A 230686-nucleotide genomic window follows, 5' to 3' on the forward strand; every position below is an offset into this window, starting at 1 on the left:
TGACCCTGGCCGAGTCGTTGACCGTGCTGGACAAGACGGAGGATCGCGATGCGATCGCCGCTGAGGTGGCGCAATTCCTGACGACCGAGCAGATCTCTGCGATCGAATGGTCGACGATCCTCATCAACGCGTTCAACCGCATCTCGATCGCCAGCGATCACCCGGTGTTCGGAGCCAAGCAGGACTGAGCCCAGGCGGCCTTCGGAGCGAAGCGAGGTTGACTCCTCGCAGGCGCAGTGGGATGTGCCGCCTCGGCGGTGTCAGTTGATGATCTCTTTGTCATCGTCCTCGCGGATGGCCGCCAGCCTCTCGCGCCACATCTGCAGGTCCTGCTCGCTCAGGCGCTTCCAGTCGGTGACCTCGCGGACGATGCGCAGGGATTCGGTGCTGCGAAAGGAACGGGTGGGGTTGCCGGGGAACTTCTTGTCCGTGACGTTCGGGTCGTCGTCGTAGTCACCGAGGGGTTCAACCTCGTAGACGTGCGGCTGTCCGCCGTTGAGGGCGGCCACCTCGGCGGCCAATCCTGCACCGTCGGGCAGGGCCGTGAAGTAGATGTGATTCATCGTCACTTCGGGTCGGTAGTTCGAAGCGAAGCCTGCGGTCAGCAGGTCGCCGGGTGCGAGTTCGGCACGGGTGCCGTGGAAGAAGGGTCCTTCATCGAGTGCGTCAGCCATGGCGTCGAATATACGCTCGAAGACTGCGAATCGGCCTCGGATTCGGCGACTAGAATGGGCCTTGAGCGGTTGATGCGGAGCGCTGCGGCGTGGATCGAAGCAGAGTCGCTTTCCGGGTAGTGAGACTTTCGTCCCGGAATGTGACGACCTCGGCCATACTCTCCTGAGCGAACGATGCCCGTGCGAACGATTCCGGCGGCGTCGACGAACCCACGTGAAGGAGCCCACCCCGCCAATGTCCGCCGAAACGACATCACAGACGAAGAACGCCGCCTCGGCGCCGACCTCACTGACCGGACGGCTCCGCCTCACCGGTCCGGGGATCGTTCTGGCGTTGGCCAGCGTCGGGGCCTCGGACATGATCACGACGATGAACTCCGGTGCCGAGTACGGGCTCGCGCTCATCTGGGTGTTCACGGTCGGCATCATCCTCAAATTCGTTCTCTCCGAAGCGGTTTCCCGGCTGCAGATGAGTGGTGACCGGTCTTTGATCTCCCACCTCACCCGGTTCGGCGGACGGACGTTCCCGGTGCTGTTCCTCATCGCAGAGCTGCTTGTCGGACTGTTCTTCGGGGCCGGTGTCATCGCGGTGACGACGACGATTCTGCAGGCGATCTTCCCTGTCCTGTCGTTCTGGCCGACCGCGATCGTCGTGCTCCTCTCCGCCGCGGTGCTTGTCGGCATCGGCCGGTACGGAATCGTGGAAAAGGCCATGATGGGCTTCGGAATCATCATGTTCTTCGGCATCCTCGCCTTGGCGATCTCCGTGTTCCAGGGCCAGGACGCGCAGGAGGTCGCCGCGGCGACGATCGTGCCGACGTTCCCGAACACCTCGATCATCACGGTGATGTCGCTCATCGGCGGAGTCGGGGGAGCGACCGGCATCCTCGCCTACTCGTTCTGGATCCGTGAGAAGGCATGGCGGACGCCTGACTGGAAGCCCGTCGTCCGGCTCGACCTGTTCATCAGCTATGGACTCGTCTTCATCTTCGCCGTGGCGATGAGCGCTGTGGGAGCCTTCATCCTCTATGGGCAGGGCTTCACGATCTCGGACAACGATGCGCTGTTCGCGATCGCCGATGACCTGGTGGGTCGGATCGGTGAAACCGGCCGGCTCGTGTTCCTCATCAGCTTCCTCGCCGTGGTGTATACGAGCGTGCTCGGCGGGTTCTCCGGAATCGCCTACGTCACCGCCGACTGCCTGCGCGTGCTGCGCCGCTACCCGCACCAGGACGAACCGGCCAATGAGATGTCGGCGAAGTCGATCGAATTCCGCGGCGTCCTCGTCTACCTCTCGATCGCAACGTTGGTCATCATGAGCCTCGGCAAACCCGTCACCCTCGTGCTCGTCTACGCAGCGATCAGCGCGTTCATTCTGCCGGTGCTCGCGCTCGCGCTGCTCGTCATCCTCAACCGCTCGTCCGTGCCGGCTCAGCTGCGCAACACGTGGTGGTCGAATCTGCTGCTCACCGTGTGCCTGGCACTCTTCGGATTCTTGGCGATCCTCCAGGTCAAGGAGTCGGTGATGGGGTTCATCGGGTGAAGTGAGGTGCACCCGACAACTGTCGGGTGTGTGCGCGAAAAGCACGATGGTCTGGCGGTAGTGCCACGGTGCCGGGGTCGGCATACTTGGTGATATGACACAACGACGGTCACGATTCGACGCGGAGCTCGCCGCGAGTCTGTCCGTCATCGGCGGAGTCTTCCCGCCGACCATCACTCCTTCGCTCATCGACTTCATGCGAGTCTCGTACGCCTCGGAGCCGCTCGCGGAGACCCTCAGCGGCCGAAGGGTCGAACATTCCGAATATCAGGTGCCGGGCCACCTCGGCGAGGACATCACCGTCTCCGTCTTCAGACGATCCGGGGACACCGGACGACGACCGACGATCGTCTACGCCCACTCCGGCGGATTGATGTTCGGCGATCGCTTCAGCGCGCTCGGACTCAACCTCGACTGGGTCGAGAGAATCGGTGCGATCCTCATCTGCCCCGAATACCGCCTGGCGCCCGAGTTCCAAGACCCTTATGCGCGTGAGGACATGTACGCCGCGCTCCTGTGGGCGGCGGAGAACTCCGACACCCTCGGCGTCGACCACGCCCGTCTCATCGTCGCCGGAGCCAGCTCCGGAGGGGGACTGGCCGCCGGAATGGCGCTGGCGGCCCGCGACCGGAGCGGACCGAAGCTCAAGGGCCAACTGCTCATCTACCCGATGCTCGACGACCGCGGCATCACACCGTCGACCCATCAGTTCGACGGCATCGGCGTCTGGGATCGGGTGAGCAACGAAACCGGATGGCAGGCGATGCTCGGCGATGACTTCCGCACCGAGGCGGTCTCGCCCTACATCGCACCATCGCGTGCCAACGACCTCACCGATCTGCCGCCCGCGTACATCGACGTGGGCTCGGCCGAGATCTTCCGGGACGAAGCCGTCGCCTACGCCTCGGCCCTCTGGAACGACGCCAGCGAAGCGGAGCTGCACGTGTGGCCCGGAGGCTTCCACGCCTTTGACATCTTCGCTGCCCATACACACCTTGCGCAAGGAATGATCAGCACCCGAATGGCCTGGATCGAGAAGCTCCTGGCCGACTGAAAGGAACATCATGTCTGAGAACACAGCTGTCAACGACGCAGTTGTCCGCGTGGCCACGAAGACCGTCGACAGCGGCGGCGTCCCAGGCGTCGTCGCCGGAGTGACCACCGACAAGGAGACCATCAGTCTCACTGCTGCAGGAGTCCGCTCCCTCGACGATCCGCAGCCGATGACCACGGACTCCGTGTTCATGATCTTCTCCACGACGAAGGCCCTGACCGGCACCGTGGCACTGCAGCTGGTGGAGTCGGGAGAGCTCGACCTCGACGCCCCGGCGAAGGACTATGCCCCAGGATTGGCCGACGTACAGGTCATCGACGGCTTCGACGACAGTGGAGAACCGATCCTCCGGGCACCCGCCAGCGAACCCACCACCAAACAGCTGCTGCTGCACACCGCCGGCTTCGGCTACGACTTCTTCAACGAGAAGTACGAACGACTCGCCCGCGAACACGGCCAGCCGAGCATCGTCACCGCCACCAGGAAGGCGTTGGAGACTCCGCTGCTGTTCGATCCCGGCACCCAGTGGGAGTACGGGTCGAACATGGATTGGGCCGGCCAAGTCATCGAAGGCATCACCGGAAAGACTCTGGGTGAGGCGATGCGCACCCGAGTCCTCGAACCGCTGGGCATGGACGACAGCACCTTCCGTCCGACCGCGTCGATGCAGGAGCGGCAGGCCACGATGCACCAGCGCACCGACGGCGAACTCGCGGCGACCGACTTCATGCTGCCCGAACCGGAGGTGGAGATGGGCGGCCACGGACTCTTCTCGACCGTCGATGACTACCTGAAGTTCATCAGGATGTGGCTCAACGACGGAGCAGCCGACGACGGAACCGTCGTCCTCCGCCCCGAAACGGTGGACATGGCCACGCAGAACCACATCGGCGATCTTCGGGTGAAACTGCTGCCCGGAGTCATCCCGAGCTTGTCCAACGATGCGGAATTCTTCCCCGGCATGCCGAAAACCTGGGGATACACGTTCATGATCAACGAGGAGGACGCCCCGACCGGACGCCCGGCCGGCGCCGCCGCATGGGCGGGTCTTGCCAACCTCTACTACTGGTTCGACCGACAGAACAAGATCGGCGGGTACTGGGCCACACAGATCTTCCCCTTCGCAGACCCCGGATCCGTCGGGGGGTATCTCGAGATGGAGACGGCAGTCTACGATGCTCTGAAAGGCTGATTCGCGACTGAGGCGAATCGCGACCGTCGGTCGACAGTCGTGGACTGCCAATCGTCGACCGACGGACGAACGAGGAGGTGGTGACGTGCAGGAGCTGCTCGGCAGGATTGCGAAGCTCGATCCCGAGGCGAGCCTGGGTCTGCGCGTCATCGCCTGCTTCGACGAACTCATGGCCGGCGAGGTCAATTCCCATGCCCTCGCCTCCGCGGCCGCGGCTCTGGCCGGTTGCCCGGCCGGCTTTCGCGGTGGGGACGGGAGCAGACAGCTGAGGGTCGACTCGGGCGGAGTCTCGATTCCGGGAGACCGACCCGCCGAGGTGGCCGCCCTGTCCCTGCCGAACGATTCCGAGGTCTGGCTCGAGCGGGAGGACGTCGCCTTGCCTAACGATGAACTCATCCTTGAGAGATTCGGGCTCGCCATCGGCGTGAGATTCGGTCTCGAACGGCAGCAGCTGGAGACCCCGCGGGACGTGGCGCTCGCCCTCGATCCTGCCGCGACGCCCGAAGACCGGAGTGCTGCCGCGGTTCGCCTCGGGCTGACGCCTGGTTCGGGATATCGAGTCCTCGCGGCCCCGCTGTTCGCCGTCTTCGAGAAACGACCCGCCGGTCCCACCGATGTCATCACCAGCGAACATGGCACTCTGCAGGTGGTCATCGTGACCGACGACACCGAGGATATCGCCGTGACACCGGCCGGACTGGGGCCGTCCGGGTTGATCGGAGAATTGCCGCGGTCACTGCGGGCAGCCGTGGTGGCACTGCGGCTCAGCCGCCCGCCCGAGGAAGGACTCGTGCGGGCGGAAAACTTCGGTGGGCTCGTCGAACTGCTCGCCGAATCATCTGACACAACCGATCCGGACGCTGCTCTGATAGACGAGATCATGGACTCGCCGTGGGCGGAGTCCACGGTGCGCGTGCTCCTCGAAGCACCGACGATCAGGCAGGCGGCCCGCGACCTCGGTCTGCACCACAGCACGGTGCAGAGCCGGGCCGAGCAGATCGAACGCTGCCTCGGCTACGACCCGCTGTCGGGCTACAACCGCACCAGGTTGGGCATCAGCGTGCTCCGGTGGCGGCTGCGCAATTCCCGGGTGCTCGAACTTCCGGGGCCCGTGGGGTGAGGTGTTCTTGGCCGCCATTTGCCCGCGGTACTCGCCTCGTGCTCACTCCCGACCGGAGCTGATCCACTGAGGGCGGCCGAGCGTGGTCGTGGTCATGAGTGGTCTCCTTGGGGTCGGTGGGCGGACGGTGCGCCGCCGTAGGTGGTGATCTTGTGCTCCGTTGTGGCCAGAGCCAGTTCAAGCTGCTGGACCTGAGCGAGGATGCTTTCGCGCTGGTCGATCATGATCTGCAGGTGTTGGGACGTGGTCGCCTCACCGGCGCGGACGAGTTCGATATAGCGGCTGACTTCGGCGATCGTGAGCTCTCGGCCGGCCGTCGGTGATGCATCGGCGGTTTCGTGTGGCGTGAAAGACAACCTACGGCTGAGAGTGCACTCGAAGTCAAAGGGCGTTCGCTCCTGCTCTGCGGCGTGAGGGCACGGGAGCGAATGCAATAGTTCCTTGACTCCCCGCCTGGGGAGTCAAGGAACTATTGCCGAATCCGGCCGTGCGTCCTACACGAAGGCAGTCGCGAAGAACGGTACGAACGTGACCAGTGCGAGTGCCGCCAACAGCACGAGCGCACTCGGCAATGCGGCCTTCGCCACACCGACGACGCTCATTCCCGACATGCCGGAGGCAACGAACAGGTTAAGTCCCAGGGGTGGCGTAATCATGCCGATCTCGAGGTTCATCACCACGATGATGCCGAAGTGGATCGGGTCGATGCCCAGCTCCATCGCGATCGGCAGCAGGATCGGGGCGAGGATGAGGATCGCCGAGGATGTCTCCATCACGCAGCCGACGAACAGCAGGAGGATGTTGACGAGGATGAGGAACTGCCACGGCTGCAGGTCCCATTCGGTGATCGTCGTCGAGATCTGTCCGGGAATCCGCTCACTGGCGAGCACGAAGGTGAAGAGAATGCCGTTGGCGATGATGAACATGACCATCGCCGAGGTCTTCACCGACGCAAGCGTGACCTCCCACAGTTGCGAGATCTTGATCTCGCGATAGATGAGCAGCGACACGACCAGCGAATACGCGACGGCCACAGCGGCTGCCTCGGTGGGGGTGAACCATCCGGAGTAGATTCCGCCGAGGACGAGGAACGGCAGGGCAAGAGCGAGAATCGCATCCCGGAATGCCTTGAGCTTGTCCTTGTTCGACATCCGGAAGCCGACCCCGGCGTGACCGTAGCCCTTCTTCCAAGCGACGAACACAGCCATGCCCAGCAGCATCACGCCGGCAAGGATGCCTGGCAGGACGCCCGCGAGGAACAGGTCGCCGATGTTCTGCTCGGTGGCGATGCCGAAGACGATGAGCGGAATCGACGGTGGGATGAGGATGCCCAACGACCCCGAGGTGGCGACGAGTCCCGTGGAGAACTCCTTCGGGTACCCGTTCTTGATCATCGCCGGAATCATCAGCGCACCGACCGCGACGACCGTGGCCGGTGACGACCCGGAGACCGCTGCGAAGAACATGCACGCGAGCACCGTGGTGATCGCCATACCGCCGCGCAGGTGCCCGACCATGGCCGCGCCAAAATCGGTCAGCCGCCGGGAGATCCCACCGCGGGACATGATGTTCGCGGCGAGGATGAAGAACGGGATCGCCATGAGCGGGAACGAATTCAGTGCATTGAACAGCCGTTCCGAAACCTGGGTCATCGGAATGAGCGTGAAGTAGTAGAAGTAGACGAGGCTCGTCAGACCCAAAGCGACCGCAATGGGCGCCGAGGTGACAAGCAGTGCGATGAGGACGACGATGAGGACGATGGTGGCTTCGAACATCAGCGATCGCCTCCCTTCTCGTCGGTCTCACCATCGCCGAGGCGGTCGCCCCCGTTGGCTCCGTCCGTGCGGTTTGTGCGGTCGCTTCCGTCATCGACGATCGCGATGTCTTCGACGTCGATGCCGACGGCGGCGGCCTCCTCGGCGAGGACATCCTTGTCGAGTTCTGTCGCAGGAGTGCGCAGGGCACGGATGGTCATCTCCACCGCCCGAATGAAGAACAGCGTCATGCCCACCGCCAGCGAGAGTTCGACGACCCACAGCGGCAGCTTGAGCGCCGGGGTGATCGTCGTCCGCGAGAACGGTTCGGTGATGAGTGCCCAGGACAGGTAGGCGATGAAGCCCGCGTAGATCAGAGTGGCCAGTCCGCCGAGGACGACGAAGAACTTCTTCGCTTTGCCCTTGAGCATTGCAGGCATGATGTCGACGGCCACATGCTCGCTGTGGCGCAGTGTGACGACGGCGCCGAAGAACGTCGAGAAGATGATGAGGTAGATGACCGCCTCTTCGGACCAGAAGAGGACGTCACCGGTGATATTGCGCAGAAGCACGGCGAAGACCGCCAAGGCGGTGGCCGCGATCAGGCAGCCGCCGGCGAGGAAGTTCTCGAGCCGACTGAGGTACTTGTCGATGGTCTTCATCATCAGCCCCTCTTCTCGTTGCGTTCGAGGAGCTCGTCGACGACCTCGGGACCGATGACGTCGCGGTACTTCTCGTATTCGGACGGCACGACCATGTCTTTGAAGGCTTGGCGCTCGTCCTTGCTCGGAATGACGATCTCCGTGTCGCCGGATTCCTCGATGGTCTTCTTCGACTCTTCGTTGACCTTCTGAGCTTCCTTGCGGTTGAATTCGCTGGCCTCATCGGCAGCCTCGTCGACTGCGGTCTGCAGGTCGTCGGGAAGCTCGTCGTACCAGCGCTTGTTCACCGTGAGGATGTAGCCGATGTAGCCGTGATCGAGTTCGGTCACGTACTTCTGGACCGTGTGCATGTTCTGCGACTGGATGTTCGAGTAGGTGTTCTCGCCTCCGTCGATGAGCCCCTGCTGCAGTCCGCTGTAGACCTCGGCGAACGCAAGCGGAGTCGGAATCCCACCCCAGGTCTCGAACTGGGTGCGCAGCACGTCTGAAGGCTGGATGCGGTACTTCTTGCCCTTCATGTCTTCGGGTTTCAGCGTCTTGTTGTTCGAGTGGATCTGCTTCATCCCGGAGTCCCACAGACCGAGGACTTTGAGCCCGTTCTCCTCGAGATCAGGGTTCGCGTAGATCGCCTTGCCGATCTCCGTATCAGGACTGGCGACTTCGGGGATCTCGTCCGGTTCGTCGAAGATGAACGGCAGGTCGAGAACCTGCAGGCTCGGCGCGATCGTCGTGAACTTCGCGCTCGCCGGAGCCAGCATCTGCACGGCATTGGACTGGATGGCCTGCATCTCGTCCTTGTCGCCGTAGAGTTCCGAGTTCGGGAACACCTCGACCTCGATGCGGCCACCGGACTTCTTCTCGACCTGTTCGGCGAAGAAATCGGCAGCCAATCCCTTCGGTGTGCCCACCGAGGTGACATGGGCGAAGCGCAGTTCGAATCTCTGTTGATCTCCGTTGCGGGCGGGATTGCATCCGCTCAGCAGCAGGAGGCTTATCGAGAGGCCCGCGATGAGCGGCTTCCACCTCGGTCGTCTCATTGACGTCATCGTCAGCTCCAGTCTGGTTGGCCAGGGGCGAAGCCGATCGGGAACGCGTGTGCGGACAGGCGAGCCCGACCGCTTCGACGGCTGATCATTGCCGGGCGGAGAGCTCGTGCCGAGTCATGTTCTCGATCGACCGTTCACGAGCCTAGAGGACTTTTCGCTGATTTCCAATATGATCCTACAAAGAATGCATTATTTGTTGGCAGATCGGTTCACGGGCGAGTTCTGGGGTGGATCTGCAGTCGATAGCGCGGGCGCGAGCGACCGGACCGCAGGGGGAGCAGCGTGTTCAACCCGTGCCGAAGCCGTCAGCTCGCGTCGAGGTCGCTTCAGTCAGCGTCGAAATCGAAGGGGTCGGAGACGGCATGACCCGTCGTTGATTCGGCCAGGCGGAGAAAGCCGTTCGTGATGTGATCGCCGAGGTGGCGCGCCGCCGCGTCCGGATCGACGTCACGCACGGCATCGACGATCGACTGATGTTCGGCGTGCACCTGATCGAGCCGCTCTGGACTGTCGAGGGTGAGGTCCCAAGGGAACGCCCGCCAGCGTGCGGCGATGTCGTCGCGCAGCGCGGGCATTCCGCAGCGGTCGTAGAAGAAGAAGTGGAACTCCTCGTTGCGGGTGTTGCGTCCCAGCGAATCACCGTCGGCGCTGGCCTCGTCAAGCGCCTCGAGCAGGCGCTCGGCCTGGCGCAGCTCGTGTCTGGAGATCCGCGTGGTCGCACGGGCGATGGCGAAGGTCTCGGTGAGCTTTCGGGTGACGAAGAGGGACTTGAGACGGTCGACGTCGACGCCGGCGACGCGTACACCGCGGTGAGCTTCGGAGGTGACGAGACCCTCGGCTTCGAGGATCCGCAGTGCCTCGCGGACCGGCGTGATGGAGGCATTGAACCAGTCGGCGACCTGATCCTGTCGCAGTCGTTCGCCGCGATCGAGCTCGCGAGAGAGGATCTTTCGGCGCAGGCCGAGGACGATGACGTCCCGTTTGGTCGATGCCGACTCCTGATCCACCCGATGCCTTTCGTTCATGCGTCACCCGCTGTTGGGGTGTCAGTTTCATGTCTCGGTGGTCCCAGTCTACAGGCTCGGGCATCAACTGAGACTAAAGAATGCATTATCCGTGAGGATATGTATGATGTGGATGTCAACGTTTCATACCTCGTCGTGGAGGGCCGATGGCCACTGCTGCACCGACGTCCGTACCGAGCCCCGCGGGCCAGGACGACGCGACCGCCTCGAACCTGCCGCTGTCCGGCATCACTGTCATCAGCTGCGAACAGGCAGTCGCCGCCCCGTTCGCCTCACGCCAGCTGGCGGACCTCGGAGCCCGGGTCATCAAGATCGAACGGCCCGGCGTCGGCGACTTCGCCCGCGGATACGACACGACGGTCAACGGACTCTCGAGCCATTTCGTGTGGATCAACCGCAACAAAGAGAGCCTGGCGCTCGATCTCAAGAGCTCCGACGGACTTAAGATCCTCCACGATCTCATCGCCTCGGCGGATGTCTTCATCCAGAACTTCGCTCCTGGCGCGGCAGAGAGACTCGGCCTCGGTGCCGACGAGCTCCGTTCGATCAACCCTCGGCTGATCCATGCGTCGATCTCCGGATACGGAACGGACGGGCCGTACAAAGATGCCAAGGCATACGATGCACTTGTGCAGGCCGAGGCGGGACTGGTCTCCGTGACCGGAACAGAGGAGTTCCCTGCGAAGACGGGAATCTCGACGGCAGACATCGCCGCGGGAATGTACACGTACTCCGGCATCCTCACCGCTCTGTACAACCGCGAGCGCACCGGTGTTGGAGCCACCTTGTCGACGAGCCTCTTCGACTCCCTCGTCGAATGGATGGGCTACCCCCTCTACTTCACCCGCTATGGCGGCACCCGTCCCACCCGAGCCGGCACCTCCCATGCCGCTATCGCCCCCTACGGTGCTTTCACCTGCGGCGATGGCACTCAGATCATGCTCGCGATCCAGAACGAACGCGAATGGGAACGCTTCGCCACTCAGGTTCTCGACCGTCCCGATATGGTCGCCGACGAACGCTTCGACCGTGCCGCTCACCGCTACGCCCACCGACACGAACTCCAAGAGATCATCGAGCGAGCCTTTTCCGCGCTCACCGGTGAGGCCTGCGACGCTCTGCTCGAACAGGCAGCGGTCGCCCACTCGAGGCAGCGCGATATGAGCGAGATCGCCGACCACCCGCAGCTGACCGAACGCCACCGCTGGCACGAGGTCGAGACCCCCGCCGGTCCGATCTCCATGCTCGCACCACCGGTCGAGATGTCTGGGGTGGGCCATCGCATGGACCCGATCCCGGCGGTGGGACAGAACTCGGAGTCCGTCCTCGGCGAGCTGGGAATGGATGCCGAGGCGATCGGCGAACTGCGCCACAACGGGGTGATCTGACGACGATGAATGAAGAACCCGCACAACCGACCGACGGCGGGGCCGCCTCGGCGGGGGCCGACGACTTCGCCTACTCACCTCTGCTGCCCACCGAAGGTGAGGGCCCGCGGATGCGCGGGCTCGACATCGGGGGAGTGGAGACGACCACCGTCGAGGTGGGCGGGACGTCGCGCTCGTTCCTTACGGTGGCGCCGGAGACCCTGACCGACCTCGCCGAGGTCGCCTTCAAGGAGATCTCGCACTACCTGCGCACCGACCATCTGGCCAGCCTGCGCGCGATCATCGACGATCCGGAGGCCAGCGACAACGACGTCTTCGTCGCTCTCGACCTGCTGCAGAACGCCGCGGTCTCGGCCGGGGAGATCCTGCCGATGTGCCAGGACACGGGAACGGCGATCGTCTCAGCCAAACGTGGGCCCAATGTGCTCACCGACGGCGATGACGCGAAGCACCTGTCCCGCGGCATCGGCCGTGCCTATGAAGAACTCAACCTCCGCTATTCGCAGCTGGCTCCCACGAGCCTGTTCGAGGAGACCAATACCGGCACGAACCTGCCCGCCCAGATCGAAGTGGGGCTGAGTCCTACTGATGACTACGAACTGCTGTTCATGGCCAAGGGCGGAGGGAGCGCAAACAAGTCCTTCCTCTATCAGGAGACGAAGGCCGTCCTCAACGAGTCGTCGATGCTCGAATTCCTCGCCGAGAAGATCTCCACCCTCGGCACTGCAGCCTGCCCGCCGTATCACCTGGCTGTCGTCATCGGCGGGCCTTCAGCCGAGTTCACACTCAAGACCGCGAAGCTCGCCAGCGCTCATTACCTCGACGACCTGCCAGAGACCGGTGATGCCGAGTTGGGCCACGGATTCCGGGACAAAGAGTTCGAGGAGGCCGTCTTCGAACTCACGCAGAACCTCGGCTTCGGTGCCCAGTTCGGCGGCAAGTACTTCTGCCACGACGTCCGCGTCGTCCGGCTGCCCCGCCACAACGGGTCCCTGCCGATCGCGATCGCCGTGAGCTGCTCGGCCGACCGGCAGATCATCGCCCGCATCAACGCAGACGGTGTGTTCATCGAAGAGCTCGAACACGACCCGGCTCGTTTCCTGCCTGCAATGGGCCGCGTCGAAGAGATCGAATCCGGAAACGTCACCGACATCGACCTCGACCGACCGATGCCGGAGTTGCAGGCACAGCTGTCCGAACTGTCCGTCGGGGATCGGGTGTCGCTGACGGGAACGATGATCGTCGCCCGCGACATCGTGCATGCGGAGCTGCGCGACCGCCTCGATGCCGGTGGGGAACTTCCCGAGTATTTCAAAGACCATCCGATCTACTATGCGGGGCCGGCGAAGACACCCGAGGGAATGCCCTCGGGGTCGTTCGGTCCGACCACCTCATCGCGGATGGACAGCTATGTGCGGCGGTTCCAGGAGGCCGGCGGGTCGATGATCATGCTCGGCAAGGGTAACCGGTCCGCGCAGGTGAAGAGCTCCTGCGCCGAATTCGGGGGCTTCTACCTCGGATCGATCGGCGGCCCTGCCGCCCGGCTGGCTCAGGACTGCATCACCTCGGTCGAGGTCCTCGATATGGAGGAGCTCGGGATGGAGGCAGTGTGGAAGATCCACGTCGGAGACTTCCCGGCGTTCATCATCACCGACGACAAGGGCAATGACTTCTTCGACAGCACCGGGCCGCCGACGCTCGGTCTCGGGCGGACCCGCACGGTCCGCGACGGCACCCGATTGGACTGATCGGGCGATGGTCGGGCAGGGCCACCTCGGCGAGGAACCGATGACTTACAGACGAACACAGCGAACCACGGAACAGAGGATTTCACCATGGCAGTAAGCAATGAAGAGCAGATGATGATCGACCTGGTCGCCGAGTTCATCGACGAGCAGGTCAAACCCAGCGTCAACAAGGTCGAGCACGCCAACGAATACCCCGAGGCATGGATCCAGACGATGAAGGACATGGGCATCTACGGGCTCGCCATCGACGAGCCGTGGGGGATGGGCAAGGTCTCGACCGAGGCATATGCGCTCATCACTCAGGAGCTCGCGCGCGGGTGGATGTCCCTGGCCGGTGCCATGGGCGGGCATACCGTCGTCGCGAAGCTCATCCAGGAATACGGTACGCAGGAACAGAAGGACAAGTACCTGCCTCGGATGGCCACGGGTGAGCTGCGAGCGACAATGGCGCTGACCGAACCCGGCGGCGGATCCGATCTGCAGGCGATGCGCACAACAGCTGCCAAGGACGGCGACGACTACGTCATCAACGGGTCGAAGACGTGGATCACGAACGCCCGGAAATCCGACCTCATCGCTTTGCTGTGCAAGACCGACCCCGAGGCGGAACCCCGTCACAAGGGCATCTCGATCATCCTCGTGGAGAAGGGGGAGGGGTTTACCGTCTCCCAGGATCTGTCGAAGCTCGGTTACAAGGGCGTTGAGACGTGCGAACTGTCCTTCGACGGTCTTCGGCAGCCGCAGTCGCAGCTGCTGGGTGAGGCCGAGGGTGTCGGGTTCAAGCAGATGATGAATGGCCTCGAGATCGGCCGCATCCAGGTCGCGTCCCGGTCGCTCGGCGTCGCGCAGGCTGCGCTCGATGATGCGGTGAAGTATTCGCAGGAGCGCGAGTCGATGGGCAAGCCGATCTGGAAGCATCAGTCGGTGGGCAACAAGCTCGCGACGATGGCGACGAAGCTCGAGGCCGCCCGGCAGCTCGTCCTCCACGCGGCTCGCACCTATGATTCGGGCGCGCGTGTGGACATGGAGGCAGGAATGGCGAAGCTCTATGCCTCGGAGATGGCCGCCGAGGTGGCCCTCGACGCCATCCGCGTCCATGGCGGTTACGGATATTCGACTGAGTATGACGTCGAGCGCTACTACCGTGACGCTCCTCTGATGATCGTCGGCGAAGGCACGAACGAGATCCAGATGAACGTCATCGCCAAGCAGCTCATCGGCCGGAACAAGGCCTGAGGGTTCACCCGGCTACTGGCCCACGGTTGGGCAACCTGCCCACCCGCGCCTGACGTACCCGCACGATCCGCCTCCAGACTTCTGGCCACGAACTCAACTCGAGGGAATAACATGACTCACAAACCCCGTCCGCGTCCGGACACTCCGCACATGATGACCGAGGAGCGTCTCGAGATCCAGGCGCTCGCCCGCGAGTTCGCCCGCGATGTCGTACTGCCGATCGCCAACGAGCTCGACCCCGTCGAGGGGCAGTTCCCGGATTCGATGGTCAAGCAGATGGCCGAGATGGGCTTCTTCGGCATCCTCATCCCCGAAGAGTACGGTGGCCTGGGGCTCGGTGTGTTCGAGTACTGCCTCGTCGCCGAAGAGCTCTCGCGGGCGTGGATGTCGGTGGCCGGTCTGCTCGCCCGTGGAAACGGGATGGGTGGGGGTTTCTCCCCCGAACAGGAAGCCCGCCTGCTGCCGAAGGTCGCTGCCGGCGAGTACCTCGGCGCCTTCGCCCTGTCGGAGGCTGAAGCGGGGTCGGATGTCGCGAATCTGCGGTGTAAGGCCGAACGCAATGCCGATGGTGATTGGGTCATCAACGGCACGAAGATGTGGTGCACATATGCCGATCAGGCCGACTACATCGTTCTCTTCGCTCGCACCTCGGTGGAGGAGAAGCGGCATCGGGGGATCTCGGTGTTCCTCGTCGAGAAGGAACGCGGCACCTTCCCCGTAGGGATCTCCGGGGCACCGGCGAAGAAGATCGGCTACCACGGGTGGAAGACCTGGGAACTGTCCTTCGACAACTTCGTCCTGCCTGCCGATGCCCTCCTCGGTGAGGAAGGCCGTGGGTTCTACCAGGCAGTGTCCGGTCTCGAGGTCGGACGTGCGCACACGGCGGCCCGGTCGATCGGTCTGGCACAGGCGGCGCTCGAGGACTCGGTGAAGTATCTCAAGGAACGCGAGCAGTTCGGCCATCCGCTCGCTGATTTCCAGCATCTGCGGTTCAAGGTTGCGGACATGGCCGCGCAGATCGAGGCGTGCCGGCAGCTGATGTACCACGTGTGCACGGAGATCGACTCCGGTCGTCGGTGCGACAAGGAAGCCGCGATGGTGAAGTACCTGGCCGGAGAGATGAGCGAGAAGGTCACCTCCGAGGCGCTGCAGATCCATGGCGGTGCCGGGTACACGAAGGACTTCGCCGTCGAACGTCACTGGCGTGATGCCCGGTTGACGAAGATCTTCGAGGGCTCGTCGGAGATCCAGATGCGCATCATCTCCGACGAACTCCTCGGCCGCTGAATTACTACCTGACGGCGGCCCAGCAACCTGGCGCCAGGTATCTGCGCCGCCGTCGGGTAGCAATTGGGAACTTCTGGGCGCACTACACGAACCACCGATAGGAACTTGACTGCGATGACTGAGACGAACATCCACGATTGGGTCGGGCGAACCGCGACCGTGTCAGAGACCGCCGATGGGGAGCGGGCCGCACGCTTGGCGACCCTGCTCGGCCACACTGGTGACCAGTCTGCACCTCTGTTCCCGTTGGGGCATTGGTTGTATTTTTCGGAAGACGATGTGCCGATGAGTGAGCTCGGAGCTGACGGGCATGCGGCTCTTGGTGGGTTCATGCCTCCGGTGCCCCTGCCCAGGCGGATGTGGGCCGGCAGCGACCTGGCCTTCCACGCCCCGATTCTGCCCGGGCAGACGATCGAGCGGACGACGACGATCGAATCGATCACGGAGAAGACCGGCAGCACCGGGCCCCTGTGTTTCGTCGTGCTCCGCCACGAGCTCACCGCGGACGGGAAGCCCGCCACGACGGATCGGCACACGATCGTCTACCGCGAAGCCACCTCGGTGCCGGAGGGATCGGCAGCGAAGCCCCCACGTGAGGACTCGCTAGTCCCGGACGGTTGGGCCTGGACGCGCTCGGTCCGACCGAACGAGGTCATGCTCTTCCGCTACTCGGCGTTGACGTTCAACTCCCACCGCATCCACTACGACCACCCGTACGTCACCGAAGTCGAAGGCTACCCCGGGCTCGTCACGCATGGACCATTGACCGCGACGCTGCTGTTGGACGCGTTCATGTCCACCCACCCCGAGGCGGGCGTGACCGGGTACCGGTTCACCGCGAAGTCCCCGTTGTTCGCGAACGAACAGATCCACCTCGTCGGCAGAGAGACCGAACCCGGCGTGCACGAGCTGCAGGCCATTGCCCCGGGTGGGAAGACCGCGATTGCCGCCACTGTGACGACGAAGAGCTGAGGAGCACCACTATGTCCGATACCCGCCCCGCACCCCTGACCGGCCTCAAGATCGTCGAGATCTCTGCCTTCGTCGCAGCTCCGCTGGGGTCGATGACGCTCGCGCAGCTCGGCGCCGATGTCATCCGCATCGACCCGATCGGCGGGAACATCGATGCGAATCGGTGGCCGATCAGCGATGACGGCACGAGCATCTACTGGGCGTCCCTGAACAAAGGGAAGCGCTCGGTCACACTCGACCTCAAGTCCGAGGAGGGGCAGAAGATCGCGACGGACCTCATCGCCGAGGCGGGCACCCTCATCACGAATCTGCCCGCTCGCGGGTGGTTGAGTTATGAGAATCTCAAGCAGCATCGCGAAGATCTCGTCATGCTCCGCCTAGGCGGGTGGCACGACGGTTCCCCGGCAGTGGATTACACGGTGAATGCGGCCAGTGGTTTCCCGATCATCACCGGTGACGACGAGCATCCGGTCAACAACGCGGTGCCGGCATGGGATGTCGCTGCGGGGCTCTATATCTCCAACGGGATCATGGCCGCGGAGCTTGACCGTCGTACTTCGGGCAAGGGCCAGGAGATCACCTTGGCGCTCTCGGACGTCATGCTCGCCACCGTCGGCAATCTCGGCTATATCGCCGAAGTGCAGGCGACGGGGAAGACGCGTGGTGCTCTAGGCAATGGGTTGTATGGGGCGTATGGTCAGTCATTCGAGTGCGCGGATGGCCGTCAGGTGATGGTCGTGGTGATCTCGAACAAGCACTGGCGTGGTTTGGGGAAGGCGACAGGCTTGAGCGAGAAGCTTGAGATGATCGGCCCGTTGCTGGACGTCGACCTGAACACCGAGGGCGGCCGGTTCGAAGCACGGGAGGCGATCGATGCGGTGGTGCGACCGTGGTTCACCGCGCACGACTCCGAGGACGCGACGAAGCTGCTCGCCGAGGCCGGAGTGCTCGTCGGTGGGTTCCAGACGTTCGAGGAACTCGTGAACTCAGACCCGAGGTGTTCGACAGAGAACCCGCTACTCACCGAGATCGACCAGCCGGGTGTCGGACAGGTACTCGCCCCTCGTGTGCCCTTGAAGTTCGGTGGGACTCCAGTTGCTGATGCATTTCCGGCACCACAGCTGGGTGGTGACGCGTCTGAGGTGCTCGAATCGGAACTCGGGCTCGATGCCGATGCGAGAAATCGGCTGAGCTTGGACGGAGTGGTCGACCTCGCGAAGTGAGCGGCCCGTGCGCGGTCTTGGACATCATTGACGACGGCGTGAAGTTCAGCACGATACTCGGAATTACCTAGCTCAACTGGGCAACGTCAGCCCTTCGTGGTTCCGACCTGGATCTTGTCGGATTTGATCGAGCTGGCTGAACCCGTTGCTCGACGAACCCGCCACATCGTCTAGTCTCACGACGGAGCTTCTCAGCGCTTGCGCATGTCGAAACCGGGCTGCGCCGACGGGCGCAAGACGTTATCTGATTAGACTGCGAACCAATCGTCTAGTTCGACGCCGTTCGACTGAGAAAGACATATCTGATGGCCGCAAGCTTCCACCCCGCACACCGCAGCTCTTACACGTCATACATGCTGCTGTGGAACCCCGACTACTTCTTCTGGCCCGAGGACGAACGGCTGGAGACCCTTGCCAGTATCGAAGCAGGTGAACCCGCCGAGGACCAGTGGTCGATGAGTGCGAATCATCGTCATGTGCAGGTCGGTGATCGGATCTATCTGCGCAAGACGGGCCAGGGAGAGCGTGGCATCGTCGCTGCTGGGTGGGTCCAAGGGGAGGTCATTGTGCAGCCTCATTGGGACGGCTCGGCACGAGCTGCCACCTACGTCCCGATCTCCTGGGACTCTCTGGTGGGCGTCGACAACCCCCTTGACCTTGAACCCATATCCGACCAGTTCCCCTCCGGAATCTGGAAGGGAATGCAGAGCGGAATGAGGATCCCCGATGATGCCGCCCAAGAGCTGGAACGTCAGTGGTCGGACCACTTTGGTCGGGCACTTCGACAGGAGCAGAACCTTGCTGATGGCGATCATGCTTCAGAGGCCCCCATTGAGCGTCGTTATGCGGTTTCTGTCATCCGCGCACGACGACATCAGCGGCGCTTCCGGGCCCTGCTCCTCCAGAATCGTGAGCTGAAATGCCAGTTCGACGGTTGTCCGATCAATGATCTGCGACTTCTCGAAGCTGCCCATATTGTCCCTGACTCTGATGGCGGGGAGTCGTCTTTGGATAATGGTCTGCTGCTGTGCCGGAATCATCACCGGGCATTGGATGTAGGCCTTATCGAGTATGACGGCAGTGAGTTCTTTTGGGGTGATGAGTTCGAGCCACTCTGACTCTCGACAGCATTCGTTCCACGCTCACATATGGCGCCCTCCGGCGATCTCCAGCACCACCCCGGTTATGTAGGAAGCCATATCCGAAGCGAGGAATGTCACTGCGGAAGCGATTTCGCTTGGTTCACCGGCTCGACCCAGAGGGATATCGGCGATTTTCGCTTCGATGAGATCTGGCCTCATCGCGGCTGTCATGGGTGTATTGATGAAACCAGGCTGGATGGCATTCACCCGGACATTTTTGAACCCGACTTCCTTCGCAGCGGCTTTGGTCATGCCGACGATTCCGGCCTTGGCAGCTGAATAGTTCGTCTGGCCCAGGTTGCCTACTTTTCCGGCGATCGACGAGACATTGATGATCGACCCACCCCCGGGCTGATCACGCATATGTCCGGAAGCCGAGCGCAATCCGTTCCAGGTTCCTCGGAGGTGCACGGAGATGACTTGGTCGAATTGGTCTTCGCTCATCTTGCGCATGGTCGCATCGCGGGTGATTCCGGCGTTATTGACCATAACGTCCAGCGCTCCGAATCTCTCGACGACGACTGAACACAGGTGCTCCACTTGAACGAGGTCGACGACATCACATGCCAGGCCGATTGCGCGATCGCCGATGTCGAGTGAACTGGCGGCCGCACTGGCAGCTTCGCCATCGAGGTCGCCGATGACGATTTGGGCACCGGCGTCGGCAAATGCTCGGGCAATCGCATAGCCAAGGCCCTGGGCACCTCCGGTGACGACCGCGGTGCGGTTTTCGAGCAGTTTCATATGAGTTCCTTTAGTCGTGGGGTTCGGGGTGGCCGGTCAGAATGGATAGGCGACAGGTGCCAGCAACGCCGTGGCTGCCGCCAGAATGAGGACCAGAGGGCCGCCGATTTTGATGAAGTCCATGTAGCGGAAGCCGGCGACGAGCGTTTGCGTCATACAGGCGGTGCCGATCGGAGTTCCGCATGCAAGGTTGCATGCCAGGGTGACGGCGATGGCCCAACTCGTCGGGTCGGCGCCGAAAGAGATCGCGACCGAGATGACGATCGGAACGAACATCGCGGTCAGCGCTGTGTTCGATGCGAAGTTGGTGAGGATCGCAGCGACGATGATGAAGATGCTGAGCACCAACCAGGGGCTTGAGGCCTCACCGAAGATTCCGACGATGGCATCGGCGATCAACTGTCCGCCGCCCGAATCAGTCAGGCCTTGGCCGAACGCCTGTGCCGCGGAGAGGATGATCAAGGTGTTCCAGTCCATCTGCCTGATGGCGTCCTTGAAGCTGATGCACCCGGTGACAATCATGAGGATGGCTCCGATGAGCGCGATGACTGCGATGTTCCACAGTCCGGAGACGAACCCGATGACGATGGCGACCATGAGGAGCATTGAAAACGGAAGCTTCCAACGTGCTGGCATCTCGTCACTGCTGGTGTTCGGGTCCTTCTGGTCCGCCAGGAGGTCGGGTGGGGTGAAAGTCAGCACCTTGTTTCCGACGCGATAACCGATTGTGGCCATATACAGGACGGTGATCACGATAAGTGGACCGCCGATGCGCGAAAGTGTGAAGATACCCATCGGCTCTGTGCCGTCGGTGGTCTCGAGGATTCCTTGGGTGACCAGCTGCGCAGTAGAGCCAGTCAGCGTGGCGATGCCGCCGATAGCAGCGCCGATTCCAGCGCCCATAATGGCCAGTGGCATGCGAATGCGTCCCTGTGACCGGTTCGCGATGATGGCCACAAGGGGAATGAAGATCGCGACGACCGCACTATTGCTGAGGAATGCCGACAGAATCGCCGAGGTGGCAGTGACGACCACGATCAGCGCGCGTTCGTTGCGGTAGAGCCCGATCGCTTCGAATTTCGAAGCGACGAAGTCAGCGAACCCGGTTTTGAAGAGGGCATTTCCGACAACCATCATTCCGGCGCAGAAGAGCGTCACCGTGCTTCCGAAGGGACTGTACGCCTCTTCGAGGTCGATAGCTCCGATGATGGCCATGAGCAGTGCGGCGACGATCGCGGTGACGGCGATCGGAATCTTCTCGAGCACGAATGAGACCATCGCGATAACGACGATGATGATGGTGAGAATAGGCAGAGCGACCATGGATATCTCCTCTTTGAGTTCTGGCCGATGGTGGCGGTTGTGTTGTGGTTAGGGGTGCTCACGCGGATTCGAAGACGGCGGCCATTCCTTGGCCCCCGCCGATGCACATCGTCTCGAGACCTCGGCCTCCGCCTCGGCGTTTGAGCTCGTGCAGCATGGTCGTCATGATCCGGACACCGGTGGCTCCGACAGGGTGACCAAGGGAAATGCCGGAACCATTGACGTTGAGGCGGTCCATATCGGCCCAGTCCCAGCCTTTGAGTACCGCGAGTGCTTGCGGGGCGAATGCCTCGTTGAGTTCGACAAGGGTGAAGTCGTCGAAGGTCAGTCCGGTGCGGTTGAAGAGCTTCTCGACAGCCGGCACCGGTCCAATGCCCATCTGCGCGGGCTCGCATCCCACGGCGGTCCACGCCGAAAGATACCCCAGCGGTTCAAGACCGAGTTCATCCAGTGCATCTTCAGCGACGATGAGGCATGCAGCGGCCGCATCGTTCTGCTGGCTCGCATTTCCTGCGGTGACGATTCCTCCGTCCATGAGCGGACGGAGTCGTGCGAGAGATTCGACAGTGGTGTCGGGGCGGACCCCCTCATCACGGGTGAACTCGGTCGGATCACTGCGGCGTTGTGGAACACTGACGGGGACCACCTCGGCGTCGAATGCCCCGGTCTCCCATGCTTGAGTGGCACGTTGATGGCTGCGTGCAGCGAATTCGTCGGCATCTTCTCTTGTGATCCCGTACGTTCGGGCGAGGTTCTCTGCCGTCTCAATCATCCCGGAGATGTAGCCGAATCGCTCCTCAGGCTGTGACCGTTCCCGCCCGCGCTCGAGCCTGTCGTGCATGGTCGCACTGCCTGACCGGCTGCCCCACCGCATATCGGTCGAGTAGTACTCGATGTTGCTCATCGATTCGACGCCTCCGGCGATCACGGCCGTGGCGGCTCCCGTCTGGACCATCATTGCTGCGGTGGCGATGGCCTGAAGGCCGCTGCCGCAGCGGCGGTCGAGCTGCATTCCCGCAACGTGGATCGGCAGCCCTGCCTGGAGCGCGACCCAACGGCCGACGCAAGGGACCTCGCTGTTGGCATAGGACTGTGCGAAGACTACGTCTTCGATCTGTTCCGTGTCGATGCCGCTGCGGGCAATCACTTCTCTGACAACGGTCGCACCGAGGTCTTCGACAGGCACAGGGCGCAGTGACTTGCCGAAGCTGCCGATAGGTGTACGTGTGGGCGCGACGATTGCTGCACGTTTCATTGCGGTCCTGTCTGGTCGTATGCGTGGGAGGTTTGAGCGGGTGTGAAGCGGGGAGGTCTGCGCTCGAGAAATGCGGTAGTTCCTTCGGCGCACTCCGATGAGCTGAAGGCGATGTCGCTGGCGGCCAGGGACCGGTTGATCATCTTTGGTTTCGACAGGGTCGTACCGTCGTCGATGAGCTGCTTGGCCAGGGCGAGGGCCTGGGGCGGGCGACGGTTGAGGTTTTCGGTCAAAGTTAGTGCTGCGTTCAATGCTTGGCCGGAGTCGACTACACGGTTGATGAGGCCCCAGTCCAATGCGGTCTGAACGCTGATCGGTTCTGCGAGGAAGATGAGTTCCTTGACGCGTCCTGCAGTGATGCGGTCCAGGCTGCGATACGTTCCGCCGCTGCTGGGGAAGACGCCGAGGTTCGTCTCGGGCAGTGCGAGTGAGACTTGTTCTTCGGCCACGATGAGATCACAGCACAGCGCCAGCTCTAGACCTCCGCCGTAGGTCAGACCTTGAAGTGCGGCGACGGTTGGCTTCGGGATAGTGGCAAGCGAAGCGAAGATTGCATTCTGTCGGCGCAGTTTCCGGTCGACGGCTGCACCCGGAGCCTGCAGATCGGGGAACTCTGTGATGTCCGAACCCGCGCAGAAGGCGCGCGCGCCGTCTCCGGTGATCACGATTGAGCGGATTTTGTCATCGTCGGCGCAGTGATCGATGAGTTCGCCGAGACGTGCGACCATCGGGATGCTCATTGCGTTGACCGGAGGGTTAGACAGCGTGAGCACCGCGGTGTGTCCGAGCGTGTGAAAGCCGACGAGATGGGCGTTGTCGCTGGTCATTCGGCGTTCCTCGCTGTGCTGGGGATGACAAGAGCGTCCAGGGCAACGGCTCCCTTGCCGGGTGGAAGCACCCGCAAGGGATTGATCTCAACGGAGCCGAGTTCGGCGGAATGGACAGCAGCGAACGATGAGACAGCGACGATGGCTCTGGCCAGGGCGTCTCGGTCACCGCCGGGATGACCGCGGAAACCGTCGAGCAGAGTGGACACGCGAGTTTCGTTGATCATTTCGTGAGCTTGTGTGAGGTCGATCTGACCGATGCGCATGGCGATGTCGCCGTAGAGCTCGGCTCCGGTTCCACCGAGCCCGACGACTGTCACCGGACCGAAGACGGCGTCGTTCGTCGCGCCGATGATGACCTCGATCCCCTCCGGTGCCATGGAGGTAATGAGAACTCCGTCGATCAGCGCGTTGGGTGCGGCCTCGGATACTCGATCGATGATGGCGCAACGAGCCGCCTCGGCGGATTCGGTATCGGCAACATTGAGAGCGACGCCACCGACCTCTGTCTTGTGAGCGATCTCGGCCGAAACGACCTTGATCGCGTAGGGAGCAGGGATGGTCTGAGCCGCTTCGGCCAGCTCGTCTGAATTGGTCACCAGGGCCGACGGCAGCATAGGCAGTCCTGCTGCTTCGAGTCTGCGACGAGACTCAAACTCGGAAAGGGCGCGATCGCCGAGGGAGTTACTAAATTCGATCGTTTCGACATCGTGGGGGTGATGGGCCCACGCTTCGACGAAGAAACTCAGCGCGCTCAGTGCCTTCACCGCTCGTTCCGAGTCGTCGTAGACGAGGAAGCCGTCGTCTTCGTAGGCGGTGATGACAGAATCGCGGGCCTCCATGCAGAGGACTGTGGGGCGATCGAGGAAGTCGGCTGTGCCGGCCTTGATCGCATGGCGTACCTGGTCACCGAAGGCGGGTGTATCGGGAAGCATGGTCAGCGCGGCAACGATGCTGCTGTATCCGCCGTCTGCATACATCACTTCAAGTGTCTGTGTGATGAGCGAGGTGTCGTTGAGCCAGTTTGCCGTGGTGTCGCAGGGATTGTTGTCGCTGCCCATGGGATTGATTTGCCGCAGCTTCTCCTGCCCTGGTTCAGGCAGAGGCGCAACGTCGAGCCCATGCCTTTCCGCGGCGTCACAGAGTTGGACGCCGAAGCCGCCCGAGACGGTGACGACTCCGAGGCTGCGTTCGGCAGGGTAGACCCCACAGCTGCAGGCGTAGGCGACGTCGATCTGTTCCTGGGTTGTCGTGGCCCGATAGGCACCGTATTGGCGAAGAACTGCATCGAAGACCGCGTCTTCTCCTGCCAGGCTGGCCGTGTGAGACTGGGCGGCACGCGCGCCGATCGCTGATTGGCCGACCTTCATGAACACGATCGGGATGTGGCGGCGGCGGGCGGTCTCCAAAGCCGAGGTGAAACGAGCGCCGTCGGTGACGCCTTCGGCGTAGGCGAGTATCACGGAGACGTCGTCTTGGCGGGCAAGCCAGTCGATGCATTCGGCAACATCGATGTCGCTTTCGTTGCCAGTCGACATCCAGTAGCTCACACCCAGATTGCGTCGACGGCAGAGGTACGCCAAGTGGCCTCCGTAGGCTCCACTCTGGCTGACGATGGCAACGCCGCCGGGTTTCGGCACTCCGCCGTCGAAGGCGCTGGAGAAGGTTCCCATAAAGCCGATCGATGAGTTCATGACGCCGAGGCAGTTCGGCCCGAAGAGGCGGACTCCGCGCTGCGCGGCTACGGCTTCGAGTTCCCGCTGTGCTGCTCGTCCCTCTGCCCCGGTTTCGGCAAATCCTGCTGCGAAGATCACTGCAGTTCCGATACCTGCGTCCGCGCAATCATTGACGGCGCCCAGCAGGTGGGCAGCGCCGAGGCAGATCAGCGCGATGTCTGCCGCCTCGGTAAGGTCGGTGACGGAGGCAAAAGCCGGCAGGCCCTGGACGGTTGTGCGTTTGGGGTTGACCGGGTAGATGCGTCCTTCGAATCCTGCGCTTTTGAGGTAGTGCAGGGCTCGGCCGGAAATGCGTTCGGTGTTGTTCGACGCACCGATGATGGCGACTGACTGAGGGCGCAGGGCGCGGTCGAGGAAATGTTCAGAAGCTGTAGCAGCGGAGGGAGCTGTGGCGGACCGAGTTGGCATAGAGTCTCTTCCTTGAGATGACGGGTTTCTCAACAGAGACAGCTTGATCGAGAACCGTTCTGTGATACAAGAGAGTAATCCGGATTGAAACTACTGATACATCGTGTGTATCAAGGAGGGGTCGATGGAGTTGCGCCAGCTCAAGCACTTCCTCGCAGTCGCAGAGACTCTGAACTTTCGCGCCGCGGCGGAGAAGCTCAATATGACTCAGCCCCCGCTGTCCGTGTCGATCCGCAAGTTGGAAGAGGAGATCGGGGCTGAGCTGCTGGTGCGCTCGACCCATCAGGTGGAGCTGACAGCGGCTGGTCGGGAGATTCTGCAGGACGTGAGGGAAGTGCTCTTCGGCGCCGAAGAGGTCAAGCGAAAGGCTGTGGAGGCGGTCGCCGGGCTGTCCGGTGAGTTGAAACTCGGATTTGTCGGGTCCGCCAAGAATCGTGTCCTGCCGCGGTTGCTGCCTGAGTTCAGGAATCGATTTCCCAACGTGGTCCTTCGAGTCTTCGAAGGTTCGAATGCGGAGTTGTCGACGGCAGTTCTTGACCGGCGTCTGGACCTGGCACTGCTGCGTCCACCGCTGGGGGAGCGGTCGGAGCTTCGAACGCAGAACATCGAAGAAGATGAGCTGGTCGTTGCCCTGCCTGCCCGACACAGATTGGCTGGAATGGCAGAGATCCGCGCAACAGATCTTGGCCGAGAGCCGTACATCGGCTACACCTCGGTGGGCTCACCTGGTCTCGCAGCACAATGCACGGTGGCACTAGAAGCCGCCGGAATCAATCCACCGATTGCTCAGCGAGCGATACAGGTGGAGACCGCACTGTTTCTTGTCGAAACAGGGCTCGGGTTTGCCCTTGTGCCGTCGAGCTTTCGCCATCGTCTCAATCCGGGCGTAGTACTGCTCCCGGTCAAAGACCGGACGAACTGGCCACGGCTGCGTCTGGCCGTCGCCTACGACCCGGCATTTACTTCAAACATCGCCAAGACGATGATCGACATGTGCACTCGGCTGGTTGAGTAGGTGACCAAAGCGAATCGTCTTGAGAGGACCATCAGCAGCGGCTGGCGTCGCCCATGCTTTTGGGCGACCGGCCACAAATGTAGGCTCACGGAAGACTCGCGGGCCCGAGCGATCGAGCTGGCCGAGCCGTTGACTGAGACGTCGGCGGACTCGCTGAGGCAGTTGCAGGAGCTGTTGAATACTTCTGTGAGAGTTCAGAAGTCTGCGGTCCCACAAAGGGATAGAAACTCGCCTGCAGGCGATGAACATCTTCAGCAGTGAACACCGGGAAGCCTAATTGAAGTTCGCAGCGGGAGAGGGGGCGGAAAAGTCTCTGCCAAATTCGAATTCGCCAATGGGGTTATAGCTGCCGAGCTCGACCGCCGCTCCACGGGCAATGGCCAGGAGATCACCCTGGCACTGTCCGACGTCATGCTCGCCACCGTCGCCAATCGCGACAACATTGCCAAGGTGCAGTCCACTGGGTTGATGTGTGGTGCCCTGGCCAACGGCTTGTACGGAGCCTATGGTCAGTCGTCCGAATCTTCCGATGGTCGGCAAGAGAAAGCTGTGGTCGCCTTAAACAGACACAGGCGTGGTGCCTTTTGAGACCCCTTGACTTCAAGCATAGGGGCACCCCTCCCTCAAGAAAATGGCCAAGAACTCGTAGCTTTCCATGTGATAATAGGCCCACTCGAACGCCGGACCAGCCCTCGACTGGTGCAGTCTGTCGCCTCGTGTCAGCCCCCTCCCGTAGAATCGATCGCATGACAACGGAACTGCAAAACGGCGGAAGTGGACTGGTCAATGAAGTTGACTACCCACTGCAGATGAGCTCGGCAGACGAGCAAAGACTGCGCTCAGGGAATCTGCTTAGCGACTTCCGGGATGTCCCAAGATACGAAGCCCCTTTGGGCAGTTTCGTCTCTCTGTACGCGGGGGCTGGAGGGCTCGACATTGGGTTTGCGCTTGCTGGTTTTGCTCCACTATGGGTTAGCGAACTTGATCCAACTGCATTGGCGACTCACGACCGTGCGTTCGAACTACTCGCCAGTGAGCGCCCTCATCTGCGAAATCGTTTGCACAGTTCACTTCCAGGTGATCTGCTTGCGATACCTGAATCCGAGTTACCAGCAGAAGGTTCCGCTGACTTGATTATTGGCGGCCCGCCATGCCAAGGCTTCAGTGTCGCTGGCAAAATGGATCCAGGCGATGAACGCTCGAAACACGTTTTTCACTACATGGATATGGTCGAGCGGATCAAGCCTAAGGCTTTTGTACTTGAGAATGTTAAGGCTCTGTATGCAAACAGGCGCTGGGCCGACGTACGGAATCGGTTGCTCGAACGCGCCGAGATTGCAGGATACAACGCGATTTTGACGCTCGTCAACGCTTCCCATTTCGGAGTGCCTCAAGCGCGTGAACGCATGTTTCTTCTAGGTGTACGGAAGGACTTGGGCACACCAACTCTGCCGGAGCCGACTACGCTGGACAATCCTCCTACTGTTAGAGAGGCGTTGTCTCTGTTGCCCAAGTATGGAGATCCGGGAAATAATTCCATTTGTAATGCGCGGATCACTACAGCTAAGGCTCCTGTCCTGAGGCGCTCACCATTTGCAGGGATGTTATTTAACGGCGCTGGGCGACCGCTCAACCTCAACGCACCTTCGGCAACTCTTGCCGCGTCAATGGGGGGAAATAAAACGCCCATTATTGATCAGCGCGAACTTGAGTATGAGAACTTAGAATCCTGGGTTGTTGGATACCACTCGAGACTTTGGGACCATGGTAATGAGGCAGTAGTCTCCGAGGTGCCCAAACATTTGCGCAGATTGACGGTAGAAGAGGCTGCTGCCATTCAGACCTTCCCAATCGGAATGAAATTTTGTGGCACTCGTTCATCGCAGTACCGTCAAATTGGAAACGCGGTGTCGCCGCGGCTTGCACTGGCAGTTGCGGAGTCAATCAAAAGAGCTCTTGAGCTGTAGTGGGTCTACTGGTTGTCACTGACAACAGTTTCAGCGAAGTCCGTAAGGACTTTGAACCATGCTCTTCGATTCTCATTTTTCGAGTATTGGTCAAGCTCCTCGCCGACGCCCCAAAGGAACTCCGTAGCCAAATCGCGTGAAGTGCCAGGAAAGCTCAACCACGACTCGACTGTGTCAATCGTTACTAGATCTATTCGTTGTTGAAACCGAGCGAAGGCACGGGCAAGATACTTTTCTATTTCTCTCTCGGTGCTCGAAGGAGTTCCGCGGGAAACTACGGTGGCCCGATCGAGTCCTAGCTTCAACATTGCGGGTACAACCTCGTGTTGAATTTTTGCTAACGAGATATGGGCGTCGGTGACTTCGATGCCACTTTTCACTGGATTGTCACTAGTGGTGGTAATGACAATGTCAATGGGGTCAGGCGAATTGATGTCGCTTCGGACGACTTCCGGGCGTGGATGTAGCGCCGATGATAAAACTCTGGCGGCAACTGTGACGACCGCCTCCATGGCATCTGGCCGATCGGACGAAATGCTTAGAAAGTTTCGAACTAGCGTCATTGCAGTGCGTGGAGTGGCCCGGAATCTAGGGTAGTCGAGCGCGCTGTCAACGGCTAGGGCGACCATTTGTAGGCTGACGTAGTCGAGGAGGAGGTGTGCACGCTGGGCTGGATCTGATTCTTTTAGCCATTCCGAGATTCTTAAGAATGCCCTTGCCCATGATTGATCTTGTTTGCGGCGGTGAGAAACCCATTCGTCAGTGATCTCGGGTTCTCGCCATTGATTTGAAACGCCGGCATCCTGAGAAATTTTGAGAGTTAGACCCTGTGAGTCTCTAAATGCAGTAAGGGCGTCCCTAACTTTGTAGGCCATTCCTCGGCGGTCCACACCGGCCTGTTGCTGAAGGGCAGCCGGGTTTGAAGACGGGTCGGTAACTGTCCCGGCAGCGATCGCGAGTAGAACTTGACGATTTGGTGGTGATCCGTTGCGGAGAATGTCGGCAACTGCACTTTTGATCGCAGTCGGAGGGTCGGATGGGGGAGGAGCTTCCAACTCGTGAGAGGCCCATGCTCGCTTCAAGGCGTCCTCAACGGTGCTTTTGATTCCCACAGTTTTCACTGTAGTGGAAGTCGTTTACCCTTTCCAAACGCGTGTTCGCTACCACACGCGAGTAAAACCTAGTAGTTGCTGGGCAGCCAGTCTGGTGTGGTTCTAGTTCGATTGATCTGTGTTCTCCGAGACGCTGCATAGGGGACTCTTTAAGAGGCATGGGTTGGAGAATTGCACATGTGTGGGAGTGCGCTGCGTGTGCAAGCGATATCGAACTGGAGCACGTGGACTTCATCAGTTGTGCGCGCGTCCCCAGCAAGTGTCACCTGCCCATGAGAGGACACGCGACTGTCCAAGACGGCTGTTTTGAAGCCGCGGTCCATAGCAGCGACTCTCCGAAATGTAGGAGAGCACTGGTCTGTGCTTTACAGTTCCCACTATTGTTGTTGCGAGGAGGTCACGGGACCATAACATGTGCTGTCGACTGCACAATATAGTCTGGCCTTCTACGCCCAGAGACGAGGCGTTCGACCTGTCAATTCTAGAAACTCTGAGACTATCTGCCAATCATCATAAACTGTGATGGAATAGCACCAAGACGTTACCGCGTCTCGGATTTCGCGGTCAGAAGGTCAATGAAGTCTTCAGCGGGTCAGCGTCGCAAGTTGCTAGGGGTGGATGATTGAGTTCTGACAACTATCGGGTGAGTCTTTCGGTGTCGGAGGTCCTTTTCGGACCGGATAGAGCGGGACGGCCAGTGTATACGCTGGCGGATTCAAAAGCACTCAAGAAAATTTGCGAGCTATCGGGCCTGTCCGGTGTCGACCCCCTGGCAGAACTGGTGGCGATTGTACGCGGAAATCTAAACATAAATTCACGAGATCGGTCAGCTTTTCATTGGTACGCAAGATGCGCTGAAGCTCAACGGAATGATCCTCTCAAAGTTCCGGAAGTATTGCCTTTGTTAGTCGTGTTGACGACTGCAGCCGAACGCATGCAAGTCGATGCTGAAATGGCCTCACATAACTACTATTCTCGGTTGCATCAGCTACTTCAGGTCCCTGATAAACACCGCCAGAAAGTTGAGGACTCATATCGATCGAATGCCTTAATCATTTGGAGTTCGTTGAACAGATGGTTGGAAGCGTGGGACGGTGAGAGGGGAATCCCGACTGCTTACAGCATTGGACGGCACGAGTATGTGGGCCTACCAATGTCGCAGGCTGTAGTGAGACAGTACGACAGGGACGGATTGCACGAATTCTTTGCTGCGGAAGGATTTTCACCCGGCGCGCGTGTTTCCCCTTACGACATGGAAACGGCATTGGAACCTTATGTGCAGAGGACGGGAGGACCACTGAGCGCGCACTTGGTGCGCCTCTGGAAGTCAAGTGCGGCCCGGCAGAGTGTAATTGATGCTTCCTGCCTAGAACTATCAACATGGGACGGTTCGAGTTACTCAGGGATCAGGGACTCATTAGCACACGCGAACTCGCAGCTTTTGATCTTCCTGAAGACATTCCCACAAGTGAGTGTTGAGTTCAACCTGATGTTGCCCTATGTCGTATCGGAAAACGAGCAGATAATATTTGACGTTGCCGACGGAGAATTCAAAGTTCCCGCGGTAGCGGGACCAGGTGGTACCGCACGTCTAGCTGCCTCGCGAACTATTGAAGAGAAGTCCATCATTGGCGATAAAATTGTCGGGCGAATTGCAGCAGATCAAAAAAGGCGTTTCAAAAGGAATCCCAAGAGAATCTCCATTATGCGGTGGGACCCACTTCAAGGCGCATATGTAGAAAGTGAAAGAGCGTCTTTCGGAGAAGATCTGATCATCGTCGCAGCTGAAAGTGTCCGCCTAAAAGTCGAGTCGCATCTAAATGAACATGCGCGACCAGGATGGCGTGAGCTGCCAAGCTCTGCCGGGATTCCAACTGGATGGACAATCTATGATCGAGTTCAGATCATTTCGGCTCCGTCCGTACGGCCACATGCGGATATGCTCCCACTCTTCCCGGGCGCACGCACTAGCCTTTCCTTGCGTGGCGGATTCGTGTTGCCTGGTTTGCTGAGGAAATGGTCCTCGCTAGAACCTCCGGAAATAGTCGCTCAGGCCTCGGGCGCCTCAAGCATTACGGTACAGATCTATGACGGATCACGAAAGAATCAAGACGATCTTCTACTGGAAATCACTGGTCAGGGGGAACTGGCGGTGGTTCCCCTAAACGATAAGGAGCTGGATGACGGTGAATACCTAATTTCGATGTCAGCCGATTCAGCGTCCAAAGCCGCATCAACTGCACTGCTGAGATTACGCTCAGCGGCCTCGCCCGAGCACGAGACTAGCGTGAGTGGAGTAGTCCGTGCCTACTCGCCAGAGTATGGGGCCCGATGGCCACTCACTTCTAGCAAGGTCAACCTGGACAGGTATGTCACTGGCGCACGTATTATCGGACTCTCCGTCTCGAGTCAACTGAACACTGCTCACATGCCTGAGTTTGTGCCGCGGAGTCGTCACTCGTCGCGGGCGCGTGTAGTTCGAAAAAGTGTTGGTGTCGCAGTCAAAGAAGACTCATGTCTCTATACGGGGATGCACCATTTTGTGCTCCCCCCAGCGAGACCCGGACAAGCTAAGTCCTCTACTGTTTACGGGGAATGCTCGTCGTGTGGTCTAGTCAAGCGGTTTGCGGGGAATGCTTACGCTGCCCGTTCGCGTAAACCAGAGCGTAGACTCAAGGAGTCAGAACTCATCGTCCCGCCCATAGCCGAACCACTTACGTCTGGATTGATCGTTGCTGATGACGCAGTCCACCACGTGGGGGAAGGCACCTTCCGCGTTTTTGAACGTATCGCAGCGCAAGTTGAAGGTTCGGGACTTTTCGCGGACTCGTACCTGCGCAGCCAGGAAATCGTCGGGCACGTTGATGTTGAGAGAGACGAATGGTTTCAAGTAACAAACTGGTCCTCAAACTCACCTACGTTGGTTCCGATCGCACAGGGCCGCTGGGTTCTGATCGGCCGAAAATCGAAAACGAGTTTGGCTGAACTTGAAAGAACATTAGGTGGTCAGGCCAAATTGGTTCGATCTGTTGATGGCGAATTGCCTAAAATTGAGGTGCAAGGACAATTGTCGGGTCTTGCTCTCGAAGCTCAAATGAATATTCAAGTATTAGATAAATCCCCAGCACAGAAACTCATTTCGAGCTTGCCGAGTCTTAGCGAAATGGAGACCGAACTGAACCGTATCGTAGTACCCGAGTACAACTTTGCTGAAATGTGGAATACCACTACTGCTTCATGGCAATATTGTGCAGATTTGGCGCATGTTGGCGCGTATCGATTAAACTCGTATAGAAGTATTTACGTCTTGCGATCAAAATCGGACATCGACGATGGTTTAGTTAAGGTTGGAAACGCCCAACTGGTCAAACATATCGCGAACCGCTGGGCAGGCGATTTATTGTGCGGATATCACTCAGCGAGCGGTTCAGTTGTTGTTCCACTGGGTGCCGACCTTCCAGGCTTGTTTGGACGTGCATTGTCCCTGTGCTCTGGAAGCGCCCCACGAAAATTGACCAAGCACCGAATGCTTCAGTACCCAGCAGTCAACCGCGAAGTAGCCGACGTTCTCTTTGCAAAGATCTCGAGGTGAGGACCGATGAATTACCCGACTCCCAGCAGTGTGCGGACGGATTTGAAAGAATCGTTTCTTAGATATATTGACACCGCATACGCATTGCGTGACGATTCTTTAGTTAAGGAGCGGCGGGAATTACTGTTAAATGGACAGGGTAATTTATTCGCTCCCATGATGATCGAACCCGTCGTCCCATATGACGCTAGTGATTCATTGGAAACGGTTGCGCAATCTGCCAATATTCCTATTGGTGACTTAAAGGACGTCGTTGGTGCCGTTTTTGGTGTTACAGAAGAAGGCCTCAAAGAAGTTAAATTGAGACGACACCAAGCACAAGCTCTGATTACTCATTTTTCTTCCGCCGGTCCTCGAAATCCGATTATTACGTCGGGGACAGGTTCAGGGAAGACAGAATCGTTCCTGATCCCCATGCTCACTCGGATAGTTTCTGAGAAGAGGATGGAATCTCAGCTTCCCCCAGTTAATGACTGGTGGTCGGAATCAAACCGAGCTGAAAAGATGAGACCGACTAGAGCGAATGGCACAGCTCCCGCTGCGGTTCGGTCAATGATCCTGTACCCAACTAATGCCCTTGTTGAGGACCAAGTAGCGAGGTTGCGTCGTGCCGTGCGGGGGATTCGGTCATCCGAGCGTCCTGTAGATATCTGGTTCGGGCGATACACAGGAGCGACAGAAGGCACCGGGTATCCTCCGTTCGGGAAAGTTCCGTCAGGTCGTGTTTCGGAGATCGCGTCCACTTTACGTGAAATGGTGAAGCAAAACTCCCGATTGACACAACTGAATGATAGCGAACTTATAGATCAGTTCCAGGACCCTTTTGCCGGTGAATTGGTTACCCGCTGGGATATGATTGCGACACCACCTGACGTATTGGTAACCAACTATTCAATGTTGAACGTTATGCTTATGCGCGATGTCGAGGATCCAATTTTCGATTCTACACGTGAGTGGCTCCAGCGCTCGAGTGGTAACGTATTTACGTTGATTGTCGACGAGTTGCATCTGTATCGGGGTAGCAGCGGCGCGGAAGTCGGCATGGTATTGCGCAATCTTGCATCTAGACTTGGACTTAACCCCGATTCACGTCAGTTTCGAGTTATTGGTACAAGCGCATCACTTCCTGGTGACGAGTCAGGCGTGCACTATCTTGAACAGTTCTTCGGTCTTGATGGATCAAGCTTCAGTGTTGAACCGGGAGAACCACGAGAACTTATCGAACCCAGTTTGCTAAAGGTATCGGATGTCCTAGAAACGCCGAATGAAGCCCTCGAGCGTTCAGCGAGAGTTGGAAAATGGGCAGAGGCGATAGCTCGGGTTTGTGACGGAAGTGAAACGGGCGCACCGCGCGCCACTCGATTCGAATATATAGCCTCTAGGCTATTTGGTGACCATCCTGATGCTTTGAAGACCTTAGAGCGTATGTTTCAGGGGCTGTCGGAGATAGATAAGCCAACTTTACAGTTCCGCGCCCATATCATGATGCGTGGCATGCGTGGAATGTGGGCCTGTTCAGACCCCCAATGTGTTGGGGCCTCTTCAGGTGCAATCCGCCGAGTTGGTCGCTTGTATGATACTCCGCGGTCTAGTTGTGTGGATTGTGGTGGGCGTGTTCTTGAACTCCTGTATTGTTTCGAATGCGGCGACGTAAGTCTCGGTGGGTACGTGGTGGACTCACCTGACCGTGGCACAGTCGTCCTTTCAACAACTCCGGTGCGTCAAGGCGACACCTCCGGAGACTTTGTATTTCGTCGGTCCGATCGTGAATATCGGTGGCTATGGCTTGGTTCGCCGGTACCGGACGCGCCAGTCAAGCACAAGGCCCCCGTGGAATTGGATGAACCACAGTCAACGGTTGAACTGAATTTTGGTTCGGCTGTTTGGGACCCAAAATTGGGTACACTTTCAGCCAGCGGTAACGGTGTGTCCGCAGTCGTGTTGGCGCATACGGCGAGTGGCGATGAAAGCTACTCCATCCCAGCTCTTCCAGAAATTTGCCCCAGATGTGGAGGCGGTCAAGAAAGCAGAGATGCGGGTGCATTCTTTTCAGGAACAGTTCGTTCACCGATCCGAGCTCATACGTCGGGAAGATCCCAACTCAACCAAATGGCTGTCTCCCAACTTTTCCGTAGCCTGGGTTCGCGTTCGTCTGAGTCGAGAACAATTGTCTTCGCGGACAGCAGAGACGACGCTGCCCGAATTGCTGCTGGTATTTCATCAAACAATTTCAATGATCAAGTGCGACAGGTGGTTCGTCAGTTACTGTACGACCGAACGAATCCAGTGCCTCTTCTCCGGGGTCTAATTAATGGCGATTTAGAAGGTAGCGAAATAGCTGCAGCGGAGTCGCTGAAATCTAATCGTAACGTTCTGTTTGATAAGATTCGTATGCAAATAGCTGGAATAGCCGATTCAACTGATCTAAAGGTTATTAGTGATGCAGAGCAGGAGTCGAGTTGGTTGCCATGGCCGTTGCTTGTTAGCCAAGCCGAGCAAGCAATGGTTTCTGCTGGTGTGAATCCGGCCGGGGTAGGTCCATCGGTGGACCAAGTCGCTGGAGAGATCCCATGGTATCGAATCTACAACTCGCCGACAGAGGGAGCGTGGATCCCACTAGGCGATGACGTCGCCATGCCACACCGCATGGACCGCTACCGAGTTACTGCAACTGCGGTGACACGGGCTGTCTTTGATAGATCTTCTCGAGACATTGAATCTACACGACTAGGCTATGTAAGGACTCGAACCGACGCGCCCGTCACTTGGGGTCTTGACCAAGTAGCTGCGAACCATGTTGTTTCGAGTGTGATCCGGCTGTTGGGAATTGCAAAACGATACGATGGCGGATATCAGCCGATGTCGCAGGCTGTACCAAAAGTGGTCAAAACCTATTTGACTAGGATCTCCAGTAAGTATCGACTGGATGCTGACAGACTAATTTCTGGTATCAAAGATTTCCTTCAGTCACTTCAAGTGATTAGTCAGTCTTGGATCTTGAAGACGCACAGTAGTGATATCGGACTAATTCTAAGCCGGCCCAACGGAATCGCTTGGGTGTGCGATAACTGCAATACAGCGCACCTTCATGATTCCGCAGGTGTATGCACTAACGTGGAATGTGTTGATGGGGTCCTGGTCGAGCAGGGGGCGGAAGAGGCAGTTGACTATTACGGATGGTTGGCAGCGCAGCCCCTGCGGAGAATGCGTGTTGCAGAGTTGACTGGGCAAACTAGTCTGACGAGCCAACGACAGCGCCAGCGGCTATTCAAGGGTGCTGTCCTGCCCCTACCGGATGAGAGTCCTTTGGCTGATCCGCTTGATTTGCTCGCTGTTACGACAACTATGGAGGTTGGCGTTGACATTGGGTCATTGCGTGCGGTGACGATGGCGAACATGCCTCCTCAGCGGTTCAATTATCAGCAAAGAGTTGGTCGCGCGGGCAGGTCCGGACAACCTTTCTCCTTTGCGGTGACAGTCTCAAGGGACAGGGCTCACGATGACTACTATTTTCAAGCTCCTGAACTAATGACCGCCGCTGATCCGCCACCGCCCTTTATCGATTTGTCTCGCCCAAGAATCGTACGTCGTGTGATCGCTGCTGAAATGCTTCGAAGGGCGTTCCGTGCTACGACTAATCCTCCAGCTGGTGTAGGCAGCAGCATTCACGGCACATTTGGTCAAACTATTGATTGGCAAACGTATCGTTCGGAAATCCATGACTGGCTGACTAGTTCACGTGCGGTTGACGTTATATGCAGTCGTTACTCAGTTTATACGGACTTGTCTAGTGGTGATCTAATTCGTTGGGCCAGATGTGATTTGGTGGATGAAATAGACGAGGCGGTCAATAATCCCTACTTTGCTCATCCGGACCTGAGTGAGCTGCTTGCGAATGCTGGTGTTTTGCCTATGTTTGGTTTTCCTACGAGGGTGCGGTCGCTGTACTCGGAAAAATTGAAATCATCTGATGACGCCGAAAAGGCTGTAGTTGCTGATCGTGATCTCGGGATGTCGATCACCTCATTCGCTCCTGGCGCTGTGGTGGTTAAGGATGGTGCAGAGCACTTATCCGTAGGTTTCGTAGCGTATGAGATTATAGGTAATAGAGCTAAGCCGAAGGATCCGCTAGGGGTATCGTTGCCTGTTCACCGGTGTGCCGATTGTGGAAGCTTAGATACCACGCCTGATTCTGGTTCTAAAGAGTGTTCGGTTTGTGGGGCGCCTATGATTTCGTTCCAAATCTATCAGCCCGAGGGGTATCGCACTATTTATAGTAAACCGGACTATGATGATAGTCATGTTACCCCTATGTATGCTGGGTACTCTGAACTTTCTACCAACACCAGTTTGGGCCAGGAGCACAGAGTCCGTGGTATGTCAGTCCAATTGTTGGAGCAGGCGGAAGTCGTTACCGTTAACGACAACAACAGACAATTGTTCAATTTGCGTCAACTGGCGGACCGGTCGGTCGTAGCCACCAACCGCGAGTTATATAGAAGGTCATTGCCTCCCTGGATGACCACGAGCGGCGCCTCGGTTGGCGAGGGTGCCATTGGGGAAGTCCGTCGAACGGACGTGCTGTTGTTGAGTCTCGATCAATTGAGCTTGCCGGATGGTGCGGTGCCTACTCGGCAGTGGGTATGCCCTGCAGGGTACGGTGCGATGTTGTCATTCGCGGAACTCCTCAGGAATGCCGCGAAGGCGTACTTGGATATTGAACAGTCTGAACTAGAAGTTGGTTTGCAACCTGCGCGCGCTGGCTCAACTGTGACTGCGAAGGTCTTTATAGCGGACTCCTTAGATAACGGTGCTGGTTACGCGCTAGAGCTGGGGGCTTCGGGGACGCTAGAAAGACTCCTAAAGAGCATTCAGAGTGAGACTGGTAGTCGGCTTAGGAGCGTCCCGCATGGAGAGGCATGCACCTCTTCTTGCCCTAGTTGTCTAAGGAACTACGAGAACCGATTTCACCATTGGGCATTGGATTGGAAGCTCGGTCTTGACGTCGTTGATTTAGCCCTAGGCAAGTCGTTGGCTCTTTCTGGTTGGGTTGACCGAATTCACCGGTCTGTGCGCGAATTTATCGAAAGTTTTGGTTCACATATTGAAGTTTCGCGATTGGAACGTAACGGCGTGCCTTGCTTGTCCAATCTTGCGACCGGCTCTTGTGTCTTGATCGGCCACCCTTTGTGGCGCCGCGACCACGATATGTGGTGTGAGCAGATTGCCGGTGCAGTTGACCAGCTTCATGCTGAAGGCTTCATGGATATTCGTGTTTCAGATGCTTTTGAGCTGGATCGAACCCCGATTCGTGTATTTAGCGCTCTCGCGGGAAGTTAGTCTATATGCGAGGTCCTAAGAAGGTCCTAGGAACTCTTGCGCAATCGTGTACGGATAGTTGTCCGTTTTCCCTTGCGTGTGCTCTTGCGGACGTCTTTGGGAGTTGATCGGAGGAGTTAATGCAGTGTCGATGGACAGTTGAAGAGATGATTCTCGCAGCTGACCTTGCAGATGGTCGAGGTTGGAAAGGGCCGAATTCAACCACTCCTGAGGTGGTTGAACTTTCGGAGATTCTAAATAGAGCCAGAATCTATCCAGAGCAGGGCAGACCGGAGAATTTCCGTTCACCCAGCAGCGTTAGTCTCAAAGTCAACAACCTCATCGGTTCGCATCCGCATGCTCCCAAGAAGCCTCTGCGGACCTCGGCCGCGGAGGTGCCAATCGTTAGGTCATTTGTGGAAGATCGGGAACACATGAAACAACGAGCAGCAGAAATCAGGGAGTGGATCAATCGCGGATCCCTCTAAAGGCACGCAGGTGGACTAGCCGGATGTTTACGCAAGTCGACCTTTTGGACGGCAGAATCCCACGCAAACGTCGCGAGCCAATGCGACGACACGTACTCATCTGACGCAGCGGCGTCAAGACCCGGTGCCATCAACGAATCGACTCGCGTGAGCATGCCCTTAGCCTGCGCCATGAACTCGTCATGGCCCGTCGTCCCCGCAATCGCCTCCAGCTTCGGGGCCAATTGCATCACTGAAGCCGCGACCGAGAGGCCCAAACCGTAGAGGTGGCTCTGCTGGCCGTCGGTTGGGTCGAGGACCTTCACCGGTGTGAGCGCTGGCGATTCGGGGGACAGTTCCGAAAGGAACTCCGGTAGCCACGTCGCCAACTCGTCCTCGGTGAGAACTTCAGCCATGAGGTCGGCCTCGCACAAGCCGGGGGAGAGGAAGTCGTGACCGCTTCGCTCCTGAGTGAAGTTCCACGCCGTGTCCTCGGCGAAGAATCGACGAGCTGCACCTGCGATGACGTCGACGACATCATGCCTGTTTGCGGCACGGGCACCAAGGAGGACCCGACGCAATCCGAACGCCGTGTTGGAGTGCACTCCGTGCCGAACCGGCTCGGTAACCTTCGGCAGCCATGCAGCCACCAAATCGAAGACCGTCTCTGCGAGCACCCGCGTGTGAATACCAAGCGCACGCAGCTCCGGAACGTCGCTGGCATTGAGCACCCGATTGAGTTCGACCGCCCATGCCCAACCGTACGGTCGCTCCCACGACGGATTCTCACGGAGGAAGGCCGCCTCGGCGACCATATTCTCTTCACTCAGGTGTGCAGTCAGAACCTCGACCGCGCGTTCGCGCCAACTAGCTCCGTGTGCCGCTTCGGTCTCCAGCAGCGACGCCAACAAGTAGTGCATGTGCACGCTCGAATGCCAGTCGTAGGAGTTCGTGAACGCGGGATTCTTCTCCGAAGCGGGCACGATATCGGCAACACTCCGTGCCAGATGATGGGAAGCGAACGGATACTCACGGGTGATGTTGCTCAGCGCCACCTCGGCGAAGGGGTGAACGAAATCGTCAATCTGCGACATTGATCCTCATCTGGTCGGGGATTCCACTCTACTGGGCTAATCAGCTGGCCGAGAGCCGAACCACTGCGGCTAGGCTGGAACGGACCAAGACCACCCCGAGTCGTGACGTGCAGGAAGGGCCGGCGAGCAATGACGCCATCTCCCGAAGTCTTCGGCCCGACGGTCGACGAGCACACTCGGTGCGTCCACTACGCTACCGAACTCGACATCATCGCGATCCGCTTCGCCTGCTGCGACCGCTACTTTCCCTGCCACCTGTGCCACTCCGAGACGGCCGATCACCCCGCACGGCAATGGCCGCGCGAGAAGTTCAACCAGCCCGCGATCCTCTGCGGAAACTGCTGGACCGAACTGACGATCAGCGCCTACAAAAGCACCGACAGCTGCCCCGAGTGCCACGCGCCCTTCAACCCCCGCTGCGCCGCTCATTCGGACTACTACTTCGGTTCCTGATCTCACACCGATCACTCCTTCGGTCGGCGGCCGAAATGTGAGACTCTGAAACCACTATGACTGAGTCGAACGCCTCCGCAGATCCCAACACCGCCTCTCTTCCCCTCACCTCGCCGACTTCGACGAACCAGATCCCCACGAGCCAGTACCTCCCCACCCGCACCGAGACCGACTCGATCGGCAGCCTCGAGATCCCCGACACCGCTTACTGGGGAGTGCACACGGCTCGTGCGAACGAGAACTTCCCCATCGCCCGCCGCCCCATCTCCGTCTACCCCGACTTCGTGCGCGCCTTCGCCTGCGTCAAACAGGCCGCAGCCCGGGCCAACGCCGAGATCGGGGCGCTCGACGACCAGCGCGCGAACCTCATTGACGCAGCCTGTGAAGAGATCAAGGCCGGCAAACTCCACGACCAGTTCGCCGTCGGCGTCGTCCAGGGCGGAGCAGGCACCTCGACGAACATGAACGCCAACGAGGTCATCACCAACCGCGCCCTCGAGATCGCCGGCCGATCCAAGGGCGACTACGCGTTCATCCATCCCAACGACCACACGAACCACAGCCAGTCGACGAACGACACCTACCCGACCGCGATCAAGATCGCGCTGGCGTTCTCACTGCAGAACCTCCTCGGCGAACTCACGCTCCTCGCCGATGCCTTCGCCGCGAAGGGCCGCGAGTTCTCCCACATCGTCAAGGTCGGGCGCACCCAGCTGCAGGACGCCGTGCCGATGACGCTCGGCCAGGAGTTCAACGCCTTCGCCACCACCCTGCGCGAAGACGTCGAACGCCTCGAGGAAGCCGTCACCCTCCTCGGCGAGGTAAACATGGGCGCGACCGCGATCGGCACCTCGATCAACGCCCCGGTCGGGTACAAGGAAGCGGTCATCGAACACCTGCGGAAGATCACCGGTCTCGACCTCGTCACGGCCGGCGACCTGGTCGAATCCACCTCCGATACCGGAGTCTTCATCACCTTCTCCGGTGCGCTCAAGCGCAGTGCTCTGAAGTTGTCGAAGATCGCCAACGACCTGCGCCTGCTGTCCTCGGGGCCCCAGGCCGGCCTCGGCGAGATCAACCTGCCCGCCCGTCAGGCGGGGTCGTCGATCATGCCCGGCAAGGTCAATCCGGTCATCCCCGAGGCGGTCTCTCAGGTCGCGTACTCCGTGGCCGGGGCGGACGTCACCGTGTCCATGGCCGTCGAGGCTGGACAGCTGCAGCTCAACGCCTTCGAACCGATCGTCGCCCACTCGCTGTTCCAGTCGATCACGTGGCTCGAGCGCGCGGCCCAGACCTTCCGCATCAACTGCGTCAACGGCATCACCGCCAACGAAGACCGGCTGAACGATATCGTCGACCGCTCCGTCACCGTCATCACCGCGCTCGCCCCGGTCATCGGCTATGCCTCGGCTGCGAAGTTGGCCAAGGAGGCTCTGGCGAGGAACGAATCGATCTCGGACCTCGTCGTCGAACACGGTCTGCTCGAGCGAGATCAGCTCGGTGAGATCCTCAGTCCCGAACGGCTGACCGGAATGCCGGCCGACGACAGCGTAGACAATTCGGCCGACAGCGCCGAGGCGGTTCCTCGGGATGAGGTGACCACCGAGCTTCCGATCATCCCCGATCCGCAAGCGTGAGGCGCTCGCGCGGGACTGCACATGTCGTATGCCCGCGCGCGTAACCTTGCAGGAGCACTGTGCACGTGGAACCACTGATTCTCCGACCGATGACAGCTCCGAGAGGTGACGCACGATGTCGATTGATGCCTATATCTTCTACAGCGACGGACAATGCGCTGAAGCGTTCAACCACTACCAGGAGATCTTCGGCGGCGAGCTGACGATCATGCCGATGAAGGACGTACCCGAAGACCAGCGAATGCCCGGTTCGACCGACGAGACCGTCATGCATGCCGCGCTGAAATTCGGGGATACCCTGCTGATGGGATCGGATGACACCACGGGCGATGGAGGTCCGAGACAGGGGATCGCTCTTTCGTACACAGCCTCCGACCTGGAGGCCGCCGGCACGGTATTCGCCGGTCTGTCTGACGGAGGCGAGGTTCAGATGCCTCTGGGGCCGACGTTCTGGTCCGAAGGGTTCGGCATGTGCCTCGATCGGTACGGAGTGCCGTGGATCGTCGATACTGCCGCCTCGTCTGACGGTTGATGGCGCAGCGCATCCCGTGACACCTGATGGCGCAGCGCATCCCGTGACAACTGACGACCACCAGCCCCTGGTTGAGCACTCGCCCACATCCCCACTGGTCCTCGCCGACCTCGACGCCTGGCGCGAGTGGCTGATCGCCAACGAAGATTCGTCAAAGGGTGTGTGGGTACTCATGGCGAAGAAGAACGTCACCTCGCCGACCTCGCTGAGCTACCAAGATGCCCTCGAGGAAGCACTGTGCGGAGGCTGGATCGACGGTCAGCGCCGCACCTTCGACGCGACGACGTTCGTCCAGCGCTTCACTCCGCGACGTTCGCGCTCGAACTGGTCGAAGCGCAATGTCGAGATCATCGGCAGTCTCGAGATCGACGGTCGTCTGCGGGATCGCGGCCGCGCCGAGGTGCGCCTGGCCCAGGACGATGGCCGCTGGGAGAACGCCTACCCCAGGCAGTCGGAAGCCACTGTTCCCGATGACCTGCGTGATGCCCTCGCCGAGGCGCCCGCCGCCCAATCAGCATTCGACGCGCTCAACCGCGCGGAGCAGTTCACGGCCATGCTGCCGATCCTCACGTCCCGCACCGAGACGACCAGGGCCAGGATCATCACACGACTCGTCGACCGCCTCGTCGACCGCCTCGTCGACGGGAATCGTGACTGAACCGGCTGCTGCCCCGCCCGCTCAATCGAAATCCTGGTGAGGGGGATCCGCAATCCTTTCTATATCCATATTGATAATGCGTCTCAATAAGGATAATGTGATGGAGTCCACTCGGTCGACACCTGAAGGGAACCATCATGACCACCGCTACCCCCGCCTCGGCGCTCACCGTCGATGATCCGAACTCCACCCCGGCAGAGATCGATGCGCCGCGCCAGCTCATCCTCTGCCACATCAGCTCCTGGACGCCCGAATTCCACACCTTCTACGGCGATGTCGGCCAGATCCTGCACAAGATGGGCAGCGTCGACATGAACCTCACCGAACGGCGGATGTTCCTCATCACCATCGAATCCGCCGGCCGCTCCGTCCTCACAATGTACGAACACGTCGCCGATGACACCTGGGCAACCAGCGGCATCTCGACCGACAGCCTCGGCGACTACAGTGCCGCCGTCCATCAGATGATCTTCGACAACCAGGGCGAACACTGCGTCGGAAAGTCCACGCAGGCACTCGTCGAAGACAGGTTCGGTGAACTGCCGATCCGCGGCAGCGCCGAGATCACCTCGGGCTCCGGCGTCGACGCGTTCGCGGACGCCATCGCCGAATTCGCGAACGAGGCCTACGTCAAAGTGGACATCCTGCTCGGATGCTGAATCCACCCGCCGAGGCGGGGGTCGGCCGATGATGATCAGCCCCGCCCTCGCCCGGCTCAGCCTCCTCGTCTGGCGACCGATGCTCGGCATGCTCGGCGTCGGCATCGCCATCGCAGTTCTCTGGGCGGCCCAGTCGATCGCCCTTGCCGGAATCGTCGCATCCCTGCTCGCGCACACACCGCTGGCCGCTCTCGGCGGCGGAGTCGCCCTCATCGTCGGCATCGTCATCATCCGCGCCGGTCTCATCTGGGCCTCCGATGTCATCGCCCAATACGCGGGACTGCGCATCAAATCGACACTGCGGCAGAACCTCTTCCACGCCGCCTCCCGCAAAGGACGCGGCTGGCTGACCGGCGAACGCACCGCCACGGTCGAATCCGCCCTCACCGACGGTGTCGAAGGTCTCGAAGCCTACTATGCGCGCTACCTGCCGCAGATCGCCGTGGCGCTGGCCTCCGGGCTCGGCACTGTCGTCTGGATCGGACTCATTGACCCTGTCGTCGCCGTGGTGCTCTTTGGCTGGCACTGCGCCGTGCCGATCCTGCCGCGACTCTGGGAGCGCGTCGTCGCCCGCGTCGGCACCGCACACTGGGACGAATACCGCAGCGCGCACGCCGACTTCCTCGAAGCGATGCAGGGCAACACGACGTTGAAGACACTGCGAGCCGAGACCACCGTGTTCGAGCGACTGCAGCGGCGCAGCCGATCCCTGCTCGGCGCCACCCTGGCCCAGATGCGGGTCTCCCTCATCGGCGCGAGCATGAGCTCACTGCTCGTGGGCATCGGCACGGCCGTGACCATCGCTGTAGCAATCATCCGCGCGGACAGCCTCTCGACCGTGGGACTGCTCACCATCCTCTTCCTCACCGGCGAGTCCTTCCGCCCGTTCTCTGCGCTGGCCGCACTGTGGCACCAGAGCTACATGGGCTTCTCCGCGGCCGGTGCCATCGCCGAACTCCGCGACACCGACACACAGCCCACCGCATCAGCGGATGCGACCCCCGCAACAGCGGATGCAACCTTCGCCGAGGTGGCTGTCCCCGGCCGTGCACCGCGGATCGAATTCTCGGCCGTGAGCTTCACCTACCCGGGAGCAGAGATCCCGGCACTCGACGACGTCTCCTTCGTCATCGAACCCGGAGAGCACCTCGGGATCGTCGGCCCCTCGGGAGCCGGGAAATCCACGATCATCGCGCTCCTCCTCGGCGAACTCCGCCCGGACTCCGGATCGATCATCGTCGGCGGAGACGATCACACATCGCCAGAATCCGCTGCACCTAGATCCGTCGCACCGGTATCAGCGGCACCAGTATCTGCAGTCCGGGAGACAGAGTCAATCGCCACCCGATTCGGGGTCGTCCACCAGCACCCGCACCTGTTCAACGGCACTCTCGCCTACAACCTCGGCGTCGGTCTCAATCCCGATCCCGCGGCCGCCGCTGATGCGGAGGCACTGACCGTACGCGAACAAGAGACCATCCGCACCGCCGCCGCCAGCGCCGGACTCGACGACGAGATCGCCGTTCGCGGGCTCGGCGCCGACGTCGGCGAATGGGGTCGCGGCCTCTCCGGAGGGCAGCGGCAGCGCATCGCCGTGGCCCGGGCTCTCGTCCACGACCCCGCGGTGCTCGTCCTCGACGAGGCGACCGCCAGCGTCGAACATGCAAAGGAAGCGACGATCCTGGCCAGCCTCAATGCTGACGGGCACGTCCGCACCATCATCACGATCACCCACCGCCGCGAATCGCTCGTCCACTGCGATCGGGTGCTCACGGTCGACCACGGGCGCGTGCACGCGGAACCGGCGCTGAGCACGCTGAGCACAGGGGGTCGAGAATGAATCGCGACATCGGTGCGGCCCACCAGTCCGATCACGTCATCCGCGCCGGGGACGTGCTCCGCGCCCTGCGGGTGATGACGCCGCTCATGCTCGCCCACCCCGGTCCGCTCCTCGCCTCGGTGCTGGCCGCCACGATCTCCCGGGTCGGCGCCACCGTCGTCGCCGGCCTCGGGGCCTACCTCGTCGGTCGCACGGTCGCCGGCGACCGCCCCGAACCGGTCGCGGCCTGGGTCGCAGCACTGTGTGCGCTCGCCCTCCTCGTGGGCCTCGCGAGGTGGTTGGAGAACTGGTGGTCCCACGTCTACGCTTTCCGCATCGTCGCCGAACTCCGCGTCGAGGTCTACCGAGCCGTCAACCGGCTGTCTCCGGCCTATCTCATGCGTCGTCCAAGCTCAGAGGCGGCAACACTCATCATGTCCGAGGCCGAGCGACTCGAATGGCTCTACGCCCACATTGTGCCCCTGGCCGTCGCCACACTCATCGCCTCCGGAGCGGGCATCACCGTGATGTGGCAACTCGACCCCGGACTCGGTGCCATCATGCTCACCGCCGCGCTCGTCCTCGTTCTCGTCCCGCTCGTCGCCGGCCGCCTCGCCCGACGGCAGGGCGCACGACTGCGCGAGAGCATCGCCGCGATGCACCTCATCGCCACCGACGGCATCCAGGGAATGCGCGACCTCCTCGTCTCCGGCGGACTTCCCGGGTTCGCCCGACGCATCGCCGAGGCCGACCGCAGCCTGCTGAGCTCTAAACTGCGCTATGGTCGACGTTCCGGACTCGAAGCTGCCACCAGCGACCTCACTCAGGCGGCCGCAGTCATCGCCGTCCTCGCGCTCGCCGGATCGCTCACTGCCGCCGGCCGACTGTCCGGCGAGGTGGTGCCCTTCGTCATCGTCCTCGCCGGGGCCGTGCTCGGCCCGCTCGCGATGTTCGTCGCCAACAGCCTGCAGCTGGGGGAGGTCTTCGGCTGCGCCGTGCGCGTCAGCGAGGTTCTCACCGCGGATCCGATCGTCCGGGCCCCCGCGCAGGCGAAGCCTGTCGACCTCACCGGCCGCAATGAGCTGGTGAAGTTCGACGACGTGACCTTCGCCTACCCGACCACCACCGCCGAGGCGGCCGATCCTTCCGCGCGAGACCTCGTGCTCGAAGGGGTGAGCTTCACCGTCTCCCGTGGGGAGACGGTGGCCGTGACGGGAATGTCGGGAGGAGGGAAATCCACGTGCGCCGCCCTGCTCGTGCGGTTCTTCGACCCCACCGACGGAACGATCCGCCTCGGTGGCACCGACCTGCGGGACCTCAACCCGGAATCGATCAGGGACACGGTCGGACTCGTCACCCAGGAGACCTATCTGCTCCACGGCACGCTGCGGGAGAACCTGCGCCTCGGCGACCCGTGCGCCGGTGACGGGTCGATCCTCGCGGCCGCCGACATGGCCCGACTGACCGACCTCATCGACCGGCTGCCCGCGGGCCTCGACACCGTCATCGACGAGAACGGAGCCTCCCTGTCCGGGGGAGAGCGGCAGCGCATCGCGATCGCCCGGATGCTGCTGCGCGAACCCGAGGTGCTCGTCCTCGACGAGGCCACGACGGGACTCGACCCCGAGACCGACGCAGCGCTGTGGGCGGGACTGCGAGCCACCTCGGCGGATCGAGCGACCGTGACCATCACCCACCGTCGCTCGGGCATCGCCGCAGCCGACCGGGTCATCGTCCTCGACGACGGCCGCATCGTCGAGGACGGCACCCCCGGCGAACTGCTGGCCAGGGACGACAGCCGACTGCGCGCGCTGCTCGATGACCGGGCCCCGCAGGCCGACCCAGACTTCGCACTCGCATCCGGCGAGGGCACGACCGAAGGAGAGACAGAGACATGAGCCGACGACGGATGACGATCCGCGGCGTGACTGCGGGGGCGGCGATCATGATCGCCGCCGGTGCCACAGCTGCGTGCACCCCGAACACCACCGCAGCCGACGCCGCGGACGAAGCGACGAACTCGGGGGCGATCAGCGTGGAGAACTGCGGGCAGGAGCTGAGCTTCGCCGCCCCGCCGGAGAGGATCGTCTCGACGGGGCAGACGACGACCGAAATTCTGCTCGCCCTCGGAGCCGCCGACCAGATGGTCGGCACGTACCGCACCTTCAACGAGGTGCCCGAGGAGTACCAGGAGGACTTCGATTCGGTGCCGGCGCTCGCCGGTGAGGACTTCGCGCCGAAGGAGAAGACCCTCGCCGCGGAGCCGGATCTGGTCGTGGCGAACTATTTCAACGAGGAGTTCGACGAATCGTTGGGCACCCCGACGAAGGAGGACCTCCACGACATCGGCGCCCAGATCTGGGGGAGCACCGCGAACTGCGTGGACGACCAGTCAAACGTGACGCTCGAGTCCGTCTACGACGACATCGAGACCCTCGGCGCCCTGGTCGGGCGGCCCGAGCGCGGTAAGGAACTGGCCGCCGAAGTCCGCGCCGATGTCGAGAAGACGACCAGGGCTGTCGCCCACGAGGATCCCGTGAGCGTCCTCGCCTACTCCAACGGTGAAGGACCTCTGGGCGTGCAGGGTGCCGGCCTCGGCTCGGCGATCATCGCGGCCGCCGGGGGAGAGAACGTGTTCGCCGATCTGCGGCAGAGCTTCGAGCAGGTATCGGTGGAGAACGCCGCCGAACGCAACCCCGAAGCCTTCATCACCCTCCAGTACTCGCCGGGACCGAGCGCCGAAGACAAGGCCGAGCTCCTCAACTCCACGCTGCCGACGACGACCGCGGCGAAGAAGGGGCGTGCCGTCGCCGTCGACGATGCAGGAATGGGTCCGGGCATCCGCCTCGGCGAGACCGTCCGCGCAATCGCCGAAGGCCTCCACTCCGGTGCGTTCGACTGAGACAGCACAGGCCCCGGCCCCGGTCCTGCGCCGTCACCGGATCCCGACGGCGTGGCTGGTGATGCTCCTCCTCGCCGTCCTGGCCTCGGGCATCGCGGTGGCAGTGGCGCTGGGTGCCTCGGACCTGAGAGTCTCGGACGTGATCGCGGTCATCGCCGCCCGGCTGCGCATCGGTCCGCCGGTCGCGGCGACCACGGACTTCCTCGTCTGGGACGTGCGTCTGCCCCGGGCGCTGCTGGCCGCACTCGTCGGCGCCTCGCTTGCGGTCTCAGGAGCTGCCCTGCAGGCACTTGTCGGCAATCCGCTCGCCGATCCGTACGTGCTCGGGGTCTCCTCCGGGGCGGGGCTCGCCGCGGCCGCGTCCATGCTGCTCGGGATCGCTGCCGGAGGGTTCGGCCTGCAGGTGGCGGCGTTCATCGGAGCCTGCGTTGCGATGGTCATCGTCTTGGTGCTGGCGACGGCGGGCAGGGCGAGTCTGACGACTGCGCGGCTGTTGCTGTCAGGCGTCGCGGTTTCCTACCTCTTCAGCGGGCTCACCAGCTACTTCGTACTCACGGCCGACCGTCCGCAGGCCGCGCAGTCGGTGATGTTCTGGCTCGTCGGCAGTCTCGGTGCCGCCGACTGGCCGCGTCTCGGACTGCCCGCGGCCGCGCTGGTCGTCGGCACCGGATGGCTGCTGTGGCGCGCCTCGGCGATGGATGCGCTGTCGCAGGGGGAAGAGACCGCACAGATCCTCGGATTCTCGCCGCGCGGTCTGCGGATCGAGCTGCTCACGGTGGCGTCCCTGACTACAGGGGTGAGTGTGGCCGTCAGCGGCGGGATCGGCTTCGTCGGACTCATGCTGCCGCACCTCGTCCGCCTCGTCCGCGGGCCCGCTCACGCAGGGCTGCTGCCGCTGTCACTGCTCGCCGGTGCCGGCTTCCTCGTCTGGTGCGACATCCTCGCCCGCCTCGTCGCGGCTCCCGCGGAGCTGCCGATCGGCGTGGTCACCTCGGTGATCGGTGCTCCGGTGTTCGCGGTCCTCCTCGTCCGGTCGCGGAGGGTCGGATGACGGCCGGTGGCCCGAGGTGCGGAGGAGACTCGGCACATGGTCGGGTGCCGGTGGGTTTTCGGGAATCGGCAGACCGTCGGGAATCGGCGGGCAGCCGGGATTCGGCGGGCGATTCCGGTCAGCCGGCGAGACTGAGGTTGGAGAACCTCGGCGTGAGGGTGGGACGTCGGATGATCATTCCCGATCTCACCGCTGAGGTGGCGCCCGGCCGGGTCTGTGCGCTCATCGGTCCGAACGGCAGTGGGAAGACGAGTCTGCTGCGCGCGGTCTACCGGTCGCTGCGACCGGTTGCGGGAACGGTGCGGATCGATGACGATGATGTGTGGTCACTTTCGCCGCGGGAGACGGCGCGGATGGTCGGAACGGTGCTGCAGCATTCGACGAGCGCGTTCGGCTTCACCGCAGCTGAGACCGTGGCGATGGCTCTGCCCGGCGGGGCCGGTCCGGCTGTCCGGCCCGGCGTGAACGGTAGGGGCAGCCTGCCCGACAGAGGGTCGACGGCGTCGCGGGCTCTGTCCGCCCTCGCCGAGGTGGGACTGGCCGAGCGTGGGCACGAACCGATGGAGGCGTTCTCCGGTGGGGAGAGGCAGCGGATCTTCCTCGCACGGGCGCTCGTCGGTCGTCCTCGCCTGCTCGTCATGGACGAACCGACGAATCATCTTGATCTCGTCCACCGGCACGACCTCCTGGCAGCGATCCGGGCGAGCGGACTGACGGCGCTCGTGTCAGTCCACGACCTCGATTTCGCGTTCCGCTGCGATGACGTCATGGTGCTCGACAAAGGGCGACTAGTTGCACATGGGCCGGTTACTCAGACTCTGGACGGGGCCCGCATCAGGGACGTCTTCTCTGTCAGAGGGGCGATCGTCGACCACCCCGTGCGACATTTCGTCGATCTGGGGCGTCGGTGATGCTCCTCCGCCGTCGGCTTTACCGGCCCTCCCACTCCACCGGGGTCTTGGTGAGGAATCCTTCGACGGCGTTCGAGAAGTCCCGGCTGCCGTAGACCTTTGAGACGACATCCGCATCGTCGACGGGCCCACCGACAGCCAGCCGACGGAGATTCTCCTTGATCGCCCACTGCGTCAGCGGTGCTCCAGAGACGACCCGGTCGATGAGAGCTTCGGCCTCGGCGTCGAGATCCTCTGCGACCGCGGTGAGGAACCCAGAGGCCAGCGCCTCCTGCGCGTCGACCTTCCGCGCGGTGATCAGCATCGACGCCGTCCGCGGTTCCCCGAACGCCCGGACCAACCGGCGCAGCGTGTTCGCCGAGAGAGTGTTGCCCAAGGTGCGCGCGATGGGAACGGAGAACGCCGAGGCGGCCGATCCGATCCGCACATCCGCGCAGCACGCGATCCCCAGACCTCCGCCCACACAGTGGCCGTCGATGACGGCGATGACCGGTTTGTCGACCGTGGCCAGAGCCCCGAGCACCTCGTCGATGCGCTGCTCGTACGCGACTCCGTCCTCACCGGTGAACCCCCGGAACTGCGCAATATCCGTGCCGGCCACGAAGGCCCGACCCCCGGCTCCACGGAGGACGAGGGCACGCAGCTGCGGGTCCGCGTCGACCTGGGCGGCCGCCTCGGCGAGCTTCTGGTACATCTCGAACGTCATCGCGTTGCGCGCCTCGGGACGGTTGAACGTGACGCGCAGGGTGCGTCCGACGACCTCGGTGAGAACATCGTCGCTCATGACCGGACCTCCTCGGTGATGGTGTCGGTTCCGGCAGGGGCGGAGTCCGAGTCGGACCCGGCCGTCCCGGTATTGCCCGCGAACTCCGCGAGCACCCGGTCGGTGTCCGCACCGAGCGACGGTCCGGCCGGACCGTGGGTCAGCTGCGAACGGGAGAAGCGCATCGGATTGCCCAGCTGCGTCACCTCGCCGAGGCGGGGGTGTTGGGAGGCCCAGAAGAAGTTCCGCTGCTGCAGGTGAGCGTCGGTGAAGACCTGCTCGTAGTCGTTGATCGGTGCGGCCGGGACACCCACGCGATTCATCTCCTCGACCACCTCCGCGATGGTGCGCCCGCGCAGCCGATCCTCGATGACGGCGATGAGGGCCTCTCGGTTGGCGAACCGCAGAGCGGGTTCGGCGTACTTCGGGTGATGCTCGAGATCGGCGAGGTCGAAGGCCGAGCAGAACCGCGTCCACGTGGCCGGAGTGTTCGCACCGATGGTGACGAAGCCGTCGCCGACCTCGATCGCCTGATACGGTGCCTGCGCCTGATGAGCCGAACCGTTCGGCCGACTCACCGTCCCGGCACCGAAGTACCCGCCGGCCTCCCACACAGCCAGGGACACGGCCGACTCGAAGAGGGAAACGTCGAGGTACTGGCCCTGCCCGGACTCGCGCCGCTCATAGAGGGCGGAGACGATGCCGAGCGCGACGTAGAGAGCGGTCGAGAGATCGGAGATCGGCACTCCGACCTTCGCGGGCGGCTGATCGGGGAATCCGGTGATGCTCATCAGCCCCGATCGGGCCTGCGCCATGATGTCGAGGCCGGCCAGGGGAGCCAGCGGCCCGTCCTGTCCCCAGCCCGAGGCGGAGGCGTAGATGAGATCGGGATGGCCCTTGCGCAGGTCCTCGTATCCCAAGCCCATCTTTGTCAGCGCCCCGGGTCGCATGTTCTCCACGAGGACATCCGCCTCGGCGAGCAGGGAGTGCAGGCCTGCTCGGCCTGCGTCGGATTTGAGGTCGAGGACGATCGACTCCTTGTTGCGGTTGAGCCGGAGGAACGGGCTCGATTCGCCGTCGACGAAGGGCCCCGCAGCGCGCATCGGATCGCCGCCCGGCGGTTCGATCTTGATGACGCGGGCGCCCATATCGGCTAGCTGCATCGTCGCATACGGCCCGGCGATGAACACGCCGAGCTCGAGCACGGTCACCCCCGACAGCGGTCCTGGTGCTGAGTCGTCACTCATTGCGTCCTCTCTGACTGCATTCTCGTTGGTCGGTCGGTTCGGCGGTGTCGGTTCGGCGGTATCTGCGTCGGTTCGAAGTGCCGAGCGGTTCATGCATCGGCGGCTTCGGGCAGGCGGGAGGCGCGGGCCGAATGCCCGGGCTTCGACGCCTCGCCGGTGAGCAGCTGCGGAAGCGTCATGCCGTTCACGTTCGCGAGGTCCGCCGCCTGAGTGCGGCAGGAGAACCCGTCGGCCAGGTAGATCGAATCCGCCGGCGCATCCCGCAGGGTCGGCAGCAGAGCGTTCTCGGCCACCGCCACCGAAGTCTCGTAATGGCCGGCCTCCATACCGAAGTTCCCGGCCAGACCGCAGCAGCCGGCAAGTTCGCGCACCGTCGCGCCCGTGCGCTCGAGGAGCGCCCGGTCCGCGGTGAAGCCCATGACCGAATGCTGGTGGCAGTGCGGTTGGACGACGACGGTGCGTCCCGTGAGATCGGGGACGTCGACCTGCGCGTCGACGAGGACCTCGGCCAGCGTCGAGGTGGCGGCCGCGATCCGTCGGGCCCGTTCGTCATCGGGGAACAGATCGCCGAGGTCGCTGCGCAGCACCGCGGTGCAGCTCGGTTCGATGCCGACGATCGGAATGCCCTTCCGGGCGTAGGGATCGAGGATCTCCATCGTCGATTCGAGCTTCCGCTTCGCTGCGTCGAGCTGACCCGTGGAGATGAGCGTGAGCCCGCAGCAGGCCTGCTGAGCCGGCAGGAGGATCTCGAATCCGGTCGATTCCAGCAGGTCGACGGCCGTCCTGGCCCCGGCATCAGAGAGGTATTCGGTGAACGAATCCGCCCACAGCAGGACCTGTTTCTTGCTCGCCGAGGTAGTGCTCACGTATTCGTCGGCGACGAGGGCGTCGCGATCCGCAGCTGAGGCACCGCACGCCTCGGCGGGGGAGATGCGGGACTTCGCCCAGCGGGAGAACCGGCGATCGTTGAACCGGACCATCTTCCGGCGGGGGTCCATGCCGCCGCCGGTCAGGACGAGCTTAGCCAGGGGACGGAACCCCAGCGCCGCGTTCGCCAAAGCACTGACCCCGGGCACCGCCGTGAGCAGACGGCCCCAGGTGGGCAGCCAGCCGAGCGAATAGTGCGCGAGGGGACGGAGCCTGCCGCGATAGGTGCGGTGGAGCACCTCTGACTTGTACTGGGCCATGTCGACTCCGGCCGGACAGTCGGACGAACAGGCCTTGCAGCTCAGGCACAAGTCGAGGGACTCGGCCACCTCGGCGCTGTCGAATGCGTTGATCAGGCCTCCGTTGGTCACCTCTTGGAGGACCCGGGCGCGACCGCGGGTGGAGTCCTTCTCATCTTTCGTCGCCAGATACGACGGGCACATGAAGCCGCCGGACCCGGAGGTGTCGGCACGGCATTTGCCGACGCCCACGCAGCGGTGGACGGAGTTCGTGAAGCTGCCTTTGTCGTGCGCGAAGGAGAAACCGCCGGCCGTGCCGATCGAGATCGACTGCGGCCTGCGCAGGTCGGAGATGATCGGCAGCGGGTCGACGATGATGCCCGGATTGAGCAGGCTGTTCGGGTCGAAGAGCCGTTTGACCTCGCCGAGGGCGGCGATCGCCTCGTCCGAGTGCTGAAGACTGAGGAGTTCGGACCTGGCTCGCCCATCGCCGTGCTCGCCGGAGGCGGATCCGCCGTATTTCGTGACGAGTCGCCCGGCCTCCATGACGAAGTCGTGGAAGACGTCGATGCCGTCGGGGCGGTCGAAGGGGAAGTCCGTGCGCATGTGCACGCAGCCGTCACCGAAATGACCGTAGGGCAGGCCGCGGATTCCGTAGGAGGCCATCAGATTGTCCTGGTCCCGCAGGTAGTCGCCGAGCACCTCGGGCGGAACCGAGGCGTCCTCCCATCCGGTCCAGGCGGGGTCGCCGTCTTCGGTGCGTCCGGCCAGACCGCCGGCGTCGGCGCGGATGCCCCACAGGGTGCTCGCTTCATTGCCGGCGGGCAGGATGCGGAAGTGATCGGTGCCGGCATCGGCGGCGATGACCTGGGCATTCGCGACGGCTTCGTCCGCGGTGGCGCCGGCGACCTCGATGAGCAACCAGCCCTTGCCCGCCGGCAGTTCGGGGACGGCGTCCTTGCCCTTGTGGTTGCGGACCATGTCCATGAGCCGCGAGTCGATGCCTTCGACGGCGAGCGGGCCGTGGGGCAGGACCCGGGGGACGGCATCGGCGGCTTCGAACATGTCCGGGTAGCCGAGGACGAGTACTGTGGGTGAGTTCGGAAGATCGCCGAGGTTGACGACCGCCTCGGTGATCGTCGACAGTGTGCCTTCGCTGCCGACGAGAAACTTCGCGAGGTTCGGGCCGTTCTCAGGGAGCAGATGCTCCATCGCATACGCCGAGGCCTGGCGGCTGAACCGGCCGAACTCGGTGCGGATGGCTCCGAGGTGACGGCCGGCCACCTCGGCGAGTCCGGGAATGGGATCGAGCCCGGCGCCGGCGAGGAACGAGCGGCCGGTGCCGTCGATGGCCGTCATCTCGACGATGTTGTCGACGGTGCGCCCTGCTGAGATCGCGTGCGGTCCACAGGAGTTGTTGCCGATCATGCCCGCGATCGTCGCCCGGTTCTTCGTCGAGGGATCGGGTCCGAAGGTCAGCCCGTGTGGTTTCCCGGCCTTCTGCAGCTCACTCATGAGCACACCTGGTTCGACCCGGGCGGTCTTCGCCACCGGGTCGATGTCGAGGATGTGGTTGAGGTGGCGGGAGAAGTCGATGACGATCCCGGTTCCGATCGAGTTGCCGGCCTGTGAGGTGCCGCCGCCGCGGGAGGTGATGGGCACACTTTGCGACCTGGCCACATCGAGGATAGTGACGACGTCGGCCGTGGACTTCGGGAAGGCCACGACCTGTGGGACCACCCGATAGTTCGAGGCGTCGACGGCATATTCGGCCAGCCGGCGGGGCGAGGTGTCTACGGTGCCTTCGATGCTGCGGGTGAGATCGGTGACGACGTCGGTGACGTCCGTGTTCGTGTCAGCAGTCGTGTCAGCGCTCATGGTGAGCTCAGCTCTCGCGGAGGATGTCGAGAGCGGCTCCGAGGCCTGCCGGGTCGACCTTCACTCCCGCCAGCTGCAGTCCCATCTGGACGCCCGCGAGGGTTCCGGCGAGGGTGAGATCGTTGAGATCGCCGAGGTGGCCGATTCGGAAGACCGTCCCCTGGAGTTTGGACAGGCCCGCCCCCAGAGACATGTCGAAGCGGTCGAGGATGAGCTTTCTCAATTCGTCTGCGTCGTGCCCGTCGGGCATGACGACGGCGGTGAGCACGGGGGAGTATTCGCTCTCGTTCGTGCACAGCACTTCCAAGCCCCAGGCTTCGACCGCGGCTCGGGTCGCTTCACCGAAGCGGATGTGTCGGGCGAAGACGTTGTCGAGACCTTCCTCGTTGAGCAGCCGCAGGGATTCCTTGAGGCCGTAGAGGATGTTCGTGTTCGGGGTGTAGGGAGTCATCCCGTTTCTGCCGGCGGCGAGCATCTCCGTCCAGTTCCAGACGGACTTCGGCAGGGTCGAGGACTCGTGGGCCTCCAAGGCCTTGTCGCTCACGGCGTTGAAGGACAGTCCCGGTGGGAGCATGAGGCCCTTCTGTGAACCGGAGACGGTGACATCGACGCGCCACTCGTCGTGACGGTAGTCGACGGAACCGAGTGAAGAGATCGTGTCGACCATGAACAAGGCCGGGTGGTCTGCGGCGTCGATGGCCGCGCGGATCTCGGGAATGCGGCTCGTGACGCCGGTCGAGGTCTCGTTGTGGACGACGCATACGGCTTTGAAGCGATGATCGGTGTCGGCGGCGAGGGCCTCACCGATCTTCTGCGGATCGGCGCCGGTGCGCCAGTCGCCGGCGATGACTGTGGGTTTGAGTCCCCATTTCTCGGCCATCGTCTTCCACAGTGAAGAGAAATGCCCGGTTTCGAAACAGAGGATCTCATCGCCGGGGTTGAGGGTGTTGACCAGTGCGGCTTCCCAGGCTCCGGTTCCCGTGGCCGGGTAGATGACGACCTGGTTCGAGGTGCCGAAGACGTCGGCCATGCCTGTGAGCACATGGCTGAAGAGTTCTTTGAATGCCGGTCCGCGATGGTCGATCGTGGGCATGGAGATGGCGTGGAGAACGCTGTCCGGAACATTGCTGGGTCCCGGGATCTGAAGGAAATGCCGTCCGCTGATTGTCATTGAAGAATCCTCTCTGATTCCACGATGCGGTACATCACTTTCATTTGACGCTACCACAATGATTTCGAGAGAAAAATGCCTTTTCCAGGATTCGGAACGGAGATTTGTGGCATTCTGCTCGCCGGTCGAGTTGAGCCTTTTCTGCCCGGTTCGGATTGCGGTATTCCATTCCTTCTGGGCTTCTGACGTGGGGTTCTGTGCTGTTTCGTGCCGAATGAAGTTCTGTGGAAACCACGGGTTGGTATACATGCTCCTGTTATTCGGGAAAGTGAAGTCGGGGTCTTGACGGTTTGGAATTCCTCGGGGCAGACTTTCATAAAGTAGCAGCAAGATTTCCACATCGTGGAATGTCGGTTGCGGCAATGGGGTCGTTTCCGACTGATTAACACATCGCATAGGAGCGAATTGTGTCTTTGGAAATTGCTTCGATACTCGTCCTGGTGGCTTTGTTCGTCATCGCCACCTTTGTTTCGGTCCATATGGGTGCGCTCGCGCTCATGGCGACCTTCCTGTTCGGGACCTTTGTTCTGGGAGAGGACGTCGACACTCTGCTGTCTGGCTTCCCCGCGGATCTGTTCCTCATCCTCGTCGGCGTGACCTATCTCTTCGCGTTGGCGAAGGACAACGGGACGGTCGACTGGATCGTCCATATTCTCGTCAAAGCCGTCGGCGGCCGAATAGCGCTCATCCCGTGGGTGTTCTTCGTCGTCACGGCGCTTCTCTCCGGCTTCGGCTCGGTGGTGCCGGCGGCCATCGCGATCATCGCGCCGATGGGGATGGGTTTCTCTCGTCGGTACGGCATTCGGCCGTTGCTCATGGGGCTGATGGTCATCAACGGTGCGACGGCGGGTGGATTCTCGCCGTTGAGCATCTTCGGCACGATCACCAACCAGGTCGTCGAGCGCAATGACCTGCCGGGCAGTCCTCTTCTGCTCTTCCTTGCCTCCTTCGTCTTCAACGTCGTTCTCGGCTTCGTCTGCTTCTTCCTCTTCGGCGGGCGGGAGCTGCTGGGCAAGCGCGACCTCGGGCATGGGCTCGAGGACAAGGACGGGGAACTGGTCAACGTCGGAACCTCCGGCGAGGGCGACGACGCCGATTCCGGCAGCGGCACCGGTGGCAGCGGCAGCTCGGGTACGTCCGGCTCAAGCGGTGCCGGGGTGGGCAGTTCTGGCAGCGGATCGGGCGGCTCGCCCGCGCCGTATCACGACCCCGAGCGGAGGGCGGCTCGACGATCGGTCCAGACGACGATGGTCAAAGACACCGACGAGGATGTCGAAGTCACCACTCTCGATCTCAACCGCATCGTCACACTTGTCGGACTTATCGTTCTCGCGGTCATGGTCGTGCCCCCGCTCAATCAGGACGTCGGCTTCACCGCGATCAGCATCGCCGTCGTCATTTCGTTCTTCTCTCCCCGCATCAGCAAAGGTGCGGTGAGCAAGATTGCGTGGCCGACCGTCCTCCTCATCTGCGGCATCGTCACCTATGTCGAACTCATGGAGCGTCTGGGCACGATCGATTGGCTCGGCGGGCAGGTCGCCGGCATGGGAGCTCCGCTGTTCGCGGCCCTGATCATCTGTTTCATCGGCGCAGTCGTCTCTGCATTCGCGTCGACGACGGGCATCCTCGGTGCTCTCATTCCTCTGGCAGTGCCGTTCCTGCTCACTGGAAGTGTGAGCGAGATCGGCCTGATCATCGCACTGGCGATCTCGTCCTCGGTGGTCGATTCCTCACCGTTCTCGACTTCTGGAGCGCTCGTCGTGGCGAACTCGCCGGAGGACCAGCGTGACAGGGTGTTCAAGCAGCTCATGGTGTGGGGCTTCTCGATGGTCGTCATCGCACCGATCGTCACCTGGCTGATCTTCGTCGTCCCCGGGTGGTGATGAAGGATCCAGTCCCGGGGTCGGGGGTGGAACGTCAAAGGCTTTCAACGCGAATCGGCGATGGGTTGGAAATGTCTGTGCCTATGGTGTTCATTATTGCACGGGGCTATATTTGAATGTATGGGACGGTTCCAATCGGATAATCCGGGCGAACTCATTCGCGAAGCGCGTCTCGATCTGGGAATCACACAGACCGAGTTGGCCCGGCGCGCCGGCCTGAGTCAGTCCAGCCTGGCCCAAATAGAATCGGGCAAGCGGAACGTCTCCTCTGAGATGCTCGAACGCGTATTGAAAGCGGCAGACTACCGACCCTCACTTGCCCTCGAGATGGCATTTGAACGAATTCGTGACGAAGCTGACCGCCTGGGCCTGAGGAATCTGAGGGTGTTCGGCTCGGTGGCCCGCGGCGACGATGGTTTCAACAGTGACATCGATTTCCTCGTCACTGCGGATGAGGAAGTCGACCTGTTCGATCTCGCGCTTTTCGGAGAGCGGGTCCGACAGATCACCGGCTTCCCCGCAGATGTCGTTGTCGATGATGGTCCGATCCCACCCGGGTGGCAAGCAATGCGAGAGGCCGTGCCGGTATGAACCCATCGGAACCTCATCGAGGCACGTATCGCCGGCCCCCGCGGCGGGAGAAGACGGACGTGGACTTTGACCGGGCGAACATCCGTACCGAGTTGAGGGCGATTCTGCGACGCACGCAATCGGTGGCCGCGACTGCCCGCGAAGAGTTTTCGGACGGAACCGCTTCCTACGATATCGCCGGCATCGCAATCATTCGCCTCGCGTCACTGACCGAGCGGGCTGAGTTCGCGATCTGGATGAAGCTGCTGACGAAAGATGAAGTCCTCAGCATCAGAGCGACCCGGAATATCGTTGCTCACGCGGGCTACGCGTCGATGGATGATGACCGCTTCTGGGACACGGTGACAAAACGTGTGCCGGAACTTATCGAGAGGCTGCTGAGCTCCGAAGAGTGAAACGGCGTCGCTTTCGGTCGCCTGGGCGACCGGGAACTATTGAGGCCGGTCTGGCGAGAATATTTACTTTAGGGCACCTAAAGTAAATACTCTTCCGTGATCCGTGAGGTTAGCTGGAATCGCCTACCCCTCGAGCAGCCCCTTGATGTCCGCGGCGGTCACCGTCTGGCTGAAGGCTTGCCCGCCTGGGCCCCGGCCCACGTACGTGCCGGCGTCGGACATGAGGTCGTCGAAGAGTTCGGCCTTGCGCTTCTGCAGGGCGAGCACCTTCTCCTCGATCGTGCCCTCGGCGACATAGCGGTAGACCATGACGCTCTTCGTCTGCCCGATCCGGTGCGCCCGGTCGATCGCCTGATTCTCCGAGGCGGGATTCCACCACGGATCCATGAGGAAGACATAGTCCGCCTCGGTGAGGTTGAGCCCGAACCCGCCGGCCTTGAGGCTGATGAGGAACACCGGCGCCTCACCCGACCGAAACGCATCGACGACCGCACCGCGATTGCGCGTCGACCCGTCGAGGACGACATAGGGAATCCCGCGAGCGTCGAGGTCCGCGGCGACGTTGGACAGGAACGACGTGAACTGGCTGAACACGATCGACCGGTGGCCCTCGGCGATGACATCGTCGAGCCGTTCCAGGAGCGCCGCCAACTTCGACGACGGCACCTCAGTATGTTCGGCATCGACGATCGACGGATCGAGAGCGAGCATCCGCAGCAGCGTGAGCGACCGGAAGACGATGAACCGCTGCTTGTCGTATTCGCTGTCGATGAAGCCGAGGATCTTCTTCCGCTCCTTCTGCAGAATCCGATCGTAGAGTCTCCGGTGCGCGGCATTGAGCTCGACCGAGATGACCTGCTCCTGCTTCTCCGGCAGGTCCGCAGCCACGAGATCCTTGGTCCGACGCATCATGAACGGTCGGATCCGCCGCTGCAGACGCTGCATCCGTCCCGGGTTCTCACCCGACTCGATCGGTCGGACGTATTCCTCCTCGAACCGGTGAGGACTCGGGAACAGTCCGGGTGCCGTGATCGAAAACAGTGACCACACGTCCTTGAGCGAGTTCTCCAGAGGAGTGCCGGTCAACGCGAGCCGGAACGGTGCCCGCACCTCCTTCGCCGCCAGGTGCGTCTGCGCCGACGAATTCTTGACGAACTGCGCCTCGTCGAGGATGAGCCCCGCCCACTCCATCCGCGAGATCGGGGTCTCCTCCAGCCGGAGCATCGCATACGACAAGACGACGACATCGGCACCGCGAGCCACCTCGGCGAGGTCGGACCCACGCGCCCGCGTCGACTCAGCCACGACACGAACATCGAGGTCAGGCGTGTACGCGGCGGCTTCCTTCACCCAGTTCGGCACCACCGAGGTGGGCGCGACGACGAGGAAGGGAGTGTCCGCCTTCGCGTGCGCGATGAGCGCGAGCGTCTGCAGGGTCTTGCCCAGACCCATGTCGTCAGCGAGGATCCCGCCCAGCCGGCACCGGTACAGCAGCGCCAGCCGCCGGAATCCCTGCACCTGATACGGGCGCAGCTTCGCACCGTTCAGGTCGGGCACCTCGGTGGCGGGGAGGTGTTCGAGGTCGGCCAAAGCGCGCACCGAGTCTCTCCAGGTCACAGCCGGTTCGGACTCATCGGCGAGGTCCTCGAAATCCGACCACAGGCCCACGTGCATGCGGGAGATCTTCGGCGCTCCGGGCTCCCATTCGGGGATGAGATCCGCCTCGGCGAGGAGGGCCTTGAGCTTGTCGAAGATCGGCTTGTTCAGCGACAGGAACGAATCGTCGGAGAGCTTGATCTTCTTCGTCCCGGCCGCCAGCGCCTTGTACAGCTTGACGAAGGGGACCGGGCGGCCGTCGATGCTGATCTGGAAGCCGAGGTCGAACCAGTCGTTCTTGTCCGACTCGACCGAGGTGATCTTCACGTTCGGTTCCCCGCCGAGCTCCCGGTATGGCTGCTTCTTCCCGCGCGTGATGACCTTGACGTGCTCGATCTCCTCTAGCCCGGGCAGGACGTTGACGACGAAATCCGCGGTGTCGGCGTCGTTGAGTTCGACGTCCTTGATGCCCGGCAGGGCGGAGCCGGTTTCGTGGGTGTCGGCGAGGAGTTTGTCGACCTCGGTGACGACGGCATCTTCGAAGTCGAGTTCGCGTTGCCTCGCATATTCCCTCGCCGAGGCGGTGCTGAGCCTCAATCGATCGATGACGGGGAAGGTGCGGCGGGGTCCCTGGTATTCCCAGTACCAGCTTAAGGAGAGTTTGTCGCCGGCGCCGAAGGCGGCGAAGACGACGAGGCGGGGGCGACCGTACTGGGGGAAGGCGACGGTGGCGTCGCTGCTGATGACCTCGGCGCTGGAGCGCAGCTGCGGGTAGTACTCCTCGAAGAATTCTTCGGCCTCGGCCTCTGGGATCGTGATCGGGCCGGGGGAATGGAGCACGGGCAGTGTGGATTCCTTCGTCGGGGTCTCCGCGGGGGCCAGGGTGACGGTGAAACCGCTGGTGACGTCGACGCCGAAGAAGCCGTGTGTCCAGATCGGCTTGATCAGCGCGGGAGTATATTCGCGTTCGTCGATGGTCGCCCGCGTCTGCACCTGCAGGCGGTTCTGGCTGCGGCGGATGTCGATGACGGCGCGGGCGGTGTGCCCGATGCGGACGGTCATATCCGGATTGATGCCGACGAATTCGATGCCGAGCTTCTTCCCCTGCGTGAAGTGATCCCACAGCAGGGGGGTGCGGAAATCGCCGAGGTGGTACGGCGCCCCGTCGGGCGTGAAGTCCGTCTTCCCGCGGGTGCGCAGTCCCGCGAGTTGGGTGAACCATTCCTGGTGGGCCGGGTCGATGTCGAACTGCCGGGCCATGCGGTCGATGGTGCGCCAGGTCAGGGACTTCTTCACCCAGTTGCCGGACTCGCTGAGCATGAGCGGGCGGATCGCGAGGCTCGGATTCGCGCCCGGGGTGACGTCGTCCTTGTCGAGGAGGACGGAGTGCTGAGCTTCGAACCATGAGCGGGGGATGACCTGGACGAGCTCGAATCCCAAGGCCACGGGCGTGTGTGAGTGCGGAGCCGCCTCGGCGAGTGGGGCGAAGGCATCACGCCAGTCGGCGGGGATGGCGGCACCGGTCGTGGCGGCGGACGGTCGGGTCTCAGGCACGATGCCATCTTCTCATTGGAGGGTGACATGGGGTGACGGAGCTGTGTCAGGGGCGCGGAGTAGCATCTGCGGCATGGATGAGGACAAAGAGGTTCACAGGCAGTTCTTCGACACCTATACCCGTGCGCTCATCGATCGGGACGCCGCAGCAATCGCCGATCATTACGCGGTTCCGGCGCTCATCGAGTTCCCGGGGCAGCGGATCCTCGTCACCGAGGCGGCGCAGACGGAGAGCTTCTTCGCGAGCGCTTTCGAACAGTACTCGGGCGTCACCGAGGTGAACGCCGAGGTCACGGTGGCAGCATCGACCGACCACAGCATCTGGGCCGACGTCACGTGGAAATATCAGGGAGGTGCCCCCGACGAGCGGAACATGTATCAGCTGGTGCGTATCGAAGACGGCTGGAAAATCGCGGTGCTCACGCCGTTGGAGCTCGGATGACGGGTGAGGCGGAAGACGCTGGATTTCCTGAGCTGCTCCACACCGTCATCGATACGACCGAGCCGAGGATGCTCGCGGAGTTCTATCGACGGCTGCTCGGCTACGTCTATCGCCCGGGAGACGAACCGACCGACGGTCGCAGTTCAGGGACGAGTGCCGAGCCCGAGGTCCCCGACTGGCTGGTGCTCACTGATGCGAGTGGGAACCGGAAGCTCGCTTTTCAGCGGGTTGATCGCCTCGAACCGACGACGTGGCCGGCAACGGACATCCCCATGCAGATGCACCTCGACCTCACGGTGCCGAACCGGACCATGCTGGAACGACAGCTGCAGCGTGCCGAAGATCTGGGTGCCGAACTGCGCGTCGATCGTACCGACGATGAGGACGAACCGCTGTATGTCTTCACCGATCCCTCCGGCCATCCGTTCTGCATATTCGTCGCATGAGCGAGAACAGCGACAATGATGACGAGCGTTGGCTGATCGTCAAAGGACGCCGGTGGCGACGAACCGACCCAGCACTGGAACCGAGCGTGATCGAGGAACTCAAGAGCCGCCTCGGCGCCGCGAGGAACGCCGTCAAGCAGGCGAAGAAGCGGGGCGATGGAAAAGATCTCGCGGAGGCGAGACGGAGGGTGGATGTCGCGAAGAACGGCCTCGGCGAACGCGGTGAATACTGGTGGGAGATGTCGCTCGAAGACCGTCGTCGGCGCGCGGAGACGGCCCTGAACGAACTGCGCTGAGTTCGAACAGGGCCGTCAGGGTGCTGTCAGGCGTGAGGAACCCGCGCCTGCGCGCTGCTGCGCGGCGTTAGACTCCGGACACCGCTGCTGCCAGGTTGCCGAGGGACGACTCGAGGTCCTCTTCGCTGACGGCCGGGAAGTCGACCTGCTTGAGCACCTCCTTGTCGGTGACCGCGCTCCAGTCATAGGTCACGGAGACCTCGGTCGAGTCATGGCTGTGGGACGTGAGTTCCCAGACCCACTCCCAACCCGGTGGCTCCTCACCGGCTGGTGCCGTCTTCCAGGCGAGAAGCTTGTTCTCCTCATAGCCGATGACGTGGTTGTCGGTCTTGTAGTCGCCGCCCATCTTGTCCCAGTGCATATTCATCGAGAACTTCTGACCGACCTCGGTGATGCGATCGGTCTTGTCATCCGACTGGACCATTCCCGAGCCGTCGATCTCGGCATGACGCTCTGGATTGGAGAGGACGTGGAAGATGTCCTCTACGGGGGCATCGATCGTGCGGGAAGCGCTGATGCTCGTCTCATTCATGCTTGTCACCTTTCGTCAGATGGTGGCGGGAGTACGGGTCGGTCGACCCGTCCCTGACGGCCACGCTATACGCTCGATCCAAGTGACGGGAGGGGGTGCGCAATCAATCACAGCAAATGCGGTCACTCTTCCGGATACTCGTTGAGGAATGCAGAATAGCCGACAGAGGTACGTGCCATCCGCGTCTCCGGGGCTCGGACCGTCAACCATCAACACGAGAACTGGGAAGAGCACAGCATGAATCGAGAAGTCGCCCAGGCCATCACCGACGCCGTCGACAACGCGTTCGATCGTCAGCTTGAGTTCACCGGTGATCTGATCCGCTGTCCTTCTGTCCGCGGCAGTGAGGCGGCGATCCAGGACCGCATGGAGCAGGAATTCGCCGACAGGGGACTGGAGACCGACCGCTGGCGCATCGACGAAGAGGACATCGAGGATCACGTGGGCTTCGGACCGATGACCGTGCCCTACGACGAAGACTTCAACATCGTAGGCAGCTATCGGCCGGCAGTCTCGCAAGGCCGATCCCTGATCCTGCAAGGTCATGTGGATGTCGTTCCGACCGGACCCTTGGAGAATTGGACTACTCCGCCCTTCGAGCCTCGAGTCGAGGACGGCTGGCTGTACGGACGTGGCGCCGGGGACATGAAAGCCGGACTCGCTGCCAACCTCTTCGCCTTCGACGCGATCTCCGCTGCCGGATTCTCTCCTGCAGCCCCGATCCATCTCCAATCCGTGGTGGAGGAAGAGAGCACCGGCAACGGAGCGCTTTCGGCACTTCTGCGCGGCTACACCGGCGACGCCGTGCTCATCCCGGAACCAGAAGAGAACGCTCTGGTGCGAACCAACGTCGGAGTCATCTGGTTCACCGTTCGTGTCGAGGGGAAACCGAGTCATGTCCGGGAGATGAGCAAGGGCTTCAACGCCTTCGATGCGGCAAATGACGTGATCGCCGACCTGCGCACACTCGAGACGGATTGGAATGGCCAAAAGGACCGGTACCCGGGCTTCGAGGATGTCGAGCATCCCATCAACTTCAACGTCGGAGAGATCTCGGGTGGAGACTGGCCCTCCAGCGTCCCGTCATGGTGTGAGATCTCCGTGCGTGCCGCCATTTATCCGGGGATCGACCCGGAACAGGCGTGGGAAGAGATCCAGGAGCACGTCCGGCACGCGAGCATCGCCCGGCGCGGTCAGGACAGTCGCCTGCCACGCCTGGAGCGAACCGGCTTCTTCGCCGCAGGATATCGACTCGACGAAGGCGGAGAAGCCGAGGCCGTCCTCGGCTCGGCCCACCGGGATGTGTTCGGCCAGCCCCTGCGGTCGTTCTCCACGCCGGGCTACCTCGACGGCCGGGTGTACACGAACTATGGATCGATGCCGACTCTGACCTATGGTCCCCGATCCCTCGACATCCATGCCTTCGACGAGCGCGTCCACATCGAGTCCGTCCGCAACATCACGAAGACCATCGCTCTCTTCATCGCCGAGTGGTGCGGGCTGAAGCCGCTGAAATAGTCACTTTGGCGTTCCGCAGGGACTGCCGGCCCAGCACCCGTTCGAAACGATGCGTCAGCCGATCTGGTCAGCGAGGTCCTCGAAATCCTCGGCAATGACGTCCCAGTCGCCCGTGGGTTCGAGATCGATGGTCTGATCGGGTCCATGCTCGGTGGGGCGCCGAACGAAAGCCGTGTTGAGCCCGAGGGGCTGCGCCGCGGCGAGATCGCTGTTGTGCGCAGCGACCATGGCGACTTGCTGCGGTTCGAGACCGAGGATGTCGGCGGTCCGCAGATACGCGTCGGGGTCCGGCTTATAGGCTGCCGCCACCTCGGCGCCGAGGATCGCATCCCAGGCAAGACCAGCACGTTTGGCGACGTCGAGAGCCAACCGGATGTTCGCATTCGACAGTGGAGCGATGATGAACTGCTCCTTCAAACGGGTCAAACCTGCGACCGCATCCGGCCACGGATCGAGCCGATGCCACGCAAGATTGGTCTCGTCGAGGACCGGCGCGGGAATCGAGTTCGGATCGACGCCGAGACCTCTGAGCACGTGCTCGAGATTCTCCCGGTGGAGCACATCCAAACGAACGAACTCTCTGTCACCGTTGCGCACCCGCTCCATCGACGGCTGATATTCGGCCCGCCAAGCGTCGGCGAACTCAAGCGGAACGAGATCGGGAACATGGTCGCGCAAGTGCACGGCCACCTCGGCGGCTACACTGCTGCGCCAGTCGACGACGGTGCCGAACATGTCGAAGACGAGGGCCTTGACCGAATCGAATCCTGCTCTCATGGTTACACGGTAGTCCGCGCACATCAGACCGTCCACGTCGGTTCTCCCGCTCACCATGTCAGTCCGTCCGCTTAGACTGAGCGGTGTTGGGAGTCGACGAGGACCTCATCGACACTGAACTACACGGCATCGGCGGAAGGACCTGACCGTGGGATGGAGCACGAGCGAATTGGCGCGGCTGACCGGCACCACGGTCAACACGATTCGGCATTATCACAAGCTCGGGCTGCTCACCGAGCCCGAACGGATGAGCAACGGATACAAACAGTACGGGGCTTCCCACCTGCTGCGACTCCATCAGATCCGGCGGATGCGCGAACTCGGCATCCCGTTGTCGGATATCGGTTCGGTCGACGACGATCACGAACAGCAGCAACTCGCCCTCAAACAGCTTGAGGTCGATCTCGGTGAGCAGATCGCGGCCCTGGAAAAAGCACGCACCGAGGTGTCCCAACTCCTCGAACACGGAGCGCCGATCGATACTGCTTCAGGCTTCATCGACATCGCTGCCCGGATGTCGAATTCCGATCGCGCACTGATGAACATCTATTCGACCCTGTATGAGGAATCGGCGCTCGCGGAGATGCGGTCCATCATGTCCGAGACCACACCGTACGACCAGGAAGTCGATGAGCTCGCCGAGGATGCCGACGACGCCACCCGCGAACGCTTGGCAGAGCAGATCGCTCCGAGCATGAAGCGACAGCTCGAAGCGAAACCCTGGCTCCTCGCGCCGACCGAGCGGATGACCGGGGACGTGAAGATGGGGCAGGCTGCGATCATCGGCTCGCTCAGAGAGCTCTACAACGACGCACAGATCGACGTCATCCAGCGTGCCTTCATCTCTGTCTTCCCGACTCTCGAGATTCCGGACGAAGATCGCGAGCGGTTCGTCGCTTTCATCAAGCACGTGGCCGCAGAGGAAGAGGGCTGAGGCAGGGGACTGAGGCGGAGGAAAAGGAGTGATGTCGGGAGCTGAGGGAGAGAGCTGAAGACAGTGACTAGGGAAGATAGCTGAGGATTCGCTGGGTTCGACGATGAGGGCTTGACCCTGTTCTGAGAACACAGTCTGTACTGAACGTATCAACCATCAGATCCGGTTCATTCGGGCCGGGATCTGCCGATTACGTTCAGGAGGACACCATGAATCCCATCATCGAATTCTTCCAAGGTCTCGCCGCTCAGGTTCCCGACCTGCTTCAGCCGTTCATCATCGCCGCGGCCGGGGCGATCCCCTTCATCGAGGGTGAGATCTCCTCGATCATCGGCGTGTGGGCCGGGATGAACCCCGTGCTCGCCGGAGTCGCCGGAGCCATCGGCAACTTCATCTGCGTCACCGTCATCGTGCTCCTCGGAGCCCGGGCGCGCCGCGCCGTCGTGAATCGTCAGAGCGAAAAGCGTGAGCTCGCGGCCGTGGGAGTCGGCGCAGGTGTCGGCTCCGGATCGGTTGATGGCGCTGTGCCTGAGGCGGCTGCCACGCGGAATGGATCCGCCGACGTTCTCTCCCCGGATTCAGCGGCCGACGGCAATGCCGGTGACACGGTGACGGAGGGCCACCTCGGTGAAGGTGGGAAGCCCGAGTCCAAGGGGCGGGTCAAGTTCAAGAAGTTCCTCACTCGGTTCGGCGTCCCCGGTGCGAGCCTGCTCGGACCGCTGGCGATTCCCACCCAGATCACATCGACGATCCTCGTCAGCGCTGGTGTGAAGACCTCGTGGATCCTGCTGTGGCAGGGCATCGCGATCATCGCCTGGACGACCCTGACCACGCTCATCGCCACCGGATCGCTCGCCCTGCTGGCCGGCTGAAGCCTCAGGAAACGCGGTCCCCGCAGGTGCCGCCCTCACCAGCCCACCGCCCACGGACCTCGACGCCGCAAGAAGAAAGGACGAATCATGCGCTCGCTGTATCGCCACCGGCTGGTCCTCACACTCACAGGACCGATCCTCATCGCTTTGGGACTGCCGCTGATCGTCCCCTTCGCCGCGACCCTACTCGGCGAGACGATGCACCTGCAGATGCGATTGAGTCTGCCCGAATCGCTGCTCGGGACCTTGGGCATCCTCGTTGCCTGGTTCGTCATCTCGCGGACGATCGATGTCGTCCTCAGCGGAAGCGACATCGGCGGCAAAATGACCGGGCGTCTTGTGTCGGCGGGTGCGTCGGTGCTTGTGCTCGGCGGAGGTTACCTACTGATCACCGGTTCGATCCCATTGGCTGCGATCACTGCGGTCGTGATCAGCGGTCTGTTCTTCGCGTTGAATACGATGCTCGATGTTCGGGCTAAACGACCAGCATGAATCAGACAACCCAGCTGACCGTGCCCAAGTACTTCTCTCCGGGGCGAACCGCTTCGCACTCCGCTGTGACGATCCGCTTGACAAAGGGGGCATGGGCAGCGGCCTTAGCCAGGACGATCTTCTCGCAGACGGCGCGAGTCTTGTGATACGTGTAGCTGAACTTCACCACATCAGCGTGAGCGGCGGTGCCACCGAAGACGCTCGCCGTGGCCAGAATCAGAGAGGCTGCTCCGATTCCAAGGACTCGTTTCATCTGCATCGTCTTCTCCACTTCTCAGGGTCAGCATTCTCTGTGCGCGGCTACCGTCTGTGGCCGCACGACCGACACTATTTGCGGTTGCGTGAGTCGGAGACGATTGCGTGTACCGAGGTTGAAACCTGATGTTCCCCACTTGAAACGTACAATGGACTGGATGTCTGATACCGGGAGAACCCACACCTCGTCGCTGGCCGTGCTCGGTGCGCTGCTGTTCATCACCGCCCGCAGCCTCGATTCCGCCGGCGCGCCGGGGATCCCCGCAAGTGCCGACCCAGCCAAGCTCAGCCCCACCGATCGGGAGACCCTCGCCGAGGTGGAGTCCGCCCTCACCGTCCAACTCGAGAACTCAGGGACGTCCGTGACGTCCACCCTCGCCGAGGTGGCTGCGGCGGTTGCGTACGTCCGTGGCCGGGCAGAGGTCCCGAGTCTGACCGCGAGCCGGTACGACCGGCTGCGCAAGTCGGTGCTCGACGGCCTCGGCGCCACCTCGGCGCAGGGGGCGACCATCTGGCCGCCGACCAGTCAGACCGCGGTGCAGAGGTTCGGGTCCTGGAACGAAGCGCTCAAGGCCGCGGGTCTGGCGACGAACAAGATCGGTCGAGCCAAGGGGCAGCTGCGCTTCGACGCGGATGCCTACGACAAGGCGATTGCCGAATTCCTCGCCGACTGCGAATCACGCGGGACCGCCGCGACCTACAAGGCTTACACCGAATACGCCGCCGAGCATAAGGGCGAGGTGCCCTCGGCCGCGGCCGTCCGGAAGTTCTACGGAAGCTGGAATTCAGCGCTCGCCGCGGTTGAGTGAGGTGCGGATCAGCGGCCGTGCATCTTCCCGCCGACCGCTCACGCTATGCGATGCGCGTTCGGCGGTAACTTGAGCGCTCGGTGGCCCAACACTCCCGGCATCACCGGTTAGCGGCGAACGCCTCCAGCCGGTCGCACGCGGTGTTGATGGTCTCGTCCGACACCGCGAATGTCAGGCGCAGGTAGCCTTCGCCGGCCGGTCCGAAGGCCGAACCTGGAATCGTCGCGAGATTGTGCTGCTCGAGCAGCTGGGTCGCCAGCTCCCAGGAGTCCAGCCCCCACTCGGACACGTTCACCCAGGCATAGAACGTCGCCGCCGGGCGCAGCAGACTCAAGCCCTCGATGGCGTTGATGCGCTCGACCATGAGCTCACGCCGCCTGGCATACGAGGCGACCATCTCCTCGACCGCGCCCTGCGGTCCCTCGATTGCGGCGACCGCTGCCTCCTGGACGAACCCGGGCAGACTCGAGGTCAGGCCCTCCTGCAGCAATGCCATCGGCGCGATGAAATCTTGCGAACCGATGACGAAACCGCACCGCCAGCCGGTCATGGCATAGGTCTTCGAGAAGCTGCCGATGGCCAGGAACCGATCGAACTCAGCCCCCACCTCGGCGGTGGATGGCTTCACCTCGGCGATGGAGGTGAAGACGGCATCGTCGAAGACCATCTCGTCATAGACCTCATCGGAGATGACGGTGAACCCATGCTCATCGGCCAGCGCAGCGATCTGCTCGAGGTCCGTCCGATCCATGACCGAGCCCAAGGGGTTCGACGGACTGTTGATGATCACGGCTGCGGTCTTGTCTGTGATCACCGAGCGAACATCCTCGGCGCGGAGCTTGAAATCATTGTCCTCGGTGACAGGAACGGACACCGCAACCCCGCCGAGGCGGTGCACCTGACCCATGTAATTGGGAAAGCTCGGGTCAGGGATGATGACCTCGTCGCCTGGTGAGACCGTGACGTCGAGGGCGAAGGTGAGCGCCTCCATCGCGCCGAAGGAGACCATGACGTTCTCGGGCGTGATGCTGCGATTCCACCGAGTCGAGTACTTCCGGGCGATCGCCTGCCGCAGTTCGGGGATGCCCGCGTTGGCGACGTAGCGGGTGTTGTCGTTCTCGATCGCGCGGATGCCGGCGGCCTTGATGTGCTCCGGAGTGGTGAAGTCCGGTTCGCCGACGGTGAGCTTCACAGCATCGGGGAAGTCGAGGGCGAGGTTGAACATCTTGCGGATGCTCGACGCCGGGTAGGAAGCGGCCATGGGGGAGATGCGGTTGTGCGAACTCGTCATGGTCTCAGTCTGCCCCCGATCCTGCGGGGACGACAGGGGTGGGCCACAGCGTAAGACCGGGGCAGGTCCCCCGCCCTGCCTACTCGTGCAGGCCAGCCAGCCGAGAACCGAATCGGGCGAGCAGGCTCGTCTTCTTCGCCCCGGTCGCCGACTCCCACGCATCGGCGAGGCCGAAGATCTTGTACATCGACCGGATACCCAACCACCGAATCGGTTCGGGCTCCCACTGCCCGGAGAAGTGGTCGTTCCACGGCAGTGCGGTCAAGGGCGTCGAAGCTCCGGCGGCCCGATCGAGCAGGGTCTTCGCCGCCAGATGAGTCGCCGTCACTCCGTGCCCGGCATAGCCGCGGGCCACTCCGATGCGCTGTGTCGGGTCGAAGAAGATGCCGGCGCACCAGTCTCTGGTCACCCCGAGCGCACCGCGCCAGGCATGAGCAACCTCGAACTCGAGGTCCGGGAAGAGCGAGGACAGGCGCCCGGCCAACAGGTCGACCACCTCGGCGGGGACCTCACCGTCACCGGGCAGGCCCGACCGGAAAGCATAGGGCGCCCCACGGCCGCCGAGCGCGATCCGGCCATCAGCCGTGCGCTGGGCATAGATGAACGTGTGCGCCGTGTCGCCGAGGCATTCGCGCCCCTCCCAGCCGATCGACGCCCACGCGTCGCCCGGCAGCGGCTCGGTTGCGATCATCGACGAGAACACCGGGATGACCTGCCGTCCCTGCAGGCCCGGCAGGTCGCCGCCGACCGTGTCCGAATACCCCTCGAGGCACACGAAGATCGTGTCCGCGCGCACCGGCCCGCGGTCCGTGGCGACCGAATTCTTTCGGATATGCCTCGCCGAGGTGGCCTCGCAGATTGTCACGCCCTGTTCCCTGAGCACGTGGCCGAGTCCCCGGGTGAGCAGCGCGGGATCGATGGCGGCGGTACCGGGGAAGTAGAGACTGCCGAGTGCCCCGTCGACGTTGATGCGGGCACGAGTCGCCTCGGCGTCGAGGAACTGCATATCCTCCGTCCCGTATCCGAACTGCTCATTGCCGGCCTCAAGGTCGCGCAGCCGGGACAGGCTGGCCTCCGACTGAGCGATGTCGATGTGGCCGCCGCGGACTTGGTGGGCATCGATGCCCTCGGTCTCGCAGACGTCGAGGACCTCGTCGATGGAGTCGAAGAGTGCGGACTGAAAGGCGCTGACGCTGGCGACGCCGTCGAGTCCTGCCAAGCCGACCGGCCCGGTGGGATCGTTCTTCCGGGCGCGGTCGACCGCCTCGGCGAACTTGCTGCGATTGCCCGGCAGCAGGGTCGAGAGCCATCCGCCATTGCGGCCGGAGGCGCCGTAGCCGATGTGGCGGGCCTCGATGATGGTGATCGCCCAATCGGGGTGGGCCTGCCTGGCGTAGTAGGCCGACCACAGGCCGGTCAGTCCGCCGCCGACGATGACGAGATCCTGCTTCTCGCGCGGCAGCGGGACGGCGTCGACGTCGTCGGCGGGGGATGCTGCCAGCCAGTGTGAGGCTTCGCCATTGAAGTAGGACACGGATCATCTCCTGAACTCGAGGCGGACCTTGTGGTCGCCTACGAAAACAGTTCTATCTCACGCTCAACGGGAAGTAAACAGTTGTGGTGATTTGTATTGAGTGTTGAAACGCGCTCGACTGCCCACTGATTTCTTCGTCGAGGCGGGACTCGGGTGGGCTGTTTAATTACACTGTTCGCATGAGCGCAATGGAGCCGATCAACACCCACGAATTTCCTCTCAGCCATGAATTGATCGAGGAGTGGCAGACCATTCCGGCCGCCTCGACGGGAGGACCCGACACGGTCGGGTCGGTGGGGCTGGAAGGTCCGGCCGCCTCGGCGGGGGATTTCGGCACGAGCAGCTCGGTCGAGCTGGAAGGGGCGGCCGCCTCGGCGGGGGAGGCGTCTGTGACAACGGGATTCGCCGAACTCGGCACCATCGGCGGTGCCGAATACGGGTTGTGGGAGATGAGCGCTGGAGCGATGCGCGATATCGAAGGCGACGAGGTCTTCCTCGTCATCTCCGGGACCGGGCGCATCGAATTCGACGAACCCCTTCGCGACCCCATCGAACTGGCGCCGGGATCGCTGGTTCGCCTCGATGATGGGATGAAGGCGCGCTGGTACATCGACGGAACGCCGCTGCGGAAGCTGTTCATCGCGCCCGGCGAAGGGTGAGCTTCACTCTCTGGCCAGCAGGGTTGGCAGGGACGAGGGAGTCGGGGAAACGTCATGGGCGCGGATTCGCCTCGTTGACTAGTGTCGAAGTCAGCCAGCTTTGACGAAAGGTATCGATGATGATCGACGTGGCCCACCCGCGCGACCTTGTCATGATCGGCGCGATCTTCGGACTCGCCGCGTTCATCTGGTCAGGCTGGGCACAGGAAGCGCCACCCAGAGGACTGGTCTGGCGACTCGTGCTCGCCGGACTCGGAATCGCGGGCCTCGCACTCGCCGTGCCGAGCATCCTCACCGCCATCGGCAACTGGTCGGAACCCAGCGCTTTCACCACCGGGACCACCGCGTTCACCCTCTACCTCATCGTGTTCTGGGCCGAGGTCATCATCGGGGCGGTGGCGAGCTTCTTCCTCATCCGCACCGGCCAGACCGAGAATATCGCTCCACTCATCTTCGCGATCGTCGGCATCCACTTCTTCGCGCTCGCCGTCGTCTTCGGCCAGCCCGTCCTTCACGTGGCGGGGCTGATGCTGACCATCGTCGCGGTGGTCGCGTTCATCTTGCCGCGCGAGACCGCGGCGCCGAGCTTCTGGTGCGGCATCCTCGGCGCTCCGGTCTTCCTCGGCATCGGACTGTGGTGTCTGCTCGCCGGGCGCAGCCCGCTCGCCGCCGGATGAAACACGGACACCGCTGACAAGCCCTGGTCAGGTGCTCTATCGTGAGTGAACCGGTGCGCACCGTGCCCTGGGGCGGGCTCCGTCCCACGGCGCGCGGCACGCATGGACACCCCAGCACCGACACCTCAGTATTGCCCCGAAGTGATGGACCCCGAAGAAGGAGTCGACGATGAAGACTGCTCGCCGCTTGGACAACCTCGGCACCGAGACCGCTTTCCGCGTGGCCCAGGCCGCCGCCGACTGGAAGGCGAAGGGCAACGAGGTCTTCCCGTTCCACCTCGGCGATCTCAATTTCCCGCTCGCTCCCCACATCGTCGAGGCGATGGAGCAGGCGATCCGCAACGGCAAGACCGGTTACTGCCCTGGGCCGGGGATTCCCGAACTGCGGGAGGCGCTCTCCGATGACATCGGCTCGCGACGCGGAATGACGATCGACCCCGCCGAGGTGGTCGTGACCACCGGAGGCAAGCCCGTGATCACGAAATTCCTCCAAGCCGTGATGAACCCCGGCGAAGGCGTGCTCTACCCGAATCCCGGATTTCCGATCTACGAATCCCAGATCGAATATCTCGGCGGTACGGCCCTGCCCTACCGATATGTTCCGACCTCCGACGGCTTCGCCATCGACCTCGACCACCTGCGGGCATCGATCGATGAGAACACCACCGCCATCATCTACAACGACCTGCAGAACCCGATCTCCGCAGAGTCCACCCCGGGCGAGCGTGAGGCCATCGCAGCGATTGCGCAGGAATTCGACCTGTGGGTGCTCTCCGACGAGGCGTACTTCGAGATGCGCTATCGCGGGAAGTCCCAGTCGATCGCCGCGCTACCGGGAATGCGGGAGCGCACCGTCATTCTCTACACGTTCTCGAAGAAGTACGCGATGACGGGTTCGCGGCTCGGCTGTGCAGTGGCCCCGAAAGAGGTCGCCGAGGCGATCTCGCTGATGAACACCAACGACGAATCCTGCACGAACCAGTACGTGCAGTGGGCGGGGATCGCCGCCCTGCGTGGACCGCAGGGGCCGGTCGGGCAGATGCTGGAGGTGCTGCGCAAGCGACGTGATGCCACCTGCCGGCTCATCAACGAGATTCCCGGCATGTCTGTGGCGACCCCGGGCTCGACGTTCTACGTCTTCCCCGATGTCACCGAGGCGATGGAGGCGAAGGGAATCGCGACTCTGGCGGACTTCACCACCGAGGCGCTGCATGCCACTGGCGTCTCATTCTGCACTCGCGAGCACTTCGGGTCGCCGCAGCCCGGTGAGGACCGGTCCTACATTCGGCTGGCCTATTCGGGTATCGACGAAACCGCGATCACGACGGGTCTCGGCCGCCTCAAGGAGTGGATCGAAGCGGGGCGGTAGTCCGTTCGGCGGGGTTGCATTCGGCGGTACCGGGCTGCGGCGCCGTCCCGACCACAACTCGGCGCCGACCACAGCTCTGCTAGGTCCAGCTGCTCCAGGCAGGTCGGCGAGTGCTCGGCAGTGCGTTGTCACGGCGCCAATCGTGGATCCAGTCGGGCAGCTCGGGTTCGTTCTCCGGCATCCCGAACGCCTCCATGAGGTCGTCCCTGGTGAGCGGACGGTCGTCGGAGATCAGGCGGGTGGCGACATAGGCTCGGGCGAAGATCTCGCCGTCGACGACCATGCGCTGTTCGAAGAACACGGTGCGCTCGTCGATTCCGCAGACCTTGCTCTCGAGGTTGTAGCGCTGCCAGAGTTTCAGTGATTTGCGGAAGCTGATGGTCTCGGCGCTGACAACGCCGGTCCATCCGCGCTCACGCATCGCCTGCCATGCTCCGCTGCGCACCATCATGTCGAGCCGCCCCAGGTCCATGATCGAGAGGTACTTGCCGTTGTTGAGATGCATGAATATGTCGATCTCGCCCAGGTGGACGCGCATGGGGAGGGAGTAGGTGTCCCAGATGTCGCGCGCGGAACGTCGGTGGGACCTCAGCAGGTGCAGGATCATGCGGAAGAAGTGCATGCGAACTATGTTACTTGACAGTAGTTTGCTGGACGACCATAACCCTGCCGGGTGAATGGGGCTCTGACTGGCGAACGTGGGCAGAAAGCGTATGCGGTCAGGGCGATCGTGGACCCGGAGGCGAACGCGGACGCGGAGGTGAATGCGGTCGTGAAAGGTTGCAATCGCGGAAGGGTGCGCATCCACGGACCCGGGGAGCCGCCTCGGCGAGGGTGGGTGTCAGTCCTTCGCGGGTTCGGGGTCGTGGCCGGGGATGAACGGTGATTCTTCGGGCTCGGGGTGGCGCTTCCACTGGATGAGCATGATCGCCACACCGAGAGCGACGGCGCCGATCGCGCCCCACACGTTGGTGCGCAGGCCGAGGATGACGAAGCTCGGATCGAGGCGGATGGACTCCCAGACGATGCGGCCGGCGCCGTACCACATGAGATAGACAGCGAATAGGCGTCCCCACTGGAAGAAGACCTTGCGGCCGAGGTAGAGCAGGACGAGAGCGCCGAGGCTGTTCCAGATGACCTCGTAGAGGAAAGTTGGATGGAAGAGGGTGCCGGGGGGAGTGCCCAGTGGGATTGCCGGATTGCCGGGATCGATCTCGAGTCCCCAAGGCAACGTGGTGGGCAGGCCGAAGAGCTCCTGGTTGAACCAGTTGCCGAAGCGACCGCAGGCCTGAGCGAGGATGAGGCCCGGTGCCAGGGCGTCGAGCAGAGTGGTGAGTTTGAGGCCGAGGCGGCGGCACATGATCCATGCACCCAGCGTGCCGCCGATGAGTGAACCGAAGATCGCGATGCCGCCCTCCCAGATCGCCCATACCGAGCCGGGTTCGAACGGGTTCCACGGGTTGCGGCCGGGACCGAAGTAATCGGTGTAGTGCGTGATGACGTGATAGATGCGGGCGAAGACGATGGCCATCGGTACGGCAAGAGTCGCGATGTCGAGCACCTGCCAGTCCTCGACACCGCGCCTGGTCAGGCGGCGGTTCGTCAGCACAATGGCGATGATGATGCCCACGAGGATGCACAGTGCATAGAAATGGATCGTCAGCGGTCCGAGTTGGAAGCTCGAGATGGACGGGCTGGGGATTGCCGCCGAGATGTCGTGCGGGACAGCGCTGGAAGTCACTAGGCCGAGGTGCATGGGGCCAGTCTATTTGCACCCGTCTGAGAATCTCTTATGCAGCGTCTGGTCTCTGACCGGCGAGGACCGTTTTCGGGCCGATTGCTGTGCCGCCTGCGCTCCGACTAGCGCGTAAACCCGAGTCCTGCGGGGTGAAGGCAGCCGCGACAAGGCCATTCGCGCTCACATCAGAATGGAGGCACAGCGGTGCCATTGAATGGCCATGCGCAGCTACGTGCCGAAGAGGCCGTCGATGATGTCGTCGGTGACGAATCGTGAGTGGAGGATGGGAGTGCGGGCGGGGTCGATGCTTTCGGGCGGTCGCCATGCCGGCCGTCCGTCGCCGAGCATGAAGACTTCCCAGTCGGAGCGGTCCATGAGGTGGTGGTGGAAGGAGCACAGCAGGCACATGTTGTTGATGTCGGTCTTGCCGCCCAGGGCGTGCGGCACAACATGGTTCACGTCGCACCAACCCGCCGGTGCGTCGCAACCGGGGAACACGCATCCGCGGTCCCTGGCGGTGACGATTGCGGTCTGCTTCTTGTTGGCAAAGCGCTGTTCCGCGCAGACTTCCACCGTGCGGGCCTTTTCGTCCATCAGGTGGTAGAAAACAGTGCCACTGAGACCGCGTCGGGCGATGTCGCCGATCGGGAACCGGTCGCCGGAGCCTGTGGTGGCTTCGCCGATGCCGTTGGCGATGTCGGACGCTTTGGCTGTGACGACCAGGGCGTAGGGCGAACCCTTGGCGGCTTCCTTCATGCTGATGCGCGAGATGAGAGTGGCGAAACGTTCGTAGATCCAGGCCTTCGCACTGGGCTGCGCGCTCATGAGATCGACAGTCGAACCGTCGGCGCGGATGCCGTGGCCCGCGGGAGTGGAGCGTCCGCCAGCAGGATCGGTCGTATCCGCACCGGCGTCACCGGCAGCTTCACTGTCGGCACCGGAGTCGCTGGCCGCGTCTAATACAGCCCATGAGGGAGCGTCATAGCGATCGCCGGTGAGCACTGCGTCGAGGGGTTCGAACTTCTCTTCGCCGGGAGCCTGACCGAGTCCGACGTTCGGGAAGAGCGCGGGAGCGTCGTCGGCCGCGGAGCGGGCCGCTTCAGTGTCGGAGGCGATCGTCTCAGTGTCGGTGGGGCAGACGTTGTTCGATGTGGTGCCGTCGCACGATTCTGCAGTGTTCGACGGGTTGTCACCGGCGGTTTCTGTTGTGTCTGATGTGTTGTCTTTCGCCGATTGGATCCGCGAGGTCAGCAGTCCGTGCAGTTCGGATCCCGCCACGGGATCGAGCACGCCCTCCAGCCTCCAGTCTCCATTGCGCTTGGGGCGGGCAGTGATGAAGTAGGCGGAACGATCGCTGGGGTCGAGCGGCTCGGCACCGTCGGGGTCGATGAGAGCGAGCATCTGACGGAAGATGTCGCGAAGCTCGCTCACAGTCACCGATTTCGCGTATTTCACGAGGTCGGTTTCCACACGGGACTTCGTCTCATGATCCACCCATGCGGGCAGCGCCTTGAGGCAGTCTTCGATGACAGTGAGGTGCTCTGCGGGCAGGGTGCCGAGGTGGAGCTGCTCGGCGACGAGCGGGTGTTCGGGTTCAAGCGGTTGTCCGTCGAGTGCGACTCGTCCGCCGAGATTCTCTGCGAGCTTTGCCCGGCGGTTCGCTTCTCGCCCCGAGAGGTTGAGGCGTTCCTGGATGAGCGCCTTGGTCGACTTGGCGCCACTGTCCTTGGGCGTGCCGACGCGTTCGTAGACGGCCAGCGCCAGGGTGGACAGAGACTCACTGAGCCGACGCAGAGCCTCGGCTCCATCGATGACCTGCAGGGCCTCGTTCGGCCCCATCGGCCGGTCGAAGGCGCGAAGACCTCCGACCAGTTCGGTCAGGGACGAAATCGAATCGGTGATCTCAGGTGCGCTCGCAGCCAGGTCGTTCCAGGCGGCGTCGGTGAGGATCGGGTGCATCGAAGTCGGGCGCTGATCATCGTCTCCGTGCTCGGGTTGCGCAGTCGATTCTGCCGGTGCGGTCGAAGTGAGCTCTGCTGAGTCCGCGGATTCGACGGTTTCGTGTGGTTGGTCGGAACCGGCAATTCCAACTGCATTGCTTGGTTCTTCGACGTCGGCGATCGACGTATCGTCGTTCGGTTCGTCATCGTCGGTCGAAACTGGGTCAAGAGCCTCGAACACCTCGGCGAAGTGGTGGCCGCTGAGGTCGAGCCCGGCCGCCTTGAGCTGTTCGGCCAGTGTTGCGGGGCCCGATGTTTCTTCGAGTTGTGCTTGCGCGGTGTCCTCGGGTGCGTGGGCATTCTGAGGAGGGGTACCCACGAGGTCTGCTGGTGTGGTGTTCGTCGGCGGTCTTCTGCTCGCCCCACCGCGCGAGTCAGCGGCAGCGCGGCGGTCGCGCTTTCCTGACTTGCGTCGCTTGCGGTCGGGGGTGAAGGTCATCGCTGTCGAGTTCCGTTCGTCGTTGAAGGTCTCTTAGTCAAATGTTAGGCCATTGATGAATAGAAAGCAATAGAAACTTCGAAAAGAATTCGATTGGAACTGTCATTGCAGGTAGATCTGCATATGATGAGGACGACTACTTTACCTATTGCTGATTTGGCGTCGAATGTATCAGTCGGCACTGACGCGTGATCCACGTTGACTGTCGTGATGGTCGCATGCTCCGGGGTTAGTCGTGGCGGGTGTTTCTCTGACGGTGGGTCTCGTCGGTGGGGACGGTGTTTCGGTGAAGGTGGGCCGCCTCGTTGGGGATGGTCCGTCTATAACGGTGAGCCGCCTCGGCGAGGGTTGGGTCTCCGCGAATCGCCATCGCGGATGGGATGATGGGGAGCTATGGCCCTTGATTTCACCCTGGTGCAGCTGCGCTACTTCCAGGAGGTCGCCAGGCGGGAGAACATGACCGAGGCGGCGAAGCAGCTCAACGTCACCCAGTCGGCGATCTCGACGGCGATGGCCCAGCTCGAGCGGACCATCGGCCTCGACCTTTTCATCCGACAGCGCAATCGTTCGGTGGTGCTCTCGCCTGCCGGGAAGCGATTCCTCTCAGAGGTCACACCCTTCCTCGAAGCCTCCGACAACCTCGGCGAGACTGCGTTGGGCCTCTCACGTCGTCTCAGTGGAGACCTCACTGTCGGAGTCTTCTCGCCGATCGCGCCCACCCGCCTGCCGCTCATCCACAGCGAATTCGAGAAGCGCTACCCGGATGTTCGGATCAACTACCTCGAGGCGAACCTTCAGGAGCTGCAAGCCGCTGTCATCGCCGGCGACTGCGATCTCGCACTGACTTACACGCTGGGAATGACCGATCGCTTCGATCGCTTCCTCATCGACGTCGTGAAGCCGCACGTCCTCGTCTCACTCGATCACCACCTCGGCGGGGGTGGGAAACGGCCGCGACCAATCCACCTGCGAGAGCTCGCAGATGAAAACTACATCCAACTGGATCTGCCGTTCAGCACTCAATACTATGACGAGCTCTTCCGGATCGCCGGCGTCGAGCCGATCGTGCGGCACACCTTTGCTGGCTACGAAACCGTGCGGTCGTTCGTGGCGATGGGGCACGGGTACTCGCTGCTGAGCCAGAGCGTGTCCTCGGGAACGTACATCGGATCGAAGACGGTGGACGTTCCGCTGCTCGACGACTTCCCGAGCATCGACCTTGCCATCGTCTGGCCGAAAGAGCTGAGGCTGAGCAAGCGTGCGCGAGCCTTCTGCGAGCTGACCTTGGAGATCCTCGGGACCTAGGCGGCTGAAGCGGACAGGGGACCCGAACCGCGGGCAGAGGACTGCGCTGGTGCTGGGGAAGGCGGTCGGTGGGTAAGCGGTCCGCCGCCGAGGTAAGGGGCTTACGCGGAGAGGTGACGCCTCGGCTTCTCATCGATTTTCCTCATGACCAGTTTCAAAAGTATCTGTTGGACTAATGTGTTGTAGATCGCAAAGATGGTGGAAATCATCCCCGCGCCCTAAGGAGATCCCGGATGTCCATCACAGCCCCGACCGAACAGCGAACCACGTCGACGAAGATGCAGCGGAAGGTGCTCCTGGGCGGCAGCATCGGCCAGTTCGTCGAGTTCTACGACTTCACGCTGTACGGTCTCTCAGCAGTCATCCTGTCTGAATATTTCTTCCCGGACGGCGATCGGATCACTGGTCTGCTGGTTATCTTCGCGACCTTCGGAGTCGCCTTCGTCATGCGACCCCTCGGCGGACTGTTCTTCGGAGCTCTCGGCGACAAGGTGGGCAGGCGGCAGACCCTGACGATCACGATCTTCCTCGTCGGAGCCTGCACAGCCCTCATCGGCATCCTCCCCGGGTTCGACACGATCGGCTGGTTCGCGCCGATCCTGCTCATCCTCGCCCGCCTCGGACAGGGCTTCTCCGCCGGCGGCGAATCCGTCGGCGGTCCGTCGTTCGTCTACGAACATGCTCCGATTGCCAAACGCGGACTGTGGATCAACATCACCTTGGCCGCGACCGCCCTGCCCTCGGTGTTCGCCGGCGGCCTCATCCTCCTGCTGTCGACGGTGATGAGCGACGCCTCATTCGACTCATGGGGCTGGCGCGTTCCGTTCCTCCTGGCGCTGCCGTTGTCGGCCGTCGGACTGTGGATCCGGTCGAAGACCGACGAATCCGAGCTGTTCAAGAAGACAGCTGCCGAGCGGCCCAAAGAGTTCAGCCCGATCCGCGAAAGCTTCCGCGAGAACTGGGTCGGGATGCTCCAGGTCTTCTTCGTCCTCGGCGTCACCGCGCTCGGCTTCTATATGCTCTCGGCGTATTTCGTCACCTACATCCAGACCACCGGCGACCTCAGCCGCGAACAGTCGCTGCTGACAAACGCGATCGCGATGGCCAGCTACACGATCTTCCTGCCCATCGCCGGCCACCTCGGTGATCGATTCGGACGTCGGCCTATGCTCATCGCGGGTGCGATCCTGCTCGCGGTCACCTCGGTGCCGGCATTCGGACTTGTGACCAGCGGGCACATGGGGTTGGCATTTCTCGGGCAGACGATCTTCGTCCTCGCGCTGTGCTGCTACGGCGGCGGCTGCTACACCTTCTTCTGCGAGCGCTTCTCGACGAAGACGCGGTTCACCTCGGCGGCCATCAGCTACAACATCTCCTACGCGGCGCTCGGCGGAACCGCTCCGTTCGTGGGCACGTGGCTCGTCGACATCACCGGCGTCAACACCGCCCCCGGCTATTACATGGCTGCTGCGGCCGCCGTGTGCCTCGTCCTCATCTTCGTCACCCGACTGCCCGAGACCCGCGGACGACTCGGATGAGCGCACCCTGACATCAGGTTTCGTCCATTTCCGCATCACATTCGGTGCAATTCATCGGGACGCATACCGATGAACTGGACGAAACGTGATGCGTGAGCCTCACTCCCGTTCCCGCAGCCCGTCCGACCCCCCCCAACACACCCTCACGAGAGAAGCGAACAGCAATGAACCACCCTGCAGCCCCGAACCATGCAGCCCCGTCGTCCGACACGGCGCAATCCTCCGATGCGGCCTTCCTCACCGATTTCCACTTCGTCGCCACCATCGGCGCGACCGACAACAACGGCGTCGACCGGCAGGCGCTGACGCCGGAGGACAAGCAGACGCGTGACTGGATGCGCGGCTGGGCGACGGACAAGGGCTTCGACGTGCGCGTGGATGCGATCGGCAACATGTTCGCCTGCCTCGAGTTCGTTCCCGATGCCCCGTATGTCCTCATCGGCTCGCACCTCGATTCGCAGCCGCTCGGTGGTCGCTTCGACGGCGCCTACGGAGTCATCGCTGCCCTCTTCGCAGCCCTGCGGGTCAAAGAGGAACTCGCCGAATCCGGCCTGCAACCGACCTACAACCTCGCCGTCGTCAACTGGTTCAACGAGGAAGGCGGCCGTTTCGCCCCGTCGATCATGGGCAGTTCCGTCTACGCTGGGCTCTTCGACCTCGACGAGATGCTCGCCGTCACCGATCTCGAGGGCACGACCGTCGCTGAGGCGCTGGGCGCCATCGGCTACGCCGGCACCGATACACCGCCCGAGGCGATCTCCTACGCCGAGATCCACATCGAGCAGGGCCGAATCCTCGAGCGCGAAACCACGGACATCGGCGTCGTCGAATCCAGCTGGTACACGCAGAAACTCGACATCGACGTCCTCGGCGAACAGTCCCACACTGGCGCGACCGCCATGGCCGACCGCCACGACGCCCTCGTCGCAGCGGCCAAAGTCGTGCTCGCCGTCGCCGAGGTGGTCGACGAGTTCGAGGAGGAAGCCCTCGTGTCCTCGGTCGGTCAGCACGTCGTCGAACCGAATTCGCCGATCGTCGTTCCCCGCCGCGTCCATATGGTCGCCGACCTCCGCTCGTCCGACCCGGCGATCGTCCAAGCCGCCCGTGGCTCCCTGAGGGCGCAGATCGCCGAGATCGCCCGCGCCCACGACATCACCATCAACGTCGAGGATTTCGACATCCGCGACAAACGCTACTTCCCGACCGAAGGCGTCGAACTCGCCGAGAAGGCCGTGGCCAACGAGGGCCTGAGCATCCGCCGGTTGGAGACGATGGCCGGCCACGATTCCGTGGCGATGAATCACCGCGTGCCCGCCGTGATGATGTTCGTTCCCAGCGTCGACGGTGTCTCCCACTGCGAACGCGAGTTCACCACCGATGAGGACATGCTCCGCGGTGTCCGCGTGCTCACTTCGGTGGCCGGTGAGCTCGTCCGCGGTGAGCTCGCCGATGTCCGTGACGGTGCCGTGTGGGTCGGGTCGTCCGTCGCCGAGGCGCGCGCATGAGCCGCGCTGTCCCGCGTTCCGGCGCTGACGCCAAGACCACCAACACAGCCTCCGAACCCTGGACCCTGTCCGCCACCGAGGCGCTCGCCGCCTTCCGCTCGAAGAAACTCTCCCCGGTCGACTACCTGACCTCCTTCATCGGCCGCATCACCGCGGAAGATGAGCGCATCAATGCGGTCACGGAAGTCGTGGAGGAGGCGGTCCCCTCGGCGCGGGAAGCCGAGGACTTCTACGCGAACGCCACCAGCGATGACCTCGCCGAGGCGGCCGCCACCCGCCCGCTGCTCGGACTTCCCGTGATCGCCAAGGAGAAGCACGCGCTCGCCGGCCGAGGCCTCACCCAAGGACTGCTGCACGAACGCGACACCATCGCCGACAACGATGCCACGATCATCGCCCGCATCCGCGCCGCCGGCGGGTTCGTCCACGCCCGAGCGACCTCCCCGGAGTTCAGCTGCGCGACGATCACGCACTCGCCGATGTGGGGCGTGACCCGCAACCCCTGGAACCTCGACCTCTCGCCGGGAGGGTCCTCGGGTGGGTCCGGTGCCGCGCTCGCCGCCGGATTCGCGCCTCTGGCCACGGCCTCGGACATCGCCGGATCGACGCGGCTGCCCGCCGCCTTCACCGGCACCGTCGGCTACAAAGCTCCGTACGGTCGGATCCCCGGCGCCCAACCCCTGGCCGCCGACTGGTATCGCGGAGACGGGCCGATGACGCGCACCGTCGCCGATGCCGCCCTGCTCGCCAAAGTCATGGTCGGCGTCGATCCGAGCGATCACGCGACGATCGCCTCACATGGGTTCCTCGATGACTTCGACCCCGCCGAGGCGGCTGATCGACTCCGCGGCCGCAAGGTTGCGCTGTGCGTGCGTTTGGGGGACTTCCCCGTCGGGAAGGACATCGAAGCGAACACCCGCGCGGTCGCCTCGGCGCTGGAATCGGCGGGTGCGCAAGTCGAGGAGATCGAACTGCCGTGGACGGCGGAACGGATCTTCGAGACCGCGTTCACCCACTTCGGGAATCTCCTCGCCCCCGCCATGCGCGCCGCCACCCGCGGCCACGAGGACACGTTGGCCGACTACACGCTGAGGTTCATGGCCGACTCCGAGGCGGTCGCCGGCCGCCGATCCTTCTTTGACGGACTCGCCATGGAAGCACAGATCCAGGCCGAGCTGGCGTCCGCGATGGACGGCTTCGACGTACTCCTGGCGCCCACCTCGGCGGTGGCGGGGTTGGAAGCCGATGCGAGCTACCTCGACGGGATCACGGTCGGTGCGGACGGCGTCGGTCGCGAAGTTGCCAGGTCAGGTGGTGCGAGCGGGAATGACGGCGGGGACGACGTCCGGCTCGAGCACTACTGGCAGTCGCATATGACGATGCCGTTCAACATCTGCAACCGCGTGCCGATCGTCAACGTGCCCTCCGGGATAGCTGACTGCGGCATCCCCACCGGCGTCCAGGTCATCGCTCACCCGTACGATGACACCCGCGCCTTCGACGTCGCAGCCGCCATCGAAACGCTGCGCCCATGGACCGGACTGGCGCCGACGGTTCAGATAGGCTCATCGGATGGATGAGCACACCCTCGCCGAGGTGGAGCGAGCCGGAACGCAGTTCAACGCCGTCACAGCGATGGCCGTCGACCGCGCGAATGCCCTCACCGCGGTATCGGTCGGCCGCCGGGATTCCGGTCAGCCGCCTCGGCGTTTGGAGGGGATTCCCTTCGCAATCAAAGACGTCATCGACCTCGTCGGCTATCCGACGACGATGGGATCGAATGTGCGCAGCGATGCCCCGGCTGCTACCTCGGCGCCGGTCGTCGACCGACTCGAAGCGGCGGGCGCGATCCCTGTGGCGAAGACGAACTGCCAGGAGTACTCCTACGGAATCCTCGGCGACGAATCCGCCTTCGGCCGCGTCGTCAATCCCGTCGATGCGGCACTGTGCACCGCCGGGTCGAGCTCCGGATCGGCCGCGCTCGTTGCCGCCGGGGTGGTGCCGTTGGCGTTGGGCACCGACACGGCCGGATCTGTGCGCGTGCCGGCGGCCTGCCAAGGCGTGCTCGGGTTCAAGCCGACCTTCGGCATCGTGCCCGTCGACGGAGTCTTCCCACTCTCGCAGAGCTTCGATACCGTCGGGCTGTTCGCTGCCGACCTCGGCGTACTGACCACGGCTTTCGACGTGATTGCGGGAGCCGGTTCGGGTGATGACCGAGGTGACAGCGCACACACCATCGATGTCAGTCTCTTCGCGGATGACGGCGACCGGGCGCGGGACCTGCTCAAGTCGGTCCCGGAACTCACGATCACCTCGGCGAATGGGCCAGCCCTGGCCGAACTCCTCGAGGACCTCGCACCGATCTACGATTACATCCGCCTCTATGAGGCATCCGAGGTCCACAAAGACCTCTACGCCGAGCACTCCGCGGACTACCAGCCGGGTGTGGCCAAGAAGATCGAATCCGGCCGAGGCCTCTGCGAGGCCGAATACCGAAAGCAGCTGGACGCGCTCGCCGAACTGCGGGAACGGTCGCTCGCGGTCTTCGGTGGCACTGACTTCCTGCTCACTCCGGCCATCGACGGACCCGTGGTCCGCTGGGATGAGATCGACTCCGGCACGGCGGCGAAGTTCATGCGCTATTCGATGCCATTCAACGTGCTCGGCTGGCCGGCCTTGACGATCCCGCTGCCCAGGGCCGGAGGCGGCGAAGGACCGCAGGCGGTGCAGCTGGTCGGCCGCCCCGGCGGCGACCGCGACCTGCTCGCCTTCGCCTCTCAGCTGGTCTGACTAGACCCGTGGCCGGTCTGACTTGGGGAGCAGTTCGATTGACTCGGGGATGTCTGGTCTGACTCGGTGCCACCGGTCCGATTCGGAGATCGGCCGAGTCGAGCCCACCCTCGACTAGGCTGAACTCGAACAGTCGCCGCGTCGAACGAACCGGAGCCGGGCCGATGAGACCCACGCACAGTCAGATGCTCACCCTCTCCGACGACTCGCGCGCAAATATCGCGGGAGTCCCTGCGCTCATCGTCAGCGGCATCCTCGTGTTCGGATTCGACTTCGACCCACTGGGTTCTGGCCCGAGCATGGCTGCATCGCTGGCCCTGCCGCACGAGGTCATCAACCTCTTCCTCGTCTTCTGGCCGCTCTTCGCGCTGACCTATCTGCTGTGGACCCACGCGGGACTGAGAGACCTCGACGAGACCGAACTCATCGTCCATTCCCGCTGGTCAGTGGCGAACCGCCGACGATGGTGGTCGCGGTGGTTCGGGATGGGCGGAGCAGTGTCCTGGGCGACCATGGCTGCCTACCTCGCATTCATCTTCAACATCTTCCTCGTCACCTCTGGCTCGAGCGCCAGCATCGGTATCTCTGCGGCGCTCGGCATCGCGAATGTCATCGCCTCGTGGGCGGTGCTCGTGTATTCGTTCGCACTCGAGTTCATGCGTCTCGACCTCAGCGGCGGCGGCAGCCCGGGGGAGCGGCAACTCGAATTCGAGATGGAAGGCCCACGCGAGTTCGGCGACTACCTGACCTTCTCCGTGCTGTCGTCGACGATGACGGCCGCGCTCCCCGGCCGAGCGGTGTCGCGGAAAGCCTGGCGGCTGGTGCGTACGAACGTCATCGTCGCCTTCGCCTTCAACTCCGTCGTCGTCGCGACCCTCGTCTCGATGATCCTCTCCTACGTCATGTGACCGTCACCGGCACAGCCCAACCCTGTGAATATCGCCGAGGCGGCCCACCCCGTTCAGGGTGGACCGCCTCGGGCGTATGGGCTCCTCAACCGGGCGGGCCGCCTCGGTGAGGACAGATTCCCCAACTGGGTGGGCCGCCTCGGTGAGGGTGGGAGGTCACAGCCTCCAGCAGCTGTCGAGCGGAGCCTTGCCCGCGAAGGTGCGACTGGTGAAGGTCTCGACGCGGGGCAGGGCTGCGACGTAGCCGCCTAAGTGAGTGGGCCCGAGATTGTCCTCGAAGGCCACCTTGTGACCGGCTCGGCACCAGGTCGACGCGAGCTCCTTGCCCTGATCGAACGAGATGACGTCGTCGAGGCGGCTGTGGTTGACCAGCAGCGGAATATCAGGCACTTCGGCCTTACCCAACCGCTGCCGGTCAACGATGTCCGTGAAGTGCTCGTCGATGACCTCAGGGAACGACTCGCCGTTCTTCGTCAGCGACTTCCCATCCGTGAAGGCAGTCGAGAGCAGGGCTTGGACGGTGCACTTGTCCGCTGTTTCGGCGACCACCTTCTGCCCCTTCTCGTTGAGGAATTCTGACAGATCGATGTCAGCCTGATCGGCGAACCCGACGACGCCGTAGAGTGCGAATGCCGTATAGACGCTCGAGAGACCGGAGACGGTCTTGTACAGGTCGGTCGGCACGGCACCGGCCGAGGTGGAGACGACGTTGAGCTCGGGAGCCCATTCCTTCTGTAGCTCCAGAGCTGCCGTCGTGGCGTGGCCGCCCTGTGAGTATCCGCGCAGCTGGAGCTGGGTGTCCGCGTCGATCTCGCTGCCGTCGAGCTGCTGAACGGCGCGTGCCGCGTCGAGGACGGAGCGCCCCTCTTCGACACGGTTGACGTAGTGGTGGGTGCCTTCGGTGCCGAGGCCCATGTAGTCGACGACGACAACCGGATGCTTTGCGGCGAGGGCCGATGCGACGGAGATGCCTTCGTATTCGGTGCCCATGCCCATCTGGCGGCTCGGAGCGCACTTGTCGGCGATGCCCTGGGTGCCCGGCGCGATGACGACGGCATCCTCAGCGTGGCCGCTCGCGCCGTTCGGGGTGAGCAGAGTGGCGGTCGCGGCTCGGGCCAGTCCCTTCTCATCGGTGGTCTTGTACATGAAGACCGTCGACTTCGCGTCATGCTTGATGAGCTTCACCGGATCGAGGTAGAACTCGGATTCGGCCTGCTTGACCACTGCGCCGTCCTCGCTCGGCAGTGAGTCCGGGGTCTGATAGAAGTTCCCGGGGACCCCCGATGCCGGAAGCTCCTCCTGCGCGGCGGCGTATTCGACATCGGCCGTGGTGATCACATCGGACTCTTCGACGGCCTTCTGCGCCTGTTCGACGCTGACGCCTTCGGGGACGGAGTCGCGGTCGAGTGTACTCGGATCCTCTGCCGCACGGTCGTCGATGAGCTGTTCGGCTTCGGCCTCGGTCTGCGGAACGAGCTCGGCGGCATGGGCGGGAGCGGTTGTCGTGCACAGGGTCAGTGCGAGGCCGACGACCGCCGCGGCGCTCAGGGCCTGGAGGCGACGACGAGGCCCTTGTGAGGAGATGGTCGGCAGTGCTGTGGTTGGCGTGCTCATAGGCGGTGGTCCTGTTCTGCCATGTCTCTCGGCATTGAGAAGGTGCGGGACAGCGGTGTCGGTGCAGACTGCAGCGGTGTGCACCGTGACGGTGAGATCAGAGTCGCGACGGGGTGCAGTCGGCCAGGATGTTCACCATTGGACGCCCTGATTGTGACGGGCAACACACACATTACTTGATAGTAGAACTGAGTGGTAGTTAAGTGCAGATTCGGTCTGCTGCCTGGTCGGGGCGGGTGTGTTCGGGTCGGGTCTGGTCGTGCCGGGTCAGAGCTGGTCGGCGCTGGATCAGGTCGGATCTGATCAGGCGAGGTGCGAGCGAACGACTTCGGCGATGACGAGGATCGCGCCGACGATCGAAGAGCCGACAGCGAGGCGGTAGAGGAGCCTGCGGTCGGCGCGTCGGATGACGAAGTTCGACAGCCACAGTCCGATGAGCATGAATGGCAGCAGGAACGCCGCCGCGATGAGGTGCCTGGTGCCGACCTCGCCGCCGATGGTCAGTCCCGTCAGAGACAGGATGCTGCCGAGGGTGAAGTAGGCGCTCATCGTCGAGCGCATCGACGACGGATCGAGCGAGCGCATGATGAGGCTGATCGGGGGCCCGCCGATGCTCGTGGCCGTGCCGAAGATCCCCGAGACCGACGATGCGAAGAACATATTGCGGTGCGAGGCCGCCGGTGACCAGCCGACCAGGCTGAATGCAGCGCCGGCGAGGACTGTGATCGCGAGCATCAGGGACAGGCCGGAGTCCGGCAGCAGCACTACGGCGGCGGTGCCGATCGCGATTCCGGGCAGCCGTCCGAGAGCGCCCCAGCCGACGAGCTTCCAATCGACGTCCTGACGCTCACGGGCGAATGCCGTGAATGAGGTGAGGGTGGCCAGCAGCAGAAGGGCGGACGGCAGCAGGTCGGGGCGCAGGAGGGCGAGTACGGGTGCGGTGATCATGCCGAGGCCGAATCCGATGGAGCCCTGCAGGCAGGCTGAACCCAGCACCACGATCCCGATGATCAGGTACTGGATGATCTCCATCGATTCCTCATTCCTCCGCTGTGGGCGCCACGGTCAGACATCTGCGGGCCTCCGGTCAGACGGCACTCGCCGCTCACGACAATGGCCGTGCGGCGCAGACTGCGCGTTTTGAGCACCTATTTTATGCGCAAACCGAACAACTCACCATCTTCTTCGCGAAAACACTTGCGCACAACACGCATGAATGGGCTAGTCTTTACGAAGATCGCGCACGATGATGACGCGCCTCCACCGCTGCATCAATCGCCGGGCGATCACCCAGTTGTCCATCTACACATGGGAGTGCAGCCATGGCCGCCGACGTCCATAGCGTGAAACGCAGCTCTGTCTCTTCGATGCCCGCGCAGAATCCGCTGCCGCGCGGTCTCGGCCTCGTCACCTCGGTCGGGCCCGGTCTCGTGCTGGCCATGTCCTTCCTGGGCACCGGCGACCTCGTCAGCTCCTCTGTCTCGGGTGCCTCCTACGGGTATGCGCTGCTGTGGACGCTCATCCTCTCGCTCGTCGCCCGCACGTTCATCATCTCGTCCATCGCGAAGTACACGCTGATGAACAAGCACGGAGACACGCAGATCCTCGACGGATTCGCCCGCCTGTCGCCGGTGCTGCCGGGGATCATGGCCGCGGTCGTCCTCATCGCCGGCTTCATCACCCAGGCCACCTTCCTCCTCGCCGCTGCTGTCGGCCTCCACGAACTCACCGGCGGTGAGTGGGGCGGCTCTTGGGGCCGGTTCTTCTGCGCGATCATCATCGTCGCTCTCACCCTGTCGCTGGTCATGCTGCGCAAGCAGTTCGTCGTCCTCGAGTACTTCGCCCGTTTCGCCTCGGTCGCGATGATCATCGCCTTCGTCTACGCGCTCATCAAGATCGGCACCTTCGACATCGCCGGCTTCGTCCAGGGCATGGCCTTCGAAATCCCGAAGGAGCAGAACACCTCGGCATTCGCCCCCATCGTCATCGCCTCGGCGACCATCGGCACGATCGCCGGCAATATGCCCAACCTGCTCTATTCCGGGTTCATGCGCGACAAGGGCTGGGTCGGACCGAAGTACCGGAGGATTCAGCAGTTCGACCTCATCGCCGGCATGGCCCCGTTGCTCATCATCAACCTGCTGTTCTGGATCGTCGCCGCCGAATTCAGTGCCGCCCACCCCGGCTTCTCCATCGCCGACGAATTCGACCTCTCCCACATGCTCTCGGTCGCCGTCGGCCCGGTCGGTCCGTATCTGCTGTGGATGTGCATCTTCTTCGCCGCGATGACGAGCTTCCCGCCGCAGTCGCGCGGTTTCTCGCAGCTGGCCATCAACGGCATCAACCACACCGTGCCGTCGATGCGAAAGTTCCTCGGCCGCGACGAGGAGAACCCCGCCTTCCGGTGGATCCAGGCGATCGTCTTCATCGTCCTGCCCCTGGCCTCGACGATCCCCGGCGCCCCGGATCTCATCTCGCTCAACATCGTCGGCACCGCGATCTCCACCGTGCTCAGCCTCCCGATCATCGTCGTGTGCATCCTGCTGCTGACCTCGCGGAAGAAGCACATGCACTCCTACGCGGTCAATCGGAAATGGCAGACCGGACTGCTGCTTCTCCTCGGCATCATCGCCATCGTCGTCGGCGTCCAGATCGCCATGCAGATCCCCGCGATGTTCCAGACCGCGTTCGGATGATGAGTCCGGACCGTCGGTTCGGGGATTCCCTCGCCGAGGCGGCCCACGGCTGCCGTGCGAACGATCCCGCCGAGGCGACCCACTCTTACGTACCTTGATTTCACTGCCACGACATGGAGGAGACACCCATGACACTGCTGTCCCAGCCCGCACTCGAACGAGTTCCCGCACCGTCGGCTGACGGCCGGCTCCGCTTCTTCGAGGACGACGGTTCCGCGGCCGCGGTGATCCCGACCGATCGGCGCTCGAACCACGCGCCGTCGATCCTGTCCCTGCCCGGCGGCGGACTCCTGGCCGCCTGGTTCGGCGGCAGCGATGAGGGAAACAAGGACATCGACATCCTCGTCTCCCGATTCGACGTCGATACGGGACGGTGGACCGCCTCGGCGGCGGTGACCCACGATGAGATCCGATCTGATCAGAACCCCGGTCTCTTCGCCTCCCCCGACGGGACGATCTGGCTCGTCTATACTTCCCAGCTGTCGCGACAGTCCGGGGTCCCCGAGACCTTCAACCTCCAGCACACCTCCGTGGTCAAAGTGATCCGTTCGGCCGACGGAGTGAGCTGGAGCGAACCGGAGACGCTCTTCGACCGGGAGGGGACGTTCTGCCGGCAGCCCATCCAGGTCCTTGAGGACGGGACGTGGGTGCACACTCAGTGGCTGTGCCTCGACGACGATTCGAAAAACGGCTCCGACCAACCGGTCGTCCAGATCTCCACGGATCAGGGATCGATCTGGAGACAAGTCGAGTTCCCCGAGGCAGTCGGTCGGGTCCACCCGAACATCGTCGAGCTCGAACCGGGACGCCTCGTCAGCCTCTTCCGCTCACGCTTCGCCGACTGGGTCTACCTCAGCCGATCCGACGACGGAGGAGAGACCTGGTCGGTGCCCGAGGCCACCGAGGTGCCGAACAACAATGCCGGTATCAGCGCCTTCCGTCTGCCCTCGGGCATGCTCGCTCTCGTCTCGAACGAACACCAGGTCGCCACGGAACCCGGCGAGGTGGTCTGGCCGTACGAACGGATGCGGATTGTCATCGCAGTGTCGAACGATGAGGGCCGCACCTGGCCGGTGCGTCGAGTCATCGAGCCCGGTGACGGGTTCTCCGGTGACGGCAACCTACGCAGCAATCGCCGTCAGGAGTACCCGCACGGCATCGTCGATGCCGACGGGCTCATCCACGTCGTCTACGCCTACGGCTCCCGACGGGCGATCCGGCACGTCGTCTTCGACGAAGCGTGGATCTCCGGAGTCGAGGACCAGGTCCACACCGACTGCAAACTCTGGGGCTGAGCCCCCCCGGGGCTTCTATATGCTCGCGTGCCGTCAGTTCTGTACGGCATTGCCCATCTGGTCGACACGGACGACGGCGATTCCGCGCTCTTCGAACGGTGTGATCTGCGCCGGATCGGCCGAATCGTCGGTGACGAGCGTCCATCCGCTGCCGAGGTCGGCCCAGGCATGGAAGGGCCGCTGGCCGAGCTTCTCAGCGTGCGCGACGACGAAGACGTGGGTGGCGCGGCGGCTCATCAGTTCCTTGAGGCGGACCTGTTCGGGCAGGGCTTCGCACACACCGTCCTCAGCGGTGACGGCATCGGCACCGAGGAAGGCGAAGTCGAACGTGAACTTCTCCAGCCCCGCCTCGGTGATGGGGCCGATGAAGCCCTGGCTGACGGGACGATATCTGCCGCCGAGAAGGGTGAACTCGACCCCCTCGAGATCAGCCATCTGCTGCAGCGATGTCAACCCGGTCGACACGACCGACAGCGGGGACGTCTCGCGCAGTCCGCGCGCAACTTGCGCGGTTGTCGTGCCTGCGTCGAGGAGCACATGCGAGCCCGCCGGCACCTGCTTGGCACACCAGGAACCGATCGCGCGTTTGACCTCGGGGGCTTCGTGCGACCGTTCAGCCAGCGTGGTCTCCGCCTCGGTGGGCACAGCGAGGACACCGCCGTAGGTGCGGGCCAATTCGCCGGAATCGGTGAGCTTCGCCAGATCCCGGCGGATCGTCGACGCGGTGACTCCGAGCATCTCCGACAGAGTTTCGACACTCATCTCACCTTGGGTGCGCGCCAGCTGAAGGATCTCCTCGCGACGTTCGCCTGCGTTCATGTCTCTCCTGTCGGATTGCCGTTGATCGCCACTGTATCGCGGATTATCGCGCGAACCGCGCAGAACTCAGACAACGGTGACGCGCGGATCGCACTACCGCCTTGGCGCTGGCACGGTGTTCCGTTGTGCGGACCGCACCTCGCCTCCGCCGGATGACCTTCCGAACTCAGACGACGGCGAGAGCCGCAGCCTGACGCATCGCCTCGCTCATCGACTCGGTGTCGACCTTGCCGGTGCCGGCGATGTCGAACGCGGTGCCGTGATCGACCGAGGTGCGGATGACGGGCAGGCCGACGGTGATGTTGACGCCGGCATCGATGCCGAGGACCTTGATCGGGCCGTGCCCCTGATCGTGGTACATCGCGACGATGAGGTCGTAGTCGCCGCGCCCGGCGAGGAAGAAGGCGGTGTCGGCAGACAGGGGCCCGACGGCGTCGATGCCGTCGGCCCGCAGCTTCGTGATCGCCGGAGTGATCTTCTCCTCCTCTTCGCCGTAGCCGAAGAGCCCGTTCTCACCGGCGTGCGGGTTGATCGCGCACACCCCGATGTGCGGTCGTTCCAGTCCGGCCCGGACGAGTGCATCGTGGCCGCGGCGGACGGTGCGTTCAACGAGGCCGGGCTGGATCTTCGCCACGGCATCGATGAGTCCGATGTGGGTGGTCACGTGGATGACGCGCAGCTTGGGGGAGGAGAGCATCATCGAGACTTCCTCGGTGCCGGTGAGGGCAGCGAGCATCTCGGTGTGCCCGGGGTACTTGTGCCCGGCGGAGTGGAGGGCCTCCTTGTTGAGCGGCGCCGTGCAGATCGCCTGCACCTCACCGGACATGGCCAGCTGCGCGGCGCGTTCGATGTAGCGGAACGCGGCGTCTCCGGCGACGGGGGAGAGTTCGCCCCAGGGCAGGTCGGCCGGGAGGAGGGCGAGGTCGATGACGTTGATGACTCCGGGCACGTGTTCGGCCTCGGCGGGGGAGTCGACGCGGCGGATCTCGACCGCGGTGCCGAGCACCTGCGCGGCCTGTTCGAGTCGCGCGGCATCGCCGATGACGACTGGCGCGGCGACGGCGAGCACCGAGGGGTCGAGGCAGGCGGCGATGCAGATCTCGGGGCCGACGCCGGCCCCGTCGCCCATGGTCACTGCGACTGTGGGAAGCGCGTTCATTGACTCTCCTTCGTGGTTCGCGACACTGGCCGCGGTGGTCGTGGTGGGCTCACCGGTGGTCAGAGCCGCGTGGATGAGGGTGAGGGAATCGGGTCCGCCCTGTCCGCCGGGTCGGGTGACGACGGCGGCCAGGTCGACATCGTCGGCAATGCTCGCCGAGGCGGCCCCGACCGTGGACAGCACCGCCCCTGGGTGGATCTCGCGGATCGTTTCGATCCGGTGCACGCCGAGGCGGTTGAACACGGCGCGTGCCGTCTCTCCGCCGGCGGCTGCGAGGGCGACGGGCCCGAATCCGGACAGTGCACGGGTGGTGAGTTCGGCGAGGAGCCCCGGCAGCGGCCTAGGGTCGACGGAGGCTCCCGTGTCGGTGAGTCGGACGACGAGGTGGGACTCGGCCAGCGCCGCGCGTAAACGTACGGCGGAAACGTCGAGACGGCGCGGATCGTCGGCCCACGCGGCTACCTCTGTGGCGGGAAAGTCGAGCACACGAGTGTCCGAGTGGTCACGCAGGTGAGCGATCTGCGTCTCGATCCTCTCCGCTGCGGTGCCGAGCAGAGTGAGGGCCCGTGTGGGCATGCGCGGAAATGATGAGGGCTCGGGCCGTTCAGCTGCAGCGTCACCCACATCGGCCAGGGCAGATGCGTCGCTTGGCGCAGGGAGCTCACGTCGTCGACGCTCGGCCAAGGCGCGCGCGAGTGCGGAAGTGCCGACGAGGATGGCCGAGGTCGCCTCGGCGAGAGCGACGATACGGGTGAGATCCTCCATCGTCTCGGCGTCGGCGGTGATGAGGCGCTCGCCGCCGAACCCGGCATTCGAGACGTCGACACCGGCTTCCGAACTGGCAGGGGCGTCGCGGCTGTCAGCGTCGTCGAAGACGTCGGCAGCATTGGTGCCGGGCCGCGACCGCAGTTCGTCGAGGTCTAAATGGCGGGCGGGGACGGGGCACAGATCCGAAAGCGACTCCGGTGCGCTGCCGTCCTCGAGGCTCCAGGCGCGGGTGCTGCTCAGCCGAATTCCGTTGTCGAACGGCACTCCGCCGATGACCGTGCGGCTCTGCTGCGGAAGCGCCGGAGCGAAGATCACGGGGCCGCTCGCGTGGCCGACGGCCGCAGCGAGCGCGGCGCGGATGTTGCCGCGCAGCAGGGAATCGACCTTGATGAGTGTGGCGCGGGACGAGCCGAAGTCACGAAGCGCAGCCGAAGTGCGGGCGCCGGCCGACTCGGCCGGCAGATAACGACAGTCGAGATCGACGACAAGGTCCCGGGGACCGGTGTGGGCCGCCTCGGCGAAGGGTCGATCGGATTCTGCGCCGGCGTTCGCCTCGGCGATGGCGTCATCTGAGCCGGGCGCGGACTCTGCACTCGACGGGGTGAGAACGATCGGGGTACCCGGATCGAGCGTGGCGGCGACCTCGGCAGCGCCGCTGAGATCGTCGGCGATGACCAGGACACCGGATTCGCCTGCTGACATGGCACTCCTTTGCGTCCGGTCCGACTGAACACCCTCTACACTGACATGTGTGCGCGAAATGCGCAAGTTGTTGCACGATCCACGCACAGATGGGAAGATCGGTGTATCGACGATCTGCCCCACTCAACGAGGAGACTCCCTTGACCACAGACTCGACCTTCACGCTCGACGGAGTCTCCGTCCCCCTGTCCCGGCTGGTGCTCGGCACGATGACCTTCGGCGACACCGTATCCGAAACGGCCGCGCACGAGGTCTTCGAAGCAGCCGTTGCGGCCGGGATCACCGGCATCGACACCGCCAACGGATATGCGAAGTCGACGACCGAGAGCCTCATCTCGCCGCTGGTGAAGAAGCACCGCGACCGGATCGTGCTCGCGACGAAGGCAGGAATGCCCCACGCCGACGCCGGAGAGCATTCGCCGCTGTCCGCAGCCGGCCTGCGCGCGAGCGTCGAAGGGTCCCTGCGCCGTCTCGACGTCGAATCGATCGACCTCTTCTATCTCCATCAGCCCGACCGTGCGGCCTCGCTCGACGAGACGCTCGAGACCATCGCCGGCCTGCGCGCCGAAGGCAAGATCACCGCGCTGGGCATCTCGAACTTCGCCGCCTGGCAGGCCGTCGACGTCATCGCCGCCGCCGAGCGCGCGGGCGCTCCGAGCCCCGTTGTGGCGCAGAACGTCTACAGCGTCCTGGCCCGCCGGATCGAGGACGAATGGCTCGAATGCGGACAGGCCCACGGCATCGCAACGATGGCCTACAACCCGCTGGCCGGGGGCCTGCTCGCCCGCCGCCCGTCGACCGACGGAACGGGGGACCGTTTCTCGGGATCCGTGCTGGCAGAGATGTACTCGCAGCGCTACCTCTCCGACTCCGTCCTCGCCTCGGTCGAGGCCTTTGCCGCCGTCGCCGACGATTCCGGGATCCCGCAGGCCGAGCTCGCCCTGCGCTGGGTCGCCGAGGCACCCGGAATCTCCGCCCTGCTGCTCGGAGCCAGCCGCGTCTCCCAGCTCGAGGGCAATATCGCCGCAATCGCCAAAGGCCCGCTGCCGGCCGATGTGCTCACCGCCGTCGATGACGCCACCGCCGCAATCCGCGGTTCCCAGCCGAAGTACAACCGCTGACTCACGAATCAAGAGCTGTCGTCAGAGCTGCCGGCCCGCATCCGTCTCCACCGATCTCGCAACCCTGCACAGGCTCGGCTGCACCAACCGTTCGAAGGGAAATCATGTCATCCATCTCAGGAATCCTCGCCGCTATCGCCACCCCGTTCGACGGGGATGAGAACCTCGTCGAGGCGGCCCTGCGAGCCCATGTCCGCCGTCAGCTCGACGCCGGCATCCACGGCATCTTCGCCCTCGGCACCAACGGTGAGTTCTACGCCCAGTCCGCCGATGAACGCGCCGAGGCCGCGCGGATCGTCATTGACGAGGTGGCCGGCGCCGTCCCCGTCGTCATCGGTGCCGGAGCCGCAACGACCCGGGAGACCATCGCGATCGCCGCCGATGCCGCTGCTGCCGGTGCCGACGCGCTGTCGATCATCACCCCGTACTTCGCGGCCGCCTCGCAGGTCGAGATCGAGAATCACTTCCGGGCCGTGGCCGACTCCGTCGACGTTCCGGTCATCGTCTACAACATTCCCGCACGCACCGGCAATGCCGTGGCACCGGCGACGCTCGAAAAGCTCGCAGCCGTGGACAACATCACCGCAGTCAAGGACTCGAGCGGGAACTTCGACACAATCCTGCAGTACCTCGAGCGCACCGATCGCGAGACCTTCGACGTCATCTCCGGCAATGACTCCCTCATCCTCTGGACCCTGCTGGCAGGAGGTGCCGGAGGGATCAGCGGCATCGCGAACATCTACCCGCAGACGATGGCCTCGATCTACGACCTGTTCGTTGCAGGGGACACCGATGCTGCGCGCACTGCACAGGACAGCATCCGCCCGATCCGCAACTGTCTCGCGCTCGGCAACCCGAACACCGTCGTCAAGGCAGCTGGGAACGAACGCGGATTCGGCCTCGGCCCGGCCAGGGCGCCGTTCAACGCGCTCTCGGATGAAGCGAAGAAGCAGGTCGCTGCGACAGTGGCCGCGGACGTGGAGCGCGGCTTGGCCTGAGACAGGCTGACCTGATCCGCCCGTTCCGTGGCGATTACAACCGCCAGAATCCTTCACTCAACAAATTGTGGCGATTATAATCGCCACCATGGGTCAGATCGACCTGTGCGGCGATTGTGATCGCCACAGTGAGGGGGTAGTGCGATGTCTATCGTCGACAGGCCGAAGTATCTCGAGAAGCTCGAATCGTTCATCGACGCTCCGGTCGTCAAAGTGCTCACCGGATTGCGCCGGTCCGGCAAATCGCGGCTCCTCGACCTCGTCGTCGAGCGGCTGATCGCGCGTGGCATCGACCCCGAACGCATCGTGCATCTCAACTTCGATTCCCTCGAACATGCGTCGTTGGCATCGGCTCAAGCGCTCAATGCGCACCTCAAGGATGTGCTCCCGAGCGAGGGCCGCACCTACGTCCTCCTCGATGAGATCCAAGAAGTCACCGAGTGGGAGCGCCTGGTCAATTCGCTTCTTGCCGAGGGGAGGACTGATCTCTACATCACTGGGTCGAACTCGCGACTGCTGTCCGGCGAACTCGCGACCTACATCGCCGGGCGGTACGTGACGATCGAAGTATGGCCACTGTCCTTCCGCGAATACCTGTCGTTCCGAGAGGCATCCGCCGCCGACGACACGGCGGGCACAGATGCCGAGTTCACACGCTATCTGCGCCTCGGCGGATTCCCCGGTGTGCACATGCTGCCGCTCGACGAAATCGACGCCCGCTCGATGATCATGGACATCTACAGGTCCACGCTCGTCAGGGATGTGCTCGCGAGGAATCGGATCCGTGACGCTGATACGTTCGAACGCGTCGCCGCATTCGCGATCGACAATGTCGGCAATCCGTTCTCCGCTCGACGTGTCGCCGACTTCATGAAGTCTCAGCGCCGGTCGATCGGCCATGAGACCGTGCTCAACTATCTGACGGCACTGTCCGAAGCCTTCGTGATCGCACGAGTTCCTCGGTTCGATCTGCACGGCAGGGCCATCCTCGCGACAGGTCAGAAGCACTTCGTCGGCGATCATGGCATCGTCAATGCCCTGTTCGGCTACTCGGACCAGCGTCTGCCGGGAGTGCTGGAGAACATCGTGTGGATGGAGCTGCGTCGACGCGGCTACGAGGTCACCATCGGTCGGATCGGAACAGCCGAAGTCGATTTTGTGGCTCAGCGTGCCGACGAGGTCGTCTACATCCAGGTGGCCACGACGATCGCGACTGAGGATACCCGCCACCGAGAACATCGACCGCTCGAAGCGATTGCGGACAACCATCCGAAATACCTGCTGACACTCGACCCGCTTGTCGGAGGAAACGTGAATGGAATCAAACATCGCAGACTCCCTGAGTTCCTGCTCGCCAACGAAATCTGAATCAGCGCTTGGACGCGCCGGAGCCGACAGCCGAGCCGGCAGAGGGGAACTGAGCTGATCGACGTATCGGTCAGGCGACGGGGAAGCGGGGCTCTTCGCCCTGCAGCACCCGGACGACGTCTTCGACGGCCCAGGTTCCCATGTTCGCGTTCGCAATATCCGAGTAGGCGCCGATGTGCGGGGTGGCGATGAGATTCGGCGCGGAGAGCAGCGGATCGTCCGCCGCCGGCGGTTCCGTGGCGAAGGCGTCCAGGGCGGCGAATGACAGCCGCCCGGACTCAAGAGCCGTGGCCAGAGCTGCCTCGTCGACGAGCCCGCCACGGGCCGCGTTGATGAGCCCGGCACCCTTGGGCATCGTGGCGAGAAGCTCGGCATCGAGCAGCGGCTCGTCGCCACCGGGCAGGTGGAGGGTGAGGAAATCGGACCCTGCGACCACCTCGGCGAGGTTCTGGGGCTCGGCCCCCGCCTCGGCGATGGCCTCATCGGGGACGTACGGATCGTATGCGGCGATGCTCAGGCCGAATCCTGCGGCACGCTTCGCGACCTCCCGCCCGATGCGGCCGAAGCCGAGGATGCCGAGGCGTTTGCCGCTCAGCTGCGAACCGAAGAATACGCCCCACTCGCCGGTGCGCAGCGAATCCTCGGCGGCGCGAATCCGGCGGGCGCCCATAATGAGGAGCCCGAGCGTGAGGTCGGCGACGGACTCGGCATTCGCTCCGGGAGTGTTGACGACCCTGACTCCGGCGGCAGCGGCGGCGTCCAGGTCGATGTTGTCGACTCCGGCTCCGTGCTTCGCGACGACCTTGAGGTCGGGACAGGCGGCGAGGACCTCGGCGTTGATCCGATCGAGACCGACGAGGACCGCCTCGGCGCCGGAGATCGTCTCGATGAGGTCTTGCCCGGATTTGGGATGATTCTCGGTCCGGTAGTCGAGGTCGAGGCCGAGCTGGGCGGATCGCGCACTCGGAAGCTGCGAATACTTGCCGAAGGACGGGGTGAGGACGGTGAGGCGCATCAGGCTCCGATCTCGATTCCGAAGGTCTCGAACACGGTGTAGATGCCCAGCAGGCCGATCGCCAGGGAGGCGAAGACGAGCATCACCGTGAAGAAGTGGTTGGACTTGAATTCGGCCGGCACCTCTCGGGAGCGAAGGTACCAGACGGCGATGACGACGGCGACGAGGAAGACTCCGCTGGCCACGCCGCCGATCTGGACCATGATCACCGGGGACTGGATGATGAGGTAGCTCAGTGCCCAGATGATCGGGAAGACCACGGTGAGCACACGGATGATGCGGCCACGGGTGAGGGTGTTCTCCCATTCGAAGACGCCGAGGATGGACACCGTGTTCGTCCACAGCCGGGGCACGCTCGCGGTCGAGGCGATGAAGGTCGAGAAGAGGACGGCGAAGGCGCCGATGAGGAAGATCCAGTGTCCGACTTCACCCATCGTCGAGGAGTACATCGACGACAGCGTGGTGATCATGTCGTTGCCCTCGGGCACGAGGTTCTGCGGGTGGAGGATGGCCGCGCCGATGACGTAGAAGGACATCGTGCACACGGTCGAGACGATCCAGGAGACGAGCACGTCCGTGCGCATCACCGAGATCCAGCCGCGGGCGCGGCGGGCGCGTTCCGCGGTGCCGTCGTTTGGGCCGGTGTAGCGGGCGTAGCCCTTTTCGAGGCACCAGTAGGTGTATGTCGTCATCTCGTCGGCGCCGACGCCGGTGATGCCGAACATTGCGACCGCGAAGCCCAGGGTGCCGGCGGGAATGGCGAAGGTCAGTCCGCTCATGACGTCCGCCGAGGTGTAGGCGAAGTCGGTGAAGGGCAGCGATACTGCGAGTCCGACGGTGGAGACCGTGAAGATGATGACCGCGCCGACGGAGAACTTCTCGACGATGCTGTACCTGTTCGTCACGAGCAGGGCGATGACGACGGCGAGCGAGACGACCGTCCAGAAGACGAGAGACGGAGTCGAGAGCGGCTCACCGAAGACGGGCAGCATGATGCTCAGTGCAGCGACGGCACCGCCGATGATGCCGCCGCGCTGGAAGACCTTCGCGAAGTCCATGAGGATCCACAGCAGGTTGATCCATCCGGCACGCCCGATGAGGCGGGGACCGACGTGGCCGTAGCCTTCGAGCGCGGGCTTGCCCGAGAGTATGGTCCACTGCGCGAGCTCGAGCTGGACCCAGACCTTGACCGCGGTGGAGATGATGACGAGCCAGAGGAGGACGAAGCCGGCCTTGGCGCCCAGTGCCGTGGTGGTGATGAGTTCGCCGGAGCCGATGACTGCGGCCGAGATGACAAGACCGGGACCGAGGTACTTGAGCTTGCCCGCAAAGGTCGTGGGCGGTTCGAGCACGTCCTTGGGGTCGAGGTGGTAGGGGTCGACGGCGGCGGCGCCTGTGCGGTCGTCCCGGTCGATGTTCTGCGCGGTCATACTCGGCTTCCTTGCACGAAGGTGGATCTGTTCAGTGATCGGGCCGGTGCCTCGGGGCGAATCGGAGCACGACGGCCCCGTCGGCACGGCTCATGCAAGTGTGCCACCGATTGCGTGATGTGCGCAACATGGATGCATGAATCGCGCATATGGAATGGCCCGACGATGCTGGAGTGCTCGTTGTGAGCGAGGTGCGGCGATTGCACCGGAGTGAGCTTCCGGTGACGGATTCCGTGCGCTGCTGGGAACCGTTGATGTCTCCTGCGGGTGGATCCACCTTGATATCAGCGCGGATTTCGAGGTGGATCCACCCGCAGGGGACACGGCGACGGCCGTCGGTCAGCAGCGAAGCACGCTGCTGGCCGACGGCCGTTGGAGGAGCGGAACCACCCCGCCGAGGTCAGCTGCCCGGAATGGGCAGGGCCGCCTCGGCGGGGGTGGGGCTCACTTGCGCTCGAGTTCCTCGAGGCTGGGGTAGATCGTCTCCTTCGGGGCGACTCCGTGGTTGCGGATGAGCACGAAGTAGAGGACGAAGGTGACGACGATGCCGACGAGCCACGAGATGTCCGCGCCGCCGAGCTTCGCGACAAGCGGGCCGGTGTAGAACGACTGCGCGAGGAACGGGATCTGGATGATCACGCCGACGCCGTAGGCGAGCAGTGCACGCCAATTCCATGCGCCGTAGCGGCCGGCCCGGTCGTAGAAGGCGGGGATGTCGAAGCGGTCCTTCGAGATGAGGTAGTAGTCGGTGAGGTTGATGACCGACCATGGGGTGAAGACCATGAGCAGCGCGAGGACGAAGTTCTTGAAGTTCGCGAGGAAGTCCGCCGAGGCGAGCAGCGCAACGAGCACGGTGACGGTGACGATGCCGATGACGAAGACAGCGCGGGTCCAGCGGCGGATGGTCGCCTTATTGCCGAAGGAGGTGAGGATCGTCAGCGTGCACATGAACGCACCGTAGGCATTGAGTGTGTTGACCGTGAGCTTGCCCAGGAGGATGACGATGAAGATGAGGAATGCGAACACGCCGCCGCCGACGATGTCACCGACGTAGGCGACCTGATTCTCGACGAATTCGTTGCCGGACTCCGTCATAGCAGCGGCTCCGATGAGCGCGCCGAGAGTCATCGACCACTGCGATCCGATGACCGATCCGCCGAAGGTGAACCAGAATGTCTTCGAGGATGGGGTCGAGCGCGGCAGGTAGCGCGAGTAGTCAGCCACATACGGTCCATAGGTCATCTGCCAGCCCACGGACAGGGCGATCGCGGAGAGGAAGGCGGGGAAGGCGAACGACGAACCCGAGATCAGCCCGGGAACGTCGACCTGGGTGAGCACGCAGTAGGTGATGAAGAGGAACCCGAGCAGACCCGTCACCGAGGAGATCCGTCCGAGGACGTGGATGTACTTGTATCCCAGCAGGGCCACCAGGGCGGTGAGCGCGCCGAAGATGACGATGCCGATCCAGGGGGTCTGTGCGCCGATGATGAGGTTGACGGCCTGGCCGGACAGCACCGCACCCGTTGAGGCGAAGCCGATGTACATGAGAACGACGAGCACGAGCGGAATGATCGCGCCGATGATGCCGAACTGCGCCCGCGAGGAGATCATCTGCGGAAGACCCAGCTGCGGCCCCTGTGCCGAATGCAGCGCCATGACGATGCCGCCGATGACATTGCCGATGAGCAGGCCGATGATGGCCCAGAGCGCATCGGCGCCGAAGACGACGGCCAGAGCTCCATCGACGATCGCGGTGATCTGAGTGTTGGCGCCGAACCACAGAGTGAACTGGGACCGTGGCGTTCCGTGACGCTCGGCGTCAGGCACCATCTCGATGGACCGCTTCTCGATCCCCGAATTGGTCGTACTAGCCATGAATTTCTCCTTTGAGTGATGAATCAGACTCAGTCAACACCCAAAGACGATGAGAGACGAGACCCGAATCACATATTCCGTCCGATATTTCGGAACATCTGCAGGGTGGAATGAACAGAGGGACTCAACGGCGAACGAATCGCCCCTCAAACTCGTCTCGATCGTATTCTCGGACGGATTTCTGTGCTGTTTCGATCGATTCTCCGGCTTGTTTCAGCCGACTCGTCAGGACAGAGATCGGGCGATGATCGTGCGTTGGATCTCCGAGGAGCCTTCGTAGATGCGGTAGATCCGAGCGTCGCGAACGTATCGCTCGAGCGGGAAGTCGCGAGTGAAGCCGTACCCGCCATGGATCTGCAGGGCTTCGTCGGCGATGAAGGCGGCCGCCTCGGAGGCGGCGAGCTTCGCCGTTGCCGAGGATCGAGTGAAGTCCACCTCGGAGTCGCGCTGTTCGGCGGCGTCCATCGTCAGCAGCCACGCCGAACGGTACTTCGTGTACATGTCCGCGAGCTTGAACGCGATGCCTTGGAGCCTGTTCAGCGGCTTGCCGTTGATCTTGCGCTCGCCGGCCCACGCCACGGCGGCGTCGAGGGCAGCCTTGCCGATTCCCAGGCTCATCGCAGCCACCTCGATGCGGCCGCGGTCAAGCACGCGCATGGCCGTCGTGAAGCCTTCGCCTGCCTTCCCGAGGAGGGCGTCCTCGGGAACCACGGTGTCGATGACGAACTCGTAGACCGGACTTCCGCGAAGACCCATCGTCTTCTCCGGGGGATTGAAGTCCAACCCCGCCGAGGCGACCGCGGTGTCGACGATGAATGCGCTGATTCCCTTGTGGCCGGCGTCGACGTCGGTCTTCGCGTAGACGATGATGAAGTCCGCGAAGCCGGCGTTGGTGATGAAGCACTTCGTGCCCTTGATATGCCATCCGCCGTCGACGCGAGTGGCCTTCGTCGACATCTCCGCCGGGTTGGACCCGGCCCCCGGCTCGGTCAGTCCGAAGGAGCCGATGACTTCGCCGGCGGCGGCCCGCGGCAGCCACGCCTCGCGCTGGGCGTCGGTGCCGCCGAGCAGGATCGAGTCGGTGGCGAGGAACTGCGCGGTGACGATCGACGCGGTCGATGCGCACGCCTCGGTGATGGCGGCGACCATCTGGCTCATCGCCACCGAACCGACGCCGGGCCCGCCGAATTCCTCGGGCAGGTTGAGCCCCATGACCCCCACCTCGGCGAGGGTCTTCAGGGTTTCGTCGGAGACGCGTTCGTTCGCGTCGGCGGCCGCGGCCTGTGGGACGAGGACGTCCTTGCTGATCGTGGCGACGGCGGCGACGAGTTCCTGTTCGTCGGCGGTGATGTCGAAGGCCATGAGAGTGCTCCTTTGCAGTGGGGATCGGTTCGATGGAATTGGACGGGACCCGGATCGTGAAGATTGGGGAATCCCGACGGAGAGGCCAGGGGATTCGTGCGGAGTGCGCCGCCTCGGCGAGATTGGCGCCAGCTGGTCAGGTCAGGGTGCGTCGGTGGGTGCGGCGAAGTCGGCGTTGTGTTCGCCGAGGCGGGGTGCCGGAAGCGCGGACGCAGGGCGGGTGCCGTCGACGAGGAGCGGGTGGCCGAGGAAGGCGTGCCCGGACCGGGGGTCGGTGGCAGTGAGATCGCGATCGGAGCCGATGGGGCCGGTGACCGCCTCGGCGAAATCGAGGACGGGGGAGTTCGGGATCCCGGCGGCATCGAAGATCTCGCACAGCTCGGTCACGGTGCGCCCCGTGGTGAACTCTTCGATCTCGACGCGCAGCGCCTCGGCGTGCTCCGACCGCTGCCCGTCGGTGGCGAAGCGCGGATCGGTGACCAGTTCCGGTTTGCCGAGGGTGCGGGCAAGAGTGCCGAAGAGACGGTCGTTGGCCACGGCGATGACGAGCAGCCCATCGGCTGCGCGGTAGGTGTCGAAGGGCGCCGAGACCGGGTGGCGGTTGCCGACCCGGGCCGGGTCGATGCCGGCGGCATGGAGTGACGCGTTCGTCGGCTGCATGGCGAGCATGACGTCGAGCATCGGGATGTCGATATGGGCGCCTTCGCCGGTCGTCTGCCGGCGGAAGAGCGCCGAAGAGATGCCGAAGGCGGCGAAGACTCCGGCGGAGACGTCGGCGATCGATTCGCCCACGCGGGTGGGCGAGCCCTCGGGGAAGCCGGTCGAGGCCATGAGGCCGCTCAGGGCCTGGATGACCGTGTCGTAGGCGGGGCGTTCGGCTTGGGTGCCGTGCTGTCCGAAGCCGGAGATCGACGCGTAGACGATATCGGGTTTGACGGCCTTGAGGTCCTCATAGGACAGGCCGAGCTTCGCGGCGACGCCGGGCCGGAAGTTCTCGACGACGACATCGCAGCTCGCGATGAGATCGAGCAGTCGAGCGTGGTCTTCCGGGTCCTTGAGATCGGCCTCGATCGAGCGCTTTCCGCGGTTGAGTCCGGTGAAGTAAGTCGACCCGGAATCTGTGAAGGGTCCGAGATGTCGGGAATCGTCCCCGTGGCCGGGCATCTCGATCTTGATGACCTCGGCGCCCTGATCGGCGAGCATCGCCGTGGCGTAGGGACCGGCGAGGACTCGGGAGAAATCGGCGACCCGAACCCCGGTCAGCAGCTGCTTCGTTGCGTTCATGTTCCTCATCCTCGGCGCTGACCTGGGCGAAGACAACGGGGTCTCCGCGGATTTCGTCCGAGGTGCCGGACTGGATCGAGCGCTGACGGGCGGTCCGTCCCTGGGGTGGCTTGAGTCGGCGTGAAGGGCCGCCCGCGACAGACGCGGACGGCCCTTCACTCGGCCTGCGGTGAGCTGCTGGCTCCTCGAGTCGATCAGCCTCAGGCGAGGCCGTCCTGTCAGGCGACGCGTTCGAAGACGGCTGCCATGCCCTGACCGCCGCCGATGCACATGGTCTCGAGGCCGTAGCGCGATTCGCGGCGATCCATCTCGCGCAGCAGGGTGGCGAGGATGCGCCCACCGGTGGCGCCGACCGGGTGGCCGAGTGAGATGCCCGAGCCGTTGACGTTGAGACGCTCGGCGAAGTCGGATTCCGACAGCTTCCATTCGGTCGTGCAGGCGAGCACCTGCGCCGCGAATGCCTCGTTGAGTTCGATGAGGTCGATATCGCCGAGTTCGAGACCCGCCTGCTGCAGTGCCTTCGCAGTCGCGGGGACCGGGCCGATGCCCATCGTCTTCGGCGGCACTCCGGCCACCGCCCAGCTGCGCATGCGGGCGAAGACCCGCAGACCCAGCTCGGCGGCCTTGGCCGCGGTGGTGACGATGCACAGAGCAGCGCCGTCGTTCTGGCCTGAGGCATTGCCGGCGGTCACCGTGGCCTCATCGTCGGACTTCCCGAGCATCGGCTTGAGCTTCGCGAGCTTCTCGACCGTCGACCCGGGACGGATGTGCTCATCGGTCGTGATGACCTGTTCGGGGGTCTTCCGGGTGGCCGGCAGGGTGATCGGCACGATCTCGTCGGCGAACTTCCCTTCTTCCGTCGCCGAGGCAGCCCGACGATGCGATTCGACCGCGTAGGCGTCCTGGTCCTCGCGTGAGATCTTGTATTCCCGACGCAGGTTCTCCGCGGTTTCGATCATTCCGCCGGGCACCGGGTAGTCGTTGCCGCCTGCGGTGAGGCGGCCGCGGACGAGACCGTCCTTGAGCTCGATGTTGCCGCCCTTGACGCCCCAGCGGATCTCCTCATTGAAGAACGGTGCGCGGCTCATCGACTCGACGCCGCCGGCAACGACGAGGTCGGCGAAGCCGGCTGAGATCATCGCGTGGGCGTCGGCGATCGCCTGCAGGCCGGAGCCGCAGCGACGGTCGACCTGGCGGCCGGGAACGGTGATCGGCAGTCCCGCATTGAGGGCGACGACGCGGCCGATCGCCGGAGTCTCCATGTGCGGATAGCAGTTGCCGAGGACGACATCCTCAATGGCCTCGCCCGGCAGGTTGGTCTTCTCCAGCAGAGCTGCGAGGACCTGTCGGCCGAGCTCCTCGTGCGGCACGTCCTTGAACTGTCCGCCGAATCCGCCCACGGGGGAGCGGAGAGGTTCGCAGATGACGATGTCTTCGGACACAGAGTCTCCCTTTGGGTTGTGATCGAGCCGTCCTGCTGCGGCGGTGAGGCATCGATCCCTTCGGCATCACTGCCGATGCTGATATCAATACATTCTGATTTATGAACATATCCGAATAGATCGCGAGAGACAAGAGGTCATCTCAATGAATGGGCATCCGACGCCCCGATGGCGGATGTGCCGACGGCGGACGCGTGCGCGGTGAACGATGGTGGGGTCGGTCGCGTGGGCGGCGGGTGTAGAGGTTTTCCGAACGGCGGTGAGACCGGCCGAGCTCAGCGGACTGTCGGCAAGACCGCCTCGGCGACATCGAGGACCGTGCTCAGGGCTGCGTCCTGTTGGTCGAGGCGGTATGCGAGGTGAAGCTGGGTAGCTTCGTTCGGGAGATCGAGCGGCACGGCGGTGATCCGCGAGTCGTAGCCGGCGGCGACGGAGTCGAACGTGATCGTCACACCCATTCCGGCGGCCACGAGCGCAGAGATCGACTGCGAATCGGGGGCCTCCTGGACCGTGCGCGGGCTGAACCCGGCATCGAGGCACAGGCGCATGGCGGTCTCGCGCAGGTTCGAATTCGGGCGCGCGGGCAGGAGGACGAAAGGCTCATCGGCGAGCTCTGCGACGTCGATCTTCTTCCGATTCGCCAGGCGATGTGAACTCGGCAAGGCGACACATGGGCGCTCGATCGCCACTGGGCGACCCGCGATGAGCGGAGGCCGCCGACGCCAGCGGACCAGCGCGAGGTCGAGAGTGCCGTCCATGATCCTCTCGAGGCCTTCGTCGGCATAGACCGTCGACTCGAGGTGGAAGGCGATGCCCGGATTGCGTTCGTGCGAGGCTGCCACGAGGGTGGCGGCGAGGTCCCGGGAGGATGGATGCGAGTAGCCGAAGCGCACGCGTCCGACCTCGCCGCTGGAGGAGCGGTGGACGGATTCGATGGCGGCCTGCTGGGTGGCGAGCATGTGTTTGGCCGGTTCGAGCAGAGCCTCACCGGCGGGGGAGAGGCTGACTGAGCGCGTCGTGCGTTGGAACAGTGAGGCGCCGAGTTCGGTCTCCAGGGAGCGGATGGTGCGGCTCAGCGGGGGCTGGGCCATGCCGAGGCGTTCGGCGGCGCGGCCGAAGTGGAGTTCCTCGGCGACGGCGACGAAGGCGCGGATCTGCTGCAGCTCCACTGTGTTCTCCTGTATCAGGCGGTCCGGGCGAATGTCTTAATTATTGCATGAATTGACAATAATCACAGAGATATTTTGCGGATTTCGGTAATTGCTATAGCCTGCGAACCATGCACAGTGACACAGTCGTCAGTCTGCCTGAGGCCATCGAACGCTACGTCGAGGACGGGGCCACGGTGGCGCTCGAGGGGTTCTCCCACCTTATCCCGTTCGCCGCCGGACACGAGATCATCCGACAGGGAATCTCCGGACTCACCTTCTGCCGGCTCACCCCCGATCTGCTCAGCGACATGATGATCGCCGCCGACTGCGTCGATCGCCTTGTCTGCTCCTTCTTCGCCTCCGGTTCGGCCGGCAGCCTCTACGAGGTGCGGCGCCGCATCGAATCGGCCGACCCGCGGCCGCTCGCGGTCGAAGAGTACTCACACCACGCGATGACCCTGCGCTATCACGCCGGAGCCGCTCGCCTGCCGTTTGCTCCGATCGGCTCCTTCGTCGGCTCCGACATCCCCGGCATCAACCCGGACATCCGCTCCGTCGTCGACCCGTATTCGGGCAAGAAGACGTACGTCGTGCCGCCGCTCAACCCCGATGTCACGATCATCCACGCCCAGCGCGCCGACCGTCATGGCAACGTCCAGATCTGGGGCATCACCGGCACTCAGCAGGAAGCCGTCTACGCGGCCGACCATGTCATCGTCACCGTCGAGGAGATCGTCGACGACGAGGTCGTCCGCTCCGACCCGAACCGCACTCTCATCCCGGCTCACGCCGTCGACGCGGTGTGCGAAGTGCGAACCGGGGCGCACCCGTCCTATGTGCAGGGCTCCTACGATCGCGACAATGTCTTCTATCGCGAATGGACCGCGATCTCGAAGGACCCCGCCCGGTTGCAGGAGTGGCTCGACGTCCATGTGCGCGGGGCCCGCGACCATGCCGAATACCTCGAATCGATCGGTCACGATCGTCTCCGCGGTCTGCTCGTGGATCCGCGCCCCTCGGGCGTGGTCGATTACGGACGCCGTACGCAACCGAGCGAAGGGAGCCTGAAGTGAGCACCGCCTCGGCGAAGGACTTCACCGAAACCGAACTCATCGTCTGCGCGGCTGCGAAGATGCTCGCCCGCAGCCGCACCGTCTTCGCCGGCGTCGGGCTGCCCACGCTGGCCGTCGACCTCGCCCACCGCACGGTCAATCCGAGCATCCAGCTCATCTACGAATCCGGGGTCGCCGGCGCGCACCCCGAATCGATGGCCGAAGGCATCGCGGACTCCGTCGTCGTCTCCGGGGCCGAGGCGGTCGTCAGCATGCATGCCCTCTTCGGCTACGTCCTCCAAGGTGGGAACGTCGATGTGGGATTCCTCGGTGCAGCGCAGGTGGACCGGTTCGGTTCGCTCAACACCACCGTCATCGGCGACTGGGAATCTCCGAGAGTGCGCCTGCCCGGTTCGGGCGGCGCCGCCGACATCATGGCCAATGCCGGAGAGGTCTTCGTCGTCCTCCGCCGCCATGACCCGGCCGCCTTTCCCGCTGAACTCGACTTCGTCACCTCGGCCTCGCCCGTGCGCGCGGCGGAGCAGCCAGACTTCATCCAACCGCGCGGATTCGGAGTCTCCACCGTCATCACCCCACTGGGGATCCTGCGGCGGCGTGAGCGCCTCGGCGAGCTCGAACTCAGCGAGGTCCACCCGGGAGTGACCGTCGAGCAGGTGCAGGAAGCGACCGGCTGGGACCTCGCCGTCGCCGAGGATGTCACGCAGACCCAGGCGCCGACGGCCGAAGAAGTGCGCCTGCTCCGTGACGAGATCGACACGGTCCGCCTCTACCTGCGCTGAGGCGGGTGCGGGCTGACTCCCGCGCAACGGCCCTGTTTACGACGGATAGCACATGTTGCAACTAGTGCTATTGGTCGTAAACAGGGCTGCTGGCGCTATTTGGCGGAAGAAGTCGGGGACGCAGTTCTGCGACCACACAACGTGATGCGGCCCCAGTCCAATAGGAACTCGGGGCCGCACCGTTGTTGAGGCGGAGTCCTCAGGGAGTGACGGGAGCGCGCGCCGGTGCGGGTTCGGAACCCGCTCCTGTGGCGTCGGCCGCCGACACGGAATGGCTCGTGCCGACCGCGTCCGCGGAGTCGGCGGCCGGAGCGGAACCGGCGGCCGGCTTGGAACCGGTCGCACCAGGCGCGCCCGTCGGGTCGGCGTCGCGCTCGGCCTTCTCGGCGGCGAGAGCTGCGGCGAACTCCTCCTCGTCGGCGGCCTCGGCCCTCGAGTTCTCGCTGGCCGTCCAGCCGGTCTTGTTGAGCAGGATGAGCGTGCAGACGAGGGAGACGAGCGCATAGCCGGCGCTGAGGATCGCCACCGGAACGATGGATCCCGAGCTCGTGTACATCCACTGTGCGGCCGCAGCGGTGCCGCCTCCGACGGTCATCGAACACAGCTGGTAGGCCAGCGAGATGCCCGTGTACCGGACCCGCGTGGGGAACGCCCGGGCGATGATGCCGCCGATGCCGGCGTAGAACAGCGAGTGCGGAACAGTCGCAGCGGCCATGGCTGCCAGCGCGATGCCGGGATGGCCCAATTCGATCGCGAAGAACATGAGCGGCATGAGGACGAACTCCGGCAGGATGATCCAGAAGATCGCCTTGCGCATGTCCTTGACCCGGTCGAGGATGATCGCGCCGAAGGGCTGGACGATGAACTGCACGACGAGCGCGAGCGTGACGACGGCGAGGAACGTCGACGAGCTGTACGCCCAAGAGTGAGAGGTGTCCGTGGCCCAGGCCGTGGCGAACGTCGTCTTGAGGTAGGTGACCTGGATGAGCGGCAGCGCACCAGCGCCGAGGAGGATGAGCACCCAGTGCTTCCTGATCGCCTCGAAGGCGGGAACCTTGGCGACGGCGTCCTTCTTCTTCACGACCTTCATGTTCTCCGGCTCTTCGAGCTTGAGGCGGATGACGAGGCCGATGACGATGAGGAAGATCGAGGCGAGGAACGCGATCCTCCAGCCGTAGAGGAGGAACTGCGGAGTCGGCAGCAGCGCGAGGAGGAAGAACATGCCCGAGGAGATGAGATTTCCTGCCGGTGATCCCTGCTGGGCGAAGGCCGAGTAGAGGACTCCCTTGCCCTTCGGGGCGTTCTCGCTGGCGATGAGCACGGATCCGCCCCATTCGCCGCCGACCGCGATGCCCTGCAGGATGCGCAGGCAGGTGAGGATGATCGGAGCGGCGATGCCGATGGTCGCATATCCGGGCAGCAGTCCGACGAGGAACGATGCCGCGCCCATCAGCACGAGGGTGACGACGAGGGTCTTCTTCCGGCCGTACTTGTCACCGAAGTGACCGAAGATGATGCCGCCGAGCGGACGAGCGAGGAAGCCCGCCCACAGCGTGACGAAGGAGAGCAGAGTGCCGACGCCGGCAGGCAGGGTGTCGGGGAAGAAGACATGCCCGAAGACCAGCGCCGAGGCGGTTCCGTAGATGTAGAAGTCGTACCACTCGATGGTGGTTCCGATGAATGATGCGATTCCGGCTTTGCGAGCGCGTTTCGCGGTGTTGACCGAATCAGACATGCGATTCCTCTCAGGTGGAGCGTCATTGCGCCGACCGATGCCAGGCGTCTCTGACGTGGCATGGGTGCTCGTTCACCGTAAGTTGCCCTTGTGGGCCGCGCAAACACTTTTTAGTTATATCGTCATAACTTAGAGTGATGCTACAGCCGGATTCCCTTATGTTCTGCGGCTTACCGGGCCGTAGGACGCGAGGAGAGAATTTCTGCTGATACTGGCACCGGTAGTCGAGTAACGGATTGTTGCGCGATGTGTATCAGAGTGCGGCCATGCCCTCTCCGAGGCGGCTGTGCCCACGCGTGAAGCGAAGCGGATGCGCTCGCTCGCCGTTGCGGTGCCGGGCGGGGCGAGGCCGCCCGGTTCCAGCCGGGCCGGAGTGTCCGTGCGGCGAGGCTCGGTTCCTCAGTCGGCGACCGGGTCGGCGAGTGATTCCGAGGCGATGACGAGGTCGAGGGCGAGGTCGCCGATGAGTGTCGACTGATCCTCCCGGCGGACGGTGATCCACGCCTGCGGGGCATTCGGGCGAGTGCCGACCCGAGTGAAGATCAGCCGCTCATCGCCGTGGTAGCTGCGGGCCACCGGCGAGGGGACAAGCGAGACGCCGAGCCCGTGGGCGACCATCTCGACGGCGGCCGACCAGCTGGCCGTCCGATGGTGGATCTGCGGTTCGAAGCCGTGTGTGCGGCAGATGCCCACGACGGTGTCGTGGTAGATCGGGGACGCGCTCTTGCGGAAGATGACGAACGGGGAATCGACCGCCTCGGCGATGGTGGTGATCGGTGAGCCCGCCGGAGCGCACAGCCAGAACGACTCCCGGGCAGCCGGAGTGCAGACGACGCCGGGATGCTGGAGGGGCATGTGTCCGCAGGCGATGTCGATGTCGTGGCCGAGCAGCATGTCCGACTGCGCCGCCGAGGTGGCCTCCTCGGTGGTGACGAGGATGTCCGGGTGCGCTGCGGAGAAGTCCATGATCGTCTGCGGCAGTCCGCGATGGAGGAAGGTGGCCACTGTGCCGATCGAGATCGACGTCGGCGCCCCCGTGTTCACGGCCGCCGCATATTCGTTGAAACGGTGGGCGGCTCCGACGGCGGACTTCGCATAGGGCAGCAGCGCCTCTCCGGCGGCGGTCAGCTTCGTCACGGGACTGCGGTGGAACAGCGGTTTGCCGACGAAGTCCTCGAGTCTCTTGAGTTCGGCGCTCAGCGCCGGCTGTGAGATGTTCACCGCGTCGGCGGCGAGCTGGAACTTGCCGTGCTCTGCCAAGGCGATGAAGTACTGGAGGCGCTTGAGACTCGGTTCAGCCATAACCGCAGATTATCAGGGATAAGAGAAATGTCTTTGTCAGCCCCAGGTTCTCGGGCATACGGTCGAAGAAACCATCAAAGGAGATTATCTTGCGTGAGACTGCTTCGTCGCCCGATACGACCATGACCCCCGTTCCGGACAGCTACGGCATCGACCGCTTCGCCGACGACCGGTCGCTGAAGGACCTCCTGCCGCTCTACCTAGACGAGAAGCTGCTCGCGCACCTCCGGCCGGTGTTCGAGGACCTCGGGCCCCGCCTCGGCGGAGAGCTCGACGACCTCGCTCACGATGCCGACGTCAACCCTCCGGTGCTCAAGCACCGCACCCGCAACGGCGCCGATCAGCAGTCGATCGAGATCCATCCGGCCTACCGGCGCCTGCAGGAAGTCGCCTTCGGCGAACTCGGGCTGGCCGCAATGAGCCACCGGCCCGGTGTCCTCGATTGGGACGAACCGATGCCGCCGATCGTCAAATACCTCCTCGTCTACCTGTTCACGCAGGCGGAATTCGGGCTGCTGTGCCCGGTGAACATGACCGACTCGCTCACCCGCACCCTGCGCAAGTACGGTTCACCCGAACTCGTCGAGCGCTTCATCGGCGGACTGACGAGCACCGATGTCGACACCCTGACCCAGGGCGCGATGTTCATGACCGAACAGGACGCCGGCTCCGACGTCGGTCGTGCGACGACCACGGCCGTCGACAACGGCGACGGCACCTGGGCGCTGACCGGTGAGAAGTGGTTCTGCTCGAACGCCGACGCCGAACTCGCCATGGTCCTCGCTCGCCCCGAGGGTGCACAGCCCGGAATCAAAGGCATCGGACTCTTCCTCTTACCGCGCACTCTTGAGGACGGTTCGCCGAACTCCATGCGCATCGTCCGCCTCAAGGACAAGCTCGGCACCCGGTCGATGCCCAGCGGCGAGATGAGCCTGCAGGGAGCGACGGCCTACCTCGTCGGCGATATCGGACGCGGATTCGTGCAGATGGCCGATATGGTCAACTCCTCTCGCCTGTCCAACGCCGTGCGCGCGGCCGGCCTCATGCGGCGGGCCTTCGGCGAGTCGAAGTTCATCTGCCGCAATCGCGAAGCCTTCGGTTCGACGTTGAGCAAGCTGCCCCTGCAGCGTCGCCAGCTCGCGAAGATCATGACGACCACGGAACAGGCGCTGTCGATCTCCCTGCACACGGCGGACGTCTTCGCCCGGGCCGATGCCGGTGACGCCGAAGCCGCCTCGGTGCTGCGCATCCTCACCCCGCTCATCAAGTTCCGCGCCACCCGCGACGCCCGCAAGGTCACCGCGGACGCGATGGAGATCCGCGGCGGAGTCGGCTACATCGAGGAATACGGCGACGCCCGCGTCTTCCGCGATTCCCAGCTCGGATCGATCTGGGAGGGCACCTCGAACATCGTCGCCCTCGACGTCATCCGCGCCGCCCACCGGGCGGGCACACTCAAACCGCTGTTCCTGCACCTGGAGACGCTCATCGCCGAGGCGGCCGACCTCCCGGCCGCGTTCCGCAGCCAGATCCAATCGCTGAGCTCGACGCTGCTGCACGCGCTCGAGTCCACGCCCGAAGGTGTTGAGCAGGCACGGGTGCGTCAGCTCGCGACCGCGACCTACAACCTCGTGTGCGCGTCCATCATGGCCTCGGAAGGCGCGCGGATCGGAGACAGCCGCGGCGACTGGTCGCGCATCGTCATCGCCGCACTGGTACTGCGCCACAAGCTGATGCCGCAGAACCCGCTCGTCCCGGTCGTCGAAGACGATGCCGTACTGGACGCCCTCATCGACGGTGCCGGCATGGGCCGGGACGAAGCGTTCGCGGCTGTCGAGGAGATCCTCGGCGAGGGTGGAGCAGCTCAGTCCGCCGAGGATGGAACTGCGCGTTCCGGAGGGAGCGGGCAGTGAGCGCGGGAGCACTCTCCGGGATCACGGTCGTCGATCTCTCGCGCATCCTCGGCGGGCCCTATTGCACGCAGATCCTGGCCGATCACGGTGCCGAGGTCATCAAGGTCGAACCGCCGGCCGGCGACGATACGCGCAGCTGGGGGCCGCCGTTCGTGGCGCCCGAGGTGTCGAGCTACTTCGCCGGGATCAACCGGAACAAGCGGATGATGACCCTCGACCTGCGCACCGAGGAGGGACAGGAGGCGCTGCACGGGCTGCTGGCCGGGGCCGATGTGCTCGTCGAGAATTTCAAGACCGGGACCCTGGCGAAGTGGGGGCTTGACCCGGTGTCGGAGATTCCGGACCGCTACCCGCACCTCGTGCACGCGTCCATCACCGGTTTCGGCGATGACGGTCCGCTGGGCGGACGGCCCGGATACGACGCGATCATCCAGGCAATGTCGGGTCTGATGTCGGTCAACGGGGACGAGTCGACCGGGCCGATGCGCATCGGCATGCCCGCCGTCGACATGGTCACCGGGCTGAACGCGGCCATCGGCGTGCTCATGGCGCTGCAGGAACGGGTGACCAGCGGGCGCGGTCAGCGGGTCGAGACGACGCTGTTCGACTGCGGGATCTCCGTCATGCATCCGCACCTGCCGAACTTCTTCGGCGGTGGAGCCGTGCCGAAGCTGTCGGGCAACGACCATCCGAACATCGCCCCGTATTCGGCGTTCGCGACCGGGGCCGGGCAGGTATTCATCACCGCCGGAAACGACGGACAGTTCGCCAAGCTCGTCGACCACCTCGGTGCTCCGGGGCTCGCCGAGGACCCGCGGTTCGTCGACAATGCCGCGCGTCTGGGAAACAGGGATGCGCTGCGGGTCGAGCTCGAAGCTCTCATGGTTTCGACCTCGGCGGAGAAGCTGTCCGAGGAGCTCATGAGCATCGGCGTGCCCGCCGGTCCGATCCTCGACGCCGCCGAGGTGGTCGAGCATCCGCATACCGCGCACCGGGAGATGGTCGTGGAGATGGGCGACGGCTACCGCGGAGTGGCCTCGCCGATCAAGCTCGCCCGGACTCCGGCCAGCTACCGGATCTCGCCGGTGCAGCCGGTTGCGGAGGTCGCCGGCGGGGACGATGGCGAAGGGCAGTATGGCGCGGAGGTCGAAGGGCACCCGCACGCGGCTGTCGAGGAGTCGGCGAGGATCTGAACGAAACTGCCGGGGCTGCCTCGGTGGGAAATCTGTGTGGGTGGCGCGTGGAACCGACCAGTGCTGCGTGAGTCTCGGGGAGCGGCGAACCCGGCATCGATTCATCTATGTCCGAAATGTCGGACGGAACTTGATGCGGGCCACTTCCGCATTCTGCTCCAGTCGTCAGAATGGATGGTGTAGTCAGAGCCGACAGCGCAGGGGAGCCCACACCTCGGCGCGACGGCGAAGCGGCAGCCAAGCATCCGCCTCGTCGGACACAGCGACAAGGAGAATCCCATGACCACCAAGCCGTCGTTCACCCAGCACGACCCGTCCCGCGTCATCCGTGCCGACCGCGGAACCGAGATCACCGCGAAGTCCTGGCAGACCGAAGCACCCAAGCGCATGCTCATGAACAACCTCGACCCCGAGGTCGCCGAACGTCCCGAGGACCTCGTCGTCTACGGCGGCACCGGTCGCGCCGCCCGCTCCTGGGAAGCATATGACGCAATCGTGCGCACCCTCGACGACCTCGAGGACGACGAGACCCTGCTCATCCAGTCGGGCAAGCCCGTCGGTGTCATGCGCACCCATGAATGGGCCCCGCGCGTGCTCATCGCCAATTCCAACCTCGTCGGCGACTGGGCCAACTGGGAGCACTTCCGCGAGCTCGAGGCCGAAGGCCTCATGATGTACGGCCAGATGACCGCCGGGTCCTGGATCTACATCGCCACCCAGGGCATCCTCCAGGGCACCTACGAGACCTTCGGCGCCATCGCCCGCAAGCGCTTCGACGGCACCCTCGCCGGAACCCTGACCATCACCGCCGGCTGCGGCGGAATGGGCGGAGCCCAGCCGCTGTCCGTGACCCTCAACGGCGGCGCCTGCCTCATCATCGACGTCGACAAGACCCGCCTCGATCGCCGCAAGGGCAAGCGCTACCTCGACGAGGTCGAAACCGACCTCGACACCGCACTGGCCAAGGTCATCGAAGCGAAGAAGAACAAGCAGGCCCTGTCCGTCGGACTCGTCGGCAACGCCGCGGAGATCCTCCCGCTCATCCTCGACCGCCCCGAGGCTGCTGAAGTCGACATCGTCACCGACCAGACCTCGGCCCACGACCCGCTGTCCTACCTGCCGGTGGGCGTGAGCGTCGACGACTGGCACGAAGAGGCCGAGCAGGATGCCGAGAAGTTCACCATCCGCGCCGAGGAGTCCATGGCCAAGCATGTGAAGGCCATGGTCGAATTCCAGGACCGCGGCGCCGAGGTCTTCGATTACGGCAACTCGATCCGCGACGAAGCCCGCAAGGCCGGCTATGACCGTGCCTTCGAATTCCCCGGTTTCGTCCCCGCCTATATCCGCCCCCTCTTCTGCGAAGGCCTCGGACCCTTCCGCTGGGTCGCGCTGTCCGGCGACCCGAAGGACATCGAGGTCACCGATCAGGCGCTCAAGGAGCTCTTCCCCGAGAATGAACACCTCCACACCTGGCTCGACGCCGCCAATGAATACGTCGAGTTCGAAGGCTTGCCGGCACGCATCTGCTGGCTCGGCTACAAGGAACGCCACCAGGCCGGTCTGCTGTTCAACCAGCTCGTCGCGGAAGGCAAGATCTCGGCCCCGATCGTCATCGGCCGTGACCACCTCGACTCCGGTTCCGTCGCCAGCCCCTACCGCGAAACCGAATCCATGCTCGACGGTACGGACGCCGTTGCCGACTGGCCGCTGCTCAACGCCCTGGTCAACACCTCTTCGGGTGCGACCTGGGTGTCGATCCACCACGGCGGTGGCGTCGGCATCGGCCGCTCCATCCACGCCGGACAGGTCTCCGTGGCCGACGGCACTGAGCTGGCCGCTCAGAAACTGGCACGCTTGCTCACGAACGACCCGGGCATGGGCGTCATCCGCCACGTCGACGCCGGTTACGATCGCGCCTCCGAGGTGGCCGAAGAGCGCGGTCAGCGCGTGCCGATGATCCCCGAGCTCGACAAGCGCGACGAGGAATCCGCCGCACAGTAAGCAGTCCGCGGCGTTGCGTCGACGGCGCGGTCGCTGAATAGCTCAGAAAAAGGTGAGTAGCCCGGTTTCAAACTTGGGCTACTCACCTTTTTCTGGGCCGCGGGGAGTTGACGACCGAACCGGGGGGCGGGTTCACCAGACCCCCATCACTCGGCCGTCCGAAATATCGGACAAATATCTGCGGGAGAGGTTCTGCCCCGCCACCGAGCGGTCCATACTGAGAGGGAATCATTCTCGATCGGAAAGGCCCGACTCGCCATGCAGCTCATCACCGGCATCAGCGAACTCGTCGTCAACGACCTCGACACCCTCGGCGAGCTGGGCATCATCACCGATGCCGCGCTGCTCATCGACGACGGTCGGATCATCTGGTCGGGACCGTCCGCTGAGGCGGACACGGCGGTGTCGAGCCGCCTCGGTGAGAGCGTCGGAAAAGGTCTGAACGACGATGACATCGCAAACGGGGAAGTCACCTCGGCGAATGACCTCGGCGGACTCGAGACGATCGACCTCAGTGGCAAAGCCGTCATCCCCGGCTTCGTCGACAGCCACAACCACCTCATCTTCGCCGGTGATCGGTCCGAGGAATTCGCGGCCCGGATGGCCGGACAGAAGTACTCGGCCGGGGGCATCGCCACCACCGTGGCCGCCACCCGCGCAGCGACGGAATCCGAACTCGAGGCCAACCTTGTCCACCTGCTCGAGCAGGCGAAGCGGCAGGGAACGACGACGTTCGAGATCAAGTCCGGCTACGGGCTGACCGTGCCCGACGAGATCCAGGCCCTCGACATCATCAACCGGCACACCGAAGAATCGACCCTCATCGCCGCGCACGTCGTCCCGCCGGAGTTCAAGGACGAGCCGGAACGCTACGTCGACCTCGTCATCGACGAGATCATCCCGGCGGCCGCAGGCAAAGCGAAGTGGATCGACGTGTTCTGCGAAACCGGTGCCTTCACCGAGGTCCAGACCCGGCGGATCATCGATGCCGGCAAGGCCGTCGGAATGAAACCGCGGCTGCACGCCAATCAGCTCACCGAGGGCGGGGCGCTCAAGCTCGGCGCGGAACTCGGCTGCGTGTCCGTCGACCATGCGACCTTCGCCTCCGATGAGGACCTCGCCGTCCTCGCCGAGGCGGGCACCGTCGTCACCCTGCTGCCGAGCATCGAATTCTCCACCCGCCAGCCCTACCCCGACGCCCGCCGCTACGTCGACGCGGGAGTATCGCTGGCGATCGCCAGCGACTGCAATCCCGGTTCAGGGTTCTCCAACAGCATGCCGTTCGTCATCGCCATCGGCGTCCGGGACATGCACTTCACCGTCGAACAGGCGGTGTGGGCAGCGACAGCGGGCGGCGCCAACGCCCTGCAACGCACCGACGTCGGCCACCTCGGAGTGGGAGCCCGCGCCGACCTGGCCATCCTCGACGCACCCAGCTACCGCCACCTGGCCTACCGGCCCGGTGTGCAGCTGGTCGAACGCGTCTACTCCGGCGGTGAGCTCATCGTCGACAATCGACCCCGCGACTGAACCACCTACGCACGAGCACAGTGCGTCGACTGCGAGGAACCACCTCGGCGCCGGCGTATGAGACCTTCACCCACGACTCAGACATCACACTGACGCACTCACAGAAAGGCACACGATGACCACATTCATCGATCTCGACCCCGATACGCTGACCTTCGCCGAGGTGGTCGACGTCGCCCGTCGCGGAGCGTTGGTCTCCCTGTCCGAAGCCACCCTGGCCCGGGTGAACAAGTACCGCGAGGCCATCGACGCCCTCGCTCAGGCGGAGAAGCCCGTCTACGGAGTCTCGACCGGATTCGGTGCGCTCGCCCAGCGTCACATCCCCGCCGAACTGCGCACCCAGCTGCAGAAATCCCTTATCCGCTCCCACGCCGCCGGCGTCGGCGAACCCGTCGAACGCGAGGTCGTGCGCGCCCTCATGCTGCTGCGCGCCCGCACCCTGGCCACCGGTCGGGCCGGCGTCCGCGCCGAAGTCCTCCAGACCTACGTCGACCTGCTCAACGCCGGAATCACCCCGGTCGTCCACGAGTACGGCTCGCTCGGCTGCTCCGGTGATCTCGCACCACTGTCGGCATGCGCCCTCGTCGTCATGGGCGAAGGCGTGGCCGAGGGTCCCGACGGAGTGGCCGGGCCCGCCGATGAGATCCTCGCGAAGGCCGGAATCACCCCGGTCACCCTGGCCGAGAAGGAAGGCCTCGCGCTGGTCAACGGCACCGACGGCATGCTCGGCATGCTCATCATGGCCCTGACCGACCTGGAGAACCTGCTCACCGCCGTCGATGTGTCCGCGGCCATGAGCATCGAAGGACTCTTCGGCACCGACGCCGTCTTCGCCCCTGAACTCCACTACGCGCTGCGCCCGCACGACGGTCAGGCCGCCTCGGCTGCGAACATGCTCGCCTCGCTCGCCGACTCCGGCATCACTGCCAGCCACCGCGACTCCACCCACCTCGTCCAGGACGCGTACTCGATGCGCTGCGCCCCGCAGGTCAACGGTGCCGCCCGCGACGCCGTCGCCTTCGCCACCCAGGTGGCCGAACGCGAACTGCGGGCCGCCATCGACAACCCCGTCGTGCTCACCAATGGAATGGTGTCCTCGAACGGCAACTTCCACGGTGCACCGCTGGCCCATGCCTTGGACTTCCTGGCCATCGTCGCCGCCGACGTCGCCTCGATGTCCGAACGCCGCACCGACCGGATGATGGATGTCGCCCGCAACCAGAACCTCACCCCGTTCCTCGCCGACGACGCCGGTGTCGACTCCGGCCTGATGATCGCCCACTACACGCAGGCGGCCATGGTCTCCGAGGCCAAACGCGGCGCGACTCCGGCCTCGGTCGACTCGATCCCGTCCTCGGCCATGCAGGAAGACCACGTGTCCATGGGCTGGTCGGCCGCACGCAAGCTGCGCAAGGTCGTCGACAACCTCGCCTCCGTCGTCGGCATCGAACTCTATGCCGCCTCCCGTGCCTGCGATATGCGCGACGCCGCACCGGCACCGGTGACCGGAGCCGTGATCGCGGCGATCCGTGAGACGGTGCCGGGGCCCGGACCCGACCGGTTCCTCTCGCCCGAACTCGCCGAGACCATTGCGAAGGTCAAGGACGGCTCGCTCGTCGCCGCCGCCGAGTCGGTCGCACCGCTGACCCACACCGTCACCGCTGCTGCCGGAACCTGGCAACCGGGAGACGGCGGACCGGCCGTCAACGATCCCGAGTTCACTGCGCTGGGCAACCTCGAAGCCGCCGCCGAGGCTTCGGGCACCTCCGCAGCCACCACCCACCAGGACTGACGCCGGGCCGGGGCGGAACCTGCGTGTGGTCCGTCCCGCCCCGCGGCTCGTCCGCACCGGACCCGACCGCCGGGCCTCTGATGCCAGGGCCGGCCGACCACGGCACCGACACATCACCGGACCCGACCGATTTCGAACGGAGTGAACTGACAATGAGCGATGTCGTCTCGCTGCTGAGCCAGATCGAGGACACCGGCCGCGACACCCGCGGGCCGGGCTACCAGCGGCCCGGATTCTCGGCCACCGAACGGGAGCTGCGTGAGTGGTTCCTCGCCGAGGCGGACCGCCGCGGCCTCGACACGGAGATCGACGCCAACGGAATCACATGGGCATGGGCCACCCCGCAGGGTGCGAACGCCGTCGTCACCGGTTCCCACCTCGACTCCGTGCCCGGCGGAGGCGAGTTCGACGGCCCCCTCGGCGTCGCCTCGGCGCTGGCGGCCTTCGACGTGCTCAAGGCCTCCGGCGCACTCGACCAGTCCACCCGGCCCTTCGCTCTGGCAGTGTTCCCCGAAGAGGAGGGCTCACGCTTCGGCGTCGCCTGTCTCGGCTCACGGCTGCTCACCGGCGCCATCGACACCGACCGCGCACTCGGCCTCAAAGACGCCGCCGGTGACACCTTCGCCGACGTCGCCCGTGGCTATGGCCTCGACCCGGATCGGATCGGGCGTGACCAGTCTCGGCTGGCCGGAATCGGTTCCTTCATCGAACTCCATGTCGAACAGGGCGTCGGTCTGATCAACACCGATCAGGCCGTCGCCATCGGCTCCTCGATCATCGGCCACGGGCGCTGGCACTTCGCTTTCTCCGGCCAGGGCAACCACGCCGGCACGACTCCGATGAGCCATCGCGCCGACCCGGTGGTCGCGGCCTCCCGTGCGATCGGGGATATCCCGACCCTAGCGGCCGCCACTGACGCGAGCGCCGTGGCGACCGTGGGCCGTACCCTCATCCACCCGGGCGGGACGAACGTCATCGCTTCGACCATGAGCTTCTGGCTCGACATCCGCCATCCTGACGATGCCGTCGTCAAGCAGGTGCTCGAGGCGATCAGCCGTCGTGCGAAGGACCACGGCGCCGAGTCCGGTGTCGAGGTGACCATCTCGCAGGAGTCCTACTCGCCGACGACCCACTTCACCGCCGACCTCAACTCCCGCCTGACCTCGGTGCTGCCGGACGCTCCGCTGCTGCCCTCCGGCGCCGGACACGATGCCGGAATCCTCGCACCCCATGTGCCGTCGGCGATGCTCTACGTCCGCAACCCGACCGGCGTCTCGCACGCTCCCGAAGAGGCCTGCGAGGTCGACGACCAGAGGGCCGGAGTCGACGCGCTCGTCAAGGTGCTCGCCCGCGAACTCGGCATCGAACACGCCCTTGCCGACAGCAGTACCGGAGGCCCAACGGCAGGAGGTGCACGATGAGCACCCGTTACTGGTGCGAATCCGCATGGGTTGACGGAGCCGTCGCCCACGGGGTGCTGCTGAGCGCCGATGACACCGGAACGCTCACCGCGGTCGAGACCGGAGTCGACGCCGCTCCGTCCGACGCCGAGGCTGTGCACGGGTTTGTCCTGCCCGGCGGAGTCAACGCGCACTCGCATGCCTTCCACCGGATGCTGCGCGGTCGCACCCACGGCGACGGCGGCACCTTCTGGACCTGGCGCGAAGTCATGTACTCCGTCGCCGCGAAACTCGACCCCCAGTCGTACGAGACCGTGGCCCGCGCTGTCTTCGCAGAGATGCTCGCCGGCGGCTACACCTCGGTGGGGGAGTTCCACTACGTCCACCACGCTCAGGACGGAACGCCCTACGGCACCGAGCGTCCCGGTGGGGACGCGAACGACGATGCCGAACGGCGCGCCCACGCGATGGAACGAGCGCTGGCACGGGCGGCCGCCTCGGCGGGGATCCGCATCCGACTGCTCGACACCTGCTACCTCACCGGCGCCATCGACTCCGAGCTCTCGGCCGAACAGGCCCGGTTCGGCGACGGCACGGTCGACGGATACATGGACCGGCACACCGGCCTGATCGACACGTTTTCCGACGAATTCCCCGTCAAGGCTCCAGGTGAGAGCTTCGTTCACGTGGGTGCGGCGATCCATTCGATCCGCGCGGTCCCAGCCGCAAACCTGCCTCGCTTCACCGAACTGTCCGGCCCCGTGCACGTGCACCTGTCCGAACAGCCGGCCGAAAATGACGCCTCACAGGCGGCGTACGGGGCCAGCCCCACCGAGGTGCTCGCCCGCTCGGGCGTCGTCGACGACCGACTCTCGGCCGTCCACGCCACTCACCTGAGCGAGGAGGACATTGCGCTCCTCGGCGGATCCCGGTCGACGATCGTCATGTGCCCATGCACCGAGGCGGACCTCGCCGACGGCATCGGACCGGCCCGGGAACTCGCCGATGCCGGAGCGGTGATCTCCCTCGGCTCCGACCAGCACGTCGTCCTCGACGCCCTGCGCGAGACTCAGGGGCTCGAGGCGGGGGAGCGGCTGCGGTCGGGTCAGCGCGGACGGTTCTCCCCGGCCGAACTCATCACGGCACTCACCGAAGGTGGGGCACGCAGCCTCGACCTTCCGGTCGGCGCGCTCGAGGTCGGGAAGGCGTGCGACTTCGTGGCTCTGCGCACCGACAGCATGCGCACCATGGGATCCCTGGACGAACAGATCATCCTCACGGCCACCTCGGCGGACGTGCATCTGACCGTCAGCGGCGGCCAAGTCCGCGTGCGCGACGGAGTGCACACCGAACTCGGCGAAATCGCCGAGCTCTACTCTCGGGCCTTCGCGGTCTTGGAGATGGAGGGCTGAGTCGTGGCTGAGGTTCCGGCACTGCGGCGGGCGATCGCGATCCTGCGGCATATGGCCTCGTCGAATCGGTCGATCACGGCCGGTGCTCTGGTCAGGTCGCTGGAGATTCCGCGGTCGAGCGCATATGACATCCTTGCCGTGCTCGAGGAGCTCGGCCTCGTCGCGCGCACCGAATCCGGGTATGTGCTCGGAGCCGGTGTGCACGAGCTCGGGGCGTCCTACCTGCGGACGAATCCCCTGCAGCGGTTGGCGCAGCCGATCGTCCGTCAGCTCGCCGAGGATACCGCCACGACCGCGCAGCTGGCCGTCATCCGCGGCTGGGAGACGGAGTACGTGCTCAAGGAGCAGTCGCTCAAATCCGTCGCGGTCATCACCGCCACCGGGGTGCGCATGCCGAGCTACCTCACGGCGACCGGCCGGGCGATCCTCGCCCAGCTGCCGAAGTCCGAGGTGCTGGCGATGCTGCAGTCCGAAACCGAGTTCGTCACGCGCACGGGCAAGGGCCCGACCTCGGTGAAGGCGCTCAACGCCGTGCTCGCCCAGGAACGACGGACCGGCAGCGCGATCGAACACGGCGAAGTCACGCCGGGGATCTCGACGCTCGCGGCACCGGTGTTCGATGTGCTGGGCCGCCCGATCGCGGCAATCGGCCTCTCCTTCGTCACCGAGACCCTGCCCGAGGACACCGGTCCTGTGGTCGACCGGGTCAAGGCCGCCGCCGCCGAGGTGACCGCCAAGCTGCGGTGACGGTGCTCAGTTCTGGTCACGCCACCTCCTTGGGCTGCCGGAGCTGACAATCCTCGCCGACCGCTCGCGTTGCCGTCGCTGTACTGAGTTATGCGGTGAGCGGTGGACGGTAACGTGAGCGGTCGGTGTGATCGGATCGAGCGTCAGAGTCCGAGCACTCGTCGCTCGCGCGCGACCTCCTCGACGATCTGGTGATCGCTGCGCAGTTCCTTGATCAGGGCGATGCCGAGGACGACCACGATGACGGTGAACGGCACCGCCGAGAGCATCGCCGCCTGCTGCAGGGCCTGCAGTCCGCCGACGAGGAGCAGGACCACCGCGCAGCCTCCGGTGAGGAATCCCCAGGTCGCGATGACCGGACGCCGGGGTGCGAAGGAGCCCTGCGACGAGAGCGAGCTGAGGACGAAGGTGTTCGAGTCTGCGGAGGAAACGAAGAACAGGATGACCATGACGATCGTGAAGACCGAAGCGAGCATGGACAGCGGCAGCTGGTCGAGGAGGCTGAAGAAGGCGGTATCGAGGTTGTCCTGAGTGGCCTCACCGATCCCGGCGCCGTCGATGTCGAACTTGATCGCCGAACCGCCCATGACGGTGAACCAGACGAAGAACACGGCACTGGGCACGAGCAGGACGCCGGCGACGAACTCCCGGATGGTGCGGCCCTTCGAGATCTTGGCCAGGAAGATGCCGACGAAGGCGCTCCAGGACAGCCACCACGCCATCATGAAGTAGGTCCAGCCGAGCATCCATTCGCTGTCTTCGGCATTCGTGGGTGTCATGAAGCTGAGTTCGATGAAGTCTCCGGCGAAGGCTCCGACGGACCGGACGAACAGGTTGGAGACGAAGCCGCTGGGTCCGGTGATGAAGACGAACAGCCCCAGCAGAGTCGCCATGGTCAGCGTGATCTGCGAGATGTACTTGATGCCTCGGCTCACTCCGGTCAGTGCCGAACCGGTGAAGAGGAGGGTGAGCACGGTGATGACGATGATCTGCATGACGATGGTGGAATCGACGCCGAGGACGGTGTTGAGTCCCTCGCCGATCTGCGAGGCGCCGAGCCCCAGGGACGTCGTCGTCCCGAAGAGTGTGGCGATGATGGTGAGGATGTCGATGAAGTTGCCGACCCAGCCGTCGACGAAGCGGCCGAGGACGGGGCGCAGCATCGTGGATACGAGTGCCGGTCGGCCCTTTCTGTGGGTGGAGTAGCCGATCGCCAGTCCGAAGACGCCGAAGATCGCCCAGGCTTGGAAGCCCCAGTCGAGGTAGGAGAACTGCATTGCGCGGATCGCCGCGTCCATGGTCTCCGGCTCGGCCAGTCCGTGGGGCGGGGTCATGAAGTGCGACATCGGTTCGGCCACTCCGTAGCTGACCAGACCGATTCCCATCACAGCTGCGAGGATCATCGCGAGCCAGGTGATCGTGCGGTATTCGGGACGCGAGTCCTGCGAGCCGAGGCGGAGGCGACCGAATCGACTGGCGGCGAACGACACGAGCATCGCGATCGCGGCGAACGGAACGACGAGGTAGATCCAGCCGAATCCGGTGGACACTGTCGTCATGGCTCGCGTCATGATGTCCGACAGGGCATCGGGGGCGATCGTTGCCCACACCATGAAGGCGATGACGGCGATGACCGAGCATATGAAGACTGTCCCGACCCGGTTGGAGTGTGGGGCTGCATCGGGTGCCGTGGGGGAGTCGGCCGTATCAAGTGCGGATCCGGCCCCGCCGGCAGGGGGAGGGTCGTCTGACCCGCTCGAGGAAGCGGACGCGGTTGAGCGGTCGGAACCGCCTGCAGTGCCGCTTGCGGGTTCAGGGGTGGGTGAGTTCAGCATCGTCATCGTGGTCTCCGGACTTACAGCCGCCTCGGTGGCGGGCATGAGCAATCGTCGGTTCAGCGGGTGGGATCGGGCAGATTACACAACAGGCCCCGCGAACTGGGTCGTTCGTGGGGCCGTGCGACTGACGAGTCTATGCGCTCGCCGCCGAATCGCCACATGTATGAGCGCGGAAACAGCAGAGTGTGAGTCTTCTCGCGGTGGAGTACTGACGCTGCCGGGCCCCGCCGACCGCTCGAGTTGTCGTCGCTGTGCCGAGTTATGCGGCCAGCGGTGGACGCTGGCTCGATCGGTCGGCGAGGGGCAGCAGCTGCTCAGAGGTATGGACGAGTGATGAGCTCGAGATACATTCCCGACGGGTCGAGGAAGTAGACACCGCGACCCCCGTGCTCGGTGTTCGTCTCCTGCGGGCGAGTGCGCTGTGGGTCTGCCCAAAAGTCGAGGCCGCGCCGATTCAGCAGGGCAACGGTTCGGTCGAAATGGTCGTCCGAGCAGAGGAAGGCCATGTGCACCGGCAGGATGTCGTATCCCGGCGGGGGAGAAGCGAACTGGAGCATGACCCCGCCGGAGAGCATGATGTTGGCGAACGGTCCCCATATTTGGGTGTGCTCGGCCTCGAGGATATCGACATAAAACTGCGCCGAGGCGGCTGGATCGGCAGCGGCGACGATGGTGTGGTTGAAAGTTGCTGACATGATGAAGTTCCTTTTCAGAAGGTTTCTGATTCGCTGATCGCCCGAGACGTTTTCGGGCATGGTGAACTGAGAATTGAGAAATGGGCTTCATCATGAGGTGGGCCGCGAGCAGAACGCTCGTGACCTCTGCGGCTCAACTATCGACCGGGTTACCGATCCGTGAGCGGCTGTTCGCCTGTCCGGTCATCGGCAACGAGCCTACAACCTGCGGGCTCGAAGCGATACCGTCTCTGCAGAATCCAGCGAGGAGCAGGCGCGCTCACCGCCTCTGGAGCAGGACCGCGACCTCGAGATGCTTCGTGTGCGGGAACATGTCGAAGATCCGTGCCTGGGCGACCTCGTAGGCAGGCATCCGGGCGAGATCCTTCGCCAGAGTGACGGGATTGCAGCTCGAGTAGACGATGTGCTCGACGCCGGAGTTCTCCAGTGCTGCCGACAGACGTGCTCCGATCCCTCGCCGAGGCGGATTGACGATCACGCAGTCCGGTCGTTCGGCGCCGGTTGATGCCGCCAGGTTCTCCTCGGCGAACTCCGTGGCATCGCCGGCGAGGAACCGAGCGTCGATGCCGAGCTCGGCGGCACTGACCTTCGCCGACTCGATCGCCTGCTCGCTCACCTCCACGCCGGTGACCAGGCGCGATGGTGACGCGCAGTAGAGCGCGAACCCTCCGACGCCGCAGTAGAGGTCCCACAGGTTCGAAGCCTCGACAGCGTGCACCCACTCGGCCACTTGGTTGTAGAGCCCGATGGCGACAGCGGTATTCGTCTGGAAGAAACTCTGTGGCCGCAAGTGCAGATCCACCCGATCGAGGTTCATCCGCAGCGACTCTCCGCGGAACATCTCCTCGCGGCTGCCCTCGAGGACCGCTTTGTGCTCGGGCAGCAGATTCACCGACACCACTGACGCATCGGGGACGAGTTCAGAGAGCGGCCCCTTCCTCGACCGCAGCACATCGAGCCCGTGCTGAGTGCGGACGACGAACCGGATCATCAGCTCGCCCGACGGCGCAGCAGTGACATGCACGAACTTCAACTCACCCCTGCGCGCTGCGACATCATAGGGCTCGAGCCCGGTGCCATCGAGGAAGTCCGCAAGCACCGGAATCACCGCACGGATCGCCGGGGCCTGAATTCCACAATCACGCAGATCGACCCCGTGGAACTCCTGATCGAGGATGCCCAGGGTCACGTGACAGGCCGACCCGCCGACGGCGAGCTTCGCCCGATTTCTGAAATCCCGTGCCCCGCCGGCGAAGGTCGGCAGCCACACACGTGGAGCCGCCTCGGCGAGGATCTCGCGGCACCAGGTTTCCTTGTCCGTGATCTGCTGCCCGTAAGGCGTTTCTATAAGAGCGCAGGAACGACATTCCCCGCGCTCGAAATACCCGCAGTTCAGGCGCCCATGATCCGCCGAGGCGGGGGTCAGCGGCAAGGTCGTCATCCCCTCATTCTATTCCGCGATCGGCTCCGGAATATCGTTGACCCGGATCGTCTGGCACTGTAGAGGAATTCGGACAGATCGCCGAAAAACGGGATGGGCGTCGAGAAACGCACGCGCACACCCGTGCCTCGACGCTCAGCCCGTTTTGCGGCGGAGCCGGGAGATCAGGCGGCGATGAAGGCGAGGGCGACGAATGTGCCGAATGAGACGAACGGGGCGATCGCTGCAATCGCGATGGCGATGATGCCGGGTGTTCGGCCCCGCCCGGTGACCGCGGCCGTGATGCCGAGGATGATGCCTGTGAGACCTAAGCAGGTGCACAGGCCCTGGACTCCGACGAGAACGGTCGCCAGGGTCTGATACCAATCCGGTGTGTCCGTGAAGTAGTAGCCGGACGCGGCCTCGGACGGCCCGACGGTCACGCCCAGGATCACCGAGGCGGCCAGGCTCAGGGCCATGGCGACGATCGAGAGCGCCACGGCCACCTTGCCCAGCGCCGGCGACTTCACCGAGGCGGCGCCATCCATTCGAGTGTTGACGCCGTTGTGCGCATCAGCCAGATCGTCGGGCCGCGGCGAGGCATAGACGGGATGGACGGGAGGGGCGGGGACTCGGGGCTGTTGTGCCGCGAGCTCATCGTCGGTGGGCTGGGGGTACGAGAAGTCCGTCGAAGTCATGCTTCGACGCTATCGACGCAGAAAGGCGGCGCCCCACCCTGCTATCCCAAGAGTGGGGTCGGGAAAACCACCCTGCAGGCAGCGCGAGTCAGGGCTTGTGGGCGACGATGAGGAATCTCTTCTGGCTGACGGTGATCGGCTCACTCGATTCGGCCAGGCGTCTGAGGACATCGAGGTTGGACCTGACGGCGAACCCGGGAACGTCCCACGGAATATAGGCGAGGTACTCGATGACCGCCTCGACGTCGGTGAAGCGCATCGTACCCTGCCATTTGCGAGCCGCCTCGATCGACAGACCCTGACTCTCGGCGTCGCTGACGCACGGCTCGAGCTGCTGGTGCAGATCGCCCACCCCGCCGCCGAAGAGGTCGCGGAACTCCTGCGCCTCCGTGCCGTCGACCTGCTGGGTGAGGAACAGCCCGCCCGGGGAGAGGACACGGGCCACTTCGGCGAGGTCATAGCTTTCGTGTCGATTCATCACGAGGTCGAACTCACCGTCGCCCCACGGCATCTCCGGGTGATGATCACTGTCGTACCGGGTGACCTCGACGCCATAGTCCTGCAGCGTCGAGGCGGCCAGGGGAACATTGGGCTCCCACCCTTCGGCCGCGGAGATCGTCGGCGACGGTTCGCCGGGAGGCCTGGCCTCGTCGAGCCGCTCGATGAGTTCGCTGAGGCGCTCGCCGCCTCCCGTGCCCATGTCGAGGCATCTGCTCGACTCGGCCATGGCATCGAGGCAGATCTGATCGAAGTCCCACGGCGGATCATCGGCGACGAGGCGGCCGGCCAGTGGGGAGAAATCCCACCCGGTCATCGCCGCCGTCTCATGGATCCAGGCCCATCGCTCGTGGCGTTCATGGGGAGTCTCGTCGCGCGTGCGACTGCTGTCGGCATATTCGGGCATGTCCACACTCCTCTGCCGGGTGGCTCGGCACCATCACCGAGCAGGTCAGCAATTCTGCCGGACGGCTCAGCGCCGAAGGAGGCGCCGGTGCCGTACTTCGACTCTAGGCCAAAACGGGATCGAGGTGCGGGATGTGGGAGAAGAATTCTCCGGACTGAGACATGGGATATTCAGAGGAAGCAGAACACGAGCACCGCGATGCAGACGACGAGCATTCCCAGACAATTGAGCCAGAAATCCCGACCGACATACCTCGCTCGCAGGTGAGCGGCAGCGGCGCAGAGGAAGTAGACGACGAGGCCCGCCGCGGCTGCTGCGCCGAGCCCGGGAATCCAGATCCCCGTCACCAGGCCTGCTGCGGCGAGGAACTTCACGACGGCGAGTACCCACCACCACTCCCGCGGGAAGCCGACCCCGTCGAGGCAGGCGGCGATCGCCCGCGGGGGACGGAAGGTGAGCAGGCCGTCGCCGAAGACGATGACCGCGAGGACGATAACCGGCCAGACCGGTTCGGGCAGGAGCGTCACAGCGAGCTCCTGACTCTCGTATGGAAGACGATGCTCGCGAGCATCGCCTCGACGGCGTCGTCGAGACCCATCGTCGTCGCCGCCCACCGGAAGAGGATGCCCAGGTAGGAATCGTAGAGAGCCGCGGCGCTGGCCCGTGCGTGGTCCTCATTGATCCCGATCGAGACCAGTGACTCGCTCAGGCGGCTCTGCAGGTCCACGGCGAGAGCGTTGAACACCTCCGGCTCGCCCTTGACTCGCATCATCGCCGCCGCATAGTCGCGGGACAGATCCTCGTGTTCGGCGAAGAATTCGAGGAAGGGCAGGAAGAGTTCGAGCAGATGACGCTGCACCGCCGAGGATGGTCGGGGCGGGCCCGTTGTTGCGCCGGCGTTCGTTTCCCGACGCGACAGGCTCGTGTGTCGCGCCGGTGGCGTGTACCTCCCGTTCTGCAGCTGCCCGATCCACCGATCGAAGCACCGGACGAGGATGACGTCCTTATCACCGACCGACATCACTCTGCCCACCGACACCTCGGCAGTTTTCGCGACTGCCCGAATGGTCGTGGCCTTGAAACCATGTTCGAGGAACAGCTCGGCGGCGGCACCGATGATCCGTTCCTCGGTCTGCCGGCGCTTGCCGGACCTCAGCTGAACGTGTTCACTGACCATGCTCGAACCCTAAGCCCTTCCGTGTTCACTTTCCAGACCCGGTGAGGTGTTGCCCTCAACGGGAAAGTTAATGTACCTTAACTTTATGAACGTCGATTCCTCATCGGTGCGCACCCGCGAGCGCGGGCTGAAGAAGCACGGCCGGAAGAAGATCTCCACGGCAGTGCTCCTCGGCCCGGCCTTCGTCGCGGCCATCGCGTATGTCGATCCGGGCAACGTCGCGGCCAACCTCACCGCCGGTGCGGAGTACGGGTACCTCCTCGTCTGGGTGCTCGTGGCCGCGAACCTCATCGCCGTTCTCGTCCAGTACCTGTCCTCGAAGCTCGGACTCGTCTCCGGGCAGTCGCTGCCGAGTCTGCTCGGTGATCGCCTCCGCAAGCGAAGCCGACTCGCGTACTGGGGGCAGGCCGAGGTCGTCGCCATCGCCACCGACCTCGCCGAAGTCATCGGCGGCGCGATCGCACTGAAGATCCTCTTCGACCTGCCGCTCCTCCTCGGGGGTGTCATCGTCGGCGTGGTGTCGCTGTTCCTGCTCTCGATCCAATCCACCCGCGGTCAGCGTCCCTTCGAGTTCGTCATCATCGGCTTCCTGGTCATCATCGCCATCGGCTTTCTAGCAGGCCTGTTCGTCGGGGATGTGAATTGGGGGCAAGCCGCAGGTGGAATCGTGCCTCGGCTCGAGGGCACGAACTCCGTGGTCCTGGCCGCGAGCATGCTCGGCGCCACCGTCATGCCCCATGCGATCTACCTCCACTCAGCGCTGTCGGTCGACCGGCATCGCGACAATGCGACCGCTACGACTGGGCAGCTGCTGCGCGCCAGCCGCTGGGACGTCGTCCTCTCCCTCGTCGTCGCCGGTTCCGTGAATATCGCGATGCTTCTGCTGGCTGCAGCGGCACTGCGCGGCCAGACCGGCACCGACACCATCGAAGGTGCGCACGCGGTCGTCACGGCCAACCTCGGCGAGGTCGTCGGCCTCTTCTTCGGCATCGGACTCCTCGCCTCGGGGCTGGCTTCGAGCGCCGTCGGATCCTATGCGGGCGCGTCGATCATGCAGGGCCTGCTGCGTGTGAACTTTCCGATCGTGTGGCAGCGCGCGTTCACGATGATCCCGGCACTCGTCGTCCTCGCCATCGGAGTCGACCCCACCTGGGCGCTCGTGCTCAGTCAGGTCGTGCTCAGCCTCGGCATCCCGTTCGCGATGATTCCCCTGGTCAGGCTAACGAACAGTCGCCGGGTGATGGGCGAATTCGCGAACGCGCGATGGATCACGATCATCGCGGCGGCCGCCTCGGCGCTCATCATCGCACTCAACGTCGTCCTCATCGTTCTGTTGGCTCTCGGGGTGGAGTGACCCTCGCCGAGGCGGCCGTGCACTGCCGCTCAGCCCTGACGCAGGTCAATCGGACGGATGAGGATCCGCGGGTCCGAGCGCACCCACCACGGCTTCGGTTCTCCTGCGGCTTTCGCGGCGCGGCGCTCGGCGCGGGTGGCATAGCGAAAGGTGAAGACGCGGACGCGGACGAGGTCCGGCGTTCGTCCGTCGAAGGGGTCGGGACCCATGAGGCGGCGGATCTGCGGGTCTCCGGAGCCGATCTTGCGCACGAGCTCGGTGAACCAGGTCTGCCGGTAGTCGCCGAGACCGGCGAACCACATGAGCCAGTCGAGCCGCAGGTGATAAGGCGCGATGATAGGACCGCGCCGGTGCACGTCACCGGGTTTGCCCTTGAACGCATACTCCCGCCAACCGGCGTCCGGGTCCCCAGCGTCGGAGTCGGTGCTGTCGTCGCCGGAGCCAGAGCCGGCACCGGAGTCGTCGATCCACCCCTCGATGATGATCTCGTTGCGGGTCTCGGTCATCGACCCGAATGCACCATAGGCGTTGCCGAGCCCGAGTCGATTGAAGCTCGCGTTCATCAGCTGATTAGCTGAGAACAGGTTCCGCACAGCCGGCACATTCAGCCACACCTGCCACGCGACGAACACGAGGACGACGATCAGCCACCAGAGCGGCAGGGCCTCGACCGGTGCAGCGGCAGCGGCGGGGTCGATCACCTCGGTGCCGGTGTGATCGGTGAAGAATGCTGTCACGGAGTCCCAACCCCATCTGGGGAAGGGGCCGCCGACGATCCACCGGAAGAACGTGTCGCTGATTCCGGAGCAGGCGAGCAGGATCGTCGCCCAGTTCAGCCACGCATAGTTGCCGCTGACCACGAGCGCGAGCTGGGTGATGATGATGGCAACGGCGGCGAACGACGCGATCGGCTGAGGCAGGAACAGCAGCCATGGAGCGGCGAGCTGGACGATGTGGCTGCCCAGGGTCTCACCCTTGTGCCACCAGCCGGGCATGAGGTGGGCGCGGCGGCTCAGCGAGTTCGGCATCGGCTGCGTCTGATGGTGATAGTCCATGGCGGTGAGGTCACGCCAGGAAGAGTCCCCGCGCATCTTGATCATTCCGGCACCGAATTCGATGCGGATGACGAACCAGCGCAGCAGCAGGATCATCGCCCACGTCGGGGCCACCTCGTGAGAGCCGAGGAACCCGATGAGGAACCCTGCCTCGAGCAGCAGCGATTCCCAGCCGAAGCCGTAGAAGCGCTGCCCGATCGACACGATCGAGAAGTACAGCGCCCACACGCCTAAGAACACCGGGATCGGCATCCATGCCGGTCCGGCCTGAGGCAGACCGATGATCGCCGAGGCGGACAGGACCATTCCGATCACGCAGACGAGGCGCAGCCGTCGGTCCGAATACGAGAACCGCTTCCACCGGAAGAGACTCGGTGCCTGCCGGGCCGAGGTCAGAGCGATGAAGCGCGGGGCGGGGGTGAGTCCCCGCTCGCCGAGGAGGGCCGGGAACTGATTGAACGCCGAGGCGAAGGCGATGAGGAAGAGCACGCCGAAGCCGCGTTGGATGATTTCCCGGGAGATCGTGTAGTCGCCGGCGGTGAGCAGAGCGACCACCTGGCCGAGTTCCATGGCTTAAGTCTCCTCCTGCGGCAGACGTCCCGTCGTGGCCAGAGCGGTCAGTGCTTCGGCGAACGTGTCTGCCTCGCTCGGGTCCCCGCCGACGAGTTCCATGTCCGGACGGTCCCGGAAGTGCACCGAGGTGGTGTGTCCGGCTGGGCGGAACTTGGTGCTGGCTCCGCGCAGCTGTCCGGGATGTGCCTGGTCGAGGATGCGGACCGGGCCCGGTCGGGCGGACTCGGTTCCGGTGCCGGTGGGTGCGGCCAGGAGGAGTCGCTGGTTCGTGGCGGCGAGAATCTGCCCGGTCGGGTTATCCCTATCGGCGAAGTGGAGCATGAGGTTCTCACTTGGGGCGAGAGTCATCAGCAGAGACTGCAGTCGAGCCTCGTGGGCCGCATCGATCCTGTTGGTGACGCGTGCTCGGGCGACGGCGAACAGGCGGGCCGGGATCAGTGCGACCGTTGTGATGATGAGGCAGACGGCGGCCACTGCCAGCCCTGCCGGCGGTGACACCGTGAGGATGTTCGATGCCACGACGCCGATGGTGATGGCCAGGATGGCGATGAGCACAGAGACGATGAGGAAGATCGCCCAGAGCGTGCGGTGGAAGGCGTCGGCGATCGCTCCGAGGGCGAGGCTGAAGTTGACCGTGGCCCACAGTCCGAAGAGCAGGGCGAAGGCCGGCAGAGGCGATGCGGTGAGGTCGCCCCAGACGGTTCCGGGAATGTCGGAGTCCTTAGCGAAGGCGTGCCAGACGAATGCGGCGATGACTCCGCAGACGGCCCATACCGGTCCGACGGCGAACACTCGAGGCCATGGATTCCGGACGAAAGCGGTGGGCGGCTGTCTGCGTTTCACTCCATGCGGATCCGCGGCCTGCTGCGCACGGGCGGCATCGCTGCCAGCGGGCGGTTTGTCCTCATAGAAGGCGAAGGCGGCGATGGCCGAGAAGAAGAACAGGACCAGGATCCCGATGCTCGGCGCCTGGTCCGGGTTGATGCCTCTGAGCACATGCTTGCGGAGCGGATTGATACCGGCATTGGCAAGGAAGAACGGAATCGAGGCGAAGACGGCGAATCCGATCCCGAACACGAGAGTCATGCCCCTAGAGCGTCTGTCCCTATTCATACCTCCATCCTCGCAGGAACTCTGCGAGCCATGGGTGCTGAGATGTTCCGGATCCGTTGCGTCGGAACTACAAGTCTGGTCGAAGGAGTATGCCGGATCAGCGGGGAAGACGGCCCGTCCGAGCGAGGACGGTGATCGCCTCGGCGAAGCGACCAGATGCTTCCTCGGTGCCGCCTGTCACGCTCATCGGCTGCCGGCCGTTGAAGAGCACCGTCGTGATCACGTGGTTGCTGCGACGTTCCGATGCGCCGCCGCTCAGCTGACCGGGCTCGGCCTGTTCGAGGACGAATGTGCGCCCCGGCGCGATGATTGAGGCGCGAAAGATCCGTCGGTCAGTCAGCACCAGCATCTGCGGGTCGGCGGTGCTGCCGTTCGCATGGGCATTCGGCACCTCACCGAGGTAGGTGGTGAGGATCCGCTCTCCCGGTCGGAGGGCGTCTTCGGGCGGTTGAGCGGACCGGCCGGGACTTCGCCGAGTGCCGGCAGTCGGCCGTTCAGCGGAGTCGAAACGGTCGACTCGCCTGATCGCCCACCATCTGAGCGGGATGAGCAGAGCCGTCGAGACGATGAGACAGACCGCGCCGAGCAGAAAAGCGATGACTGTCGGAAGTGTGGCGAGTCCGAAGAAACCGAAGAGACCGGCCGTCAGACACCCCAGGCCGAGCCCGCAGGTGAGAATCGTGAGAGAGACCGGCCGACGATCTCGGCTGAACGCTTCGGCCAGTGACGACCAGGCGAAGGCCATGTTCGCCGTCGCCCAGCAGAGGAACACGATGGACAGGGCGGACAGCGGGTTGCCGGTGAGGTCTCCCCAGACAGATCCCGGAACACCTGGATCCGCGGAATACGTATGCCCGATGAACAGTGCCACCAAAGAGCAGACCGCCCAGATCGGACCGACGAGGAGGACTCGCGGAAGCGGAGCGTGGACGAACCGGGTGAACGACTTCGGTTGCCGTGGAGTGTGCGGCTCCGCCTCGGCGCGGTCGGGATGATCGTCTCCGCTGGCGATGGCCATCGCCGCGATTGCGACCGCATTCAAGGCAAGGAGAAGTCCGAGAATTATGGACGGCGCCAAATAAGGGTCGCCGCCGAAGTCGTCGGGGCTGTGCTTCGATGCGACTCCTGCATTCGTCGACGTGAAGGCGATGAGTGCGATGCCGGCAATGAGCAGACCGAAGACGACGATCTTGCCGATGGTCGGATTCTTCAACTCCATGATTCGATTGTGTCACCGCCGAGGTCGGCACCGATGGTGTGCCGGTAGCGGTCCTGACACATCTGAGCGGTCCCCGGTCAGATTCCCCGTCCCGACGCAGAAGGAGCGGTGACCATATCGGTCACCGCTCCTTCGGTCGCTGTGCTCACCCCGTCACCGAGGCGGCTGTGCACGGTTGGGCACGGCCGCCTCGGCGAGGGGTTTCGCTCAGTGCTTCGGCTCCTCGATGTCTTCGACGTCGTCAGCTTCCTTGGGCACCGCGGGAATCGAATCCGTGGACGGCGGTGTCGGCGGAGTGACGACCGACTGGAACGAATGCTCGTGCGAGTAGGCGAGGAACGACAGGTGGTTCTCGTACCGGTCGAGCACGTCGTCGATGATCTGCTGAGCGCTCAGACCCATGAGGTCGTAGCCTTCCGAACCGGTCTGGGTGAAGACCTCGATGCGGAAGTACTTGTCGTCACCTCGTGGGGCGTTGCGGGCGCCGAACGAGGGCACATTCGCTTCGACGGCCGCAGCCTCGTAGTGGAAGTCGCGTTGGTCGCCCATGTCGACATTGAGCGTGTTCGACATGATCTCGTTGTCCTCGTCGAGCGTCTGGAGGTGTTCGACGGTGTAACCGAGTTCGCGGAACTCGTTGGCCACGGCCTCCAGGGACGGTCCGACCACCTCGGTGACGAAACGGTCGACGGACTTCTTCGACGGGTAGGACCGCAGGGTCGCCAGTCGCTGACGCCAGGTCTTCTCCGGGGTGCGTCCACCGTGTGCCGCGGTGGTGCGGCGACGACGGATCCGGCCCTCGCGTTCGGCGCGCTCCATGCGCAGCACCTTCGAGAACGAGGCCATGACGAGGTAGGCGATGATCGTCACCGGCAGGGCGAAGATCAGCGTCGCGTACTCCATCGTGGTCACGCCGCCGGCGACGAGCATGGCGATCGTGAGCACCGCCGTCACCAGAGCCCAGAAGATGCGCAGCCACTTGGCGCCGTCCTCTTCCGGATTCGGAATCGAGGAGGAGAAGTTCGACATCACCATGGCGCCGGAGTTCGCGCTCGTGAGGTAGAAGAGCAGTCCGGACAGAGTGGCCAGGCCGATGAGGAACGTCGCTCCCGGGAACATCTCGAGCAGGTCGTACCAGCCCTGTTCCGGGGAGGCGATGGCCGTCTTCGCGAACTCGTCGTTGCCGTTGAAGACCTCGGACAGCGCCGAGTTGCCGAAGATCGAGACGATGATGAAGTCGCAGATCACGGGGGCAGTGATCGCAGCGATGACGAACTCACGCAGCGTGCGGCCGCGGGAGATGCGGGCGAGGAACAGCCCGACGAAGGGACCCCAGGCGAGCCAGAAGGCCCAGAAGAACAGGGTCCAGCCGCCCATCCATTCGGATCCGCCGTCGACATAGGCGAACGTCGACAGCGTCCGTTCGGGCAGGGTGAAGATGAAGCGGCCGATGTTCTCGACCATGGCGTTGAGCAGGAAGGCGGTCTTGCCGGTGACGAGGATGTAGAGCATCATCGCCGCGCACGACCAGAGGTTGAGCTCGGAGACGAGGCGTATGCCCTTGTCCACGCCGGAGGTGCAGGCGGCCACAGTCATGACGACGGCCACGATGACGAGCGCGATCTGCAGGGCCAGTCCGGTTTCGAGACCGAAGAGAGTGGCGAACCCGACGTTGAGCAGGACGACGCCGATGCCCATCGAGGTGGCCACACCGAAGACGGTGCCGACGAGGGCGAAGATGTCGATGACATCACCGGTGGCTCCGCGCACGCGCTTGCCCAGCAGCGGGTAGAGGACCGCACGGATCGACAGGGGCATGCCCCACCGGTAGGCGAAGTAGCCCATGGCCATGCCCAGCAGCGAGTACATCGACCAGCCGGCGATGCCGTAGTGGAACATCGTCCACACCACGGCGTCCTGTGCGGCGGCGGCCGATTCGGCTGTGGCGTTGACCGGTTCGAGGTACTGGGTGATCGGTCCGGTCACCGAGTAGAAGAGCATGTCGATGCCCACGCCCGCGGCGAAGAGCATGGCGACCCAGGTGAAGAGGTTGTACTGCGGACGAGAGTGGTCGGGGCCGAGCCTGACGCTGCCTTCCTTGGACAGCGCCACCCAGAGGACGAAGCCGATGACGACGGTGACGGTGACGACATAGAACCAGCCGAGGTTCTCTGCAATCCAGTCCACGACAGTCTTCATCGTCGACTGAGCCGAGTCGGGCATCATCATCGCCCACACGGAGAACGCGAGGATGATGAGGGAGGCGACGATGAAGACTCGCCAATTGACCCGGGAGCCGCGTTCGTCGGAGAGCTCCTCCGGGCCCTTGCTCATCTCCGTACTGTCGATCGGAGCGCGCTTCTCAGGGTCGACGTCCCTGCTGATTCTCGTTGCCCGGTCGGTACCGCCGAATCGTTCACGTTCGACGACTGGGCGCTTCAACGTCTCTTCGTTCGGATCCTGCACGCATCGACCTCCGGTAGACAAAAAGGGACAGGGCCCGAAAATGGGCCCGATCCATTCTACGGGTGGAGGTTTCTCACAAATTCATCACCCCCTCTTTTCAGGAAGTTGACTAAGCGGTGGAGACGTCCGGGTCAGGCTGTGAAAGCAGGTGCTGTCAGGTGAGGGAGCGGGCGCGGTCACGCCCGGGAGCGGGCGGCCACCTCGTTGACGGTGTCGACGAAACGGTGCGCCTGCGCGGGAGTGGTCTCCTCCAACCGCATCGACGATCCGACGTGCAGCTCGACGGTTACGGTCGCGCGTTCGCGGAACTCCTCGGCGCGGACGACGCCGACCTGCCGAGGCGTCGCTTCCGAGAGCTGGGCGATGGAGCCCTCAGCATCGGTGCGCACTCGCATGATGCGCTGGTCGGTGAGGATGAGCAGATCGGTGTCGAACGGAGGCAGGCTCCGCAGCCGCGCGTACTCGATCTCTCCGGGTCGGAACAGACCGGATGCATTGATCCTCTCTGGTCGTGCTCGCTGGTCGTCCGAGGTGAGTGCCCCTCGCCGTGCTGTTGGTCCGGACGCGGTCTTGCGGGCCTTCGCCCAGCGGCGGAATGCACGGAACGGGGGCCAGCCGTCTGTGGGGGAGGGGGCGTCGGGGAGTGCGGGCCGAGCAGACCGCAGGCGGTCAGCGTCGTCGGCCGGGTGAACCGAGTCGGAGGGGAGGGAATGGGAGGTCATGAATGTGATTCTGGCAGGGCCGCCTCGGCGATGGGGCGGGTCGGACGTAATCGTTTGGGAACATCTGTGCCAGACCGCTCACTTCGGATGAAGTGCGGAGTGGGACGACGCGTCCATGGGATACTGGGGGCATGCGCGCAGGTGAAGTCTCCGAGGTCAGTCAGGACTACCTCAAGGCCATCTGGTCGGCTCAGGAATGGGGCGGGGACCCGATGACGGCCACCGAACTCGCGAACCGATTCGGAACGACGAAGGCCAATGTCAGCGAGGTGCTCAAGCGTCTCGACGAACTCGGTCTGATCACTCGAGTTCCCTATAAGCCGCCGGTGCTCACCGAGCAGGGCGAGGCGATCGCATTGTCGATGGTGCGCCGGCACCGGCTGATTGAGACGTTCCTCGTGAAGTCGCTCGGCTACGGCTGGGACGAGGTCCACGACGAGGCCGAGATCCTCGAGCACGCCGCCTCTGATCGGCTCATCGACCGCATCGACGCGTTCCTCGGCCACCCGACGTCCGACCCGCACGGCGATCCCATTCCCGGTGCCGACGGTGCCGTCGATTCCCATATTCCGACCCTTCTCGCCGAGGCGGCCGCCGGTCACTACGAGGTGCTGAGGGTCTCCGACGCCGATCCGCGGATCTTGGGCAAGCTCGCCGAGGCGGGTGTGCTTCCCGATGTCGCGCTCGACGTCGTCGACCGCACCGACGAAGAGGTGACCGTGGACATCGGAGGGGAGCGGGAGATGATCGCTTCCGCGCTCGCAGCGGCCGTGTATCTGCGCGTGGCTTCCTCGGCGAGTTGACCGAGTCGGATCTGTTGATCCGACCGGCAGTGGTGTTTGGGTTCGGTGAGGTCAGAGACCCTCTGCTCAGTTGTTGCTTCGCGGGCGTGGGAACTTCGGTTCAGCGCGCAGCAGGGTCAGCGTCGTGGCTGCGTGAGCGTCGAAACCTTCGACGAGGAAGAGCTTCGGCCAGTCGCACCAGAGTTCTGATTCATACGGGGTGCCGGGCAGGTAGGTTCCGTGCCTGTTCTGCCGATGCCCCGGGTGGGACCGGAACGCCGTTCTGGGAATGGATTGCAGCGTGTCGAACAGGGTCTGATAGAGCACCGGTGTGAAGCCATCACTGCGAGCAGCATCGGCAGTGCTCACCCAGCCGGGTCCGGCAATCGGAATGCCCCGTTTGATCGCCGAACTTATCTGGGCCTTGATGCCGGCGCGTTGTGGGTCAGGGGAGTGGTGGAGGAGAACCTTCGACCAGTGCAGGGCCACCTCGGGTTCGAAGCCCGGCCACTGTTCGGCGGCCCTGCGGCGGTTGTCAGCGTCGTTGTGGGAGTCGGCTGAGTCGTTGAAGTCTGCGGACATGGCAAACCGTCCTTCTCGGGCGCGCCTGTGCAGCGCTGACCCGGATCGAAGCTTGCCCGAGCGGTCGGCGCGGGCCCGTTCTTCCCCTGGGGCACCCGGTCGATGACGGGTTGCCGTGTGGCCGGCCAGGTACCGATGGCCACAGCTCGCGAACGTGATTTCAGTGTAGACGGCGGGTCTGACACGACCTTTGCGTTGGTGACCTCCGTGGCCGGCGGAGGAGGAATCTAGACGAGTCCTTCTTCATCGGCGTCGGCGGCCGATGACCAGTATCGAGGATCGTGGTCCTCGACGGTTTCCCCACAGTCGACACAGGTGCGGAATTCGATAGTCCCGTCGGTATTGAGTCGACCCGGCGTCAGGCTGCTGCTCTCTTCGCAGCCAGGACACCACCCATTGATGAAGCCTCTGATGTGAGTGCCGTGTTCATTGTCCATTCCGGCTGACCTCTCGACCGAATGCGCAGTGCGTGGACCTGCTGTTTTCAGTCTACGAGCGCCGGCAGTCGGCGAAGATGAACTTCCGGAGAAGACGGAGGAGCCGCCGGTGTCGTGGTCCGTCGGCGCATCGGCATGGAGGAGCACGGGCCGGACAACGCCCCGGTCCGACGGGGAAACGTCGGACCGGAGCATCGGAGACTCACCTGCGCGGCAGGTTCCACCTCGGCTGGGGCTGCTGCGGTTTCTGATGCTGATTCATGAAACCGCGTTCGGCCTGCAGATGACCCTTGTCATGGCTCTTCGCCTTCGGATCGGTGCCCGGGATGGAAGCCTGCAGCTTCTCGGTCGCCGGTTTGGCGCCGACGATGGGCATCTCCCCAGTGATCAACGGTGTCTGCGGGGCCGCCTCGGTGACGGGGTTCTGTTTGGGTGCTTTGCTGTTTCGCATGGTCTTTCCCTTCTTCGCATTCTTCTGATCTGTTTCGGTGACCAGTTCGGTGAACAGTCCGGTCCACTGGTCGGGGGTGAGATCTTTGGGCAAGGTGTCTCCTCTGATGTCGTTGCGGTCCATGGTCGATTGCAGAGTGCGATGATCGGTGATGCTCATCTTCGAGAGGATTCCTTTCATTCCTCGCCCGCGACCGGTGAAGACCGAACGGACGAACTGTTGATAATCGGATCGAGCATTGTCTGGAATCGATCCGGTGGGACAGCGATCGATGGTGAGGATGCCGCCATCGACGCTGGGCTTCGGGGCGAACGCGTCGGCGGGGACGCGGGTGACGAGGCGGAAATCGAACCATGGGGTCCATTGCGCGGTCATCATGGTCGATCCGCCGATTCCTGCGCGTTTGCGGGCGACCTCCCATTGGGTGAGCAGAATCGCCCGCTGCCAGCGCCCGGAACGCAGCAGTTTACGGAGGATGGGAGTGGTGAGATGGAACGGCAGATTGCCGACGATGACCGGCCGGTCGAGCCGGGTGGTCAGGATGTCGGCGTGCCGGACCTCGGCCCGCGGGTACGTGTCTTCAAGGTGATCCAACCTCGTTTCGTCGAGTTCGACGAGTGTGAGCTTTCGACCGAGCCGGTAGAGCTCGGAAGTGACTGCCCCATCCCCGGGACCGATCTCCATGATCGGTCCGGAGGTGGAACGAGCCAGGCTCGCAATCGTGTCGATAGTGGTGGGCGAACACAGAAAGTTCTGGCCGAGTTCATGCCGCCCGCCGTGCTGTGACCGCGGGGCCGAGAGCGAATGGGACTGACTGCGTGTCGAACGGTGTCGTGACGTGTGGGGTCGCAATGGGATGTGCTCCAAAAAGAAGATGGAGGCACCCGAGGCAGCGCAATGAAGGTGAGTCAGATCGATTCGTATAGACCCGGTCGATCATGATGATCGAAGTGGTCAGTGAATCGGAAAGGGATCAGCCAATTGCCGCATCGCCCGGATGCCGATGGCTCTCCGGGAGGACAACGCGCTTGCAGAGCAGATCAGGGTGACCGTCGTCGGTCAGCCGATCGCAGAAGAATTCGTCAGGCGCGCTGTCAGGCGCTGCGGTGACGAATGTAGAAGCAAGGCGCAGTCATTGCGCTGCTGTTCAATGTTCCCATGCGGAACAAGATAGCACAGGGAGCTTTGCCGAGACCAGAGTTCGGACGAAAATCGCCCTGCCGACTTCGTGTGGAAGTCGGCAGGGCGGACGTGCGGATGCGTTCGAAGCCGTGTGTCGAACGGAGTCCGGCGAACGCGTGTGAGCGTTCGTGCCTGTGGGTCAGCCCATCATGGTGCGCAGGGCGATGACGCCGACCGAACCGATGACCGCTGCGGCCGGAAGGGTGATGATCCAGGCCAATGCGATCGGCTTCATGAGCTTCCAGTTCGCCGAACGGTTGACCAGGCCGACGCCGATGATCGCACCGATGAGGATGTGCGTCGACGACACCGGCAGACCGCTCACCGAGGCGGCCATGACGATTCCCGCGGCAGCGAGTTCGGCGGCGAATCCGGAGGCCGGGTGGATCTCGGTGAGGTTCGTGCCGACCGTTGCGATGACCTTGCGGCCGATGAACCAGAGACCGACGATGAGGGCGATGCCGCAGGTGAGCATGGCTGCGAACGGCACGCTCGCCTCGCCGCTGATGCTGTCGGTGCGGAGCACATCGAGGACGGCGGCGAAGGGGCCGACGGCGTTGGCGATGTCGTTCGAACCGTGGCTGAAGGCGAATGCTGAGGCGGTGAACACCTGCATCCAGGAGAACAGGATGTACGTCGCACGGGGCACAGTCTGCTTGCGCAGGGTCTTGGCGAAGACGAACACTGCCAGCCACACGGCCGCGCCGATCATCGCCATGATGAGCAGACCGCCGACCGTGGTCACGCTCATGTCGAGGTTCTTCAGTCCCTTGAACAGCAGCATTGCGGTGATGATGACAGCGCCGACGGCGGCGATGAGGGGAACCCACCGCTGCAGGGCCGAGTGCGTGCCGATCGATCCTCCCTCGGCGGGGGCATCCTCGGCGGCGGCGTCGATCTGCGCGTCGACGGATCCCTCGGCTGCGGAGACCGGGGCGAGCATATGCGGCTTCAGCGTGTGCGACAGCGACTTGCCGAGCACGTATTTCTTGATCAGCCCGTAGATGACGAACGCGGCGAGTCCGCCGAGGGCAGGAGACAGCACCCAGGAGATCGCGATCTGGCCGACCTCGGACCACTGCACCATGGCGAATCCGCCGGTGCCGGTGACGAATCCGATCGTCAGTGATGCACCGATGATGCCGCCGATGATGGCATGCGTCGTCGACACCGGCCAGCCCATCCGCGTCGCTACCAGCAGCCACACTGCCGCGCCGAGGAGGGCCGCCATCATGATGAACGCGAAGTCCATCGGGTCGATCGCCACCCCGCTGAGGTCGACGATTCCGCTCTTGATCGTGTCGGTGACATCACCGCCGGCCAGAAGCGCGCCGCTGACCTCGAAGACCGCGGCGATGAGCAGTGCCTGCTTCATCGTCAGGGTGCCGGCGCCGACGGAGGTGCCGAAGGCGTTGGCGACATCGTTGCCGCCGATGTTGAAGGCCATGAAGGCGCCGAAGATGACCGTGGTGATGAGCACCATGCGGGGTGCGTCCCGGCCCACGAAGTCGAGCGACCACAGGGTGAAGGCGATGAGGGTGATCGCCATCAGGCCGCCGAAGGCCAGATGCCAGAGGCGGTCGTTGCTGCGGCCGACGGCAGGTGGCGGAGTGTGGCGCTCCGGTGCCAGAACCTGGGTCATTCGTTCTCCTCGCGAATTTCAGTCGATGTGGCAGTGTCTGTCTGCCTCCATGATTCGCAGGGCGGATGACCGCCAGGTTACGGAGAAGATGAATGCACGGTTAACTCCGATTCCAAGTGGTGCGAAATGCTCATGCACACTCGGTACTTTTCGCCTTCCGTTCACGCAATGTTCCAGGTCAGATGCTATTTGGGCGGATCGTTGCGGGAGGCGGGCGCTTGGGTGTGGCGGAGACGGAAAGTCATGTTGTGACAATGACCACTTCGGGCCGACTTTGGTATGTGAATTGGTGAACAGCGGGTACGTGACAGAGCCCGGACCCGCAGATGTGCGGATCCGGGCTCTGTCGAAAGGGGAAAAGCTCGCCGAGGCGGCTGGAGTCAGTCGATGATCTCCCCGCGGATGACATCGCCGCCACCGTCGTCGTCAGGACGATTGCGATGCGGATCGGACTTCATCTGCCTGTCGACCTTGCGCAGTCGACGGCCCAGAGCGATGAGGGCGATGCCGACGAGGATGATGAACCCGGCGAGGGTGAAGATCAGCGCGGTCACTCCGGCGCCCGGGGCGAAGAGGAAGAAGCCGCCGAGGATGATGCCGAGGACGCCGATGACGGTGAGTGCCCACCAGGTCCTGACTCCCATCCGGCGGATGAAGAAGGACATGGTGAGAGCGAGGAAGCTGAAGAAGATGATGGCGAATCCGGTCAGCACGGTGACCATGGACGCGAACAGCATCGGGGTGAAGAAGATGAGCGCACCGAGGAGGATGAGCAGGACCGCGCGTGTGACCATGCTGCCGGTGCGGCTTCCCTGCGGTGCGAAGACGAGGGAGGAGATGGCGATGACGGCGAGCCAGCAGGCGAAGATCCGCACAACCACCTCGGCGGAGGTGCCTGGCCAGACCATCATCAGCGCACCCATCACGAGGGCGATGACGCCGTTGACGATGACTGTTCTTCCAGTGCGCTTGAGGTCCATGCCCACAGCCTAGTCCTCCGGTTTGGACAGACGCTGAAGACGGCGCCGGGGGCGGTCGGTGGGCGGATCCAGGGCGGTCACAGGCCGGGGTGCGACGGTTCAGGCGTGCCCGAGGTGCTCCTCCTGATCGGCGGAGTCGGATCGTGCGGCCGAATCCGAGGTGGTCCGCTCCTGCTCCGGCATGTCCGAGGTGACACGCTCCTGCTCGGGCATCAGCCCGGTGAGCTTAAGCGATTCGGACATGGCTTGAACGATGGCGTCGAGGTCAGCCGGGGCACTCGACGTCGTGTCCGATCCGGACCGGTCGGCCGCCTCGGCGGGGGTGTCCGTGGTGGGTGTGACTCCTGCTTCCGTGGTCGACTTCGCGCCCGCCTCGGTGGTGGGAACAGCGGTCGGGGTGTTGCCTTCGAGGAAGCGCAGCAGCTCGACGGGGAAGGGCAGGACCAGGGTCGAGTTCCGTTCCGCGGCTACCTCGACGATGGTCTGCAGCAGGCGCAGCTGCAGGGCGGACGGGGTGTGGGCCATGGCCTCTGACGCCTGGGCAAGCTTGTTCGAAGCCTGCAGCTCACCATCGGCGATGATGACGCGGGATCGACGTTCGCGTTCGGCTTCGGCCTGACGCGACATGGAGCGTTTCATCGTCTCCGGCAGGGCCACGTCCTTGATCTCGACGCGATCGATGTGGACGCCCCAGTCGACGGCGGGGCTGTCGATCATGATCGCCAGACCCTGGTTGAGGCGCTCGCGGTTGGTGAGCAGATCGTCGAGTTCGCTCTGGCCGATGATCGAACGCAGCGAGGTCTGCGCGACCTGACCGACGGCGAGCTGATAGTCCTCGACGTCGACGACGGCCTTGCGCGGGTCGACGACCTTGAAATAGATGACCGCGTCGACGCGGACGGTGACGTTGTCGCGGGTGATGCCCTCCTGCGCGGGGATCGGCATGGTCACGATCTGGAGGTTGACCTTCTCGAGTTTGTCGACGAAGGGGACGATCGCGGTCATTCCGGGCGGACGGGGCTCGGCGTTGACTCTGCCGAGGCGGTAGACCACCCCGCGCTCGTACTGCTTGACGATCTTCAGGCTGTTTCCCAGCGTGATTGCTCCGAGTGCGACAAGTGCGGCGAGGATACTGAGCGCCAACATGTCGAATCGCCTCCTTTGACGATTGACTGTCTGGTCTATTTTACGCCTGTGCGGCGCGGAAAGACCCGGCTCGGAGGGAACGCGGAGGGGACGTTTTCAGGCTTCTCGGGCCAGCAGTCGTTTGCCGGCCGGGTAGGCGTCCAGGGCCTGGGGGAGGCTGACGCGTCGGCCGGACGCGAAGGTTGCGAGCACGCGTCCGGTGCCGGGCTGATCCTCGCCGACTCCGGCGGGTTCGAGGCCGATGCGGCGCAGCGTCTGTTTGGCCACCGGCATGGGGGAGTCGAAGACGGTGAGGGCTCCGGCTCGGGCGGCCATGATGCGGTCGGCGACGAGTCCGTAGTGGGTGCAGCCGAGCACCACGGTCTCCATTCCGGGTCCCATCTGGGTGAAGGCATCCTCGATGGCGGTGTCGATCTTCTCCAGATCGGCGGCGTTGATCGCCTCGGCCAGTCCGGGGCAGGCGATCTTGGCGACGTGCAGGTCGGCGGCGAAGGAGTCGATGAGGTTCTGCTGATACTCGCTGCCCGTGGTCGCCGGTGTCGCCCAGATCGCGAAGTCCTGGCCGGTGCCGGCGGCCATCTTCACCGCAGGCACGGTGCCGATGACGGGGATGGCCGGTTCGTAGCGGGCGCGGACGGCTTCGAGGGCCTGCACCGAGGCGGTGTTGCAAGCGATGACGATGGCGTCGGGTTCCCATTCGGCGAGCACCCCGGCCGAATGCAGAGCCCGCTGTTCGAGGGTGTCGGTGCTCAGGCTGCCGTAAGGGGTGTAGTCCGGGTCCATTGCGAGGACGAGGTCAGCGTCGGGGGCGAGGTTGAACAGCGCGTCGGCGGTGCCGAGGAGTCCGAGTCCGGAATCGAGCAGGCCGATGCGCGTCATGAAGTTCCCTTCGGGTCGGATGTCGTCAGATCGCCGGTCTCGGCTTCGCTGGTCTTCGGGTAGGCGAACTCCCGGATCTCCTTGAGATGGGCTTTCGTCAGGCCGTGGGCGAAGTCCGGGGCGATGAGTTTGAGGCGGTTGGGCGAGTAGTGCTTGAGGAAGTATTCGCGGGTGGCCGGCCAGGCCAGGTCGTCGTCGATCCAGATCGCACGCCCGTGCTCGTGGGTGGCCAGCCAGTCCTCCATGGCACGGGCCTTCCACCACTGCTGCGGATCGTGAGCGAAGCGGTTGTGCGTCTCATCGGGCATTTCGATGACGTCGAAGGAGTTGCGCAGACCGAATTTCGGTTCGAGCTCGGACTTGCATCGCTGCGACCAGGTCGACAGCCAGACGACGTCGACCTCATGGGTCTCGACGATGCGGTCGAAGAATTCGACGACGGACGGCCGGTAGTGGAGTTCGTAGTGCCACGCGTGCAGCTTCTTTCGCCCCTCGGCCATGCCGCGCAGCTTGGGCACCGGGTAGGAGTTGAGGACGCCATCGACATCGAGGAAGACAGTGACATGGCGAGCCTGCCTGCGCGCCGATACCGGCGCCGAGGATGCTGCAGCCATCATTCCTTCCCGTGAGCTCAGTCGTGCGGCCCTCTGTTGGGGCCATTCGCGCGCTATTCTGGGGGCAGATCGCGCCGCCCGCACCAGATGAACACAGACGAGTTTACCGCCGAGAGCGTCAGGAGGCCGAGTCCGTGTATCGCGAAACCCGGATCCCGCACCTGCGGGCGAGCCTGTGGGTCTCCGTTCCCGACAAGGCCGATTCCCTCGCCGAGGCGGCTTCCTCCGTCGAGGCGGCAGACCCTGATCGTGGGAACACTGCCGCCGGTCTGGCTTCCGGGCCGACTGTCGCAGCTGCCGCGGCTCCATCGCTCATCGTTCCCGACGGGTGCATGGATCTCATCTTCATCGATTCGCAGATACTCATCGCCGGCGCCGATTCCACGGCACGGATGTTCCACGGTTCGGCTGCACCGACGGTGGGCCTGCGATTCGACTCCGGCGTGCTTGCGCAGCTGTTGACCACCTCGGCGGGGGAACTGGCCGATCGGGTGACGCCCCTCGACGCTGTCATCGGCGGCCGGCATTCAGAGGTTCGCGCTGTCGGCGAGGGCGGGGCCGCCTCGGTGACGGGAGCTGCCCGGGTGCTGCTCGATATGGCTGGCGGTCTGACGGGCCGAGCCATGCTGGATCCGCGTCCGATGGCCCTGGCTCGGGCCTTGGATGTGCGCTCGAATTCGCCGGCCCAGACCGTCACCGAGGCGGCCGCGGAGTTCGCGTATTCACCGCGGCAGCTGCGCCGGCTGAGCGCGGAATGGTTCGGCTACGGACCCAAGCACCTGGCGAAGATCCTGCGCTGGCAGGCCGCGCGAGACCTCATCGATGCGGGGCGGTCGCGGACAGCGGCCGCGGCCGAGGTGGGGTATGCCGACGCAGCTCACCTGCGGCGGGACGAGCGCTCGCTCATCGGGTGAGGGCGCACCCGGCGTTCGTTCCGTAAGTTCGTCCCTACCCAGAACTACCCGACGGCGGCCCAGCAACCTCGCGCCAGGTTGCTGGGCCGCCGTCGGGTAGCAATTAGGAGTTGAGGGCGGCGAAGAGGTCGACCGTGTTGCCGTCGGGGTCGGAGACCACAGCGTAGCGCTGTCCCCAGAACGCGTCCCAGGGTTCGTGGACGATTCCTGCCACGGGATCGCTTCCCCCGTCGCCGCGCCCGGTGAGCTTGGCGAATGTCGCATCGACCGCCTCGGCGGTGGAGCAGTCGAAGGCCAAGGACATCTTGTGTCCGCCGGTCGGGCGGGTCCATTCGGGGTCGATGCCGAGCATGACCGTTTCGGTGTCGAGGAGGATCCGCAGGGACCCGGAGGTGAACTCGGTGTGCGGAGCGTCCGGGCCGCCGTCGGCGAGCTCGAGGCCGAGCGCGGAGTAGAAGGTGATGGCGGCGGGCATGTCTGCGGTGATGATGGAGATCGCGTCGAGTTTCATGACTTCAGACTATGCGGACGGGTGCGGTGACGGCTTGAACGAATCGGCCATGATCGCGCGTCCCCCGGGAGGTTCTCGCTGCTGTCGGGCGGGCGATAGGCTCATACTGGCTGGGCCGAATGGTCACGCCCGCCTCGGTTTTGCGTGACTGTTTCTCCCACCTACGCCAATCGTCGGGCCTCAGTCCTGCAGGTAGGGTTCGAAGACTGCGCGCAGTTCGGGCGTCAGCGGGGTGGGCTTCTGCGAGTCCCGATCGATGTGGACGAGCACGCAGTCGTGGTCGAAGACCTGACGTCCGTCCTGGTCACCTCGGGTGTTGACGGTGAATGAGGAGTTGCCGAGCTTCTTCACCGTCACGGTCATCTTCAGTTCGGGGCCGTACATGACGGGAACGAGGTAGTCGATGGCCTGGCGGGCGACGAGTAGTCCGCCGCCGGTGATGTGTCCGGCCCGGATCTCGTGCATCCAGCGCACGCGGCATTCCTCGATGAGGGTGATCATCCGTGCGTTGTTGACGTGGCCGAGCAGGTCCTGATCCGACCAGCGCACTTCGGGTGAGAGTTCGAAAGTGGCCATGACTGCCTCCAGGAGCTGATTGGGAACGAGGTCTGAACGATCGTTCCATAGTTAATCAGGTGGCCGGCGCCAACGGAAATTCTCAGTGCATTGGTACTGTCCGGAGCGGCCTTGGCGGAGCCCGGGTCCAACTGCGCTCAGCCGCGACGGCGGACGATCTCCTCGTTGACGGCTCCGACCACCTCGTGGAGGTCGCCGATGATCGCATAGTCCGCCCGCTGGACCATCGTCGATTCTTCATCGGTGTTGATGGCCACGAGCGTCTTCGCCCCCTCGATTCCGGCCATGTGCTGGATTGCTCCCGAGATCCCGCAGGCGATGTAGACGTCGGGGGAGATGCGGCTGCCGGTCTGGCCGACCTGTTCGGTGTGTGGGCGCCAGCCGAGACCCGTGACCACACGAGAGACGCCCAGGGCCCCGCCGAGGTGGTCGACGAGTTCGAGGACTTCGGCGAATCCGTTCTCCGAACCGACCCCGCGACCGGCTCCGACCACGGCCTTGGCCGAGGTCAGTCCGGACGCATCATCGGCGGCCTCGACCTCGGTGCGCTGGACACGGGTGGCAAGGTCCGCCTCGGCGACGGTGAGGTCATAAGCGATGATCTCCGGGGTGATCGGGGTCGTCTCTTCGGGAGTGCAGGCGTGGCCGGCGATCGTGAGCACCTGCAGATCCCCGTCGAGGCGGAGGCGTTCGAAGGCAGTGCCGCCGTGGACCTGACGGAGCAGGCCCTCTGCGTCGGCGGCGATAACATTGGCAGCCATGCGGGCGCCGGTGCGGACCGCGGCATGAGCCATGAGCTCCATACCGCGCGGGGTGCCCGAGGCCAGCAGCGTGCCGGATTCCGTAGTGACGTCGACGATCGCCTGCGCCCAGGCCGCCGCCGAATACTCCGCGAGATCCGGATGCTCGAGATGGTGGATGACACCGACCCCGAGGCGCCCCAACGCGTCAACGGCGGCATCACTGAGCGGGCCGATCACCACCCCCTCCGTGCTACCTGACGGCGGCCCAGATACCTCGCGCGAGGTTGCTGCGCCCCCGTCAGGTAGTAATTGGGGGTTTTTGCGGGCGAAGGTGATGGCTTCGGCGGAGGTGAGTGTGACCTCGCCTGCCGGGTCTGTTTCGACGAAAACCATAGTCATGGCCGGATCACTCCGATCTCCTCGAGCACATCGACCAGGGCGGGAGCCGCTTCGGGGCCCTCGCCGAGGATGGTCACCGAACTCGCCTTCACCTCGGGCAGTTCGAGCCGGATCCGGGGGCTGCCCGTCCCCGGAACGGGCACGTCGTATTCGACGACCTGGGCCTTCTTCGCCTTCATCCGCCCGGTGATCGAGGGATAGCGCGGATCGACCCCGCCCTCATGGACGGCCACGACCGCGGGCAGATCGAGGGAGAAGATCTCCGTTCCCGCCGGTCCGATCCCGCGCGCCTCGATCCGCCCGGCGCCGCGCTCGCCGCCGGGCCCGCTGCCCCCGTCCGCCCCGCCGACACTGATCGTCTGGATGTTCGTGAGCACCGGGTACTCGAGGTCGTAAGCCAGGCGGATCCCGACTTGGAAATCGCCGGTGTCGGCGGCATCGTCACCGGTGAGGACGAGATCGAAGGTCTGCCCCGCCTCGGCGCGATCGCGGATGACATCACCGATGACCTGCGCAATATCCTCGGGTGCGAACACGGACGGGTCGGCCGCCTCGACGAGGATGCCGTCGTTCGCTCCCACCGCCACGGCCGCACGCAGCTGCTCGACCGCCTCGGCGGGACCGAGAGTGAGCACGGTGACAGTCCCACCGGCCTGGGCTGCGGTCTGGATCGCGAGCTCGACGGCGCACTCCTCGTGTGAGGACATGGTGTGGCCGAGCCCGGATTCGTCGATCCCGGTGCCCGCGTCGTCGAGAGTGACGGAACCGGCGATATCGGGGGCGCGTTTGATGCAGACGAGGATGTTCACGGCTACCTCCGGATGCACTCGTTGTCGGGGTCGAACAGCGGTGTCGAATCGACCGCTGCCACCGTCACGGGATAGAACTCCTCCATGTACACGACCTGCAGACGGTTGCCCAGCACCGCCTCGGCGGGTGGGAGGAACGCCATGAGCACGTGTTTGCCCAGGCTGGGAGCCGATCCCGCCGAGGTGACATAAGAGTGGCGACCGTGCCCGTCGATCAGCGCATCGCCGTCCGCGGACACGATGGGTTCCCCGCCGAGCATGTGTCGCTTCTCCCCGCTGGCACTCGTGTGATCGTCGACGGTGAGCGAGCACAGCACCGTCTTCGGCTCCTCCTCGCGGTGGCGCAAGTGTGCGGCCCTGCCGATGAAATCCTGGGATTTCACCTTCGGTCGGCTCATCCCGACCTCGACGACGCTGCGTTCGGAATCGAGCTCGGTGCCGAATGCGCGGTAGCCCTTCTCGATCCGGCCGGTCGTGCCGTAGACGCCGAGACCGACGGGGAGCAGACCGTGCTCGTGGCCTGCGTCCATGAGCGCGTCCCAGAGTTTCAGCCCCGATTCCATCGTTACGTAGAGCTCCCAACCGAGGTCGCCGACATAGGAGATGCGGGAGGCGAGCACCTCGAGCGAACCGATTTCGATCGTCTGGGCAGTGCCGAACTTGAATGCCTCATGGGAGACATCAGCACTGGTGAGGTAGCCGAGGATGTCGCGGGCTCGCGGTCCCCACAACCCGATCGTCGTCCACGAACTCGTGAGATCGGCGATCTGCGCCCCCATATCGGGCAGTCGGTCGGCGAACCATTTCAGATCGACCATTCCGTGGGCGGCACCCGTGACGACGCGGAACCGGTCGTGCGCCAGACGCATGATCGTCAGGTCGGAACGGAACCCGCCGTTCTCATCGAGGATCGGGGTGTAGACGACCCGACCGATGGCGACATCCATCTGAGCCAGGGCAATGTGCTGGACAGCGTCGAGAGCAGCCGGACCGAACACATCGAAGATGACGAAGCTCGAGAGGTCGACGAGCCCGGCACGCTGCCGCATGGCGAGGTGTTCGGCGTTGATGATCGGTGACCACCAGCGGGAATCCCATTCGGTGCTGCGGTCCATGACCGCGTCACCGAACTCCTCGAGCAGACCGGCATTCGACTGATACCACTGCGGCCGCTCCCACCCGCCGGCTTCGAAGAACACGGCCCCGAGATCGGCCTCGCGCTGCCACATCGGGGATCGGCGGACGTCACGGTCGCTGGCCCACTGCTCGCCGGGGTGGACGATGCCATAGGTCTTGTTGAATGCCTCCGAGGTGCGGGCGCGCACGTGTTCGCGGGTGCGCTGATGGGAGTGGAATCGAGCGATGTCGGCACCCTGCACGTCGATCTCCGGCAGTCCGTGCGTCATCCACTCGGCCACCGCCCGCCCGACGCCAGGACCTTCCTTCACCCACACGGCCGCCGCCGACCACAAGCCCTTCACCTGGGGTGATTCGCCGAGGATGGGCGCCCCGTCCGGAGTCAGCGAGAGCAGTCCGTTGATCGCGTAGCGGATCTCGACGTCCGGATTCGACAGCACCTCGGGCATGAGCTCGACGGCCTGTTCGAGCTGCGGGTCGAAGTCATCCTCGGTGAACGGCATCTCCGTGGGGGAGAGCTTCGCCGCCTCGATCGAGGGAATCTCATCAGGGTCGTGGAGGATCGGCCGGTGGGCATAGGAGCCGATCTCCATGTCCGAGCCGTGCTGACGTTCGTAGCAGAAGGTGTCCATGTCCCGCACGATCGGAAACGAGATCTCGCCGGGACGCTCGGCAAGTTGCGGGACGGGCCCGACGCTGATCATCTGGTGGACCGCCGGAGTCAGTGGGATGGCCGCACCGGCCATGGCGGCGATCCGCGGGGACCAGACACCGCAGGCGATGAGGATGCGGTTCGTCGCGATCTCACCCTTCGTCGTGTATACGGCTGCGATCTGCCCGTCCCTGACATCGATGCCGGTCACCTCGGTGTTCGGGGACACGGTGAGCGCTCCCTTGGCTTCGGCGGATTCGCGCATCATCGTGCCCGCCCGGACCGAATCGACGACTCCGACCGTCGGGGTCCAGAACGCACCGAGGATGGCCTCGGGATCGAGGAACGGCACCTTCTCGGCGACCTCGGCGGGGGTGACGAGGGAGGATTCGATGCCCCATACGCGTGCCGAGGCCATGCGCCGCCGCAGCTCCTCCATGCGCTCTTCGGTGCGGGCGACTTCGAAGCCGCCGGACTCGGTGAAGACCCCGAGTTCCTTGTATTGGCGCATGCTGTCGAGGGTGAGGTCGGTGATCTCACGCGAGTGGTCGACGGGGAAGATGAAGTTCGAGGCGTGCCCGGTCGAGCCGCCCGGATTCGGCAGCGGGCCCTTGTCGATCTGGACGATATCGGTCCAGCCGAGCTCGGCGAGATGGTGGACGAGGCTGTTGCCGACGATGCCGGCACCGACAACGACGACGCTGGCCTGGGCGGGGACGGAAGCCATGAGCAGGCTCCTCTCTGAAGGCATCTTCGCCTTCACCAGCATCGTTGCGAATTATGCAACGATACGCGCTATGTGGAACTGCGTACGATGATCGTCCTCCGCCGAGGCGGGAGTGTCAAGAGGTCGAGCCGTGACGGAATCGGGTCAAAGCTGAGAGGTCATTGCGCGGTCGGAAAAGCTCGCATCGAACGACAGCCTCAAGGCTGAGCGGTCAGCTCTCGGAAATACTGCTGAGCGAACTCGGCGAATCGGGGACAGGCCGAGTGGGCGCCGTGGGTGTTCCATTCGATCGTGACGTCGACCTCGGGCGAATCGACGATCTCGCGATAGACCACCTCGGGGTGGGAGTGGGTGAATGAGGTCGCCGCCGAGGTGACTCCGACAGCCTTGTCGAGGACGACGTTGACCAGCCATTCGTCCGTATTGCCCGCCATCAGCGGACGAGGCGCGACAGGGCGGTCGTCCCAGAGCCGCAGGCTCGCCGTCGGCGAGACGGAGCACAGAGCCACCGTGCTGTGGGCGATCTGTTCGAGGCTCAGCTGAGGAGTGGCCGCGAGCGGGTTGGACACGGAGACGGCGGCGACGAGGGACTCGCGGAACAGCGGCCGGCACTCCCGTCCCTCGGGCGCCTGCGGTTCACCGACGGCTCGTTTCACGATGGCGATGTCGATATCGGCCGTGGCCAGAGCAGCGTCCAGATCGTCGGGCCGACTCGCATCGATCGGTGTCTGCGAGGTGGCCTGCCATTCCCTGATGAGCCCGTGCGTGTGCTTGCCCAGTCCCGCCCATGCCCATCCGAGCCGGAGGGGTTCGCGATCGTCGCCGAAGCGCTCCAGCAGCCGGTCGAGCCGGCCGACGAGGGACGCGGCCTCGACAGCGAACTCCATTCCCCGCTCGGTGAGCACGACGCTGCGGGTGGTCCGCTCGACCAGCGTCGTCCCCACAAGCTCCTCCAGCTGCGAAATCGTCCGCGACAGAGTCGGCTGAGTCGTGCCGAGCAGCGCGGCGGCGACCGTGAACGACGCGGTCTGGTCGATGGCGACCAGGGCGCGGAGATGACGCAGCTCAACACTCATGCGCTCAGCGTATAGCGACCGATCTGGATTCTCCAGGCCGCGCGGAGAGGCGGAGTCCTTGGGAAGACCGAGGCACCCAGGGGACCAGCCGTTCTGGCGGAGCGACAGCCTTTTCATGCGTCTCAGACATGAATATCCGCACAGAAGTATTTCTCTTCGCCTCCGAACGTGCTTAGGCTCGCTGCAGACCACCACACCAGCGAGACGAGGGAGACACCATGAAGGTACTCATCATCGGAGCCAAGGGACACGTCGGAACCGCGGCCGTCCGAGCGCTCGAAGGCAAGCACGAAGTCATTCAGGTCGGTCGGAGCACGGATCCGGCGGTCGATCTCGACGATCCGGCGACGATCGAGGCGCTGCTGAACGAGGTCGGTGAGGTCGATGCCATCGTGTGCACGGCCGGACACGTCCCGTTCAAACCCGTCACGGAACTGACCCGGGAGGACCTCGAGTCGGGGTTCTACGGCAAGACGCTCGCCCAGCTGGATCTGGTGCGCATCGGCCTGCCCCATGTCAGGGACGGCGGTTCGATCACCCTGACGACCGGGGTGACGGCCCGCGCCGCGATCCCCACCGGATCGGCGGCCGCGATGGCCAGTGGAGCCATCGAATCATTCGTCATGGCCGCCGCCGGTGAGATGCCGCGCGGCATCCGCATCAACGTCGCCAGCCCGACCGTTCTGGAATCGGCCACGCATTTCCACGACTTCTTCCCCGGGTTCCCGCCGGCCTCCGATGAGGCGGTGGGCAATCTCTACCGCCGCGCCGTCGAGAGCATCGACAGCGGCACCACGTACATCCTCGACTGACCACCTCCCCACCGAGGATGATCACACCATCGCCGAGGCGGGGCCGACGTCGGCGTGTCCGTGCCGATTTCGGCGGGTGTCGGCTTCGCAGGTGCCGATTTCGTGGGGTACCGATTTGGCGTGGTTCAGTGTTCGCGCCACCCGAGGCGGGCTGAGATGTCGGCGGCGGCCGAAGTGAGCAGGTCTTTCGCCGAGGCGACCTTGTCCTCGGTGAAGCGGAAGCTCGGTCCCGAGGCCGAGATCGACGCGATGACGTCCCCGTGAGCATTGCGCACGGGAGCGGACACTGCGGTCAGCCCGACCTCGAGCTCATCGATGACGAGCGAGAATCCGGTGGCGGCCACCTCGGCGATCTGGGTGAGCAGCTGCGCAACCGAGGTCACGGTGTGCGGGGTGTAGCGGGTCAGCTTCGCACCCAGGGTCTCCCGGATGCCTGCCTCGCTGAGGCCGGAGAGCAGGACCTTGCCATTGGAGGTCGCGTGCAGCGGAATGCGCTGACCGACCCAGTTGTGGCTCTGCACCGAGGACGTCGACGAAGCTTGGTCGAGGTAAAGGGCGGCGCCATCGGAGAGGACGGCGACGTTGATCGTCTCGCCGGTCGCCTCGGCGAGCATCTTGGTGATCGGGCGGGCCTCCTGGACGATGTCGAGGCGTGCGGTCGTCGCTCCGGCGAGACGGAGGATGGACAGGCCCAGACGATATCTGCCTCGGTGATGGTCCTGTTCGACGAGTCCGCGGGCTTCGAGAGTGGAGACGATGCGCGAAGCCGTCGACTTGTGCACGCCGAGTTCACCGGCGATCTCGGTGATCCCGGCGAGCCCCGTGCGGGCGATGATCTCGAGGATCGTCACGGCCCGATCCACGGATTGGACGCCGCCCGAGCCCGCATCTTTGTTGCTCATTTCGAAACTGTAACTCACGACGCGCAACCCGGCCAGAGTCTGAGGGCGTGGGGTAGGGTGAGTGCGGTCGGTGGGCCTCGATTCCGCCGACCCCCTTTCCCCGACGGAGCTGAGCACGATGAGCAATGGGACCCAGTCGATCGACCGGGCGGCAGAGATTCTGTCGTTGGTCGTGAGGTCCGACGACCCGATCTCCTACACCGAGGTGGTCGAAGAGACCGCATTGGCTCGGTCGACGGTCTCGCGCCTGCTCTCCGCCCTCGAACGCAACGGTCTGGTCGAACGCGACGGTGACGGCCTCTACCGCGGCGGATCGCTGTTCGCGACCTATGCTTCCCGCTTCGACCGGGTGGAGAACCTCGTCGCCGCGGCCGATCCGACCCTGCAGCGCCTCAGCGAGGAGACCGGTGAGACGGTGAACCTCGCCATGCCGGGACCCAAAGGAGTCGTCCAGGTTGCTCAGGTCGATTCGACGTTCGTCCTCGGCGCCACGAACTGGGCGGACGTGGAGGTTCCGCCGCACTGCTCGGCTCTGGGCAAGGTCATGTTCGCCTATGACGTCATCCCGCTGCCGACCGGCAGGCTGGAGCGGCGCACCGAGAAGACATTGGGCTCACGCAAGGAGCTCACCGACGATCTCGACACGGTTCGCGATCGCGGATTCGCCATCGTCCACGAAGAGTTCGAGATCGGCCTCGACGCTCTGGCTGCACCGGTGTTCGGCATCGACGGAGACGTCGTCGCGGCCGTGGGAATCTCCGGACCGACGATGCGCATCGCCGAACATCATGACCGCCTGGGCGCTCTGCTCGTAGATGAGGCGGGACTGCTCTCGCGCAGTCTCAGACGCAAGGTCACCCACCGGTAGGGACGGTCGGACCCGGTGTCATGACACAGGTTCGGTGCGCATCCGTTTCAGTTTGTCCGGGTTGTTCACTTGTCGCAGGCCCATCACGCGGCCGGTGTCGTCGACCTCGACGGCCAGCACTCGCAGATCACCGTCCTTGACGATTCCGATGCCCGCTTCGCCGTTGACAGCGATCACCCCTGTCACCTGCTGGCTGCTGGGATCGCTCGGATCGAATACCGCGGCGAAGAATCGGATGATCCGATCGATGCCGAACAGCGGATTCCGAGTGGCCGGGACCTTCCCTCCGCCGTCGCTCCAGAAGATCGCATCGTCGGCCAGCAGCAGACGCAGCGCCGAGCTCTGATCACCTGAGCGGATTGCGTCGACGAGGCGGTCGATCACCTGCCTGTTGCCCGAGCGCGGTAGGTCTCTGTCGAGGTCGAGCCGTCGTTCGGCTCTTGAAATCATCTGCCGGACAGCGGCGGCAGATTTGTCCAGGATCGAAGAGATCTCGCTCGCGGGGACGTCGAATGCTCGGGACAGAACCACGGCTGCCCTGGCTTCGGGAGTGAGCTGATCGGCCAGATGCAGCAGGGTCACCGACAGCAGCTCTCTGTTCGCCACGGCTTCATCGGGCAGTGCTTCGGTTGCAATCGGTTCGGGGAGCCATGACCCGGGGTACTCCTCTTTGACGCTCTCGAGATGCCGAGCCTGGTCGATCGACCGGCGGACGCAGACCGTCGTCAGCCACCCCGGCCAGGAACGCACTGTGCGGGTCCTGCCGGGGCCGGCGGACGGCTGAGTCGACGTGCCGGAAGGCGGCTGAGTCGAATGGCCAGCGGCACCGTCGGAACGATCGGCGGCACCTTTCCGCTCTTGGACGACCGCTGCGATGCCGACCTCGGAGACGATGTCCTCGGCCAGCCCGACGTCTCCGAGCATGCGGTAGGCGATTCCGAAGAGTCGCCCCCGGTGCTCTTCCCAGGCGCGGGTCGCCGGTGATTCGGTGTCAGGCGCGTTCACGTGCACCAATGTAGACCACCGTGGATTCTCAGTGGCGGCGGCTCACGACTGCTCGCCGTCTGCCGGTGCTGCAGCAGACTCTGCCTCGGCCGGTGGGACTGTTTCGGTGCTGATCGCCAGGCGGTTCCACACATTGATCGTCGAGATGCCGAGCAGGAGGTCTCCCAGCTGCTCATCCGTGAAGTGGCGCGTCGCCTCTTCCCAGATCTCGTCGGTGACTGAGTCCGGTCCGATCTTCGTCACGGCGTCGGTGAGGGCGAAGACGCTGCGCTCGCGGTCGTCGAAGAGCGACCCGGTGTGCTGCCAGGCGGCGACGTTGACGACCTTGCGCGAGGAGACTCCCATGGCGATCAGGTCGCTGGAGTGCATGTCGACGCAGAATCCGCAGCCGTTGACGATGGAGGCGCGCAGCTTCACGAAGTCGTAGAGTTCTGTGCCGAGGGCTCGCCTGCAGTAGGAATCCATATGTGCGACGGAGGCGTAGGCCTTCTTGTTCATCTGGTCGAGGCTGATGCGTGCCATGGGGTCCCTTTCGCTTGATGCTTTTGCGGCGGGTGACTCTTCGGCCCGCCACCTACTGTGTCGGATGGGGATCCCATTGTGTGACACCGGAGCGACATCGGGTGATCGAATCGGCCCGATCGTCGCTTCTCACCACTCGATCACCACGCGGTCGAGACCTCTTCGGCGCCGCCGAGGGCCGCGAGCTGCTTGCGGCGCCAGACCTCGGTGTCCTTGATCTGATTGAACGTATAGATGTGCAGACCGGCGACGCCCATTTCCGGGTCGTCGAGGACCGGGCCGATCTTGTCGAGGAACTTCCGCGGGTTGTATCCGCCGGGCTTGGCCATCCGCGTGAAGGTCGCCGTGTTCTTCCGCAGGAACCGCGTGGACTCTCCCACCCCGATCTTCGTCGCGACTCGGGCGAGTTTGGCTAGCTCCACCTTCCCGGCGATGCCGAGGACCAGCGGCAGTTCGACGCCCCGTGCGCGAACCCTGGGCACCCAGGACGCGATGAGCGCCGGATCGAAGCACAGATTCGACACCAGGTGCGTGGCGTAATCGCGTTTGTCCCACATGGCCTGGATCGTCACATCGTCGGGGATGATCGGATGCGATTCCGGATAGGCGCTGACGCCGATGTGCTGGAACGGTGCGGCCATGGATGAGAGATCGACGAGGAGGTCGTGCGCACCGACGTATCCGCCGGCCGGGGGAGTGGCGTCTCCCGCGGGGACGAAGATCCGGTCCACAGCCGCCTCGGCGAGACGATCGACGATCTCCGTGAGCTCGGGTCTGCCGTGGATCATCCGTGCGGCCAGGTGGGGCACGGCGCGGAAGCCCAGGGCCTGGAGCTGTTCGGCCGTGGACAGCGTCGCCTCGAGGGTCAGCCCCTTCGACGCGGTCACCGTGATCTCGCGGCCCGGTGCCACGTACTCCTCGATGCGTTCGACGATCCCGGCCGTGGGCAGAACCTCGTAGCGGGCGGTGCTCAACAGCCTGCGCAGCGTTGACTGTGACATCCTCGTCTCCTTCTCGGAGGTCGATTCATGAAACTCGCATGTGCGAGTCCCTTGCGTCCCGGTGTGTCCGATCCTACACTCATTGTACCCATGATATGGGAATCAAGTTCCATAATATAAAACTGTGCAAGCAGGGGGAACACCATGGACAACAATGTCCCGTCAGTGGACCAAAGCGACAGAGAAGTCCCGATCAACCTTCGTCAATCCGGCCCCACCCCGGTCGAAATGCTCATCGACACCCGCGTCCGTAAGTCGCCCTATTGGGAGCTGTCTATGCAGCAGGGCTGCTGGCGGGCGTCGATCTACAACCGGATGTACCACCCACGCGGCTACATCCCCCGCGACGAGGGCGGGATGATGGCCGAGTACCAGTCCCTCGTCAACGATGTGACCCTGTGGAACGTCGCCGTCGAACGGCAGATCCAGGTCAAGGGTCCCGACGCCGAGGCGTTCGTCAACTTCGTCATCACCCGTGACGCGACGAAGATCCCGGTGATGCGCGCCCGCTACGTCATCCTGTGCAACGAGGCCGGCGGCATCCTCAACGATCCGATCCTGCTGCGGGTCGGCATCGACGAATTCTGGTTCAGCCTCTCCGACACCGACCTCATGCTCTGGATGCAGGGAGTCAACGTCGGCGGCCGGTTCGACGTCACGATCGCTGAGATCGACGTCGCACCAGTGCAGGTCCAGGGCCCGAAGTCCGTCGACGTCATCGCCGACCTCGTCGGGGAGGAAGGACGCACGCTGCCCAGCTACGGACTCATGGAAGCTCAGGTCGGCAGCCGCGACGTCATCATCTCCCAGACCGGATTCACCGGTGAGAAGGGTTACGAGATCTATCTCAAGGATGCGACGAAGTACGCCGAGGATATGTGGAACGCCGTCCTGGAAGCCGGCGAGCCGTACAACATCAAGGTCGTCGCCCCCAGCCACCACCGCAGGATCGCGGCGGGCATCCTCTCGTGGGGGCAGGACATGGACTTCGAGACGCTCCCGTTCCAGGTCAACCTGTCCTACCAGGTGCCACGGAAGAAGGAGGCCGACTATATCGGCAAGGCCAGACTCGAGGAGGTGCGCGGGCTGATCGAGGCCGGTACCCCGCCGTATCGCACGCAGCTGGTGGGCCTGCTGGTCGGCGGCAAACCGATTACGGACTATGCGCCGGACTTCTGGCTCGTCTCCGCTGCCGCTGACGGTGAGGCGGTCGGGTACGTGACGTCGCCGTGGTATTCGCCGGAACTCGAAGCGAATATCGCAATGGCCCACGTGCCGGTGTCGGCAACCGAGCTCGGCACCGAATACTGGGTGCATCTGCCGGAGCCGTTCGCAGATACTCCCGGAGTCCCGGTTCGCGCCGAGGTGGTCGAGATGCCGTTCCGCCCGAGCGTGAACCCCAACCAGCGTGAGCGCCTGAAGATGCGCGGTCTCGACGCCGCAGTCTGAGCCGACTCCCGCTCCCCGAGACCGAGCGCGGTCGCCGTTGCGCACAGCCGGCGGCCGCGTTCGCATGTCCGGATGCGCTCGGATATTCGGGCGCGACAGTCGGCTCAGAGCAGCGGCATCACGCACCGTTGGTGCCGAATCCTCCCGTTGGCACTGCCGGCCTCCCTCATCCGGGGTGGCTTCTCCTGCAGGTAGCAATGCACCCCTCACTCACAGCGACAAACCACCCCGGTGCAAAGGGGCGATAGGTCGCTGAAGGTGAGGGATGCGACCGCCGGTGCGGATTGCGACTCACGGTGCGGTGTGCCACTAGTGGTGCGGGGTGCGACTCAAGGTGAGGGGCGGGGGAAGGTGCTGCGCCGCGGCGAAGCGGATCAGGACGCTTCGCCTCGGCGAATAATGGCGCCCCGGCCGCACCTCACACGGCGGCTCCCGCGATCACTTTCCGCGGAGGGCCTTGACCTTCGCGAGGAGTTCGTTCTCGGCATTGGGGCCGGCCTTGATGCCGGTGGGCAGCTTGATCATGAACCAGATGCCGACGAGCAGCCACACCGCGAAGCCGACCCACGACTGCCATGCCAGCTGCGCAGACACCGGGGTGATCGGAATGTAGAGGATGAAGAGGATGAACGTGAGCACCGATGAGATCACGCCGATGACCACTCCGCCATTGCGATCTCCGCCGATGCGCAGTGGGCGTTCCATGTTCGGTTCGCGCTTGCGCAGGACGAGGAAGCCGACGCTGACGAGGAAGTAGGCGATGACGATGGCGGGCGAGCCCGCGTCGACGATCCAGCCGAGCGCTGCAGTGCCGAAGAAGGGAGCGATCGCGGAGAGGATGCCGATGAAGATGATGGCATTCGACGGAGTGCGGTATTTCGGGTGGAGCTTGCCGAACCACTTCGGGATCATTCCGGCCGCGGCCATCGCCCACATGAGACGGGACGAACCCATGAGGAAGGCGTTCCACGACGTGATGATGCCCGCGAGTCCACCGGCGATGACGATCTTGCCCCAGATGTCCGAATCGAACATGATCGACAGTGCGTCTGCGGTGACGAGGTCATGAGTGCCCAGCTCGTCGGCTGGCATCGCCATCGAGGTGGTGCCGATGATGATGATGTAGAAGACGATAGCCATGATGACGGAGAGGACGACGAGCTTGCCGATCTTCGCCGGTGGCAGCTTGACCTCCTCGGCGGACTGCGGGATGACGTCGAAGCCGACGAAGAGGAACGGCACGACCGCCATGACGCCGATGAATCCGGCGCCGCCGCCGGTGAACAGCGGCTCGGTGTTCTCGAGGCTGCCGCCGACGAAACCGCCGGTGAGCAGCATGAGACCGACGATGATGAGGAACCACACGACGAAGGTCTGGACCATCGAAGCGAGCTTGACGCCGCGGATGTTCACCCAGGCGATGATGATGGCTGTGATCGTGCCGACGAGTGCCCAGGTGAGGTACACGTCGAAGCCGGCGACGTTCCAGAGCTTGATCTGCTCGAGGTTCGGGAACAGGTAGACGGCGGTCTTCGGCACCGATACCGCCTCGAACATGACGACGCTGATGTAGCCGCCGGTGATCGCCCATGATCCGAACAGGGAGACGCGGGGACCCATCGCCCGGATGAGATAGTTGTGCTCCCCGCCGGCATGCGGCATCGCTGCCACCATTTCCGAGTACACGGTGCCGACGAAGCACATGATGATGCCGCCGACGGCGAAGGCGATGATGGCGCCGAGCGTGCCTGCACCGTTGAGCCACTCCCCGGTGAGGACGACCCAGCCGAAGCCGATCATGGCACCGAATCCGATGAAGAGTGCGTCGACCGTGCCGAGAGCCCGGACGAAGCCGTGGCCTCGATCTCCGGTGACGGTCTGGGTTTCAGGTTGACTCATGAGGTTCCTCGACACTTCTCTGTGGATGGACGAACAGGTGCTGGGCCGTGCCCCGGGCATGAGCCGAATCACGGCAACTCCGATAAGGCAGAGTAGCAGGATTCTGACCGTTACCGGTGAGTTGCCTGCGGGTGACGCCGAACCGTTGCGATGGTGCTACATTTCGTCTGGTGCACAGCTCACATCGCTCAGCGATCGTCCGCGTCATCGCGGGCTACCTGGCAGCGTTGGTCACCGGAACCACTCTGCTCATGACCCCGGCGGCCACGGTCGCCGACGGCGGCATCTCACTGCTCAAAGCCCTCTTCACGGCCACCTCGGCGCTCAGCGTCACCGGACTCGTCGTCCTCGACACCGGTCAGGACTTCACGCTCTTCGGTCAGATCGTCATCATCTGCCTCATCCAGGCCGGCGGTCTCGGCGTGCTCCTGCTCACCGCACTGCTTGCCCTGCTGCTGGCGGGAAAGGCCGGTCTCCGGCTCCGCCAATCCGTGGCCTCGGAGACGAAGAGCGATGCGATCGGCGGCGTCAAGCCTCTCGTCCTGCGCATCACGGCACTGACCTTCGGCACGGAACTCGTGGTCGCCTCGGCGCTGTTCCTCCGATTCTTCCTCCACTACGACGAACCCGTCACGGCCGCGATCTGGGATGCGATCTTCCACGCGATCTCCGCGTTCAACAACGCCGGATTCGGGCTCCGTCAGGACAACCTCGTCGACTACGTGGCCGATCCCTTCATCTGCGGTCCGATCGGACTGGCGGTCATCCTCGGCGGGCTCGGCTATCCCGTCCTCATCGAACTCGTCCGGCGCTACCGAACTCCGCTGAAGTGGGGTCTGACCACGCGGATCATGGTCGTCATCACCCCGGTTCTGCTCATCGGCGGCACTGTCTTCATTGCCGTCATCGAGTGGAACAATGCGGCGACGATGGGCCATCTCGACGCGTGGGGGAAGATCCAAGCAGCGACCTTCCAATCGACGATCACGCGCACGGCCGGGTTCAACTCGATCGACATCAGCCAGATGCACACGGTGTCCTGGTTCGGGATGGACGTCCTCATGTTCATCGGCGGCGGACCGGCCGGCACGGCCGGCGGCGTGAAGATTACGACGATGGCGGTGCTCGCGGCGACGACGTGGACGGAGATCAGCGGCGGACGATCCGTGACCCTGTTCGGTCGCCGCATCTCCCGTGACGTGCATCGACAGGCGACGACGGTCATCGTCCTCGCGCTCGGCTGGGTGCTGCTGGCGACGATGGTCATCCTCCTCTGCGACCCGAGATTCGGCCTCAGCCGGGTCCTCTTCGAGGTCATCTCCGGATTCGGCACGGTCGGTCTGTCGACCGGGATCACCGCAGATCTGTCCGCGCCCAGTCAGATCGTCCTCATCCTCACCATGGCGCTCGGCAGGCTGGGTCCGGTGACCGTGGCGTCCGGTCTGGCCCTGCGCGAGCGCCCCATCCGCTACGAACTGCCGAAGGAACGGCCACTGATCGGCTGATGGCAGGTCCGTCGAAAGCCGAATCAACGACTGCCGACACCCCTGCCGAGGCGGCCCAGAAAGGAAAAGACCATGAACGAGAAGAAGAACTGGATGGCGCGCTCCGCGTCGTTCTTCACCGGCGACCCCTCGCCGCTGGCGAAGGACGGAGCGGTGGCCGTGATCGGGCTCGGCCGCTTCGGCGGATCCCTGGCGCGCGAACTCGCAGAGCATGGAGTCGAGGTCATCGGCGTCGACCGTGACGAGTCGGTTGTAGCCGAGTTCGCCGATGTCCTCGCTCATGCCTCTCGCGCCGACGCCACCGACGAGGTGGTGCTGCGACAGCTCGGCATCGACGAGGTCTCCCGCGTCGTCATCGCCATCGGCAGCGACCTCGAGGCGAGCATCCTCGTGGCCTCGCGGATCCTCAAGCTCGGCAATCGGCACATCTGGGCGAAGGCGATCAGCGAAACCCACGCCGAGATCCTCCATCAGCTGGGCATCGGCAACGTCATCAGCCCCGAGAACGACATGGGTAGGCGTCTGGCCCACCTGATCAGGGGGCATATCTCGGACTTCCTGCCCATCGACGAGGACTTCGTTCTGGCGCGCACCACTCCGCCGGTGCGCACGACCGACGTGCCTTTGGCCTCGCTGGGGCTGCGCACGAGGTACGACGTCACGATCGTCGCGTTCAAACGCCGCGGCGGCACCCACTGGGACATCGCCGATCGGGACGTCACGCTCTACGCCGACGACGAGATCCTCGTGGCCGGCAGCCCGAAGAAGGTCGAAGCGTTCAGTGAATTGGACAAGGACGCCGACGCATAGGTCGACGTCCTTGGGGGCCGTGTTGCCGCGGTTGGTCCGGCGACCGTCACTCGCCGAGGTCGACGACCTCGAACTCGAGGAGGTTCGCCTGCTCGGAGACCGGAGCCTTGCCGGTCGATTCGTGGGAGGACGTCCGGTTGGCCTTCCAGTTCTCGAAGTCCTCCTTCGTCGCCCACTGGGTGTAGACGAAGTACTGGTCCCCGCCGGCCACCGGACGCAGCAGCTGGAAGCCTTCGAAACCGGGCGCCCCATCGACAGAATGCTTGCGCTGCGCGAACCGCTTTTCGAGTTCCGCCCGAGCGGGTTCGGGGACGGTGAGGGCATTGATGGCGACGACTGACATGGTTGCTCCTGTTCGAGTTGGCAGCTGAGTCACCTCGACCCTACGTCGTTGACCCGAGCGCTGTCCGAAGAGTCCGATTGTTCGCCCGCAGAGTCTCAGATCCGATCTCAGGGCTGGTCTCGGAATCTGCTTCAGAAGTCCTGTCTGCGCAGCCGCCACGTCGCCAGAACTGCTCCGCCGACCACCCAGGCGACGAGGACGAGGAGGGCCGGGAGGACACCGATGTACTCGGTCCCTCCCGCCTCGGCGACCCCGCTGATGTTGTGCACGGCGCCCAAAGGGAGGAGCGGTCGGAGGACGGACGCGAGAGCGTCCGGCAGCCAGCCGGCGAGCATAGACCCGACCAACAGGGCCAACGGGGTGAGAACTCCGCCGGTGACCGAGCGGAAGACGACCGCACCGAAGACCGCGAGAAGCGAATAGATGACGGGCAGAAAAGTGCTGCCGAAGGCCAGCCGCAGATGGCCGGAGCTGCCGGCCACGGCAAGGACCTCCGACCAGTCGGCCCCGGCGAGCGTGGCCGCGAGGAGGCTGCCGCTGATCGTCACGGCCACGGCCGTGGCGACGGCTGCGACCGTGGCGGCCGCGCCGATGACGACGGCCTTCGCCGCGACGATGCCTGATCGCCCGCGGGCGCGCAGCAGGGCCTCGGTGATCGCGCCGGTGCGGAACTCGACCCCGGCGAACCATGCCGCGAGGACGACGAGCACAGCCGCGGCGGCATCGACGCTGAGGACGCTGGCCGAGAGCACATCCTCGGTGCTCGTCTCCGACAGCGGGGCACCGCGGGTGGCGGGAATGGTGAGCACGAGCAGCACGGCCGAGACCGCGCCCGCGATGAGCGTGACGACGAGCAGCTGACGCGACCGGCGCAGGTCACGGAACTTCACCCATTCGGCACGTATCCAGCTGGGTCGGAGGGCGATCGGTGCGGCCGATACTCGCAGAGAGACCGGGATGGTCGGTGGTGTCGAGGTCATGCCGTCGCTCCCTGTATCGGGTGTCGAAGTGTGTGCCTGTGCCGATCGTCGCCGGTGTCCGTGAGGCCGAGAAAGGTGTCTTCGAGGCCGCGCTCCTCGGTCGCGAGCCCTGTGAGTTCGACCCCGAGACGAACACAGAGCCTGAAGATCTCGACGGGCTCGAGTCCGGTGATCGCGGCGTGAGTGCCCGATCCGTCGGGGTCGACCGAGATGCCCTCGTCCCGCAGGTGATCGAGCAGCGGTGCGAGGTTCGTCCCCTGCACCTGTACCCGGCTTGAGGATTCCCGCCGCAGCTCCTCGAGGGGCCGGTCTGCAATGAGGGCGCCGTCGCGGATGATGATGACGTGATGGGCGATGAGCTCCATCTCCCGCAGCAGATGGCTCGACAGCAGCACCGTTCTGCCTGTGCTCGCGAAATCCGTGAGGAGCGATCGCAGCCACGTGATTCCGGCGGGGTCGAGCCCGTTGAGCGGTTCGTCGAGGATGATCACCTCGGGGTCGGTGAGGAGGGCGGCGGCGATGCCGAGCCGCTGACGCATGCCCAGTGACAGTTGTGAGATGCGGCGGGAGCGTGCGCGGGTGAGGTCGACGAGGTCGAGCATCTCGTCGATCCGGGCGGGTGCGGTTCCCGTTGCCGCGGCGATCCAGTCGAGATGTCCTCGTGCGGTGAGCCCCGGCAGCATGTGCTCGGCGCCGAGGAATGCCCCGGCGATGCGTGCGGGCTCCGCGTGCTCGGGCAGGGGGCGGCCGTGGACGGCTGCGGTGCCGGAGCCCGGTGAGGTGAGGCCGAGGATCATCTGCAGCGTCGTTGATTTGCCCGCGCCGTTGGGGCCGAGGAACCCCGTCACCTGGCCAGGTGCGACGTCGAAGCTGAGTTCGTCGACGACGCGGTGTCCGCCGTAGCTCTTCGTCAGACCGCGGACCGAGATGCCTTCATCGACCGATGGCAATACATTCATACTGCAATAATGATGCAAGTTGAACGTATTGTAAAGTGGGAGGATGCCGAAGATCGTCGACCATGCCCAGCGCCGCACCGAGATCGTCCATGCCCTGTGGCAGGTCATCTATCTCAAAGGGATCGACGGGGTGTCGTTCCGTTCCGTCGCCGAGGCGGCAGGCATCTCCATCGGTCGCGTGCAGCATTACTTCCCCTCGCGCAGTGAGCTCATCCTCGAGGGGTGCCGACAGATCGTCGACAGCGCCGAGGCGGCAGGTCCGGAAGGTGCCGATGCGTCGTCCGACCCCGGTTCCGCCGAGGCGGTGAGTGCGCTCCGTGAGTTCTGTTTCGCATTCATTCCCGCTGGTGAGACGATGTGCATCGGTGCATCCGTGTGGTACACCTACGTCGCCCGGGCGGTGATGGACGAGCAGATCGCCGACATCATCCGCGCCAGCGATCGTGCGACTCTCGAGCTCGGAATCCGCCTCTATCGGGCGGTCTGTGGGGGCGATGGTGACGCTGAAACCGACGACGCCGATGGCACCGGAGGCACCGGTGGCACCGATGACTCCGGTGGCACCGATGGCGAGGTTGCGACTGCGTGGGCGATGCGGATGATCGCCTTGGGCAAGGGGCTGGCTCAGGAAGTCATGCTCGATGAGCGCAGCGCCGCCTCGGCGAAGGCAATCCTCGAAGCGGAACTGGAACCACTGGTCGCACACTGACGTCACATTCTGGGAACGGTCCGGCGCCGTACCGTCGGAGGAGATTGTTGAGGCGATTGTTGGGTCGATCCACGGTGTTCTGGAGGTCGAAAACACCGTGGATCGACCCAGCAATTCAGTCGGAAGGTACGGCGGGGCGGTCTTCGGCTGGCACGTCGCCGCCGGGCGCTATTCGCCGTCGACGACCTCGAGCTGGGTGAAGGTCAGTCCGGGGGAGTGGACATCGGCTGCGCGGCGGATGCGTTCGGCGGTGAGTTCGCTGATCGTAGGGAATTCGACTCCGCCACCAGCTGCCGTCACCACGGCCCGGGCCGTCTTCGACCGCAGCGGCTCCGGGGTCTGCACGAGCACGAACGACCGCGACCCCTGATCCCGTTCGTTCGCGGCCATCACGGCCTGCGCAGTGGTCCCGGACCCGGCGAAGAAGTCGAGGACGATGGCATCGGAGTCGAAGAATGTCTGCGAGGCTACGAGCGCCTTCACCAGCTCGACCGGCTTCGGGTAGCTGAACACTCCCGCCAGGCCCAGCGGCTCCAGATCGTTCTGCCCGCCGAGCGCCTTGATGATCGAGTACAGCTTCGAACTCGCCTTCTCCGCCGGGGTCACCCGCACCACCGCGTGCTTGCCCTCTGTGCCCCAGGGTCGCAGGATGTACTCGCCCGATTCCAGCTTCGCGTCCACCTCGGCGAGTTTACCCTCACCCTTGACGGCGACGATGTCCTCGTACATCAGCCGCCGCTCGGACCCGCGGGCATAGCGGCCGAAGCCGGCGCGCAGCACATCGGTCTCCACGAGCATCCGCCTGCCGTTGATGACCTCGAGCTTCGCCGGTGACTTCTTCTCTGTGAGGAACGGCCCGACCTGATTCGCATCGCGGGCCCACACGTGCACATAGTCGTGCCCGCGCACGAAGGAGCGGGCGTTGCCGCCGCCCTTCGCGCGCTGATGGATGAGCGTGCCCAGCGAATTGTCTTCACCGAAGATCTCGTGCCCGAGCAGCTGAGCCCACGCGCTCTCCTTGTCGTCGAGATGGAGGAAAAGCACCCCGTCCTCACGCATGAGCTCACGGGCGAGCAGCAGCCGCGGGGCCATGAATGACAGCCAACTGGCGTGATCGTGCCCGTGATCTTTGTAGGTGTGCGCGTTGCCCGTGTTGTACGGCGGATCGATGTAGACGACCTTGACCTGCCGGCGGTGCGTGGCCAGCAGGGCGGTCAGCGCGGGCAGATTGTCCCCGACGACGAGCAGATTCTCGTGTGGATCGGGAACGTGAGCGGTGCCGTCGACGTCCCACAGATGTGGACGACCATCACCGAGGTGGCCCTCCCGTTCAGGGCCACCGTCCACGAGGCGGCGACCGAGGTCGAAGGCGGCGGCCTTGCCGGTCCACTCCAAGACGGTCGTCATCCTTCTCCTTCATCCCGAACGGTGCCAAGATTGCTGTATGAGTATTTCACGAGTGGCCGTGGTCGGTGCCGGTATCCTCGGTGTCGCCGCCGCCCGCGAAGTCACCAAGCGGTTCCCCGACGCCGAGATCACCGTCTTCGACAAAGCTGAGAACGTCGCTGCACATCAGAGCGGTCACACCTCCGGAATCGTCGACTCCGGTCTCGGCCAGAAACCCGACTCGGCGGAGGCGAAGCTCACCCGCCGCGGCCTCGAGCTGCTCATTCCCTATATGGCTGAGGCAGGCGTTCCCTACCGGGAATGCGGGCAGCTGCTCATCGCCCAGAACACCGATGAGGCCGAACGCCTCGAAGAGATCTTCGCCCGCGCCAAAGACAACGAGGTTCCAGGCGCCAGACTGCTCGAGCGCCACGAGATCGGAGCAGTCGAACCGGCCGCCAGAGGAGTTCTCGGGCTCTTCTCACCCCATGCGGCCATCGCCGACTTCTCGGCGCTCACCGCAGCGCTCGCCTCCGATGTGCGCGCCGCCGGAGGGACATTCCGCTTCGGAACCGAGGTCACCGGATTCGACACCATGAGCAACGAAGTCCGACTGCGTGGGCGCCCGGTTCCGCCAGAAGAATCGCCGGCGGGGGAGGGAGCCCCAGCCGGAGAGTCCGATCAGGTCGACCGTGGTGCGAACACGGCCGGCGAACGGGGCGGGTCGGGCAAGGATGCCGTCGATGACCGCGACCGACGCGACGATCAGGTCCACGACCGCGACCAGCGCGACGATCAGGTCCATGACCGTCCGCGCACCTATCGCGGAGAAGAGGGCCGCGAACCCGTCATCGGCATTGCAGACGAGCTGCGCGATCGCTTCGGACAACAGGACTGGTTCAAACAGGCCGAATCGACGCTCGGCGAGTGGACGCAGAAGGTCTCCGACGCGTGGGCGAACCGCGACGGCTCACGCCTCGGCGACTCTGGCTCACGCACCGGTGGAACGCCCGGCGGCAGCGCGCGCAGCGAAGCGCCAGTTGAGGAAGTGCTCGGCACCTTCGACATCGTCATCGTCTGCGCTGGTCTCCAGGCCGATCGCCTCGCCGTCTCTGCGGGACTCGACGCCGAACCGAGGATCGTACCCTTCACCAGCGACTTCTACCGAAGCCCGGCCACCGACACCGAGGTGGTCCGCGGCATCATCGGGTCCGTTCCCGACCCGCAGTCCCCGTTCGCCGAAACCTCGATCGTCCGAGGACTCGACGACGGGCTCATCCTCGGACCGAACACCTTCGTCGCCCTCGGTCGCGAGTCCTATGATCGGCACGGATTCGACCTCGCCGACATCACATCGACCGCCCGGTCCAAGGGGTTCTGGAAGTTCGCCGCACAGACTGCGAAGACAGCGGCCCGCGGAGTGAAGCCTATTGTAAGCAAGACTGCTTTCGTCGACGGAATCCGCCGTTTCGTTCCCGAGCTCGACCAGAACGACGTGGCGCCCGGGGCCCGCGGTGTCCGAGCTCAGGCGATGACCGCCGAAGGCGAACTCATCGACGAACTCACCATGACCAGGCGCGGCAGGCTGACCGTGGTCAGGTCCGTGCCGAAGTGGGCGGCCACCTCGGCGCTGGCGATTGCTGAAACGATCGTCGATCGGGCCTTCGAGAACGCGGCCCGCTGAGATCGCCCCGCCGCGGACCGTGCCGCGCTGACGTTCCCAGCTGACCTGCACCGCCGCTCTGGGACGCAGACAGCTCCTATGGTAATTTAGCTTAGGCTAACCAAACTATGAGCGAAAGTGACGATGCCCGTGCCCGCGATTCGACCCGCCTCCACCTCGACGTCTCCGACATTGGCGGTCCGCCGGCGCCGATTGCCGGCACTGACCTTCGCGTTCGCCCTCGCGCTTACCGGGTGCGGGGGAGGCTCCGCCGACGGGACCGATGCAGAACGGGCGAGTGCAGGCAGCGTCGACGACGCCTTCGGCTCCGTTGACATCCGGAAGGCCGAACGCGTGGTCGCTCTCTCCGTCTCCGATGCGGACGCTGCTCTTTCCGTAGGTGTGGTCCCCGTGGCGATGACCGAAGCTCCGGTCGAACCCGTGATGCCGTGGGCGGAGGAGACGATCGATGAGCTCGGCGGCGACGATCCGGAGCTCTTCCACTGGTCGACCGAAGACACGATCCCATTCGAGGACATCGCAGCGTGGGAACCCGATCTGATCCTGGCGACCGGGACCATCATCGGCAAGGATACCCACGACCAGCTCAGCGAAATCGCGCCGACCCTGGGCACGGCCGAGGAGAATACCCCCGACAGCTGGCAGTCACAGGCCGAACGGGTCTCGACCGTTCTCGACGCGAAGGACCAGGGCGACAAAGCGATCGACACGGCGCAGACAGCGATCGACGATGCGGCAAAGGATCACCCGGACCTCACCGACAGGTCCTTCCTCGTCGCGCTCTTCCACAGCCCCGACGAGGTGGGAGTGCTGACCGATCGGGACTCGGCCACCGTCCAATTCTTCAGCGAACTCGGGCTGACGCTCGACCCCGTGGCTGACAAGATGGCCGACGGGTCGGTCCCCGACAGCCTGTCCCTGGAGAAGCTCGACGTCCTGCAGAGCGATATCCTCGTCGGTTACTTCCCCGATCCGGAGCTGCGGAAGAAGTACGACGGAGTCCCCACGTTCTCGAGCCTGCCAGCCGTTGAAGGCGGCCACTTCTACCAGCCGACCGATGAGGAATGGCGCGGGCTGCGCTCCGTCTCCGCGCTCGCGCTGCCCGAGATCGTCGGCCCCATCGCAGAGAAGCTCGACACGGCGGCGGTCGGATCATGACCGGGACCAGCGCGATCAATTCGTCGGCGGAGCAGACCGGTTCGGCCTCTGCCCTGTGCACCTGGACAGAGATCGGCCCGGACGAGAGCTGGAGGCTGCAGGTGGAACTTCCGGCCACAGCCATCCCCGCCGAGGCGGCTCCCGGAGACGAGCAGGAGATCTTCGTCGACCTCAACGGAGTCACCGACCGACGGAATGTGCCCGGCGGGATCATGACCCGGCGCCCTGCCCGGGACGAGGGCGGCGACAGTGCCGACGGTGCCGACGCGACGAGGTATTCGATCGAGCTGCCGGTTCCGCGAGGGTATCGCGGGGCGCTTCGCTTCCTGCCCGTGCCACGAGGACTCCAAGTTGCCGACCGTCCGACATGGCTCGATGTCCTCGAACGGGGGTTCGTCCCCGCCGGTGACCATGATCTGCTCACGATCACGGACATGCGCAGGAAACAGGTCCTCGAGCTCGCCGCACCCGATGCCCGGCCCCTGATCTGGACCGGTGGGGACCGGCCGGCGACCGACTCCCGCAGCGGGGCAGGCGAAGGTCGGACCGACGTCGACGAACAGGTCATCACCCTCGGTTCCGCGCCGAGGCGGATCTGGACCCACCGGCCGCAGCGAGGTCCCGCCTCGGCGCCGGTGCTCGTCGTCTTCGACGGGGAGAGGTTCATCCGCGGGGGACTGCTCGCAGCGATCGACGAGCTGGTGTCCCCGCCGTCAGCGGTCATCGCCATCGACCATGCACCCGTCGTGGACGCCGGCCCCGACGAGGACGCGGCCGTCGGCCAGCGCGCCGACGACCTCGTGATGAACTCTCGGTTCTGCGACGACGTGCTCGCGCTAGTTCGTCAGATGGCGCCGGAGGTCTCGGCCCGCACGATCGTCGCGGGCGCCTCCTACGGCGGACTGGCCGCGGCGTACTTCTCCCTGCGGCACCCGGAAGCGTTCCGCGGGATCTGCCTTTCGCCGTCGTTCTGGGAATCCGACGATCAGGGGCGCAGGATCTGGGATCTCGCGCCGAGCAGCACCGACGACGGTCCGGACGGACGCGCAGGGGCGCCGGAGTCTCGGACGGTGGAAACCCGGCCGGCGACCGCCGCAGATCCGACGTTCAGTGTCGACCACGGGATCCTCGAGACTGTCATTGCGGACTCTGTCGCCGAGGCGACCGAGGAGTTCGCGGCTCGCGGCATCGACTTCGTGCCCCGACCGTTCGTGGGCGGGCACGAGTATCTGTGGTGGCGCGAACTCATGCTCGTCCGCCTGGCCGAAGTCCTGGCGGAATGACCCAAACGTCAGTCAACGTGGGTCGGGGAGCACCCGAAGTGGGGGAGCCGCCTCGGCGAGGGTTTTCTGCACCGTCGATCGATGTCGACGATCAGTCGGAATGGCGTTCGAGGAACTCGTAGACCTCGGTGTCGTCGACGCCGGGAACCGCTCCGGGCGGGACCGCGGCGAGTAGGGAGGCGTGCATGCGGGCCGACGGCAGCGCCTGATCCTCCCATTTCTCGGCCAGGTCATCCGGGGCCTGCCGGCAGCAGGACGGATCCGGGCATCCGGACTGCGAGCGGATCGGTGACTCCCGTCCTTCGAACCAGCGGACGTGGGAGAACGGGACGCCGACGCTGATGGCGTAGTCGCCGCCGGGCAGCACCCGGGCGGTGCACCAGAAGGATCCGTGCGGGGTATCCGTGTACTGGTAGTAGGGGCTGAAGCGGTCGGCGACGCGGAAGACGGTGCGCGATGTGAAGCGTTTGCACGCGAACTGTCCCTCGATCGCGCCGAGCGGATCGGTGGGGAACGGCAACCCGTCGTTCGAGTACGCCTTGTGGATCGTGCCGGAATTGTGGACCTTCATGAAGTGCACGGGCAGTCCGAGATGCTCGGTGGCGAGGTTCGTGAACCTGTGGGCGGCCATCTCGTAGCCGACGCCGAACATATCGCGCAGATGCTCGACGGAGAGCACCCGCTTCTTCTTCTCCTCCTCGAGCATCGGCACGGCAGCGGACTCGGGCAGCAGGATCGCGGCCGCCAGATAGTTCGCCTCGACGCGCTGCTGGAGGAATTCGTGGAAGTCCTTCGGGGAGTCATAGCCGAGCACATGCGGAGCGAGGCTCATGAGCAGGTGCGACCGCGGATCGAATGCGGCATCGGCATTGGGAAGATACAGCCGCTTGTTCGCAGTATCCGAGATCGACCGGGTCGATTCGGGCAGGTCGGAGACGTAGTGGAGGCTGAAGCCGAGCTTCTCGGCGATGAGTGCCGTCTGCCGCTGTGACACCGTTCCGGATTCGTAGCCGACGAGGTCGAGCAACTCGGCGGCGGTGGCCTCGAGGTCGGCGAAGTAGTTGTTCTTCTCCTTCATCCGTTCCCGCAGCTCCCGGTTGGCCCGCCTGGCCTCCTCCGGCGTGGCCGCCCGCCGTTCCAGGGCCTCGCCGAGCTGTCGCTGGAGACCCACGATCGCCTCGAGGGCATCGGCCGGCAGCGACTTGATCCGCACCTGCGGCAGGCCGAGGGCAGAGTACATGGGGGAGGCCTGATTGCGTTCGGCCTCCAACTCCAGGGCCTGTCGTTCGTCGATCGGAGCGGGGTCGATGAGCTCGGAGACGTCCGTCTTCAGCGCCTTCGCGATCGCGGCCAGGAGCGTGACAGAAGTTTCTCGCTTGCCGTTCTCGATCGTTGAGATCTGCGAGGCCGCGCGCCCCACTTCCTGCCCCACCTCGTTGAGGGTCAAACCGCGCTTCTTACGAAAAAAGCGGATTCTTCTGCCGATGCTGAGCGGGTCGGTCTGCTGTTCTTCGCTCTCAACTTCCGCGCCAACGCTGTTCAAGGCGCCTCCCTCAGTTTCTGTGTGCTGGTTCACATCGCTGAAAAACAGTATGACAGAACGGCGAAATTTCTGAAACCGGAAATATCGAGATTATTCATCAGGAAATTCGATGCGAGAGCCCTTGCGGTCCCCGCAGACTGGATACATCAACAACCCCGAGAGATCGAGAAAGAGAAGGACAATGACTGAGAACACCACGCAGAACAGCTTGCACGATGCTGAAGCCATCCGCCGCGACTGGGCCACCAACGCCCGTTGGTCGGGAATCGCTCGCGACTACGAGCCCGAGGATGTCGTCAAACTGCGCGGTTCGCTGATCGAGGAGCACACGCTGGCCCGCCACGGAGCCGAGCGCCTCTGGAACCAGATCACCGCCGGCGATATCCACTCCGGTGACTACGTCAACGCCCTCGGCGCGCTGACCGGCAACCAGGCGGTCGAGCAGGTCAAGGCCGGCCTCAACGCCATCTACCTCTCCGGTTGGCAGGTCGCCGCCGACGCGAACGCTGCTGGCCAGACCTACCCCGACCAGTCGATCTACCCGGCCAACTCGGTGCCGCAGGTCGTCCGCCGCATCAACAACGCTCTGATGCGCGCCGACCAGATCGAGACCTCAGAAGGCAACAAGCAGGTCGATGACTGGTTCGCTCCGATCGTCGCTGACGCGGAAGCAGGCTTCGGCGGCACGATCAACGTCTACGAGCTCATGCGCTCGATGATCGCCGCCGGCGCAGCCGGTGTGCACTTCGAGGACCAGCTCGGCTCCGAGAAGAAGTGCGGCCACCTCGGCGGCAAGGTCCTCGTTCCGACCTCGCAGCACATCCGCACCCTCAACGCCGCCCGCCTCGCGGCCGACGTCGAGAACGTGCCCAGCCTCGTCATCGCCCGCACCGACGCCGAGGCCGCCACGCTGATGACCTCGGACATCGACGAGCGCGACCAGCAGTTCGTCACCGGTGAGCGCACCGCCGAAGGCTTCTACAAGATCACGAACGGACTCGAAGCCGGCATCGCCCGCGGACTGTCCTACGCTCCGTACGCTGATCTGCTGTGGATGGAGACTTCGACGCCCGACCTCGAAGCTGCGAAGAAGTTCGCCGAGGCGATCCACGCCGAGTACCCGGACCAGATGCTGTCCTACAACTGCTCGCCGTCGTTCAACTGGCGCAAGCACCTCGACGATGCGACCATCGCGAAGTTCCAGCGCGAGCTCGGAGCCATGGGCTACAAGTTCCAGTTCATCACCCTGGCCGGCTTCCACGCGCTCAACTACTCGATGTTCGATCTGGCTCACGGCTACGCCCGCGAACAGATGAAGGCATACGTCGACCTGCAGGAACGCGAGTTCGCAGCCGAAGAACGCGGATACACCGCGACCCGCCACCAGCGCGAGGTCGGCACCGGATACTTCGACCTGGTTTCGACCGCGGTCAACCCGGAGTCCTCGACCACCGCGCTGGCCGGCTCCACCGAAACCGCTCAGTTCCACTGAGCCGCACCGGGTTCACGCCCCACTGACCAGCGGGGATGAACCCACCTAGAACCCGGGGCGGATCGGCAGTGTTTTCACGGGGTTTACATTGTCGATCCGCTCCGTCACACCACAGACGAATCGAAACCCCGCCACGATCCCAACGCACGGCTCACGACTTACGGCAGAGCCGCCTCGGCGAGGATCACCCACAGAACCAGCCACACATTCCAGGCACACACTACGACGGGTGAGGAGAAGCCCATGTCTTACATCAAGATCAACGCGCCGCTCGAAACCGGCTTCGGCACCGTCCTTTCGGAGCCTGCTCTGACGTTCATCGCCAAGCTGCACGACGAGTTCGCCGGCACCATCTGCGACGTGCTGCGCACGCGCCGGGCCCGCGCGGCCGAGATGAACGGCGGAACCCTCCCCCGTTTCAAGCCCGAGACCGCGCGCATCCGCGCCGACCGCTCCTGGTCGGTCGCCGGATCCGCCGGCGCCCCCGGCCTCGAAGACCGCCGCGTGGAGCTCACCGGCCCGGTCACCGAGGATGAGGTCGTGGCGGCGCTGAACTCGCAGGCGAAGGTGTGGCTGGCCGATCTCGAAGACGCCACGAGCCCCACCTGGGCCAATGTCATCGGCGGACAGGTCAACCTCTTCCGCGCCATCCGCGGACAGCTGCCCGGCGTCAACAACGACAACCAGCCGACCATCGGACTGCGCCCCCGCGGTTGGCACCTGCCCGAGAAGCACCTGATCTACGTCGATGACAACGGCCAGGAGTTCTCGACCTCCGGTGCTCTCGTCGACTTCGGTCTGTACTTCTTCCACAACGCCCGCCACCTCATCGACAACGGCTCCGGCCCGTACTTCTACCTGCCGAAGCTCGAGTCCTCGCAGGAAGCACGCCTGTGGAACAAGGTGTTCGTCCTGGCGCAGAACATGCTGGGCATCCCGCACGGCACCATCCGGGCCACCGCTCACATCGAGACGATCACCGCGGTGTTCCAGATGGAAGAGATCCTCTTCGAGCTGCGCGAGCACTGCGCAGGCCTCGAGGCCGCCGGTTGGGACTACCTGTTCTCCGTGGTGAAGAACCTGCGCAACACCACCGACTACGTTCTGCCCGACCGTGAGCGTCTGACGATGGACCTGCCGCTGATGAAGGCGTTCACCGACCGCCTCGTGGCCACCTGCCACCGTCGCGGAGCACACGCGATCGGCACGATGTCCAACCTCATGGCCGATCACCCGGACCAGGAATTCGTGGCCGCCGAGTTCGAGCGCATGCGAGAGGACAAGGCCCGCGAGGCCTGGCAGGGCTTCGACGGCACCTGGGTGGCCGACCCGGCACTGGTTCCGGCGGCTCTGGCCGTGTTCGACGCCGCCCTGGGTTCGCAGCCGCACCAGCTGGAGAACAAGCGCCCCGATGTGCAGGTGACCAGCGAGAACATCCTCGACATCACCGGCCTCGAACCGGTCGTGACCGAAGAGGGTGTGCGGGTGAACATCCGCGTGGCCATCGGGTACATCAACGTTTGGCTCGGCGGCAACGGGCACGTGGCTCTGGAGAACCAGCTCGAAGACGTGTCGACGGCTGAGATCTGTCGCTCGCAGATCTGGCAGTGGATCCGCCACGAGGTGACTCTGGACAACGGGCAGCAGCTGACCTCGCGTCTGGTGGAGCGCTACCTCGGCGAGGAGCTGGCTCTGATGGAGCGCACCGCCGACGATCACTTCGATGAGGCCGTGGAGATCTTCCGCGAGACGGCAATGGGCGAGGAGTTCGCCGAGTTCCTCACCATGCCGGCCTACACCGACCACCTGGTCGACCGGGTGTCCAAGGCCAGCGAAGCCTTCGTCGCCTAACAATTGCTACCTGACGGCGGCCCAGCAACCTCGCGCGAGGTTGCTGGGCCGCCGTCAGGTAGTTTTGGGTGGGATCGTGTGGGGACTCAGCTCCAGTCCATGCCCTCGGGCGGCCACGGTTCGCCGTCCGCCTGAGCGTTGAGCTGGTAGGCGATCGCGCCGTCGATCGATTCGCGGATGATGTCAGCGTGGCCGGCGTGGCGGGCGATCTCGGTGGCCAGGTGCCACAGGATCCAGCGCACCGTCATCGTGAAATCGTTGGGCATCCACGGGTTGTACGGCATCGGAACTTCGGTGCCGAGGTCGGTCCCCGCGTCGTCGACTGCGGCCCTCGCGTCCTCGATCCCGTCGATGACCTTGTCGAAGATTGCGACCGCCTCGGTGATGTCGAGGTCGGGGAGAGCGGACCCGTCGAACATCGCTGTCAGCCCCAACTTCTCGTTGACCGTCCGGTAGTCATCCTCGCCGACCTCTCGCGTCGGGTCCTTGACTTGAATGAGCCAGTTATTGACCACCTGGGCTCCGTGAACGATGAGGCCGGCGATACTCAAACCACTGGCCGTCGGCGTGCTGCGGGCCTGCTCATCGGTCAGGCCCTGCGCCGTGAGCTTGAGCTGGGTGCACTGCTGGGTGAGGTAGGTGAACGCGGCGTCGGCTTCGCTCGTGACGGAAGGGGTGAAGAACGGCATGATCTCTCCTTTGCAATGTCCGCCGCGGCCGGATGGCTGAAGCGGTGATCCTATCGTCAGGTGCTATGCGGACATATACTGTCCGCATCAATAAGTCGGGCGAAAGTTTCTCATTCGGAGGTGGAATGCGGTCGGAGACGCGACTCTTGAGCCTGCTCGGACTGTTCGCATCCGGCAGGAGCTGCACTGCCCTCGAGCTCGCCGCCCGCTTCGACGTCACCCCACGTACCATCCGTCGAGATATCGCCGAGTTGCGCGATCTCGGCTACATCATCTCCTCGGCACCGGGCCTGACCGGGGGCTATCGCGCCGAATCGCGGACGGTGCTGCCGCCTCTGCAGCTCGAGGCAGGCGAGGCGCTGGCCACCGCGGTCGGCCTGGCACTCCTGCGCGGGGCCGGCCTGGACACCGAACACGCGGAATCGGCGACGACGAAGCTGCAGACGATGCTCCCGGCCGCGATGCGCGCGACCGTCGCCGAAATCTCGACGGCTGTGTCAGTGTCCGAAGGCCACGCACCCGGAGTCGACATCAGCGCGGTCATCACGCTCGCCTCGGCGATCAATGCGTCGACGATCGCGACTTTCGATTATCGGAAGATGCAGCGCACTGCCGTCGACGACCCCACCGTCACGGGCCCGGCCGGCGCCCTGACCACCGACGCGTCCGGCACTGCGATTGCCGAAGCGTCCCCCGGCCCGACTGGCGACCACCCCTCGACGCCCCGCCGCGTTGAACCGATCCGTCTCGTCGTCTTCGGCGCGCACTGGTACCTCTTCGCCTTCGACCTCGACCGCGATGACCATCGGGTCTTCCGCCTCGACCGGATGAGCCGGGTTCACGCGACGACATTGAGCATCACCCCACGTGAGCACCCCGACGCCGAGGCGGCTGTGTCCGCAGCCGTGACCACCACCGCGTATCCGCACACCGTCGTTCTGCGCACGGCCGCCTCGGCGCGGGAAGCGAAGGAATGGTTCCCCACCCGGAGCGCCACCATCACCGAGGCGGCCGATGGTGTGCGCATCACCTGCGGATTCTGGGACCTCAGATGGGTCGCGGCCACCCTTGCGTCCATCCCCGCCGAGATCGAAGTGCTCCACCCACCTGAGCTCATCGACGCCCTGCGCGACCACGCAGAGAGAGCGCAAGCGGTCGTCGAAGCATCAATTACTACCTGACGGCGGCCCAGCAACCTCGCGCGAGGTTGCTGGGCCGCCGTCAGGTAGCAATTGGGGCAATGGGGGTTGCGGGGTGCTGACCGAAGCGTGATCCCGAAGTGAACGAATCATGGATGAGTCCATATACTGGGGGCCATGACGATTCTCATTGGCTACCTACCCGCTCCCGAGGGTGAGGCTGCTCTGCGTGCGGGATTAGCAGAGGCCAAACTGCGGTCGAGCGCTGCCGTCGTGATCAACTCACAGCGACGAGGTGCCAGTGGAGCTCCGACCGAGATCGGGGAAGACGAGATCAAGCGGATCGTCGACCTCGGCAAGGAATCGGACGTCGACGTCGAGGTGCTCCAACCCGATCACGAAGACGATCTGCCCGGCACACTCAACGACCTCGCCGAGGAGTACGAAGCCCAGCTCATCGTCATCGGCCTGCGCAAACGCTCAGCGATCGGGAAGTTCATCCTCGGCTCGCAGGCACAGCGTATCCTCCTCGAAGCCGAGGTCCCGGTGCTGACGGCCAAGGCCTGAAACCTCGCCGAGGCGGCCCTGACCTCGGCATCATCGCCGCGGTTGGAGCCCCCATCCCCAGGCGAGGAGCTCGGCCAACGACACGCCCTCGGTGTCGCTGAGATCCGTGATCTGCGTGCGGCACGAATACCCGTCGGCAAGAACGACCTGCAACCGGTCGTCCGCACCCGTATCCGTCGCCTGATTCGGCGACACATCTGTACCGGACTCAGTCGCACGATTCGGCGACGCACCTGTACCGGAGCTGGTCCGAGGCTCCGCGCCGGCGGCCCGTCCCCGCTTGCGCAGCGCCGGCAGCAGAGCCACCTCGGCGACGGCGACCGAGGTCTCGAAATGGCCGTCTTCGACGCCGAAGTTCCCGGCCAGACCGCAGCACCCGCCGAGGAACTCCGTGTCCGCTCCCGCCCTGGCCAGCAGCTCCTTATCGGCCGCGTTGCCGAAGATCGCCGACTGGTGACAATGCGGCTGCACGAGCGCCTCGACGCCGGACAGGTCCGGCAGCTCGGCGCCGATGCTCAGCAGATACTGGGCCAGCGTCTGCACCCGGTCGGCCACTCGGTGCGACGCCTCGTCGGCGACGAGTTTGAGCGAATCGTCCTTCAGCGTCGCCAAGCACGAGGGTTCGACTCCGATGATCGGCACATCGTCGGTGGCGTCGAGAGCCGTGATCGTCTCCGAGAGATTCACCTTCGCGGCATCGAGCTGACCGGTGGAGATGAGCGGCAGCCCGCAGCACACGGTCTGATCGATCACCCGCACACGCACACCGGCCTGCTCGAGCACCGCGACGGCCGCGGCGAGGATGCGCGGAGCGAAATGGTTCGACCAGGAATCGGCGAACAGCACGACTTCTGCATTCGGCCGCAGCGAAGCCGCGGCCGGTGACTCGGCATTCGCACGCGACTTCGGTGCCGCCTCGGCGGTGGTGGTCCACCATTTCCTGAACGTCGTGGACGCGAACTGCGGGATCGAGCGACGAACGTCGATGCCGGCCATCTTCTTCGCCAGGGCGGTCAGCCCAGGCAGCCCCGACACCCGGTTGACGACAGGTGCGAGCGGGGTGACCAGGCGGGCGAGCTGTGGGAGGAACCCGAGCGAATAGTGCTTCATTGGCCGCAGCCGTCCCTGATAGGACTGGTGCAGGACCTCGGCCTTATAGGTGGACATGTCCGTGCCGGTCGGGCACTCCGTCCCGCAGGCCTTGCACGACAGACACAGGTCGAGGGCTTCGTGTACCTCGGGGGAGTCCCAGCGCGGCTCGAGCAGATCCCCGGACACCATCTCCTGCAGCACGCGTGCGCGCCCTCGAGTCGAATGCCGCTCGTCCCGGGTGGCCTGATACGACGGGCACATGATGCCGCCGCCGGCCGCCGAATCCGCACGGCATTTGCCAACCCCGGTGCACCGGTGCACCGCCGAGGCGAAACCGGCGGACTCGCCTTCATAGGCCATCGCCAGAGTGCCGGGCAGCTCTTGGCGCAGCGGCAGCTGAGTCAGGCGGATCGATTCGTCGAGGGCGTCGGGATCGACGATGACCCCCGGATTGAGCAGATGCTGAGGATCGAAGAGGCGTTTGACCTGGGCAAACAGATCGAGTGCCGCCGGAGTGTACATGAGCCGCAGCAGTTCGGAGCGCGCCCGACCGTCCCCGTGCTCCCCGGAGACCGACCCGCCGTAGCGGGCGACGAGCTTCGTGGCCGCGACCATGAAATCGCGCATCACCTGCCCGCCGTTCGGATCCTCGAGCGGGAAGTCCACGCGCATGTGCAGGCAGCCATCACCGAAGTGCCCATAGGGAATGGCCCACAGCCTGTGCTCCTCGAGCAGCTCCATGAGATCGTGCAGATAGTCGCCGAGGTGGTCCACCGGAACCGCTGAATCCTCCCACCCAGCGTGGGCGTCGCGGCCATCGGGGGTGCGTGAGACCAGTCCGGCGCCATCGGCGCGGATGGCCCACACCTCGGCGGCCGCCCGGGCGTTCAGGACCGCGGAGTCGAGTGACTTCGACTCGGAGATGAGGCGCTGAGTCTCGGTCTTGAGCGCGGACTCGTCCTCACCGGTGAGTTCGACGACGAGCCAGCCCGCGCCCTCCGGTAGGGCGGGGACCGCCTCGGCGCCCTTGGTGTCGATGACCCGGTCGAGCATGCGCGAATCGAGCCCCTCGCAGGCGGCGACGGGGAAGTCCTTCAGCAGCGGCGCATCGTGGGCGGCGGCGACCATGTCCGCGTAGCCGAGGACGACCGCCGAGGTGAAGCTCGGATCCTTGACCAGGCGCATCTTCGCCGCCAGGATGACACCCCAGGTGCCCTCGGTGCCGGCGAAGGCGCGCCGGACGTCGAAGCCGTTCTCCGGGAGGAGTGACTCGAGCCCGTACCCGGAGACCTGGCGGGAGAATGTGCCGAAGTTCGTGCGGATGGTGCCGAGGTTCTGTGCCACGAGTTCGTGCAGCCGCGGGAACGTCGTGGAAGCGTCCGAGTCATCGAGGGTGACGACGGTGCCGTCGATGAGCATGATCTTCAGTGCCAGGATATTGTCGCCCGTGCGGCCGTAGCCCAAAGCTCGCGGGCCGCAGGCATTGTTGCCGATCATCCCGCCGATCGTGCAGCGGGTGTGGGTGGACGGGTCCGGGCCGAAGCGCAGACCGTGTGGTTTGGCCTGTTTCTGGAGATGAGCGTGGACGCAGCCGGACTGCACCCAGGCCGACTGTTCCTCCGGGTCGAGGTCGAGAACCGCGTTCATATGGAGAGAGAAGTCGAGGACGATGCCGCGGCCGATGGCATTGCCGGCGATCGATGTGCCGGCGCCACGGCTGGTGATCGGCACGCCGAGGCGGCGGGCAACGGAGAGGACCCGCGCCACTTCGTCTTCGTCGTGAGGAAAGACGATGGCGGCAGGGACGAGCCGGAAGAGCGAAGCGTCGGAGGAGTATGCGGCGCGATCGGTGTCGTCGATGCTGAAATCACGGATGCCCGCGGTGCGGAACTGTTCGGCGAGTGCGGTGGGAAGCGCTGTCTGGGACTCGTCTTCGTCGACGGTCGCCCGATTCGCTCCAGTGGGATGGGCCATAGTCGTCATGTCCGCATTGTGCCACTTGGGTTGCCGGAACACCGATATCTTCCACGGCGGGGATGGCGAGCGAGAGTCATCGTCCAGGATCAGGGAAAGTTATGCGTTCGTTATCTCACGTGCTCAGAACGGTGCTACTCAGTAGCCTGAGTTCCTATATTCGGGAATTCTTGGCGTCTTGACATATTCGTGGTATCTAATGGGACTACACCAATTCGTGGCAACGGGCCACTACATGAATGCAAGGGAAGAAACCATGTCTCGTCGAGCTCGTGAATTGACAGTTGATCAGACTGCATTAGTCGGAGTCGTCCGAAAGGTCGCACGGCAGCGTTCGAAAATCAACACCGACTATGTGATGGCGATTCTGCGCGCCCGCGAAGAAGGCGCGACCTTCGGTGCGATCGCCGAGGCGGCCGGCACCTCCTCGCAGGCCGTTCAGGAGATCGTGCGCAGGCACGGACCGGTCAAGCGCAGCGAGCCGAAAGCCGGAGTCGCCGACCCCGCCTGACCCCAGAGAACACAGGGGCAGAACGACATTTGCCGGTCCCCTCTGTGCTCGCACTTCCCTCGCAGATACCAGGGCGGTGATCCATGCTCGATATGGATCACCGCCCTTGTGCGATTCATGGACGTTTTCTGACGATTCCGTGACCGAATCTTCGCGGAGCCGGAAGCAGGGAATTGCATGAACGGAGGCAACAGGGCTGATGGGCTGAGAAAGCCTTCAGAAAGATTCTGCCCTGCGTGCGGAAATCGCATCACGATTCGACTCTTCGACTGTTTCTGAAATATCAGATGCCGAAGTTCCCTGGCGACAACCTCAGGTGCGTTTCCAGTTCGGCGGAAAAGCCGTCCAATCGGAGTTCCCGACCTCCTCGGGCAGCTTAGATACAAGAAGTACATATTCGCCGGTGTATTGCAGTCTTGTTACACACGACGCGGACCTGGGCGGTTCCCGGCCGGCGGCGGACACCCGGGCGAGATGCGGAGAGGGTTGTCTAGAGTGGCCGTATGAACTCCGAGCTCGAATCGCTGCCCGCTGAGATCGCTGACCACTCTCTGATCCGCATCGCCTCCGACCTCTCACTCATCGCGTGGGAGCAGATGCTCGCCTGGAGGCCGCTGCTCGGCGCGAGCCTCGACGCCAGTGTCGTCGACACGAAGACCTCGCCGAATGACCTCGTCACTCGCGCCGATGCGCAGATCGAGGCGCTTGTGCGCGGCTACCTCAACCGAGTCAGGCCCCATGACCTCGTGGTCGGCGAAGAGGGTTCTGAAGCCCTCGATCCGGTCGAATTCTTCCCGGCGGACTTCCTGCTCAAACTCAACGCCTTCGATCCGGAGGTCGGTGCACTTAACGAGGCTGCTGACGAGGGTCCGCGTCTGGAATGGCATGTCGACCCGATCGACGGCACCGTCAACTATGTCCGCAACATCGAACACCACGCGTTCTCCGTCGGAGTCTGCGCGGCCGCAGCTGAGGCTGCTGCCGGCCGCGGTCTCGGCGACTGGCAGATCGGACTCGTCGCATCGCCGGGATTGAATGCCACATGGCTGGCAGCTGCCGGTTGCGGTGCCTTTCGGGTCGACGGACGCTTGGCCGACCATCGCAAGGCCGGCTCCGCCGTTCCGGCGCGACGACTGCACGGGACTCCGCCCGGGCTGTCCGGCAGGCTCCTGGCCACCGGATTCGCCTATGCCCTGAGCAACCGCGGCGCCCAATTGGCCAAGCTCGACGACCTCATGACCGGCTACGACGATATCCGCCGCTGCGGATCGGCGGCACTCGACCTGTGCATGGTCGCCGAAGGTCGGGTCAACGGCTACGCCGAACGCGGACTGGGCATCTACGACTACGCCGGTGGGGCAGTTATCGTCGAAGAGGCCGGACTCAAGGTCAGTCGCGGAGGATCCGGCGGACCGACCGCCGCCGCCGACACTCAGGAAGAAGTCGACCGCCTCATCGCCGCCATCTGATCTGAGGTCCACCGCGCGACCACCCCATCACACGACCACCCAGCCCTCACTTCAGATGTGATGCAGATAACGTCATACTTTTTTGCCTTTATTTTCAAAGCATAGGCTAAGCTTACTTTCAGTGTGCGCACACGTTTTTCTCATACGTACATTCCTGAAAGTGGGACCCCATGGTTTCGACTCGCCTTCAAATGAGCGCCCTGGCAGGCGTTGTCGCTCTGACTCTGGCCGGCTGCGGCTCGGCAGACTCCGATTCGGCTCAGGCCGAAGACTCCGGATCCACGATCGAGGTCGAGGACAACAACGGCAAGCAGACCGTCGCCTCCCCGCCGAAGTCCGTTGTCGCCACCGACAACCGCACGTTCCAGACGCTCAGCGACTGGGGCATCGAACTCAGCGGCGGCGCCGTCTCCCTGATGAGCGACGACCTCGACTACACGCAGGATGATTCCATCCTCGACCTCGGCAGCCACCGCGAACCCGACCTCGAGAAGGTCGTGGAGGCCAAGCCCGATCTCATCGTCAACGGTCAGCGATTCGCCCAGTTCCATGACGACCTGGCCAAGCTCGCTCCCGAGGCAACGGTGCTCGAACTCGATCCTCGCGACGGCGAGGACTTCGACGCCGAGCTGCGCCGCCAGACCGAGGTCCTCGGCGAAGTCTTCGGAGAGCAGGATGAAGCGAAGAAGCTCGTCGACGACTTCGACGCCTCCATCGAGCGCGCCCAGAAGGCCTACGACGACAACGACACGGCCATGGGCCTGATCACCTCGGCCGGCGACATCGGCTATGCCGCACCGTCGGTCGGCCGCACCGTCGGACCGGTCTTCGACATCCTCGACCTCGACCCGGCCCTCGAGGTCGAAGAGGGCAGCGAAGACCACCAGGGCGACGACGTCTCCGTCGAAGCCATCGCGAAGTCGAACCCCGACCTCATGATCGTCCTCGACCGCGACGCCTCCTTCGCCCCTGAAGAACGCGACGAAGGTTCGGCCCCGGCCGCCGAAGTCCTCGAAGACTCCGAAGCGCTCAAGGACGTTCCTGCGATCACGGACGACAAGATCGTCTACTTCCCCGAGGACACCTACCTCAACGAAGGCATCCAGACGTACACCGAGTTCTTCAACGACTTCGCAGACAAGCTCGAAGCTCAGAAGTGATGACCCTCGCCGAGGCGGCCCGACGTCGGAACGAAGCCCGACGCAACCGGACGGCTGAGTCCCGGCAGGGAACGGTCGATCCGTCCCCCAGCGGGACGGCAGTCTCGTCCGTACGTGGGGCCGCCTCGGCGAAGGCACCTCTGTTCGGATGGCCCCTGCTGTTGGGCATCGTCGGGGTCGCCATCCTCCTCGCGCTCTCGCTGCTCACCGGCGTCTACGACATCTTCGGCGGTGTGGGCGGGGCCGAGATGTTCCAGATCACGCGGATCCCGCGCACGATCGCCCTCGTCCTGGCGGGCGCCGCCATGGCGATGTGCGGACTGGTCATGCAGCTGCTGACCCAGAACCGATTCGTCGAGCCGACGACGACCGGCACCACCGAATGGGCGGGGCTCGGCCTCATGCTCACCGTCATCGTCTATCCCGATGCCTCGATCGTCGCGCGAATGGTCGGCGCGATCATCGCCGCGTTCATCGGCACCCTTGTCTTCTTCGTCTTCCTGCGCCGTGTGTCCCTGAAATCCTCGCTCATCGTGCCCATCGTCGGCATCATGCTCGGCGCCGTCGTCGGCGCTGTCTCGACATTCATCGCGGTGCAGACGGACATGCTGCAGTCGCTGGGCATCTGGTTCGCCGGCAGCTTCACGTCGATCCTGCGCGGCCAGTACGAGACCCTGTGGATCGTCGCGGCCGTCGTCGTCGCCATCTTCATCCTCGCCGACCGCTTCACCGTGGCAGGGCTCGGCAAGGAGATCGCCACCAACGTCGGTCTCAACTATAACCAGATCCTGCTGCTGGGCACCGTGTTCGTGGCGATTGCGACCGGAGTGGTCACCGTCGTCGTCGGCAACCTGCCGTTCCTCGGCCTCATCGTGCCGAACATCGTCTCGCTCATCCGCGGCGACGACCTGCGCTCGAACCTGCCCTGGGTGTGTCTGCTCGGCATCGCGATCGTCACCATCTGCGACCTCATCGGCAGGATCATCGTCATGCCCTTCGAACTGCCCGTCTCCCTCATCCTCGGCGTCGTCGGCGCGGCCGTGTTCGTCGCCCTGCTCCTGCGTCAGCGAAAGGTCGGGTGAGCTCGGATGCGCGCAAACGATGAAACCGAATCGACCGGGACCGGCACCGAGGCGGCCCACCCGACCGCGGCCACCGTCGTGAACGGCGGGGACCGGTCCGGTGCGGGCGCACGGTACGGTCGGCCGCCTCGGCGAGGGTCTGCGACTGCTCAGCGGTCGTCGGGACCGCTTCCGACGAAACGGTCGCAGCGTCGCTACTGGACGATGATCATCGTGCTGGCGGTCGCCTCGGCGGGGATCGCTCTGGGCATCCTGGCCTGGGACAATCCGATGCCGATCACCGACCCGGGGTTCTGGCTGATCGCCGAGCTGCGGCTGACGAACCTCGTCGTCATCGCCCTGGTGGCACTGTGTCAGTCGTTCGGCACGGTCGCCTTCCAAACGGTGACGAACAACCGGATCATCACCCCATCGATCATGGGATTCGAGTCCCTCTACGTGGCGATCCAGACCTCGGCGATGTACTTCTTCGGAGTCACCGCGATCGTCGAACTCAAGGGGCTAGTGCCCTTCATCGTCCAGCTCGTGCTCATGGTCGGGCTGTCGCTGGCGCTCTACGGGTGGCTGCTGTCGGGACGGCATTCCTCGGTGGCGCTCATGCTGCTCATCGGCGTCGTCATCGGCGGCGGACTCGGCTCGGTCGCGACATTCATGCAGCGGACGCTGACCCCGAGCGAATTCGACGTCCTCTCCGCCCGACTGTTCGGGTCGATCTCGAATTCGGATTCGAGCTACCTGCCGGTGTCGATCCCGCTGTGCCTGCTCGCCTGCCTCGGGCTCTACCTCTGCTCCTCACGCCTGAATGTGGTGGCCCTGGGACGGGACATGACGAGCAACCTGGGACTCAACTATAAGGGCGAACTGCTCAAGGTCCTCTTCTTCGTCTCCATCCTCATGGCAGTGTCCGTCTCGATGATCGGACCGATGGTCTTCCTCGGCTTCCTCGTCGCAATGCTCGCCTACCAGTTCGCTGACACCTTCGACCACAAACGCCTCTTCCCGATGGCCGCGCTCATTGGATTCGTCGTTCTCGGCGGGGCGTACTTCGTCATGAAGAACATCTTCTACGCCGAGGGGGTCGTGTCGATCATCATCGAGATCGTCGGCGGCGGCGCCTTCCTGCTCGTCATCCTGAGAAAGGGGCGCCTGTGATCACGCTCGAATCGGTCCGCAAATCCTACGCCGACGAAGTCTCGATCGGGCCCGTCGATCTGCAGATCCCTGCCGGGGGAGTCACCGCTCTGGTCGGGCCGAACGGCGCCGGAAAGTCGACTCTGCTGACGATGATCGGGCGGCTGCTCGGGATGGATTCCGGCGCGATCTCGGTGGCCGGTTATGACGTCAGCTCGACGAAGTCGAAGGATCTCGCGAAGATCGTGTCCATCCTGCGGCAGGAGAACCACTTCATCACCCGGCTGACGATCCGGCAGCTCGTCGGCTTCGGACGGTTCCCCCATTCGAAAGGTCGACTGACGACCGCCGATGAGGAAGTGATCTCGCAGGCGATCGACTTCCTCGAGCTCGGTGAGCTGGAGAATCGGTTCATCGACGAGCTCTCCGGCGGGCAGCGGCAACGGGCCTATGTGGCGATGGTGCTGGCGCAGGACACCGACTACGTGCTGCTCGATGAGCCGCTGAACAACCTCGATATGAAGCGATCGGTGCAGATGATGCAGCACCTGCGCCGGGCCGCCGCCGAGATGGGGAGGACCATCGTCATCGTCCTCCACGACATCAACTTCGCCGGTCACTACGCAGACCACATCTGTGCGGTCAAAGACGGTGCCGTCATCGAATTCGGTGCGCCCGAGGAGATCATGACCGGCGAGGTGCTCTCACGTGTCTTCGACACTCCAGTCGACGTCATCGACGGACCCCGCGGCCCCCTTGCGGTGTACTTCTGAGTCCGGGTCGGGCTCCGGGGCGTCTGACTGCGGGTGAGTTCTGCCTTTGCGCTGATGTCATGCCGCCGGCGGGGCCGGCGGAGGGTACGTTCCGGGAAGCATGGGGATGGTGAGGAGCCACTTGAGGCGACTCTCGGGCGCTCATCGCCTTTTGACCGAACCATCGAGTTCGAACCAGATGCATCGATCAGAAGGCGATGACAGATGGCCCGTAAGTCGATGGCGGATGGTGCAAAAGCCGATCACCAGACTTGGGCTCCAGTGGACTGAGCGCTCACTTGCGCACCAGACACTGTGGAGTACCTTCTCATTCGGCACCTTTAGAGAATCCAGACAGTCGGCGCGTTCATAGGTTCAACTGGGCTAAACCGTCTCAGCGGTGCCCAGCATCTGCGAGTTCTCAGGGATTCGTGTGCAGAGACGTTCATCGGTGGCCTGTGGAGAATATCTCGACTCGACCGTCGTTGACTTGTGGACGACGAAACGTTGTCCACAACCTCAGCGCAAGGGGTACTAACGGCAGTTCGCTGATGCCGATACTCGCCAGATGAAGAATACGATCTATCGTGAAGAGTTCTCCGCCGCCGGCATCTCTTCCAAAACGATCAAGAGCGCGCTGGATTGTTGTCTGATTCGTCTCTGCCGCGGGGTGTACTCGGTGATCCGTGAGTGCGGAGTGAAAGACCACAGTCGGATTGCGGCATTTATCAGAGACGTCGACTGGATCAGTTTCCACGTCGGCAAAACTCCAGCCGACCTGAAGCGCGATTTCAGGTATCAGACCCAGCTCCGAGCGCTGCGCATTCAGAGTTACCGCTGGTACCGGCCAGAGGACGTGATCGTTGGCAAATCGGCGGCTGTCCTCCACGGAATACCTTTGTACAAGGACGCATCGCAAGCGATCACGGTCAGACACCCAAGGAGCAATTCGCACACTAAGGAGATTATCCGTGTGCGGGATGAGGTACCCGCAGAGGATCAGGTCCGATTCGGTCACCTTGCGGCCACCTCGGCGATCAGGACGGCCTTGGACCTCATTCGGATTTCGGGTCAACACGAAGCTTTTGCAGCACTGGAATGGGTACTGCGTCAGGCGACGGCCGATCATTTCCCTGGCTTCAATCCGAGGTCCGGGTATACAGAAAAGTTTCAGTCCGAGGCACGTCGGATCATCAAGACGGCGTTCTATCCTGCGGTTGCTCGCATGCGATCGGGCCAGGTCACCGCGCAGCGGATGGTTGATGCGATCGGGCCGTTCTCTGAGAACCCAGCCGAGAGCAAATGCCGACTCAACCTCATCGCTTTGAACCTGACGGGGTTCGAACAGCAGATCGAAGTCCGAGACAGCCGAGGCTTCATTGCTCGAGTCGATTTTCTCAATGAACAGGCACGAACGATCCTCGCGGTCGACGGAAGTGAGAAATACGCTCTGGTGGGTCCCTCGCTGATCCGGAGGGAAGGCGAACAGCACAATCGGCTTCTCAGCTTGGGCTATAAGGTCATCCATCTGAGTTTCGACGACGTGCTCAGACTCAACGACTTTCGGGACAAGATCTTCACACAGGTGCCGGAGCTGAAGCAGATGGTCGGGAGCCCGGACGAATGATGTAGAGTTCGCGCATCGACTTTTGTGCCGGTAACCATCGGGTTTTGTACAGTCGGGTATCGAGTTTTGTGTGGCGCATCGAGTTTTATCCCGATGACCTGATCAGAAGGCGATTGTTCGCCGAAGAGGCCGCTGAGTTGCCATGGCTCGGTGCTCGGTGCTCGGTGCTCGGTGCTCGGTGCTCGGTGCTCGGTGCTCGGTGAAGGCGCGGCCCAGCACCAATCGCTGCGGCGGCCTCGAGTGGCACCTGGAGGAGAACGGCGCCGATGTCCGTGACCGTCGGATCCTCTTCTCAGCTTTCCTCGATCAGGTGAGGGCGCGGAAGGCGGCTGCGGTTTCGGTCTGAGCCGACCCAGCGGCCTCCTCTATCTGTCGTCTGCCGCGACGGCCGGGCGGATCAATACCCAACGGCGCACTGCCATCACGAGTGCGGCAACCAGCCCTACGATGAGCAGTCCGTCGGCGGCAATATAGAGCAGATGCAGGGACGACCCACCCTCGTCGACACCTGCGAGCACGGCATCCGTGCGCTGATTGAGCAGCGGCCGAATGACGACGACCTTGATGATGAGCACTCCGATGAGCCCGCATGCCACACTGCGATAGACGCGATCGACACCCGACTTCAGCAGCGACCACAGCAGGATCACGGCGATGACGAGCTCGACCCAGTTCATCACTCCGAACACCAGCCGACCGATGCCCAGCCCCAGCGGGATCGTGATGCCGGGGGCGGTGAACTTCAGCGGTGCCTCGATGAGCGAGATGCCGATGATGAGTCCGAGCCAGATGGCGGGCAGGATGATCCGAGCGCTCGCCGCCAGCCGCGAGTCATCGGTGCTGAAGAAGTGAGTCATGCCTTCGATTCTACTCCTCGTAGAAATTCGTCTGCCGCGCCCTCACCTTCACCCACCAATTACTACCTGACGGCGGCGCAGCAACCTCGCGCGAGGTTGCTGGGCCGATCCTTCTATGTCTGTCAAGCCGGCGTGGGAATTGTTTCTAGCCCGTTGAGAATCTTGAAAACTCGACGCGCGAGATACCATTTGAGCTTGCGCTTGAGTTCCCTCTTCGACTTCTTCGTCGGGTCCTCACCAAAGCGCTGGGCAACATAATCCCTGGTTCTCTCATCGTGGATCATCCGGTTCGTGATCACCGTGTGCAGGGCCCGGTTCAACTGCCGATCCCCACCCCTGTTCAACCGGTGTCGTTGCGTGTTGCCCGACGAAGCAGGGATCGGATTCGCCCCTGCCAGGGCTGCGAACGCAGCCGCGTTACGGACTCGTCCCGGATGCGACCAGGCGGTGAAGAACACCGCGGCAGTGAACGTACCGATCCCGGGTTCGGCCAGCAAGACTGCCGCCGGACTGGCCTCAACAAGTTCAGCGAGCTTGTCATGGTTGTCCTGCAGATCGTCATCAAGATCGAGGACGCGTTGAGCTAAACGGACCGCTTCGTCCCGGGACGTGGCCAGGCCGATGTCTTCCTTCCTCGACCGCCACTTCGAGATCTCGACGAACTGGGCATCGGTCAACGAGTTACGGGCATCAATTCCCAGAGCGACAGTGCGCACCAACGCGGTCAGGGAGTTGATCATCCGGGTCCGTTCGGTGGTCATCGCGTCCCGGGCTGCCAACAGCACGCGCAGGCCCTGGCGGACTCCTTCGCCTTGGCGTGGCCACCGCAGCTGGTCGGTGTGTAGCGCCAGCACGGACTTCGCGATCCGGTAGGAGTCGAGCTCATCGCTCTTACCCACGCCGTACCGGGCTTTGGCATCCATGCGTCCAGCTTCGACCACGGGGTATTCGGTCGTGGCGATATGACCGGTCAGCACCGCCCCGTAGGATGCGGTTCCTTCCACGACCCACAGGGTGTCGAGGTCACCTTTCGTCCACCGGCCTGCCCAGGTCAGGGCCCGTTTGATGCCGGCCCGAGATGTCGGGAAGCTGCCGGTAGCCACGAGGATGCCGGTGTTGGTGATGATCGTGTAGACGTGTTTTCTGGCGTGTGTATCGACGCCGATGAAGAAGTTGTATAAGTGCGCGACAATGGACATAGCGGTTCGAAGCTCCCTGTTTGACCGATAGGTTGTGCGGCCGCTTGCGGCCGGTACCGGTCCGGGATGAGGTCACTTCGGAACAACACTGTGATGAGTCACGCCCCGGCAAGGGGCGGACAGCCTTCTGATCAAGTTACCGAGGTGGGCCGAGTCGGTGCCGGCCGCACCACCCATGTGATCGGACAAATCGGCCCGAAGACACCACCAAAAGGGGGTGGGTCACCGCCAGGTTGAGTCACGATCACGGGGTGGAGAGGCCAGCACCTACTCTGCCAGCCGGTCCCAGACCAGCCACTACCAAGACTCACAGCCGTCAGGTAGCAAGAAGGGGTGGTGGTCGGGACGCTCAGCGCCTTCGCCGGACCCGCTCTAGACTGGTGTCCATGCGTCTGTTCTCCAACGCCGTGGTGCGCACTTTCGCACCCCAAGCCGCCTCGAGTGCCCCCGACTCGAACACCCCTGCGTCGATCGCATCCGACCCGATCGGATCGAACGCAGAAGCGGCCCCAGAAACGGCCCCCGATTCCGACCCCTCGCCCACCTCCGACCCCTCGCGGCCGGCCCCGGATGCGATCCTCGTTGATGGGGAGACCATCGTGGCCATCGGCACCCGGGCCGAACTCCTCGACATCGCCGCCGCGGAATCGTCGACGACGGCGGCGCTCGCCTCGGCGGGTGGGGTCGGTGCCACTGCGGTCATCCCCGGCCTCGAGATCGATGAGATCGACTGCGGCGGGCAGGTCATTCTGCCCGGATTCGTCGACGGCCACATCCACTCGATCCTGTACGCCGACTCCCTGACCGACCTCGATCTGTCTCAGACGAAATCGCTGCCCGAGGCGGTCGCCGCCATCCGCGAACGCGCCGATTCCCTCCCGGTGGGCACCTGGGTGGTCGGCTCCGGGTGGGACCTCAACAAGTGGGAGGACCCGAGCTACCCTGACCGTGAGCTCCTCGACGCCGAGGTCCCCGACCATCCGGTGGCGATGTGGTCACTCGATCTGCACACCTTGTGGGTCAACGCCCACGCTCTCGAGATCGCCGGCATCGACGAGGCGACCCCCGACCCTTCCGGCGGCAGCTTCGTCCGCGACGAGAACGGTCAGCTCACAGGTCTCGTACGCGAAGACGCCACCGATCTCGTCGCCCGCTTCATCCCCGAACCCAGCCGCGAGGACCAAGTCGAACGCCTCGCCGCCACCCAGGAGCTCTTCCTGTCACAGGGGCTGACCGGGATCCATGACTTCGACGGCATCGCCTCGACCTTGGGCTGGAACGACCTGCACGCGGCCGGTCGCCAGGACATGCGCGTGACCTTGTTCCTGCGTTCACCCGAAGTGCCGTGGGCGATCGAAACCGCCTGGCACACCGGTGACGGCGATGATTGGCTGCAATGCGGTGGGCTGAAGCTGTTCTCGGACGGGGCGCTCGGCTCGCATACCTCGCACATGTCCTCAGCGTTTCCCGCAGTCGACGGTGAGGACGAGAACTTCGGTGTCGTGCAGATGACCGAAGACGAGCTCTTCGACCAGGCACACATCGCCACCGAGGCGGGAATATCCGTGGCCATCCACGCCATCGGCGATCAGGCGAACCATCATGTGCTCGCTGTCTACGACCGCTTGCGGGAGACGACGAAGGCCGCGGAGGAGAAGTTCGGCCGACCCATGCGTCACCGCGTCGAACATGCCCAGTTCATCCAACCCGCCGACGTCGCCCGGTTCGCCGAGCTCGAGGTGCTCGCGTCGATGCAGCCGCGCCACTGCATCTCCGACCTGCACCTGCTCCACCTCATCGACGAATCCGCGCAGCTGGCCGCTTATGCTTGGCCGGATCTGCTCGCTGCGGGTGCCCAAGTGGTCTTCGGCTCCGATGGGCCCGTCGAACCTGCCAACCCGTTCGCCGCGATCTACGCGGCGATGACCAGGGCGAACATCTCCGGAGACGCGACGACGAGCTTCCAGCCGCACCGTCGGCTGAGTGCCGTCGAGGCCATCCGCCTGCACACTCAGGGACCGGCCTTCGCCGCCGGGCTCGAGGACCGGCGCGGATATCTGGCGCCGGGCATGGACGCCGACTTCATCGTCGTCGACACCGATCCGTGCGCGGCCGAAGGGCTCGATCCCGAGGTCGCCGCGGCAGAGCGCGACGGCCTCCTCGGCTACGATTCCGAAGAAGCCCTGTTCGCCCACGCCGAGGCGATCCGCGATACCCGAGTCGCGCTCACCGTCGTCGGCGGCGAGGTGAAATACCGCGCCTGACCACGCCGAGGCGGTCGACCACCTCGGCGATGGGCGGGACCCGCACTGCCCGCTCCCTCGACCAACTGCTCCCTCGACCAACTGCTCCCTCGACCAACTGCTCCCTCGACCAACCGACAAGGACGTCCCCGCATGCCCCGCTCGTTTCTGGCCCAGGCCCGCAAGGTCGATGAGGCGACCCCGGACTCTCGCAGTCGCGAGGTCGACTTCCTGCGCGCCGCGGCGATCACCGTCGTCGTGCTCGGCCATTGGACGATCATCGCCGTCAGCGCCACCGGCGGCATCAACCCGCACGGACTTCTCGACCAAGCCCGGTGGACGCACCCGCTGACCTGGGTGTTCCAGGTGATGCCGATCTTCTTCCTCGTCGGCGGATACTCCAACGCCCTGTCGTGGCGCTCGGCGAGGCGGCGGAACACCGGGTACGGCGAATGGCTGAGGGCGCGCCTGCGCCGACTCGGTCTGCCGCTCATCCCGCTGCTGCTGACCTGGTTGGTCACCTGCGTCATCGCCTTAGCCGCTGGTGCCGAGCCTGCCGCCGTGCAGCTGGCTTCCCAGATGGCACTGGTGCCGACCTGGTTCCTCGCCGCCTACCTGCTCGTCGTCATCGTCGCCCCGCCGTGCCTGATCCTGTGGGAAAAGTGGGGCTGGTGGTCGATCATCGTCGGCATCGGCATGGCCGGGATCATCGACATCGTCAGCATCGCCGCCGACAGCAAGCTCGCCGGATACCCGAATTACCTGCTCGTCTGGGCGAGCTTCCACCAGTTCGGCTACGCCTGGCTCGACGGGCGACTCTCCAACATCAAACGCTGCCTGTTGCTCTTCGTCATCGGCGCCGTCGGCCTCGGGCTTCTCGTCGGGCTCGGCCCGTACCCGGTGTCGATGATCACCGCCGGTACTGACGCGATCTCGAATTCGGCCCCGACCCGCGTGACCATGGCCTTCCTCGGCATGGCGCAGGCCGGAATCGTCCTCATGCTCCAGCGCCCACTGGCGAAACTCCTACGCAGCCCCGGCCTGTGGTTCCTCACGGTGCTCGTCAACCAGCGCATCATGACCTGGTTCCTCTGGCACCTGACCGCGCTGACTGCCCTGGCCAACGTCCTCATCGGACTCGACGCCGATGCCCTGCTGCCGACTCCGCTGACCGGAATCTGGTGGCTCACCCGTCCGCTGTGGGCACTGGTTCTGCTGGCGATCACCGGGGTGCTCGTGGCGATCTTCGGCCGGTTCGAAACACCCGCGCCAGACGACCGTCCCGCCCCTCCCATGTGGATGCCGATCGCCGCCTCGGCGGCCATCTGCGCGGGCCTCGCGATCATGGCCGACACCGGAATGGTCAACGACAGGGGCGTGACCTGGATCTGGCCGGTGCTGCCGCTCGTCGGCATGGTTGCCTTCGGTGTCGTTCGCCTGCCCGGTCGGCGAACCGCCAAGAGCTGACCCTCGCCGAGGCGGCCGGACCGTCACGCTGAAACGTTGCCGCGTCGGACGCGGAGGTACGGAATGAGAACGGCCCGACGTCCCCGCGGGGACGTCGGGCCGTTTCTCACGGTGATCGGGTGATCCACCTCGGCAAAGGTGCGACGGGGACGTCGGGCCGCCTCGGCGAGGGCGAATTCGATCAGATGTGGCGACCGCCAGAGATCTCGGTGACGGTGCCGGTGAGGTAGCTCGAGAGTCCGGAGGCGAGGAACAGCACCACGGAGGCGACCTCTTCGGGTTCGCCGGCGCGGCCCAGCGGGATGTCGGCGAGCTTCGAATCGATCGCGTGCTGGGGCATGGCCGCGGTCATGGCGGTGTTGATGAAGCCGGGCTGGATCGCGTTGATGCGAATGTTCTTGAATGCGACCTCCTTGGCCACGGCCTTCGTCATGCCGACGATGCCCGCCTTGGCCGCGGAGTAGTTCGACTGACCGGGGTTGCCGATCTTGCCGCTGATCGAGGACACGTTGATGATCGATCCGCCGCGGTCCTGCTCGCGCATGAGTGCGGTGGCGACCTTGAGCCCGTTCCACGTGCCGCGCAGGTGCACGGAGATGACGTCGTCGAACTGCTGCTCGGTCATCTTCCGGATCGTCGCATCGCGGGTGATACCGGCGTTGTTGACCCAGATGTCGATACCGCCGAATGCGGTCGTGGCCGCCTCGGCGAGCTTCTCGACGGCCTCGAGGTCGGACACATTGCACACCGCGCCCGTGGCGACTCCATCTCCGCCGAGTTCGGTCACAGCAGCCTGCAGACTCTCCTCATTCATATCGGCGAGAACGACCTTCGCGCCGGAGTCGACGAGGCTGCGCGCCATCGCCAGGCCGAGGCCTTGACCGCCGCCGGTGACGACGGCGACCTTGCCGGCCAGCAGGCCGGGGATCGCGGTGACTCCGCCGAGTTCGGTGACGGTGATGCCGGTATGCGCGGGCGTGGATTCAGTCATGGGATGCCTTTCGTTCTTTTGTGGCCAAGCGGAGCCGGACCTCGCCGAGGCGGCCCGCCGTTGCGCTTATGCGTGCAGGATACTGCGGCCTGCGTCAGAGGTTGAACTGCGGTTTGTGTGCGCCCTTGAGCAGCTGCTTGGCGACGACGACGCGCTGGACCTCGGAGGTGCCTTCGTAGATGCGGAACAGGCGGGCGTGGCGGTAGAAGCGCTCGACCGCGGATTCGCGCATATAGCCCATTCCGCCCTGGATCTGCACGCCTTTGTCGGCGATGCGGGCCAGTGCCTCAGAGGCGAAGAGCTTCGCCGAGGAGGGGCCGAGCTTGCGATCGGTCTCGGCATCCCAGCGCTGTGCGGCCGAGAGGACGAGGGCCTTGGCGGCGGCGACATCGGTGTAGATGTCGGCGAGCATCGCCTGGACGAGCTGGAACCGGGCGATCGGCTCCCCACCCTGCTTCGCCTCGGCGGCGAAGCGGACGGATTCGTCGAGGATTCGGATCGACTGGCCGACGCAGATCGCGGCGATGTGCAGGCGGCCTTTGTTCAGCGAGGCCATCGCGGCGTAGAAGCCCTTCTCCTCTTCACCGCTGATGAGGTTGGAAGCAGGCACACGGACATCGTCGAAGAAGATCTCCGAGGTCCAGGCACCGGCCTGGCCCATCTTGTGGTCGTGGGGACCGACGGTCACGCCCTCCGACTTCGTGGGCACGAGGAAGACCGAGATGCCCTTGGACCCGGTGGCGTTCGGGTCGGTGCGGGCGAAGACCATGAGGACATCGGAGGCCTCGGCGTTGGTGATGAATCGTTTCGAACCGTTGATGATGTAGTCATCGCCGTCGCGCTCGGCCTTGGTGCGCAGGCCCGAGGGGTCGGAGCCGGCCTCGGATTCGGTGAGGGCGAAGGAGGCGACGACCTCGCCGGAAGCCAGACGGGGCAGCCATTCGGATTTCTGCTCAGTGGTGCCGTAGTTGACGAGCACCTGCCCGGCGATGCCGTTGTTCGTGCCGAACAGGGACCGGAAGGACGGTGTGGTGTAGCCGAGTTCCATAGCCAGCAGTGCATCCTGCTCGGCGTTGAGGCCGAGGCCGCCGTACTCCTCGGGCAGGGCCCAGCCGAAGAGTCCCATCTCGGCGGATTCCTTGATGATCGATTCGGGGAAAGCGTCCTCGTCCTCGACCTGGGTCTCGAGGGGGACGACCTTCTCGCGGACGAATTCTCGGACGGCAGACAGGATGTCGTCGAGTTCTGAGTTGTCCATTGCTGTGTCTCCTTCAGGTGGATGCTGTGCAGAAGTCTGCGTGCAAGTGTCGGGATTGCGGTTCGGTCGGGGTGAGTCCGAAACGGTGCGATCTAGAGGCTGTCGAGCCAGGCGCGGACCTGATCGGAGTCGGCTCCGAGTTCTGGGGGAGCGAGGTCGTAGGAGACCTGCGACTTCGACAGGGTGATCGGGTTGCGGACGGTCGGGATGATGCGGTCGCCGCTGCCGGTGTCCACGACCGGTTCCAAACCGAGGCTCTTGGCGTGTTCGACGCCTTCGGCGATCGTGTTGATCGGGGCGCAGGGCAGGCCCGCGGCTGAGAGCTTGTCGAACCATTCCTGTGCGGTGTGAGCCTGGAGGGCCTCGAGAAGTTCGGGCTCAAGGGAGTCGCGGTTGGCGTTGCGGTTCTTCGCCTGGGCGAATCGTTCGTCGTCGCACCAATCGGGGCGTCCGACCACCTCGGCGAGGATCCGGAATTGGCCGTCATTGGCCGCGGCGATGATGATCTCACCGGACTTCGCGGCCATCGGCTGGTAGGGGTAGAGGCTCGGGTGGGCGTTGCCCATCCGCGTCGGATTCACCCCTGCGGCCGCGTAGGCACCGGACTGATTGGCCAGGCCGGACATCGCCGAGGACATGAGGTTGGTTTCGACGAGCTGGCCCTCGCCGGTGAGCGTGCGGTGTTGGATCGCGGCGAGGACGCCGATCGTGGTGTGCAGACCGGTCATGACGTCGAAGACGGCGACGCCGGCGCGGTACGGCGAGCCGTCGGGGCTGCCGGTGACCGACATGAAGCCGGACAGCGCCTGCATGAGGAGGTCGTATCCGGGCAGCGGGTTCTGCGGCCCGAAGCCGGTCACCGAAGCATAGATGACCGTCGGGTTGGCAGCGGAGACGCTGTCGTAGTCGAGTCCGTACTTCGCCAACCCGCCCGGTTTGAAGTTCTCGACGACGATATCGGCTTCGGCCGCGAGCTTCTGTGCGGTGGCGAGGTCATCGGGGTCGGTGAAGTCGAGGACGATGTCGTATTTGTTGCGGTTGATCGACAGATAGTAGGTGGCATCCTCGTTGCGCACCGGTGGTGCCCAGTGTCGGGTGTCATCGCCTTTGGGGCCTTCGACCTTGATGACGGTGGCGCCGAGGTCGGCGAGCATCATCGTCGAGTACGGTCCGGCCAGCACGCGGGAGAAGTCGACGACGATCTGTCCCGACAAGGGACCCGAGCCGGCGCGGGGGAGGAACTCCTCGAGGCGGTCGTGGGCAGGCGACCGATGGTGATCGCGTCCGGAGCCGCTGTCGTGGTGCTCAGAAGTGGTCGACTGCTTCATCGTCGAATGTCTTCCTCTCGTCGGGCCGGCGGCGCTGCTGTGTGCTGACAGTGCTGTCAGTGGAGTCGAGCTCGGCATCCCGGGCCCGTGCTTGGGCAGCGGGCGCGTGGTCCGTCCCACCATATAACAGGATCAGCAATAATGTACATGGATTATTATCGGAACAGGTATTGGCTGGGATGTCGGTCGGGGCAACGGCAGAGGCTCCAGCGCGGATTCGGAAAAGGAGCAGTCGATGGAGATTCAGCAGGTCAAAGCGTTCCTCGCAGTCGCCGAAGAGCTGCACTTCGGTCGTGCAGCCGAACGGCTCGGAATGCTGCAGCCGCCGCTCAGCCGCACGATCCGCGCGCTCGAGGACCACCTCGGCGTCGATCTGTTCCGACGCACGACCCGCAATGTGGCGCTGACCGCGGCGGGAGAGGCGCTGGTGGAGCCGGCGCGGAAGATGATCGAGTACCGAACCTTGGCCGCCGAGGCGGTGCGCCGGGCCGCCGATGGGCAGACCGGACACATCGAATTCGGATTCGCCCACTCGTCATCGCGCAGACTGGCCGCGGCGCTCGTGACTGCATCCGCCGCGCACAGGCCGGGGGTCAGCTTCGGGCTCCACTCCGATGTCTACGCCGAGGAGGGGATCACCCGCCTCGTCGACGGCTCGCTCGACCTCGCGCTTGTGAGGTGGGCGAAGCAGCCACCCGGGGTCACAGGTCGGCCGGTGATGGTCGAGCGTCTCTCGGCAGCCCTGCCGGTGGGTCATCGTCTGGCGGGACGTGCCTCGGTGCGGGTGGACGAGCTTGCCGACGAGGATTTCATCGCTCTTCCCGGGCATCCTTCCTCGACGTTGCGGGAGGCGACGCTGCGTCTGTGCCACGAAGCGGGGTTCGCACCGCGCGTAGTCCAGAGCGCGCCGGATTCGCAGACGATCGGAGCTCTGGTCGCGGCCGGCCTCGGCATCTCGATCACCTTCGACTCGGTGTCCGCCGCCACCCGTGAGGTCGGCACCGTGGCCGTGCCCCTCGATATCCCGGAGGAGCCCACGATGCTCTACCTCGCCCACCGCACCGACCACGGAAAAGCCTCCGTGGAAGCGGTGCTCACCCTCGCCGAGGTGGTCCTGCCGACCGTGGAATGAGAGCGGTGGCGGGGCGGCTCACAGGTGAGCGTTCCAGTCATCGAGGCGGCGGCGGAGATCCTCGGCGGTCATGTCGGTGAGGCCGATCCCGTGATAGTTCGGCAGCCAGGTCTCGACGCGATCATGGGCACGTGCCGCAGCTTGGACGTCCCAGGCGCGGATGTCATGGATGCGGCGGCCGAGGAGTCGTTCGTACTCGTCGAGAAAGTCGGCGGCCGCCTCGGGGGAACCGAGCAGCACGAGATCCTGACGGCACCAAGCGAGGTCGACTCCGCGAGGTCCGCGGCTCGCGCCCGACCAGTCGACGACTCCGGTGAGGCGCCCGCCCGTCCACAAGGCATTGCCTGCCCAGAAATCCGTGTGCGTGAGGACCTCTTCGTCGCGGTCGAGGTTCGCCCACTCCCGTTGGGCGCGAATTGCGATGGCAGAGTCTCCAGGCGGCGGGGACTGCGGAGCCAGAGGCAGACCGGTACCGTCGAGTTCGTGGACGCGCACCAGTGCCGCGGCCATCTCGCGGGCGATGGTGGTCAGAGGTATCGCCGGATCCGGTGGTGAGCCCGGGACGCGGGTCGTGACGATGACCGGGTCGTTGGTGTCGGCGCTGTGGGCGATGAGGCGGGGGACAAGATCGCCGAGCGGTCTCAGCCGATCGAGCACTGCGGCCTCTTTGACCGCCGCATCATGGCCGGCGGGGAATGCGCGGACGACGAGCTCCGCGTCTCCGTCGCGGGCGGACATGGTCAGCGCGTGCTGACCGCCGGCAAGGGTCTCGACGAATCTCAGCTCCCGGCCGATCAGCGCCGAAGCTGTCGCGAGGGCGCGTGCGCGGCGGCTTCGCTCGGCCGTCCTGAGCTGTCTCTTCAGCCCTTCGGCATAGCGCCGGGCCATCAACTCCTGGGCCGCCACGGTCACCGGAGCGCCCAGACGGAGGAGAGGAAGTGCTGGGACGGAATCGGCGCTGATGGTCACGCCGAGGCGGCCGTCAGTGCCGATGGATACGAGGAAAGTCTCCTCACCGTTCTCGAGGTGGCCCGGCAGGGTGCGATAGGTGAAACCGGCGCGATCCTTCTCATCGAACACCCGTGTGACGACGCACGAACCCACGGGCACGAGCAGATCGCGACCGCGCAGCCGCCTCGGCGAGGTCGGCCAAACTGGATTGAGTCCCAGGCTGACGATCTGACCTTCGGCCGCTCGGCGAGCTGGGCGGACGACGACGCCGGCGAGTTCCTGCAGCGTCCAGGAGAAGATCGCTTCGCGGGCGAGCGGGAACTGATCGCCCAAGCCGAGGTCGAGATGGAACTCGAGATGATTCATGACTCCATTCTCGTTCAGTTTTCTCGTTCGATGGCCGTAGTCCTTGTCATCTTCGAACGGCTGGGCCTACGATGAGAACTGATCGCTGAACGAACGCTCGCTTCAGGGTGATTCGCCAGGTCAGCGCCGAATGACCATGTCAGAGCACGAACACTGGAGTTCATCTATGTCAGACAGCACCTCCGCCACTCAGTCGGCAGCCACCTCGGCGGCTCCGAAATCCGGTCGCCGCTTCGAAGGACAGGTCGCTGTCATCACCGGTGCCAGTCGCGGCATCGGTCTCGGAATCGCTCGGCGGCTGAACGCGGAGGGCGCCACCGTCGTCCTCACGGCGCGCAAGCCCGAAGCGCTGGGTGAGGCGGTCGCGGAGTTCCCCGAAGGCACGGCGCTCGCCATCGCCGGCAAGGCCGACGACCCGGCTCACAGGGCAGAGGTGTTCGACACGGTCGCTGAGAAGTTCGGTCGCCTCGATGTGCTCGTGGCCAACGCCGGAATCAACCCGGTCTACGGCCCACTCGTCGACATGGAACTCGACGCTGCGCGGAAGATCTTCGACGTCAACGTCCTCGGCACGCTGGCCTGGGTACAGGACGCCGTCCACCACGAGCGCCTGAACTTCCGCGAGAACAAGGGCCGCGTCGTCACCCTGTCGTCGGTCGCCGGGCAGATCCCGAGCGAAGGCATCGGCTTCTACGGCATTTCGAAGGCGGCGGTCTCGCATCTGACGAAGACTCTCGCCGTGGAGCTCGGGCCCGACATCCGCGTCAATGCCGTCGCTCCGGCAGTGGTCAAGACGAAGTTCGCCACCGCGCTCTACGAAGGCAGGGAAGAGGAGGTCGCCTCCGCGTACCCGGTCAAGCGCCTCGGCACTCCCGAGGACATTGCCGGTGCCGTCGCCTATCTGGCCTCAGAGGACGCCGACTGGATCACCGCTCAGGTGCTCACCGCCGATGGGGGAGTCGTCACCGCCGGCGGCAGCGCTTGAAACTGAGGCGCATTGTTGGGTCGATCCACGGTGTTTCAGGCGTGGAAACCCCCGTGGATCGACCCAACAATCCAATGGGGGCAGGGTTCGCGGAACGTTTCGCGAGCAGCCTGCCGCTATTTCGCGGGCAGCTTGTGGCCAGGCGACCGTTACTTCACCGGGTCGCCAGGCACCACCGTTACTTCACCGGAAGGCCGGCGGCGTGCGCGCAGATCTCGCCGTAGCGTTCGGCCACGCCAGCCGGGTCGAGTTCGCCGCCCGCCCGGTACCACTGCGAGACGCCCGTGCAGATCGTCGTGATCGCGCGCGAGGCGTCCCGCGGGAACTCCGTGGTGAAGCTGCCGTCGGCAACGCACTCCTCGACCACCTCGTCGAGGAGTTTCTGCTGCCGGTCACGAGCGGCGATATGAGCATCCCGGTGCTGATCTTTCAGCGCTCGGATCTCGCTGAATGCGATGAAGGCGAGATCGGACTGGTGCGCGTGGAAGAGCAGCAGGCATTCGATGAGTCGGTCGAAGCGTGCGGTCGGCTCCTGCCCGCCGTCGGCGAGTGCCGCGACGCTGCGCTGCCACAGATCCTCCATCGCCAGACGGTCGATCTCGGCGAGGATCGCATGCTTCGACGCGAAATGGTGATAGAGGCCGGGCACTGACAGCCCGGCTGCGCCGGCCAGCTGGCGGATGCTCGTGCCGTGGAATCCGCCCGTGACGAAGCTGTCGAGAGCGGCCTGGAGGATCGGCGAGAGCAGCGGGGCATCGTAGTCCCGCCAATCGATCATGGGTGCATTGCTCACGAGTTGTCCCTGCCTGCTCCGTCTCACTGTCTTCTCATCCCTAATCTACGGCCATTCGTGCCCCGCGGTTTCATTCGACCCCCGAAGCGTTCCTCCATCTCTGAGTTCGATCGCTTTTCTGCCCGAACGGTTGACAGTCAGGCCCGGCCGCCCTTGCGCCCGGTCATCGTGTGACCTACGATACAGAACTAACCGAGCGAGCGCTCGGTCGGCCGAAGCGGAGATGCTCCGGTCCCGACACGATGAGGGGCGACAGTCAGATGGCAGCCGACAGAACTTCCACCACCACGCAGCATGTGTGGACGCGGCTCTACCCTGCCGGAGTCGGTGAGACGCCGGAGATCCACGACGCATCCACGGCCCATGCGTGGAACGCCCGTGTCGAGGCGGCCCCAAGTCAGATCGCCGTGACCTACCGTGGCCGCAGGTTCACCGCCGCCGACATCGACCGTGAAGCCGAGGCGCTCGCCGCCGGGTTCCTCTCCCGCGGCCTGCAGAAGTCGAATATCGTCGGCATCTACCTCCAGAACGTCCCGCAGTTCGCCGTGGCACTGCTTGCGGCCTGGAAGATCGGCGTCGTCCCCCTCGTCCTCAACCCCATGTACCGCGGCCGCGAACTGCGCGCGCTCATCGACGATTCGGCCGCCTCGGCGCTCATCTGCGACGAAGCAGACCTCGGCCAGGTTCGTGAGACCCTCACCGGCGGCTCCCTGACCTGGGTGCTCATCACCGATGACGACGAATACGATCGGGACCCCTCCGACCTCACCGGCGACGCCCAGACCGCAGCTGTCCGTGAGTCAGAAACCACTCCCGCCGAGGCGACCCCCGCCGAGTCCGGGATCGCCGTTTATTCGTGGGGTCCCTTCCTCGCCTCCAAGCGCACCGACGCGCCCGATCACCGCACCGAACTGCTGCCGGGCCTCGACGACGCCGCCCTGCTCACCTACACATCGGGCACGACCGGGCCGGCCAAAGGCGCCGTCGGCACCCACCGCAATGTTCTCGCCGTGGCCCGGTCGTACGGAGATTGGCTGAACCTCGACGAAGGCGACGTCATGCTCGCCATCGCCCCGCTCTTCCACATCACCGGAGCCGTCGCCTGCGCGGCGACCTCGCTGATCTTCCCGATCACGCTCGACTTCATCGGCCGCGTGAATGCGGACAAGATCGTCGCCGCCATCCGTGATGACAAGGTCACCGTGACCATCGGCTCGATCACCGTCTACAACGCACTGCTCGAACACGAGTCCGCCACAGCCGAAGACCTGCAGAGCATTCGCTACCTCTATTCCGGTGGAGCCCCCGTGCCGCCGGCCACGGTCGAGCGTTTCCGGAACCGGTTCGGCCACTACATCCACAACATCTACGGGATGACCGAAACCGCCTCCGCGGTCATCGGAGTCCCGCCGAACACGGAGGCGCCCGTCGACCCGGCCACGGACACCCTGGCCATCGGCGTGCCGTTCCCCGGACTCGAAGCCCGCATCGTCGACATCGCCGACGGGACCGTCATCACCGATTCCAGCGCCGGCGAACTCGAGTTGCGCGGGCCTCAGATCACGCCCGGCTACCTCGGCAAGCCCGAAGCCAACGAGGCGGCCTTCGACGAGGGCTGGTTGCGCACCGGCGATGTCGGAGTCATGGACGCAGCCGGCTGGATCTATCTCGTCGATCGGATCAAGGACCAGATCAACGCCTCCGGCTACAAGGTGTGGCCGCGCGAGGTCGAAGACGTCCTCTATGAACACCCGGCCGTGCTCGAAGCCGCCGTCGTCGGCCAGCCCGACGACTACCGCGGCGAGACCGTCGTCGCCTACGTCTCCCTGCGCACCGGCCAAGACGTCAGCGCCGAGGAGCTCATCGCCTTCGCGAAAGAACGCCTCGCAGCGTACAAGTACCCGCGCACCGTCCACGTCATGTCAGACCTGCCGAAGACGCATACCGGAAAGATCCAACGCAGGCTGCTGCGAGACTCCGGAAGAGAAGCAGCGTCAGATAAATAGGCACCACTGACCGGCAACCATTCAAGACAGGAGAGACATTGAGCGAATCAACGATCGGACGCCGTTTCGAAGGGCAGGTCGCCCTCGTGACGGGATCGAGTCGCGGCATCGGACTCGGCATCGCCAAGCGGCTGCAAGTCGAAGGGGCGACCGTCATCCTCACCGCCCGCAAGCCCGAACCGCTTGCCGAGACTGTCGCAGAATTCCCCGACGGCACCGTGATCGGCATCGCGGGAAAGGCCGATGACTCGGCTCACCGGGCCGAGGTGTTCGACACGATCGCCGAGAAGTTCGGCCGCCTCGACGTCCTCGTCACGAACGTCGGCATCAACCCGGTCTACGGTGACACTATCGACATCGAGCTCGATGCCGCCCGCAAGATCCTCGAGGTCAACGTTCTCGGCACTCTGGCCTGGATCCAGGGGGCCGTCCATCACGAGGGACTGAAGTTCCGGGAGAACAAGGGTCGGATCCTGTCCATCTCCTCGGTCGCCGGCCAGAATCCGAGCAAGGGCATCGGCCTCTACGGCGTCTCGAAGGCCGCCGTGGCCCACCTCGTGAAGACCCTTGCCGTCGAACTCGGACCCGATATCCGCGTCAACGGAATTGCCCCTGCCGTCGTCAAGACCCGCTTCGCCACCGCGCTATACGAAGGCAGAGAAGCCGAAGTCACCGCCGCCTATCCGGCCGGCCGGCTCGGCACTCCCGAGGACATCGGCGCAGCTGCGGCCTACCTCACGTCGTCCGACTCCGACTGGATCACCGCCCGGATCCTCACCGCCGACGGCGGACTCATCACAGCAGGAGGCACAGCATGAGCCACATTCCAGCAGACGTCGAAGAGCTGCGCCAGCGCACCCGCACCTTCATCCGCGACGTCGTCATACCCGCCGAACCTCATCCCGGGGACTACCTCGACGAAGGGGTTCTGACCGACCTCAAGGCCAAAGCCAAGGAGGCCGGAGTCTTCGCTCCACACGTGCCTGCCGAGTGGGGCGGCCAGGGCGTGTCGATCGAGTTCTGGTCCCCGGTGTTCCAGGAGGCAGGCTACTCGCCGATCGGGCCCGCCGTGCTCAATTGCATGGCACCCGATGAGGGCAATATGCACATGCTCGCCCAGATCGCCACGCAGGAGCAGAAGGAGCGGTTCCTCGCCCCGCTGGCCGCCGGCGACGTCCGCTCCTCCTTCGCCATGACCGAACCACATCCAGGCACCGGCTCCGACCCGTCGGCGCTGGCGACCCGCGCGGTCAAGGACGGTGACGAGTGGGTCATCACCGGTGACAAGCGCTTCATCTCCGGAGCTGAGCTGTGCAGCTTCTTCGTCGTCATGGCCGCCACCGACGCCGAGGAGTCGGTCGCTGCGACCGAGGGCTCGGGTTCCGCGCAGGCGAAGATGGGCCAGGCGGCCACGATGTTCCTCGTGCCCAAGGACACCCCGGGTGTCAGCGTCGGGCGGCCGATCCACACCGTCGATCGCACGATCGCCGGCGGCCATCCCTACGTCCACTTCGACGATGTTCGCGCCCCCACCTCGGCGATCCTCGGCGAACCCGGCAAGGGATTCGCCTACGCCCAGGTTCGCCTGGCACCCGCCCGCCTCACGCACTGCATGCGGTGGCTGGGACTGGCCCGCCGGGCGCTGGACACGGCTCTCGACCGTGCCGAACATCGCGAGGCATTCGGCGACGTCCTCGCACGTCAGGGCCTCGCGCAGGAGCTCATCGCGCAGTCGGTCATCGACATCGAAACCTCTGACGCGATGATCACGAAGACCTCCGAAGTGCTCGCCACCGATGCGAAGGAAGCGAACTCCAGATCTTCGATCGCGAAGGTCTACTGCTCCGAAGCCGTCTACCGTGTCATCGATCGGGCCATCCAGCTCACCGGCGGAGACGGCGTCTCCGACCAGCTGCCACTCGTCCAGTACCTCAACGACGTCCGTCCGTTCCGCATCTACGACGGCGCCACCGAGACGCACAAGTTCGCGATCTCCCGTCGTGCCTCATCGAAGCGGCGCAAGGAAGTCGCCGCGGGAGCTCCCCGCCTCGACATCGTGAGGGAGGCGCGTTGACCGAGAAGCTCATCGACGTCGTCGACACCGCGGCCGAGGCGCAGGCACTGTCCGCACCGCCGTTGCTCATCGTCGACGTCCTCACCGACTACCTCGACACGCATGGCCTCGGGTCCGGTCCCGTCCGCTGGGATCGCATCGGCGAGGGCCAGTCGAACGTCACCTTCCGGATCCGGCGTGATGACCTCGATGTGGTGCTGCGCCGCGGACCGCGCCCGCCGATCCCGAAATCGACTCACGACATGGTCCGGGAGGCGAAGATCCAGAAGGTCCTCGGCGCTCAGGGAGTGGCCGTGCCCACGATCCTCCACGTCTGCGAGGACGAATCGGTCCTCGGCGTGCCGTTCTACATCATGGATTTCGTGCCGGGCACAGTCGTCACCGACACACTGCCTGATTTCCTCGCCGAGGCGGCCGACCGTCGAGCTCTCAGCGAAGCCCTCGTCGACCGCCTCGTCGACCTCCACTCGGTCAACGTCGCAGTTCCCGAGGTGGCCGCGCTCGGTCGTCCGGACGGGTACCTGGAGCGCCAGGTGAAGTTGTTCGCCTCCCTCTGGGGGAAGAACACTCAGCGGTCGCTGCCCCAGGTCAGCCGCCTCGGTGAGTGGTTGGCTGCGAACATTCCGGCCACTCAGCGGCACGCGGTCGTCCATGGCGACTACCGTGCCGGCAACGCGATGATCGCGTCCTCGACGCCGGTCGAGGTCGCAGCGATCCTCGACTGGGAGATGTCGACCCTCGGCGATCCGCTCGCCGACCTCGGCTACTTCCTCGTCACCTACACCGACCGCGAGAATCCGCGCACGGTCATGGACCTCACCCCGGTCACTGCGGGGGAGGGGTTCCTCACCCGTTCCGACCTCGCCGAGCGCTACCAGCAGAAGACGGGCCTCGACCTGTCCGTATTGCCTTGGTACGAGGCCTTCGCGCTGTGGAAGGCCGCGATCTTCAGCGAAGCCATCTACACCAGATGGCTCAACGGAGAGGCGCCGTCGGCCGGTAACTTCACCGGCAGCCTCGAGACCGGGGTCCCCGAACTCATCGCAGCCGCCGAAGCCGTCGCCTCCACCGTCGTGTGACGGCGAGCGAGATAGGAGTATCCGCACCACCGAACACCACCACAGAGATATACAGCATCACCACCTCCAATGAAGCAGTGGAAAGGAAGCCATGACCGATACGATCGCAGAGACAAAGGTGCCTCTGCAGCTGAAACGGCGATCCGTCGTCGCGAGCACCATCGGCAATATCCTCGAATGGTACGAGTGGAGCGCCTACGCGGTGTTCACGCCCTTCATCGCCGCCGCGATGTTCAACAGCGAGGACACAGTCTCCTCCGTCCTCGCGACCCTCGGCGTCTTCGCCGTCGGGTTCCTCATGAGACCCCTGGGCGGCATCGTGTTCGGGAAGATCGCCGATGTGAAGGGGCGCAAGTTCGTTCTCATCGTCACGATGCTCATCATGGCAGGCGGTTCGTTCCTCATCGCCGTCCTGCCGACCTATGGTCAGATCGGCGTCTTCGCCTCACTCATCCTCCTTCTCATCCGAGTGGCACAGGGCTTCGCCCACGGAGGGGAGTCGGCAACGGCGAACTCCTATATCGCTGAGATCGCTCCGGCCCACAAGCGCGGTTTCTGGGGCTCAATCGTCTTCGTCGCCATCTTCGGCGGTTCGGTCGTCGCTTACACGATTGGGGGCGTGATCACGAACGTCTTCTCCGAGGCGGCAGTTTCCGACTGGGCATGGAGGATTCCGTTCGCGCTCGGCGGTCTGCTCGCGCTCGTCGCGCTGTGGATGCGGCGCGGAATGGTCGAAAGCGATGTCTTCGAAGCCGATGAAGCGGAAGAAGTTGTCGACCCGACCCCGCTGGATCGCGGCCGCGTGGCCCGTGCGATCGTCCTCGTCGTGCTCATGACCTCCGGTATCACCGCGGCTCACTACACCTGGACGTCGTACGCGTCGACCTTGGCGATCACCGAGCGCGGTATGGATGCGCAGACCGCTTACTGGGCGACCGTCGGTGCGCAGATCATCGCACTCGCGTCGCTGCCCTTCTGGGGATTCCTCTCCGACCGGATCGGTCGTCGGCCGGTGCTCATCGGCTTCGGAGTGCTCATGGCGATCCTGCAGTATCCGCTCATGGGCATGATCACGGACACCGGCTGGACGTTGTTCGTTGCGTCGACGCTGGCACTGCTCGTGGTCTCGATGGCAGGAGCCTTGTTGTCGGCAGTCCTGTCCGAGGCCTTCCCGACGAAGGTCCGCACCCAGGGAATCGGCTTCGCCTACTCGGTCTCTGTGGCTGTGTTCGGCGGAACGGCACCATATCTCAATGGACTGTTCAACTCGCTCGACCTCAGCTGGCTCTCCAGCGGCTGGGTGGTCCTGCTCTGCTTGGCAACGATCGTCGCCGTGGTCAAGCTGCCCGAGACCAAGGGCAAGGACCTCAACGCGATCTGAACATCGCGGCGGGACCGCAGCGCCGCCTCGGCGAATCTAGGTCGCTATCGGATACTTCTGAGCAGGCGGTTTCCATCTTCTAGTGCAACACCCTGCCTGACCAGCACGGTCGGGTCGGGACAGCACTTGAGAAGGAGCCCATCATGCGACCAGTCCCTTTCGACCACCTCGACGCGTTCTTCGTCTGCCTCCTCGTCGACCGACTCACTGTGAAGGAGAGTTTGCTACGCGCTGGGATCGGTTATCAAACAGCCAGGCGATGGATGCGTCGGCTGGGAATCGCGGTCCAGTTTGGCAAGCTGGGAGGCATGCCTGCCACGATCTGCACGAGACCTCCCACGCCGACGGGCAATCGTTCCTACCGCCACTTGACGTTCGAGGATCGGATGACGATCCAGGCCGGTGTGCAATCGAGTCCGCCACTGTCGACGCGGGTCATCGCCGCCCAGCTCGGGGTGCACTACTCGACAGTGGCCAGAGAGCTCCAACGTCACCGCTTCGAGGCCTATGCTGGCTCGGGGTCCGGTGCTGCCTATAGCGCCGCGGCCGCGCACGTCCGTGCCGGTGCGACACAAGCGAGTAAGAAGCATCGGAGCAAACGTCTTGAGGACTCGTGGATTCGTGCCCACGTCATCGATGGGCTCAACGATAAGTGTTCCCCACAGCAAGTCGCCGGTAGGCTCCGCCGTGAGTACCCGGACCGGAAGGACCTGCACGTGTCGCACGAGACGATCTACCAAGCCCTGTATCTGCAGGCAGCCGGGAGTCTTCGGCACGAACTCAAAGTGGTCAAGGCTCTTCGTTCGGGGCGGACCGGTCGTAAACCGCAGTCGAAGCTGCCCCGCCGATCCAGTCGCCCGTGGCTCGAGGGTGCCCGTTTGGTGGACCGGCCCCCGGTCGCTGCTGACCGGGCTGTGCCGGGGCATTGGGAGGGTGACCTCGTCGTTGACAACGACACGGGTGGGTTGGTCACGGTCATCGAGCGGCGGTCACGGTTCTGCTTGGTGCGCAAGCTCCCGGATTGTCGGGACTCCCAGACCGTGACGGGGTTAGTGACCGAGATGATTCAGTCGCTGCCGGAAGCGTTGTTCGCAACGTTGACGTGGGACCAGGGTACGGAGATGGCCGAGCATGCTCGGATCACCATGGCCACGGATTGCGGAGTGTTCTTCTGTGACCCGCATTCGCCGTGGCAGCGGCCGACGAATGAGAACACGAACGGGCTTGTCCGTGACTATTTCCCGAAGGGGACTCGATTCGATGAGTCGGTCAGTGACGATGACGTCCAGGCGATGCAGGATCAGCTCAACCGACGGCCCCGTAAGGTTCTGGAGTACGCGACTCCGGCCGAGGTGCTCGCTGGCATGGTGCTGACGGACGTAGACTGAACCCACCCCCAGCGTTGCACTAGAACCCTGAGGCCGCCGCAAGGAAAGTATCCGATAGCGACCTATTTCTGCATGGGAGATGCAGGGGATCTGCCGCGGGGAGCTGGTCCTCGCGGCAGTTGGAAGAGTGGCCACAGCGAGGGGGCCAGCAGGGGGTTTGTCGGGGGTGATTTCATTCACTAGAATCGGAGGCGCAGTCTCAGCTGGGGGCTTCAGAGGCCCAACTGGTTCTGCACATAACTTCATACGCCGCTAAGACAAGACGTGGGAGAGCTGCCGCAGTCGGGCCGAATCGAGCCGGACTTCCGAGCAGCGCCGTAGGTGCAATTCCCTCCCCGGGAAACTCTCAGGCCCAGTACCACCGATTGCAGGCATATCTGAAGGACGCGAGTTCGCCGCACACGTGCGGTGCGACCACGCATCCGACAGATCGGGGAGGACACTCAGCGATCGCTGCGTCCTCCAATTCGGTGGGCGCGACACCGACCCAAGGACGGCAATTGACCAGTTCACTCGCCCATACGACGCAGGCAACAGGGGACACCGCGCGCCCCTTCTCCGACCGCCACATCGGCCCCCGCGCCGACGACGTGCAGGCCATGCTCGCCGAACTCGGCTATGACTCCCTGGAAGCGCTCTCTTCCGCTGCCGTCCCGGAATCCATCCAGAACACCGAGCTCAACCTGCCCGCCGGCCGCTCCGAATTCGATGTGCTGGGCGACCTGCGCGACCTCGCCGAACAGAACGTCATGCGCACCCAGCTCATCGGCCAGGGCTACTACGACACGATCACCCCGGCCGTCATCCGCCGCAACCTCGTCGAGAACCCCGCCTGGTACACCGCCTACACCCCGTACCAGCCCGAGATCTCCCAGGGCCGGCTCGAAGCGCTGCTGAACTTCCAGCAGGTCGTCCAGGACCTCACCGGCCTCGACATCGCCAATGCCTCCCTCCTCGATGAGGCCACCGCCGTCGCCGAGGCGGTCCTGCTCATGCGTCGAGCCGTGAAGAAGGGGACAACCGTCGTCCTCGACTCCGAACTCCACCCGCAGACCATTGCCGTCGTCCGCGCCCGGGCGAAGGCCATGGACTTCCGCGTCACCGTCGCCGACCTCGCCGAGGGCCTCGTCGGCGAAGACATCTTCGGCATCGTCTGCGCCCAGCCCGGCACCACCGGCGCCATCCGCGACTTCACCGAAGCCGTCGACGGAGCGCACGACCGCGGTGCGCTGGTCACTTTCGACGCCGACCTGCTGGCCCTGACCCTGCTCAAGGACTGCGCCTCCCAGGGTGCGGACATCGCCGTCGGCTCGGCCCAGCGCTTCGGTGTGCCCCTGTTCTTCGGCGGCCCCCACGCCGGCTTCATGGCCGTGAAGTCCGGACTCCAGCGCCAGCTGCCCGGCCGCCTCGTCGGAGTGTCCAAGGACGCCCAGGGCAAGCCCGGCTACCGTCTGGCCCTGCAGACCCGCGAACAGCACATCCGCCGCCAGAAGGCGACGTCGAACATCTGCACCGCGCAGGCCCTGCTCGCCAACGTCGCCTCGATGTACGCCGTCTACCACGGCCCGGTCGGCCTGACCCGCATCGCCTCCCGCGTCCACCGCCTCGCCCACGCGTTCGCAGGTGCCGCGGATACCGCCCCCGGCGCCGAGGTGCTCACCTGGGAATTCTTCGACACCGTGGCCCTGCGCGTGGCCGATGCCGAAGCCGCCCGCTACGTCGCCGACCAGGCTGGATACAACATCCGCGTCATCGATAGCACCACAGTCGGCGTCTCCTTCGGCGAACCCCACACCGTCGCCGATGCCAACGGCCTGCTCGAAGCCCTCGGCATCCTTGCCCGGGTCGACGCGGACGACTTCGAAGCCGCCTCGGCGGGAACCTTCGGAGCCAACGCCGTGCCCGAGCCCGCATTCGCGGCGTCGTTCCACCGGGACACCGAATTCCTCACCCACCCCGTCTTCAGCGCCCACGGCTCCGAGACCTCGATGATGCGCTACCTGCGCACCCTGGCCGACCGTGACCTCGCACTCGACCGGACGATGATTCCGCTGGGTTCGTGCACGATGAAGCTCAACGCCGCCGCCGAGATGGAACCCATCACCTGGCCGGAATTCGCCTCCATCCACCCCTTCGCCCCCGTCGAACAGACCAAGGGTTGGCGCGCACTCATCGGTCGCCTCGAGGACTCCCTCGTCGAGGTCACCGGCTACGACCGTGTGTCCCTGCAGCCCAACGCCGGCTCGCAGGGTGAGCTGGCCGGACTGCTCGCCATCCGCGCCTACCATGTGGCCAATGGGGACGATGCCCGCACCGTCGTACTCATCCCGCAGTCCGCGCACGGCACGAACGCCGCCTCCGCGGTGCTCGCCGGACTCCAGGTGCAGGTCGTCGCGACGGCCGATGACGGCTCCGTGGACATGGACGACCTCGATGCGAAGATCGCCAAGCACGAAGGCAAGATCGCCGGCATCATGATCACCTACCCGTCGACCCACGGAGTCTTCGAACCGCAGATCCGCGAAGTCTGCGACAAGGTTCACGCCGCCGGCGGCCAGGTCTACGTCGACGGTGCGAACCTCAACGCCATGGTCGGACTCGCCAAGCCCGGCGAATTCGGCGGCGACGTCTCCCACCTCAACCTGCACAAGACCTTCTGCATCCCCCACGGAGGAGGCGGCCCCGGAGTCGGCCCTGTGGCGGTTCGCGAACACCTCGCTCCGTACCTGCCCGGCGATGCCACGCTGCCGGAGCTCGTCGCCGGTGGCCCGGATGCCAAGGAGCTGCCGATCTCCGCATCGATGTTCGGCTCCGCAGGAGTCCTGCCCATCAGCTTCGCCTACCTCGAACTCATGGGTGCCGAAGGGCTGCGCGAGGCCTCGCGCTCGGCTCTGCTCGGTGCGAACTACCTGGCGAAGAAGCTCGGCGACGTCTACCCGATCCTCTACTCGGGAGAGAACGGACTCGTCGGCCACGAAACAATCCTCGACCTCCGCGCGATCACCTCGGCGACGGGAGTCACCGCCGAGGATGTCTGCAAGCGCCTCGTCGACTTCGGTTTCCACGCCCCGACCCTGGCCTTCCCGGTGCCCGGCACCCTCATGGTCGAACCCACCGAGTCCGAGGACAAGGACGAGCTCGACCGCTTCATCGAGGCCATGCGCACCATCCGCGCCGAGATCGACGAGATCGGCAAGTCGTATACCTACGAAGAGTCGCCGCTGGCCCTCGCGCCGCACCCAGCGACCGCAGTGATGGACGACTGGGACGGCAAGTACAGCCGCGAGACCGCGGTGTTCCCCGTTCCCGGGCTGCGCCTCACGAAGTACTTCCCGCCGGTCAGCCGCATCGACGGAGCCTACGGCGACCGCAACCTGGTGTGCTCCTGCCCGCCGCCAGAGGCCTTCGAAGAGTTCGAGGAAGAGGACAAGTGATGACCGATAAGACCGCGAACACACCGAAAGAGACCCCGCTGCACAGCATCCACGCCGAGCTCGGTGCCTCGTTCACCGACTTCGGCGGCTGGGACATGCCGCTGAAGTACGGTTCGGAACTCGCCGAACACCGTGCCGTGCGTGAGGCCGCAGGCCTCTTCGACCTCTCCCACATGGGAGAGGTGCGCATCAGCGGAACCGACGCCGCAGCCTTCCTCGACTACGCGCTCGTCGCGAAGTACTCGAAGATGAAGATCGGCAAGGCCAAGTACGGAGTCATCGTCAACGAGTCAGGCGGCCTGCTCGACGACCTCATCACCTACCGCATCGGCGACGAAGAGTTCCTCATCGTCCCCAACGCCTCGAACACGCCCCCCGTGGTCGCCGCGCTCAAGGAACGCGTGCACCAGTTCGTGCAGACCGTCGCACCCGGCTCCGATGTGCACCTGACCGACGAATCCGACGCCACCGCGCTCATCGCAGTGCAGGGACCGAACTCGGAGGCGATCATCCTGCGCGCCCTCGACGAGTCCGGCCACGGCGAATTCGGACCCCGCACCGGCGCCGGCGACCAGGCGAAAGCCCAGGTCACCGACGAGGCCAACGGGGGAGCCACCTCGGCGGGGGATGCGAAGATCACCATCGGTCAGGCGGTGCGCGAACTCAAGTACTACGCATGGATGCCGCTGACGATCGCCGGGATCGACCTCATGCTCGCTCGCACCGGATACACCGGTGAGGACGGGTTCGAGCTCTACGTCCCCAACATCGGCGCCTCCCGCCTGTGGAACACGCTCGTGACCTCGGGTGCGGACTACGGACTCGTTCCCTGCGGTCTGGCCGCACGCGATTCGCTGCGCCTCGAAGCCGGAATGCCGCTCTACGGCAACGAACTCGATCAGAACACCACCCCGTACGATGCGGGACTGGGCCGGATGATCGGGTTCAACACGAAGGACGACTTCTTCGCCCGTGAGGCGCTGGCGAAGCTCGGAGAGACCGAACCGCCGCGCGTGCTCGTCGGCCTGAGCTCGGAAGGACGCCGTGCCGCCCGTTCCGGTGCCGCCGTATCGATCGACGGCGCTGAGGTCGGCACCGTCACCTCCGGTCAGCCCTCGCCGACGCTCGGCCACCCGATCGCCCTGGCCTACATCGATCGGGACCGCACCGAGGTGGGCACCGCCGTGACCGTGGACATCCGCGGCAAGGCACACGACTTCACCGTCACACAGCTGCCGTTCTACAAGCGCCAGGCCGACTGAAGCTCTCACCCACAATTCATCCTGGTGGGACCGGCGACTCGTAGACTGGTCCCACCTGGCACAACAACGTCGTGACCGCCCCTTCCGGCGGCAGTCACAGTAAGGAAGACATATGGCACAGCTGCCCCCGCTCCCGCAGAACTTCACCTACTCCGCCGAACACGAATGGGTCGACGGCGCTGCCGATGAGCTCGTCGGCAAGACCGTCAAGGTCGGCATCACCGCCGTCGCCGCCGATGCCCTCGGCGAGGTCGTCTACGTCGACCTGCCAGCGGTCGGCGACACCGTCACCGCAGGTGAGACCTGCGGCGAGGTCGAATCCACGAAGTCCGTGTCCGACCTCTACACCCCGGTCACCGGCGAGGTCGTCACGATCAACGAGGCGGCCGTGGACTCACCCGGACTGCTCAACTCCGACCCCTACGGTGAGGGCTGGCTGTTCGAGGTCGCCGTGACCGAGGTCGGCGAAGTCATGGACGCCGCCGGCTACGCCGAGGCGAACTCCCTCTGAGCCTCACCCTCCGGGCGGAGGATATAAACCCTGAAGCGGGGTCGGTCGAGGTCGGTGCCGACACATCGTCGGCATCGGCTTGCCATGCACGTGAGTGCACGGCTGTTCGGTCGGCCCCGTCGTCATCTCATCAGAAACGAAGTGATTGCCATGCCATTGAGTGTCTTCGACCTCTTCACGGTCGGCATCGGACCGTCGAGCTCCCACACCGTCGGACCGATGCGTGCCGGCGCGAGCTTCATCGACCTCCTTAGCGATTCGCTGAGCTCCGTGGCGGATCTGCGCGTCGACGTGTTCGGTTCCCTGGCCGCCACCGGCGCCGGTCACGGGACCTTCGACGCCATCCTCATCGGCCTCGAAGGCTGCCGCCCCGATCTCATCGAAGCCAACGAACTGACCGCCCGGCGGACACGGATGTCCGAGACCGGGACGATCATCCTCGGCGACTCGACCGGCAACGGCGTCGAACTCAAGTTCACCGAGGATGACATGGTCAAACGACCGCTGACCGTCCTCCCGCGCCATACGAACGCCATGACCGTGACCGCCTACGACGCTGCCGGGGAGACTCTCGCCGAGGAGACCTATTACTCCGTCGGCGGCGGATTCGTGACTTCGGAGACCGAATTCCTCGAGAAAGAGAAGACCGCCGAGGATGGTGCAGCTGCCGACGGCGGCGGTGCAGGCGCGGGCGTCGAGTTCGCGGTCGCGGATTCTGTCGTCGATGCCGAACTCGAGTCCTACGACGAAGAGCTGCCCTACCCCTTCCACTCCGGAGTCGAGCTGCTTCAGCGCTGCCGCGAGAACGACCTGTCCATCGCCGAGATCATGCACGCCAACGAACTGTCGATGCGCGACGAGGATGAGATCCGGCACGGACTGCTCCACATCTACTCGGTAATGGAGGAATGCGCTTCGGCGTCCCTGGACCGCTCCGGTTATCTGCCCGGAGGGCTCAAGGTCCGCCGCCGCGCACACGACTGGTACCTCAAACTCAAGGCCGAGGACCCCGACCGGGATCCCGGCTACTACCTCGAATGGGTCAACCTCATCGCGATGGCCGTGAACGAGGAGAACGCCTCGGGAGGCCGCGTCGTCACCGCGCCGACGAATGGGGCGGCCGGCATCATCCCCGCCGTGCTGCACTATGCGCTCAACTACGTTCCCGCAGTCAAGGAAGGCGGCGAGTCCGCGAAGCATCGAGCCATCGTCGACTTCCTGCTCACCGCGGCAGCCATCGGAGTCCTCTACAAGGAGCGGGCGTCGATCTCCGGAGCCGAGGTGGGCTGTCAGGGAGAGGTCGGATCCGCCTCGTCGATGGCCGCCGGGGGACTGGCTGCCGTTATGGGCGGAACACCCGAGCAGGTGGAGAACGCCGCCGAGATCGCGATGGAGCACAACCTCGGACTGACCTGCGACCCGATCTCCGGGCTCGTGCAGGTCCCCTGCATCGAACGCAATGCGATCGCCGCCGGCAAGGCCATCAACGCCTCCCGCATGGCTCTGTGGGGCGATGGCCAGCACCGGGTCAGCCTCGACGAAGTGATCGAGACGATGCGCCAGACCGGCGCGGACATGTCCTCGAAGTACAAGGAGACAGCGATGGGCGGCCTCGCCGTCAACGTCGTCGAGTGCTGAGGCAGGACGGGTCGTCGAGTGCTGAGGTCAGTGCGTCTGAGGTTCGGAGCCAGGCAAGCGGCGCTCACCTGAGTCGCGGCCTCTCGAGCCGGCTTTGCGCACTCATCTACTTCCGTACCTCTGCCGCGGCCTGAAGCAGCGGGGAGAAAGGGTTAAGTGTGCGAAGAATGCCGAAAATCGGCCTCAAGGCGACATTCTTCGCACACTTAACTCGTGTCGGCGGCGGCAGGCGCGCAGCATCCGGCTGATGGCGGCTCTGCGCGAACACCTTCGCGCCTGCGCGAACTACCTCGCAGCCGCCTCGAACCCGCCCGCAGAGCCTCAGACTGCAACCTCGGGCAACAGGACACCTTGCTATCCAAATTCAAGCAAAGTGACATGGAACACGTGGAACCCTTGTTCCAACTCCAGTCAAATGTAACGAAACGATAACGAACCTCTGGCGCGGTATGAGCGCGAAGGAGCGCCCCGTCACATCCCAGAGATGCCATGGGGAAAGCCGGGTCCGTTACATGTCGGTAGCTCGGGACGATCGTTGCGGAAGTACCCCGGAATCGGCACTTTCGAGGTTGACGCTCGATCTCAGCCCGTTAGGTTTGTTGGCGTGATTAACGCACTCGCTGAACCGAAGACGCAAATCGACGTCCGGACTCCAGAACTGGAGGACGGACAACATCTATGGCGGCTCGCGAAAGACACAGCCGTGCTCGACCTGAACTCCTCGTACTCGTACCTGCTGTGGTGCCGCGACTTCGCGGACACCTCGGTGATCGCACGAATCGACGGAGAACCCGCCGGCTTCATCACCGGTTACACCCGTCCGGAGAATCCGGACACCCTGATGATCTGGCAGGTCGCCGTCAACGAGAACTTCCGTGGACACGGACTCGCATCGACCATGCTCCATGAACTGGCCGACCGGACCGGCGCTCTCCGCATGGAGACGACGATCACCGACGACAACGCGGCGTCCAACCGCCTGTTCCAGGCGTTCGCTGAGAAGCGCGGCGCCGGATTCGACCGTCGCCCGCTGTTCACCCCGGACCTCTACCCGGACGGCCACGACACCGAGTACCTCTACGAGATCGCACCCCTGTAACGAGCCTCACCCCGGCGCCGCGCGGCCCCCTGTTCCAAGGGCATGGACGCGCCAGGTGCCAGGAGGCGGAAGAGATCGCCCGCAGTGAGCGGCAGCGGCCACCGCCTCGGCGACTGCATCCGATGCAGACGCAGAACTTAAAGAAGTCGAAAGGACTCAAGTCATGACTGAAAGCGCTAAGCCCACACCCACTGACAAGCCCGACATCTTCGAAACTCGCGAGTCTGCCGTGCGCAGCTACTGCCGTTCCTGGCCCGCGACCTTCGCCCGTTCGCAGGGCGCAAAGCAGTGGGACGAAGACGGCAACGAGTATCTCGACTTCTTCTCCGGCGCCGGTGCCCTCAACTACGGCCACAACAACACGGCCGTGATGGGCCCGCTCATCGAGTACCTGCAGTCGGGTGCCGTTCTGCACTCGATGGATATGAAGACCCCGGCCAAGCGTGAGTTCCTGCAGACCTTCCAGGACCTCATCCTCAAGCCGCGCGGGCTCGACTACTCCGTCATGTTCCCCGGGCCGACGGGAACCAACACCGTCGAGGCGGCTCTCAAGCTCGCTCGCAAGGTGACCGGCCGTCAGCACATGCTCTCGTTCACCAATGCGTTCCACGGCATGACGCTGGGATCGCTGTCGGTGACCGGCAACTCGATGAAGCGCGAAGGCGCAGGCATCCCGCTGACCAACAGCTCGAAGATCCCGTACGACGACTACTTCGACGGTGAGGTCCCGGACTTCCTGTGGCTGGAGAAGGTCCTCGAGGACTCCGGCTCGGGCGTCGATAAGCCCGCCGCTGTCATCGTCGAGACCGTGCAGGGCGAGGGTGGACTGCGTGCCGCTCGAGCCGAATGGCTGCGCGCACTGTCCGACCTGTGCAAGAAGCACGACATCCTCCTCATCGTCGATGACGTGCAGGCAGGCTGCGGCCGTACCGGTTCGTTCTTCAGCTTCGAAGAGGCTGGTATCGAGCCCGACATCGTCTGCCTGTCGAAGTCGATCTCCGGTTCGGGTCTGCCGCTGGCACTGACCCTGTTCCGTCCCGAGCTCGACGTCTGGGAGCCCGGCGAGCACAACGGCACCTTCCGCGGAAACAACCCCGCGTTCGTGACCGCGACCGCCGCCATCAAGACCTTCTGGGCCGACAACGAGTTCCAGAACCAGCTCGCCGACACCATTGCCGAGCTGCACCAGCGCCTCGACACGATCGTCGAGAAGGCTGAAGGTGCTTCGATCCGTGGCCGCGGCCTGCTGGCCGGCGTCTGCTTCGAGGATCTCGAGGTGGCTGAGAAGGTCGCCGCCTATGCCTTCGAGAACGGTCTCCTGCTCGAGACTTCGGGCGCCGATGACGAAGTCATCAAGATCATGCCGCCGCTGACGATCGACTCGCGCGATCTGCAGGCTGGCTTGGACATCATCGAGGCCGGAGTGGCCAAGTTCGCTCCCGCCGCTGCGAAGGCCGCACTGGCCTGACCCACCTCTGCCGGGCCGGCGTCGCAACTGTGGCGCCGGCCCGAGCTTTGGGCGGATTCGAGCTCACCTGCTCGATCGCCCAGCCGGGCCGACGGGAGCCGTTGAAGTGAGACGGAAGTCCGCGGCCCACACCTGAATACTTTCACCGACCTTTTGCGAAAGGACCACTGATGTACGTAGTCAACCGCGATGACCTCAACGACACCGACCGCGATGTGAAGTCCGAGACCTGGCGCTCACGCCGCATGGTGCTCGGCAAGGAGCGCGTCGGATTCTCGTTCCACGACACCGTGATCTACGCCGGAACCACCTCGACGTTCCACTACCAGAACCACGTCGAAGCCGTGTACTGCGTACAGGGCAAGGGGACGCTGACCGACGAGGAGACCGGCAAGGTCTACCCGCTCCACGATGGCGTCATGTACCTGCTCGACGGAAACGAGAAGCACACCGTCGTGGCCGAGGAAGAGCTGCGCATGGCCTGCGTGTTCAATCCGCCGGTCACCGGCCGTGAGGTCCACGACGAGAACGGCGTGTACCCGCTCATCCTCGAGGATGAAGCGGCACCCGCGAACTGAATCAGTTCCCCTCGCCGAGGCGGCCCGAGCATTGCGCTCGGGCCGCCTTTTTCGTGTGGTTGAGTTGTGCGCTTGGACGGCAAAGTTGAGCCGAAGCCGGTCGCACTGCAGGTGTGATAATCTTCGGTCATACAAATTTCAAGTTCGTGACTTCTCGTTGCCGATTACACATTCGTTGACTCCGACTCAGGCATCCTCTTCCATCCCATCTTCAGTTGGAGTCTCCATGAAGTTCCTCAAGCGCGCCCTCGTGGCGTCCGTTGCCGCTCTTGCTCTTGCCATCGGTCCTGCCGTGTCTGCCGAGGCGGCGAGTGCGAAATTTGATGTCACCAAGCTTTCAGGTAAAAACATCGTCGTGTCTGACTGGAACTGCCGAAACGTAGATGTCTACATGTCTCACAAAAAGTCAGGCGTTTCAGAGTGGGATGTATATGTCGATGTCACCCGCAAAGGCGGGATCGTAGACGGCGCTATCTTCTCTCACGCTGGAAACTCGAAGCGCGATCGAGTCATGGTCTGCCCGGATTGGTCTGGTCTCGGGAAATATACACTCGGTCCATCTGACGTCTATGCGAACAACAAGAGCTATTCGAAGTTCGTCAGCCGTACCGACTACACGAAGGGTTCGTTCTACGTCCGTGGCAAGGCTTATGCCTCGCTTTCGTCGAAGCGCGGCGGAAGTACGGTTACGTTGACCTCGTCGACAAAGGTGTACAACCCGGAGAAGTACGGCAAGGTCAACTACAACCCGAAGGTGAAGTTCCAAGTCAAGTCCGGCAGCAAGTGGAAGACCCTGAAGACGGCCAGCGCGAAAAAGGGCAAGGCCGTCTACAAGGTGAAGTCGAAGAGCAAGCGGTACTACCGTGTCACGTTCAGCCAGGTCAGCTGGGCCACCGGGGCGACATCGAAGTCGGTGAAGAAGTAACCGCGAGCATCCCACAGGGACGCTCGCGGCCGATGGCTGCAGAGGCGGCTTCAGGCGATGCGCTCCAGTAGATGGTCACCCATCACCGCATCTTCACGCTCGAGTTCACGGATCACGTCAACCATCGTCTGGAGCTTCTGTGCGGAGATTCCGTGCGCTTCGGCGATGCGCAGGACCGGCTTGTAGTGGGCAGGAACTTCGGTGGGGCGTCTGCGGACGTTGATGTCCCTCCAGATTCCGGAGCGTGTCTTCGTTTGTCCGGCGAGCCACCCACAGAGTGAATCGAAGGCTTCGTCGACAGTGCTTGCCGGCGTGGTCTTTCGATAATCGTCTGGGGCGAAGGCGTCGAAGCCTTCGAGCCGGAGTCCAAGAGCGTCCGAGATCGCGAAGACCTCGCGAGCGAGCTCGAGCATGGGGGTACGGTTCTCGCTGATCACCGTCGACATATCCTTGTCGATGAACGAGCTGGCCGTCAGCATTGCACCGAACGCCAGTTTGGACCAGAGGAAACCGCTGACATTGTCACTGACGATAGGCGTTCCCCAATGGGAGAGTGCGTCGGCCAGGTCGTGTACTCGATTGCTCGTGCCCCCTGCGAATTCGCCGACGGCGATGGTTCCAATGCCGCCGTCTTTGACAACTCCTGGTTCGACGAGATCAGCGAAGAGATCGACGAATGCGATCACTGTGCGATCGCGGCCGACACAGTCGGCGATCTTCGCTTCGTTGAGGCCGTTCTGCATCGAGGCCACATAGCCGTCGGCGCGGAGTCGAGGGGCGATCCAACCCATGGCGGCTTCGGTTGCCTGAGACTTCACCGCAAGCATTACAGGCCCCACCTCGTCGGGGGCATCGTCGGGAGTGAAGGCTGGAACGCGAGTTTCAAGGGTTCCGTCGGGACTGTCGATCTTCAATCCGTTCTGACGGATAGCTGCGACGTGGGTAGCATCGGTATCGACGATCTGCACGGGGTGGCCCCCCGCAGAGAGGTGCGCAGCAAGCGTGCCTCCGATGGCACCTCCTCCGACGACTGTATAAACCGCTTTTGCAAGGGAAGGGGGTGTGGTCATTCGATCATGCTCACTTTCGTTGCTGTGGGTGGTGCGTCTCTGCCGCCGGTGGTTCGACCTCGGTGCGCGTCTCGGACCAGTGGACCGGAAGATTGAGTGCCCCGGCGGCGGAGCCGCCGTCGACTCTCAGGATCTCGCCGGTGATCCATTCCGCTTCGGGAGAAGCGAGCCAGAGCACGGCACGTGCGATGTCGTCGGGTCGACCCTTGCGCCCGAGCGGATTGGACGACACCTTTTCCACGTAGTCATCGCTGAGACGATTGAGCTCGCTGTTGACGACGACGAATCCGGGTGCCACGGCGTTGACCCTGATCCCCAGGAGGCCCAATTCGAGGGCGCTGGCTCGTGTGACCATCTCCACTGCCGCCTTCGACGTTGTGTAGGGTGCGGCGCCGGGACGTGCTCGCAGCGCAGCGCCCGAGGAGATGTTGACGACAGACGGGTACCCGGTTGGCAACTTCTCGGCGAGGTGTTGAATTCGATTGGCGAATTCCACAGTCAGCAGCTGCGGCGCTCGCACATTGATCGTCTGCACTGCATCCCAGATCTCGGCGGTGATGTCGAGCAAGGGAACGGCAGGGTACACGCCTGCAGAGTTGACGAGGACATGGACATCACCATGCGAGAAGGCCGACTCGATCACCGAGGCCGGTGCCTCGGGATCGCGCAGGTCGCACGTGATCGGATTGACGACGGAGGCACTTCGGCAGAGGTCATCGGTCAGCGCACTAAGCGCCTTGGCGTCGAAATCGACGATGGTGAGCTGGCTGCCTCGATCGGCGTACTGATGGGCGATCTCCCTGCCGATGCCGCTTGCCGCGCCGGTGACGAGGACATGGGGAGCGAAGTCAGAGGTCATGCGATCTTCTTTCCCTTGGTCTCCGGCATGGTGAGATAGACAGCCAGACCAACCGCGGCCGCGACGGCGCAGTAGATCCACACTTTGTCACCGATTCCGACGTCGTTCATCCACGTGATGATGTAGGGAGCGGTGCCGCCGAAGATGGCGACTGCCAGAGCATAGGGGAGTCCGATACCGGTTGCACGGACCTCCGGAGGGAATTGCTCGGCCATGATCACGGCACAGTTGGCGGAGTAGCCGAGCAGCAGCGTCATGCCGACGATCTCAACGCCGAGGAAGACCCAGAAGTTGTTGTCGAGGAAGTTGAGCAGAGGGAATGCGAGGACGAGGAATCCGCCGGCGAAGGCGGACATCGTCGGTTTGCGGCCGATTTTGTCAGACAGGATGCCGACAAAGGGCAGCATGCAGATGAAGTACCCGATCGAGATGAAGTTGGCGGTCAGAGCCTGGTTGAGCGGGAGACCGGTGGCGACATGGGCGTAGGTCGGCAGGTACGAAACCCAGATGTAATACAGCAGGGTTCCGGCGATGGTGATGCCGAAGACCCGTGCGACAGCGCGGGGGTGCTTGACGAACATCGTGAGGTACGAACGCTTCTGTTTCGGCTCGCTTTCACGAGCG

At 64.2% G+C, this 230686-nt stretch carries 187 protein-coding genes, 1 pseudogene and 2 riboswitches (2 of these 190 only partly in view); of the genes and pseudogenes, 102 read left to right on the top strand and 86 right to left on the bottom strand.

What is annotated here, in order from left to right; translation table 11 throughout:
• Nucleotides 1-188: the final stretch of a carboxymuconolactone decarboxylase family protein gene (locus tag ACVZTU_RS01535; RefSeq protein ID WP_482401204.1), read on the top strand. Its footprint begins 283 nt before the window's first position; only the last 188 of its 471 coding nucleotides appear in the window; its start codon lies off the left edge, out of view; it ends in the stop codon at nucleotides 186-188.
• A 72-nt stretch (nucleotides 189-260) separates the two neighbouring features.
• Here the strand turns inward: ACVZTU_RS01535 and arr are convergent, their stop codons facing one another.
• Complete coding sequence (arr, locus tag ACVZTU_RS01540; protein ID WP_482401205.1) at nucleotides 261-674, bottom strand: NAD(+)--rifampin ADP-ribosyltransferase; 414 nt, start codon at nucleotides 672-674, stop codon at nucleotides 261-263.
• A 235-nt stretch (nucleotides 675-909) separates the two neighbouring features.
• On the opposite strand from arr, the gene ACVZTU_RS01545 reads away from it, so the two are divergent.
• The 4 genes from ACVZTU_RS01545 to ACVZTU_RS01560 all read left to right on the top strand — a co-directional run bounded on the left by ACVZTU_RS01545 (nucleotide 910) and on the right by ACVZTU_RS01560 (nucleotide 5583).
• Entirely contained in the window at nucleotides 910-2217 is a 1308-nt protein-coding gene (locus tag ACVZTU_RS01545) for an Nramp family divalent metal transporter (protein WP_482401206.1), read from the top strand.
• 94 nt (nucleotides 2218-2311) lie between these two features.
• A complete protein-coding gene (locus tag ACVZTU_RS01550; RefSeq protein WP_482401207.1) occupies nucleotides 2312-3271 on the top strand; it encodes an alpha/beta hydrolase fold domain-containing protein in 960 nt (319 codons plus the stop codon).
• Between the two features lie 10 nt (nucleotides 3272-3281).
• Entirely contained in the window at nucleotides 3282-4463 is a 1182-nt protein-coding gene (gene acmB, locus ACVZTU_RS01555) for a methyl acetate hydrolase AcmB (RefSeq protein ID WP_482401208.1), read from the top strand.
• Nucleotides 4464-4548: 85 nt separating this feature from the next.
• The gene (locus ACVZTU_RS01560; RefSeq protein ID WP_441438955.1) at nucleotides 4549-5583 is read left to right on the top strand and encodes a helix-turn-helix domain-containing protein; all 1035 of its coding nucleotides are present in this window, start codon (nucleotides 4549-4551) and stop codon (nucleotides 5581-5583) included.
• 92 nt (nucleotides 5584-5675) lie between these two features.
• Here ACVZTU_RS01560 and ACVZTU_RS01565 read toward each other — a convergent pair whose 3' ends face one another.
• From ACVZTU_RS01565 to ACVZTU_RS01585, 5 genes are all read right to left on the bottom strand, one after another.
• A complete protein-coding gene (locus ACVZTU_RS01565; RefSeq protein ID WP_482401209.1) occupies nucleotides 5676-5939 on the bottom strand; it encodes a MerR family transcriptional regulator in 264 nt (87 codons plus the stop codon).
• 138 nt (nucleotides 5940-6077) lie between these two features.
• Nucleotides 6078-7358 carry a TRAP transporter large permease gene (locus tag ACVZTU_RS01570; RefSeq protein ID WP_482401210.1) on the bottom strand — a complete coding sequence of 427 codons (1281 nt, stop codon included), beginning with the start codon at nucleotides 7356-7358 and terminating at the stop codon, nucleotides 6078-6080.
• Nucleotides 7358-8002, bottom strand: a complete 645-nt coding sequence (locus tag ACVZTU_RS01575; RefSeq protein ID WP_482401211.1) for a TRAP transporter small permease — start codon at nucleotides 8000-8002, stop codon at nucleotides 7358-7360. The genes ACVZTU_RS01570 and ACVZTU_RS01575 overlap by 1 nt, the downstream gene beginning before the upstream one ends.
• Nucleotides 8002-9036: a DctP family TRAP transporter solute-binding subunit gene (locus ACVZTU_RS01580; RefSeq protein ID WP_482401212.1), complete on the bottom strand. Its 1035-nt coding sequence runs from the start codon at nucleotides 9034-9036 to the stop codon at nucleotides 8002-8004. The genes ACVZTU_RS01575 and ACVZTU_RS01580 overlap by 1 nt, the downstream gene beginning before the upstream one ends.
• A 335-nt stretch (nucleotides 9037-9371) precedes the next feature.
• Entirely contained in the window at nucleotides 9372-10070 is a 699-nt protein-coding gene (locus tag ACVZTU_RS01585) for a GntR family transcriptional regulator (RefSeq protein ID WP_482401213.1), read from the bottom strand.
• 146 nt (nucleotides 10071-10216) lie between these two features.
• Here ACVZTU_RS01585 and ACVZTU_RS01590 point away from each other — a divergent pair, with 146 nt between their 5' ends.
• The 7 genes from ACVZTU_RS01590 (at nucleotide 10217) to ACVZTU_RS01620 (ending at nucleotide 19042) form a co-directional block, all read left to right on the top strand.
• Nucleotides 10217-11458, top strand: coding sequence for a CaiB/BaiF CoA transferase family protein (locus ACVZTU_RS01590; RefSeq protein WP_482401214.1), 1242 nt, complete (start codon nucleotides 10217-10219; stop codon nucleotides 11456-11458).
• Nucleotides 11459-11463: 5 nt separating this feature from the next.
• The gene (locus ACVZTU_RS01595; RefSeq protein ID WP_482401215.1) at nucleotides 11464-13206 is read left to right on the top strand and encodes a FumA C-terminus/TtdB family hydratase beta subunit; all 1743 of its coding nucleotides are present in this window, start codon (nucleotides 11464-11466) and stop codon (nucleotides 13204-13206) included.
• Nucleotides 13207-13293: 87 nt separating this feature from the next.
• The gene (locus tag ACVZTU_RS01600) at nucleotides 13294-14442 is read left to right on the top strand and encodes an acyl-CoA dehydrogenase family protein (protein WP_482401216.1); all 1149 of its coding nucleotides are present in this window, start codon (nucleotides 13294-13296) and stop codon (nucleotides 14440-14442) included.
• A gap of 111 nt (nucleotides 14443-14553) precedes the next feature.
• Nucleotides 14554-15729, top strand: coding sequence for an acyl-CoA dehydrogenase family protein (locus ACVZTU_RS01605; protein WP_482401217.1), 1176 nt, complete (start codon nucleotides 14554-14556; stop codon nucleotides 15727-15729).
• Nucleotides 15730-15843: 114 nt separating this feature from the next.
• On the top strand, nucleotides 15844-16701 hold the full coding sequence (locus tag ACVZTU_RS01610; RefSeq protein ID WP_482401218.1) for an HTD2 family dehydratase: 858 nt from the start codon (nucleotides 15844-15846) through the stop codon (nucleotides 16699-16701).
• An 11-nt stretch (nucleotides 16702-16712) separates the two neighbouring features.
• Nucleotides 16713-17924, top strand: a complete 1212-nt coding sequence (locus tag ACVZTU_RS01615) for a CoA transferase (protein WP_482401219.1) — start codon at nucleotides 16713-16715, stop codon at nucleotides 17922-17924.
• Between the two features lie 305 nt (nucleotides 17925-18229).
• Nucleotides 18230-19042 (top strand): HNH endonuclease, encoded by an 813-nt coding sequence (locus ACVZTU_RS01620; protein WP_482401220.1) that lies wholly within the window; start codon nucleotides 18230-18232, stop codon nucleotides 19040-19042.
• A 24-nt stretch (nucleotides 19043-19066) separates the two neighbouring features.
• Here the strand turns inward: ACVZTU_RS01620 and fabG (ACVZTU_RS01625) are convergent, their stop codons facing one another.
• Genes fabG (ACVZTU_RS01625) through ACVZTU_RS01645 form a run of 5 tightly spaced genes read right to left on the bottom strand, consistent with a single transcriptional unit; the run spans nucleotide 19067 to nucleotide 25359 of the window.
• Nucleotides 19067-19810, bottom strand: a complete 744-nt coding sequence (fabG, locus tag ACVZTU_RS01625) for a 3-oxoacyl-ACP reductase FabG (RefSeq protein WP_482401221.1) — start codon at nucleotides 19808-19810, stop codon at nucleotides 19067-19069.
• Between the two features lie 36 nt (nucleotides 19811-19846).
• A complete protein-coding gene (locus ACVZTU_RS01630; protein ID WP_482401222.1) occupies nucleotides 19847-21133 on the bottom strand; it encodes an SLC13 family permease in 1287 nt (428 codons plus the stop codon).
• Between the two features lie 58 nt (nucleotides 21134-21191).
• Nucleotides 21192-22388 (bottom strand): acetyl-CoA C-acetyltransferase, encoded by a 1197-nt coding sequence (locus ACVZTU_RS01635; protein WP_482401223.1) that lies wholly within the window; start codon nucleotides 22386-22388, stop codon nucleotides 21192-21194.
• A complete protein-coding gene (locus ACVZTU_RS01640) occupies nucleotides 22385-23215 on the bottom strand; it encodes an enoyl-CoA hydratase/isomerase family protein (protein WP_482401224.1) in 831 nt (276 codons plus the stop codon). The genes ACVZTU_RS01635 and ACVZTU_RS01640 overlap by 4 nt, the downstream gene beginning before the upstream one ends.
• A complete protein-coding gene (locus ACVZTU_RS01645) occupies nucleotides 23212-25359 on the bottom strand; it encodes an acetate--CoA ligase family protein (protein WP_482401225.1) in 2148 nt (715 codons plus the stop codon). Before ACVZTU_RS01645 ends, ACVZTU_RS01640 begins: the two co-directional genes overlap by 4 nt.
• Nucleotides 25360-25483: 124 nt before the next feature.
• On the opposite strand from ACVZTU_RS01645, the gene ACVZTU_RS01650 reads away from it, so the two are divergent.
• Both ACVZTU_RS01650 and ACVZTU_RS01655 read left to right on the top strand, forming a co-directional pair.
• A complete protein-coding gene (locus ACVZTU_RS01650; RefSeq protein WP_482401226.1) occupies nucleotides 25484-26374 on the top strand; it encodes a LysR family transcriptional regulator in 891 nt (296 codons plus the stop codon).
• 746 nt (nucleotides 26375-27120) lie between these two features.
• The gene (locus tag ACVZTU_RS01655; RefSeq protein WP_482401227.1) at nucleotides 27121-28341 is read left to right on the top strand and encodes a DNA cytosine methyltransferase; all 1221 of its coding nucleotides are present in this window, start codon (nucleotides 27121-27123) and stop codon (nucleotides 28339-28341) included.
• Between the two features lie 5 nt (nucleotides 28342-28346).
• On the opposite strand, the gene ACVZTU_RS01660 is transcribed toward ACVZTU_RS01655, so the two are convergent.
• On the bottom strand, nucleotides 28347-29453 hold the full coding sequence (locus ACVZTU_RS01660; RefSeq protein ID WP_482401228.1) for a hypothetical protein: 1107 nt from the start codon (nucleotides 29451-29453) through the stop codon (nucleotides 28347-28349).
• Nucleotides 29454-30150: 697 nt separating this feature from the next.
• Between ACVZTU_RS01660 and ACVZTU_RS01665 the strand changes: the two genes are divergently transcribed.
• Both ACVZTU_RS01665 and ACVZTU_RS01670 read left to right on the top strand, forming a co-directional pair.
• Nucleotides 30151-33045, top strand: a complete 2895-nt coding sequence (locus ACVZTU_RS01665) for a hypothetical protein (protein WP_482401229.1) — start codon at nucleotides 30151-30153, stop codon at nucleotides 33043-33045.
• 6 nt (nucleotides 33046-33051) lie between these two features.
• Entirely contained in the window at nucleotides 33052-38385 is a 5334-nt protein-coding gene (locus tag ACVZTU_RS01670; protein ID WP_482401230.1) for a DEAD/DEAH box helicase, read from the top strand.
• 463 nt (nucleotides 38386-38848) lie between these two features.
• Here ACVZTU_RS01670 and ACVZTU_RS01675 read toward each other — a convergent pair whose 3' ends face one another.
• A complete protein-coding gene (locus ACVZTU_RS01675) occupies nucleotides 38849-39925 on the bottom strand; it encodes a DUF2891 family protein (RefSeq protein ID WP_482401231.1) in 1077 nt (358 codons plus the stop codon).
• 129 nt (nucleotides 39926-40054) lie between these two features.
• Between ACVZTU_RS01675 and ACVZTU_RS01680 the strand changes: the two genes are divergently transcribed.
• The 10 genes from ACVZTU_RS01680 (at nucleotide 40055) to ACVZTU_RS01725 (ending at nucleotide 50547) form a co-directional block, all read left to right on the top strand.
• Nucleotides 40055-40378 (top strand): CHY zinc finger protein, encoded by a 324-nt coding sequence (locus ACVZTU_RS01680; protein WP_482401232.1) that lies wholly within the window; start codon nucleotides 40055-40057, stop codon nucleotides 40376-40378.
• A gap of 56 nt (nucleotides 40379-40434) precedes the next feature.
• Nucleotides 40435-42015 (top strand): aspartate ammonia-lyase, encoded by a 1581-nt coding sequence (locus tag ACVZTU_RS01685; RefSeq protein WP_482401233.1) that lies wholly within the window; start codon nucleotides 40435-40437, stop codon nucleotides 42013-42015.
• A gap of 115 nt (nucleotides 42016-42130) precedes the next feature.
• Complete coding sequence (locus ACVZTU_RS01690) at nucleotides 42131-42547, top strand: VOC family protein (RefSeq protein WP_482401234.1); 417 nt, start codon at nucleotides 42131-42133, stop codon at nucleotides 42545-42547.
• A 43-nt stretch (nucleotides 42548-42590) separates the two neighbouring features.
• A complete protein-coding gene (locus ACVZTU_RS01695; RefSeq protein ID WP_482401235.1) occupies nucleotides 42591-43205 on the top strand; it encodes a YdeI/OmpD-associated family protein in 615 nt (204 codons plus the stop codon).
• Between the two features lie 137 nt (nucleotides 43206-43342).
• Nucleotides 43343-43864, top strand: a complete 522-nt coding sequence (locus ACVZTU_RS01700) for a hypothetical protein (protein WP_482401236.1) — start codon at nucleotides 43343-43345, stop codon at nucleotides 43862-43864.
• A gap of 28 nt (nucleotides 43865-43892) precedes the next feature.
• A complete protein-coding gene (locus tag ACVZTU_RS01705) occupies nucleotides 43893-45704 on the top strand; it encodes an ABC transporter ATP-binding protein/permease (RefSeq protein WP_482401237.1) in 1812 nt (603 codons plus the stop codon).
• Nucleotides 45701-47581 carry an ABC transporter ATP-binding protein gene (locus ACVZTU_RS01710; RefSeq protein WP_482401238.1) on the top strand — a complete coding sequence of 627 codons (1881 nt, stop codon included), beginning with the start codon at nucleotides 45701-45703 and terminating at the stop codon, nucleotides 47579-47581. Before ACVZTU_RS01705 ends, ACVZTU_RS01710 begins: the two co-directional genes overlap by 4 nt.
• A complete protein-coding gene (locus ACVZTU_RS01715; RefSeq protein WP_482401239.1) occupies nucleotides 47578-48585 on the top strand; it encodes an ABC transporter substrate-binding protein in 1008 nt (335 codons plus the stop codon). The genes ACVZTU_RS01710 and ACVZTU_RS01715 overlap by 4 nt, the downstream gene beginning before the upstream one ends.
• Nucleotides 48572-49636, top strand: a complete 1065-nt coding sequence (locus tag ACVZTU_RS01720; RefSeq protein ID WP_482401240.1) for a FecCD family ABC transporter permease — start codon at nucleotides 48572-48574, stop codon at nucleotides 49634-49636. Before ACVZTU_RS01715 ends, ACVZTU_RS01720 begins: the two co-directional genes overlap by 14 nt.
• 170 nt (nucleotides 49637-49806) lie before the next feature.
• Entirely contained in the window at nucleotides 49807-50547 is a 741-nt protein-coding gene (locus ACVZTU_RS01725) for an ABC transporter ATP-binding protein (protein ID WP_482401241.1), read from the top strand.
• Between the two features lie 19 nt (nucleotides 50548-50566).
• Here ACVZTU_RS01725 and ACVZTU_RS01730 read toward each other — a convergent pair whose 3' ends face one another.
• The 4 genes from ACVZTU_RS01730 to ACVZTU_RS01745 all read right to left on the bottom strand — a co-directional run bounded on the left by ACVZTU_RS01730 (nucleotide 50567) and on the right by ACVZTU_RS01745 (nucleotide 56772).
• On the bottom strand, nucleotides 50567-51331 hold the full coding sequence (locus ACVZTU_RS01730) for an enoyl-CoA hydratase (RefSeq protein ID WP_482401242.1): 765 nt from the start codon (nucleotides 51329-51331) through the stop codon (nucleotides 50567-50569).
• Nucleotides 51328-52557 carry a CaiB/BaiF CoA transferase family protein gene (locus ACVZTU_RS01735; RefSeq protein WP_482401243.1) on the bottom strand — a complete coding sequence of 410 codons (1230 nt, stop codon included), beginning with the start codon at nucleotides 52555-52557 and terminating at the stop codon, nucleotides 51328-51330. The genes ACVZTU_RS01730 and ACVZTU_RS01735 overlap by 4 nt, the downstream gene beginning before the upstream one ends.
• Nucleotides 52558-52646: 89 nt before the next feature.
• Nucleotides 52647-55601 carry an FAD-binding and (Fe-S)-binding domain-containing protein gene (locus tag ACVZTU_RS01740; RefSeq protein ID WP_482401244.1) on the bottom strand — a complete coding sequence of 985 codons (2955 nt, stop codon included), beginning with the start codon at nucleotides 55599-55601 and terminating at the stop codon, nucleotides 52647-52649.
• Nucleotides 55602-55608: 7 nt separating this feature from the next.
• Nucleotides 55609-56772 carry a pyridoxal-phosphate-dependent aminotransferase family protein gene (locus ACVZTU_RS01745; RefSeq protein ID WP_482401245.1) on the bottom strand — a complete coding sequence of 388 codons (1164 nt, stop codon included), beginning with the start codon at nucleotides 56770-56772 and terminating at the stop codon, nucleotides 55609-55611.
• Nucleotides 56773-57179: 407 nt separating this feature from the next.
• Here ACVZTU_RS01745 and ACVZTU_RS01750 point away from each other — a divergent pair, with 407 nt between their 5' ends.
• The 3 genes from ACVZTU_RS01750 (at nucleotide 57180) to ACVZTU_RS01760 (ending at nucleotide 59641) form a co-directional block, all read left to right on the top strand.
• Nucleotides 57180-58655, top strand: coding sequence for an SLC13 family permease (locus tag ACVZTU_RS01750; protein ID WP_139469488.1), 1476 nt, complete (start codon nucleotides 57180-57182; stop codon nucleotides 58653-58655).
• A gap of 120 nt (nucleotides 58656-58775) precedes the next feature.
• Nucleotides 58776-59246: a helix-turn-helix domain-containing protein gene (locus ACVZTU_RS01755; protein ID WP_139469487.1), complete on the top strand. Its 471-nt coding sequence runs from the start codon at nucleotides 58776-58778 to the stop codon at nucleotides 59244-59246.
• A gap of 59 nt (nucleotides 59247-59305) precedes the next feature.
• On the top strand, nucleotides 59306-59641 hold the full coding sequence (locus ACVZTU_RS01760; RefSeq protein WP_218973660.1) for a HepT-like ribonuclease domain-containing protein: 336 nt from the start codon (nucleotides 59306-59308) through the stop codon (nucleotides 59639-59641).
• 123 nt (nucleotides 59642-59764) lie between these two features.
• On the opposite strand, the gene ACVZTU_RS01765 is transcribed toward ACVZTU_RS01760, so the two are convergent.
• On the bottom strand, nucleotides 59765-62791 hold the full coding sequence (locus ACVZTU_RS01765) for a DEAD/DEAH box helicase (RefSeq protein WP_482401246.1): 3027 nt from the start codon (nucleotides 62789-62791) through the stop codon (nucleotides 59765-59767).
• Nucleotides 62792-62864: 73 nt separating this feature from the next.
• Here ACVZTU_RS01765 and ACVZTU_RS01770 point away from each other — a divergent pair, with 73 nt between their 5' ends.
• From ACVZTU_RS01770 to ACVZTU_RS01780, 3 genes are read left to right on the top strand one after another with little or no spacing between them, the layout of a single operon-like run.
• On the top strand, nucleotides 62865-63233 hold the full coding sequence (locus ACVZTU_RS01770; protein ID WP_139469485.1) for a DUF4440 domain-containing protein: 369 nt from the start codon (nucleotides 62865-62867) through the stop codon (nucleotides 63231-63233).
• Complete coding sequence (locus ACVZTU_RS01775) at nucleotides 63230-63679, top strand: VOC family protein (RefSeq protein WP_139469484.1); 450 nt, start codon at nucleotides 63230-63232, stop codon at nucleotides 63677-63679. The genes ACVZTU_RS01770 and ACVZTU_RS01775 overlap by 4 nt, the downstream gene beginning before the upstream one ends.
• A complete protein-coding gene (locus ACVZTU_RS01780; RefSeq protein ID WP_139469483.1) occupies nucleotides 63676-63975 on the top strand; it encodes a biopolymer transporter Tol in 300 nt (99 codons plus the stop codon). The genes ACVZTU_RS01775 and ACVZTU_RS01780 overlap by 4 nt, the downstream gene beginning before the upstream one ends.
• Nucleotides 63976-64042: 67 nt before the next feature.
• On the opposite strand, the gene ACVZTU_RS01785 is transcribed toward ACVZTU_RS01780, so the two are convergent.
• The gene (locus tag ACVZTU_RS01785; RefSeq protein ID WP_139469482.1) at nucleotides 64043-64507 is read right to left on the bottom strand and encodes an SRPBCC family protein; all 465 of its coding nucleotides are present in this window, start codon (nucleotides 64505-64507) and stop codon (nucleotides 64043-64045) included.
• Nucleotides 64508-64744: 237 nt separating this feature from the next.
• Here ACVZTU_RS01785 and ACVZTU_RS01790 point away from each other — a divergent pair, with 237 nt between their 5' ends.
• The gene (locus ACVZTU_RS01790) at nucleotides 64745-66025 is read left to right on the top strand and encodes an ArgE/DapE family deacylase (protein WP_482401247.1); all 1281 of its coding nucleotides are present in this window, start codon (nucleotides 64745-64747) and stop codon (nucleotides 66023-66025) included.
• Between the two features lie 54 nt (nucleotides 66026-66079).
• Here ACVZTU_RS01790 and ACVZTU_RS01795 read toward each other — a convergent pair whose 3' ends face one another.
• A complete protein-coding gene (locus ACVZTU_RS01795) occupies nucleotides 66080-66802 on the bottom strand; it encodes a haloacid dehalogenase type II (RefSeq protein WP_218973659.1) in 723 nt (240 codons plus the stop codon).
• 148 nt (nucleotides 66803-66950) lie between these two features.
• Between ACVZTU_RS01795 and ACVZTU_RS01800 the strand changes: the two genes are divergently transcribed.
• The 3 genes from ACVZTU_RS01800 to ACVZTU_RS01810 all read left to right on the top strand — a co-directional run bounded on the left by ACVZTU_RS01800 (nucleotide 66951) and on the right by ACVZTU_RS01810 (nucleotide 69100).
• Nucleotides 66951-67736 (top strand): helix-turn-helix domain-containing protein, encoded by a 786-nt coding sequence (locus ACVZTU_RS01800; protein WP_180345659.1) that lies wholly within the window; start codon nucleotides 66951-66953, stop codon nucleotides 67734-67736.
• 209 nt (nucleotides 67737-67945) lie between these two features.
• Nucleotides 67946-68608, top strand: a complete 663-nt coding sequence (locus ACVZTU_RS01805) for a small multidrug efflux protein (RefSeq protein WP_139469478.1) — start codon at nucleotides 67946-67948, stop codon at nucleotides 68606-68608.
• Between the two features lie 87 nt (nucleotides 68609-68695).
• Entirely contained in the window at nucleotides 68696-69100 is a 405-nt protein-coding gene (locus tag ACVZTU_RS01810) for a hypothetical protein (RefSeq protein ID WP_139469477.1), read from the top strand.
• 1 nt (nucleotide 69101) lies between these two features.
• On the opposite strand, the gene ACVZTU_RS01815 is transcribed toward ACVZTU_RS01810, so the two are convergent.
• Nucleotides 69102-69353, bottom strand: coding sequence for a hypothetical protein (locus tag ACVZTU_RS01815; RefSeq protein ID WP_139469476.1), 252 nt, complete (start codon nucleotides 69351-69353; stop codon nucleotides 69102-69104).
• A 160-nt stretch (nucleotides 69354-69513) separates the two neighbouring features.
• On the opposite strand from ACVZTU_RS01815, the gene ACVZTU_RS01820 reads away from it, so the two are divergent.
• Nucleotides 69514-70164: a homing endonuclease associated repeat-containing protein gene (locus ACVZTU_RS01820; RefSeq protein ID WP_376904956.1), complete on the top strand. Its 651-nt coding sequence runs from the start codon at nucleotides 69514-69516 to the stop codon at nucleotides 70162-70164.
• A gap of 100 nt (nucleotides 70165-70264) precedes the next feature.
• Here the strand turns inward: ACVZTU_RS01820 and ACVZTU_RS01825 are convergent, their stop codons facing one another.
• Together ACVZTU_RS01825 and ACVZTU_RS01830 are read right to left on the bottom strand one after the other, a co-directional pair.
• Nucleotides 70265-71455, bottom strand: coding sequence for a pyridoxal phosphate-dependent aminotransferase (locus tag ACVZTU_RS01825; RefSeq protein WP_376904954.1), 1191 nt, complete (start codon nucleotides 71453-71455; stop codon nucleotides 70265-70267).
• Nucleotides 71456-71534: 79 nt separating this feature from the next.
• Nucleotides 71535-72989, bottom strand: coding sequence for an NAD(P)/FAD-dependent oxidoreductase (locus ACVZTU_RS01830; RefSeq protein ID WP_482401248.1), 1455 nt, complete (start codon nucleotides 72987-72989; stop codon nucleotides 71535-71537).
• Between the two features lie 179 nt (nucleotides 72990-73168).
• On the opposite strand from ACVZTU_RS01830, the gene ACVZTU_RS01835 reads away from it, so the two are divergent.
• The 3 genes from ACVZTU_RS01835 to ACVZTU_RS01845 all read left to right on the top strand — a co-directional run bounded on the left by ACVZTU_RS01835 (nucleotide 73169) and on the right by ACVZTU_RS01845 (nucleotide 75694).
• Complete coding sequence (locus ACVZTU_RS01835; RefSeq protein WP_229664053.1) at nucleotides 73169-73648, top strand: cupin domain-containing protein; 480 nt, start codon at nucleotides 73169-73171, stop codon at nucleotides 73646-73648.
• A 116-nt stretch (nucleotides 73649-73764) separates the two neighbouring features.
• On the top strand, nucleotides 73765-74325 hold the full coding sequence (locus ACVZTU_RS01840) for a hypothetical protein (protein ID WP_181271349.1): 561 nt from the start codon (nucleotides 73765-73767) through the stop codon (nucleotides 74323-74325).
• Between the two features lie 169 nt (nucleotides 74326-74494).
• Nucleotides 74495-75694, top strand: coding sequence for a pyridoxal phosphate-dependent aminotransferase (locus ACVZTU_RS01845; RefSeq protein ID WP_181271348.1), 1200 nt, complete (start codon nucleotides 74495-74497; stop codon nucleotides 75692-75694).
• 79 nt (nucleotides 75695-75773) lie between these two features.
• Here ACVZTU_RS01845 and ACVZTU_RS01850 read toward each other — a convergent pair whose 3' ends face one another.
• The 3 genes from ACVZTU_RS01850 to ACVZTU_RS01860 form a co-directional block, all read right to left on the bottom strand.
• Nucleotides 75774-76316, bottom strand: a complete 543-nt coding sequence (locus ACVZTU_RS01850; protein WP_181271347.1) for an acyl-CoA thioesterase — start codon at nucleotides 76314-76316, stop codon at nucleotides 75774-75776.
• A 219-nt stretch (nucleotides 76317-76535) separates the two neighbouring features.
• Complete coding sequence (lgt, locus tag ACVZTU_RS01855; protein ID WP_181271346.1) at nucleotides 76536-77450, bottom strand: prolipoprotein diacylglyceryl transferase; 915 nt, start codon at nucleotides 77448-77450, stop codon at nucleotides 76536-76538.
• A 210-nt stretch (nucleotides 77451-77660) separates the two neighbouring features.
• Nucleotides 77661-79871, bottom strand: a complete 2211-nt coding sequence (locus ACVZTU_RS01860) for an HNH endonuclease signature motif containing protein (protein WP_482401249.1) — start codon at nucleotides 79869-79871, stop codon at nucleotides 77661-77663.
• Nucleotides 79872-80264: 393 nt separating this feature from the next.
• Between ACVZTU_RS01860 and ACVZTU_RS01865 the strand changes: the two genes are divergently transcribed.
• The 6 genes from ACVZTU_RS01865 (at nucleotide 80265) to ACVZTU_RS01890 (ending at nucleotide 87917) form a co-directional block, all read left to right on the top strand.
• On the top strand, nucleotides 80265-81176 hold the full coding sequence (locus ACVZTU_RS01865; RefSeq protein ID WP_101545950.1) for a LysR family transcriptional regulator: 912 nt from the start codon (nucleotides 80265-80267) through the stop codon (nucleotides 81174-81176).
• A 233-nt stretch (nucleotides 81177-81409) separates the two neighbouring features.
• Nucleotides 81410-82714 (top strand): MFS transporter, encoded by a 1305-nt coding sequence (locus ACVZTU_RS01870; RefSeq protein ID WP_229664052.1) that lies wholly within the window; start codon nucleotides 81410-81412, stop codon nucleotides 82712-82714.
• Nucleotides 82715-82878: 164 nt separating this feature from the next.
• The gene (locus tag ACVZTU_RS01875; RefSeq protein WP_482401250.1) at nucleotides 82879-84219 is read left to right on the top strand and encodes a M20 family metallo-hydrolase; all 1341 of its coding nucleotides are present in this window, start codon (nucleotides 82879-82881) and stop codon (nucleotides 84217-84219) included.
• Nucleotides 84216-85799: an amidase gene (locus ACVZTU_RS01880; protein ID WP_482401251.1), complete on the top strand. Its 1584-nt coding sequence runs from the start codon at nucleotides 84216-84218 to the stop codon at nucleotides 85797-85799. The genes ACVZTU_RS01875 and ACVZTU_RS01880 overlap by 4 nt, the downstream gene beginning before the upstream one ends.
• The gene (locus ACVZTU_RS01885) at nucleotides 85792-87009 is read left to right on the top strand and encodes an amidase (RefSeq protein ID WP_482401252.1); all 1218 of its coding nucleotides are present in this window, start codon (nucleotides 85792-85794) and stop codon (nucleotides 87007-87009) included. Before ACVZTU_RS01880 ends, ACVZTU_RS01885 begins: the two co-directional genes overlap by 8 nt.
• A gap of 164 nt (nucleotides 87010-87173) precedes the next feature.
• On the top strand, nucleotides 87174-87917 hold the full coding sequence (locus ACVZTU_RS01890) for a DUF1345 domain-containing protein (protein WP_229664051.1): 744 nt from the start codon (nucleotides 87174-87176) through the stop codon (nucleotides 87915-87917).
• A gap of 156 nt (nucleotides 87918-88073) precedes the next feature.
• Here ACVZTU_RS01890 and ACVZTU_RS01895 read toward each other — a convergent pair whose 3' ends face one another.
• Together ACVZTU_RS01895 and ACVZTU_RS01900 are read right to left on the bottom strand one after the other, a co-directional pair.
• Nucleotides 88074-89531, bottom strand: a complete 1458-nt coding sequence (locus tag ACVZTU_RS01895; RefSeq protein WP_482401253.1) for a lipase family protein — start codon at nucleotides 89529-89531, stop codon at nucleotides 88074-88076.
• A gap of 303 nt (nucleotides 89532-89834) precedes the next feature.
• On the bottom strand, nucleotides 89835-90563 hold the full coding sequence (locus ACVZTU_RS01900) for a sulfite exporter TauE/SafE family protein (protein WP_482401254.1): 729 nt from the start codon (nucleotides 90561-90563) through the stop codon (nucleotides 89835-89837).
• 311 nt (nucleotides 90564-90874) lie between these two features.
• Here ACVZTU_RS01900 and ACVZTU_RS01905 point away from each other — a divergent pair, with 311 nt between their 5' ends.
• Entirely contained in the window at nucleotides 90875-92227 is a 1353-nt protein-coding gene (locus ACVZTU_RS01905) for an Nramp family divalent metal transporter (RefSeq protein ID WP_482401255.1), read from the top strand.
• 128 nt (nucleotides 92228-92355) lie between these two features.
• Nucleotides 92356-93522 (top strand): sialidase family protein, encoded by a 1167-nt coding sequence (locus ACVZTU_RS01910; RefSeq protein ID WP_181271327.1) that lies wholly within the window; start codon nucleotides 92356-92358, stop codon nucleotides 93520-93522.
• A gap of 33 nt (nucleotides 93523-93555) precedes the next feature.
• On the opposite strand, the gene ACVZTU_RS01915 is transcribed toward ACVZTU_RS01910, so the two are convergent.
• Together ACVZTU_RS01915 and pdxA are read right to left on the bottom strand one after the other, a co-directional pair.
• Nucleotides 93556-94341, bottom strand: a complete 786-nt coding sequence (locus tag ACVZTU_RS01915; protein ID WP_482401256.1) for a DeoR/GlpR family DNA-binding transcription regulator — start codon at nucleotides 94339-94341, stop codon at nucleotides 93556-93558.
• Nucleotides 94342-94507: 166 nt separating this feature from the next.
• Nucleotides 94508-96970 (bottom strand): 4-hydroxythreonine-4-phosphate dehydrogenase PdxA, encoded by a 2463-nt coding sequence (pdxA, locus tag ACVZTU_RS01920; protein WP_482401257.1) that lies wholly within the window; start codon nucleotides 96968-96970, stop codon nucleotides 94508-94510.
• Nucleotides 96971-97110: 140 nt separating this feature from the next.
• Here pdxA and ACVZTU_RS01925 point away from each other — a divergent pair, with 140 nt between their 5' ends.
• The 3 genes from ACVZTU_RS01925 to ACVZTU_RS01935 all read left to right on the top strand — a co-directional run bounded on the left by ACVZTU_RS01925 (nucleotide 97111) and on the right by ACVZTU_RS01935 (nucleotide 100457).
• Nucleotides 97111-98091: an aldo/keto reductase gene (locus ACVZTU_RS01925; RefSeq protein ID WP_482401258.1), complete on the top strand. Its 981-nt coding sequence runs from the start codon at nucleotides 97111-97113 to the stop codon at nucleotides 98089-98091.
• 104 nt (nucleotides 98092-98195) lie between these two features.
• Nucleotides 98196-99089 (top strand): dihydrodipicolinate synthase family protein, encoded by an 894-nt coding sequence (locus ACVZTU_RS01930; RefSeq protein WP_482401259.1) that lies wholly within the window; start codon nucleotides 98196-98198, stop codon nucleotides 99087-99089.
• 144 nt (nucleotides 99090-99233) lie between these two features.
• Entirely contained in the window at nucleotides 99234-100457 is a 1224-nt protein-coding gene (locus tag ACVZTU_RS01935; RefSeq protein ID WP_482401260.1) for an ATP-binding protein, read from the top strand.
• A 70-nt stretch (nucleotides 100458-100527) separates the two neighbouring features.
• On the opposite strand, the gene ACVZTU_RS01940 is transcribed toward ACVZTU_RS01935, so the two are convergent.
• From ACVZTU_RS01940 to ACVZTU_RS01970, 7 genes are all read right to left on the bottom strand, one after another.
• Nucleotides 100528-101472 (bottom strand): phosphoglycerate dehydrogenase, encoded by a 945-nt coding sequence (locus ACVZTU_RS01940; protein WP_482401261.1) that lies wholly within the window; start codon nucleotides 101470-101472, stop codon nucleotides 100528-100530.
• Nucleotides 101472-102902: an Nramp family divalent metal transporter gene (locus ACVZTU_RS01945; protein ID WP_482401262.1), complete on the bottom strand. Its 1431-nt coding sequence runs from the start codon at nucleotides 102900-102902 to the stop codon at nucleotides 101472-101474. Before ACVZTU_RS01945 ends, ACVZTU_RS01940 begins: the two co-directional genes overlap by 1 nt.
• A gap of 444 nt (nucleotides 102903-103346) precedes the next feature.
• Nucleotides 103347-104777: a purine-cytosine permease family protein gene (locus tag ACVZTU_RS01950; protein WP_482401263.1), complete on the bottom strand. Its 1431-nt coding sequence runs from the start codon at nucleotides 104775-104777 to the stop codon at nucleotides 103347-103349.
• A 225-nt stretch (nucleotides 104778-105002) separates the two neighbouring features.
• Nucleotides 105003-106139: an acyl-CoA dehydrogenase family protein gene (locus tag ACVZTU_RS01955; protein ID WP_482401264.1), complete on the bottom strand. Its 1137-nt coding sequence runs from the start codon at nucleotides 106137-106139 to the stop codon at nucleotides 105003-105005.
• Nucleotides 106140-106280: 141 nt separating this feature from the next.
• Nucleotides 106281-107423: a CaiB/BaiF CoA transferase family protein gene (locus ACVZTU_RS01960; RefSeq protein ID WP_482401265.1), complete on the bottom strand. Its 1143-nt coding sequence runs from the start codon at nucleotides 107421-107423 to the stop codon at nucleotides 106281-106283.
• Between the two features lie 218 nt (nucleotides 107424-107641).
• Nucleotides 107642-108865 carry an acetyl-CoA C-acetyltransferase gene (locus ACVZTU_RS01965; protein ID WP_482401266.1) on the bottom strand — a complete coding sequence of 408 codons (1224 nt, stop codon included), beginning with the start codon at nucleotides 108863-108865 and terminating at the stop codon, nucleotides 107642-107644.
• A 275-nt stretch (nucleotides 108866-109140) separates the two neighbouring features.
• Nucleotides 109141-110034, bottom strand: a complete 894-nt coding sequence (locus tag ACVZTU_RS01970; protein WP_181271317.1) for a LysR family transcriptional regulator — start codon at nucleotides 110032-110034, stop codon at nucleotides 109141-109143.
• A 110-nt stretch (nucleotides 110035-110144) separates the two neighbouring features.
• On the opposite strand from ACVZTU_RS01970, the gene ACVZTU_RS01975 reads away from it, so the two are divergent.
• Both ACVZTU_RS01975 and ACVZTU_RS01980 read left to right on the top strand, forming a co-directional pair.
• Nucleotides 110145-111089, top strand: a complete 945-nt coding sequence (locus ACVZTU_RS01975; RefSeq protein WP_482401267.1) for a CoA transferase subunit A — start codon at nucleotides 110145-110147, stop codon at nucleotides 111087-111089.
• A complete protein-coding gene (locus ACVZTU_RS01980) occupies nucleotides 111086-111868 on the top strand; it encodes a CoA-transferase subunit beta (RefSeq protein ID WP_228278238.1) in 783 nt (260 codons plus the stop codon). Before ACVZTU_RS01975 ends, ACVZTU_RS01980 begins: the two co-directional genes overlap by 4 nt.
• Before the next feature lie 199 nt (nucleotides 111869-112067).
• Here the strand turns inward: ACVZTU_RS01980 and ACVZTU_RS01985 are convergent, their stop codons facing one another.
• Nucleotides 112068-113603: an MFS transporter gene (locus ACVZTU_RS01985; protein ID WP_172172545.1), complete on the bottom strand. Its 1536-nt coding sequence runs from the start codon at nucleotides 113601-113603 to the stop codon at nucleotides 112068-112070.
• A 399-nt stretch (nucleotides 113604-114002) separates the two neighbouring features.
• Nucleotides 114003-114905 carry a LysR family transcriptional regulator gene (locus ACVZTU_RS01990; protein WP_482401268.1) on the bottom strand — a complete coding sequence of 301 codons (903 nt, stop codon included), beginning with the start codon at nucleotides 114903-114905 and terminating at the stop codon, nucleotides 114003-114005.
• Between the two features lie 89 nt (nucleotides 114906-114994).
• On the opposite strand from ACVZTU_RS01990, the gene ACVZTU_RS01995 reads away from it, so the two are divergent.
• From ACVZTU_RS01995 to ACVZTU_RS02030, 8 genes are all read left to right on the top strand, one after another.
• Nucleotides 114995-116818, top strand: a complete 1824-nt coding sequence (locus tag ACVZTU_RS01995) for an acyl-CoA dehydrogenase family protein (RefSeq protein WP_482401269.1) — start codon at nucleotides 114995-114997, stop codon at nucleotides 116816-116818.
• The gene (locus ACVZTU_RS02000; RefSeq protein WP_482401270.1) at nucleotides 116815-118011 is read left to right on the top strand and encodes a CaiB/BaiF CoA transferase family protein; all 1197 of its coding nucleotides are present in this window, start codon (nucleotides 116815-116817) and stop codon (nucleotides 118009-118011) included. Before ACVZTU_RS01995 ends, ACVZTU_RS02000 begins: the two co-directional genes overlap by 4 nt.
• Before the next feature lie 279 nt (nucleotides 118012-118290).
• Nucleotides 118291-120012, top strand: coding sequence for a urocanate hydratase (gene hutU / locus ACVZTU_RS02005; protein ID WP_139469446.1), 1722 nt, complete (start codon nucleotides 118291-118293; stop codon nucleotides 120010-120012).
• 258 nt (nucleotides 120013-120270) lie between these two features.
• Nucleotides 120271-121542 carry an imidazolonepropionase gene (gene hutI / locus ACVZTU_RS02010; RefSeq protein ID WP_482401271.1) on the top strand — a complete coding sequence of 424 codons (1272 nt, stop codon included), beginning with the start codon at nucleotides 120271-120273 and terminating at the stop codon, nucleotides 121540-121542.
• 115 nt (nucleotides 121543-121657) lie between these two features.
• Nucleotides 121658-123334 (top strand): histidine ammonia-lyase, encoded by a 1677-nt coding sequence (gene hutH / locus ACVZTU_RS02015; RefSeq protein WP_139469444.1) that lies wholly within the window; start codon nucleotides 121658-121660, stop codon nucleotides 123332-123334.
• Between the two features lie 152 nt (nucleotides 123335-123486).
• Complete coding sequence (locus ACVZTU_RS02020) at nucleotides 123487-124755, top strand: allantoate amidohydrolase (protein WP_139469443.1); 1269 nt, start codon at nucleotides 123487-123489, stop codon at nucleotides 124753-124755.
• A complete protein-coding gene (locus ACVZTU_RS02025) occupies nucleotides 124752-126146 on the top strand; it encodes a formimidoylglutamate deiminase (RefSeq protein ID WP_139469442.1) in 1395 nt (464 codons plus the stop codon). The genes ACVZTU_RS02020 and ACVZTU_RS02025 overlap by 4 nt, the downstream gene beginning before the upstream one ends.
• A gap of 3 nt (nucleotides 126147-126149) precedes the next feature.
• On the top strand, nucleotides 126150-126893 hold the full coding sequence (locus tag ACVZTU_RS02030) for an IclR family transcriptional regulator (RefSeq protein WP_139469441.1): 744 nt from the start codon (nucleotides 126150-126152) through the stop codon (nucleotides 126891-126893).
• A gap of 143 nt (nucleotides 126894-127036) precedes the next feature.
• Here ACVZTU_RS02030 and ACVZTU_RS02035 read toward each other — a convergent pair whose 3' ends face one another.
• The 7 genes from ACVZTU_RS02035 to ACVZTU_RS02065 form a co-directional block, all read right to left on the bottom strand.
• Nucleotides 127037-128773 carry a BCCT family transporter gene (locus ACVZTU_RS02035; RefSeq protein WP_482401272.1) on the bottom strand — a complete coding sequence of 579 codons (1737 nt, stop codon included), beginning with the start codon at nucleotides 128771-128773 and terminating at the stop codon, nucleotides 127037-127039.
• Between the two features lie 272 nt (nucleotides 128774-129045).
• Entirely contained in the window at nucleotides 129046-129426 is a 381-nt protein-coding gene (locus ACVZTU_RS02040) for a VOC family protein (RefSeq protein WP_482401273.1), read from the bottom strand.
• 259 nt (nucleotides 129427-129685) lie between these two features.
• Nucleotides 129686-130867: a methyltransferase domain-containing protein gene (locus ACVZTU_RS02045; RefSeq protein ID WP_482401274.1), complete on the bottom strand. Its 1182-nt coding sequence runs from the start codon at nucleotides 130865-130867 to the stop codon at nucleotides 129686-129688.
• A gap of 164 nt (nucleotides 130868-131031) precedes the next feature.
• On the bottom strand, nucleotides 131032-131544 hold the full coding sequence (locus ACVZTU_RS02050) for a hypothetical protein (protein WP_167193545.1): 513 nt from the start codon (nucleotides 131542-131544) through the stop codon (nucleotides 131032-131034).
• A gap of 88 nt (nucleotides 131545-131632) precedes the next feature.
• The gene (locus tag ACVZTU_RS02055) at nucleotides 131633-132448 is read right to left on the bottom strand and encodes a class I SAM-dependent methyltransferase (RefSeq protein ID WP_135810031.1); all 816 of its coding nucleotides are present in this window, start codon (nucleotides 132446-132448) and stop codon (nucleotides 131633-131635) included.
• 170 nt (nucleotides 132449-132618) lie between these two features.
• On the bottom strand, nucleotides 132619-132975 hold the full coding sequence (locus tag ACVZTU_RS02060; RefSeq protein ID WP_101545914.1) for a DoxX family protein: 357 nt from the start codon (nucleotides 132973-132975) through the stop codon (nucleotides 132619-132621).
• A complete protein-coding gene (locus tag ACVZTU_RS02065) occupies nucleotides 132972-133625 on the bottom strand; it encodes a TetR/AcrR family transcriptional regulator (protein WP_135810032.1) in 654 nt (217 codons plus the stop codon). The genes ACVZTU_RS02060 and ACVZTU_RS02065 overlap by 4 nt, the downstream gene beginning before the upstream one ends.
• 85 nt (nucleotides 133626-133710) lie before the next feature.
• On the opposite strand from ACVZTU_RS02065, the gene ACVZTU_RS02070 reads away from it, so the two are divergent.
• Nucleotides 133711-134979: an Nramp family divalent metal transporter gene (locus ACVZTU_RS02070; protein WP_482401275.1), complete on the top strand. Its 1269-nt coding sequence runs from the start codon at nucleotides 133711-133713 to the stop codon at nucleotides 134977-134979.
• Between the two features lie 29 nt (nucleotides 134980-135008).
• On the opposite strand, the gene ACVZTU_RS02075 is transcribed toward ACVZTU_RS02070, so the two are convergent.
• The 5 genes from ACVZTU_RS02075 to ACVZTU_RS02095 form a co-directional block, all read right to left on the bottom strand.
• Nucleotides 135009-136604, bottom strand: coding sequence for a lipase maturation factor family protein (locus ACVZTU_RS02075; protein ID WP_482401276.1), 1596 nt, complete (start codon nucleotides 136602-136604; stop codon nucleotides 135009-135011).
• Between the two features lie 3 nt (nucleotides 136605-136607).
• Nucleotides 136608-137693, bottom strand: coding sequence for a hypothetical protein (locus ACVZTU_RS02080; RefSeq protein WP_482401277.1), 1086 nt, complete (start codon nucleotides 137691-137693; stop codon nucleotides 136608-136610).
• Between the two features lie 124 nt (nucleotides 137694-137817).
• Nucleotides 137818-138939, bottom strand: a complete 1122-nt coding sequence (locus ACVZTU_RS02085) for a hypothetical protein (protein ID WP_139469432.1) — start codon at nucleotides 138937-138939, stop codon at nucleotides 137818-137820.
• Between the two features lie 207 nt (nucleotides 138940-139146).
• Nucleotides 139147-141405, bottom strand: a complete 2259-nt coding sequence (betT, locus tag ACVZTU_RS02090) for a choline BCCT transporter BetT (protein WP_482401278.1) — start codon at nucleotides 141403-141405, stop codon at nucleotides 139147-139149.
• A gap of 176 nt (nucleotides 141406-141581) precedes the next feature.
• Nucleotides 141582-142127 (bottom strand): hypothetical protein, encoded by a 546-nt coding sequence (locus ACVZTU_RS02095; protein WP_482401279.1) that lies wholly within the window; start codon nucleotides 142125-142127, stop codon nucleotides 141582-141584.
• Between the two features lie 131 nt (nucleotides 142128-142258).
• On the opposite strand from ACVZTU_RS02095, the gene ACVZTU_RS02100 reads away from it, so the two are divergent.
• Nucleotides 142259-142930, top strand: coding sequence for a metal-dependent transcriptional regulator (locus ACVZTU_RS02100; protein WP_482401280.1), 672 nt, complete (start codon nucleotides 142259-142261; stop codon nucleotides 142928-142930).
• 66 nt (nucleotides 142931-142996) lie between these two features.
• Here the strand turns inward: ACVZTU_RS02100 and ACVZTU_RS02105 are convergent, their stop codons facing one another.
• The 7 genes and pseudogenes from ACVZTU_RS02105 to ACVZTU_RS02135 form a co-directional block, all read right to left on the bottom strand.
• The gene (locus tag ACVZTU_RS02105; RefSeq protein ID WP_139906711.1) at nucleotides 142997-143491 is read right to left on the bottom strand and encodes a hypothetical protein; all 495 of its coding nucleotides are present in this window, start codon (nucleotides 143489-143491) and stop codon (nucleotides 142997-142999) included.
• A gap of 43 nt (nucleotides 143492-143534) precedes the next feature.
• A riboswitch (SAM riboswitch) is annotated at nucleotides 143535-143645 on the bottom strand.
• 785 nt (nucleotides 143646-144430) lie between these two features.
• Nucleotides 144431-145126, bottom strand: a pseudogene (gene erm, locus ACVZTU_RS02110) (23S ribosomal RNA methyltransferase Erm); the annotation flags it as partial.
• A gap of 574 nt (nucleotides 145127-145700) precedes the next feature.
• Complete coding sequence (locus ACVZTU_RS02115; RefSeq protein WP_139469424.1) at nucleotides 145701-147203, bottom strand: inorganic phosphate transporter; 1503 nt, start codon at nucleotides 147201-147203, stop codon at nucleotides 145701-145703.
• Nucleotides 147204-147583: 380 nt separating this feature from the next.
• The gene (locus tag ACVZTU_RS02120; protein WP_139469423.1) at nucleotides 147584-148183 is read right to left on the bottom strand and encodes an HdeD family acid-resistance protein; all 600 of its coding nucleotides are present in this window, start codon (nucleotides 148181-148183) and stop codon (nucleotides 147584-147586) included.
• 99 nt (nucleotides 148184-148282) lie between these two features.
• Nucleotides 148283-149329, bottom strand: a complete 1047-nt coding sequence (locus ACVZTU_RS02125) for a slipin family protein (protein ID WP_482401281.1) — start codon at nucleotides 149327-149329, stop codon at nucleotides 148283-148285.
• A 96-nt stretch (nucleotides 149330-149425) separates the two neighbouring features.
• Nucleotides 149426-150208 carry a glutamate racemase gene (locus ACVZTU_RS02130; RefSeq protein ID WP_139469421.1) on the bottom strand — a complete coding sequence of 261 codons (783 nt, stop codon included), beginning with the start codon at nucleotides 150206-150208 and terminating at the stop codon, nucleotides 149426-149428.
• Entirely contained in the window at nucleotides 150205-150822 is a 618-nt protein-coding gene (locus ACVZTU_RS02135) for an HAD domain-containing protein (RefSeq protein ID WP_139469420.1), read from the bottom strand. Before ACVZTU_RS02135 ends, ACVZTU_RS02130 begins: the two co-directional genes overlap by 4 nt.
• A 134-nt stretch (nucleotides 150823-150956) precedes the next feature.
• On the opposite strand from ACVZTU_RS02135, the gene ACVZTU_RS02140 reads away from it, so the two are divergent.
• On the top strand, nucleotides 150957-151736 hold the full coding sequence (locus ACVZTU_RS02140) for an AraC family transcriptional regulator (RefSeq protein WP_180345654.1): 780 nt from the start codon (nucleotides 150957-150959) through the stop codon (nucleotides 151734-151736).
• A 103-nt stretch (nucleotides 151737-151839) separates the two neighbouring features.
• Here the strand turns inward: ACVZTU_RS02140 and ACVZTU_RS02145 are convergent, their stop codons facing one another.
• The 6 genes from ACVZTU_RS02145 to ACVZTU_RS02170 all read right to left on the bottom strand — a co-directional run bounded on the left by ACVZTU_RS02145 (nucleotide 151840) and on the right by ACVZTU_RS02170 (nucleotide 158366).
• On the bottom strand, nucleotides 151840-152247 hold the full coding sequence (locus ACVZTU_RS02145) for a VOC family protein (protein WP_139469418.1): 408 nt from the start codon (nucleotides 152245-152247) through the stop codon (nucleotides 151840-151842).
• Nucleotides 152248-152427: 180 nt separating this feature from the next.
• Nucleotides 152428-152823, bottom strand: a complete 396-nt coding sequence (locus ACVZTU_RS02150; RefSeq protein ID WP_139469417.1) for an acyl-CoA thioesterase — start codon at nucleotides 152821-152823, stop codon at nucleotides 152428-152430.
• Nucleotides 152824-152960: 137 nt separating this feature from the next.
• Nucleotides 152961-153965, bottom strand: coding sequence for an electron transfer flavoprotein subunit alpha/FixB family protein (locus ACVZTU_RS02155; protein ID WP_482401282.1), 1005 nt, complete (start codon nucleotides 153963-153965; stop codon nucleotides 152961-152963).
• Nucleotides 153962-154774: an electron transfer flavoprotein subunit beta/FixA family protein gene (locus ACVZTU_RS02160; protein WP_482401283.1), complete on the bottom strand. Its 813-nt coding sequence runs from the start codon at nucleotides 154772-154774 to the stop codon at nucleotides 153962-153964. Before ACVZTU_RS02160 ends, ACVZTU_RS02155 begins: the two co-directional genes overlap by 4 nt.
• Nucleotides 154775-154776: 2 nt before the next feature.
• Nucleotides 154777-157290 carry a GcvT family protein gene (locus tag ACVZTU_RS02165; protein ID WP_482401284.1) on the bottom strand — a complete coding sequence of 838 codons (2514 nt, stop codon included), beginning with the start codon at nucleotides 157288-157290 and terminating at the stop codon, nucleotides 154777-154779.
• A 197-nt stretch (nucleotides 157291-157487) separates the two neighbouring features.
• Nucleotides 157488-158366, bottom strand: coding sequence for a LysR family transcriptional regulator (locus tag ACVZTU_RS02170; RefSeq protein ID WP_458312173.1), 879 nt, complete (start codon nucleotides 158364-158366; stop codon nucleotides 157488-157490).
• Between the two features lie 218 nt (nucleotides 158367-158584).
• Here ACVZTU_RS02170 and ACVZTU_RS02175 point away from each other — a divergent pair, with 218 nt between their 5' ends.
• The gene (locus ACVZTU_RS02175) at nucleotides 158585-159178 is read left to right on the top strand and encodes a short chain dehydrogenase (RefSeq protein ID WP_482401285.1); all 594 of its coding nucleotides are present in this window, start codon (nucleotides 158585-158587) and stop codon (nucleotides 159176-159178) included.
• A 125-nt stretch (nucleotides 159179-159303) separates the two neighbouring features.
• On the opposite strand, the gene ACVZTU_RS02180 is transcribed toward ACVZTU_RS02175, so the two are convergent.
• The gene (locus ACVZTU_RS02180) at nucleotides 159304-160080 is read right to left on the bottom strand and encodes an IclR family transcriptional regulator (RefSeq protein ID WP_181271275.1); all 777 of its coding nucleotides are present in this window, start codon (nucleotides 160078-160080) and stop codon (nucleotides 159304-159306) included.
• A 118-nt stretch (nucleotides 160081-160198) separates the two neighbouring features.
• On the opposite strand from ACVZTU_RS02180, the gene ACVZTU_RS02185 reads away from it, so the two are divergent.
• Nucleotides 160199-160948, top strand: a complete 750-nt coding sequence (locus ACVZTU_RS02185) for an IclR family transcriptional regulator (RefSeq protein WP_139469410.1) — start codon at nucleotides 160199-160201, stop codon at nucleotides 160946-160948.
• An 18-nt stretch (nucleotides 160949-160966) separates the two neighbouring features.
• On the opposite strand, the gene ACVZTU_RS02190 is transcribed toward ACVZTU_RS02185, so the two are convergent.
• From ACVZTU_RS02190 to ACVZTU_RS02200, 3 genes are all read right to left on the bottom strand, one after another.
• Nucleotides 160967-161953 (bottom strand): sigma factor-like helix-turn-helix DNA-binding protein, encoded by a 987-nt coding sequence (locus ACVZTU_RS02190; RefSeq protein WP_482401286.1) that lies wholly within the window; start codon nucleotides 161951-161953, stop codon nucleotides 160967-160969.
• A 42-nt stretch (nucleotides 161954-161995) separates the two neighbouring features.
• Nucleotides 161996-162475 (bottom strand): carboxymuconolactone decarboxylase family protein, encoded by a 480-nt coding sequence (locus ACVZTU_RS02195; protein WP_139906729.1) that lies wholly within the window; start codon nucleotides 162473-162475, stop codon nucleotides 161996-161998.
• Between the two features lie 140 nt (nucleotides 162476-162615).
• Entirely contained in the window at nucleotides 162616-163476 is an 861-nt protein-coding gene (locus ACVZTU_RS02200; RefSeq protein ID WP_482401287.1) for a methylenetetrahydrofolate reductase, read from the bottom strand.
• Between the two features lie 144 nt (nucleotides 163477-163620).
• On the opposite strand from ACVZTU_RS02200, the gene ACVZTU_RS02205 reads away from it, so the two are divergent.
• On the top strand, nucleotides 163621-164925 hold the full coding sequence (locus ACVZTU_RS02205) for a glycine cleavage T C-terminal barrel domain-containing protein (protein WP_181271271.1): 1305 nt from the start codon (nucleotides 163621-163623) through the stop codon (nucleotides 164923-164925).
• Nucleotides 164926-165363: 438 nt separating this feature from the next.
• On the opposite strand, the gene ACVZTU_RS02210 is transcribed toward ACVZTU_RS02205, so the two are convergent.
• Nucleotides 165364-166824: an APC family permease gene (locus ACVZTU_RS02210; RefSeq protein WP_181271270.1), complete on the bottom strand. Its 1461-nt coding sequence runs from the start codon at nucleotides 166822-166824 to the stop codon at nucleotides 165364-165366.
• A 170-nt stretch (nucleotides 166825-166994) separates the two neighbouring features.
• Between ACVZTU_RS02210 and ACVZTU_RS02215 the strand changes: the two genes are divergently transcribed.
• Both ACVZTU_RS02215 and ACVZTU_RS02220 read left to right on the top strand, forming a co-directional pair.
• Nucleotides 166995-168329, top strand: a complete 1335-nt coding sequence (locus ACVZTU_RS02215) for a TrkH family potassium uptake protein (RefSeq protein WP_229664044.1) — start codon at nucleotides 166995-166997, stop codon at nucleotides 168327-168329.
• Between the two features lie 72 nt (nucleotides 168330-168401).
• A complete protein-coding gene (locus ACVZTU_RS02220; RefSeq protein ID WP_139469405.1) occupies nucleotides 168402-169139 on the top strand; it encodes a potassium channel family protein in 738 nt (245 codons plus the stop codon).
• A 46-nt stretch (nucleotides 169140-169185) separates the two neighbouring features.
• Here the strand turns inward: ACVZTU_RS02220 and ACVZTU_RS02225 are convergent, their stop codons facing one another.
• The 3 genes from ACVZTU_RS02225 to ACVZTU_RS02235 all read right to left on the bottom strand — a co-directional run bounded on the left by ACVZTU_RS02225 (nucleotide 169186) and on the right by ACVZTU_RS02235 (nucleotide 171421).
• Entirely contained in the window at nucleotides 169186-169482 is a 297-nt protein-coding gene (locus tag ACVZTU_RS02225; protein ID WP_181271269.1) for an antibiotic biosynthesis monooxygenase family protein, read from the bottom strand.
• 131 nt (nucleotides 169483-169613) lie between these two features.
• Nucleotides 169614-170462: a hypothetical protein gene (locus ACVZTU_RS02230; protein WP_181271268.1), complete on the bottom strand. Its 849-nt coding sequence runs from the start codon at nucleotides 170460-170462 to the stop codon at nucleotides 169614-169616.
• Nucleotides 170459-171421, bottom strand: a complete 963-nt coding sequence (locus ACVZTU_RS02235; protein ID WP_181271267.1) for an ABC transporter ATP-binding protein — start codon at nucleotides 171419-171421, stop codon at nucleotides 170459-170461. The genes ACVZTU_RS02230 and ACVZTU_RS02235 overlap by 4 nt, the downstream gene beginning before the upstream one ends.
• 43 nt (nucleotides 171422-171464) lie before the next feature.
• Here ACVZTU_RS02235 and ACVZTU_RS02240 point away from each other — a divergent pair, with 43 nt between their 5' ends.
• On the top strand, nucleotides 171465-172130 hold the full coding sequence (locus ACVZTU_RS02240; protein ID WP_181271266.1) for a TetR/AcrR family transcriptional regulator: 666 nt from the start codon (nucleotides 171465-171467) through the stop codon (nucleotides 172128-172130).
• A gap of 168 nt (nucleotides 172131-172298) precedes the next feature.
• Here the strand turns inward: ACVZTU_RS02240 and ACVZTU_RS02245 are convergent, their stop codons facing one another.
• A complete protein-coding gene (locus ACVZTU_RS02245; RefSeq protein ID WP_181271265.1) occupies nucleotides 172299-173537 on the bottom strand; it encodes a site-specific DNA-methyltransferase in 1239 nt (412 codons plus the stop codon).
• Between the two features lie 37 nt (nucleotides 173538-173574).
• Here ACVZTU_RS02245 and ACVZTU_RS02250 point away from each other — a divergent pair, with 37 nt between their 5' ends.
• The 3 genes from ACVZTU_RS02250 (at nucleotide 173575) to ACVZTU_RS02260 (ending at nucleotide 177641) form a co-directional block, all read left to right on the top strand.
• The gene (locus ACVZTU_RS02250; RefSeq protein ID WP_219922295.1) at nucleotides 173575-175200 is read left to right on the top strand and encodes an FAD-dependent oxidoreductase; all 1626 of its coding nucleotides are present in this window, start codon (nucleotides 173575-173577) and stop codon (nucleotides 175198-175200) included.
• Between the two features lie 123 nt (nucleotides 175201-175323).
• Complete coding sequence (locus ACVZTU_RS02255; RefSeq protein WP_482401736.1) at nucleotides 175324-176358, top strand: ABC transporter substrate-binding protein; 1035 nt, start codon at nucleotides 175324-175326, stop codon at nucleotides 176356-176358.
• Complete coding sequence (locus tag ACVZTU_RS02260; protein ID WP_180345652.1) at nucleotides 176355-177641, top strand: alpha/beta hydrolase; 1287 nt, start codon at nucleotides 176355-176357, stop codon at nucleotides 177639-177641. Before ACVZTU_RS02255 ends, ACVZTU_RS02260 begins: the two co-directional genes overlap by 4 nt.
• 91 nt (nucleotides 177642-177732) lie before the next feature.
• Here ACVZTU_RS02260 and ACVZTU_RS02265 read toward each other — a convergent pair whose 3' ends face one another.
• On the bottom strand, nucleotides 177733-179127 hold the full coding sequence (locus ACVZTU_RS02265) for a helix-turn-helix domain-containing protein (protein ID WP_482401737.1): 1395 nt from the start codon (nucleotides 179125-179127) through the stop codon (nucleotides 177733-177735).
• Nucleotides 179128-179365: 238 nt separating this feature from the next.
• Here ACVZTU_RS02265 and aceA point away from each other — a divergent pair, with 238 nt between their 5' ends.
• Nucleotides 179366-180676, top strand: a complete 1311-nt coding sequence (gene aceA / locus ACVZTU_RS02270) for an isocitrate lyase (protein ID WP_172172442.1) — start codon at nucleotides 179366-179368, stop codon at nucleotides 180674-180676.
• 243 nt (nucleotides 180677-180919) lie between these two features.
• The gene (aceB, locus tag ACVZTU_RS02275) at nucleotides 180920-182527 is read left to right on the top strand and encodes a malate synthase A (RefSeq protein ID WP_139469395.1); all 1608 of its coding nucleotides are present in this window, start codon (nucleotides 180920-180922) and stop codon (nucleotides 182525-182527) included.
• Between the two features lie 86 nt (nucleotides 182528-182613).
• Here aceB and ACVZTU_RS02280 read toward each other — a convergent pair whose 3' ends face one another.
• Nucleotides 182614-183216 carry a mycothiol transferase gene (locus ACVZTU_RS02280; protein WP_139469394.1) on the bottom strand — a complete coding sequence of 201 codons (603 nt, stop codon included), beginning with the start codon at nucleotides 183214-183216 and terminating at the stop codon, nucleotides 182614-182616.
• A gap of 146 nt (nucleotides 183217-183362) precedes the next feature.
• Here ACVZTU_RS02280 and ACVZTU_RS02285 point away from each other — a divergent pair, with 146 nt between their 5' ends.
• Nucleotides 183363-184397 (top strand): helix-turn-helix transcriptional regulator, encoded by a 1035-nt coding sequence (locus tag ACVZTU_RS02285; protein ID WP_482401288.1) that lies wholly within the window; start codon nucleotides 183363-183365, stop codon nucleotides 184395-184397.
• 135 nt (nucleotides 184398-184532) lie between these two features.
• A complete protein-coding gene (locus ACVZTU_RS02290; protein ID WP_139470383.1) occupies nucleotides 184533-184922 on the top strand; it encodes a universal stress protein in 390 nt (129 codons plus the stop codon).
• A gap of 30 nt (nucleotides 184923-184952) precedes the next feature.
• Here ACVZTU_RS02290 and ACVZTU_RS02295 read toward each other — a convergent pair whose 3' ends face one another.
• Entirely contained in the window at nucleotides 184953-187988 is a 3036-nt protein-coding gene (locus ACVZTU_RS02295) for an FAD-binding and (Fe-S)-binding domain-containing protein (protein ID WP_482401738.1), read from the bottom strand.
• 358 nt (nucleotides 187989-188346) lie between these two features.
• Between ACVZTU_RS02295 and ACVZTU_RS02300 the strand changes: the two genes are divergently transcribed.
• The 7 genes from ACVZTU_RS02300 to ACVZTU_RS02330 all read left to right on the top strand — a co-directional run bounded on the left by ACVZTU_RS02300 (nucleotide 188347) and on the right by ACVZTU_RS02330 (nucleotide 195720).
• Nucleotides 188347-188499: a hypothetical protein gene (locus ACVZTU_RS02300; protein WP_164742748.1), complete on the top strand. Its 153-nt coding sequence runs from the start codon at nucleotides 188347-188349 to the stop codon at nucleotides 188497-188499.
• A 503-nt stretch (nucleotides 188500-189002) separates the two neighbouring features.
• Complete coding sequence (locus tag ACVZTU_RS02305; protein WP_482401289.1) at nucleotides 189003-189968, top strand: inositol monophosphatase family protein; 966 nt, start codon at nucleotides 189003-189005, stop codon at nucleotides 189966-189968.
• A gap of 170 nt (nucleotides 189969-190138) precedes the next feature.
• Nucleotides 190139-191128 carry a siderophore ABC transporter substrate-binding protein gene (locus ACVZTU_RS02310; RefSeq protein WP_482401290.1) on the top strand — a complete coding sequence of 330 codons (990 nt, stop codon included), beginning with the start codon at nucleotides 190139-190141 and terminating at the stop codon, nucleotides 191126-191128.
• Complete coding sequence (locus ACVZTU_RS02315) at nucleotides 191128-192210, top strand: ABC transporter permease (protein ID WP_482401291.1); 1083 nt, start codon at nucleotides 191128-191130, stop codon at nucleotides 192208-192210. Before ACVZTU_RS02310 ends, ACVZTU_RS02315 begins: the two co-directional genes overlap by 1 nt.
• Before the next feature lie 6 nt (nucleotides 192211-192216).
• Entirely contained in the window at nucleotides 192217-193362 is a 1146-nt protein-coding gene (locus ACVZTU_RS02320) for an iron chelate uptake ABC transporter family permease subunit (RefSeq protein WP_139470387.1), read from the top strand.
• On the top strand, nucleotides 193359-194114 hold the full coding sequence (locus tag ACVZTU_RS02325) for an iron ABC transporter ATP-binding protein (protein ID WP_139470388.1): 756 nt from the start codon (nucleotides 193359-193361) through the stop codon (nucleotides 194112-194114). The genes ACVZTU_RS02320 and ACVZTU_RS02325 overlap by 4 nt, the downstream gene beginning before the upstream one ends.
• A gap of 547 nt (nucleotides 194115-194661) precedes the next feature.
• Nucleotides 194662-195720 (top strand): hypothetical protein, encoded by a 1059-nt coding sequence (locus tag ACVZTU_RS02330; protein ID WP_482401292.1) that lies wholly within the window; start codon nucleotides 194662-194664, stop codon nucleotides 195718-195720.
• Nucleotides 195721-196085: 365 nt separating this feature from the next.
• Here ACVZTU_RS02330 and ACVZTU_RS02335 read toward each other — a convergent pair whose 3' ends face one another.
• Together ACVZTU_RS02335 and ACVZTU_RS02340 are read right to left on the bottom strand one after the other, a co-directional pair.
• A complete protein-coding gene (locus tag ACVZTU_RS02335; RefSeq protein WP_446656244.1) occupies nucleotides 196086-196577 on the bottom strand; it encodes a hypothetical protein in 492 nt (163 codons plus the stop codon).
• Between the two features lie 122 nt (nucleotides 196578-196699).
• On the bottom strand, nucleotides 196700-197776 hold the full coding sequence (locus tag ACVZTU_RS02340) for an IS110 family RNA-guided transposase (RefSeq protein WP_139470449.1): 1077 nt from the start codon (nucleotides 197774-197776) through the stop codon (nucleotides 196700-196702).
• A gap of 386 nt (nucleotides 197777-198162) precedes the next feature.
• Here ACVZTU_RS02340 and ACVZTU_RS02345 point away from each other — a divergent pair, with 386 nt between their 5' ends.
• Entirely contained in the window at nucleotides 198163-200040 is a 1878-nt protein-coding gene (locus ACVZTU_RS02345) for an amidohydrolase (RefSeq protein ID WP_139470391.1), read from the top strand.
• A 132-nt stretch (nucleotides 200041-200172) separates the two neighbouring features.
• Nucleotides 200173-201486 carry an acyltransferase family protein gene (locus ACVZTU_RS02350; protein ID WP_482401293.1) on the top strand — a complete coding sequence of 438 codons (1314 nt, stop codon included), beginning with the start codon at nucleotides 200173-200175 and terminating at the stop codon, nucleotides 201484-201486.
• A 181-nt stretch (nucleotides 201487-201667) separates the two neighbouring features.
• Here ACVZTU_RS02350 and fabG (ACVZTU_RS02355) read toward each other — a convergent pair whose 3' ends face one another.
• From fabG (ACVZTU_RS02355) to ACVZTU_RS02365, 3 genes are all read right to left on the bottom strand, one after another.
• Complete coding sequence (fabG, locus tag ACVZTU_RS02355; RefSeq protein WP_482401294.1) at nucleotides 201668-202477, bottom strand: 3-oxoacyl-ACP reductase FabG; 810 nt, start codon at nucleotides 202475-202477, stop codon at nucleotides 201668-201670.
• Between the two features lie 94 nt (nucleotides 202478-202571).
• Nucleotides 202572-203735, bottom strand: a complete 1164-nt coding sequence (locus ACVZTU_RS02360; RefSeq protein ID WP_482401295.1) for an acyl-CoA dehydrogenase family protein — start codon at nucleotides 203733-203735, stop codon at nucleotides 202572-202574.
• Nucleotides 203736-203827: 92 nt separating this feature from the next.
• Nucleotides 203828-205063, bottom strand: coding sequence for a CaiB/BaiF CoA transferase family protein (locus ACVZTU_RS02365; RefSeq protein ID WP_482401296.1), 1236 nt, complete (start codon nucleotides 205061-205063; stop codon nucleotides 203828-203830).
• Between the two features lie 235 nt (nucleotides 205064-205298).
• Here ACVZTU_RS02365 and ACVZTU_RS02370 point away from each other — a divergent pair, with 235 nt between their 5' ends.
• Complete coding sequence (locus tag ACVZTU_RS02370) at nucleotides 205299-206195, top strand: LysR substrate-binding domain-containing protein (protein ID WP_482401297.1); 897 nt, start codon at nucleotides 205299-205301, stop codon at nucleotides 206193-206195.
• An 18-nt stretch (nucleotides 206196-206213) separates the two neighbouring features.
• Here the strand turns inward: ACVZTU_RS02370 and ACVZTU_RS02375 are convergent, their stop codons facing one another.
• Nucleotides 206214-207512: a DUF1990 family protein gene (locus ACVZTU_RS02375; protein ID WP_482401298.1), complete on the bottom strand. Its 1299-nt coding sequence runs from the start codon at nucleotides 207510-207512 to the stop codon at nucleotides 206214-206216.
• 166 nt (nucleotides 207513-207678) lie between these two features.
• Between ACVZTU_RS02375 and ACVZTU_RS02380 the strand changes: the two genes are divergently transcribed.
• Nucleotides 207679-208497 (top strand): SDR family oxidoreductase, encoded by an 819-nt coding sequence (locus ACVZTU_RS02380; RefSeq protein ID WP_482401299.1) that lies wholly within the window; start codon nucleotides 207679-207681, stop codon nucleotides 208495-208497.
• Nucleotides 208498-208675: 178 nt separating this feature from the next.
• Here ACVZTU_RS02380 and ACVZTU_RS02385 read toward each other — a convergent pair whose 3' ends face one another.
• Entirely contained in the window at nucleotides 208676-209290 is a 615-nt protein-coding gene (locus ACVZTU_RS02385; RefSeq protein WP_482401300.1) for a TetR/AcrR family transcriptional regulator, read from the bottom strand.
• A gap of 260 nt (nucleotides 209291-209550) precedes the next feature.
• Between ACVZTU_RS02385 and ACVZTU_RS02390 the strand changes: the two genes are divergently transcribed.
• The 14 genes from ACVZTU_RS02390 (at nucleotide 209551) to ACVZTU_RS02455 (ending at nucleotide 228133) form a co-directional block, all read left to right on the top strand.
• Nucleotides 209551-211296: a class I adenylate-forming enzyme family protein gene (locus tag ACVZTU_RS02390; RefSeq protein WP_482401301.1), complete on the top strand. Its 1746-nt coding sequence runs from the start codon at nucleotides 209551-209553 to the stop codon at nucleotides 211294-211296.
• Between the two features lie 38 nt (nucleotides 211297-211334).
• Complete coding sequence (locus tag ACVZTU_RS02395; RefSeq protein ID WP_446656237.1) at nucleotides 211335-212114, top strand: SDR family oxidoreductase; 780 nt, start codon at nucleotides 211335-211337, stop codon at nucleotides 212112-212114.
• The gene (locus ACVZTU_RS02400; RefSeq protein WP_482401302.1) at nucleotides 212111-213370 is read left to right on the top strand and encodes an acyl-CoA dehydrogenase family protein; all 1260 of its coding nucleotides are present in this window, start codon (nucleotides 212111-212113) and stop codon (nucleotides 213368-213370) included. The genes ACVZTU_RS02395 and ACVZTU_RS02400 overlap by 4 nt, the downstream gene beginning before the upstream one ends.
• Nucleotides 213367-214449: a phosphotransferase family protein gene (locus ACVZTU_RS02405; RefSeq protein ID WP_482401303.1), complete on the top strand. Its 1083-nt coding sequence runs from the start codon at nucleotides 213367-213369 to the stop codon at nucleotides 214447-214449. Before ACVZTU_RS02400 ends, ACVZTU_RS02405 begins: the two co-directional genes overlap by 4 nt.
• Nucleotides 214450-214540: 91 nt before the next feature.
• Nucleotides 214541-215830 carry an MFS transporter gene (locus ACVZTU_RS02410; RefSeq protein WP_139470402.1) on the top strand — a complete coding sequence of 430 codons (1290 nt, stop codon included), beginning with the start codon at nucleotides 214541-214543 and terminating at the stop codon, nucleotides 215828-215830.
• 143 nt (nucleotides 215831-215973) lie between these two features.
• Nucleotides 215974-217218, top strand: coding sequence for an IS30 family transposase (locus ACVZTU_RS02415; RefSeq protein ID WP_482401304.1), 1245 nt, complete (start codon nucleotides 215974-215976; stop codon nucleotides 217216-217218).
• A gap of 255 nt (nucleotides 217219-217473) precedes the next feature.
• Nucleotides 217474-217589, top strand: a riboswitch (glycine riboswitch).
• A gap of 129 nt (nucleotides 217590-217718) precedes the next feature.
• Complete coding sequence (gene gcvP, locus ACVZTU_RS02420) at nucleotides 217719-220652, top strand: aminomethyl-transferring glycine dehydrogenase (RefSeq protein ID WP_482401305.1); 2934 nt, start codon at nucleotides 217719-217721, stop codon at nucleotides 220650-220652.
• The gene (locus tag ACVZTU_RS02425; RefSeq protein WP_482401306.1) at nucleotides 220652-221914 is read left to right on the top strand and encodes a glycine cleavage system aminomethyltransferase GcvT; all 1263 of its coding nucleotides are present in this window, start codon (nucleotides 220652-220654) and stop codon (nucleotides 221912-221914) included. Before gcvP ends, ACVZTU_RS02425 begins: the two co-directional genes overlap by 1 nt.
• A 112-nt stretch (nucleotides 221915-222026) precedes the next feature.
• Nucleotides 222027-222425: a glycine cleavage system protein GcvH gene (gene gcvH / locus ACVZTU_RS02430; RefSeq protein ID WP_172172378.1), complete on the top strand. Its 399-nt coding sequence runs from the start codon at nucleotides 222027-222029 to the stop codon at nucleotides 222423-222425.
• A gap of 150 nt (nucleotides 222426-222575) precedes the next feature.
• Entirely contained in the window at nucleotides 222576-224063 is a 1488-nt protein-coding gene (locus ACVZTU_RS02435) for an L-serine ammonia-lyase (RefSeq protein WP_376906639.1), read from the top strand.
• Nucleotides 224064-224766: 703 nt separating this feature from the next.
• Nucleotides 224767-225162: a diaminobutyrate acetyltransferase gene (gene ectA, locus ACVZTU_RS02440; protein WP_229664249.1), complete on the top strand. Its 396-nt coding sequence runs from the start codon at nucleotides 224767-224769 to the stop codon at nucleotides 225160-225162.
• 163 nt (nucleotides 225163-225325) lie between these two features.
• Nucleotides 225326-226630 carry a diaminobutyrate--2-oxoglutarate transaminase gene (ectB, locus tag ACVZTU_RS02445; RefSeq protein WP_139470350.1) on the top strand — a complete coding sequence of 435 codons (1305 nt, stop codon included), beginning with the start codon at nucleotides 225326-225328 and terminating at the stop codon, nucleotides 226628-226630.
• A 170-nt stretch (nucleotides 226631-226800) separates the two neighbouring features.
• The gene (locus tag ACVZTU_RS02450) at nucleotides 226801-227208 is read left to right on the top strand and encodes an ectoine synthase (protein WP_135810511.1); all 408 of its coding nucleotides are present in this window, start codon (nucleotides 226801-226803) and stop codon (nucleotides 227206-227208) included.
• Between the two features lie 226 nt (nucleotides 227209-227434).
• Nucleotides 227435-228133, top strand: coding sequence for a hypothetical protein (locus ACVZTU_RS02455; RefSeq protein WP_139470349.1), 699 nt, complete (start codon nucleotides 227435-227437; stop codon nucleotides 228131-228133).
• A gap of 50 nt (nucleotides 228134-228183) precedes the next feature.
• Here the strand turns inward: ACVZTU_RS02455 and ACVZTU_RS02460 are convergent, their stop codons facing one another.
• The 3 genes in view from ACVZTU_RS02460 to ACVZTU_RS02470 are tightly spaced (at most 10 nt apart) and all read right to left on the bottom strand, a layout consistent with a single transcriptional unit that may run on beyond the window.
• Nucleotides 228184-229203, bottom strand: a complete 1020-nt coding sequence (locus ACVZTU_RS02460) for a ketopantoate reductase family protein (RefSeq protein WP_139470348.1) — start codon at nucleotides 229201-229203, stop codon at nucleotides 228184-228186.
• Nucleotides 229204-229213: 10 nt separating this feature from the next.
• Nucleotides 229214-230062, bottom strand: coding sequence for an SDR family NAD(P)-dependent oxidoreductase (locus ACVZTU_RS02465; RefSeq protein WP_139470347.1), 849 nt, complete (start codon nucleotides 230060-230062; stop codon nucleotides 229214-229216).
• Nucleotides 230059-230686 carry the end of an MFS transporter gene (locus ACVZTU_RS02470; RefSeq protein ID WP_458311771.1) on the bottom strand. It continues 686 nt past the right edge of the window, so the window shows 628 of its 1314 coding nt (coding positions 687-1314); its start codon lies off the right edge, out of view; the stop codon is at nucleotides 230059-230061. Before ACVZTU_RS02470 ends, ACVZTU_RS02465 begins: the two co-directional genes overlap by 4 nt.

This window comes from Brevibacterium sp. OS20, from assembly GCF_056837565.1.

Coding starts and splice junctions, on each gene's coding strand:
- aceA (WP_172172442.1), top strand. CDS start 179,366: ATGACTGAGAACACCACGCAGAACAGCTTGCACGATGCTGAAGCCATC.
- ACVZTU_RS02330 (WP_482401292.1), top strand. CDS start 194,662: ATGAAGAATACGATCTATCGTGAAGAGTTCTCCGCCGCCGGCATCTCT.
- ACVZTU_RS02335 (WP_446656244.1), bottom strand. CDS start 196,577: ATGACTCACTTCTTCAGCACCGATGACTCGCGGCTGGCGGCGAGCGCT.
- ACVZTU_RS02145 (WP_139469418.1), bottom strand. CDS start 152,247: ATGAAACTCGACGCGATCTCCATCATCACCGCAGACATGCCCGCCGCC.
- ACVZTU_RS02080 (WP_482401277.1), bottom strand. CDS start 137,693: ATGACTCTCGTGTTCGGGATCGGATTCGCCGTCTTCGCCTCGATTCCG.
- pdxA (WP_482401257.1), bottom strand. CDS start 96,970: ATGTCAGCAGGCGAATCCGGTGTCCTGGTCATCGCCGACGATCTCAGC.
- ACVZTU_RS02260 (WP_180345652.1), top strand. CDS start 176,355: ATGACCGGGACCAGCGCGATCAATTCGTCGGCGGAGCAGACCGGTTCG.
- ACVZTU_RS02370 (WP_482401297.1), top strand. CDS start 205,299: ATGGAGATTCAGCAGGTCAAAGCGTTCCTCGCAGTCGCCGAAGAGCTG.
- ACVZTU_RS01585 (WP_482401213.1), bottom strand. CDS start 10,070: ATGAACGAAAGGCATCGGGTGGATCAGGAGTCGGCATCGACCAAACGG.
- ACVZTU_RS02345 (WP_139470391.1), top strand. CDS start 198,163: ATGCGTCTGTTCTCCAACGCCGTGGTGCGCACTTTCGCACCCCAAGCC.
- ACVZTU_RS01985 (WP_172172545.1), bottom strand. CDS start 113,603: ATGTCTGATTCGGTCAACACCGCGAAACGCGCTCGCAAAGCCGGAATC.
- ACVZTU_RS02315 (WP_482401291.1), top strand. CDS start 191,128: ATGACCCTCGCCGAGGCGGCCCGACGTCGGAACGAAGCCCGACGCAAC.
- ACVZTU_RS02120 (WP_139469423.1), bottom strand. CDS start 148,183: ATGGACCTCAAGCGCACTGGAAGAACAGTCATCGTCAACGGCGTCATC.
- ACVZTU_RS02465 (WP_139470347.1), bottom strand. CDS start 230,062: ATGACCTCTGACTTCGCTCCCCATGTCCTCGTCACCGGCGCGGCAAGC.
- ACVZTU_RS01935 (WP_482401260.1), top strand. CDS start 99,234: ATGTCTATCGTCGACAGGCCGAAGTATCTCGAGAAGCTCGAATCGTTC.
- ACVZTU_RS01810 (WP_139469477.1), top strand. CDS start 68,696: ATGCGCTCGCTGTATCGCCACCGGCTGGTCCTCACACTCACAGGACCG.
- ACVZTU_RS02450 (WP_135810511.1), top strand. CDS start 226,801: ATGTACGTAGTCAACCGCGATGACCTCAACGACACCGACCGCGATGTG.
- ACVZTU_RS01870 (WP_229664052.1), top strand. CDS start 81,410: ATGTCCATCACAGCCCCGACCGAACAGCGAACCACGTCGACGAAGATG.
- ACVZTU_RS02255 (WP_482401736.1), top strand. CDS start 175,324: ATGCCCGTGCCCGCGATTCGACCCGCCTCCACCTCGACGTCTCCGACA.
- ACVZTU_RS01895 (WP_482401253.1), bottom strand. CDS start 89,531: ATGAGCACGCCAACCACAGCACTGCCGACCATCTCCTCACAAGGGCCT.
- ACVZTU_RS02220 (WP_139469405.1), top strand. CDS start 168,402: ATGAACGAGAAGAAGAACTGGATGGCGCGCTCCGCGTCGTTCTTCACC.
- ACVZTU_RS01815 (WP_139469476.1), bottom strand. CDS start 69,353: ATGAAACGAGTCCTTGGAATCGGAGCAGCCTCTCTGATTCTGGCCACG.
- ACVZTU_RS01820 (WP_376904956.1), top strand. CDS start 69,514: ATGTCTGATACCGGGAGAACCCACACCTCGTCGCTGGCCGTGCTCGGT.
- ACVZTU_RS01850 (WP_181271347.1), bottom strand. CDS start 76,316: ATGCACTTCTTCCGCATGATCCTGCACCTGCTGAGGTCCCACCGACGT.
- ACVZTU_RS02375 (WP_482401298.1), bottom strand. CDS start 207,512: ATGAATCATCTCGAGTTCCATCTCGACCTCGGCTTGGGCGATCAGTTC.
- ACVZTU_RS01610 (WP_482401218.1), top strand. CDS start 15,844: ATGACTGAGACGAACATCCACGATTGGGTCGGGCGAACCGCGACCGTG.
- ACVZTU_RS02230 (WP_181271268.1), bottom strand. CDS start 170,462: ATGACCTCGACACCACCGACCATCCCGGTCTCTCTGCGAGTATCGGCC.
- ACVZTU_RS02320 (WP_139470387.1), top strand. CDS start 192,217: ATGCGCGCAAACGATGAAACCGAATCGACCGGGACCGGCACCGAGGCG.
- ACVZTU_RS02435 (WP_376906639.1), top strand. CDS start 222,576: ATGCCATTGAGTGTCTTCGACCTCTTCACGGTCGGCATCGGACCGTCG.
- ACVZTU_RS01915 (WP_482401256.1), bottom strand. CDS start 94,341: ATGAACGCAGGCGAACGTCGCGAGGAGATCCTTCAGCTGGCGCGCACC.
- ACVZTU_RS02235 (WP_181271267.1), bottom strand. CDS start 171,421: ATGAATGTATTGCCATCGGTCGATGAAGGCATCTCGGTCCGCGGTCTG.
- ACVZTU_RS01885 (WP_482401252.1), top strand. CDS start 85,792: ATGGATGAGCACACCCTCGCCGAGGTGGAGCGAGCCGGAACGCAGTTC.
- ACVZTU_RS01900 (WP_482401254.1), bottom strand. CDS start 90,563: ATGGAGATCATCCAGTACCTGATCATCGGGATCGTGGTGCTGGGTTCA.
- ACVZTU_RS02225 (WP_181271269.1), bottom strand. CDS start 169,482: ATGTCAGTCGTCGCCATCAATGCCCTCACCGTCCCCGAACCCGCTCGG.
- ACVZTU_RS01880 (WP_482401251.1), top strand. CDS start 84,216: ATGAGCCGCGCTGTCCCGCGTTCCGGCGCTGACGCCAAGACCACCAAC.
- fabG (WP_482401294.1), bottom strand. CDS start 202,477: ATGACTGAATCCACGCCCGCGCATACCGGCATCACCGTCACCGAACTC.
- gcvH (WP_172172378.1), top strand. CDS start 222,027: ATGGCACAGCTGCCCCCGCTCCCGCAGAACTTCACCTACTCCGCCGAA.
- ACVZTU_RS02310 (WP_482401290.1), top strand. CDS start 190,139: ATGGTTTCGACTCGCCTTCAAATGAGCGCCCTGGCAGGCGTTGTCGCT.
- ACVZTU_RS01775 (WP_139469484.1), top strand. CDS start 63,230: ATGACGGGTGAGGCGGAAGACGCTGGATTTCCTGAGCTGCTCCACACC.
- ACVZTU_RS01735 (WP_482401243.1), bottom strand. CDS start 52,557: ATGAGTGACGACTCAGCACCAGGACCGCTGTCGGGGGTGACCGTGCTC.
- ACVZTU_RS01795 (WP_218973659.1), bottom strand. CDS start 66,802: ATGAGAGCAGGATTCGATTCGGTCAAGGCCCTCGTCTTCGACATGTTC.
- hutU (WP_139469446.1), top strand. CDS start 118,291: ATGACCACCAAGCCGTCGTTCACCCAGCACGACCCGTCCCGCGTCATC.
- ACVZTU_RS01860 (WP_482401249.1), bottom strand. CDS start 79,871: ATGACCTTCACCCCCGACCGCAAGCGACGCAAGTCAGGAAAGCGCGAC.
- ACVZTU_RS01745 (WP_482401245.1), bottom strand. CDS start 56,772: ATGACAATCAGCGGACGGCATTTCCTTCAGATCCCGGGACCCAGCAAT.
- ACVZTU_RS01845 (WP_181271348.1), top strand. CDS start 74,495: ATGAAGACTGCTCGCCGCTTGGACAACCTCGGCACCGAGACCGCTTTC.
- ACVZTU_RS01875 (WP_482401250.1), top strand. CDS start 82,879: ATGAACCACCCTGCAGCCCCGAACCATGCAGCCCCGTCGTCCGACACG.
- ACVZTU_RS01950 (WP_482401263.1), bottom strand. CDS start 104,777: ATGGCTAGTACGACCAATTCGGGGATCGAGAAGCGGTCCATCGAGATG.
- ACVZTU_RS02180 (WP_181271275.1), bottom strand. CDS start 160,080: ATGAGCAACAAAGATGCGGGCTCGGGCGGCGTCCAATCCGTGGATCGG.
- ACVZTU_RS01700 (WP_482401236.1), top strand. CDS start 43,343: ATGACCACCGCTACCCCCGCCTCGGCGCTCACCGTCGATGATCCGAAC.
- ACVZTU_RS01770 (WP_139469485.1), top strand. CDS start 62,865: ATGGATGAGGACAAAGAGGTTCACAGGCAGTTCTTCGACACCTATACC.
- ACVZTU_RS02045 (WP_482401274.1), bottom strand. CDS start 130,867: ATGACGACCTTGCCGCTGACCCCCGCCTCGGCGGATCATGGGCGCCTG.
- ACVZTU_RS02390 (WP_482401301.1), top strand. CDS start 209,551: ATGGCAGCCGACAGAACTTCCACCACCACGCAGCATGTGTGGACGCGG.
- fabG (WP_482401221.1), bottom strand. CDS start 19,810: ATGAAACTGCTCGAAAACCGCACCGCGGTCGTCACCGGAGGTGCCCAG.
- ACVZTU_RS01685 (WP_482401233.1), top strand. CDS start 40,435: ATGACTGAGTCGAACGCCTCCGCAGATCCCAACACCGCCTCTCTTCCC.
- hutH (WP_139469444.1), top strand. CDS start 121,658: ATGACCACATTCATCGATCTCGACCCCGATACGCTGACCTTCGCCGAG.
- ACVZTU_RS02125 (WP_482401281.1), bottom strand. CDS start 149,329: ATGTTGGCGCTCAGTATCCTCGCCGCACTTGTCGCACTCGGAGCAATC.
- ACVZTU_RS01635 (WP_482401223.1), bottom strand. CDS start 22,388: ATGAAACGTGCAGCAATCGTCGCGCCCACACGTACACCTATCGGCAGC.
- ACVZTU_RS02205 (WP_181271271.1), top strand. CDS start 163,621: ATGGACAACAATGTCCCGTCAGTGGACCAAAGCGACAGAGAAGTCCCG.
- ACVZTU_RS01715 (WP_482401239.1), top strand. CDS start 47,578: ATGAGCCGACGACGGATGACGATCCGCGGCGTGACTGCGGGGGCGGCG.
- ACVZTU_RS01945 (WP_482401262.1), bottom strand. CDS start 102,902: ATGACCGCGCAGAACATCGACCGGGACGACCGCACAGGCGCCGCCGCC.
- aceB (WP_139469395.1), top strand. CDS start 180,920: ATGTCTTACATCAAGATCAACGCGCCGCTCGAAACCGGCTTCGGCACC.
- ACVZTU_RS02070 (WP_482401275.1), top strand. CDS start 133,711: ATGAACGTCGATTCCTCATCGGTGCGCACCCGCGAGCGCGGGCTGAAG.
- ACVZTU_RS01710 (WP_482401238.1), top strand. CDS start 45,701: ATGAATCGCGACATCGGTGCGGCCCACCAGTCCGATCACGTCATCCGC.
- ACVZTU_RS01590 (WP_482401214.1), top strand. CDS start 10,217: ATGGCCACTGCTGCACCGACGTCCGTACCGAGCCCCGCGGGCCAGGAC.
- ACVZTU_RS02085 (WP_139469432.1), bottom strand. CDS start 138,939: ATGGAGTTGAAGAATCCGACCATCGGCAAGATCGTCGTCTTCGGTCTG.
- ACVZTU_RS02055 (WP_135810031.1), bottom strand. CDS start 132,448: ATGCCCGAATATGCCGACAGCAGTCGCACGCGCGACGAGACTCCCCAT.
- ACVZTU_RS02075 (WP_482401276.1), bottom strand. CDS start 136,604: ATGGAACTCGGCCAGGTGGTCGCTCTGCTCACCGCCGGCGACTACACG.
- ACVZTU_RS02105 (WP_139906711.1), bottom strand. CDS start 143,491: ATGTCCGCAGACTTCAACGACTCAGCCGACTCCCACAACGACGCTGAC.
- ACVZTU_RS01890 (WP_229664051.1), top strand. CDS start 87,174: ATGAGACCCACGCACAGTCAGATGCTCACCCTCTCCGACGACTCGCGC.
- ACVZTU_RS01740 (WP_482401244.1), bottom strand. CDS start 55,601: ATGAGCGCTGACACGACTGCTGACACGAACACGGACGTCACCGACGTC.
- ACVZTU_RS01835 (WP_229664053.1), top strand. CDS start 73,169: ATGAGCGCAATGGAGCCGATCAACACCCACGAATTTCCTCTCAGCCAT.
- ACVZTU_RS02095 (WP_482401279.1), bottom strand. CDS start 142,127: ATGACCTCCCATTCCCTCCCCTCCGACTCGGTTCACCCGGCCGACGAC.
- ACVZTU_RS02365 (WP_482401296.1), bottom strand. CDS start 205,063: ATGAAGCAGTCGACCACTTCTGAGCACCACGACAGCGGCTCCGGACGC.
- ACVZTU_RS01930 (WP_482401259.1), top strand. CDS start 98,196: ATGTCATCCATCTCAGGAATCCTCGCCGCTATCGCCACCCCGTTCGAC.
- ACVZTU_RS02025 (WP_139469442.1), top strand. CDS start 124,752: ATGAGCACCCGTTACTGGTGCGAATCCGCATGGGTTGACGGAGCCGTC.
- ACVZTU_RS02290 (WP_139470383.1), top strand. CDS start 184,533: ATGACGATTCTCATTGGCTACCTACCCGCTCCCGAGGGTGAGGCTGCT.
- ACVZTU_RS01705 (WP_482401237.1), top strand. CDS start 43,893: ATGATGATCAGCCCCGCCCTCGCCCGGCTCAGCCTCCTCGTCTGGCGA.
- ACVZTU_RS02035 (WP_482401272.1), bottom strand. CDS start 128,773: ATGCCCGCCACCGAGGCGGCTGTAAGTCCGGAGACCACGATGACGATG.
- ACVZTU_RS02340 (WP_139470449.1), bottom strand. CDS start 197,776: ATGTCCATTGTCGCGCACTTATACAACTTCTTCATCGGCGTCGATACA.
- acmB (WP_482401208.1), top strand. CDS start 3,282: ATGTCTGAGAACACAGCTGTCAACGACGCAGTTGTCCGCGTGGCCACG.
- ACVZTU_RS02245 (WP_181271265.1), bottom strand. CDS start 173,537: ATGACGACCGTCTTGGAGTGGACCGGCAAGGCCGCCGCCTTCGACCTC.
- ACVZTU_RS01620 (WP_482401220.1), top strand. CDS start 18,230: ATGGCCGCAAGCTTCCACCCCGCACACCGCAGCTCTTACACGTCATAC.
- ACVZTU_RS01690 (WP_482401234.1), top strand. CDS start 42,131: ATGTCGATTGATGCCTATATCTTCTACAGCGACGGACAATGCGCTGAA.
- ACVZTU_RS02210 (WP_181271270.1), bottom strand. CDS start 166,824: ATGAGTCAACCTGAAACCCAGACCGTCACCGGAGATCGAGGCCACGGC.
- ACVZTU_RS01840 (WP_181271349.1), top strand. CDS start 73,765: ATGATGATCGACGTGGCCCACCCGCGCGACCTTGTCATGATCGGCGCG.
- ACVZTU_RS02185 (WP_139469410.1), top strand. CDS start 160,199: ATGAGCAATGGGACCCAGTCGATCGACCGGGCGGCAGAGATTCTGTCG.
- ACVZTU_RS01785 (WP_139469482.1), bottom strand. CDS start 64,507: ATGAATGAGACGAGCATCAGCGCTTCCCGCACGATCGATGCCCCCGTA.
- ACVZTU_RS02130 (WP_139469421.1), bottom strand. CDS start 150,208: ATGACGCGCATCGGCCTGCTCGATTCCGGACTCGGACTCCTCGGCACC.
- ACVZTU_RS01550 (WP_482401207.1), top strand. CDS start 2,312: ATGACACAACGACGGTCACGATTCGACGCGGAGCTCGCCGCGAGTCTG.
- ACVZTU_RS02240 (WP_181271266.1), top strand. CDS start 171,465: ATGCCGAAGATCGTCGACCATGCCCAGCGCCGCACCGAGATCGTCCAT.
- ACVZTU_RS01960 (WP_482401265.1), bottom strand. CDS start 107,423: ATGAACGCAACGAAGCAGCTGCTGACCGGGGTTCGGGTCGCCGATTTC.
- ACVZTU_RS02250 (WP_219922295.1), top strand. CDS start 173,575: ATGAGTATTTCACGAGTGGCCGTGGTCGGTGCCGGTATCCTCGGTGTC.
- ACVZTU_RS01630 (WP_482401222.1), bottom strand. CDS start 21,133: ATGGTCGCTCTGCCTATTCTCACCATCATCATCGTCGTTATCGCGATG.
- ACVZTU_RS02300 (WP_164742748.1), top strand. CDS start 188,347: ATGGCGATTCTGCGCGCCCGCGAAGAAGGCGCGACCTTCGGTGCGATC.
- ACVZTU_RS01730 (WP_482401242.1), bottom strand. CDS start 51,331: ATGAGCGACGATGTTCTCACCGAGGTCGTCGGACGCACCCTGCGCGTC.
- arr (WP_482401205.1), bottom strand. CDS start 674: ATGGCTGACGCACTCGATGAAGGACCCTTCTTCCACGGCACCCGTGCC.
- ACVZTU_RS02410 (WP_139470402.1), top strand. CDS start 214,541: ATGACCGATACGATCGCAGAGACAAAGGTGCCTCTGCAGCTGAAACGG.
- ACVZTU_RS01675 (WP_482401231.1), bottom strand. CDS start 39,925: ATGTCGCAGATTGACGATTTCGTTCACCCCTTCGCCGAGGTGGCGCTG.
- ACVZTU_RS02295 (WP_482401738.1), bottom strand. CDS start 187,988: ATGGCCCATCCCACTGGAGCGAATCGGGCGACCGTCGACGAAGACGAG.
- ACVZTU_RS01955 (WP_482401264.1), bottom strand. CDS start 106,139: ATGGCCTTCGACATCACCGCCGACGAACAGGAACTCGTCGCCGCCGTC.
- ACVZTU_RS02165 (WP_482401284.1), bottom strand. CDS start 157,290: ATGGCTTCCGTCCCCGCCCAGGCCAGCGTCGTCGTTGTCGGTGCCGGC.
- ACVZTU_RS01600 (WP_482401216.1), top strand. CDS start 13,294: ATGGCAGTAAGCAATGAAGAGCAGATGATGATCGACCTGGTCGCCGAG.
- ACVZTU_RS01575 (WP_482401211.1), bottom strand. CDS start 8,002: ATGATGAAGACCATCGACAAGTACCTCAGTCGGCTCGAGAACTTCCTC.
- ACVZTU_RS02400 (WP_482401302.1), top strand. CDS start 212,111: ATGAGCCACATTCCAGCAGACGTCGAAGAGCTGCGCCAGCGCACCCGC.
- ACVZTU_RS02350 (WP_482401293.1), top strand. CDS start 200,173: ATGCCCCGCTCGTTTCTGGCCCAGGCCCGCAAGGTCGATGAGGCGACC.
- ACVZTU_RS01640 (WP_482401224.1), bottom strand. CDS start 23,215: ATGACCAGCGACAACGCCCATCTCGTCGGCTTTCACACGCTCGGACAC.
- ectB (WP_139470350.1), top strand. CDS start 225,326: ATGACTGAAAGCGCTAAGCCCACACCCACTGACAAGCCCGACATCTTC.
- ACVZTU_RS01975 (WP_482401267.1), top strand. CDS start 110,145: ATGCACAGTGACACAGTCGTCAGTCTGCCTGAGGCCATCGAACGCTAC.
- ACVZTU_RS02305 (WP_482401289.1), top strand. CDS start 189,003: ATGAACTCCGAGCTCGAATCGCTGCCCGCTGAGATCGCTGACCACTCT.
- ACVZTU_RS02135 (WP_139469420.1), bottom strand. CDS start 150,822: ATGGCTGCAGCATCCTCGGCGCCGGTATCGGCGCGCAGGCAGGCTCGC.
- ACVZTU_RS02360 (WP_482401295.1), bottom strand. CDS start 203,735: ATGGACAACTCAGAACTCGACGACATCCTGTCTGCCGTCCGAGAATTC.
- ACVZTU_RS02155 (WP_482401282.1), bottom strand. CDS start 153,965: ATGACTATGGTTTTCGTCGAAACAGACCCGGCAGGCGAGGTCACACTC.
- ACVZTU_RS02040 (WP_482401273.1), bottom strand. CDS start 129,426: ATGTCAGCAACTTTCAACCACACCATCGTCGCCGCTGCCGATCCAGCC.
- ACVZTU_RS02175 (WP_482401285.1), top strand. CDS start 158,585: ATGAAGGTACTCATCATCGGAGCCAAGGGACACGTCGGAACCGCGGCC.
- ACVZTU_RS02065 (WP_135810032.1), bottom strand. CDS start 133,625: ATGGTCAGTGAACACGTTCAGCTGAGGTCCGGCAAGCGCCGGCAGACC.
- ACVZTU_RS01805 (WP_139469478.1), top strand. CDS start 67,946: ATGAATCCCATCATCGAATTCTTCCAAGGTCTCGCCGCTCAGGTTCCC.
- ACVZTU_RS01910 (WP_181271327.1), top strand. CDS start 92,356: ATGACACTGCTGTCCCAGCCCGCACTCGAACGAGTTCCCGCACCGTCG.
- ACVZTU_RS01865 (WP_101545950.1), top strand. CDS start 80,265: ATGGCCCTTGATTTCACCCTGGTGCAGCTGCGCTACTTCCAGGAGGTC.
- ACVZTU_RS02115 (WP_139469424.1), bottom strand. CDS start 147,203: ATGACCCAGGTTCTGGCACCGGAGCGCCACACTCCGCCACCTGCCGTC.
- ACVZTU_RS02460 (WP_139470348.1), bottom strand. CDS start 229,203: ATGACCACACCCCCTTCCCTTGCAAAAGCGGTTTATACAGTCGTCGGA.
- ACVZTU_RS02050 (WP_167193545.1), bottom strand. CDS start 131,544: ATGACTTCGACGGACTTCTCGTACCCCCAGCCCACCGACGATGAGCTC.
- ACVZTU_RS02200 (WP_482401287.1), bottom strand. CDS start 163,476: ATGTCACAGTCAACGCTGCGCAGGCTGTTGAGCACCGCCCGCTACGAG.
- ACVZTU_RS02455 (WP_139470349.1), top strand. CDS start 227,435: ATGAAGTTCCTCAAGCGCGCCCTCGTGGCGTCCGTTGCCGCTCTTGCT.
- ACVZTU_RS01580 (WP_482401212.1), bottom strand. CDS start 9,036: ATGAGACGACCGAGGTGGAAGCCGCTCATCGCGGGCCTCTCGATAAGC.
- ACVZTU_RS01650 (WP_482401226.1), top strand. CDS start 25,484: ATGGAGTTGCGCCAGCTCAAGCACTTCCTCGCAGTCGCAGAGACTCTG.
- ACVZTU_RS01755 (WP_139469487.1), top strand. CDS start 58,776: ATGGGACGGTTCCAATCGGATAATCCGGGCGAACTCATTCGCGAAGCG.
- ACVZTU_RS01545 (WP_482401206.1), top strand. CDS start 910: ATGTCCGCCGAAACGACATCACAGACGAAGAACGCCGCCTCGGCGCCG.
- hutI (WP_482401271.1), top strand. CDS start 120,271: ATGCAGCTCATCACCGGCATCAGCGAACTCGTCGTCAACGACCTCGAC.
- ACVZTU_RS01615 (WP_482401219.1), top strand. CDS start 16,713: ATGTCCGATACCCGCCCCGCACCCCTGACCGGCCTCAAGATCGTCGAG.
- ACVZTU_RS02380 (WP_482401299.1), top strand. CDS start 207,679: ATGTCAGACAGCACCTCCGCCACTCAGTCGGCAGCCACCTCGGCGGCT.
- ACVZTU_RS02415 (WP_482401304.1), top strand. CDS start 215,974: ATGCGACCAGTCCCTTTCGACCACCTCGACGCGTTCTTCGTCTGCCTC.
- ACVZTU_RS01940 (WP_482401261.1), bottom strand. CDS start 101,472: ATGCGCCTCACCGTCCTCACCCCGTCCTTCGGCAAGTATTCGCAGCTT.
- ACVZTU_RS01825 (WP_376904954.1), bottom strand. CDS start 71,455: ATGACGAGTTCGCACAACCGCATCTCCCCCATGGCCGCTTCCTACCCG.
- ACVZTU_RS01990 (WP_482401268.1), bottom strand. CDS start 114,905: ATGGCTGAACCGAGTCTCAAGCGCCTCCAGTACTTCATCGCCTTGGCA.
- ACVZTU_RS01655 (WP_482401227.1), top strand. CDS start 27,121: ATGACAACGGAACTGCAAAACGGCGGAAGTGGACTGGTCAATGAAGTT.
- ACVZTU_RS02195 (WP_139906729.1), bottom strand. CDS start 162,475: ATGGCACGCATCAGCCTCGACCAGATGAACAAGAAGGCCTACGCCTCC.
- ACVZTU_RS01605 (WP_482401217.1), top strand. CDS start 14,554: ATGACTCACAAACCCCGTCCGCGTCCGGACACTCCGCACATGATGACC.
- lgt (WP_181271346.1), bottom strand. CDS start 77,450: ATGCACCTCGGCCTAGTGACTTCCAGCGCTGTCCCGCACGACATCTCG.
- ACVZTU_RS02170 (WP_458312173.1), bottom strand. CDS start 158,366: ATGAGTGTTGAGCTGCGTCATCTCCGCGCCCTGGTCGCCATCGACCAG.
- ACVZTU_RS01780 (WP_139469483.1), top strand. CDS start 63,676: ATGAGCGAGAACAGCGACAATGATGACGAGCGTTGGCTGATCGTCAAA.
- ACVZTU_RS01570 (WP_482401210.1), bottom strand. CDS start 7,358: ATGTTCGAAGCCACCATCGTCCTCATCGTCGTCCTCATCGCACTGCTT.
- ACVZTU_RS01595 (WP_482401215.1), top strand. CDS start 11,464: ATGAATGAAGAACCCGCACAACCGACCGACGGCGGGGCCGCCTCGGCG.
- ACVZTU_RS02150 (WP_139469417.1), bottom strand. CDS start 152,823: ATGGCCACTTTCGAACTCTCACCCGAAGTGCGCTGGTCGGATCAGGAC.
- ACVZTU_RS02100 (WP_482401280.1), top strand. CDS start 142,259: ATGCGCGCAGGTGAAGTCTCCGAGGTCAGTCAGGACTACCTCAAGGCC.
- ACVZTU_RS01725 (WP_482401241.1), top strand. CDS start 49,807: ATGATCATTCCCGATCTCACCGCTGAGGTGGCGCCCGGCCGGGTCTGT.
- ACVZTU_RS02425 (WP_482401306.1), top strand. CDS start 220,652: ATGACCGATAAGACCGCGAACACACCGAAAGAGACCCCGCTGCACAGC.
- ACVZTU_RS01645 (WP_482401225.1), bottom strand. CDS start 25,359: ATGCCAACTCGGTCCGCCACAGCTCCCTCCGCTGCTACAGCTTCTGAA.
- ACVZTU_RS01680 (WP_482401232.1), top strand. CDS start 40,055: ATGACGCCATCTCCCGAAGTCTTCGGCCCGACGGTCGACGAGCACACT.
- ACVZTU_RS02280 (WP_139469394.1), bottom strand. CDS start 183,216: ATGCCGTTCTTCACCCCTTCCGTCACGAGCGAAGCCGACGCCGCGTTC.
- ACVZTU_RS01670 (WP_482401230.1), top strand. CDS start 33,052: ATGAATTACCCGACTCCCAGCAGTGTGCGGACGGATTTGAAAGAATCG.
- ACVZTU_RS02020 (WP_139469443.1), top strand. CDS start 123,487: ATGAGCGATGTCGTCTCGCTGCTGAGCCAGATCGAGGACACCGGCCGC.
- ACVZTU_RS01790 (WP_482401247.1), top strand. CDS start 64,745: ATGAATCGAGAAGTCGCCCAGGCCATCACCGACGCCGTCGACAACGCG.